The 230686-nt window shown below is 43.8% G+C and carries 171 protein-coding genes, 20 pseudogenes, 1 riboswitch and 1 other annotated feature (1 of these 193 only partly in view); of the genes and pseudogenes, 41 read left to right on the top strand and 150 right to left on the bottom strand.

The genetic code is table 11. From position 1 onward, the window contains the following. Window positions 1–333: 333 nt before the first annotated feature. From DMB88_RS17105 to DMB88_RS17160, 12 genes and pseudogenes are all read right to left on the bottom strand, one after another. Window positions 334–1370: pseudogene (locus tag DMB88_RS17105) on the bottom strand (NAD(P)/FAD-dependent oxidoreductase). Between the two features lie 169 nt (window positions 1371–1539). Next, window positions 1540–3129 (bottom strand): helix-turn-helix domain-containing protein, encoded by a 1590-nt coding sequence (locus DMB88_RS17110; protein WP_128102331.1) that lies wholly within the window; start codon window positions 3127–3129, stop codon window positions 1540–1542. 147 nt (window positions 3130–3276) lie between these two features. Beyond that, a complete protein-coding gene (locus DMB88_RS17115; protein WP_128102332.1) occupies window positions 3277–4287 on the bottom strand; it encodes an ABC transporter substrate-binding protein in 1011 nt (336 codons plus the stop codon). A 285-nt stretch (window positions 4288–4572) separates the two neighbouring features. Continuing rightward, window positions 4573–7926, bottom strand: coding sequence for a tetratricopeptide repeat protein (locus tag DMB88_RS17120; protein WP_128102333.1), 3354 nt, complete (start codon window positions 7924–7926; stop codon window positions 4573–4575). 192 nt (window positions 7927–8118) lie between these two features. After that, window positions 8119–8946 (bottom strand): SPL family radical SAM protein, encoded by an 828-nt coding sequence (locus DMB88_RS17125; protein ID WP_128102334.1) that lies wholly within the window; start codon window positions 8944–8946, stop codon window positions 8119–8121. A gap of 7 nt (window positions 8947–8953) precedes the next feature. Then, window positions 8954–9463, bottom strand: coding sequence for a macro domain-containing protein (locus tag DMB88_RS17130; protein ID WP_254438231.1), 510 nt, complete (start codon window positions 9461–9463; stop codon window positions 8954–8956). Continuing rightward, entirely contained in the window at window positions 9460–9867 is a 408-nt protein-coding gene (locus tag DMB88_RS17135) for a macro domain-containing protein (RefSeq protein WP_128102336.1), read from the bottom strand. Before DMB88_RS17135 ends, DMB88_RS17130 begins: the two co-directional genes overlap by 4 nt. Then, window positions 9868–10722 carry an SIR2 family NAD-dependent protein deacylase gene (locus DMB88_RS17140; protein WP_128102337.1) on the bottom strand — a complete coding sequence of 285 codons (855 nt, stop codon included), beginning with the start codon at window positions 10720–10722 and terminating at the stop codon, window positions 9868–9870. A 54-nt stretch (window positions 10723–10776) separates the two neighbouring features. Beyond that, window positions 10777–11193: a MarR family winged helix-turn-helix transcriptional regulator gene (locus tag DMB88_RS17145; RefSeq protein ID WP_128102338.1), complete on the bottom strand. Its 417-nt coding sequence runs from the start codon at window positions 11191–11193 to the stop codon at window positions 10777–10779. A 373-nt stretch (window positions 11194–11566) separates the two neighbouring features. Then, the gene (locus DMB88_RS17150; RefSeq protein ID WP_128102339.1) at window positions 11567–12133 is read right to left on the bottom strand and encodes a TetR/AcrR family transcriptional regulator; all 567 of its coding nucleotides are present in this window, start codon (window positions 12131–12133) and stop codon (window positions 11567–11569) included. 93 nt (window positions 12134–12226) lie between these two features. After that, window positions 12227–12835, bottom strand: coding sequence for a GNAT family N-acetyltransferase (locus DMB88_RS17155; RefSeq protein WP_128102340.1), 609 nt, complete (start codon window positions 12833–12835; stop codon window positions 12227–12229). Window positions 12836–12917: 82 nt separating this feature from the next. After that, window positions 12918–13268 carry an Asp23/Gls24 family envelope stress response protein gene (locus DMB88_RS17160; protein WP_128102341.1) on the bottom strand — a complete coding sequence of 117 codons (351 nt, stop codon included), beginning with the start codon at window positions 13266–13268 and terminating at the stop codon, window positions 12918–12920. Between the two features lie 223 nt (window positions 13269–13491). On the opposite strand from DMB88_RS17160, the gene DMB88_RS17165 reads away from it, so the two are divergent. Further along, entirely contained in the window at window positions 13492–13851 is a 360-nt protein-coding gene (locus DMB88_RS17165) for a 2'-5' RNA ligase family protein (protein ID WP_254438232.1), read from the top strand. A 288-nt stretch (window positions 13852–14139) separates the two neighbouring features. On the opposite strand, the gene DMB88_RS17170 is transcribed toward DMB88_RS17165, so the two are convergent. The 10 genes from DMB88_RS17170 to DMB88_RS17215 form a co-directional block, all read right to left on the bottom strand. Next, window positions 14140–15033, bottom strand: coding sequence for an alpha/beta hydrolase (locus DMB88_RS17170; RefSeq protein ID WP_128102342.1), 894 nt, complete (start codon window positions 15031–15033; stop codon window positions 14140–14142). 33 nt (window positions 15034–15066) lie between these two features. After that, on the bottom strand, window positions 15067–15654 hold the full coding sequence (locus DMB88_RS17175; RefSeq protein ID WP_217363751.1) for a sugar O-acetyltransferase: 588 nt from the start codon (window positions 15652–15654) through the stop codon (window positions 15067–15069). A gap of 265 nt (window positions 15655–15919) precedes the next feature. Continuing rightward, window positions 15920–16900 (bottom strand): aldo/keto reductase, encoded by a 981-nt coding sequence (locus tag DMB88_RS17180; protein ID WP_128102343.1) that lies wholly within the window; start codon window positions 16898–16900, stop codon window positions 15920–15922. 296 nt (window positions 16901–17196) lie between these two features. Beyond that, complete coding sequence (locus DMB88_RS17185; RefSeq protein WP_128102344.1) at window positions 17197–17616, bottom strand: organic hydroperoxide resistance protein; 420 nt, start codon at window positions 17614–17616, stop codon at window positions 17197–17199. A gap of 267 nt (window positions 17617–17883) precedes the next feature. Beyond that, window positions 17884–18288: a DUF2752 domain-containing protein gene (locus DMB88_RS17190; protein ID WP_254438233.1), complete on the bottom strand. Its 405-nt coding sequence runs from the start codon at window positions 18286–18288 to the stop codon at window positions 17884–17886. Continuing rightward, window positions 18263–18619, bottom strand: coding sequence for a DUF4234 domain-containing protein (locus DMB88_RS17195; RefSeq protein ID WP_128102345.1), 357 nt, complete (start codon window positions 18617–18619; stop codon window positions 18263–18265). The genes DMB88_RS17190 and DMB88_RS17195 overlap by 26 nt, the downstream gene beginning before the upstream one ends. 350 nt (window positions 18620–18969) lie before the next feature. Next, on the bottom strand, window positions 18970–19896 hold the full coding sequence (locus DMB88_RS17200) for a cation diffusion facilitator family transporter (protein ID WP_128102346.1): 927 nt from the start codon (window positions 19894–19896) through the stop codon (window positions 18970–18972). 322 nt (window positions 19897–20218) lie between these two features. Beyond that, entirely contained in the window at window positions 20219–21259 is a 1041-nt protein-coding gene (locus DMB88_RS17205; RefSeq protein ID WP_174715298.1) for an NADH:flavin oxidoreductase, read from the bottom strand. A gap of 63 nt (window positions 21260–21322) precedes the next feature. Further along, window positions 21323–21898: a TetR/AcrR family transcriptional regulator gene (locus DMB88_RS17210; protein WP_128102347.1), complete on the bottom strand. Its 576-nt coding sequence runs from the start codon at window positions 21896–21898 to the stop codon at window positions 21323–21325. Between the two features lie 46 nt (window positions 21899–21944). After that, window positions 21945–22577: a pentapeptide repeat-containing protein gene (locus DMB88_RS17215; RefSeq protein ID WP_353056276.1), complete on the bottom strand. Its 633-nt coding sequence runs from the start codon at window positions 22575–22577 to the stop codon at window positions 21945–21947. 218 nt (window positions 22578–22795) lie between these two features. Between DMB88_RS17215 and DMB88_RS17220 the strand changes: the two genes are divergently transcribed. After that, a complete protein-coding gene (locus DMB88_RS17220) occupies window positions 22796–23719 on the top strand; it encodes an AraC family transcriptional regulator (protein ID WP_128102348.1) in 924 nt (307 codons plus the stop codon). Between the two features lie 188 nt (window positions 23720–23907). Here DMB88_RS17220 and DMB88_RS17225 read toward each other — a convergent pair whose 3' ends face one another. The 5 genes from DMB88_RS17225 to DMB88_RS17245 all read right to left on the bottom strand — a co-directional run bounded on the left by DMB88_RS17225 (window position 23908) and on the right by DMB88_RS17245 (window position 28407). Then, complete coding sequence (locus DMB88_RS17225; RefSeq protein WP_128102349.1) at window positions 23908–25626, bottom strand: ABC transporter ATP-binding protein; 1719 nt, start codon at window positions 25624–25626, stop codon at window positions 23908–23910. A 40-nt stretch (window positions 25627–25666) separates the two neighbouring features. Further along, window positions 25667–26215, bottom strand: a complete 549-nt coding sequence (locus DMB88_RS17230; protein WP_128102350.1) for a GNAT family N-acetyltransferase — start codon at window positions 26213–26215, stop codon at window positions 25667–25669. Between the two features lie 81 nt (window positions 26216–26296). Further along, window positions 26297–26584 carry a hypothetical protein gene (locus DMB88_RS17235; RefSeq protein ID WP_128102351.1) on the bottom strand — a complete coding sequence of 96 codons (288 nt, stop codon included), beginning with the start codon at window positions 26582–26584 and terminating at the stop codon, window positions 26297–26299. A gap of 36 nt (window positions 26585–26620) precedes the next feature. Continuing rightward, on the bottom strand, window positions 26621–27754 hold the full coding sequence (locus tag DMB88_RS17240; RefSeq protein ID WP_128102352.1) for an NAD(P)/FAD-dependent oxidoreductase: 1134 nt from the start codon (window positions 27752–27754) through the stop codon (window positions 26621–26623). A gap of 38 nt (window positions 27755–27792) precedes the next feature. Continuing rightward, window positions 27793–28407: a TetR/AcrR family transcriptional regulator gene (locus DMB88_RS17245; protein ID WP_128104484.1), complete on the bottom strand. Its 615-nt coding sequence runs from the start codon at window positions 28405–28407 to the stop codon at window positions 27793–27795. A 277-nt stretch (window positions 28408–28684) separates the two neighbouring features. Here DMB88_RS17245 and DMB88_RS17250 point away from each other — a divergent pair, with 277 nt between their 5' ends. Further along, a complete protein-coding gene (locus DMB88_RS17250; RefSeq protein ID WP_128104485.1) occupies window positions 28685–30124 on the top strand; it encodes a DHA2 family efflux MFS transporter permease subunit in 1440 nt (479 codons plus the stop codon). 169 nt (window positions 30125–30293) lie between these two features. Here the strand turns inward: DMB88_RS17250 and DMB88_RS17255 are convergent, their stop codons facing one another. The 14 genes and pseudogenes from DMB88_RS17255 to DMB88_RS17315 all read right to left on the bottom strand — a co-directional run bounded on the left by DMB88_RS17255 (window position 30294) and on the right by DMB88_RS17315 (window position 50404). Continuing rightward, window positions 30294–31154 (bottom strand): phosphotransferase family protein, encoded by an 861-nt coding sequence (locus DMB88_RS17255; protein WP_128102353.1) that lies wholly within the window; start codon window positions 31152–31154, stop codon window positions 30294–30296. A gap of 22 nt (window positions 31155–31176) precedes the next feature. Further along, entirely contained in the window at window positions 31177–31671 is a 495-nt protein-coding gene (locus tag DMB88_RS17260; protein ID WP_128102354.1) for a TetR/AcrR family transcriptional regulator, read from the bottom strand. Between the two features lie 271 nt (window positions 31672–31942). Next, window positions 31943–33070, bottom strand: coding sequence for a DUF4303 domain-containing protein (locus DMB88_RS17265; protein ID WP_164848719.1), 1128 nt, complete (start codon window positions 33068–33070; stop codon window positions 31943–31945). A gap of 154 nt (window positions 33071–33224) precedes the next feature. After that, a complete protein-coding gene (locus tag DMB88_RS17270) occupies window positions 33225–33686 on the bottom strand; it encodes a hypothetical protein (protein WP_128102356.1) in 462 nt (153 codons plus the stop codon). Beyond that, entirely contained in the window at window positions 33683–35713 is a 2031-nt protein-coding gene (locus DMB88_RS17275; RefSeq protein ID WP_128102357.1) for a S9 family peptidase, read from the bottom strand. Before DMB88_RS17275 ends, DMB88_RS17270 begins: the two co-directional genes overlap by 4 nt. A 26-nt stretch (window positions 35714–35739) precedes the next feature. Beyond that, on the bottom strand, window positions 35740–36672 hold the full coding sequence (locus DMB88_RS17280) for an ABC transporter permease (protein WP_128102358.1): 933 nt from the start codon (window positions 36670–36672) through the stop codon (window positions 35740–35742). Window positions 36673–36688: 16 nt separating this feature from the next. After that, window positions 36689–37606 carry an ABC transporter permease gene (locus DMB88_RS17285; RefSeq protein WP_128102359.1) on the bottom strand — a complete coding sequence of 306 codons (918 nt, stop codon included), beginning with the start codon at window positions 37604–37606 and terminating at the stop codon, window positions 36689–36691. A gap of 149 nt (window positions 37607–37755) precedes the next feature. Continuing rightward, on the bottom strand, window positions 37756–39324 hold the full coding sequence (locus DMB88_RS17290; RefSeq protein WP_128102360.1) for an ABC transporter substrate-binding protein: 1569 nt from the start codon (window positions 39322–39324) through the stop codon (window positions 37756–37758). After that, window positions 39321–40528 (bottom strand): annotated as a pseudogene (locus DMB88_RS17295) (M20 family metallopeptidase). The gene DMB88_RS17290 and the pseudogene DMB88_RS17295 overlap by 4 nt, the downstream one beginning before the upstream one ends. Continuing rightward, window positions 40528–41274 carry a FadR/GntR family transcriptional regulator gene (locus tag DMB88_RS17300; protein ID WP_128102361.1) on the bottom strand — a complete coding sequence of 249 codons (747 nt, stop codon included), beginning with the start codon at window positions 41272–41274 and terminating at the stop codon, window positions 40528–40530. Before DMB88_RS17300 ends, DMB88_RS17295 begins: the two are co-directional and overlap by 1 nt. A gap of 118 nt (window positions 41275–41392) precedes the next feature. Beyond that, window positions 41393–42634: pseudogene (locus tag DMB88_RS17305) on the bottom strand (PLP-dependent aspartate aminotransferase family protein). 304 nt (window positions 42635–42938) lie between these two features. After that, window positions 42939–48115: pseudogene (locus tag DMB88_RS17310) on the bottom strand (S8 family serine peptidase). 823 nt (window positions 48116–48938) lie between these two features. Beyond that, a pseudogene (locus DMB88_RS31380) lies at window positions 48939–49463 on the bottom strand (alpha-L-fucosidase); the annotation flags it as partial. Further along, window positions 49400–50404 carry an alpha-L-fucosidase gene (locus DMB88_RS17315; protein ID WP_254438234.1) on the bottom strand — a complete coding sequence of 335 codons (1005 nt, stop codon included), beginning with the start codon at window positions 50402–50404 and terminating at the stop codon, window positions 49400–49402. The gene DMB88_RS17315 and the pseudogene DMB88_RS31380, both read right to left, overlap by 64 nt. Window positions 50405–50524: 120 nt before the next feature. Here DMB88_RS17315 and DMB88_RS31385 point away from each other — a divergent pair, with 120 nt between their 5' ends. Together DMB88_RS31385 and DMB88_RS17320 are read left to right on the top strand one after the other, a co-directional pair. Beyond that, window positions 50525–50743: a cupin domain-containing protein gene (locus DMB88_RS31385; protein ID WP_254438235.1), complete on the top strand. Its 219-nt coding sequence runs from the start codon at window positions 50525–50527 to the stop codon at window positions 50741–50743. Continuing rightward, window positions 50740–51357 (top strand): helix-turn-helix domain-containing protein, encoded by a 618-nt coding sequence (locus DMB88_RS17320; protein ID WP_254438236.1) that lies wholly within the window; start codon window positions 50740–50742, stop codon window positions 51355–51357. Before DMB88_RS31385 ends, DMB88_RS17320 begins: the two co-directional genes overlap by 4 nt. Window positions 51358–51530: 173 nt before the next feature. On the opposite strand, the gene DMB88_RS17325 is transcribed toward DMB88_RS17320, so the two are convergent. The 3 genes from DMB88_RS17325 to DMB88_RS17335 form a co-directional block, all read right to left on the bottom strand. Beyond that, window positions 51531–52136, bottom strand: a complete 606-nt coding sequence (locus DMB88_RS17325; protein ID WP_174715299.1) for a pentapeptide repeat-containing protein — start codon at window positions 52134–52136, stop codon at window positions 51531–51533. A gap of 113 nt (window positions 52137–52249) precedes the next feature. Then, window positions 52250–52543: a DUF3817 domain-containing protein gene (locus tag DMB88_RS17330; protein ID WP_128102363.1), complete on the bottom strand. Its 294-nt coding sequence runs from the start codon at window positions 52541–52543 to the stop codon at window positions 52250–52252. Window positions 52544–52789: 246 nt separating this feature from the next. Then, on the bottom strand, window positions 52790–53758 hold the full coding sequence (locus tag DMB88_RS17335) for a LacI family DNA-binding transcriptional regulator (RefSeq protein ID WP_128102364.1): 969 nt from the start codon (window positions 53756–53758) through the stop codon (window positions 52790–52792). 240 nt (window positions 53759–53998) lie between these two features. On the opposite strand from DMB88_RS17335, the gene DMB88_RS17340 reads away from it, so the two are divergent. Beyond that, on the top strand, window positions 53999–55423 hold the full coding sequence (locus DMB88_RS17340; RefSeq protein WP_128102365.1) for a glycoside hydrolase family 1 protein: 1425 nt from the start codon (window positions 53999–54001) through the stop codon (window positions 55421–55423). Between the two features lie 249 nt (window positions 55424–55672). On the opposite strand, the pseudogene DMB88_RS17345 reads toward DMB88_RS17340, so the two are convergent. Beyond that, window positions 55673–56591: pseudogene (locus DMB88_RS17345) on the bottom strand (ketopantoate reductase family protein). 164 nt (window positions 56592–56755) lie between these two features. On the opposite strand from DMB88_RS17345, the gene DMB88_RS17350 reads away from it, so the two are divergent. Further along, complete coding sequence (locus DMB88_RS17350) at window positions 56756–57307, top strand: TetR/AcrR family transcriptional regulator (RefSeq protein ID WP_128102366.1); 552 nt, start codon at window positions 56756–56758, stop codon at window positions 57305–57307. A gap of 150 nt (window positions 57308–57457) precedes the next feature. Next, entirely contained in the window at window positions 57458–58093 is a 636-nt protein-coding gene (locus DMB88_RS17355) for a hypothetical protein (RefSeq protein ID WP_128102367.1), read from the top strand. A gap of 92 nt (window positions 58094–58185) precedes the next feature. Here the strand turns inward: DMB88_RS17355 and DMB88_RS32100 are convergent. Together DMB88_RS32100 and DMB88_RS17365 are read right to left on the bottom strand one after the other, a co-directional pair. Beyond that, window positions 58186–59348, bottom strand: a pseudogene (locus DMB88_RS32100) (MFS transporter). Window positions 59349–59457: 109 nt separating this feature from the next. Continuing rightward, window positions 59458–60210: a TrmB family transcriptional regulator gene (locus tag DMB88_RS17365; protein WP_128102368.1), complete on the bottom strand. Its 753-nt coding sequence runs from the start codon at window positions 60208–60210 to the stop codon at window positions 59458–59460. A 219-nt stretch (window positions 60211–60429) separates the two neighbouring features. On the opposite strand from DMB88_RS17365, the gene DMB88_RS17370 reads away from it, so the two are divergent. Further along, entirely contained in the window at window positions 60430–60558 is a 129-nt protein-coding gene (locus tag DMB88_RS17370) for a DUF4023 family protein (protein ID WP_128102369.1), read from the top strand. Window positions 60559–60707: 149 nt separating this feature from the next. On the opposite strand, the pseudogene DMB88_RS17375 reads toward DMB88_RS17370, so the two are convergent. Beyond that, window positions 60708–64471: pseudogene (locus DMB88_RS17375) on the bottom strand (alpha-L-arabinofuranosidase C-terminal domain-containing protein). Window positions 64472–64825: 354 nt separating this feature from the next. On the opposite strand from DMB88_RS17375, the pseudogene DMB88_RS17380 reads away from it, so the two are divergent. Continuing rightward, window positions 64826–67239, top strand: a pseudogene (locus DMB88_RS17380) (family 43 glycosylhydrolase). A gap of 208 nt (window positions 67240–67447) precedes the next feature. Here the strand turns inward: DMB88_RS17380 and metE are convergent. Continuing rightward, the gene (gene metE / locus DMB88_RS17385; protein WP_128102370.1) at window positions 67448–69736 is read right to left on the bottom strand and encodes a 5-methyltetrahydropteroyltriglutamate--homocysteine S-methyltransferase; all 2289 of its coding nucleotides are present in this window, start codon (window positions 69734–69736) and stop codon (window positions 67448–67450) included. A gap of 242 nt (window positions 69737–69978) precedes the next feature. Here metE and DMB88_RS17390 point away from each other — a divergent pair, with 242 nt between their 5' ends. Beyond that, complete coding sequence (locus DMB88_RS17390; RefSeq protein ID WP_128102371.1) at window positions 69979–70956, top strand: alpha/beta fold hydrolase; 978 nt, start codon at window positions 69979–69981, stop codon at window positions 70954–70956. A 56-nt stretch (window positions 70957–71012) separates the two neighbouring features. Here the strand turns inward: DMB88_RS17390 and DMB88_RS17395 are convergent, their stop codons facing one another. The 4 genes from DMB88_RS17395 to DMB88_RS17410 form a co-directional block, all read right to left on the bottom strand. Then, window positions 71013–71660 (bottom strand): hypothetical protein, encoded by a 648-nt coding sequence (locus DMB88_RS17395; RefSeq protein WP_128102372.1) that lies wholly within the window; start codon window positions 71658–71660, stop codon window positions 71013–71015. 282 nt (window positions 71661–71942) lie between these two features. Beyond that, on the bottom strand, window positions 71943–73424 hold the full coding sequence (locus DMB88_RS17400; protein WP_128104486.1) for a DHA2 family efflux MFS transporter permease subunit: 1482 nt from the start codon (window positions 73422–73424) through the stop codon (window positions 71943–71945). Window positions 73425–73678: 254 nt separating this feature from the next. Continuing rightward, on the bottom strand, window positions 73679–74257 hold the full coding sequence (locus tag DMB88_RS17405) for a TetR/AcrR family transcriptional regulator (protein WP_128102373.1): 579 nt from the start codon (window positions 74255–74257) through the stop codon (window positions 73679–73681). A gap of 95 nt (window positions 74258–74352) precedes the next feature. Further along, the gene (locus tag DMB88_RS17410) at window positions 74353–74907 is read right to left on the bottom strand and encodes an XRE family transcriptional regulator (protein WP_128102374.1); all 555 of its coding nucleotides are present in this window, start codon (window positions 74905–74907) and stop codon (window positions 74353–74355) included. 149 nt (window positions 74908–75056) lie between these two features. On the opposite strand from DMB88_RS17410, the gene DMB88_RS17415 reads away from it, so the two are divergent. After that, complete coding sequence (locus DMB88_RS17415; RefSeq protein ID WP_128102375.1) at window positions 75057–75644, top strand: LysE family transporter; 588 nt, start codon at window positions 75057–75059, stop codon at window positions 75642–75644. A 139-nt stretch (window positions 75645–75783) separates the two neighbouring features. On the opposite strand, the gene DMB88_RS17420 is transcribed toward DMB88_RS17415, so the two are convergent. Then, window positions 75784–76692 carry an NAD(P)/FAD-dependent oxidoreductase gene (locus DMB88_RS17420; protein WP_128104487.1) on the bottom strand — a complete coding sequence of 303 codons (909 nt, stop codon included), beginning with the start codon at window positions 76690–76692 and terminating at the stop codon, window positions 75784–75786. Between the two features lie 451 nt (window positions 76693–77143). Here DMB88_RS17420 and cyoE point away from each other — a divergent pair, with 451 nt between their 5' ends. Continuing rightward, the gene (gene cyoE / locus DMB88_RS17425; RefSeq protein ID WP_128102376.1) at window positions 77144–78073 is read left to right on the top strand and encodes a heme o synthase; all 930 of its coding nucleotides are present in this window, start codon (window positions 77144–77146) and stop codon (window positions 78071–78073) included. Window positions 78074–78167: 94 nt separating this feature from the next. Here the strand turns inward: cyoE and DMB88_RS17430 are convergent, their stop codons facing one another. The 4 genes from DMB88_RS17430 to DMB88_RS17445 all read right to left on the bottom strand — a co-directional run bounded on the left by DMB88_RS17430 (window position 78168) and on the right by DMB88_RS17445 (window position 84571). Next, on the bottom strand, window positions 78168–79937 hold the full coding sequence (locus DMB88_RS17430) for an ABC transporter ATP-binding protein (RefSeq protein ID WP_128102377.1): 1770 nt from the start codon (window positions 79935–79937) through the stop codon (window positions 78168–78170). After that, the gene (locus DMB88_RS17435) at window positions 79934–81679 is read right to left on the bottom strand and encodes an ABC transporter ATP-binding protein (RefSeq protein WP_128102378.1); all 1746 of its coding nucleotides are present in this window, start codon (window positions 81677–81679) and stop codon (window positions 79934–79936) included. Before DMB88_RS17435 ends, DMB88_RS17430 begins: the two co-directional genes overlap by 4 nt. A gap of 715 nt (window positions 81680–82394) precedes the next feature. Further along, complete coding sequence (locus DMB88_RS17440; protein WP_128102379.1) at window positions 82395–83210, bottom strand: copper amine oxidase N-terminal domain-containing protein; 816 nt, start codon at window positions 83208–83210, stop codon at window positions 82395–82397. 128 nt (window positions 83211–83338) lie between these two features. Beyond that, window positions 83339–84571, bottom strand: coding sequence for an MDR family MFS transporter (locus DMB88_RS17445; protein ID WP_128102380.1), 1233 nt, complete (start codon window positions 84569–84571; stop codon window positions 83339–83341). A 176-nt stretch (window positions 84572–84747) separates the two neighbouring features. On the opposite strand from DMB88_RS17445, the gene DMB88_RS17450 reads away from it, so the two are divergent. Then, window positions 84748–86514 (top strand): ABC transporter substrate-binding protein, encoded by a 1767-nt coding sequence (locus tag DMB88_RS17450; protein ID WP_128102381.1) that lies wholly within the window; start codon window positions 84748–84750, stop codon window positions 86512–86514. 126 nt (window positions 86515–86640) lie between these two features. On the opposite strand, the gene DMB88_RS17455 is transcribed toward DMB88_RS17450, so the two are convergent. The 4 genes from DMB88_RS17455 to DMB88_RS17470 all read right to left on the bottom strand — a co-directional run bounded on the left by DMB88_RS17455 (window position 86641) and on the right by DMB88_RS17470 (window position 91766). Beyond that, window positions 86641–89022, bottom strand: a complete 2382-nt coding sequence (locus DMB88_RS17455) for a polyprenyl synthetase family protein (RefSeq protein ID WP_128102382.1) — start codon at window positions 89020–89022, stop codon at window positions 86641–86643. Between the two features lie 125 nt (window positions 89023–89147). Beyond that, window positions 89148–89945 (bottom strand): sulfite exporter TauE/SafE family protein, encoded by a 798-nt coding sequence (locus DMB88_RS17460; RefSeq protein ID WP_128102383.1) that lies wholly within the window; start codon window positions 89943–89945, stop codon window positions 89148–89150. A gap of 438 nt (window positions 89946–90383) precedes the next feature. Beyond that, window positions 90384–91139: an SDR family NAD(P)-dependent oxidoreductase gene (locus DMB88_RS17465; protein WP_128102384.1), complete on the bottom strand. Its 756-nt coding sequence runs from the start codon at window positions 91137–91139 to the stop codon at window positions 90384–90386. 159 nt (window positions 91140–91298) lie between these two features. Beyond that, the gene (locus DMB88_RS17470) at window positions 91299–91766 is read right to left on the bottom strand and encodes a DUF6376 family protein (RefSeq protein ID WP_128102385.1); all 468 of its coding nucleotides are present in this window, start codon (window positions 91764–91766) and stop codon (window positions 91299–91301) included. Between the two features lie 155 nt (window positions 91767–91921). Between DMB88_RS17470 and DMB88_RS17475 the strand changes: the two genes are divergently transcribed. Beyond that, entirely contained in the window at window positions 91922–92890 is a 969-nt protein-coding gene (locus tag DMB88_RS17475; RefSeq protein ID WP_128102386.1) for a bile acid:sodium symporter family protein, read from the top strand. Between the two features lie 135 nt (window positions 92891–93025). Here the strand turns inward: DMB88_RS17475 and DMB88_RS17480 are convergent, their stop codons facing one another. Beyond that, entirely contained in the window at window positions 93026–93544 is a 519-nt protein-coding gene (locus tag DMB88_RS17480) for a MerR family transcriptional regulator (RefSeq protein WP_128102387.1), read from the bottom strand. A 179-nt stretch (window positions 93545–93723) separates the two neighbouring features. On the opposite strand from DMB88_RS17480, the gene DMB88_RS17485 reads away from it, so the two are divergent. Beyond that, window positions 93724–94575, top strand: coding sequence for an aldo/keto reductase (locus DMB88_RS17485; RefSeq protein WP_128102388.1), 852 nt, complete (start codon window positions 93724–93726; stop codon window positions 94573–94575). A 64-nt stretch (window positions 94576–94639) separates the two neighbouring features. On the opposite strand, the gene asd is transcribed toward DMB88_RS17485, so the two are convergent. The 5 genes and pseudogenes from asd to DMB88_RS17510 form a co-directional block, all read right to left on the bottom strand. After that, window positions 94640–95725 (bottom strand): aspartate-semialdehyde dehydrogenase, encoded by a 1086-nt coding sequence (gene asd / locus DMB88_RS17490; protein ID WP_128102389.1) that lies wholly within the window; start codon window positions 95723–95725, stop codon window positions 94640–94642. A 169-nt stretch (window positions 95726–95894) separates the two neighbouring features. Further along, window positions 95895–96177: a binding site (T-box leader), on the bottom strand. A gap of 98 nt (window positions 96178–96275) precedes the next feature. Then, the gene (gene galU / locus DMB88_RS17495) at window positions 96276–97148 is read right to left on the bottom strand and encodes a UTP--glucose-1-phosphate uridylyltransferase GalU (RefSeq protein ID WP_128102390.1); all 873 of its coding nucleotides are present in this window, start codon (window positions 97146–97148) and stop codon (window positions 96276–96278) included. Beyond that, on the bottom strand, window positions 97138–97587 hold the full coding sequence (locus DMB88_RS17500) for a GtrA family protein (RefSeq protein WP_128102391.1): 450 nt from the start codon (window positions 97585–97587) through the stop codon (window positions 97138–97140). Before DMB88_RS17500 ends, galU begins: the two co-directional genes overlap by 11 nt. Then, window positions 97580–98565 (bottom strand): annotated as a pseudogene (locus tag DMB88_RS17505) (glycosyltransferase family 2 protein). The gene DMB88_RS17500 and the pseudogene DMB88_RS17505 overlap by 8 nt, the downstream one beginning before the upstream one ends. 90 nt (window positions 98566–98655) lie before the next feature. Then, window positions 98656–100857, bottom strand: coding sequence for an ArnT family glycosyltransferase (locus tag DMB88_RS17510; protein WP_128102392.1), 2202 nt, complete (start codon window positions 100855–100857; stop codon window positions 98656–98658). Between the two features lie 178 nt (window positions 100858–101035). Between DMB88_RS17510 and DMB88_RS17515 the strand changes: the two genes are divergently transcribed. Further along, the gene (locus DMB88_RS17515) at window positions 101036–101719 is read left to right on the top strand and encodes a response regulator transcription factor (RefSeq protein ID WP_128102393.1); all 684 of its coding nucleotides are present in this window, start codon (window positions 101036–101038) and stop codon (window positions 101717–101719) included. Then, window positions 101719–103269 (top strand): sensor histidine kinase, encoded by a 1551-nt coding sequence (locus DMB88_RS17520; RefSeq protein WP_128102394.1) that lies wholly within the window; start codon window positions 101719–101721, stop codon window positions 103267–103269. Before DMB88_RS17515 ends, DMB88_RS17520 begins: the two co-directional genes overlap by 1 nt. A gap of 127 nt (window positions 103270–103396) precedes the next feature. On the opposite strand, the gene DMB88_RS17525 is transcribed toward DMB88_RS17520, so the two are convergent. From DMB88_RS17525 to DMB88_RS17550, 6 genes are all read right to left on the bottom strand, one after another. Continuing rightward, window positions 103397–103966: a GNAT family N-acetyltransferase gene (locus tag DMB88_RS17525; protein ID WP_128102395.1), complete on the bottom strand. Its 570-nt coding sequence runs from the start codon at window positions 103964–103966 to the stop codon at window positions 103397–103399. 262 nt (window positions 103967–104228) lie between these two features. Then, window positions 104229–104522: a hypothetical protein gene (locus DMB88_RS17530; protein WP_128102396.1), complete on the bottom strand. Its 294-nt coding sequence runs from the start codon at window positions 104520–104522 to the stop codon at window positions 104229–104231. Between the two features lie 98 nt (window positions 104523–104620). Beyond that, the gene (locus DMB88_RS17535; protein ID WP_128102397.1) at window positions 104621–105340 is read right to left on the bottom strand and encodes an energy-coupling factor transporter transmembrane component T; all 720 of its coding nucleotides are present in this window, start codon (window positions 105338–105340) and stop codon (window positions 104621–104623) included. Continuing rightward, the gene (locus DMB88_RS17540) at window positions 105280–105612 is read right to left on the bottom strand and encodes a hypothetical protein (RefSeq protein WP_128102398.1); all 333 of its coding nucleotides are present in this window, start codon (window positions 105610–105612) and stop codon (window positions 105280–105282) included. The genes DMB88_RS17535 and DMB88_RS17540 overlap by 61 nt, the downstream gene beginning before the upstream one ends. A gap of 2 nt (window positions 105613–105614) precedes the next feature. After that, window positions 105615–106406 (bottom strand): energy-coupling factor ABC transporter ATP-binding protein, encoded by a 792-nt coding sequence (locus DMB88_RS17545; RefSeq protein ID WP_128102399.1) that lies wholly within the window; start codon window positions 106404–106406, stop codon window positions 105615–105617. Next, a complete protein-coding gene (locus DMB88_RS17550; protein WP_164848722.1) occupies window positions 106403–107245 on the bottom strand; it encodes an ATP-binding cassette domain-containing protein in 843 nt (280 codons plus the stop codon). Before DMB88_RS17550 ends, DMB88_RS17545 begins: the two co-directional genes overlap by 4 nt. A gap of 112 nt (window positions 107246–107357) precedes the next feature. Here DMB88_RS17550 and DMB88_RS17555 point away from each other — a divergent pair, with 112 nt between their 5' ends. Then, the gene (locus DMB88_RS17555) at window positions 107358–107948 is read left to right on the top strand and encodes a biotin transporter BioY (RefSeq protein WP_128102401.1); all 591 of its coding nucleotides are present in this window, start codon (window positions 107358–107360) and stop codon (window positions 107946–107948) included. A gap of 132 nt (window positions 107949–108080) precedes the next feature. Here DMB88_RS17555 and abc-f read toward each other — a convergent pair whose 3' ends face one another. From abc-f to DMB88_RS17580, 6 genes and pseudogenes are all read right to left on the bottom strand, one after another. Then, a complete protein-coding gene (gene abc-f, locus DMB88_RS17560) occupies window positions 108081–109289 on the bottom strand; it encodes a ribosomal protection-like ABC-F family protein (protein ID WP_164848723.1) in 1209 nt (402 codons plus the stop codon). Beyond that, window positions 109277–109555 carry an ATP-binding cassette domain-containing protein gene (locus DMB88_RS32105; protein ID WP_164848724.1) on the bottom strand — a complete coding sequence of 93 codons (279 nt, stop codon included), beginning with the start codon at window positions 109553–109555 and terminating at the stop codon, window positions 109277–109279. The genes abc-f and DMB88_RS32105 overlap by 13 nt, the downstream gene beginning before the upstream one ends. 565 nt (window positions 109556–110120) lie before the next feature. Then, window positions 110121–112013 (bottom strand): annotated as a pseudogene (locus DMB88_RS17565) (beta-glucoside-specific PTS transporter subunit IIABC). A gap of 290 nt (window positions 112014–112303) precedes the next feature. Further along, window positions 112304–113133, bottom strand: a pseudogene (gene licT, locus DMB88_RS17570) (BglG family transcription antiterminator LicT). Window positions 113134–113397: 264 nt separating this feature from the next. Further along, window positions 113398–114839, bottom strand: a pseudogene (locus tag DMB88_RS17575) (6-phospho-beta-glucosidase). A 269-nt stretch (window positions 114840–115108) separates the two neighbouring features. Next, window positions 115109–115879: an SDR family NAD(P)-dependent oxidoreductase gene (locus DMB88_RS17580; protein WP_128102402.1), complete on the bottom strand. Its 771-nt coding sequence runs from the start codon at window positions 115877–115879 to the stop codon at window positions 115109–115111. 184 nt (window positions 115880–116063) lie between these two features. Here DMB88_RS17580 and DMB88_RS17585 point away from each other — a divergent pair, with 184 nt between their 5' ends. From DMB88_RS17585 to DMB88_RS17595, 3 genes and pseudogenes are all read left to right on the top strand, one after another. Beyond that, on the top strand, window positions 116064–116663 hold the full coding sequence (locus DMB88_RS17585; protein WP_128102403.1) for a TetR/AcrR family transcriptional regulator: 600 nt from the start codon (window positions 116064–116066) through the stop codon (window positions 116661–116663). 269 nt (window positions 116664–116932) lie between these two features. Continuing rightward, window positions 116933–118657 (top strand): cellulase family glycosylhydrolase, encoded by a 1725-nt coding sequence (locus tag DMB88_RS17590; RefSeq protein ID WP_128102404.1) that lies wholly within the window; start codon window positions 116933–116935, stop codon window positions 118655–118657. 221 nt (window positions 118658–118878) lie between these two features. Further along, window positions 118879–119776: pseudogene (locus DMB88_RS17595) on the top strand (manganese catalase family protein). A 69-nt stretch (window positions 119777–119845) separates the two neighbouring features. Here the strand turns inward: DMB88_RS17595 and DMB88_RS17600 are convergent. From DMB88_RS17600 to DMB88_RS17690, 21 genes and pseudogenes are all read right to left on the bottom strand, one after another. Continuing rightward, window positions 119846–121831, bottom strand: a complete 1986-nt coding sequence (locus DMB88_RS17600; protein WP_128102405.1) for a sucrose-specific PTS transporter subunit IIBC — start codon at window positions 121829–121831, stop codon at window positions 119846–119848. 33 nt (window positions 121832–121864) lie between these two features. Continuing rightward, window positions 121865–123340 carry a glycoside hydrolase family 32 protein gene (locus DMB88_RS17605; protein WP_128102406.1) on the bottom strand — a complete coding sequence of 492 codons (1476 nt, stop codon included), beginning with the start codon at window positions 123338–123340 and terminating at the stop codon, window positions 121865–121867. Between the two features lie 201 nt (window positions 123341–123541). Further along, the gene (locus tag DMB88_RS17610; RefSeq protein WP_128102407.1) at window positions 123542–124525 is read right to left on the bottom strand and encodes a LacI family DNA-binding transcriptional regulator; all 984 of its coding nucleotides are present in this window, start codon (window positions 124523–124525) and stop codon (window positions 123542–123544) included. A gap of 344 nt (window positions 124526–124869) precedes the next feature. Next, a pseudogene (locus DMB88_RS17615) lies at window positions 124870–126542 on the bottom strand (ribonuclease J). 217 nt (window positions 126543–126759) lie between these two features. Next, window positions 126760–128031 carry an L-rhamnose isomerase gene (gene rhaA, locus DMB88_RS17620; RefSeq protein WP_128102408.1) on the bottom strand — a complete coding sequence of 424 codons (1272 nt, stop codon included), beginning with the start codon at window positions 128029–128031 and terminating at the stop codon, window positions 126760–126762. 87 nt (window positions 128032–128118) lie between these two features. Beyond that, window positions 128119–130188 carry a bifunctional aldolase/short-chain dehydrogenase gene (locus DMB88_RS17625; protein WP_128102409.1) on the bottom strand — a complete coding sequence of 690 codons (2070 nt, stop codon included), beginning with the start codon at window positions 130186–130188 and terminating at the stop codon, window positions 128119–128121. Between the two features lie 188 nt (window positions 130189–130376). Next, on the bottom strand, window positions 130377–131087 hold the full coding sequence (gene treR, locus DMB88_RS17630; protein WP_128102410.1) for a trehalose operon repressor: 711 nt from the start codon (window positions 131085–131087) through the stop codon (window positions 130377–130379). A 146-nt stretch (window positions 131088–131233) separates the two neighbouring features. After that, window positions 131234–135148, bottom strand: coding sequence for a fibronectin type III domain-containing protein (locus tag DMB88_RS17635; protein WP_128102411.1), 3915 nt, complete (start codon window positions 135146–135148; stop codon window positions 131234–131236). After that, window positions 135097–138732 carry an OmpL47-type beta-barrel domain-containing protein gene (locus DMB88_RS17640; protein ID WP_128102412.1) on the bottom strand — a complete coding sequence of 1212 codons (3636 nt, stop codon included), beginning with the start codon at window positions 138730–138732 and terminating at the stop codon, window positions 135097–135099. The genes DMB88_RS17635 and DMB88_RS17640 overlap by 52 nt, the downstream gene beginning before the upstream one ends. A 173-nt stretch (window positions 138733–138905) precedes the next feature. Further along, window positions 138906–139556: a carboxylesterase family protein gene (locus tag DMB88_RS17645; RefSeq protein ID WP_128102413.1), complete on the bottom strand. Its 651-nt coding sequence runs from the start codon at window positions 139554–139556 to the stop codon at window positions 138906–138908. 11 nt (window positions 139557–139567) lie between these two features. Then, entirely contained in the window at window positions 139568–140590 is a 1023-nt protein-coding gene (locus DMB88_RS17650; protein ID WP_128102414.1) for an SDR family oxidoreductase, read from the bottom strand. 95 nt (window positions 140591–140685) lie between these two features. Beyond that, window positions 140686–141120 (bottom strand): cupredoxin domain-containing protein, encoded by a 435-nt coding sequence (locus DMB88_RS17655; protein WP_164848725.1) that lies wholly within the window; start codon window positions 141118–141120, stop codon window positions 140686–140688. Between the two features lie 217 nt (window positions 141121–141337). Next, window positions 141338–141766 (bottom strand): EamA family transporter, encoded by a 429-nt coding sequence (locus tag DMB88_RS32110; RefSeq protein ID WP_368028200.1) that lies wholly within the window; start codon window positions 141764–141766, stop codon window positions 141338–141340. Between the two features lie 17 nt (window positions 141767–141783). Then, window positions 141784–142284 carry a hypothetical protein gene (locus DMB88_RS32115; RefSeq protein ID WP_368028201.1) on the bottom strand — a complete coding sequence of 167 codons (501 nt, stop codon included), beginning with the start codon at window positions 142282–142284 and terminating at the stop codon, window positions 141784–141786. Window positions 142285–142385: 101 nt separating this feature from the next. Continuing rightward, window positions 142386–142496: riboswitch (purine riboswitch) on the bottom strand. Window positions 142497–142612: 116 nt separating this feature from the next. Then, window positions 142613–144824 (bottom strand): annotated as a pseudogene (locus DMB88_RS17665) (DEAD/DEAH box helicase). Continuing rightward, window positions 144821–146164, bottom strand: a complete 1344-nt coding sequence (locus DMB88_RS17670) for an ATP-binding protein (protein WP_128102416.1) — start codon at window positions 146162–146164, stop codon at window positions 144821–144823. Before DMB88_RS17670 ends, DMB88_RS17665 begins: the two are co-directional and overlap by 4 nt. Before the next feature lie 6 nt (window positions 146165–146170). Further along, the gene (locus tag DMB88_RS17675; RefSeq protein ID WP_128102417.1) at window positions 146171–147031 is read right to left on the bottom strand and encodes a tellurite resistance TerB C-terminal domain-containing protein; all 861 of its coding nucleotides are present in this window, start codon (window positions 147029–147031) and stop codon (window positions 146171–146173) included. Window positions 147032–147045: 14 nt separating this feature from the next. Then, window positions 147046–147789, bottom strand: a complete 744-nt coding sequence (locus DMB88_RS17680) for a TerB N-terminal domain-containing protein (protein ID WP_217363752.1) — start codon at window positions 147787–147789, stop codon at window positions 147046–147048. Between the two features lie 211 nt (window positions 147790–148000). Further along, window positions 148001–150192: pseudogene (locus DMB88_RS17685) on the bottom strand (hypothetical protein); the annotation flags it as partial. Continuing rightward, complete coding sequence (locus DMB88_RS31400; RefSeq protein ID WP_254438239.1) at window positions 150192–150479, bottom strand: phytochrome family protein; 288 nt, start codon at window positions 150477–150479, stop codon at window positions 150192–150194. The pseudogene DMB88_RS17685 and the gene DMB88_RS31400, both read right to left, overlap by 1 nt. 57 nt (window positions 150480–150536) lie before the next feature. Beyond that, window positions 150537–151133, bottom strand: coding sequence for a biliverdin-producing heme oxygenase (locus DMB88_RS17690; RefSeq protein WP_128102419.1), 597 nt, complete (start codon window positions 151131–151133; stop codon window positions 150537–150539). Between the two features lie 426 nt (window positions 151134–151559). On the opposite strand from DMB88_RS17690, the gene DMB88_RS17695 reads away from it, so the two are divergent. The 4 genes from DMB88_RS17695 (at window position 151560) to DMB88_RS17710 (ending at window position 154250) form a co-directional block, all read left to right on the top strand. After that, window positions 151560–152357, top strand: coding sequence for a Nif3-like dinuclear metal center hexameric protein (locus DMB88_RS17695; RefSeq protein ID WP_128102420.1), 798 nt, complete (start codon window positions 151560–151562; stop codon window positions 152355–152357). Window positions 152358–152592: 235 nt separating this feature from the next. After that, window positions 152593–153018, top strand: coding sequence for a DMT family transporter (locus DMB88_RS17700; RefSeq protein WP_128102421.1), 426 nt, complete (start codon window positions 152593–152595; stop codon window positions 153016–153018). Window positions 153019–153053: 35 nt separating this feature from the next. Then, on the top strand, window positions 153054–153752 hold the full coding sequence (locus DMB88_RS17705) for a Crp/Fnr family transcriptional regulator (RefSeq protein WP_128102422.1): 699 nt from the start codon (window positions 153054–153056) through the stop codon (window positions 153750–153752). An 18-nt stretch (window positions 153753–153770) separates the two neighbouring features. Then, window positions 153771–154250, top strand: a complete 480-nt coding sequence (locus DMB88_RS17710; protein ID WP_128104488.1) for a DMT family transporter — start codon at window positions 153771–153773, stop codon at window positions 154248–154250. A 166-nt stretch (window positions 154251–154416) separates the two neighbouring features. Here DMB88_RS17710 and DMB88_RS17715 read toward each other — a convergent pair whose 3' ends face one another. From DMB88_RS17715 to DMB88_RS17730, 4 genes are all read right to left on the bottom strand, one after another. Next, complete coding sequence (locus tag DMB88_RS17715) at window positions 154417–155136, bottom strand: YebC/PmpR family DNA-binding transcriptional regulator (protein ID WP_128104489.1); 720 nt, start codon at window positions 155134–155136, stop codon at window positions 154417–154419. 490 nt (window positions 155137–155626) lie between these two features. Next, on the bottom strand, window positions 155627–157348 hold the full coding sequence (gene cysI, locus DMB88_RS17720; protein WP_128102423.1) for an assimilatory sulfite reductase (NADPH) hemoprotein subunit: 1722 nt from the start codon (window positions 157346–157348) through the stop codon (window positions 155627–155629). 49 nt (window positions 157349–157397) lie between these two features. Further along, complete coding sequence (locus tag DMB88_RS17725; protein WP_128104490.1) at window positions 157398–159233, bottom strand: assimilatory sulfite reductase (NADPH) flavoprotein subunit; 1836 nt, start codon at window positions 159231–159233, stop codon at window positions 157398–157400. Window positions 159234–159434: 201 nt separating this feature from the next. Beyond that, window positions 159435–159824 carry a winged helix-turn-helix transcriptional regulator gene (locus tag DMB88_RS17730; protein ID WP_128102424.1) on the bottom strand — a complete coding sequence of 130 codons (390 nt, stop codon included), beginning with the start codon at window positions 159822–159824 and terminating at the stop codon, window positions 159435–159437. Window positions 159825–159995: 171 nt separating this feature from the next. Here DMB88_RS17730 and DMB88_RS17735 point away from each other — a divergent pair, with 171 nt between their 5' ends. Then, complete coding sequence (locus DMB88_RS17735; protein WP_128102425.1) at window positions 159996–160556, top strand: NAD(P)H oxidoreductase; 561 nt, start codon at window positions 159996–159998, stop codon at window positions 160554–160556. Window positions 160557–160739: 183 nt separating this feature from the next. Here the strand turns inward: DMB88_RS17735 and DMB88_RS17740 are convergent, their stop codons facing one another. Next, window positions 160740–162296 carry an ABC-F family ATP-binding cassette domain-containing protein gene (locus DMB88_RS17740; protein WP_128102426.1) on the bottom strand — a complete coding sequence of 519 codons (1557 nt, stop codon included), beginning with the start codon at window positions 162294–162296 and terminating at the stop codon, window positions 160740–160742. Between the two features lie 425 nt (window positions 162297–162721). Between DMB88_RS17740 and DMB88_RS17745 the strand changes: the two genes are divergently transcribed. Further along, a complete protein-coding gene (locus tag DMB88_RS17745) occupies window positions 162722–163186 on the top strand; it encodes an SET domain-containing protein (protein WP_128102427.1) in 465 nt (154 codons plus the stop codon). A gap of 146 nt (window positions 163187–163332) precedes the next feature. Here the strand turns inward: DMB88_RS17745 and DMB88_RS17750 are convergent, their stop codons facing one another. Then, window positions 163333–163941: a DUF1349 domain-containing protein gene (locus tag DMB88_RS17750; protein WP_128104491.1), complete on the bottom strand. Its 609-nt coding sequence runs from the start codon at window positions 163939–163941 to the stop codon at window positions 163333–163335. A gap of 224 nt (window positions 163942–164165) precedes the next feature. Between DMB88_RS17750 and DMB88_RS17755 the strand changes: the two genes are divergently transcribed. The 3 genes from DMB88_RS17755 (at window position 164166) to DMB88_RS17770 (ending at window position 166772) form a co-directional block, all read left to right on the top strand. Further along, on the top strand, window positions 164166–164534 hold the full coding sequence (locus DMB88_RS17755) for an iron-sulfur cluster biosynthesis family protein (protein WP_128102428.1): 369 nt from the start codon (window positions 164166–164168) through the stop codon (window positions 164532–164534). A 243-nt stretch (window positions 164535–164777) separates the two neighbouring features. Further along, window positions 164778–165551 (top strand): M15 family metallopeptidase, encoded by a 774-nt coding sequence (locus tag DMB88_RS17760; RefSeq protein ID WP_128102429.1) that lies wholly within the window; start codon window positions 164778–164780, stop codon window positions 165549–165551. Between the two features lie 588 nt (window positions 165552–166139). Further along, a complete protein-coding gene (locus tag DMB88_RS17770) occupies window positions 166140–166772 on the top strand; it encodes a nitroreductase family protein (RefSeq protein WP_128102430.1) in 633 nt (210 codons plus the stop codon). A 164-nt stretch (window positions 166773–166936) separates the two neighbouring features. Here the strand turns inward: DMB88_RS17770 and DMB88_RS17775 are convergent, their stop codons facing one another. Next, window positions 166937–168097 carry a leucine-rich repeat domain-containing protein gene (locus tag DMB88_RS17775; RefSeq protein WP_128102431.1) on the bottom strand — a complete coding sequence of 387 codons (1161 nt, stop codon included), beginning with the start codon at window positions 168095–168097 and terminating at the stop codon, window positions 166937–166939. 213 nt (window positions 168098–168310) lie between these two features. Between DMB88_RS17775 and DMB88_RS17780 the strand changes: the two genes are divergently transcribed. Beyond that, window positions 168311–168772 carry an AraC family transcriptional regulator gene (locus DMB88_RS17780; protein WP_128102432.1) on the top strand — a complete coding sequence of 154 codons (462 nt, stop codon included), beginning with the start codon at window positions 168311–168313 and terminating at the stop codon, window positions 168770–168772. 221 nt (window positions 168773–168993) lie between these two features. On the opposite strand, the gene DMB88_RS17785 is transcribed toward DMB88_RS17780, so the two are convergent. The 3 genes from DMB88_RS17785 to DMB88_RS17795 form a co-directional block, all read right to left on the bottom strand. Next, complete coding sequence (locus DMB88_RS17785; protein WP_128102433.1) at window positions 168994–170238, bottom strand: aminopeptidase; 1245 nt, start codon at window positions 170236–170238, stop codon at window positions 168994–168996. A gap of 46 nt (window positions 170239–170284) precedes the next feature. Then, a complete protein-coding gene (locus tag DMB88_RS17790) occupies window positions 170285–171895 on the bottom strand; it encodes an acetate--CoA ligase (protein ID WP_128102434.1) in 1611 nt (536 codons plus the stop codon). A 249-nt stretch (window positions 171896–172144) separates the two neighbouring features. Next, window positions 172145–173149, bottom strand: coding sequence for an aldo/keto reductase (locus DMB88_RS17795; RefSeq protein WP_128102435.1), 1005 nt, complete (start codon window positions 173147–173149; stop codon window positions 172145–172147). 216 nt (window positions 173150–173365) lie between these two features. Here DMB88_RS17795 and DMB88_RS17800 point away from each other — a divergent pair, with 216 nt between their 5' ends. After that, a complete protein-coding gene (locus DMB88_RS17800; RefSeq protein WP_254438240.1) occupies window positions 173366–174208 on the top strand; it encodes an AraC family transcriptional regulator in 843 nt (280 codons plus the stop codon). Between the two features lie 91 nt (window positions 174209–174299). On the opposite strand, the gene DMB88_RS17805 is transcribed toward DMB88_RS17800, so the two are convergent. The 12 genes and pseudogenes from DMB88_RS17805 to DMB88_RS17860 form a co-directional block, all read right to left on the bottom strand. Further along, window positions 174300–174701 (bottom strand): Asp23/Gls24 family envelope stress response protein, encoded by a 402-nt coding sequence (locus DMB88_RS17805; protein WP_128102436.1) that lies wholly within the window; start codon window positions 174699–174701, stop codon window positions 174300–174302. A gap of 51 nt (window positions 174702–174752) precedes the next feature. Next, window positions 174753–175835, bottom strand: a complete 1083-nt coding sequence (locus tag DMB88_RS17810; protein ID WP_128102437.1) for an AI-2E family transporter — start codon at window positions 175833–175835, stop codon at window positions 174753–174755. Between the two features lie 106 nt (window positions 175836–175941). Next, window positions 175942–177393 (bottom strand): sensor histidine kinase, encoded by a 1452-nt coding sequence (locus DMB88_RS17815; RefSeq protein WP_128102438.1) that lies wholly within the window; start codon window positions 177391–177393, stop codon window positions 175942–175944. Continuing rightward, on the bottom strand, window positions 177371–178078 hold the full coding sequence (locus tag DMB88_RS17820; protein WP_128102439.1) for a response regulator transcription factor: 708 nt from the start codon (window positions 178076–178078) through the stop codon (window positions 177371–177373). Before DMB88_RS17820 ends, DMB88_RS17815 begins: the two co-directional genes overlap by 23 nt. A gap of 371 nt (window positions 178079–178449) precedes the next feature. Then, window positions 178450–179874 (bottom strand): 4-hydroxyphenylacetate 3-hydroxylase family protein, encoded by a 1425-nt coding sequence (locus DMB88_RS17825; protein ID WP_128104494.1) that lies wholly within the window; start codon window positions 179872–179874, stop codon window positions 178450–178452. 211 nt (window positions 179875–180085) lie between these two features. After that, entirely contained in the window at window positions 180086–182041 is a 1956-nt protein-coding gene (locus DMB88_RS17830; RefSeq protein WP_128102440.1) for an FtsX-like permease family protein, read from the bottom strand. Next, window positions 182016–182786, bottom strand: coding sequence for an ABC transporter ATP-binding protein (locus DMB88_RS17835; protein WP_128102441.1), 771 nt, complete (start codon window positions 182784–182786; stop codon window positions 182016–182018). Before DMB88_RS17835 ends, DMB88_RS17830 begins: the two co-directional genes overlap by 26 nt. 252 nt (window positions 182787–183038) lie before the next feature. Further along, the gene (locus DMB88_RS17840) at window positions 183039–184022 is read right to left on the bottom strand and encodes a sensor histidine kinase (protein ID WP_128102442.1); all 984 of its coding nucleotides are present in this window, start codon (window positions 184020–184022) and stop codon (window positions 183039–183041) included. Beyond that, entirely contained in the window at window positions 184019–184723 is a 705-nt protein-coding gene (locus tag DMB88_RS17845) for a response regulator transcription factor (protein WP_128102443.1), read from the bottom strand. Before DMB88_RS17845 ends, DMB88_RS17840 begins: the two co-directional genes overlap by 4 nt. Before the next feature lie 92 nt (window positions 184724–184815). After that, window positions 184816–186207: a beta-N-acetylhexosaminidase gene (gene nagZ / locus DMB88_RS17850; protein WP_254438241.1), complete on the bottom strand. Its 1392-nt coding sequence runs from the start codon at window positions 186205–186207 to the stop codon at window positions 184816–184818. A gap of 542 nt (window positions 186208–186749) precedes the next feature. Then, window positions 186750–188069 carry a hypothetical protein gene (locus tag DMB88_RS17855; RefSeq protein ID WP_128102444.1) on the bottom strand — a complete coding sequence of 440 codons (1320 nt, stop codon included), beginning with the start codon at window positions 188067–188069 and terminating at the stop codon, window positions 186750–186752. Window positions 188070–188382: 313 nt separating this feature from the next. Further along, window positions 188383–189430 (bottom strand): annotated as a pseudogene (locus DMB88_RS17860) (2,3-butanediol dehydrogenase). Window positions 189431–189667: 237 nt separating this feature from the next. Here DMB88_RS17860 and DMB88_RS17865 point away from each other — a divergent pair. Then, complete coding sequence (locus tag DMB88_RS17865) at window positions 189668–190702, top strand: LacI family DNA-binding transcriptional regulator (protein ID WP_128102445.1); 1035 nt, start codon at window positions 189668–189670, stop codon at window positions 190700–190702. Between the two features lie 479 nt (window positions 190703–191181). Here the strand turns inward: DMB88_RS17865 and DMB88_RS17870 are convergent, their stop codons facing one another. Next, the gene (locus tag DMB88_RS17870) at window positions 191182–191775 is read right to left on the bottom strand and encodes a TetR/AcrR family transcriptional regulator (protein ID WP_128102446.1); all 594 of its coding nucleotides are present in this window, start codon (window positions 191773–191775) and stop codon (window positions 191182–191184) included. A gap of 231 nt (window positions 191776–192006) precedes the next feature. Here DMB88_RS17870 and DMB88_RS17875 point away from each other — a divergent pair, with 231 nt between their 5' ends. Further along, window positions 192007–193236, top strand: a complete 1230-nt coding sequence (locus tag DMB88_RS17875; protein WP_128102447.1) for an MFS transporter — start codon at window positions 192007–192009, stop codon at window positions 193234–193236. A gap of 35 nt (window positions 193237–193271) precedes the next feature. On the opposite strand, the gene DMB88_RS30275 is transcribed toward DMB88_RS17875, so the two are convergent. From DMB88_RS30275 to DMB88_RS17920, 11 genes are all read right to left on the bottom strand, one after another. Further along, window positions 193272–193427 carry a hypothetical protein gene (locus DMB88_RS30275; protein WP_164848726.1) on the bottom strand — a complete coding sequence of 52 codons (156 nt, stop codon included), beginning with the start codon at window positions 193425–193427 and terminating at the stop codon, window positions 193272–193274. A gap of 61 nt (window positions 193428–193488) precedes the next feature. Beyond that, the gene (locus DMB88_RS17880; protein WP_128102448.1) at window positions 193489–193962 is read right to left on the bottom strand and encodes an SRPBCC family protein; all 474 of its coding nucleotides are present in this window, start codon (window positions 193960–193962) and stop codon (window positions 193489–193491) included. Window positions 193963–194161: 199 nt separating this feature from the next. Then, a complete protein-coding gene (locus DMB88_RS32120; RefSeq protein WP_368028376.1) occupies window positions 194162–194719 on the bottom strand; it encodes an HD-GYP domain-containing protein in 558 nt (185 codons plus the stop codon). Continuing rightward, the gene (locus DMB88_RS32125) at window positions 194659–195249 is read right to left on the bottom strand and encodes a hypothetical protein (RefSeq protein ID WP_368028202.1); all 591 of its coding nucleotides are present in this window, start codon (window positions 195247–195249) and stop codon (window positions 194659–194661) included. The genes DMB88_RS32120 and DMB88_RS32125 overlap by 61 nt, the downstream gene beginning before the upstream one ends. A 291-nt stretch (window positions 195250–195540) precedes the next feature. Further along, on the bottom strand, window positions 195541–197376 hold the full coding sequence (locus tag DMB88_RS17890) for a UbiD family decarboxylase (RefSeq protein WP_128102449.1): 1836 nt from the start codon (window positions 197374–197376) through the stop codon (window positions 195541–195543). A 317-nt stretch (window positions 197377–197693) separates the two neighbouring features. Further along, window positions 197694–199646: an S-layer homology domain-containing protein gene (locus DMB88_RS17895; RefSeq protein WP_128102450.1), complete on the bottom strand. Its 1953-nt coding sequence runs from the start codon at window positions 199644–199646 to the stop codon at window positions 197694–197696. 50 nt (window positions 199647–199696) lie between these two features. After that, complete coding sequence (locus DMB88_RS17900) at window positions 199697–201079, bottom strand: Ig-like domain-containing protein (RefSeq protein WP_164848727.1); 1383 nt, start codon at window positions 201077–201079, stop codon at window positions 199697–199699. Window positions 201080–201292: 213 nt separating this feature from the next. After that, window positions 201293–202585: an amidohydrolase gene (locus DMB88_RS17905; RefSeq protein WP_128102452.1), complete on the bottom strand. Its 1293-nt coding sequence runs from the start codon at window positions 202583–202585 to the stop codon at window positions 201293–201295. A 169-nt stretch (window positions 202586–202754) separates the two neighbouring features. Beyond that, a complete protein-coding gene (locus DMB88_RS17910) occupies window positions 202755–203048 on the bottom strand; it encodes a hypothetical protein (protein ID WP_128102453.1) in 294 nt (97 codons plus the stop codon). 78 nt (window positions 203049–203126) lie between these two features. Beyond that, window positions 203127–204224: a saccharopine dehydrogenase family protein gene (locus tag DMB88_RS17915; RefSeq protein WP_128102454.1), complete on the bottom strand. Its 1098-nt coding sequence runs from the start codon at window positions 204222–204224 to the stop codon at window positions 203127–203129. Next, the gene (locus tag DMB88_RS17920; protein ID WP_128102455.1) at window positions 204208–204921 is read right to left on the bottom strand and encodes a class I SAM-dependent methyltransferase; all 714 of its coding nucleotides are present in this window, start codon (window positions 204919–204921) and stop codon (window positions 204208–204210) included. The genes DMB88_RS17915 and DMB88_RS17920 overlap by 17 nt, the downstream gene beginning before the upstream one ends. Before the next feature lie 278 nt (window positions 204922–205199). Between DMB88_RS17920 and DMB88_RS17925 the strand changes: the two genes are divergently transcribed. Beyond that, window positions 205200–206321: a helix-turn-helix transcriptional regulator gene (locus tag DMB88_RS17925; protein WP_128102456.1), complete on the top strand. Its 1122-nt coding sequence runs from the start codon at window positions 205200–205202 to the stop codon at window positions 206319–206321. Between the two features lie 73 nt (window positions 206322–206394). Here the strand turns inward: DMB88_RS17925 and yidC are convergent, their stop codons facing one another. The 3 genes from yidC to DMB88_RS17940 all read right to left on the bottom strand — a co-directional run bounded on the left by yidC (window position 206395) and on the right by DMB88_RS17940 (window position 209290). After that, window positions 206395–207288: a membrane protein insertase YidC gene (yidC, locus tag DMB88_RS17930; protein ID WP_128102457.1), complete on the bottom strand. Its 894-nt coding sequence runs from the start codon at window positions 207286–207288 to the stop codon at window positions 206395–206397. Then, a complete protein-coding gene (locus tag DMB88_RS17935; protein WP_128102458.1) occupies window positions 207225–207575 on the bottom strand; it encodes a hypothetical protein in 351 nt (116 codons plus the stop codon). The genes yidC and DMB88_RS17935 overlap by 64 nt, the downstream gene beginning before the upstream one ends. A 92-nt stretch (window positions 207576–207667) precedes the next feature. Continuing rightward, window positions 207668–209290: a DUF4153 domain-containing protein gene (locus DMB88_RS17940; RefSeq protein ID WP_164848728.1), complete on the bottom strand. Its 1623-nt coding sequence runs from the start codon at window positions 209288–209290 to the stop codon at window positions 207668–207670. A gap of 111 nt (window positions 209291–209401) precedes the next feature. On the opposite strand from DMB88_RS17940, the gene DMB88_RS17945 reads away from it, so the two are divergent. Next, the gene (locus DMB88_RS17945) at window positions 209402–211216 is read left to right on the top strand and encodes an ABC transporter substrate-binding protein (protein WP_128102460.1); all 1815 of its coding nucleotides are present in this window, start codon (window positions 209402–209404) and stop codon (window positions 211214–211216) included. A gap of 301 nt (window positions 211217–211517) precedes the next feature. Then, on the top strand, window positions 211518–212102 hold the full coding sequence (locus DMB88_RS17950; RefSeq protein WP_128102461.1) for a P-loop nucleotide/nucleoside kinase family protein: 585 nt from the start codon (window positions 211518–211520) through the stop codon (window positions 212100–212102). A 141-nt stretch (window positions 212103–212243) separates the two neighbouring features. On the opposite strand, the gene DMB88_RS17955 is transcribed toward DMB88_RS17950, so the two are convergent. The 10 genes and pseudogenes from DMB88_RS17955 to DMB88_RS18000 form a co-directional block, all read right to left on the bottom strand. Next, window positions 212244–213209, bottom strand: coding sequence for a sugar phosphate isomerase/epimerase family protein (locus DMB88_RS17955; RefSeq protein WP_128102462.1), 966 nt, complete (start codon window positions 213207–213209; stop codon window positions 212244–212246). Window positions 213210–213300: 91 nt separating this feature from the next. Beyond that, window positions 213301–214986: a hypothetical protein gene (locus DMB88_RS17960; RefSeq protein WP_128104496.1), complete on the bottom strand. Its 1686-nt coding sequence runs from the start codon at window positions 214984–214986 to the stop codon at window positions 213301–213303. A 26-nt stretch (window positions 214987–215012) separates the two neighbouring features. Then, window positions 215013–215885: a carbohydrate ABC transporter permease gene (locus tag DMB88_RS17965; protein WP_128102463.1), complete on the bottom strand. Its 873-nt coding sequence runs from the start codon at window positions 215883–215885 to the stop codon at window positions 215013–215015. 76 nt (window positions 215886–215961) lie between these two features. Beyond that, window positions 215962–216863 (bottom strand): annotated as a pseudogene (locus DMB88_RS17970) (ABC transporter permease). 115 nt (window positions 216864–216978) lie between these two features. Next, window positions 216979–218580, bottom strand: coding sequence for an extracellular solute-binding protein (locus DMB88_RS17975; protein WP_128102464.1), 1602 nt, complete (start codon window positions 218578–218580; stop codon window positions 216979–216981). A gap of 479 nt (window positions 218581–219059) precedes the next feature. Next, window positions 219060–221300, bottom strand: coding sequence for a helix-turn-helix domain-containing protein (locus DMB88_RS17980; protein ID WP_164848729.1), 2241 nt, complete (start codon window positions 221298–221300; stop codon window positions 219060–219062). Window positions 221301–221396: 96 nt separating this feature from the next. After that, window positions 221397–222619, bottom strand: a pseudogene (locus DMB88_RS17985) (MFS transporter). Between the two features lie 111 nt (window positions 222620–222730). Continuing rightward, window positions 222731–223807: an ROK family protein gene (locus tag DMB88_RS17990; RefSeq protein WP_128102466.1), complete on the bottom strand. Its 1077-nt coding sequence runs from the start codon at window positions 223805–223807 to the stop codon at window positions 222731–222733. A gap of 36 nt (window positions 223808–223843) precedes the next feature. Then, window positions 223844–225046, bottom strand: coding sequence for an ROK family transcriptional regulator (locus tag DMB88_RS17995; protein ID WP_128102467.1), 1203 nt, complete (start codon window positions 225044–225046; stop codon window positions 223844–223846). 183 nt (window positions 225047–225229) lie between these two features. After that, complete coding sequence (locus DMB88_RS18000) at window positions 225230–226069, bottom strand: YitT family protein (RefSeq protein ID WP_128104497.1); 840 nt, start codon at window positions 226067–226069, stop codon at window positions 225230–225232. Between the two features lie 393 nt (window positions 226070–226462). Here DMB88_RS18000 and DMB88_RS18005 point away from each other — a divergent pair, with 393 nt between their 5' ends. From DMB88_RS18005 to DMB88_RS18015, 3 genes are all read left to right on the top strand, one after another. After that, window positions 226463–227521, top strand: a complete 1059-nt coding sequence (locus DMB88_RS18005; RefSeq protein WP_128102468.1) for a Delta(5) desaturase DesA — start codon at window positions 226463–226465, stop codon at window positions 227519–227521. Between the two features lie 133 nt (window positions 227522–227654). Further along, window positions 227655–228800: a sensor histidine kinase gene (locus tag DMB88_RS18010; protein WP_128104498.1), complete on the top strand. Its 1146-nt coding sequence runs from the start codon at window positions 227655–227657 to the stop codon at window positions 228798–228800. Further along, window positions 228800–229399 carry a response regulator transcription factor gene (locus DMB88_RS18015; protein WP_128102469.1) on the top strand — a complete coding sequence of 200 codons (600 nt, stop codon included), beginning with the start codon at window positions 228800–228802 and terminating at the stop codon, window positions 229397–229399. The genes DMB88_RS18010 and DMB88_RS18015 overlap by 1 nt, the downstream gene beginning before the upstream one ends. A 149-nt stretch (window positions 229400–229548) precedes the next feature. Here the strand turns inward: DMB88_RS18015 and DMB88_RS18020 are convergent, their stop codons facing one another. Both DMB88_RS18020 and DMB88_RS18025 read right to left on the bottom strand, forming a co-directional pair. Next, window positions 229549–230475 (bottom strand): hypothetical protein, encoded by a 927-nt coding sequence (locus DMB88_RS18020; protein ID WP_128102470.1) that lies wholly within the window; start codon window positions 230473–230475, stop codon window positions 229549–229551. Between the two features lie 56 nt (window positions 230476–230531). Continuing rightward, a protein-coding gene (locus tag DMB88_RS18025; RefSeq protein WP_128102471.1) for a polysaccharide deacetylase family protein crosses the window boundary here: on the bottom strand, window positions 230532–230686 show its 3' portion. It continues 583 nt past the right edge of the window; the window shows 155 of its 738 coding nt (coding positions 584–738); its start codon lies off the right edge, out of view; the stop codon is at window positions 230532–230534.

Consider the following 230686-nt stretch of genomic DNA (forward strand, 5'->3'; position numbering starts at 1 on the left):
TCAATTAACAGACTCCGATAGGAATTTGTTAACTAAAACCATAGAAACTTTCATTCTAAAGTTTGTAGCCTTTAACACTCAAGTGTAACTTAACAAAACCCAAAATATATCATTCACTCTACAGTTTAATTACCTTATCGATTAGCTAACAATAGTTATAATAAAATGAAAACGCTTACTAGTCAACGTTTTTCTATTTATATCCATAAATAAAGCGATACAACAGGTTATCTTTAAAATTACATTTCAAAGGAACGCCCCTTTCTTTCGTTATTTACAACAAAAAAGCGCCACAAGGCGCTCAGATTGAATCATAAACTTGTAGATCAAAAACTATTCAACAGATACACCAAGTGCTTTGTTCTTTTCTTTGAATCTCTCGTTATGAGAAGATACATAGGCCATTCTTGGCGCCTCGGGGTCCAAATACAGTTTGGCGCTGTTAAGTGCTAAGGCAGCATCCGTGAACGCTCCAGCAATCAGGTTAAGCTTACTTTCGTAATTGGCGAAGTCGCCAGCCCCAAAGATGCCCGGTAGGTTCGTCTCCAGTTTCGGACTGACGAATATGTTCCAATCGTCCATATCCAGTCCCCAATCCTTGATACCTGTAAAATCGGATTTCAGTCCATGGTTGACGATAACCTCATCTACTTCTAATTCATGCGAATCCCCTGATTCAATATGAGTAATCGTCACCCGCTCAATCGCTTTTCCGTTGCCACTGTACAATTGCGTGACTTCATATGGCGTAAGCACCTCGGCAGAAGACTCTTTCATTCGATCAATGTTTTTCTCATGCCCACCGAAACGGTCTCGTCGATGTACAACTGTAACCTGCGCAGCGATCGAAACTAGCTCGTTCGCCCAATCGACAGCCGAATTACCCCCACCAGAAATAAGCACTCTTTTTCCTCTAAACGGTTCCAGTTCCTGCACCGTATAGTGCAGATTGGATACCTCATAGCGCTCAGCTCCTTCCAGCTCCAGCTTCGCCATTCGTAGAATGCCGCGGCCAATCGCCAGAATGACCGTACGTGTCCAGTGCTTTTCCCCGTTGCCGCCTCCAGAATGTACGTCGAATCTGCTTGTTTCTCCAATCCGACAATGTGCTGTCCGAATACAATGGTCGGGTCGAATGTCCTAGCCTGCTCCGATAATTGCGCAATTAACTTCTCACATAGGATCGGTGTAACCCCTCCAACATCCCATACCATTTTTTCGGGATAAATAAGCATCCGCCCACCAAGCTCATCTTTTGCTTCGATTAACTTCGTCTTTAAATCGCGCATTCCACTATAAAAGGCAGTATACATTCCTGCAGGACCACCGCCAATAATTGTCACATCGTATAATTCAAGCTGCTCTGTCAATTCAATTCCTCCTCCAACCGGCTCATATAACATCCGAGCTATTGATAATCATTATCAACTTCATTGTAGCTTCGACAACGCCCGAATAACAATGGACAGAATCGACGGTTGCTTTGTACAAAATGGAGAAAGTCCTTCCAGTCAGCTATAAATATAAGCAAAAGCAGTATTAAGCTAATGATCGCAGGATATCATCGATTTTTTTACCATTAGAAATAATTCCGTTGTTCATCCAGGTCAGAAAATCCACCTCATAAACGCGGTTGTTTCGTACAGCTGGCAGATCAAGCCACTCAGGCTGCTTGAGCAGATCCCTCTCTTGTCCTTCTGCTTGGCTATGCCACTTATCAAAAGTAATGAATAGATGATCCGCTTTTAACCTATGTAAGTCATCTAGAGAGAGATTGAACATTCCCGCTCTATTGGCTTTTGAGGCAACGCCTACTGCAGCGTGGGAGCGCAATCCAACATCGCCATAGAGAACAGTTGAAACAAACCCTTGCCCTTCTTCGGTATATTGGATGATGTGGTCAGCCGAAATACGCAAAAAAGTGACCGTCTCACTTTTCATCATCTGACTGAGGGAGTGGCTAGCAATCCGTGCCTTGGAATCATACTTGGCAATCGCATCATCGGCTAGCTCCGTTCGACCAAAATAATCAGCGACGGTACGCAGCAGTGTCCGCCAATTATTAGTCTGCTCACGTAGAATGCACGTATTGGATATGCGTCGGCACTGCGAATATTGCTGTTGCTCATACCGATCCATAAGCAATATCAGATCCGGATTATAACTAGAAAGCGCGTCAAAGTTACCGCCATTCTCGTCAAATGTTGGAATATGGTTTAAACCTAGATAGTCTTGTTTGCCCCATTTCGCATGCCAATACTGGGCGATAGGCTGTATATCCAGAGCAACGATAAAATCCTCCAAATACGGCGCGACTACTCTAAGCTGTCCCTTACGGCTTCGACGATATTGTCCGGGTGATATGCCTACCGTCTGCTTGAAGCGACGATTGAAATAATATTCATTGTTAAACCCTGCATTCAGCGCAATATCGAGCAGCTTGTCATCGGCACTTGCGAGCCACTTCTTGGCTTGATTAATGCGCACTTCATTTAAGTACTGGAGAGGTACTTGACCCGTAGCCTCTTTGAACAGACGGGTATATTTCCAGCGATCAACGCCTGCGAGAGATGCCAGTTCCTCTACAGTGAGAAGTTCACGGTAATACTGATGAATATGCTCTATACTAAGCTCTATCCCTTGTCGTTCGATATCCATTCCATCATCTTCGGATGCAGGTGCATTTTGACGGAACAGAAAGAGCAGCAGCTCTTGAAACCTTACAAATCGTTGAAACAACTCGAGTTCCTCGCTCGCCTCGCGGAGTCCATATAACTCATCAAGCAGTTCTATCATTTTAGCAAAAGGTGAACAGACGAGCTCATATTTATCCGGCATCAAGCTCGAAGCTATCGTACTACCGTTTGTTGCGAAGCACACTCGGTAATGACTGCAGCTCATAATTTCCTGATCAACCGATAAAGATCTTCCCGGCCTCTGTAAATAGCATTTCCCCTGTCCCGATCCGCTCGTTAAAATAATCAGTTCATAGTCTTCCTTATCGTTTCGATCCCTGTCGTCCCAATCATTCACTTCTGCTTGCTCACCCGCAACATTGAAGCGAATCGATTGCAGCACGTATTGGACTGCTCGCGCCGTCCCAGCTTGATTGCGCTGTTCAATATCCATCGTTTCAATCAACCGCCTTTTAATTGATATTCATTCTCAATGAATATAGTGTAAAATAAAACGAGCCGCCTATCAACCTTCGTTGAAAAGCGACTCGTTCTTTATTCAGACGGATGGTTCCCCGCCCATGCATTTAATCACTCATGTTTACTTCTGAGAAGTCAGCAAGCGAAGTAATTCATCCATCTTCAAACCATTCGCTGTAATAGCCCCCGTCTGCCAATACGATCTCTCTACTGGATATACATGGCCATTCTTAAATGCAGGAACATTCTTCCACAATGGATCTGTCTTCATTTCCTCAAGCGCTTTTGTGTTGCTCTCTTCCTCCCATGTTCCGTTGGATGGCAGGATAATAATATGATCTGCGTCAAGCTCTGGAACGACCTCCTTCGACAGCACGATATTGCCCTCCGTCATTGCCTCAGCGAAACCTGGTGCCTTCAGCCCTAAATCCTCATACAAGAGTTGTCCAACAAACGTGTTATGAATACCGAAAATATTAATGGATTTGTCTACCACGTTCATTCGTAAAACGACAACCTTTTCATCGCCGATCGCTGCGTTCAGTTTCGCCTTCACATCAACAATTCGTGCGTCGTAATCGGCAAGAACTTCCTCCGCCTTGTCACTCAGACCAAGCAATTCCGCGATTAAGGTCAATGTTTTGCGTGAATCTGGAAGTACGTCGTCTGGTATGCGGAACGTCGGCGCAACCTTGGAATACAACTCATACTGTGCTGCATCAACCTCTCCAGCAGCGATGATTAAGTCAGGCTCGGATACAAGCAAAGCTTCGATGTTACCAGTCACATCGAACAATGGTACGTCCAGCTTCAAATAATCCTGCTTGCCCCACATTGGGTTGTAATATTGAACAATAGGCGTTACTCCAAGCGCAACCAAGTAATCTTCACGATACAGCGCTGAGATTCGCTTCGGATGGGTTGGAATCTCTACTTCCCCGAAGCCATCGTTTACGACACGTGTTTCCGCCTGAGACGTTGTCTCACTTGACGCTCCCGTTGTTTGTACCGGCTGATCAGTTGTCACTGGAGCCACAGCTTGCTCGCCCGCCGAGCCGCAACCCGTCACCGTAATCATTGCTGCCGCTATAAGCGACATCCATCCTGCTTTCATAACTCCCCATTTTCCCATGATCTGATCCACTCCTAGATGTTTTATGTTTGTAGCAAAATAATTCGTTTATGTATAATGATAATCATTATCATTTTGCTTTAATCGATTTTACTCCATATTAGATTGCATGCTCAATATACATTCTCTACAATTGGCTTTATACAAACTCGTCACTTTTTCCTACGAAGAAATAATTAATCCATCGCTGACCCTCGATCATTATTCAAATCATCTGACTATAAGCTCGACAAAGGCAGCCGATCACGATGATTGGCTGCCTCTCCTACCTTGAACATTAAAGACTCAGCATAATTCCAGGTGAATTCTCGCTCCCTGGTGGTTAGGCTCCAACTGTATCGCTTCATTAAATCGTTTTTTGGCCTCTTCTTTTTTACCAAGACCCAGTAATCCAAGACCCAGCATGAACAGGCAGTGGGTTTGATTACGCTTGTTCAGATCATCTTCGAATACTAGAAAATCAGGTAACGATACGGCAAAGTAATCAATTTTAACATCATCGAACAGATGTCTTTCTGCATAATCAATCAGCTTGTTGAAACGACGCTTTGCTTCTTTTGAATTGTTCAGTTGATCCCACGCTAGCCCTTGATAGAATATCATCTCTGGCGGCTGATCATTATAATACATCGCACTAGCAGGTTCTTCTAACCCCTCTGAGGCAAGTTTCCAATGAACAATGGCCTCTTCTTGTTGTCCAAGTCCCTGATAAGCAAGACCCAGTTCATAATGTACATTGTTTTCTTGCGCGCCTTCCAGTTTACCTTCACCCAGATTCTCAGGATAATGGAACGCCCGTTGTAGAAGCGAAACAGCCTCGTGATACGATTTACGTTTGTTCTCCTGCTTGGCAAGCTCAACTAGCGCAAGTGTATATTGTCCTGTCGTTTTCCCTTCTCCCCCTTCCCAAGGATGGAAACGTCGACCCAACAACAATGACAAGGCTTCATTATGTTCGCCTAGAGTATTCAGCAAAGTAATATATTCGAGATACAGGTCGTCACGATGTTCGACAAGATGCATATGTTTCTGAAGTTTCGTTAACCGTTCTTGTGCAGAAACACCAATCTTTTTATATAACTGGTCAAGCTCATAAAAAACGCGGGCATCTTCTTGATTACATTCAAAAGCCTGGTTAAGCGATTTCAATGAAACTTCTGCATCACTTTGTTTATTGTAATAAGCCAAGGCAAGATTGCGGTGTGCTGTTGCGAATGTAATGTTTAGACTGATAGAGATTTCCCAATGCTTAATGGCATCTTCAGCTCGTTTTTTATCATAATAAAGGTTGGCTAGATAATAATGCGCTTTACTATCTGATGGATTTTGATTAACGGTATGCAACAATACAATCAGATCGAACAGGCTATTCGGGAAACAATAATCCGGTGCAGCGTTTTCTCCAAGGTTACGTTCTTGCCCTGCTTTATCGCTCTGTCCCAACTTGTCATAGACATAAGCTAATGTGTAATGAACCATCGGATATGTCGATTCACCCTGTAACGAACGTATTTCTTCTAACACATGAGCTGCTTCCTCGAAAAAGCCACTTCCTGCATAATCCCAAGCCAGATTCAAGAAGTTATGTGCATCATCTCGCATGAACTGGTAGAGTTCAGTTTGTACGACATGAGCCTCCTCACGTTTAGCTTTTGCTTCAAGATTCATGAATTTTTCGTATCTCGCACCGAAATCGGCGATGTCCATCGTTAACGTTTCTTCGGCAAAGGCAATGGCCTCTTCGTGACGACCTAATTTGCGAAGCAGCGCCGTTTTCACCAATCTTGATTTGTAGTTTCTAGCATTACGAACCAGTGAACGTTCTACCAGATCCAGCGCTTCCAGATATGCTCCCCGCTCGGATGCAATCTGGCTTAATGCATAGTAACCACTGTCCTGATAAGCAGAAGACCACACTGCCTTATAAAATGCTTTGAAGGCTTCTTCATTCCGTTCTTGAAGTCGAAGCGTTAAGCCAAGTTGGTAGTAAGCTTCACTATCGTATGGATTCGGGTTGCGCCAGGTCAATGATTGGATAGCCGTACGGAAATGGGTTTCCGCCTTTTCCAGTTCTCCTCTTCGAAGCAACAGCGTACCGTAAGCGACATTCAGACGAATGTCAGTACGATCTCTTCTTAATCCTTCCTGATAGTAGTCTTCCGGTTCGAAGGTAGCATGTCGGTATTGCTCCAAATGAAGTCCAGCAAGATACAATTGTTCTGTGCTTTTCAGCTCTTCTGGAAGAGGCAGCGGCTTCGCAGCATCTGGAATCTGTTCAATGGATGGCTTGGCTGGTCTATAGCTAATGAGTAAGTTCTTTTCAGAATCCCTCACCGTTAAAGTTAAGTCATGCGGTTGATCTCCTTCATCCAACGTAATCACCGATTTATAAGTCGACGTTGGAGAAAGGGTTACACTATCCGTTACATACGTACGCTTATGCCCTTTTAATTCGACTGTTGCGCCTTCAAATACAGATGTTGCATAGGCCATGACTGTCGCAACTCGCAGCGCTTCATCCACTTCCAAATTTACTGCAGCATCGATTGATGCATTCTTAACAACTCCGATATTTTTGTAAGGCATGAAATACTGGGTAAATGACTTTTCTTCATACGGCTGGAGCCATGTAAAATCAGGTTGGTTGTCGGTGAATACACCCGTCATCAACTCAATGTACGGTCCATCTTCATCCGTTAAGCTTCGATCCCAAGCTTGACCGAATTCGCCATTCCCCCATGTCCATTGCTTCTTACCTGGAGAAACATGATGATTGGCTACATGGAGCAATCCTGCCTGGACGCTATGGTCATAACCCCCCACAAAATTATAGTCAGACTTGTACGCCATGTATGAAGTGGGAACCGGTATATTTTTGTATCTAGAGATATCGACACCCTCAGAATAATCCATTTTGTAATACGTACCTGTAGCAATAGGGAATTTCGACACATCTCGTTTGCCGTGATCAAATACTGCTGTCACATCTGGAGGAAATACCGTTTGTGTATGATCATTCACCGCAACGGCAGGGTTCGCCCACCATAAGAACGTTTGCGGTTCAGACGTACGATTGTACATCTGTGCAGTAATTTCGATATAAGCTTTGCCTGGATGCAATGTGAAACCTGTCGTCACTTTAGTACCGTACATTCGATCGATCTCACTAACCCACACGGTAGCGCTACCATCTTGGTTCTCCGTAACCGTGTGCTGTACAGCCCCAAATGTATTAGGTCGATGATGCTGCGGCCAGTTAAACTCAATGCCTCCTGAAATCCATGGCCCAGCAAGTCCAACAAGTGCCGGTTTAATGACACGGTTATAATAAACGAAATCATAATTGTTTGTTTTATCTAATGCACGGTAGATTCGACCGCCAATTTCCGGCATGATTTCGATTCGAACATATTCATTTTCGAGAACAGCCATTGAATAGGTTTGAGATACTTTTTCATCCAGGATCTTATCAATAACCGGAAGTGGATATACTCGTCCAGAGCTCCCCTGGTATACTCGCTTCTCCAGGAACATGGGATTCTTGTCAGGTTTACCCGTTCCGTAGGTAGGGATTTCAACTTTTTCCTCCCAAACCCGAACCTGATTAGATACAGCCGATGATGAATCATTGGTATTCATAGCCTGATCCTCCTTTGTAATTATAGATTTAATTTAACGATTCACTCGCCTTTATACAATTAACGAAAGTCGGTAGTTGATGGACTATATTCTTTTATCATAAGGAGCATACAAAAAGGCCAACCAGTAGTTACTGGCTGACCTGATATTTTCATAAGCCACTATATAGCGCCTACATCTATAATGATTTTTTTAGCCTAAGAAGGCTTCTTCCTTGGAAACACGAACCATCTCTTCAGGGAAAAATGTTTTGAAATACTTTTCCACACTCCGGTGTATGTTGGGACGATACCATTTCTCCAGATCATGTTCCTTAAAAAGTTCAGGCATGCCAAGCGACTTGGATCGTCTACCGCTTGCACCATCGCCAATGTTCAACGTATCAATCCAGATATGATCCACGATACCTAGCAGCTTCTTAGGGAAATCTGGAGTGAACGGTAACACGGGCGAAATCGAAGCTTGCGTAGGTATCCCTGCCTGATGCATCTCCTGTAGAGCCTTCATTCGTAATCCAATTCCGGGTGCATAAGGCGCAAATATTTGTTTTACATTCTCTCGATCAGTCTCCACGGTCATCGAAACGATCACATTACTTCGCTGAGTTAGATCCTTAATCAGATCAATATCACGCGTAACCAAGGGACTGCGCGTTTGGATCTGAAGATGATCCGGGGGATAATCCAACATAGCTTCCAGTACACCGCGTGTGACCTGGGCTTTGCGTTCAATTGGTTGATAAGGATCTGTCGCTGAAGACATAAATAAATGGATTGGTTTGTTCTTGGAACGAAGCTTTTTCCATTCTTTTGCATAGTTTTCAGCGGCGTTTATTTTAACATCTACCCATTCTCCCCAAGGAATATCCTTAAACCTCTGAATCGGCATTTCCCGAACGTAACAATATTGACATGAGAAAGCACAACCACTATATGGATTAAGTGAATGCGTGAATCCCACGTTTAAGTAGCCTTTGGCTTCCGTCAATATCTGTTTAGCTAAGATTTCCGTGGTTTTCACGTGTCTGTTACCCCCTTGTCATGGCTTGAAAAACCCGCATGTACTGTTCATAATCTTCCTGACTAAACACGTTAAAAATAATCTGTTCAAAGTGATGATCAGGATGAGCATCTAACCACTGCTGTACAGTTCTAACAGCTATATTCGAAGCTTCCACCTTAGGAAATCCAAATACACCTGTAGAAATGGAGCAAAACGCTACTGTTCTAATATCATCTACTTCATGCGCAAGCTCCAGACAGGACATATAACAGGAAGCAAGCTCCTCCTGTTGATGTTTAGTCAGTTGTGTTCCGTGCGGAACAATAGGACCCACTGTATGTAGAACATACGTCGCAGGCAAATGATACGCACGTGTAATTTTGGCTCCTCCCGTCGCTTCAGTCTCATTCTGAATAGACATGATTACATTGCAGTCTTCTCGTAGCAGTGGCCCTGCGGCGGAATGAATAGCATTATCGATACAAGCATGTAACGGTTGAAAGCAGCCCAGCATATATTCATTCGCTGCATTCACGATAGCGTCTGCTTGGAGCTGCGTAATGTCTCCTTGCCACACAACGAGTTGATCCGCATGTTCGATGGGGCGTCAGGAAACAGATGTGATATCGGCTTCAGCTCATCGCTTCGAACAACAACTTTTTCTTCTAACTCCTTTTGCAAAAGGGAATCGATCCCTCTCTGGAATGCAACTGGAATCGGCGCTGGTTTTCTTAAATTCATGAGGCCTCTGAACAGTTCCCTCTTGTCTGCATACAACGATGGAATAGACACATGCTGAAATTTATCAAATTCCTCAAGAAGTTGTGTTAATAACGTATCGACAAGTTCCTCTTTTGACATTTCTATTGGAGGATAGGGTATATATGTGGTTTTTAACTGAATTTTATCTGCATATGCACTCTGGGGTAATTGGTTCATCTAGGTATTCCCTCTTTCTATATCTCGGAATACCTGACTCATATCCTCTGTAAAAGCAATGGTTTTATGTTGATTCTCTGCAATACCTGCTGGCTCATCTCTGTTAAGACGAATTAGTGTGGCACGCTCATTATGGTACGTCATTCGTTCAAACGGATAGCGGATAATGCCAGGTGTATTGAATCCAACACCAAGTTCCATGTAGACTACGTTCAAGTTCTCAGAAGTTTGCAAAAAGCTACGATACAATCTCTCGGACATTTGCCATTGCTCATCCTGAACAAAGTATTCGTTAATCCGCAGGTTTACATCCATAGCTCCCCCACAGACAGGACAGTTGGGAACAAGAGATGTTGGTATTTTGCAATCGACCGTCTGCGCTACCATTTTCTTCACAAGCTCTTCATTATCATACAGTGTATCATGGCATCCTTTCTCACATTGCAGATAACCATAGTTTCCTTGAATCTCAAATACGGCATCGGAAGCAAACCCTGCTTTCTCGAATTGGCTCTCCACGTTGGTCGAAATTACAAAATGCTGCTTCTCCTTCACCAAATCATACAAATCCAGATAGAGTTGCGTTGTGCCTGTGTCGTATCGATTCAATTGGATATGTCTCGCCCAATAAGCCCACTTGTCTTCCTGTGTCTCAAAAGGATAAAAGCCTGAGCTATACAGATCCGTGAATCCATATTTTTCAATAAAATCACCGAAGTAATCTGTAAACCGCTTCCCAGTAAAAGTGATACCTGCAGCAGCCGATAACCCCGCTCCTCCTCCTAGCAAAATATAATCCGCCTCTTGAATAGCAGTTTTAGCCTGGTCTATCCGTTGTTGATAATTCGCATTCATTACAGCTTCTCCCTTTATCATGTCATGTCTAATATAGCGAAATAATTCATTCGATTAAAATTCGATCTTCTGAAGTAAACTCATTACCGTTTTCTTTTCATCTAAAGAGAACTTCTCATAGATCTTGTCAATAAGATGATGGGATATCTCCTCAAACTCTTCCCGCAGATCATGCCCTTTCGCTGTGAGAGATAAACGATAGATCCGCGTATCCTTCAGATCCTTCTCTTTGTGAATGTACCCTCTTTTCACAAGTTTATCGACCAGAACCGTTACAGTTGACTTGTCGCGATCAATCAGCTTGGACAGCTCTTGCATCGTAAGATTATCCTGCTGATACAAACGAAACAGAATATCCCCATGAGACGGTGCAATATCATTAATACTCCTTTTCCTTAATTCACTTTCAATAAAACGATTGCCATGACGATGTATACGACCAACCAGCGACAGAATAACATTTTCATTCATTTCTCCATTTTAGTTTTATATAAAACTATAGTCAAGAAGGAGTATATGATACACACTCAACTAATCGTTGATTTATTTAACTCATAGAGGTTGTTCAAAAAGTCCGCTTTTGATTACGAAGGATGCGCGAGTGGCATCTCAGCGTCGAATATGGGATTCAGCCGAAATGTCCGTTGCTCACGTAGTTTTGCCTACGCTCCGCTACTCCATTTCTATCTTCATCCCCTCTTCTTGGTACTGAAAACCGCTCTTTTTGAACACGCACTTATAACGACAAATAGCCTCTGATTGATGATTACACATCTTCAGAGGTTATTTTGCTGACAATCAGTGACGTATTGTGCTTCTATGCAGCTACGAATGAAGGCTTGCTTCATCGAGCCCTAAAACCATTATAGAACGTATCAACCACGAGTGCTGCAGCCGATTTTCTAGCGATATGTCCATCAATCACTTGCTGCCATGTGAGAAAAAGAATTGAATATAATACATCAATGATCCAATTACGATTCACATCCTGACGGAAGTATCCTCTTTGTTGCAGCATACTAACCGCTTCTAACACAGGCTCTCTCAGCTTTTGATCAGCACCTTCAATATCCGGATTATAGTTAACGGAGGAATCATGTCCCAGGAAATAAATCTTATCTCCAAGTGGAATGAGGGCTTCAATTAAATTCGGGAAATAATCCTCGCAGGTCTCTTCGGTCAACGGGAACTCCCGAATTTTCTCACTTACAACTTCAATGGCACGGAAACCCAGATGAATCATGAGCTGTTCCCTGCTCTCCACATACCGATGCAACGTTGCAATGCCAATGCCCGCCGCGTCAGCGATATCATTCATGGAAGCATTGGGCTTCTCAATAAGTAGCTTGGTTGCTTCATCAAGTATGGAGTTTAGCCGAGTTTGTTTCATAGATGACAATTCTTTTTTCATTTTCGTACACCTCAGGGAAATATGCTTTTTATTGTGTTCACATCTCATTGTCAAGTATACCATAATCTAGGGATACCATCCTTGAGCTATGCATTATTTCAGCTTTTTCACCATTCTGTATAGGGAGACCGAGGGTTTATTTACTTCTGATGTGACTTCATAGCCGAGTCTGGTATATAGTTTGGCCGCAAGATGATTTTCTTTTTTCACAGTGAGTGAACATAGGTTGAAACCTTGCTTGATCGCTTGTGCTTCAGCATGATGAATAAGCTGTGAACCAATTCCCATCCCTCTGCTCTCGGGCATAGCGGCAAGTGTTGCAATATGGAACTCGCCTGCGAATCCTTCCTTTAATGTAATCGTAGATAATAACGCCCTTGGATGTAACAAACTATAACCAATCAGAGCTAGTTTTCGATGTGAAAATAGTTGTTTTACCGTAGAGCTGACCAGCTTATCCAGAACCGTAATCGGTAAACAGGTAATCATTCCGAGTGTTGAATCACCCATCTTCGCTTCATAGGCGTATTCATGACTGAATCGATTATTTTTAGATTTCCATAACTTACGGAAGGTAGCATCAACGATGCTCTGGCTGCTAGACCCCGCTATGGTGTGGGCAAGATCTCCTACAGCCATTAAGTTGAGTTTAGCTCCTGCAAGTGAGTGAGGATTGGCTTGTACGATGGAAATGTTGGTCATTAGAATCACTCCTATTCACAAATATAAAAAGAAAATTATCTTGTTGCTTAGCCGCTCGTGCTGCTATGTTGCTGTTCGCCGTTTATTGGGTAGCAAGATCTATGCCTTCAATTTTGATATGAACTGTACTAATCGGTAATCCTGTGAAATTCTCTACGGCTACTCTTACATTCTCCTGCAGATCTCTGCACACTTCCTGCATACGAAGCCCATATCGCACAATCACACTTAATTCAATATCTAACCCTGTATCTTGTTCTCGTAGTTCGATGCCGTTATATATTCGGTTGCCAGTCAATTTTTGTGCAAGTGACTCCACAATCCCGGTAGACAATGAGCCAACACCCTCGGTCATACTGATCGTCTTGCTAATAATTTTGGATACGACCTCATTAGAAAAGGTTGTTTTACCCAGTGCGTTTTGTATCAACATCGTCTTCATCCCCTTTTTTGATCTTTCGAAGCTTTTGTATTAAGAGGTGATGCTTGATATTCATCTATAAACATTTGATAGTTATTACTATCATTTGATTATATCATATTTCAACCGTGTATAAGAAGTCAACTAACCTTTTTGAATTAAAGAAGGGATATTAGGTACGGTAAGGTGGTATGATTGCATCATCCTAATATAATTTTAGAAAGATGGTGCCTACGTGCAGTATTTTATCGGTATCGTTCCTCCAGTCGAATACAAGAATCAGATCACTTCATTTCGTAATCGTTGGAAGCATCATCAGCTTAACGAAGTTGCTGAGCCTCACATCACAGTGAAGGCTCAAGGTGGACTTACAGAGGATCTAACCTGGCTCGAAAAAGTAAAAATAGTATGCTCGACCACACAACGTTTTCAGCTAACTCTTACAGAGCCATCGACATTCGGTAATGAGGTTGTTTTTCTTGGTGTGCGATCCAAAGAAATATATGATTTTCACCAATTACTCGTAGACACCATAGCCCTTCACCAGAGCTTATCAAACGATATTTCGAAATGGATGCTTTCCATCCTCATTTAACGTTAGGCCAGACCCATTGGGGAATGGAAGAATCCGAAATTGAAGAGATGCGGCTCACATCAACACATGTGTTAGCCCCTTTCCCAACTTTCACTGTTACGCGCATTCGAGTGTACCAAGAAGTTGAGCCTAACCAATACGTTTCATTTGAGGACATCCCACTCGCTCGTTGACCGCAATATCGAAGGACGTGACTAACTTAGTTAATATGTTCAATTACTTAGATAAAACAAAACAGACGCGAAATTGACTTCACGTCTGTTAACTTTGATCCGATATGGTAATGGCCTATTCTGGGTCGATACTTGAAAATGCATCTTTCAGCTTATCGCACATTAGATACCAAGCATCTTCTGCGATAGCTATATCTCCATGATGTGTGAAACCATGTGGCACGTCTTCATATTGCTTGAAATGAACCTTCACACCTTGCTGTTTAAGTTGATCTGCATAGTCTCTTGCTTCGGCAGCAAGTGAATCCTTGCTCGCAGTAATAATTAGAGCCTCCGGCAGACCCTCAAGAGACTCGGCGAACACAGGTGAAGCTAAAGGGTTTTGAGCATCGGCTGGATTTTCCAAATACATTGCGTTAAACATCCGAGCCGCTTCCGCTGGAATCGCTTCGGGGAAGCTGGGCTTCAGTGCAGGATCAGTATGCAGATCAAGTGGCGGATAGTCCAGTATCTGCAATACAAATGGCAGTTGATGCCCTCGCTGCTTGTTCAACAAACACACAGCCGCTGCTAGGTTACCTCCTGCACTATGTCCGCCAATGGCTAGCTTCCTTGCATGGATTCCGAAGTCTTCTGGATGCTCATGCACCCACATCGCTACGTCATAACATTCATGAACAGCCGTTGGAAACTTGTGCTCTGGAGCCAAACGGTAATCGATGTTGATCACTACACAACGTGCTTCTTGCGCAATCAGTGGGCACCATGGATCATCCCCATCAGCGTTACCCGCAATAAAACCACCACCATGCATGTTTATAAACACAGGTAATGGCTCGCCTGATTCAGGCGTAGGAGTATAAATCAAGACACGAGTATCACCAACAGAGGTAGGAATGAATACTTCTTGACGTTGTACAGAGAAACTGGAGCTTGGTTTCAGCGCTGAATCAGCGCCAACGGGATTCTCACGTATTTGAGTTATCATTTCTTGCTGTTCTTCATTCATTGTCTTCACTCCATTCAATATTCATGGGGTTAACTACTCTGAATCAGTCTGCACTTCGATTTCCTTAATAATCCGAGCGGGATTGCCACCAACCACGACATTATCTGGAACATCCTTCGTCACAACCGAACCTGAGGCGATAACGACATTATGACCCACGTTCACGCCAGGATTGATAATCGCTCTACCTCCAATCCAGACATTGTTACCGATGGTAACTGGCTTACCATACTCCGGTCCAGCTGCACGTTGAATAGGATCCAGTGGGTGTGCAGCCGTATAGATATGTACATCAGGTCCCATTAGGCAATGATCTCCGATTCGCACTTCACAGACATCGAGAATCGTACAGTTAAAATTGGTGTAGAAGTGGTTGCCAACATGGATGTTATAGCCATAATCAAAATGGATACTAGGCTCCATATATAGATAATCACCCGTTGACCCCAACATTTCTTTTAACATCTTAACACGAATCTCTCCATCAGACTCTGTCGTCTGATTGTACAACCGCGTCATTCTACGGATCTGCTCTCTTTCTTGACTCAGTTCAGGGTCAGCAGCATTGTATAACTCACCATCCAGCATCTTCTGTTTTTCTGTCTTAATGATCGATTCCATCGTTATAATAACTCCTTTAATTTTAACAAATTTTATATTTATAATACTTTTTAAATGTATTTTAATTATAGGCTGAATATGGAATAAATCAAGTCTTCCATTATATTTGGAATCATCTTCATTAATCGCAACAATTGACAGCTGTTATGCTAAAGACCTAGTGTAATCAGTTTCCCCTTTCAATTATCAGTAACATGGAACAGCAAAAGGCCGCCAATTCGGCGACCTTTCGTGTAATATCATATTGGGATTGTCCAGTTAAAAGTTACACAGCACCTACAACGGCATGTGGTACATATGGTTCTTCCAGGAATGAAATTTCTTCAGACGTCAACTTCACTGACAATGCACCAATGGCATTATCCAGATGCGAGATTTTTGTGGCACCGATAATTGGAGCCGCCACCGGTTGTTTCTGTAGTAACCAAGCAAGCGCAATTTGAGCCCGAGGTACTTCATATCTGTCAGCAAGTTCTGCAACACGTTCCACAATCACACGATCTGTTTCAATGGTTGCGTCATATTTGGATTTCTGGATGTGATCTGTCTCGGATCGCTCGGTTGTTGTCTCTGGATCTCTAGTCAGTCTACCTGATGCCAGCGGGCTGTAAGGAATAACACCGATCTTCTCCTCCCTACATAAAGGAAGCATCTCTCTTTCTTCTTCGCGATATAGAAGATTGAGATGATTCTGCATGGAAACGAACCGAGTCCAGCCGTGCACTTCGGCCACATGCAATGCTTTCAAGAACTGCCATGAATACATTGCAGAAGCGCCAATATATCTCACTTTTCCAGCCTTCACCACATCATGAAGCGCCTCCATCGTTTCTTCAATGGGTGTATCATAGTCCCAGCGATGAATCTGGTACAAGTCAACGTAATCCGTGCCCAACCGTTTAAGACTTTTATCAAGTTCACTAATAATCGCTTTACGTGACAGCCCTCCACCGTTAGGACCTTGATGCATACGTCCATGGACTTTCGTAGCGATGACGATCTCATCCCGATTGGCATAATCTTTGAGCGCTCGTCCAAGAATCTCTTCGCTTGCCCCAATAGAATATACATTGGCCGTGTCAAAAAAGTTAATACCCATCTCGACTGCCTTCTGAATGATTGGCCGACTATTTGCTTCATCAAGCACCCATGAATGTATCCATTTGTTCGCATCCCCAAATCCCATACAACCAAGACACAGTCTCGAAACATCCAGTCCCGTATTCCCAAGTTTTACGTATTCCATGTAATCATTCACTCCTTCAGTTGGATGTATAACTCGTCATGTCTTTATTATGTACCAAAAGAGAGCCAGAACGTTATCTCATTTATATCAAATGATTGCCTAATCCTCCTATGAGGATTAATTACAATACAAAACACCTTCAAGAGGGTTCCCTTATCTTACGACAAGGATTCATTCTCCTGAAGGTGTTATGTGTTCTCACGCTATAGTCAAAGGTTAGTACCTTGGTTCAGGTATAACTCTTGTATCGTATTTTTGACAATGGTATTACTCTCAATCACCAGACTTCCTAAGGCTTAGTCCAGGTTTACAGTTACATTCACATTGCCTCTGATGGCTTTGGAATATGGACAGTAGTCATGGGCAAGTTTTACGAATTTTTGTGCCTGCTCCTCATCCAATCCGTCAATTCTCACTTCAAGCTCAACTTCCAGCTTAACACCGTTATCTGAAGGATCGGTCTGAAGCATTACCGTTGCAGTTACAGTGCTTTTTTCAATGCTTACATTGTGTTTCTTCAGTTGATATTCAAGCGCCGAATTGAAGCATGCGCTATAACCAGCCGCAAACAATTGCTCAGGATTCGTAGCTGTAGTCACTTTGCCTCCAAGCTCAGGTGGTGCAGCCACATCAAGCATAAACACAGTATCTGGAGATTGAACGACACCTTGACGTCCACCGGTATTAATCACTGAAGTTTCATATAAAGTTTTCATTGTATAAGCTCCTCTGCAAATGTTTTTTATTATTCGTTATTTTTTTGCTTACAATTGAATTGTACACAATTTAATTGATGTTGTAAAGCTTTTATTTTTCTTAATATTTCGGATCGTATTCTATATCAATTTAAATGTTCTGTGCTATAAGCTTCTCAGGGGCAAATAAAAACAAGGCAACCAACCCGTGGCTACCTTGTTCTGTAAACGTTATTTAGATAAGTGATGATACACATAAACGGTTGTTTGCTCGTTTATTGGTTTCATCTATATGAGACTGGTTGGCTCCATCCAACTGAATAAAGGGATATTACGAAGAATACCAAATGAGATGGTTAGACCTAACATGCTGTACAATAGCACATTTTTCGTGTTAACCCAGTCCTTCTTCACAGCCACCATATACACAAGATATAGCGGAGCTAATATAAAAATTAACATATTGTATCGAAAAGCGTCGTGAATATCTAATCGTAACATAGCCCCAAGTGAACGAGTAATTCCACACCCTGGGCAGTAAAGCCCCGTAACCTCATGGAATACACATGGAATGCCAATTCCCGTAAGAGGTAGCCATACCTTTAAATACAGATATCCGGCTCCACCAATCCCTATCGTCCCAAGCACCTTTTTGCAAACAGAAGAATTAGTAATGATGAGGCGCATGCGCATATTTGTTGATCTCAGATTGAGCCAAAGCATAAGTAATAATGCCCATACCAAAAAGCATCAGAACCAGGTACAGAACCGATTGATCCTGACTGTATTGTCTCCGTTGGTAATGAACTACTTCTAAATGTTTACCTAATTGATATGACCATATGTAACTCCAGATTCCACAAGTCACGAGTGTCAATAACAGATGTTTAACCCCGGTGAAATCTCGATCTCCACTAAGTTTGCTCACATCTTCTGTAATCGTATAGAACCAATAGATCCCATATAACCCGCACGTTATAATCGAAAATACAATGGATAAAGCTATACTTCTATTCGTAATCACTCTATTAATCCTCCCCATGCAGTGTAATGAATAATATACTTAATTTTATTCTCCACATGGTGGACTATGATTGGCACACGTAAAGATGAACACAATTACACCTCCTCATTCGGGAATAACTCTCTGGTTAATTCATACTTTGAATCTACAACCCATAGGAATCATTATGGATATATTCCAGTATATTCATATTGAATCTAGCTGTACACTACTTGTCGAAAAAACTGTGAATACCGTATCCGTTCTTAACCGCTCAATGAAAAAAAGCCGCCATATGGCGACTTCGTAACTACATTTTAAAAGATGATTATCTTTTATATTCAATGCTGCTTAAGTGAAGCGCATCCTCACTAACCATTTGCTTCTTTTGAATAATGATATTCCGTATTATCTTTGCCAGAGTCCTCTACTCCCGGTTCGACATGAACATGAACGGTGTACACATCGTATTCTCTGAACATTTCATCTTCTACATTTGTTGAAATGTCGTGCGCTGTCTGAATATCCATGTCTGCTCGAACAACGATAACCACATCCACCACCGCGTTGTTTCCATAATTACGTGCTCTCAGATCTCTAACTTCGTCTACTCCGTCTACATTCGAGATCGTATCTCGATACGCAATAATCAAGGATTCGTCAAATCCATCTGTCAGATGATGTGTTGCTTCACGGAAGATTCCCCATGCCGTTTTGCAGATGAGTAGACCTACAAGGACAGCTGTCAAAGGATCAAGCCATGGCAAGCCAAATTGAGAACCCACAATACCGATCACCGTTCCAACACTGACCCAAGCATCTGAGATATTATCCTTCGCCGCTGCCATAACAGCCTGACTCTTGATTTTGAGCGCTAGTCTCTTATTGTATCTGTAAACAAAATACATCACCGCAGCACATACGATGCCTGTCCAAGCTGCAATGAGATCAGGAGATTCGCTTTTCCCTTCGAATATGGAGGATGCTGCTTCGTACAACACCTGCAGACCAACGACCATCATAATAAATGAAGCCACGAGTGAAGCTACGGTTTCAGCTTTCCAATGTCCGTACGTATGGTCATTATCTGCTGGCCGCTGAGCCAGTCTCAATCCGACCAGTACGGCTATAGAGGCAACAATATCTGTGGCATTATTTAAACCGTCGGCTTTTAGAGCCTCAGAGTTAGATGTATATCCAATAATCATCTTAATTGCAGTTAAACATATGTAAGCAATAATACTGATGATTGCGCCCTTTTCTCCCAATTTTAAGTTGTCATACTTTACCTGATCCATCTTTTTTGAAACCTCCTGTTTCCGCATCTTCTCGTTCGCTGTATGATCTTATCACTCGCATATTGTGTGGGTCTAGAGAAACGTTTTGAATCAAGCGAAACTTAATCTGACTGCCGAAAAATTGTGATAGAGGTCAAAATAAATTGGACGAGGTCAACTTTTGATGAATCGTTGATACTGAATATTGAACTTCTTTCGTAAAAATAAAAACAGCAGTGGTAACCACGTCTGTGGTCGGCCACTGCTTGATAAGCATATCTTTTGGTACAAAAGATAGTGATTAGATCAGTAAATCAGTAAATTATAATTACAAAAATTCTAATTAAGACAGCTCAGTCAACGCTTCTCTTGTGAAGGGGATCAGATCATCTATACGGCCTTCTTGAATTTTCTTAGCCCATGCAGGATCGACCAGAAGCGCACGACCAATAGCTACCAAGTCGAACTCATTGTTCTGAAGGCGTTGAACCAAACCGTCGATACCGACGTTGCCAGCTCCCTTACCTTCTGTGAACAAACTTGTGAAATCTCCGTCAAGACCAATCGATCCCACGGTAATGGTTGGTTTACCAGTGAGCTTTTTGGTCCATCCAGCAAAATTCAGCTCAGAACCTTCGAATTCCGGCTCCCAGAAACGACGTGTAGAGCAGTGGAAAATATCAACACCCGCTTGAACTAACGGTGCCAGAAGTTGTTCCAGCAATGCAGGTGTCTCAGCAAGTTTCGCTTGATAATCATCTGACTTCCACTGGGATAAACGAAGCACGATCGGGAATTCTGGTCCTACAGCTTCGCGGCAAGCCTCAATGACTTCAACCGCAAAACGCGTGCGGGACATCATATCTCCACCGTATCGGTCTGTGCGTGAATTGGTTTTCTCATATAGGAATTGATCAATCAGATAACCATGTGCTCCATGAAGCTCGATGCCATCAAATCCAAGTCGTTTCGCTTCAGTAGCAGCTTGTGCGAATTCACGTACAATTGTAGCAATATCAGCTTCCGAATAGTCATTCACATGACCTTTCGCTCCCATATGCCAGATCTGAGGAATAATTCGACCACCCGCTTCGTGTACCTCAGATACAACCTGAGCCCAACCTTTCAAAGCATCTTCACCATAGAAGTGAGGTATATTCGCCTGATTGGATGCGTCCGGATGATTAATAATTGTTCCTTCGGTCACGATAAGACCTACTGCATTCTCAGCTCTGCGGCGGTAATACCCTGCAACGTTCTCACCTGGAATCCCGTCCGGGGAAAACTGACGAGTCATCGGAGCCATTACAATTCGATTAGACAACTTCAACGATCCAAGCTCGATAGGTTGAAACAACGCTTCTACGGTTTGAGAATTATTCATGATTACCTCCACACATTCGTTTTTTTATTTTGACTACACAGTCAAGAATGAAGCAAAAAAAGATCAAGAAACGATCATGCCAAATGACGTACGCAGAACCGTCTCGATCTCTTCACGGGATGAACCCGATTTGCCCATAACCCTTGCACCGGCTATGGTGTTGTTAAGATAAGCAGCAAGCTCACTACTGGTGAACCGACTGGATATTAAGTGCTGCTCTTGACCCTTCAGGATGATCTTCTCTAGTACCTCTCGGCTCTCTTCGAACATAAGTTCAATCTGATGGGCAACCTGCTCATCCTCTACTCCAAATTCAAGTGAAGCATTCATCATCAGGCAGCCTTGGCAGCTAGCTTCATGCTCAACTAAAGAATGGCGAATCGCATCTAGCTGGTCAAGAGGAGATGAGTGTGCAGCCTCAATCTCTTTCAACTTGGCAATAGCTTGTTCACGGTACAGCGCCAGCGCCTTCAGGAACAACGAACGCTTGTCACTAAACACACAGTACAAGCTTTGTTTCTTGACGCCTGTCATGCGTGTGAGATCCTCATAAGAGGTTGCTCTGTAGCCTTGACGCCAAAAAACTTCCATAGACTGCTGCAATACCACATCAGCATCAAATTCTCTTGGTCTACTCATGTGTCTAATTTATCAGTTCTTGACTATGCAGTCAATAATATAATAATTACTGAATAATCATACCTAACAAACCAACAAAGGTTGACGCCTGATAAGGCGAGATTACACACCCTTTCAGATTTTCGATGTCTACACCGATTACATCAAAATCACAGGTACTTAGGTTAACACCATTCAACTTGGTACCATGCATTAAGGCTTGATCCATCTTACAACGGCTAAACTGAATTTGCTCAGAGACCAGATAACTAAGATCTGTACTGATGAGCGAACAATCTTCCCATGCAACATGCTTCATGTTGGAAAATCGGAAATTCGCATAATCTATCAGGCTATTGGAGAAGATAACATTTTTCAATCGACTATCTGAGAAATCGGTTCCGATGAGTTTACAATTTTTCCAATGTACACGGTGGATGAAGGCATTCGCGAGATTAACATTAGAGAAATCACAATTTTCAAAAATCACATCTGTAAATTCACAATGCTCTAAACTGGATTCCGATATAATGACGTTTTTGAACCACACCTTCTCAAAGGAAACCTTGGTCGCCTCCTGATTGGCAAGTGTCATATGTTCAAACCGTTTGTGGTCATATTCCGATTTGGATGTCAGAAAGTGAATTGTTTCGTCGTCAAGCAAATGCTCCTGAATGTGGGGAACTTCCATTGTCATCATTACCTCCCTGACTAATGAACTCATACTACTCTTTTCAATACTTTCACCCCACTTTCCTTCTTCGACAAAATAATAACCTGAGCATTCGTATGCTGAACAAAAGGTTAGTAAAGGTATCTTGTTCCTCTTAAATCATTGCCTAATCCTATCAACGCTACTATTACTGTAGTTCATTATCACATATAATAAAGCCTGACCAACGTGTAAGGAGGATTCGAATGTCCGAAAGAAATTTAGAGCAGCAGCATATGGAACTGACCGAGATGATTAAACGTCACACCCTTCTGAAGGGCTCCATTAAAACGATCATCCCTTCGCTTTTCTTCTTTCACTACTCCAAACTTACAGAACCTCAATACAGAGTTTACAACCCTTCGTTCTGTATCATCGCCCAGGGAAAGAAAGAAATTTTGCTCGCACAGGAGAGATTCGAATATGGTCCTTCTAATTACCTTATAGCATCCATGAATCTGCCTGTAGTCGGTCAGGTCATCAAAGCATCACCTGAGATGCCTTACCTCAGTCTCAAATTGGAGTTTACACCGAATCAAATTCTTGAAGTCCTGAACGAATGTGATCTGAAAGTAAAAGCAACAGAAAACGCGAGACGTGCCTTGTTTGTAGGTCAGATGGAAGCCTCCATTCATGATGCCGTTATTCGTCTGGTTCGTCTGCTGGAAACGCCGGAAGAAATCCCGTTCCTTGCTCCGCTATATACGAAAGAGATCTTGTATCGGCTTCTGCGGGGTTCGTATGGGAACGAATTAGCGCAGATTGCCGTTGAAGACAGCAGTACCTATCGGATCAGAGAATCCATTGAATATATAATTCGCCATTGGGAGCAATCCTTTCGAATCGAAGATCTTGCAGAGAAAGCACGGATGAGCGTTTCTTCTTTCCATCGCCACTTCAAAGAAATTACAGCGATGAGCCCAATCCAGTTTCAGAAGCAGATGCGATTACAGGAAGCACGTCGAATCCTGTTAGCTGAATCGGCAGATGCCGCGGATGTAGCCTATCGAGTTGGTTATGAGAGCGCCTCACAGTTTAGTCGCGAATACTCTCGAATGTTTGGTTCACCACCGAGAGCCGATATCAAAAAGCTAAGAGAAAAATACGATCTAATTGGTAACGATGTGTAGGATCAAACTTTAGGCTATATTGGATGATTCTGTATTGGGAGTTATACTCAGCCCATAGTGCATGTCTATAGTTCAAAGTTTTAGACAAGAAAAAAACCGCGCGATATGCGCGGTGTGGTCATTCGATCACATAATCATTTGTTCATTCATTCATACACTATTTATGCTCGTATCATTCTTACTCATGCTTATGAATGGCTATATTGCACTTGGTGTAATCGACTGTAAATGCCTCCGGCTGCAACAAGCTCCTGATGACTCCCTTGCTCAGCAATTCCGTCTGCGTTCACAACGATGATGCGGTCAGCATTTTGTATCGTAGTCAATCGGTGCGCAATAACAAGGGTTGTTCTACCTACGGAGAGCTCAGCTAGAGATTTCTGGATCAACGCTTCCGTTTCCGTATCTAGTGCAGAAGTTGCTTCATCCAGAATAAGAATCGGCGGATTCTTCAAGAACATACGCGCGATCGACAAACGTTGCTTCTGTCCTCCTGACAGCTTGACTCCTCGTTCACCAATGACGGTATCCATGCCATCCGGGAGACTTAGAATGAGCTCTTCCAAGGAAGCACGACGCGCAGCATCCCAGATCTGATCATCCGTTGCAGATAGATCACCGTACGCAATATTTTCCTTAATGGTACCCGAGAAAAGGAATACATCTTGCTGCACAATCCCGATCTGTCTGCGTAACGATTCCAACTTTACCTCTCGAATATCCGTTCCATCCACTGTGATTCGCCCTTCCTGTACCTCATAGAAGCGTGGAAGCAAGCTACAGATGGTTGTTTTCCCTGCTCCGGAAGGACCAACGAATGCAACGGTCTCCCCTGGTTTGACAGTAAGGCTAATATCGTTAAGTATTCGGCGGCTGTCTTCATAACCGAACGATACATGCTCGAAGCGAATATCACCACGCACATCGTTTAGTTCGACCGCATTTTTGGCATCTGCAATCTCGGGTTCCGTGTCAATGATCTCCAGGTAACGCTTGAACCCTGCAATGCCCTTCGGATAACTTTCAATAACAGCATTAATCTTCTCAATTGGACGGAAGAAAATATTCGATAGCAATAAGAATGCCATGAATTCGCCCATATCAATTTTGCCTTCAATGAAGAACCAAGCACCGCACACCATAACAAACACCGTTACCAGTCGCATCAACATATAACTTACTGAAATGCTTTTTGCCATCGTTTTGTAGGCTAACAGCTTGGTCTTACGGAAATTCTCGTTATCTACCGAAAATAGTTTCTTCTCATGCTCTTCATTGGCAAATGATTGTACAACACGAATCCCACCAACGTTATCTTCGATGCGAGCATTAAAATTACCTACATCGCCGAATAGACGTCGATAAGTCTTCGTCATACGTCCACCAAACACAATAATAATCCATCCCATGAACGGGATAATAATAAACGTTAATAGCGCAAGCTCCAGATTAATATATGCCATAAGTGAGAACGAGCCGATTAGCGTCATGATTGCGATAAAAACATCTTCGGGGCCATGGTGAGCAACCTCCCCAATATCATTCAGATCGTTCGTGAGATGACCGATGAGATGACCTGTCTTACGGTTATCGAAGAAACGGAAGGAAAGCTTTTGTAAATGGGCAAACATTTTCGCACGCATATTTGTTTCAATATTAATTCCTAACATATGTCCCCAATAGGTGACAACATAATTCAGAACGGTATTTAGTGCGTAGATAGCAAGCAATGCAATGGAAGCAAGTAAGATCAAGGGCCAATCCTGACCTGGTAGCAGATCATTAATAAATTTGCTCACGGCTAGCGGAAAAGCTAGTTCGAGCAGCCCCGCAACGACCGCACAACCAAAGTCGATCATAAACAGTTTCTTATACGGGCGGTAATATGAGAAAAAACGACGAATCATTCTTAGTCACTCTCCTGTCAACAATTTTATTCCATATATTTCAATCTACAGATAGCTTCAATGTAATGGCATACATAACATGCTCTTTCAACATTCCATGAACTACAATGGACTGAACTCCTGTTTGCCTAAAGCCAGCTTTCTCAAGAACCCTGATCGAGCCTATATTATCTGGTAATGCACCTGCTTCCAGGCACTCAATGCCTAGTTCGTTCAACGAGAAGTCAAATAACTGCTGCAGCGCTTCGCTCATGTAGCCTTGACCGTTATGATGCTGGTCTAGGACATAACCTACAATCCATTTTTTCGCCATATTCAGCTCAATTTCGAACATTGACACCTCTCCAATGAGCTCGTCCGTGGAACGAAGGAAAATGCCAAAGGAATATCTTGTTCCATCCTCCCTTGCCTGCGTCCATTTCTCCAATAAAGATATCTGACCTTCCAATGTATAGAAAGCCTCAGTTCGTTCACTAGCCGTTATCTTTTCAAATATCTCCCGATTTCTTGTCTGTAGATTCAACATATCTCGCGCATCTTGCACATTTAAAAAACGAATGTAGATTCGCTGCTCATCATATCTCTTCATATCCAGTCACCTCTTCGTTGTCAATTCCGTTGTATGTTACAAGAAAAAGTCGCCTGATGGCGACTTTCTCAATCGTAAGATTTAATCACCGAGTAAAGCTAATTCCTCCTCCAGCTCCGCCAGACGTTTACGAATATTTTCAATCACAGTCTGTTGCTGGGCAATCTCATCTATCAGCTGGGTTTCAAGTGTTTCATACGCCTCTCGATCCTGTGATGCTAAGGCACGATGTTGTTCGAGTTGTTGCTTTTTCACCTCTATAACTTCTTCCGCTTCCTTCAAATGCTCTTCCGTCTGGCCGATCTGATACTCCAAATACGTTATATCCGACGAAGCAGCGGCGTGAGTGGATCGCTGTGAATACGTCATAGTACACCTCATTTCACAATATTTGAGAGATTCACATTACGATGAAATAGGCTCCACAGCATGATCGAGGCTATATGGCTCAATGTTGATCTCCAGCTCCATATCCAGTGCTAATTTGGCTAATTGACTGCCGATGAATGGCCCCATCGTTAGTCCTGATGCGCCGAGTCCATTGGCCGCGATAATGCCTGACCATCCGGGTACTTCACCAAGCACGGGGAGGAATCCCGGCGTGAACGGTCTGAAGCCAACACGGACTTCATCAAATGTGCTATCTGCAAGCCCCGGTGCCAGCTCTAGCCCCTTCTGCAAAATTTCCTGCATCCCACCTGGCGTTACCCTTGTGTCGTATCCTTCAATTTCGTTCTCATGTGTCGCTCCAATGACAACTTTCTGTTGGTCAAATGTAAGTAAATATTGATCCGTAGGCGGCATGACAACAGGCCATTTGCCCGCATCATGATGATCCGCAACCTGTAGATGCATAATCTGCGCCTTCTGGAAGCTAACTTTAAATTCCATGCCCAATGGTCTTAATATCGATTGCGCCCATGCGCCTGCACAGACAACGACCGTATCGGCTGTTAAATTTTGTCCGTTCACATGCACGCCGCTTACACGTGTTTCCTCGTACAACAGCGAAGCATCTCCTTCAATAACAACTGCGCCGTGTCTCTGTGCAGATCGTATCAATGCATCACGCAGTGCACGTCCATCAATTCGAGCAGCTCCGCTAATATAAAGAGAATGATAGCCTTGTTCGAGTAGCGGGAAGCTCGCAAGAGTCTCTGCCTCATCCATTCGAATGATATCTCCGATCTCTGGTGCGTCCACCTTTCGCTGCTCTGCCCGTTCTTCCATCTTATGAATTTTCTCTATATCCCGATGGATGCTTAGAGCGCCAACTCTTGAATAGCCCGTTTCCGTTTCCCCTTCACGTTCTAATTCTTCAATTAATCCCGGATAAAAACGCGCGCCGGCTTTGGCAAGCTGATACCAATCTTGATTACGCCGTTGGGATAACCAGGGACAGATTATACCAGCAGCAGCATCCGTTGCTTGCCCAACATCCTTTCGGTCAACGATCTGTACGTCTGCCCCTAATTTGGCCAATTGATAAGCCGTCGCTGCGCCAAGTATACCTGAACCTACTACGATAACTTTCTTCATTATGACATTCCCTTCCTAGATCACTTCACTCATTATAACTATATTAAATCCTTGTAGCTATGCGAACGAATTAGCGAGAATTGCTTCGCTAGAAAATGTGGCGAATAAGGCATGTCTGAACGAAGCCACGCGACAATTGTACCGATTAATGCTGATGACCCATACCAGATAGCAATTTCCTTATGAATGCCTACATTAGCAAGCGGGCTATGGCTTTCCATTTTTTTAATTTTGGCGGTAACCAGTTTGCTTAACAATTTCAATAACCCTTCAGTAAATATCGGTGTTCGCTTGGAAGCAAGCACCACTTTATAAAATTTGGAATTGTCAGCAAAATGCTCAAGCAATTTGACAAGCACCGGCCAGGGTTCATCCTCATTGGCTTCATTCTCAAATAAAGCACCATGCTCTTGAACAATCCCTTCAATCTGTTCAATCATCTCGTCGGCCATCTTCTCCATCATATCTGTAATATCACGGTAATGCAGATAAAAGGTTACCCGGTTAATGGTTGCTCGTTCGGCTATCCGATTAACGGATAACTTCTCAATATCCATCTCTTGCAGCAAATCAACAAAGGCATCACGAATGAGCTGTCTCGTTCTCAGAATACGAGGATCTGTAGGCGTAGACGACTTTTTGTCTTGTCTCATCATTATCATCTCCTTCAATTTTTTAACATTACAATTTTAAATAATGAGTCGTTTATGTTCGAAATACACAACATATATGGGAATTATGTAAAATAAGCAACGGTTATGCCCCAAATCGTAAATTGTAATCTGTGTGAATATGTATATAATTCAATAAATACAATGTAAACTATACAACACATTGTAAATTTAGTCGATGTGCTGATTGAAAGGATTGAATAGTTTGAGTCAGATTAGAGAAAAAGATGGCGTGCGAAAGGGCCCTATACTGTTCGTAATGATTCTGGGAGCATTTCTTGCTACCTTGAATCAGACAGTCATGAGTGTAGCTGTACCTGAGCTGATGGGTGATTTTAATATCACTGCTGCTACAGCTCAATGGTTAACAACAGGTTATATGTTGGTGAATGGTGTACTCATCCCAATTACAGCCTACTTTATGCAGCGATTTTCCACGAGGCAGTTATTCCAAGCATCCATGCTTATATTCCTGTTAGGTACTATTGTATCGGCTATTGCGACTAACTTTGGTACATTGTTAACTGGACGGATGATACAAGCTGCAGGTGCCGGTATTATTATGCCACTGTTGATGAATGTTATCTTAACACTATTCCCACCTGATAAACGAGGCGCGGCGATGGGAATGGTCGGGTTCGCAATTATATTTGCTCCAGCAATTGGCCCTACGCTCGCTGGTTATATTCTAGAGAACTATACATGGGAAACGATGTTCTATGGCATGATCCCATTGACTTTAATTGTTATTGTCTGTGGATTCATATACCTCAAGAATGTATCAGAACGAGTCGAAACTAAGCTCGATATGCTCAGTGTTATTTTATCCACAATTGGATTCGGTGCATTGCTGTATGGATTCAGCCGAGCAGGAAGTGCAGGTTGGTCCAGCGTAGAAGTTATTACTTTCATCATCGTAGGCATTATTTCACTTGCTCTCTTCACATGGAGACAGCTCAGCTCGGCAGCTCCACTGCTTGATCTTCGCGCATTTAAATATAATATGTTCTCGCTAACCACGATCATCAGTATCGCAATTACAATGGTCATGTACGCGGACATGATGCTGCTTCCGCTCTATCTGCAAAATGCGCGTGGGTACACTGCACTGGAGTCTGGATTGCTGTTACTTCCCGGAGCGCTTGTAATGGGTTTCCTCATGCCAGTAACGGGTAAATTGTTCGACCGCTTTGGTGCTAAATGGCTGGCAATCATCGGTATGATCATAACCATCGTAACTACGATTGGATTTATTGATTTGTCGGATTCAACAAGCTACACTTACTTGTTATTGATGTCCACTGGACGCCGGATTGGAATGGCGTTGCTGCTCATGCCGATTCAAACCGCTGGTTTGAATCAACTGCCTGCCAAACTTGGGGCACATGGTACAGCGATCTCCAACACCGTAAGACAGGTAGCCGGTGCTGTTGGTACATCCGTGCTCGTAAGTGTCATGACAAGCCGCACTGCAACTCATCTGCAAGATACGATAGCTACAGGTGCAGCACAAGGTGTGACTCAGCAACAGTTAATGACACAATCCATGATTCAAGGGATCAATGACGCATATGTAGTCATTATTGGTATCTCTGTCATCGGACTGTTATTATCCTTCTTCATCAAACGAACCAAACCGGCTACAGAAGAAGAAACTCAACGTGCCGTAGGTAAGAAAGTTTCTGTGAATCCTAACTAATTGATATTTAGGTGATTGTTTCACATCCATGCATCTATGATAACCACAACATTAATAGTAATCACATAGAAAAAGCGACGGGAAGAATGTCATATGCATTCACCTGTCGCTTCTTTTCTTTTTTCATCTAATTTACGTAGCAGGAGTCCTGATCACTGGCGTGCACCTATTATAAAGGAGTGGAATGAAGTCTTCTTCTGATCTCTTGCACAAGCAGACCCTTCTCTTCTTCCGATATACCGTCAGCAGCCAGCTTCCGAGCAGCAACCACTACGAACCATGGCTCAATGTCCGTGTCACGAATACCTGACAACTTTCCATAATGCTCGATAAACATACGAATGCTCTCTTCACGTGTTGCTTCTAACGCTTCTTGAGCTTGTTGCGGGACATTGACAGGCAAAATGGCATACTGAATCATGAGGATATACTCGGCTAGATCAGCTTCAGGATTCCCAACAGAAGCATTGTTCCAATCGATCATAATCGCATCGTTCTCACGAAGAATGATGTTCCCGGGATTCGGGTCTCCATGACATAGCTGTTGTTTGGTCGGAATTTGATCCATAAGCTCAATAACTCGCGCCTTCTCAGCTTCAGACAAATATTGTGCTCGCTGAATATCATGCTTGATATTGTCTCTTTGACTGGGCATGTTCGGTACAGCATGTGAATGTATCTGATATAACATTTGTGCCGTTACTCTGGCGTGAAGATAGTCCTCTGAAACATGAAGCAATTGTTTATGTCTTGCACGCTCCTGCGTGGTGTCAACGAATCTCTTCATAATTGAGTCACCGTACACACGCTCAAATACAATTCCCCATCTCTCCTCAACTTCTTGCATATCAAAAGGCTGAGGGACAGCCAAACCACATGCCCAAGCAATGTAACTATGATGTAATTCTGCCTGTAATGCTTCAATAATCGTGTTAGGTTTAGCCAATTTGATGATTTTGCTCTCACCTTCCCAAGCATACACCTCTGCACAACCGCCTTCACCAAGCTTAACACCGAGTTTTGAGTTCATAGCGCGCGCTCCTTTACCCGAATTAACGCATAAGTCCTTCTTTTACACTTAACAGTTTATACATCTCTTCCAACATCCTCGTTGCTTCGTCAAGATCTAGCTCAGAAATGTTCGTATTAATCATGGTACTAATGCCTAACCAATAAGTCATAATTTTGAGGTACATTGAACGTGCTCGGGTCTCTTCAATCACTTGCAAGCGATCATCAATCTGAAGAAAGGCAACATATATTTCCTCATTCAGTCGATCTGTATGGTTACTCAAGTAAACCGCACGGTAATCGGACAGGTACAAAGCTCTGAACAAATGCTTCTCTTGGTGTGAGAATATTAAGCACCCGAGGATCAAATTCATGGCGGGACTATTCTGTTCATTCTTGTATGTTTTCATCGTACCAATTGCAAAGTTTATTGCTCGGTCGAACAGTTCTTCTTTTAACTCATCCATATTGCCGTATGCACTATAAATCGGTTGTGTGGAACAATGCAGCCTACGTGCAATATTTCTAGCTGTCAAAACATCAAGTCCTGCTCACGCACCATCTCGAATGCAGCATCCAGCACCTTATCCTTGGTAATCTCAACCTTTGGCGGCATAGTAGCAGCTCAACCCCGATCTTGTTAATGATAAATAATATTCGTTAAATAACACATGTTATATTACGTATGTTATATGGATTTTATTGGAATGTCAACTCACATTCTCCATTGATTATTTCTTTCATTAAAACAAAAAAAGGAACTCAGATCTCTACTCCAGAAATCGAGCTCCTTTTATTATATTTCGATTATTTCAGCAATGGTTCGTTTGTGATAAGAGACCAGAGTGGTGAAGCATAAGCATTGTCCAAAGCTTTATTGTTTTGGATTATGGCAGCTAATTCTCTGCACTTCTCCTTCTGAGCTTCTGTCAGACTATCTGAAAAGTAGAGACATTCAATATAATAATCAATTTCATAGTACTCTTCAGATTCCAGCTCTTTTTTCCCCACGAGACCTTCAAGACGCTTTAAGCTCTCTTGTGCTAGTGGATTTCCAAACCGCTCCAATTGTTTAAATATTTCGTACTCTGATTTGCAGAGTGAATATGGAAATGTGCTTGCATACGAGTCGTGAACAGCCTCCATCCAATAATCCAAACTTTCACTAACATTTAGCTTTTGATAGGATTCTAATTGCTCAAGATAAGACTGGTCACTCTCTCTGATATCAGGAAAAACCTCATAGAAGATTGCAGAATCTATAGTCTTGCGCATTGTGACACTATAGTCAAGAAGATCGTTGCCTGTCGCTACGTATGCTATAAACTGATCTGTTTTGTTTAATACGTTAAACGCGTCCTCAGCAATAAGTTGCTGAATTGCATTTACGGCGAGCAAGTTGAAGCCAGCCTTAATAATTCCTATTTCAAATGCAACAATTGGAGCGCCTTCTATAGCGTCTGGTCTCTTGAACTCACTCAAATCACCAGAAGCTCGATCTCCAATGAGTTCAAATTGTTTGATAACCTCTCCGTATTCCCCCATGTGAGTATCCCAATATTGAAAACTGAAATCTCCTGGATTATATTTTAATGCGTTAATTTCTGTAGGTTCCGTGTATTCGTATTCTTCTAGAGTTTTTAAAAACGAACTATTGGTGTTCATGTATATGTAAAAACTATATTGCTCATCTGCGTACAAATTAAATGCATACACTTGCTCGTTTTCAGATCTTTGTGAAAATGTATTTAATATACACTTGCAACCTTCAACTAGAGCGTGTGTGAAATCTGTTGCTGTGACAATAGCTACGTCCGCAGGTACGGAAGTATCATAACTAATTTGGTTTCCTTCATGTAAAATAAAGTAGCCTTCCTTCCTTAATGGTATTCTTCCATCCAAAATCCTACCAAGCTCCGAGTAATAGGTATTCAACGTTATTTCCTCCTACGTCAACTAAATTTCTCCCATTTCATATGATCCAAAATATCCAATCATCAGATTAATGTATCTTCTTTTACAATTTAATACAATGCTTATTTCTTAATAATCAACAAAAAAAAGAGCCGCGATATCGTGGCTCTTAACATTACTGATATTTTAATTGAATACTTACCATAATTGGTGAAGTAGATTGCTCTGATTGCCCATCTTTCTCTTCGAGAACAACATCCCATTGTCGGCTGATCATTGAACGAAGTAATTCAAGTTCTTGTTTATGAAGTTGAACCTGATGTAATGACAGATTCTCCTGAACATAATCTCGTTCTACCTTTTGATCAAAGCGAAAATCTAGCAGCCTCTTCAGCCCATTAATATGCAAAAACTTGAATTCATACCCTAGGCGGATCGCCGTCTCCCAATCTTCTCCGACTTCAGCAGCCGTCTGTAATCTCTCATCCAAATTCATTGTCGGTTCCTTCATTTTTGGCAGTAACTGTGCGTAATCTCTCTGCCGTAAGCATTGGATGATATCATCAGGGGATTCACCGCTTGTGAGTACATTTTCAACTAATAGTCCCACTGGAATAGAGAGCTGTATTGAACTCATGCTTCTTCCCCTGCCTCTTGTAGATATTGATTAAACCAGCGATTCACCTGTTCGAAGCTGTCTACACGAAGTGAAGGTTTACCGATTTTCAGTAGAGAGTGGTTGGAACCTGGATATCGGATCAGCTTGGTCGTTTTGTCATACCGCTTGAGCGTTGTATAGAGTTCTTCGGCTTGTGCGATCGGTGTTCGATAGTCCTGCTCTCCGTGCATAATCAATAGAGGTGTCTCGATCTGATGTGCATATGCAAGTGGTGAGCGTGACCACAACCATTCTGCGTTATGTGCCGGATTGCCTCCAATCACACCCTCGACATAAGAAATGCCGATATCACTTGTTCCATACATGGACAACCAATTAGAGATACAACGCTGAGTTACGGCTGCCTTGAATCGATGGTTATGAGCAACAATCCAGTTCGTCATGACGCCACCGTAGCTACCGCCACCCACGCCAAGCCGCAATTCATCCAATTCGTCATACGTCGCGAGTGCGTAATCTACAGCTTCCATCAGGTCACGGTAATCCCCACCGGCAAAATCACCACGGCAAGCTCTAGCGAACGCCTGACCATATCCCATACTTCCACGCGGATTCACCCACAACACCGCATATCCTTGTGCCGCTAGCGATTGTATCTCATGACTGAATGTGCCGGTGTACATCGCATGAGGTCCACCATGAATCTGTAGAATCATTGGTAATTTCGTTGGCACATTTGAATCACGCTTCTCTGGTCGGATGATCCAGCCCTGAATTGGCCATCCATCTGACGAGGTAAACTCAATACGTTCTGGACGTTGTACTTCTAATTCGGACATCATCTCATCGTTGCGATAGGTAAGTCTGTACGTTTGCCCATCGTCATCTATGGACACACAATACAACTCGCCAGGACGATCTTCAGTCAACGCAGCATAAATGAGTGTCTTCCCGTCGGGCGACAACGTATATTGATAAACATCCTTTTCGCCTGCTCCAGTTATGGATTGGCACTCTCCATCTCCACTGATGCGATATACGTTAACACTGCCACTATCTGTACCTAGGACATACATCGCGTTACCGACAGTGTCATTCTGTTCAAAAAGTGGTGCCGGAGAAGCAGCAGCTGACTTCATATCTCCTAATGCCGCGTTGCCAAATTGTACATCAAGCTGTAAAGAGATCGACTTCACAGCACCTCCACTGGCTGACACCTCGTATAACCTATTGTGGCTACCACTGCCGTATTCACGGTCACTTGCGATCAATACAAGCCGCTGCCCATCAGGTGTATATGAAAATTGGCTGATCAATAGATCAGATGTGGTCACTTTATAGGGAACACGATCTGCAATCCGAATTGTAAATACATCGGTAAAATACAATAGATCCGGATCGAGGTCGCTATCGTCTACCTGTTTGGACATATAAGACAACGACTGACTATCCGGAGACCAGACAGGTGAAGACACACTCCACTCTCCAGATGTAAGTTGTGTTACTGTACCTGAAGCAAGCTCATAGATAAATAAATGACTATAAAGCCCGTCCCACCAACCCGAACCTTCCGCCTTTGGTGTTGTCCGTTCAAATACACGTCCTCGTATAGGAGCCGGTTCACCTTTATTTTCCCCAGCCGATTCTTCTTGATTACGAAGCGCTTTGCTTGTAAAAGCAATGAAACGTCCATCAGGAGACCAGACATAACCCAATATTTTGTGATCAGCGGAGAGCAGCGCAGCGGGTTGTTCATCACCTGGTATAAGAACCCACAGCCCTTTACCGCCGCCGTCGCCAGCACGAAGAAATGCAAGCTTCGTACCGTCTGGCGACCAAGAGGGAGCCGAGTCTTTGACACCGTCTGTGAGCGCAACGTCTTGGCTGCCATCTAACCCAATTCCTCGAATTTGGGTGTTATATTCATTTTTCAACCGATCAATGGTTTGTTCCACATAAGCTACCTGCCCACTCTGATTGACAACTGGCTGACTAATCCAGCGATAACGATATAAATCCTCAGGAATAATAGGTCGTTGATTCATCTCGGGTGTCTCCTCCTCAAGCCATTTTATTTTTGTGTAGTATCTGTACGTGGATCAAGAACGTCACGCAGCCAATCCCCTAAGAAAATGACACCAAGTACGGTAAACGTAATGGCAAGACCAGGAAACGTAGCTACCCACCAGCTTGTCGCCACATACTGTCTACCATCACTTAACATTCCGCCCCACGATACATCGGGTGGCTTAATGCCAAGACCAAGGAAACTGAGTGAAGCTTCCATAATAATCGTTGTTCCGACATTCATACCCGAGATAACAATAAAGGAAGATAAAATGTTGGGTACAATGTGTCTAATGATTAAACGTGCGTTCTTCGCACCAATAGATCTCGCAGCTTGAACATAATCGCGCTCCTTGATACTGAGAACCTCACTCCGAACAACGCGTGTATAAGATACCCAGTTCGTTACCCCGATTACGAAAATCAACGTTGTGATCCCTGGCCCTACAATCGCCATAACGACAAGCATAAATAGAATCGTCGGGATCGCCATGAAAGCATCTCCCACCCGCATGATGATGGCATCGATCCATTTACCGTAGAATCCGGATAGTAGCCCTAAAATTGCACCAATAATTCCCGATACAATGACTGCCCCCATACCTACAATTAACGAGACTCTTGCACCATACACGATACGACTCCACATGTCCCTGCCCAGATTGTCAGTACCTAGCCAATATTCAGAGCTTCCTCCCTCTAACCACGCAGGTGGTTTGAGACGATTCAGCGGATTAACCGCAGCAGGATCATGGCTTGCGAGCAGAGGTGCACATATGGCTGTCAATACAACCAGCAAGACGAGCACTGCTCCAAACATCCCTGTTTTACTAATGATCAGTTGTTTCCAGATGTAGCGAAATCCTGTTGGAGTTCTTAGACCAGGCTCACGCTCCGGCTCTGAACCCGGAACTTGCAATTCATTGCTTCCTGTCATCAGGTTGCACCTCCCTCTAGTCGTATTTGATTCGCGGATCAAGCAGTCGGTAGACTACATCCGTCAAGATATTGGTAATGACCACAATGAACGCAATCACAAATACCGCCGCTTGGACAATCGCCATATCATGTGTATTCACAGCAACCACTAACAACTGACCAAGTCCTGGCCAGGAGAATACCGTTTCTGTAATCAAGGTGCCACCAATCAAACTCGTAAATTGCAAACTCATGATCGTCACCACAGGAATCAATCCGTTGCGGAATGCGTGCTTTCCAATGACAACCATACGACCAAGTCCCTTACTTCGAGCGGTACGAATATAGTCTTGGCTCAAAATATCCAACATGCTGGATCGAATCAGACGTGTCATCTGAGCCGCTAAACCGACACCTAGCGTGAATGCAGGTAAGATTAAATGGGATAATCCACCTCGACCAGATACGGGCAGCACTCCCCACATGACGGAGAAGAGTAGAATAAGCATGATGCCCATCCAGAAGTTCGGCATGGCTTTACCTATAACCGAGATACCTGAAATGATTAGATCCGTGAATGTGTTCCGTTTGACTGCTGAAGCCACACCTAATGGAATCGCCATAATTACTGCAAAAAACATTGCGGCTACAGCGAGTTCAAAACTGGCAGGTAAACGCTCTAAGACAAGCTGTAATGCCGGCTCATTGTAACGAAAAGACTGACCAAAGTCTCCCTGCAATGCGCTGCCTAAGAATTTGATGTACTGAGTGTATAAGGGCTGATCGAGTCCAAGTGCTTGTGTCAGCACAGCCCGATCCTCAGCAGTGGCTGTCTCTGGAAGCATTAGTGCAACAGGATCGCCGGTAACCCTGACCAAGATGAATACGATCAGTGAAACAATGAATAACACCGGAATAACTTGAAGTAAAGATTTAAGTACATACTTCCCCATTCTTCGTTCACCTCCATAACCATTAATCATAGCCACAACTTCACTTACAAAATCGTACTTTAGCGTTAATAAAAGAACGGCAGGAACATGGTATCCAGTCCCTGCCGTTCACGGCTTATCCTTGCGATGACAGACTGTTCTGTCCGATGTTATTTTGCAGCAGGAGTGATCTCGTCAGCATAGAACATTTCGTCACTACGAGGCGCAAAATTCACGTTTGCATTCGTTCCGTAGACACCTTCCATCTGGTAGAGGTATACCGCCGGACGTTCTTCTGCAAAAATTTGCTGTACTTGTTGATACTCTTTCTCACGTGCCTCTGGATCCATATTCACCAATGCGGATTGAAGCAACTTCTCAACTTCCGGATTGTTGTAATCCGATTCGCCCTTGGCTTCTTCTGCCATGTAACGGTTGTAGTTATTTGAAGCGTCAAATAGAGAGTTACCGATACCAATCATGAAGATTTCTTTGAATGACTTGGAGCTATAGCGTTCGCTGAACGCACTTGGCTCAAGTACATCAAGGTTAATTTTGAATCCAGCCTGTTCGAGCATTGCAGATACAACCTCAGCCTGTTCCTTGTATTGGGAGGACACTGAGATGGTCATTTCTGCTTCACCTTCAGCGTAACCTGCATCGCTTAACAACTGCTTCGCCTTTTCTAGGTCATAGAGCGAAGTTTTGTAAAGTGAAGGATCAGCACCGAAGTTACCTGGAGTTACGGATGTGCGCGTTACGATCCCTGCGCCTCCAGCAATACTGTCTACAATGCCTTGTTTATCAATCGCAAGATCAATGGCTTCACGAACCTTAGGATCAGCCGTGATGCTGCCTTCCGTTTGACGGAAGATCAACTGAAGTACACGTTGGATGGGTGCCTTCACGATTTTTTTGTCTGCTTCACCTTCAATACGAGCGATATCTGTAGATGGGATCGATGCAGCAACATCGACTCCGCCTGCAAGCAATTCAGATACACGTGTGGACGCTTCTGGAATTACGCGGAACACAACTTCATTCCATTTTGGCTCTCCATCAAAGTAATTCTCATTTTTCACGAGTTCAACACGATCATCTTTGTTCCATTTGCTGAACTTGTAAGGCCCTGTTCCTACCGGTTGCTTCAAGAATGCATCGATTCCGTTTTCTTCAATGTATTTAGCTGGGAGAATACCTGCGCCCATCTTGGACAGACGGTTCAAGAGCAACGGATCTGGTCCGTCAGTAATGATATCAGCAGTGTGTTCGTCCACTACCTTCACTTCAACGATGTTTTTGAAATAACTGTTTTGCTTCAATGCGCTATCTTTCGCTACACGCTCCAGCGTGTATTTTACATCGTCTGCTGTGAATGGATCTCCGTTATGGAAAGTAACGCCTTCACGCAGATTGAATCTCCACGTTGTATCATTGACTTGCTCCCAAGAAGTAGCAAGCCCAGGAACTTTTTTCTGCTCACTGTCGTTCTTGATCAAGTAATCAAACACGTTAACCAATACAGCTTCACTTGACGTGTTGTTGTTATTGTGTGGATCGAAGCTTTCAATATCAGTCGCTGCCGCAATCGTAAGCGTTGTGCTTGGTGCAGTGTCACCGCTCGCTTCACTTGATGTGGAATTCGTATCGGAATCCGTTGCTTTACTGCCGCAAGCGCTGAGCACCAATACTACAGCCAGTAGTGTAATCAACATGCTTGTCCATTGTCGTTTTCTCATTTTGCACGCTCCCCCTGAGTTGTGTTCTTATTCAAAAATTCTAAAGCAATTGTTGAAAGCATGGCTACACCATACGGCATCACGTTCTCATCCAGGTCGAACATCGGATGATGGAGTGCATAACGAGTTCGCTCTTCTTCATTCCCTGAACCTAGTCGGAAAAATACACCCGGAATTTGTTCACAGTAGAATGCAAAATCCTCGCCACCTGTGGAAGGTGGAATGCTGCTCCAGCCTTTGGCCCAATCGAGTCCGTCAACCGTTTCCCCAAGGAAATCCACCATACCCAAATCGTTAACTACAACCGGATAACCATCTCCATAAATCACTTCATGGCCTGCTCCAAACGAGCTGCATACACCGCTAACCACCTGTTCGATCAGTGCAGGCATACGTTCACGTAATGCGGGAGATAGTGTTCTCACAGTTCCGATCATCTCAACCTCATCTGCAATGGCTGTTCCCATATAGCCACCTGTAATTTTGCCAATGGTTACCACTACAGGTTCTAGCGGATCTACCATACGACTCGCGAGATTCTGCAAGGCGGTGATCACTTGAGCGGATACGGCAATCGCGTCAATACCTTCATGTGGTCTAGCAGCATGTCCGCCTTTGCCTAGAATACGAATGACCAAACGATCCGCGGAAGCAAATGCAACTCCTCTGCTCACACCAACCGTTCCAGTATCCTGACCTGGAGTCACATGAAGTCCTGCGATTGCATCAACCTTCGGATTCTCCAGCACACCATCCTGAATCATCGCGCGTGCGCCAGCAAGTCCCTCTTCAGCAGGCTGAAACACAAATTTGATGTTGCCCGATTTGGGACGACCCAGTCGGGTCAGAAGTTCAGCCGCTCCCATCAAAATGGTTGTATGAGCATCATGACCACACAAATGAGCTTTGCCTTCGATCTGTGAGCTGTACTCTACTGTTTTCTGATCCTGAATCGGTAATGCATCCATATCCGCTCGAAGTGCAAAGGTTGGTCCATCAGTCTCCCCCGTAGCAGACCAACTACTCCGGTCTTCCCAACATGGCGCGTCACTTCAAGTCCTAGACTCTCTAAGTGCGTAGCTACGATCTCCGATGTGCGATGCTCCTCGTAACCAATCTCCGGATGGCGATGAAAATCTCTCCGCCAATCTACCAAACGAGGCTGAAGTTCTTGTGCAAGCTGATATAAATCCTTTTGTTGCATTATTGCTCATTCCCTTCTTGTTGTTCCGGTGAAACCAGCCGAGAGTAAATAGCATCCGCAGAGAAAGCAATATGCTTTTTCATCGTATCGCGTGATCTAGCAGGATCATGAGCTTTCAAAGCCTCCAAAATCTCTGTATGTACACCCTGATTAAGAGAGCGAACTTGTTCGTTGTAGGGCATGAGATCCAGTGCTGGATTGATCTTGGTTCGAATCTGTCTTACCGCTGACTCCAGATAAGGGTTCCCCGATGCTTTTGCGATGGTCAGATGGAACTTAACGTCAAGTGCCCTGAACCATTCTCGCGAGCAATCCGGTTGCACGCTCTGCTCAATATAGCTTTCAAGCAACTGCAGCTCGCCTGCGGTGATCCGCTCAGCAGCCAGAAAAGCACCCTCTGGCTCAACAATCGTGCGATATTCGAACACATGTAACATTTGATCCCAGTCCCGCATAATCTCTTCCTTGGTTCGCTTATGTGCATTGGCCGTAATTGGAAGGATGAACGTACCTCCCTTGGCTCCCACACGCTTCTCGATTAAGCCTTTGGCTTCCAGAGCAGACAGCGCTTCACGTACTGTAATTCGGCTGGCATTGAAAATTTCAGCTAACTCTCTTTCGGAAGGGAGCTGATCCTCACTCAACATTTCCTTGAGTATTATGGCTTCCTCCAACTGCTCCCTAATAAATTCACTAACCTTTATTGCGGAAACTTTCTCAAATTGGAAAGTCTGTTGGTTAAGCATATTCACCCTCCGATTGATCTATTGTCTAAACCTTATACCATTAAACTTATACTCTTAATATAATTCCGAGTAAACAGATATGCAATCATTTTTTTTCGAAATTCACCACATATATTTCTTAATCGACAATTCCGTTCACGTATTCGTTCACTTTTGGCGACTCCATCTGTTCTATCTGCCCTCCAATGACAGCTAGAGCCTGTTGAAGATCAGCAATGATATCCTGAACGTCCTCCAGTCCAATAGACAAGCGGATTAAACCATCCGTAATTCCAAACTGCAGTCTTTCCTCTGGGGAATGGAGAAATGTGTCATCGTTGCAGGGTGCTGCACCAATGTCTCAGGATCACCAAGGCTGAAGGAAATTAAAATGAGCTTCAGTTGATTCATAAATGCCTTTGCCGCCTCAAGCCCTCCCATGACCTCAAACGAAACAACCCACCCATGTCATCCATCTGTTGCTTCGCCAATTCATGCTGAGGATGAGACGTGAGCCCTGGATAATGCAAGGCTTGAACATGCGGATGTGCAGCTAGAAATTCTGCAACCTTACGTGCATTTTCGCAATGCGCACGTACACGAAGACCAAGCGTTTTCAATCCTCTTAGAATGAGAAATGATTCCCATGCGTTTAAATTTTGACCGAGGTCACCCGCTATTCTTTTACGGATAAATTCAATAACTTTGCTAGAAGCGACGACAACACCTGCGACGACATCTCCATGACCGTTCAGATACTTGGTTGCACTATGCACAACAACATCAGCCCCAAGTTCAAGCGGACGCTGAAGATATGGTGTCATAAATGTATTATCTACAATGAGTGGAATGCCTCGGGAATTAGCAATCTTGGCAATCTGCTTCAGATCCAGAATCGTTAACAACGGGTTAGATGGTGTCTCTACATAAATGGCTTTAGTATTCTCTTGAATGGACAGCTCCAAAGCCTCAAGGTTCGTACAGTCCACGAAGTCATGGCTAATACCAAAGCGAGCGCCCATCTGAGTGACAAAGTTATATGTGCCCCATAAATATCTTTCGTTACAACGACATGATCACCATGTTGCAAAAAAGCCAACAACGCGGATGAGATCGCTGCCATCCCACTGCTTAAAGCAATCGCGTCCTCTCCACTTTCCAACTCCGCAATTTTTAACTCCAACGTGCGAGTGGTTGGATTACCATATCTTCCATAGAACGTACCTTCCACTTGTCCCGATACAACGGCTGCGGCAGCATCAGCATTCGGGAACGCATATGCAACAGCGGGAACGATTGGTTGAGAGACCGCGCCTGTACACTCATCCGGTTGATGGCCTACGTGAACCACCTTCGTATCAAACTTCCATGCATCCTTCATATACTCTCTCCATTCTGTTATAGCGTTTCTATGAATCAAACCTATAAGGTATAAACCTTAAACCATTTATTTGTTTCAATATATACTTCGCCGTTTATAGCGTCAACAACATTAATGCTAGAGGATCAATACAAACAAAGAAAAGTCTCCAGCACAGCTATTGGAGGAGTGCACCATCGTAAAATTCAACTGCATGTTATTCATGGAACATATACACTCAAATGCAAAAGAAAAAGCCCCGCCCCTTCTTATTCGAAAGGGTTGGGGGCTGGTAATTGCGTTTACACTTTGAACTCAATCGGTATTATGTGGTAGGTTCAGCACCGCTTTCAGCTTCTGATGGCAATTCTGCATCGTCTGCCAGTACATCAGGAATTTCGGAAGGTGACTCGGCAACGTTAGGTGCAGAAACGTACAAACGTCCAGCTGCTTCAATCTCTGTTTCATTGCCTGCAGCATCACGAACTTTGATCACAATAACGCCACCCTCCAGAACCAATGATTCAGGTGTTGTATAGGTTCCTGTATAATGTCCCGGGGAGCTTTCTGTCAATGGAATTCCCGCTCTTGCTTGTAGATCGAGTGGCAATTCAATTCGGAACGAAGCCTGCAAATTCGGTACACTTTCAAACGAAACAGTGACGCTCTCGCCAGAGGTAATACGAACATCTTCAGCCGGCGTTACATTCGTTATTTCAGGCAGTGCAGTCTCTACATGTACGATTCGAGTAATCGTGGTTGTGTTTCCTGCAAGATCTTTGGCTGTAATGGTAATCGTGTTCTTGCCTTCATTCACAAGTACCCGGTGACTGAAGCTTCGATCTTGGCCAACTGCGATTTTCTGTCCATTCACAGTCACCGTATCCAGGAATTGCTCCTGTACATTGCCTGTGACATGAACGACTTCAGCGTTTGTACGACTACCCTCTTCAGGTGTAAGGATGTTTAATACTGGCGCTGTCTTGTCCAGGATCACGACAACTGGAAGAGAGCGATCGGTTGCTTTTCCGTTCACGATCACCTCTGCCGTGAGTGCGTTCACACCTGGCTGAAGGTTCACTTCGAGCGTGAATTTACCATTGACAACCTGAGCCGTACCTACAGCTTTTCCACCATTGTAGATGCGAGCCTCTGCTCCAGAAGCTGGGGAAGTGCCGTTCACGGTGATTTTCGTTTTATTCGTATATGTTCCTTTCACGGAAGTCGTGATAACCGGTGCATTGACTGGATATTTAACGACAGCACGGATCATATAATTGCCTTCTTCGGCAGGAGCTGTCGTCCAGTTACCATTCACTCGCTGCCAACTGCGACCTGCATTTGCTCCCGTCTCGTCAGTTGCCAGTCCAGGCGCTCGGGTGCCTTCGGTTGTCTGAACATACACGATGTAGAAGTCTCCTTCTACCACCACGGATTCAGGGAAATCAACGGTTGTCCACTGATCATTGCGTAGTGCTGTTCCATCAAAAGGTCCTGCAAGCAAGCGGCCAGGTGCACCAGCAGCACCGCTCGCATCATATACAGCGTATTGGAATGATGTTCCACCTGGCTGAGGCCATTCCGTATTCCAGAATCGGAAGGATGCCCCGTAAGTTGAGCCGTAGCCAAGTCTGGTGTCATGCGCACAGCCCAAGCATTATTGGCTGCTACAAAAGCTCTCGCATTTTCGGCTGTTCCATCATCATAAGCAATTTCCCCAGGGAATCCGATAAACGGCTTCAGCGTAACATTGGATTGCACTGTCCCATTGCCAGGCACGGTTACGTTCACCTTTTTACTGTAATAATCCGTTGCAACTATGGACAGCGTATAGGTTCCCTCTAATACTTCAAGTACAAAACTACCGTCTGTACCCGTACGAATTGCCCCTACCTGAGCGTCTTCGAGCACGAGAACCGTTGCTCCAGCAATCGGTTTACCTGTGCGTTCGTCTGTCACAATCCCTTTCACTTGCCCATGAGGTATCGCTTCCAGATTGAAGTTAGCTTTTGCGCCTCCACCATCTGTAATGGTGACTCGTTCAGTGCGTGGATAATATCCATACGCCTCTGCCTTCAAGGTGTATTCACCTGCGACGTGGGTGAAGCTGTATCTGCCAGTCGCCGAATCTGTTTTCACAGAACGTCCTGTCTCCAGCACGGTAACCGTAGCACTCGCAGGCAAGCTTTGTGGTGAAACGGAACCGTCTTGCGGCTGTTCTTGTTTAGGCGCTTCTTGCTTCGTTTTATTAAATTCATATTTATCCGTACGTGTGACCTTATACCAAGGATTGTCGTAAACTGGTTTTGGCTTGTCTCCGCTGAGCACAACCGCATGGTCATCCGTTAACGTAGTGGTTGCAGTACCTAGAATACGAAAATCATCAATGTACCAGCCTTGCTTCACAACACTATTGTCCGAGGTTAAACGGAATCGGAATTGAGCTTCATGGCCGGTGAAGGCATTCAGATCATAAAATACCGGCGTCCATTGCTTTCCAATCGTATTGTGTGAAAATTTGCCCAGCTCAGTCCAGGTTGCACCACCATCTATTGTTGCTTCCACGTAACCGTAGTCGTATCCACCCTCAATTTCATACCAGTGGTTAAATGTCAGCGTCGCTTCAGGAAGCTCTGTCAGGTCAACAACGGGAGATACGAGAGAATAATTTGAACCATTCTCATACGTACTATCCAGATCGGTTGCCCAAACATTCGGTGCAGATACAGCACTTGCAGGTCCGTTAACCGGGACTCCACGTTCCCACTCATCCTTCGTTCCCGCATGTGTCCATCCGTTATCTGAATCACCGTCGAACGACTCGCTATAGATATCTTCAGGCACTTCGACAGTCACGGATACTTCATTGGATTTATCACTTTCGTTCCCACTGTAATCCAGTGCCGCAACGGTGTAATAATACGTTGTATCGGTTACGGTGGCGGTGTCTATAAATGTTGTTGCCGTTGTATCGCCGATGGCCTCGTAATCTGCACCAGAGCTTGATGAACGATAGACCACATAAGATTTCAGATCTTCATCCTCCGGCCCTGTCCAAGACAAGGTTACATTGCCTAAAATATCTTTCGTTGCTGCCAAAGCACTAGGTGCTTCAGGAGCAATATCATCTGGTGCTTGGACGGAGAAGTCATCGATGTACCATCCTGCTTTTTGAATCGAATTATCACTGGTCAGATTAAATTTGATAAATACCTGCTGTCCTGCATATGCTCTTAAATCCACGAACTGCGTTTTCCAATCTCCCCAGCTCCCGAGAAGCTGAGTATCTCTTCAAAAGCAAAATCACGATCTTCTGTTGCGATGTATACTTTGCCAAAATCGATATTATTCTCTAGATCGTACCAATGCTTGAAGGATAGAATCGCCCCTTCTGGACTTTCGGTCAGATCAATAGGCGGTGCGAGCAAATAAGCATTACTATTCGCTGCATAAGTACCTTCCAGATTAGTTGCAATTAGCTTATCGCCCGAGTATGCACCTTTGGGACCGCTGGTTGGTGCCCCCATGCCCACGTATTGCCAGGCCCTCCGGAAGTGAATCCAAGATCATTTTCCTCGAAATCCTGAATATATCCCGGTTGAACGCCATTCGACACAGTGACGTCATACACTTTACTGTCGAAACCGTTATTGCCATAATCGTTAACTCGAATATAATATTCTAACCCAGGTGACTCCACTAAAAATGAAGGTATCGTTGCGGAATATGTGCCGTCCTTGCTGTCTCCCGTAATTCGTTGCATCGGCAAATATACATAAGTATCAGTGCCCTTCGTTCTGGCAAAAGCCTCAACTGACAACACCGCCACATTATCAGTAACGTGAGCAGTAAGCGGAACATCGATCCCTGAGAAAGCGGAGTTGACTGGTGTATGTTCTAATACAGGTTCCTCCAGATCATCTCCAGCCGTAACGACTCTACCAGAGACTGTACCAATACCCTCAACGACAGAACCTACCGCATCCAGAGCATTAATGATCCCATGCCCATAGCCGTTATTTGGTGAGGTTGGATAGCGTTGATCCGTTGCTGGTGTCGCCGTATCCATAATAATCTGCTCCAGCTGATCTACGTTTAGTGAATGATTGGCTTGCAGCAGCAGAGCTGCAAGTGCTGTCGTATGTGGTCCAGCCATGGACGTACCGTCCCAGCCGCCCTCATACCCCCGCCAGGAACGGCGGAACGAATGTTAACACCAGGTGCAGCCACATCAGGCTTAATTTCATTATAAGGAGACGGACCTAGAAGGGAGAACGAGCCCAGATTACCATTGATGTCTGTTGCCCCAGTCGCAAAGCTCTCTGGATAGTTAGCTGGGTTCGCCACTGAACCAGGACCACCCGGATTCGTTAAGGTGACGTTACCAGCAGAGAACTCAGGGAAGATCTGAGCATCACGCCAAGCTTGTACCATTGGACGGAACCACTCGTCTAGTCCTGGGCCACCGCCCCATGAATTATTCACCACATCCGGCGCAAGCTCCGGATGAAGATTGCCCTCAGCATCGACAGGCGCAAGCAACCATTGTCCGCCGTCTAATATGATGGCATCTGTTGTGCTTGGATTGAAAATACGGACTCCAATCCATTTGGCACCCGGAGCAACACCAATCTGATTGGAACCATCTGCTTCTGCACCAACCATCGTACCCATCGTGTGCGTTCCATGACCGTCGCCATCGGCAGGAAGGGATGCACGGCTGTGTGGGTCATACCAACTAAGCTCTGGGTTCACAACATTGCCTGAACCATCGATACCTCTCCACTGGTTACGAAGTGCTGGATGGGTGTAATCAACGCCACTGTCCAAGTTCGCAACAACTATACCTGTCCCGTCAATCCCCTTTTCCCAGACTGCTGGTGCATTGATATAATCGATATTCCATTCTACATTTTCGGTTGATGCTGCGGCTTTCGCGGCTTCTTCCGCCTGTTCTTTATTGATTTCTACTTTCTGGAGGAAACGCTCCTCGTTCGGCAGGATTTTATCCACTTCTGAATGAAGGGCAATCTGCTCCATGACGTCCTTGGTACTCGTGACTACAAGGGAGTTAACGATAAAATAGCTTTTGTATTCTTTTACTTTACCTCGCTCAAGCTCTTCTTCTAATAAACGTTCCAGATTATATTGTGTGCGTGAAGCGGTCTCCCGCAAAGAACCCACTACAGACGTTCTAACCGATAGCTTCGTTGCCGAAGCGGTCATCTTCTGAATGGTGGCTTGCTCCATCGCCTGTTGAGAGACCTTCGTCGTATCAACCTGCTCTTTCATTTTGACTAAATAAGTAACATAATCCTTGCTCTCAAACTGTGTGTTCAGCTTCGCATTAACTTTGGACGTCGTCACCTTAGCTGCGCCAGACTTCATATCAATCTTCTGTGATGAGGTGTTGTCAGCCGAAACCGGTTGAACGATCGATAGTGCAAGGAGAAGCGATAACCCTAATGAGAGGGGCTTACGTAACCGATTTACTTTTATCAAACTTTTCCACTCCCTTTACCCGGTTTTTGAAATCTAGCGAAGTATGTAGCTCATCGCCGTGTCATGAAACGGTACAACGGTTTGAATGAAACTCCATTAATGAAATATCATGAAGCCTATAGGACTACGCTAAGCCTCACCTCCCTAACAGGCAAACTTCTATAGTGATTGGATTAGATTAGATTAGATTGCATTTGTTACGAATCGGATGGATCTGAATAGACCGAATGAGGTAGGTACTCTGTTGCGAAAGCCATTGTAATAGATAGACAGTGAGTGAGTTGACATTGGAAGTGGGATAACGTAGATCATCGATGTGAGCGAACGTTTGTAAGTTCTATGTCGGAGGGTGGTCACAAGCGTTAGTAGAAGGTTGTAAAGTGTCTGAAGTGTTGGTTGTATATCGTCGAAATAGCTAAATGGAACCTGTTAGAAATCCATCTTAAATTTCATATAAATTACAATTTATATTTATACTGGATTTTTATGATTTAGTATAGAGTCGTATTATGAGATAATCAAGCATATTTATTGAAAAATATAGAAATTAAGCCTTTATAAGTATTTAACAAGTCTACCAACACTGAAATATTTCACATGATTTCGTTATTATGAAATTTTCGTTTACCTGATAGTTCAATGGATGCTAACTCACGATGTTAATTCGCGCAAAACGCGCTTATCCTTGTTGGTATGACATATTTCAACAGCCCTGATTCTACTAAAACAACTCAAAAAAACCAACGCGATTCATTCGCATTGGTTTCTGAGACTCTCTTTTTCTCACATCATGCATGGATCTATATCTTAATCCACCTAATTTTCAATCCAATTCAATCCGAAAAACGACAGGCAATTCGCTTTGTACATTGGTCGTAGTAATCGTTAGCGCATCTCCCGTTCTTACCCACTCGGGTTGTTCATCAAACCCAAGAACCTGAATTCCCTTTATAATTCCTTCAAAATAGGGTGACTTCTCCTTCAAGGATTGAATATGCACTACACCGTTTGCAGGGTACACCAGAACAGATGCATAGAGATACTGCTCTCTTACCGTAAATCGGATATCTTCACTGGTAAACAGCTTGGTCTGCCCATCCGTAAATTGCCCTTCTTTTATTTCCGTTGGCCCTTCCCCAAACTTACGCCAGTACGTAGAATCATAGATGGCTTCGCCGTTCACTTCGAGCCATTGACCTATGGTAAGCAGCAGGTTTCGATCCTCATCCGGTATCGTACCATCGGCGCGAGGCCCTACATTCAGCAGAAGACTTCCATTTTTACTCACGATGTCGACAAAATCTCGTATAATCTCCCCCGCCGTTTTATACACATTACCTTCCGTGTAACACCAGGAATTTTTGGCGACAGCTGTATCCGTTTGCCAGAAGTAAGGTTTGAGTTCAGCAAATTGCCCCTCTCCACATCCGGAACCGCAGAGCCAAACATAAAAGCATCATGCTTGTAATTAATCGCAACAGGTGTACCCCACTCTTCCCCTTTGTTGTAATAGTAGGCGCAGAATTTCTTCAAATAAGGCTTGAACGCGGCGTTCTGAATCCACCAGTCAAAATAAAATACACGTGGCTGATATTGATCAACCAATTCACAGCAACGGATCAACCAATCCTCAAGAAATGCTTGGCTTGGCGGACAATCATATAGGTCGAAATGATCCTTAGGTTCAGGCATCGCAGGCCAGTAGAAGTCTCCTTGCTCCAACGGCTCGTGCACATCGGACTCAAATTCCTTGCCATGGGACATGAAGAACCAATGCTCCGCGCGGTGTGATGACACACAAAGCTTAAGATCCTGCTTCTCATACGCCGTTTTCATCTCTGCCAGCAGATCACGTTTGGGTCCCATTTCATATGTGTTATAGTGAGAGATGGAGCTTCGGTACATTTGAAAACCATCATGGTGCTCCGCTACAGGCATCACGTATCTTGCTCCCGATTGTTTGAACAGTGTAGCCCATTCGTCGGCATCAAACTTCTCTGCCTTAAACATGGGAATAAAGTCCTTGTATCCAAAATCCTTGTGAGGGCCATATACCTCTAGATGATGATCATAGGCTTTGGAGCCTTGAATATACATATTTCGCGAATACCATTCGCTATCATACGCAGGTACGGAGTATAATCCCCAGTGAATAAATATGCCAAACTTCGCGTTCTGGTACCAATCGGGGACTTTAAATTGACGAAGCGAGTTCCAGTTATCCTGATACTTTCCATTCGCAATCGTTGCATCAATATGTTTCAAATATTCATTTTTGTCTAATTTCATGTCTATCTCATCCCTTCTACTAATGGGTTGCACTTGTATTGTAGTGGCTTCTCACGGGAATAGACATGTAGATCACTAACCTATAGATGGACAATACTAACCTGCTCGGGAGATGAAGGTATGAACCAACATACATTGCTTACCCACTACTTATCCAACCTTGAAGTGGAGTTATACATGGGCGATTACAATCGCTGTGGAACGGACTGGCGGGATATGGATTATACGCCAGATTACAGCAAATTTTATTGGATCTGTGAGGGAGAAGGCTGGCTCAAAATCGGAGAACAGGAATACAATCCTGTGCCGGGTCAACTTTACTTGATGCCCGAGGGGTGACACAGTCCTACTCCTCCATAAGTGATCATTCTTTCCTCAAATACTGGTGTCATTTCAGTGCTAAGGTGGGCGGCATCAATCTATTCCAGATTGTGAAGTTCCCTCACTTCTGTACGATTGCTCAGCCTGAACAGATCAATACGATTTTTCGCGATATACTTATGTATCTGAAGTCAGGTGAAGTCTATGGGCATATGATGGCCAAAAGTAAACTAATGGAGCTCATCGCTCAATATGTGATGCAAATGGACGTAGAACAGATTGCTTATCTTAATGTACCTGCCATAGAGAAAATCACGGCTGTACTCGCTTACATTGATTCTTATATTGAAGAAAACATTTCAGTTCAGGAGCTGGCACAACTCGCCTACATGCATCCTAACTATTTTATTCGATTCTTCAAACAGCAGATTGGTGTCCCGCCCATCCACTATATTACCAGCAAGAAAATCGATAAGGCGAAGGAACTCTTAAGCTGTACGCCAAGCACTGTCACCATCATTGCAGAACACCTTGGCTTCAGTGATCTGTATTATTTCTCTAGACAGTTCAAAAAGCACACCGGACTTACACCCACCGATTACCGTAAATTAAAGACGGGCATCGTATTGTAACCGTTTAACAAAATAAAAGTGGAAGTGGTTTGTATCCAATGCGAACTCGTGTTTAAATTCCTTCTTTAGACGAGTGCTACAGTTTGGCCCAAATTTAATTAAGTTTCCACAAAATAAATATAGCTCAGTACGCTATTACTAGCGACTGAGCTATTCTTTATCCATTGGGCTTTCTAGTCAACCTTAGCCCCGTATGAGCGCATAAACAGAACCGCTTGCTCTCTGTCCATTCGTGCACCTTTTACATCCATTGATTTCAGATCAATTCCTTCTAAATTCGCACCACGAAGATCGGTTCCTGTTAGCTTGGTTCGGGTCAACGTTGCTCTGGACATATCACAATCTCTCAGATCGGCCTTACCCAGATCCGTATCGGAGAAATCGACTTCATGGAAACGAATGCCTCTTAAGTCCTGCTTCCCTAGCTTGATATGACGCAAATTGGTATAAGACCAATCACCACCAATCATGGATATGCCATCCATCTGTGCCCCGGAGAAGTCAGAGCCTGTCATCTTGCAAGAAGTGAATTTGGAGACAAATAGATTTGCTCCGCCAAACGTACAATTTTCAAAGGCAGATTCCGTATGAGACGAAGCATTCAGCGTCACACCTCTAAAGTCACATTCAATAAAGCGACAGTTGCTTGTCTCAATTTCATCCATCTCTGTATTCATAAACGTACATCTTGTGAAAACACAGCTTATAAGCTCTCCATAACGTAAATCACGCCCATCAAACTGCACTGTATCATATTCCTGATCTTTGTATTGGTACACAGTATCCTCCTGCAATGTATGGTATTCAGTATGAATCAAACTTTCCTCACTATACCATACCCCTGTCAAGTACCTGCCTAAATGGCACTGAAAGTCAAGATTCTTTTTTTGTTCTACTTCCAATCTCTCTTGCGAAGATAGGATTCGAATACGAATGTTCCAAAAGGCAAAAATCCAGCTAGCACACCCATGAACCAGCGTACTGGCTTCCATTTATGTACGATCGCAATATGCACTAACGCAATAAGATAGAGTGGGAAGAGAACCCCATGAATCATGCCTACGACAGCTACTGCTGAGGATATGTCTGCAAAATACTTCAATGGCATGGCAACGAGAAGCAATAATAAGAAGGAAATTCCTTCCCAAATGCCTGCAATTCTAAAACGGCCGGTAATGGTCTTCATAACATTCATTCTCACCTTTCATTTGTTCTTAGTTTGTGAAATATGTAACTTGTAACATCGCACGCTTAGTTGAGCAGCACTGTTCATAGGTCAGATATCGATACAACCTGCGATAAATATAAAGACCATCGTTATACAGTTGAAACTCCTGTTCAGTATAACGCATGTCTTCCATAATGAATTACTTCAAATTTGAATAATTAAAGAACAAAAGAACACCTGATTGGGATGATCAGGTGCTCAGATTTATGTGGTCTCGCGTGCAACCAATCGATATGTGAGTGGCTCAGGCTCCATTTTCTGTCTGCCGAGCACTGCCCATAATTGGTGGAATGCCTGGGTTGCTTGTTCAGCAATCGGATTATGTATCGTAGTGATTCCGAGTACACGAGATAGTTCAACATCATCAAAGCCAACAATCGCGAGTTGCTCCGGTACGCTAATATGTAGTTTACGCGCTTCACTTAAAATGCCGATCGCAGCATAGTCATTGGAGCATAACACAGCTTGCGGAGGCTCGGGTGCGTTTGCCATTTTCCGCATCGCTTCTTCCCCATCTGATGAAGTAAATACCCAATATTGATACGCCTCTTTCAACACAGGTAGCCCTTTACTCGCCATGAATGTCTCATACGCCACTCTGCGACTTTGCGTATTTATGCTATCTGCCCGACCAAAAACGTTGGCGATTCGCGTGTATCCTTTGGATACCAGATGCTCCAGTGCAAGAATATATCCTTCAGCCTGATCCATAGCAACCGACGGGATCTCGTTATTCCCCATGCGCTGCCATGAAACAATAGGGCCATACTCCAGATAAGCCTTCAACTTCTCAGGATCGTTCACACATGCGATAATCGCTAATCCATCCACACGTTTACTCCGCAGATCTTCAAAAGCCTTTAATTCAATATCTTTATCTCCACGAGTCGTATAAATCAGTGTTTGGAAGCCAAAATCCATCGCTGTATCAATAAATTGATTCATAAAAGATAGAATAATGGCATTTGAGGTGGATGTAACGATGCCGATCTGCTTCGTTTGCCCTGTGGATAGCGAAACGGCATTTCGATTCGGAATATAATTTAATTGCTTCATAATCTCAGTTATTTTCTGCCTCGCTTCATCACTCACGTGACGTGAGTTGTTAATCACTCGTGAAACGGTTGCCTTCGAATAACCAGATCGCTTCATAATCTCATCAAACTTGGACATCTGAACTCCTTTTCTTCCCGCTCATAGTCTAACAGAATGCTCATCTAAGGAATTGGGATTAATAATATCACTGATGCTATGTATAGTATGCCTCAAAAAAAGGTCAAAAGTAAAACTTGACGTGTAACCCGTTACAACGTTTAAGCTTTTTTTATCAGCATGTTGCATGAGACATTCAAGTGCTTCAGGCAACAATCACTTTTTATTCGTTTAACCAATTTGACTACTGGAGTGATACAGATGAGTAATACTCAATTTAACTTCCCCGAAAATTTCTTGTGGGGCGGCGCAATCGCTGCGAACCAAGCTGAAGGTGCATACAATGAAGGCGGTAAAGGCTTGTCCACGCAGGACGTAGCTCCTAAGGGCATCATGGGGCCGATCACTGAAGAACCAACTGAAGATAATATGAAACTGATCGGAATCGATCTATATCATCGCTACAAGGAAGATGTGAAGCTTTTTGCCGAAATGGGCTTCAAAGTATTCCGTACCTCCATTGCATGGTCACGTATTTTCCCAAAAGGCGACGAATTGGAGCCTAATGAAGAAGGTCTGCAATTCTACGATGATCTCTTTGACGAGTGTCTCAAATATGGAATTGAACCGTTGGTAACCCTGTCCCACTATGAAACACCACTTCACCTGTCCAAAGAATATGATGGCTGGGTTAACCGTAAAATGGTTGGATTCTATGAGCGTTATGCTACAACGGTATTTAAACGTTACAAAAACAAAGTTAAATACTGGCTGACTTTCAACGAAATCAATTCCATCCTGGAAGCTCCATTCATGAGTGGCGGGATCTACACACCAAAAGAGAAATTGAGCAAGCAAGACTTGTTCCAGGCGATCCATCACGAATTGGTAGCAAGTGCGTCTGCGGTGAAGCTCTGTCATGAGATTATTCCAAGTGCACAGATTGGCTGTATGATCTTAAGCATGCCTACGTATCCATTAACACCAAACCCAGATGATATGATCAAAGTGATGGAATTCGAGCATAGCAACTACTTCTTCGGTGATGTACACGTAAGAGGTCGTTACCCAGGATACATGAAACGTTACTTCCGTGAAAAAGGCATTGAGATTAAAATGGAAGCTGGCGACGAGGAAATGTTGCTCAACACGGTTGATTTCATCTCCTTCAGCTATTATATGAGCATCTGTCAAACAGCTGATCCTGAGAAACAAAAAGCAGGTGAAGGTAACCTGCTCGGAGGTGTTCCAAACCCTTATCTCGCAGCAAGCGAATGGGGATGGCAGATTGACCCACAAGGTCTTCGCTATGTGCTGAACATGTTCTATGATCGTTACCAAAAACCATTGTTCATCGTAGAAAATGGACTTGGCGCTGTGGACGAGCTTATTACTGGCGCTGATGGTGAGAAAACAGTTGAAGATGATTACCGTATCCAATACTTGAACGACCATCTGGTACAGGTTGCTGAAGCGATTGAAGATGGCGTTGAAGTTATGGGTTATACCTCATGGGGATGTATCGATGTCGTAAGTGCTTCTAGCGCTCAACTGAAAAAACGTTATGGTTACATTTACGTTGACCGTCATGATGATGGATCAGGTACACTCGAACGTTACCGTAAGAAATCATTCCACTGGTACAAAGATATCATCAGCACCAACGGAAAAAGCTTGAAACGCTAATCCAATTACGGTGATTCTCTGAACGATTGTTGACGCAATTGTATCGGAGTTTGAAACTTTCAAGAAAACATCATAGCGCAAGTATCGAGGCGATTTGGCCCCGCTACTTGCGCTTTTTAAATGCAAACCATTCGGTTGCTTTATCTGAACTGCATTTACCTCATACTGAATGTCATGAATCTGTATCAAACCATGGATAAATTAAGACAGGTGTACCATCTTGCACAAGATGTATAACAGTGCCTAGGATTATGTAGGTAGATCTGCCTCCAACGCATCCCAGTTCGGTGTAGACACATCTGACAAAGCTCTCCATCCGGCAAATGATTCATTTAACGCCTTGAGTTCTACTATCGTCCCATCAATTAATCGGCTAACTGGAAGTGCCAAGAAAAGCTTCAGCGCCCAACGTATTAAGGGGGTGGTTGGTGATCCATGATGCCTGCGCTGTAGGCGTCAGCGGGTACCCTAATGAATCCAAGACACGGAAGCCCTCTCCCATTGCCGCCACCATCTGATGCATACGCTTGTCGTCACGGACAACCTGTTTCATCTGAAAGCCATGGAATAGGATGACTATGTTCATTGGTACAATCAACACCATGTGATTTTTCAGCCAGGCATCGATCTGTTCATGAAAATCAAGCTTATATTTAGCTCGCATGAATGCCTGCTCCAATAGGGAACGGAAAGGAATGGTTCCGTCCAATCCGCCGATGACCATCTGCCCATGACCGCCACGGATACAGATCACTTTCCCGTCAGCACGTGTACCAGCGGTAGTCTGGAAGCCAAAAGCGACCTGCTTGGGTGATCGCCCCGTTTTGCCCAGATAGTCCTGCATCGCATACGTATCCATATTGTTTCCGACAAATACGACATGGCGGCTATCGTTATCCGCGAGGATCGGTAATACAGCCCCGAAGTCCGAGAATTTCATCATGACGAAGATCAAGTCATACACATCTTCCGGTTCCAACGTACGAATTACACGAACCGAATCGACAGTTGTTTTGCGCTGAAAGTAATGGCGGATGACCACGCCCTCTTTTTCCAATTCCTCCGCTCGTTTGCCTCTAGCTAATACAGTCACATCATGACCACCCTGTACGAGAACATGTGCTAAATAGCTTCCCTGCACACCCGCACCATACACAAGTATGTTCAATAAAATCCCCTCCTCTTGCAATTAACAGTTGTTGTATATCTAACATCTGTGTACTACAATCAAGGTATCATTGGGAACGATGCAAGGGCAATGGCTAATCACATTCGCTTTTGTTGAGAATTGAACAACCGACACAGGAACTGTTCAAGAAAGAGGGGAAAACGATGGATCGACGCATCATGCGATCAAGACAAATGATTATGCAAGCATTCATTGAGCTATTAGGAGAGCAGGATTTTGAGAAAGTTACGATACAGGGAATTGCGGATCGAGCCAATGTCAACCGCGGAACGGTCTATTTGCATTTTACGGATAAATACGACCTGCTGGATCAGAGCGTAGAGACATACTTAATGATGTTAGCTGACAGTTGTATTCCGGAGGACGGGGCTACTACCGAACTGTCCCGGGATCTGCTGATTCGTGCATTCACATATCTGAAAGAGCATGCAGCGATCTATAGCGTTTTGATTACCAACAAAGGTATTCCAACATTCAGACATCGCATGACACAGATGATTAAGGGAAATATAACGATGGTCGTAAACCATATGAAGCTAGATAACGATATTCATAGAGATGTATTAGCACAATTTTTATCCGTTTCCGTTACAGGATTGATCGAGTGGTGGGTCGTCGAATCCATGCCGTATACACCAGAAGAGATGGTTGAACAGATGAATAAGATTATGCAAGCAAGGCTGCAGCTATGGTGAATGATCTAAATTTCGTAGTTTACGAACATTTGTGATTTAAACTCAAGCAAGCAGGATCTATTCTAAGCGAATCCATCACAAATTGGAGTGGGTGCTATATTACAGGCGCTGATGTAAACTAGAACTATGTAAAACAATGAGAGGTGAGTTATGGACGAGACAATTGATCAGCTTCAGTATGATGAAAAACACTATTGTTGGGAAGGCACGATAGAGGTTCAAGCTTCAAAAGATTTATTTCAAACAGATCTTTATACCCTGAATACGTTTATTGATGAAGCAGAACAACCTTTATGTATAACCGATTTAAACAGTATCTATTATGTAAAAGAACATTTTGCGGAAATATATCATATCTTTTTGGAAAGTATGCTCGCATGGCAAAATAGCAATAAAATGGCTTATGAAGTTTATGATGAGGAAGCACATAACTTTGATCCTATCCATTTCAGTCATAAAGAAGAAATTCATAACTACTTAGGTTCTCCGCTCCTTCAGATTCATCCTAGTTATATCAAAGACCAATTTTCATACTATTCCATCAGCTTTTTTAATCAAAATAAGCTTTCGATTGAGCATGGATTTAACGCACTTTTTCACAAGAAAGAGTTAATTGATCTCATGCCTTTCGATGCTGAAACTAGTTTAAGAAATCTTATAGATCTGGAGCCAGACTGTACACGTTGGCAGCCAAACTTCTGGATGTTAAAGCTGGAGCGAACCGAACTTTTGTACAACGCCCCCTCTACCTTTAAGAACGTTTGGCTGAACGGAACATCATTATAGAACAAGGGACAACCATCTGTACGAGATGTGTTGTCCCTTTTGACATTCAGTTTGCTTTGTATCACACAAGCTGTATGACTATATTTCTTTTTTTATGCTACAGCCTGAACGCTATGCTCTTTGCGACTGATCGCATATATAGCTGTAACAAGTCCAAGTAGAATCAGAATTGATCCAACCCAGCCTGTGTGCTGAATAGCTGAATGATCAATAACCATTCCACCGATGTAAGTTCCTAGCGCAATACCCGCATGAGCAATACCTGAATTGGTACTGATCAACGTATCTGCTGTCTCTGGCGAAGTTTTGATAATTAGACTATTCTGCACAGGGGTAACTGTCCAGCTCAGAGCACTCCACACACTCAACAGCAGTAAGAAAGCTATTAGAGGCAACCCTACACTGACTGGAATCAGTGCCATCGTAATCATAAACGGAACTAATACAATAATGATTGCTTTGGCTGGATGTAGCCGATCCGATAACAGGCCTCCAATACCTCCTCCAGCAACTGCAGCAATTCCAAACATGACATAGATGAATGTCACCATCGTAGAACTAGCTCCAATCGTCGCCTGAAGGAAAGGTGTGAAATACGCATACAGCGTTAAGTGACCTGCAAGCACTAATAATGTCGTGGCATGAATTGCCAACATACGCGGATTCCATAGTGCAGACAATTGCTTTTTGAGCGGTACAACAGGGATCGGCTGTACACGTTCCATCGCAATACTAATCGCAACGATCACTAGGGCTGTCAAAATAGCAATAAAGATAAACACTTCCCGCCATCCAGCCATATTACCTACGAAGATGCCAAGCGGCACACCCAGAATGAGTGATGCACTTCCCCCATTGTAATGATCCCAACAGCCCGCCCTTTATACTGCGGATCCACAATACGAGCAGCGAGAGTTAGAGACAGTACAAAGATTAATGAACCCGTTGCAGCGCCGAGTGCCCTGCCTGCCATCAGCATGTAGAAGTTCACACTGAACGCGGAGATTAGATTACTCATTAGAAACACAGCTAATGTGCAGAGATACACCTTTTTCCGTTCAAATCGGGCTGTTACATTCAACAGAATAGGTGCAGATATCGCATAAACTAATGAAAATATAGAGATCAAATATCCTGCTTTTGCGTAGCTCAGGTGTAAATCTGTTGCAATCAAGTCCAGAATCCCACCCAAAATAAGTTCAACGGTTCCGACAACAAAGGCCGCAATCGCCAAAACATATACTTTTTTATTCATATTCCGAATCCTCCTCAAAAGTTACAACTACGATAGTAACCCAAGAGGAAAAAGATTTCAATAAAAAAAACTATTCTGCAATAGAATAGTTTTGAAACGACGTTAATCTCTAATAGATCAGTCGGGCTAGCAACTTGGAAATCTCTTGATCCTGTAAGAGCTGATCGCCATACTTTTTCGTAATTTGCGTGAGCGCAATATCATGATAGAAATAATCTGTTAGCGCTTTAACGATAGGTTTGGACGTCGTCTTTATCGCCTTCCACGCCTCATTCTCAATGCCTGCAAACAGCAAATACGCATGATCCACAATCAGCAACTGAGAAGGCTCAAGATGGTTCCCCACTGGAATTAAAGAATATCTTCTGGTAAGTGACGTCTCCAAGCCACCAACAGCGAGCACCTCTACATACACTCCCTGCTGTTCCTTTTGCTCCAGCAATGGACGGTACTTCTCCATCTGTTCACTCCAGCCGAGCAATAGAATGGAAGAGTCTGCTTCTCCAATTAATTGCTCAATATTAGAGGTTATGGAGGTTGCGTCCTTTAACGTCCAGATGTGTTCATCCGAATACGTTCGCTTGATTTTATAACTCTTCAGCTCTTCAATGTCATTCTCAAAATCTGCTCTGATCTTGAGAATGATCGACTGGAGGTCTACAGCCAAATACAACTTTTTCTTGCCGTTCATGGTTGTAAGGACTGCCCCTTTATCAATCAATCGATTCAATACCTCATATATTTTCGCTTTAGGCACATTCGAGTGATTCACAATGGATGTCGCATCAAGGGGTTCATTTTGAGCAAATATCGCTTCGTACACTTGGCTTTCGTATTGGGTAAATCCGAATTTTTGTAACATGGACCGATCACTCGCATCCTTTCTTATTAGACAAAGTACAGCTTGTATGATAGCACTTTCTCAAGTTTAGTCGTACTTTCAGTTTAGTCCCGAGCATTCCTCTGTCCAGTTCCTGCCATGGGCTTTGTACAAGTAGAATCCTCATATTATGCAGGCTCATGGGTTATATTAAACACCAGGTTGTACAATTCCCTTATACTTAAGGAGCTGATCTGATTCATGGAAAGCACGAAGGAATTCGTCAAAAAAGTGAACGACAATGCTGAGAAAGCGCGTCATAACAAAAACAATGGCAAAGGTACACCAGGTGACAAACTGCCTAATAAACAGCACAGCACGAATAAATAAAGAGATTAGAATTACTGCACATGAAGATTCAATCCGGTGTTCCATATCAAAAAAACAAAAAAGGATCTCTGTCTAGAGATCCTTTTCTAACACATGTATTATTAATTTGCATTCATAATTTCAATAAATTTCTGTCATTTAGGATAGGTTTATAACACACTCATAACTAATACGTTCACCGAATTTGCTGGTAAGTGAAGTACAACTGTCTCTCCCTGCTGGTTCACCTTTTGTTCTACCGGAACGACCTTTTCATCATTCTTTTGGTTCACATTCGGAAGGTGAACTAAACTCTCGTCCCCGCTAATTGTAATCCATGTTGCTTCGGCTGCTACTTGCAGGTGTTCGAGCTGAAGCTGCGTTGCTTTCTCTACAGGATCAGCATTAACCATTTTCACATATACATGCTCATCATCTCTCGTAACAGAGTGGAACACCTCGCGATTATACGCCTCTAACTTGTAGTCGAGCGTCTTGCTGGATGTATGTCCATCCGTATAGGAGCAGAGGAGCCGATCTCCAGTATCACCACCATAGTTGACTGTGATCGTATACAGCGTATCATCCGTTAATGGTTCATAGTTTGCAGCTCTGAGATTACCTGCTGCCGAGCTGGAAGAATAATCGCCCAGCGTGTAGCCTTCGATCCCCTGTTTGTACACTTTGACTCCGGTCGCTTGTCCATCATACGCAATAGCATACTCTGTGACATCTTTGGATTCAGGTGTGATATCGGTCAGACCTACACCAACATAGAATCCATCCTCACCCGATACCCGCTGAGCCTGCACCTGCACTTGGTAATTGGTCCAATCTTCATTGAGCAAATAAATTCCGTTTAGACCACTGTCCTGTGCCTCTAATCGTAATCCGTTGCCTGGTTCCATCGTATATCCTGCCGATCCAGGAATAAGTGACCACACTTCACTAAGCTCGTTCTGCTCTCTAAAGTCCTCTTCGAGCAGAACGCTACCATCCTGGTTGGAAGTGACCTTAATGCTCTTAACTACGATATCTGCATTACCCGTCGCAATTTCAATTCCTCCGCGTGGAATTAGTTCCAGCTGTTTGCCTTTGTTGTACGTGGAGAATGAAGTACCCAGCACTTCTTTTCCTACATGCTTCGCAAAGAGCTGTTGCACATAATAATTAGGTGTGAACCATACCGTCTCATCATCAAACCAAATGCAGTCCGGTGTCCAGCGATAGGTTCCATCGGTAAGCACTTTATTAAATAACGGTGCATAGGCTGCCAAGCGCACGACATCCGCATTATTTTCAAATCCGGTCATTACTGCAGCTTCAGCGACAGCGCCAGCAAGTGTATTTTTATCTGTCGAAGCGTATTCTCCTACAAACACCTTGGAGGTCTGCTTCCAGTCGATACTTCCATCTGCATGGTAGGCTCGATCATAGTAATTATAGCGATCCGCATTATTCAGTAAATATTCATTCGAACGGTAGTAGTGCTCATCCGCAATCGTATCCATATAATCCTGCTGATGTTCATACCAATTCACCGTCTCTGTAATGACTTCAGCACCATCTGCAAAAGCAACCTGTGCCGATCCAGTGAGATTGCCACTCAGGAATTTCCAGCCCTCCTGATACGCATCATCATCCGCCTGCGCACCAACCGTTGAAATAATATGCAGCTCATGATCTGGATAGTGAAGCTTCATGTACGCATCAATGGAGGTTTTGAACACTTCAAAGTTAGCAAAAAACTCGGTTCCCAGTTCTCATTCCCTACCCCCAGGTAACGAAGATCGAAGGGCTCAGGATGTCCCATCTGCGCACGCAGTGCTGCCCATTCATTATTTTTCACATCAACACTTAATGCAAAATCGATAAGATCCGTAAAGTTCTTGATATAATATTCCCGCAGTGCACCACCAGCTGGATGAGCATAGTCCGAACGCGCCTGACAAAGGACACCACAAGCCATCACCGGCACTGGCAAAGCATTCAAGTCCTCCGCTAGTTGGAAATACTCCATATAACCGAGACCCATGGTCATCATATATCCCCAGACATTGTAGTTCTCTTTGCGTAGCTCAACTTCACCTACGGAGTCCTTCCAATCATAGACATTCTCCCATATAAATGAACCCTCTGAGATACAGCCTCCCGGAAAACGTAGAAATGTCGGATGTAGATCGACAAGCGCCTGAATGAGGTCTTTCCGAAGTCGGTAATTTGCATTCCCCTTGTAGTTCGCATGTGCAGAGCTGGAATCACCTTGTTCGTTCGGAACTGCTCCCCATACATCCTGTGGCATTAAAGACACCATGTCGATGGAGATTTCACCCTCAAAGCTCAGTACCAATTGTCCCATCGCAGTTGCCGTTCCGGTTAAGACGAGGTTGGCTGAAGCCTGTTGCGTACCTACACCATATTTCTTCCACGTGCCTCCCCCTTCTACATGCAAAACGACAGGTTCACTGATGGAATGTTGATGTGCGTCCTGCAACTGCACGGTTACCGTACCTGGAGCATCCGCCTTGGCCCAGATTGTGAAGTTATAGCGCTCCCCTTGTTGGATTGACATTGCGCAATGCTGATTCGAGTCTGAGAAGCCACGGTTACGAATGGTTGCGCCATCTTGTACCGTCACATAATAGGCATTCGTTTCCGGATCATCTAAACCAAAGTGCTCATTCAATCCACCGTTGTGCTGTACAAACATACGATCTGTGTCCCCGGACCAAGCAAACAACGGATCACGATTCCGCCCCGTCGAACAGCCACATTCTCCCGATGCATGTGAGTATGTATCAAAGGCAAACGATTCAAACGAACGATTCTGTACCAGTTCTGCGTAAATGCCCCCATCTGCAGCATTGTTGATGTCCTCGTAGAACAAGCCATACATCACTTCACTGATATCAGCGACCTTCTGATCCCCATGAATGGTGATCGTATATGGCGGTAAATGTTCAGGCAACACGGAAACATCATAATGCTTGCTGAGTGTGCTGCTTCCCTTCGTTAACAAAGCACTTAAACGGACTTCTTGCGGCGAAGTAACCGTCTGGATCTTCCCATCATGCGATAGAATCTCTGGCTGGCTAGACCGCCATTGTACATCGACCTTACCGCCCAACAGATTCAAGGGCAATGAAATATCCTTTGTAATAATTTTGGTCGGGAACGAAAGATATTTATCCCCTGCGAGCTTGATGATCTCTTCATCTGTCAGTGACTCACACATCACTTCAATCACTTCATCCATGGTTAAGCCAGCTCGATAAATACGTAGATCGGAGAGCGAACCTGCAAAGTCAACATCTGCAGCGTACTGAGAACGTCCGATATAGTTCTGACTGTAGTTGGAAATATCGCTGAAGGTATCAAACCATTTGCGCAGCTTCGCATAGTTCCCACTAGAGGTTTGGCTAATGGAACCATCCGCAGCCTTCTCCCCATTCACATAAACGATAGGTCCTGCACTACTCTGAGTGCCATTCTCTGTTCCTGAGATGGATAATGCAATATGCATCCATTCCCCACTCGCGAAGCCACGACCTGGATCGGCCACGAGATCGTCAGCCGCAAACAGAGAGCTCCGCAAATGACGTGTTAGAAATACATATGGGCCTTGCTCACCTTTACCAAAATCAAAAATTCGTTCCCACACGTTGGCACCCTTGCCAAAGTTGACCCATGTCGAAACCGTCAACCCTGTGTTATCGCTTACATCTTGAAGTAGATTGGAAGGTAGCGCAAGATAAGATGAACCATTGGCTCCCCCTGCAAAGGTAGCAGCAGTTCTGCCTTGAACGGTAGAAATGGTGGGTTTCTGATCTCCTAAAGCTACTCCCACATGCCCATTTCCTGAGGAATCCTGACCTATGTTCGTCGGTTCATCAAACGTGTAATGTGCGATCAACTGATTCTTGAATGTACTCATTGGTAATCCTCCTATGTAACCAAATTTAATTCACATAAATATAAAATAGTTGATAAATATCTAAACAATTCACATACTCGTTATACTACCTACTTATATCCCATTTTTCAATAATAAAATTATAATAAGTCCTATTCCGCTAAGGAAACAACGAAATTCTAAATTTAATTCTCGGCAGACGTTCATTCGATATGTCATAAACATTATAGTTTACAAATATATGAATTGATTGATAGTATAACAAATGAAAGCGGTTAATTGTAAATTTTAACAAGGAGGTGTGTACTGAAGTATTTGGCAATCAGGTAATGAACAAATAAACTATCATTGGGCGTTTGATGAAAGGGGAATTTTATGAAGCGTTATATGGCTATCGCACTTAGTGCCGCTCTGCTCACTTCACCAACTCTGTTGCCAGGCTCAGCTATGGCGAACAGTTCTACCTCAGACGTGATCCAACCACAATCGACTACTCAATCTACGCTTAACACGATACCTGGATTTACGGATGTTTCTGTTCACGATCCTTCCGTCATTAAGGTTGGCGATACCTTTTATGTATTTGGTTCACATTTACAAGTCGCCAAATCCAAAGATTTAATGAACTGGGAAGCTGTGGCATCAGGCGTTACGGATAATAATCCAGTGGTTCCTAATGTGACGAAAGAGTTTGGAGAAGCCTTAGCCTGGGCGCAGACGGATACATTATGGGCGGCCGATGTTATTCAATTGGCTGATGGCAAATTTTATATGTACTACAATGCGTGCAAAGGCGACTCTCCTCGCTCTGCACTTGGCGTTGCTGTCGCTGATAACATTGAAGGGCCTTATAAGGATCAGGGGATATTGCTGAAATCGGGTATGTGGGATCAGATTAGCGAGGACGGTACCATATATGATGCAACGAAACACCCTAACGTTGTTGACCCCGATGTGTTTTTTGATAAAGACGGCAAGTTATGGATGGTATATGGCTCATATTCAGGAGGAATTTTCATTCTGGAGATGGACGAAACGACGGGCAAACCTCTGCCGAATCAAGGTTATGGCAAAAAACTGACGGGCGGTAATCACAGCCGCATTGAAGCGCCTTATATGCAATATAGCCCAGAGACGGACTATTATTATCTGTTCCTCTCCTATGGTGGACTCGACGCTGTTGGCGGATATAACATCCGGGTAGCACGTTCGAAGACACCAGATGGTCCATTTTACGATGCTGCGGGGAACGATATGATTCAAGTCAAGGCGGATAAGGACAAACCTCTGTTCGACGACGCATCCATTGAGCCATTCGGCGTTAAGCTGATGGGCAATTACCTGTTCCAGAGACAGATCGGTGATCCGGGTACAGGTCAGGGTATCGGTTACGTATCACCAGGTCATAACTCCGCCTATATTGATCCTGAGAGTGGCAAGCACTTCTTGATCTTCCATTCTCGCTTTCCAGGACGCGGGAACAACATGAAGTCCGTGTACATGAAATGCATATGAATGCCGATGGATGGCCTACAGTGTCTCCATATCGTTATGCAGGATTGGACGAAGCTTCTAATGTCATTCCGGGTAACTCGGTGGCAGGTCAGTATAAGTGGATTAATCACGGAAAAGATATCTCATCTGCCATCAAAACATCTCAAAATGTTGTTCTTTCTCCTAATGGTCAGATTAGCGGCGCAGTGACAGGCACATGGAGTGTTACAGATGATCATCGCAATCAGATCACCATCACGACAGACGGTGTAACTTACAAAGGGGTACTTACCTATGAGTGGGAACCGAATCTTCAGCGCGAGATTCTGACCTTCAGTGCCCTCTCCTCTACAGGCGTTGCGATCTGGGGAAGTCAAGAAGTTGACCTTGCGGATCAAGCCGTTGTTGATGCGGTTAAAAAGGATCTAAGTATCGGTGACACCAAAAATATATTTTTCAATGTGTCCCTCCCCACATCAGGTGCACGGGATAGCAAGATTACATGGAGTTCGTCTAATGTCGCTGTACTTTCAAATACAGGGGTTGTGAATCGTCCCCGTTCAGGCAAAGGCGATGCCAAAGTAACATTAACGGCTAACATTACAAAAGGAACTGCATCTACCTCCCAAAGGTTTAATATTACCGTACCTGAGCAAGCAAAAGGACCTTTACTTGGGGAATACAGATTTGACGGCAGCAAGCTCGCCAAAATTGCACAGGATTCCAGTAAAAACGGATATCATGGACAAGCCTTTCACGTGGAGAGTTCGGTCGTAGGTAACAAGAAAAACCTCGCTGCTGCTTTTAACGGACAAGACAGCTATATCGAACTGCCTGGACTTATCACAGATACGACGGACTTCACATTTAGCAGCTGGGTCTATTGGGACGGTGGTAATCCATGGCAACGGATTTTCGACTTCGGTAATGGCTTGACGCGTCATATGTTCCTTACGCCTTCTCAACATAACGGAGCACTACAATTCACCATTCATAATGAGGGTAAGGATCAAAGTCTGATCGCATCCCAAGCATTGCCCACGAACCAATGGGTTCATGTTGCTGTTACACTCCAGAGTGACACAGGAACGTTATATGTGAATGGCCAATCTGTGGCGAGTAGTACCGACATCACCTATAACCCCAAAGATTTACAAGTTACTGAGGCATACTTAGGCAAGAGCCGATATACTGCCGATCCGTATTTCAAGGGCAAGATGGATCAGGTTAGCATTTATAATAAAGCACTGACAGCTAAAGAGATCCAACGCTTGGCTGGAGAGCGCCCGGAGTAATTAGTGCACAAAATTAAATAAATAGGAAGAGACCACATTCATTGGTTTGGTGCATGAATGTGGTCTCTTCTATTGTCCTGAATAAAGAACAACTGTAGCCTACGTAATTGTAAGAGCTACAGTTGTTCTTATTGCTGCTTTTGTTATTATCGCATGATGGTAGAGCAATCATGCGTCATTCATTCTTTTCTAAGCGTAAGGTTAAAGCTTACACATGTGTAGCATACGTATCACGAGCAAGTCGTGTTGCCTCAACCATGTTTTGCAGCGATGCAACCGTTTCGTCATAACCACGTGTTTTGAGCCCGCAATCTGGATTAATCCAGAACAATTGTGCCGGTAACACACGCAAAGCCCGCTGAATCATATCTGTCATTTCCTTCACACTAGGTACACGTGGACTATGAATATCATACACGCCGAGTCCAATGCCAAGCTTGTATGTGTTCAGCTCAAAGCTATGAATCAATTCACCGTGACTCCGTGAAGTTTCAATCGAAATGACATCCGCGTCCATGGCTTCAATCGAGCCAATCATGTCATGGAATTCGCAATAACACATATGCGTGTGAATTTGTGTCGTTTCCTGTACCGTACAAGTCGTAATTTTGAAAGCCTTAACGGCCCAAGCAAGATAATCCTCCTGCTCATTTACCTTTAATGGCAGCCCTTCTCGAACAGCCGGTTCATCCACCTGAATCATGCCGATGCCTGCTTGCTCCAGTGCCTCAACTTCTTGTCTGAGGGCATAAGCCAACTGGTATGCAATGTGTTCCCGCGGGATATCGTCACGGACAAATGACCAGTTCATAATCGTAATCGGGCCAGTTAACATGCCTTTCACAGGCTTCTTCGTCTGAGATTGAGCATACACCGTCTCTTCAACCGTCATGTTTCCGTCAAATGCCACATCTCCGAAGATGACAGGTGGCTTCACACAGCGTGATCCATATGATTGCACCCACCCATTCTGCGTGAAGGCGAACCCGGCTAGCTTCTCACCAAAGAATTCAACCATATCCGTGCGTTCAAACTCCCCATGTACAAGTACATCTAAGCCAATCTCTTCTTGAAGTCCAATCCAGGTATCGATATGCCGATGAATGAAATCCGTGTAGCGCTCCTGATTCCACTCCCCTTTACGCCAGCTCTGACGCGCTTTCCGAACTTCAGCAGATTGAGGGAAACTTCCGATCGTTGTCGTTGGTAATAGTGGTAATTGCCACTTATTCTGTTGTGCTAAATGTCTCTTGGCAAATGGCACAGAACGCACCGGCTCTTGCACCCGAAGTTTCTCCACCGCTTGCTGAACATCACTACGATTGCGCTCATTGGACTGATGCAGAGCCAGAATTGCACGTGCACTCGTATCCAGCTGTGTAGCAATAGCTCCAATGCCTGAGGTTAGCGCCTGGGTTAAGAGAACCAATTCGTCCAGCTTCTCATCCGCAAATGCCAATGCACTTTTCAGTTCATTCGTAAGCTTGGTTTCACGATCCGTTGTTACCGGAACATGAAGTAGACTGCACGAGGATTGGATAATCAGGCGATCTGGCGATACAATGGCAGACAATTCATTCAGAAGATCCAGCTTCTCTTGCAGAGAAGATCTCCAGATTCCACGTCCATCAATAATACCGGCTCCCAGCACCTTGTCCTGTGGAAAAGCAAACGATTGGAGCGATTGTTGGTTTCCAGACCGTCCGTGTACAAAATCAAGTCCGATACCTTGAACAGGCAATGCCACAATATCTTGATAACGCTCTACAGCTTCAAAATACGTCTGTAACATGATGTTGATTGCAGGTGCGGATGCATGTAATGTTTCATAGATAGTTCTCAGATGTTGCAGATCTTCATCGCTCACTTGCGTAACGAGGATTGGTTCATCGATCTGTACCCACTGCACACCTTCCTGCTGCAATTCTTGGAGAATTTGAACATATAGAGGTAGCAGGCGATTAAGCCATGACCCTGTTTCAGAGGCACTGTACCCTTTCGATAACTTCACAAATGTAAGTGGACCGACTAACACGGGTTTCCCTTCAATGCCTAATTTCTCCTTCGCCTCCCGGTACGCCTCCAAAGGTTTATTCTCCGTAAGTACGGGTGTGAGACCCGACAATTCCGGTACGATGTAATGATAATTGGTGTTGAACCATTTCGTCATCTCGCTGGCAGCAGCATCCTTGGTTCCACGTGCAATTCCATAATATACAGACAAGGGTACTTTACCACCCTCATAAGCAAAACGCTCAGGAATCAGACCAAACATCGTAGCTGTATCCAATATATGATCATAATAACTGAAGTCGTTGACAGGAATGTAATCAATACCTTTTGCTTGCTGTTTACGCAAATGATTCAAACGGATTGCTTGCAGTTGGCTTTCAAAAGCTTCGGTGTCAATTTTGCCTGCCCAATATGCTTCCAATGCTTTCTTCCATTCACGATCTGCTCCAATACGCGGATATCCAAGAACACTACTTTTCACCATCTGATATTTCCCCTCTGCACTTCGATTTGTTATATCAAAATTTATCACAGAAAGGCTTGCGCCATGTAATTCCATAAAATTATATCTAGCTATAGCTTCAGGCTATAGCTAAGCATTTTTTTTACTATGCATTAATTACATAAACAAACTATCCCGTTAAGATAGAATTAAGACTGTGTTTTAATATACATAAGCTTGGGCAGTTATAATGAGGAAAATACAACAAGAGAGTATGTGAAACCATGAAAAAATGGGGAAAACGACTACGAATTACAGCCATTGCGGGACTTGCGTTGATTCTGGTGCTACTGGGATCAGGCGTGGTTTATCAGCAGGTAGGTAAAAGAAATGATTTGAACAATTTCACACCCCCAGGCAAGCTCTACAAAGTACATGGAGAAAATATGCACCTCTATACAGGAGGTCAAGGGGATGTAACAGTTGTCTTGGCATCCGGTTGGGGTACGGCTAATCCCTATGTAGATTATTATCCTCTATATGAACAATTAGCTCCCTATACCAAATTCGCGGTTTATGACCGCTTCGGTTATGGTTATAGCGATGTAACAGACAAGAAAAGAGACGTGGATACGATTGCAGAGGAGTTACATGAGTTGTTAGAGACTTCTGGGCAGAAACCACCTTATATACTCGTCGGGCACTCCCTTGGCTCGCTTGAAACGCTGCGATATGCTCAGATGTACCCGAATGAAGTAAAAGGCATTGTGATGATTGATGGGGGTAGCCCGGAGCATTATGCAAAAGACGAAGATAATTTGGCCGATGTCATTGGTGGATTTATGAATCAATTCCGCATTCAAACGGGGCTGTTCCGATTGTCTCTACAATCCGAACCTGTCTTGGAAGCAAGTCGTGCTAATCGTAACAACCTGAAATTTGTACCTGATGAGTTGAAACAAGTTGATACGACAGCTCTGCTGCTTAACTATGGGAATGCCAACACCGTGGATGAATTACGTGAGATGAACGCCAATGCAACGGTCGTGATGAATAATACCAAGCCTCTATCTGTGCCACTAACCATTCTAACCTCAGATTATTTTGGAGCTAGTGAACCGATCTGGGATCAGTCTCAAGCGGAGTTCATTTCCTGGTCAACACAACCCAAACACGTGACAATAAAAGATTCCGAGCATTATATTCATCAGTATCATCCAGAGCAAGTAGCTGATGAAATATTAGAATTAGTGGAAAAGTAAGTGCCTTCCACCCTCAACGGTAATAGTCCGTTGGGGGTTTTTATATCTTTTGGCCATTACCCAATCTGAGATAAACCATTTCTATGGGACAGAAACTGGTCTAGGGCCTCTCTCATATCCTTGGATGTAAGTCCATGTCGGTTGAAGTAGTTGTGAATATGCTCGAACCCACTCCAATCCTGATTGTAAATCTGCTGTATTTTGCGATTGAACTTCTCTTCTGCATCATCTTGCTTAGAACCTAGTGGTTCACATAGCCAGAAATCATTTCTTTTCACATCACCACACTTCGTCCACAGCAAATTCTCATACTGGATGACATCCCAATCCTGAAAGCCTGCTCTGATCTGCCCGATTTCTGTTGTGAGTATATCATTCATTAATTGAGGCGGAATGTGTCCATACGTATCTCGATACTGTCTCAGATTAAGCGCGTCAACCCACTGAGTAAGCACGTACTTTCCTGAAGAATATGCGTATAGCTTAGGAACGAATGCACAGTTTTGCATTGTTGATATGGCCTCGCACTCGATCTCTCCATCTATTTTTCCACGCGTACTATACACTCTGAGGCTATAGTCTTTAATTCTATAAACGACAGAACGTTGACCGACTAGGGAAGCTTGCATAGTTAAATGGCCATTTGCTTCATAGTGAGCAAGTAACTCTTTCATATTCGAGGGTATAGGATTCACAATGTTCATAATCAGATCTCCTTGTTGTTCTATTCAGACTAAAACGTTTTCATTTTAACAAGATTACCTTTGTAAATACTATTTTATCTTTAATAATTGGTATGAACATATACAATATGGTCAAAACATGAAGTATTTGCTCTGAAAATTTCGGAGCCACTCCTCTTGCGTCGTTTGTATATTCACTTTAAAGGTTGGAACCCGTTTCACGTCAAGTCACAAAAAAAAAACGGTACCTCCCTGTATAAACAGGAAGTGTACCGTTATTTAACAACTAAAATCTAATATTTATTAATGCATAGGACCTTGCTGACCCTGTTGGTTACCTACTTTAACACGTTTAATGAAGAAGGAGGTGACCAGTCCGATTAGCGCAAGTACTAGTGCAAAAACAAATGCATTTTGTACACCTGATGTGAAACCTGCCAACTGATTCTCAGGACTTTCAGGATTCGTCACTCCGCTTAAGAATCGAGTCTGACCAGCACTCAAAATACTTACAGCTACAGCCGTACCAATCGCACCTGATACTTGTTGAAGTGTATTCATGATTGCTGTACCATGCGGATAATATGCTGGTGGCAATTGGTTCAAACCGTTTGTTTGCGCAGGCATCATGATCATCGAGATTCCGACCATCATAAATACATGCAATGTAATGATCGTGCCAAGGGAAGTACTTGGAGTAATGTTAGTGTACATAAACAGAACTACCGCTACAACTGCAAGTCCAATAATAACCAGCCATCTTGGTCCAAACTTGTCGAATAGACGACCCATGACCGGAGACAAGAAACCATTGAGCAAGCTACCTGGCAATAATACAAGTCCCGCTGTCAATGCTGTAACCGCCATACCTTGCTGCAGATACATCGGAAGAATCAACATGGAGGACAACATCATCATCATACAGATGAAGATCAAGATTAAGCCGATTGTGAACATCGGGTATTTGAAAGCTCGCAGATCCATCATAGGCTGCTTCATTTTTAATTGACGGATACTGAAGATTAACAAGGACAGCACACCAATCACGATCGTGATTACTACGACTGGGCTTGTCCATCCACCGCCAGTATCTCCATGACCACCCGCGCTACTGAATCCATATACAATACCGCCGAATCCGAGCGTAGATAGTACGATGGAAAGAACATCAATTTTGGGCTTCGTCAATGTCGAAATATTCGGCAAGAACAGCAAACCGCAGATTAAGGAGATCAAGAAGAACGGCAACGAAATCCAGAAGATCCAGTGCCAGCTCAGATTAGCCAAGATCAGACCCGAGATACTCGGACCACTCGCAGGTGCAAACATAATAACGAGACCGATCAGACCCATAGCTGCACCGCGCTTTTCAATCGGGAAAATAACCAAAATAGTGTTAAACATGAGCGGAAGCAGCAATGCTGTACCTACCGCCTGTAATACCCTAGCCACTAATAAAATTTCAAAGCTAGGTGCAAGAGCAGCTACAAATGTTCCTGCTATGGAGAAAATCAGAGAAGTTGTGAACAACTGTCTCGTTGTAAACCATTGTAATAACATACCGGATACCGGCACCAGAATACCTAGAACGAGCAAATACCCTGTAGTCAACCATTGGATCGTCGTTGGACCAACTTCCAGCAATCCCATCAGTGGCGTTAATGCCACATTCAGAGCTGTCTCACCGAACAATCCGATAAATCCACTTAATAGCATAGCAAATAAGATTGGAAACACCTTATATTGCTTTGTTTCTTCCTGGTTCTGTACAGAACCGCCTTTCATGGAAGCCTCCACGATCCCATCCTCCTCAAACGTTTCAAACTATTTCTCTCTTTGTCTATATAAATGAACTAATGCATATTACAGTTTCCACTCCGATGACAGAATAACTTTCCGATCACTGTTATCCCCAGATTTTTTTGATTCCCTTCTCCAAAGGGAAAATCCGGTGATAAAGGCGAACGCTTTGCTTCTTCATGTTATTTCTGTCCCCTCCGTTCCCGTGTAATGACTAAGTTCAGTTTATATAGCTTTACTTATATGGCGTTTTTCGCCGCTACCGATAAGTAATCAGCAGCCGTCAGCAGAGGCTGTTTGTCCTGATTCGTCAGGCTGATAATCAGTGCTCCCTCCATCATGGAGATGATCAGAAGTGCTGTATCACGTGCTTTATCTTCACCCATCCCATCCAATAACAGATGTTTTTTGATGATCTGCTGCCAATCGGCAAAAACACCCTGACACGCAATTCGCAGTTGTTGGCTGATACAGGAAGTCTCTACGGCTGCCCAAAAACTAAATGGCAAGAAACCCGTAAATCCCGCGGCTTCCGTCTCATCAGCCAAGTCGTGTATGAATTGCTGAATGGCGTCTCCAGTATTGTCATGTGCAGCAAACGTTTCTTCAAACACCTGTAGGATATGCTGATTGGCTTTTTCAATACAGACGTGTGCAAGCTCTTCCTTGCCGCTCGGGAAATAGTGATACAATGAACCCTTCGGCGTACCGCTCTCCTTGATGATCTGATTCAGACCTGTCGCATGATATCCTTGTGAAAAAAACAGTCTCGCTGCTGTGCTGACAATGAGCTCTCTAGCATTGGACTTTTCACTCATGGAGCCACTTCCTTCAAAAAATTATAACAATCGGTCTATATAATTAAAACCGCATTTGAATGCATTGTCAATCATTTGTTTAAATTTTAACTTCCTTATTTTGAGTAATGAATTACCATGCTCATTTTCGTTGTATCCGCTCCTGAATGTTGGTATGTATGCGGTCTGTTGGCTCGGAAACGAATGGATTCTCCCGTTCGAACCGTGTACTCCTCTTCCTCTATGCGAATGATGACCTCTCCTTCGAAGACCGTAATAAATTCTTCACTTCCTTCAATATGAGGCTCTGCTTGCAGATACGCTTCCATATCCATTTCCATCATATACATCTCAAAGTGACGTTCATCCTCAAATGGAAAATGGGGATAGATTCGTATTCTTCCATCGTCCTCAATCCATGGCTGAACATCCGCTCGTGTTACTAGATGCGTATCTGCAGCCGGTTCATGAATTAATGTTGTAAAAGAAGTCTTCAATCCGTTAGCAATCTTCCATACGGTTGCAATGGTTGGATTAGACACACCACGCTCAATCTGCCCTAACATCGTCTTGCTAATCCCCGTTAATTCAGCCACCTTATCCAGACTTAGCTTGCGTTCTTCCCTGATTGACTTTAAATTCTGTGCCAAGATCGTATTAACCTGGTTCATCGTACCTCACTCTCCATTCCTTTTCTTCTGTACTCTATTATAAACCTATTGTGCGTTATAGAGCACATGTTGTACACTAAAATAAATGTGTGCTTTATAACGTACAAAAATACTTTATAAGGCACAAAAAAATAAAATATGGAGGCTATATGTTCATTATCCCACTACTGATTTATGCTATCGTATCTTCCTTCAGCCCAGGGCCCAATAACATCATCGCAATGACAAGTGGACGAGATCATGGGTTCAGCAAAACCCTTCCTTTTATAGGAGGAGTCGCGTTCAGTTGTATGATCATTATGTTACTTTCCAGCTATTTCAGCCTGATACTTCATCAATTCATTCCAACCTTTCGTCCTATACTTAATCTATTGGGATGTATGTACATACTGTATTTAGCTTTCAAAGTCATGATCAGTCATTCTACTAAGAATAACGCTTTACGTACTTCTCCATATAGCTTTGGTTTTGGATGTGTCCTGCAATTCATCAATCCCAAAGTCATCATATATGGTCTGACTGCGATCTCCATGTTTGTCATTCCACTGGGCGAATCACACCATCATCTAATCTGGTTCTCGTTACTACTAACGTTCATCGGGATTAGTGCCAATATGACATGGGCACTCTGTGGTTCGTTATTCCAGAACTTATTATTGAGACATGAACGTCTGTTCAATGTGTTGATGGGAATCATGCTTATCTACAGCGCCATATCCATCTTAGTTTCTAAGTAGGACACAGAACATAAGCAAGCGTTCATCCCCCACACCGGAGTTGAACGCTTGTATTATAGTAATGTTTGATCTATACCATTCGCATCATTCCAACAATCCTAATTACTTTATTAACGGTAGCACCCTCTTGTGTAGCTTTTCATTCATTGCCTTGTTTATTCCACGCCTCCATAGCTAGTTCACTGTTAATACTCACTGCCGAAAGTGCCCCTAAGGATGCGGCCGCAATCGCTTGATGATATTCGGATGCAGCATCCCCCGCGCTGAACACACCTGGAACAGTAGTTTTCGCGCGCTCATCAACAATGACTGTACCCAGCTCATTCACCTCACATCCCAAAGATTGGGGCAGGTCTGACCCAATAGACAGCTTCGGTGCGAAGAAAATACCTTTGCACTCAATCTGATTGCCATCTTGCAGAACTACACGCTGCACGATCCCATCCTGGGATTCAATGCGCCCAACTGGTGATTCATAGACAGGAACGCCATGCCGCTGCAACTCCTCACGTTGTTCATCCGTCATTTCATCTGGACCATTCGTACAGATCGTATATTTACTCGTCCAGCCTGTGATAATCTGAGCTAAGTGTAGAGCTCTCGCTCCATTTACGATTAAGACGAGAGGTTGATCCCTTAACTCCCATCCATCACAATAAGGACATACAAACGCCGTCTTGCCATATACTTCAGACAATCCATTCAGGTCTAGCGGAAGATCCTTCTTACCCACTGCAAACAAAATCTTTTTAGCTTGAAGAACTAAACCCTCTGAAGTCGTAACTTGAAACGAACCATCACTTCCTTCTATAGATGTAGCTGCATCTTCTACAAATTGTACAGAAGGAAAAGCACTAATCTGTTCCTTTGCTATCCGCCGAAATTCGCCAGGGCTAATTCCCTCTCTCGTCAGAAAATTGTGAGCTTTATGCGTTACCCGATTTCTCGCCTGCCCAGCATCAATTACAGCAACGTTTCTTCTTGCTCGACCTAATACGAGAGCTGCGTTCAGACCCGCAGGCCCTCCACCAATAATTATCGCATCCATAATTTCTTTCACACTAAAACATCCTTTCCAGATATATTATATCTCTAATTTAACCAAAAAAATATTGCCTTCATCGACATAGACCGAACCTTGACATGCTGTTGGGTAATCGTATGTACAGCGATAGATACGATCGCCACATAGTTAAGCTCATTCAACGGTAAAGGATCAATAGTGAGCACAAGATTTAACAAAACCATTAAAGACCCTTTATGTCCATAATATATACTCAATTGATCTTTGGCAAGTTAAATTTTGTGGTCCCCCTTAAGATTCTTCCCCCAGTAACACATAAAATCATTTTTCACAATTAAAAAAGCTCTTGTTTTTTAAATTGTTCACAATCAATTGACAGTATTTTTAATACTAAAAAGTTGCTTATTTCACATAGTAAACGGAATGCTATAATAAGTTCACAAGATATATAAGTATAGATATAGGACGTGAGTACTTGAAAACATTGAATAAAGGGTCTCAACCCAAAATTGAACTAGAGTTCAACTCTATTCCCAAAGTCTTCTTTGACACGATCAAAGTTGGAATTATCAAGTCCAATCTAATCGCCATGTTGGCAGGTTTATGCTTGGCTCTGTATGTATTCGATGCTTCATTCCTGGCTAACATTGTACCGATTATTCTTTCGGTCATTGGCTCCTCTCTCATTATAGGAGCTGCCGGCGTGTTCAACAATCTGTACGATCGTGACATTGACGCCATCATGGAGCGTACGAGAACCCGTCCAACTGTAACTGGACAAGTTAACACCAAGTCGGGATTGATTCTAGGTATTACCATCACCATTATCGGGGGAATACTTCTCTACATCGCCTCCCCTTCGGCAGCTTTCTTTGGTATTCTAGGTCTGTTGCTCTACGTGTTCCCGTACACAATGTGGACAAAACGTACAACCATTTATAACACTGAAGTAGGAAGCTTGTCCGGAGCTGTTCCTCCGCTTATCGGTTGGGCAGCCATCTCCCCAGAACTTGGTCACTTTGAAATCTGGGCGTTAGTGGTGACGATGCTGTTGTGGCAGATGCCTCACTTCTATGGTATTGCGATTCGTAGATTCGATGAATATAAAGCAGCTAATGTACCAATGCTTCCTGTTGTAAAAGGAATTAGACGCACTTATATCCAAACCAATGTTTATCTGGTATTGTTGATGGCTTCCAGCTTCTTATTCTGGCCACTAAGCCCGTTTGTGGCGATTGTTGCCTTCCTTGTAAGCTTGGCATGGTTCATTTTGAGCGTAGCTACCTTTGATCGAAACGAAATGAAGAAATGGTCACACAAAATGTTCATCTTCTCCATTAATCACATTACAATTGTTTTCCTTGTGATCATTGCTTACTCTCTAATTGCTCAATTAATTAAATAAATAATAGACAAACCAAAAGCCATATCGATCAACTCAAGATGAGTGATTGATATGGCTTTTTCTTAGCTGTTCAATTGCTGCTTTCTTTTCTACCTTAACCAACCTTAGCAGGTGTTTGTTCACCTTGCCAGAGCAGTTGCATCTCTTCACTCGTTTCAAGTAAGTGACTCAAGCTGCCTTCGGCTTCAATACGTCCATCCTTCATAACAATGATATGATCGGCTCTGGATAATGCGGCTCTACGATGGGATACCGCAATACAAGTTACCTCGCGCTCACTGGCCAACCCTTCCCAGACCAATTGCTCTGTTTCCACATCTAGCGCACTAGATAAGTCATCGAAGATAAAGAGATCGGCTTCGGTCATTAGCATCCGCGCAGTAGACGCACGTTGAATCTGTCCTCCTGACAGCATAACGCCCCGAGGACCGACAGATGTCTCAAGTCCATCATCGAGATTTTCGATATCCTTCTTCATTACGGCTAGCCGAATTGCTTTTTCCAGTCCTTCCTCAACAGATTCTCGTTTACCTTGAACAATATTCTCTCGTAACGTATCGCTGAACAAGCGAGGAACCTGCGGTGTATATGCTGCTCTTGGCGGCATAAGGAATGTAGCCGGATCTACTTCTTTTCCATTCCAACGAATCATCCCCTCCTGTTTCGGCAGCAGACCCAGAAGCGTGCGCACCAGAGTTGATTTTCCTGATCCAATACGCCCTGTAATGACCAGGAACTGCCCTCTCTGCAAGCGGAAATGAACATGCTCTATCCCATTCGTGGAATTCGGATACTGATAACTCAGATTGCTCACTTCTAACTCTCGGAGTTCATCTTCCTCACTTCGTTCGATGTCTGTCAGCTCAGGAGGATCTTGATTCAGATAGATTTCCCGATAATCCATGATTCGGTTTTCCTCACCAGGACGAAATAACTTCCGCATCCGATCAAAGGACACCTTTAACCGTTTATGCTGGAATACCATGTACCCAAACAAGGAAATACTAAAGCCAATGTTGGCTAGATAGGATGTGAAGAGTGCAAAATCACCCACCGAAAATTGGCCTGCCCTCATCTCTGCCGCACACATCAGCAGAATTAAACCGGTACAGATGCTGAGAACGTGTTGATTCAGCGATCTCATCCACTGTTTGAACAGATTATCCCGTAATGCTGCCTGACGACGTTGTTCATTCAAAGTATTAAAACGGGATGAGACATGCTCTTCTGCTTGCCCAAGCTTCAGCGCCTGCACTGCTCCAAATGTCTCAGCAATGAAACTGGTGATTCGACCGGTCGATTCACGATTGACTTGAGCATATTTGCGAGCCCGATTGCCCGATAGATTATTAAGCATTGTAACGACAACCAGCGGAAGTACAGCAACCAACGTAATCTTCCAATTAATATTAGCCATGATGATGATTGAAACGATGGCAAATACGAGTCTACCCCAGAAGTCGACCCAGGATTCTACGTACTCAACCACTTCATCGACATCATCGCGGAACCGACTCATCGCCTCACCTGGTGAAGCAGGAAGATTTCGACCAGGCCAGCGCATGATACCCGCAAGCATATTCGTTCGTAATATCGCTTGAATGTGATACACATAGGTGATCCAAGCGTAAAAGGCTGTAAAGAATGTCCCTACTCTAGCCATTCTAACCAGTGCAAGAAAGATTAAGGGAACAGCAAGCCACATGTAATCGGTAGATCCGATGGTCACACGGTCAAAAAACCATTGCATTCCGATCCCGATCGCAAGCGGTAGGGAATGAAATATACACCACAACAGACCATTAATTAGAAATAATACTGATTTGAAGCGGAATAAACGACCTATAAATCCTGCGACATTCAAGCCAACTCCTCCTCTCTACCCGTCATACGCAATCTCGCATAATGTGAATCAGGATTGTTCGCCAGCTCTTCTCTGGCTCCAAATTCGATAATCTCACCATCACTGAGCACCATAATCTGATCGACTTGATCCAGCGTAGCTAGTCGGTGAGCAATAATAATCCCTGTGCATTGTTTCATTAATTCATCCACCGCTTGTTGCAGCAACATCTCAGTCGCAGCATCCAAACGTGAAGAGGGTTCATCTAGAATAACTAAACTTGGCTCTGTCAAAAATACACGTGTTAGTGCAAATAGCTGCGCTTCTCCAGCCGACAGGGAAGAACCTCCTGCTTTCAAGTGAGTGTCTAATCCTTCCGGTTGGGTATCAATCCATTGACGCAGTCCCAGTCGCTCTGTCGTTTCGATAATCATGTTGTCTGAAACTTCCGAGTTAAATAACGTCAAGTTGTCGCGTAGCGTACCGTCAAACAACTGCACATCCTGCGTCACCATTCCAACCCGGCGGTATAGCGCAGGTAGTGTTAACTCTGTGATATCCTGACCACCGACCCGGATTACACCCTGATTCAGATTATATAACCGAAGAAGAACACGACTTAGACTGGATTTACCACTACCGGTGCGTCCAATAATACCAAGACGCTCCCCAGGCTTAATTTTAAAATGAATATCCCGCAATACAGGCTTATCATCGTTATAGCTAAAATGCACATGTTCGAACTCCAAACCAAGTGCACCTCCAGGAAGTGTATCTTGTTTCCCGTCTTTAATCTCACTGCTTAGAGAGAGCAGTTCTCGTGAGCGAAGCATACCGGACTTGGCTTTCTGAAATTCTTGTACCTGATCTCCCAACATCTCAATTGGATCATTCAACATCTGTGTGTATTGATAAATAAGGAACAACGTACCAAGACTAATCGCCCCTTGCATGTAATTGTGAACACCAAGCATCAGTACCGCAGTTACAGCTATGGCAAACAAAATCACCGTTGTATTCCACGGAATAACACGAAGCATCCAAGCTCTACGCCCTTTCAGAAATACAACCCGCATCAATCGATAGAAACGATTCATCACATAAGGCACGTGTCCGTTCGCTTGCACATCCTCAATTCCAGCAATACGTTCCTCAATCATGCCGAACAAGGACGCACTTGCTTCACGCTCGTTCTTCGAGGACTGAACACCCATATTTCGAATGAAAACCATAAACAGAACCGATAACAGTGTGAACACCGTCATTACCAGTGCAATCGGTATATTAATCGTAAACATGAAGCCAAGGATTCCAGCAAGAAGCACAAAGCTGCCAATAACCTGCACAATAAACATTGCAAAGAAATTGGAAATGCTCGTTACATCGCCATCCACCCGTTCGATCATCTCTCCAGGCGTTTTTACATTATGGAACCGCATATCAAGTCCAAGGCAATGCTTCAGCAGATCGCCCCTTAATTGATTCGTTGCCCGCCATGCGACATCATTACCTAGATAACTTACAGCTACAGTTAACAGTTGATTGAAGATCGCAATAATTAGAAATATACCTGCAAGCTGAATGAGACTAGAAACCACGCCGCCACTCGCTGCTGTATCAATAAACCGCTTGATGATCTGCGGATTCAGAAGCTGTAATCCCGTCGACGTCAGCAAAATAATTAATAGCAGCACCAGTCTCAATCGGACTGGCTTTAGATACCGCAATAGCCATGACATCGACTTTTTCTCTTGTTTGGGCATCTTGCCCCACCTCCAACGTACGAATTACTTTGTTAGAAAGCATCAAATTCATCAACTCAAACTCTGCTTAACTAGGCCGAATCATAAATAATTTCGCTGAACCATACATGAATTCTATGATTGTATTGATGATGTACCATTTCACATTCTCCTACCTATCATTTATTTTTGTTTCCAGATGATTCTGAATGATTACAACAAGCACGAACAGACATACATTATTTCACATCCCCAATCTCCCCTTTCATTTGAAACGTTTGCTTGCAGCGCACGACAAAAAGCCATAGATGAACTAAGTTCATCTATGGCTTCTATAACAAGAAGAGTACCATTAGATTATGTAGCGTTACTGGTCTTCTCCTTGACATTCGCACTACGGATGAGCGTCCATGACAGGATGCATAAACAGGACTGCCCAGACGCTATCTTTAAGAGGTTGTTCAAAAAGTTGATTTCAAGTTTCATCCCATCTTCCCGGCATCGAAACCCCTTCTCTTTGAACATATACTCTAACGCAATTGGTTGTGTCGACATGCTCATGCGTATTCAGTTATCGGTTAGATATCAATTTTGGCATGAACATCATCCCTACACCCACCCGTCTCACATATTTGTTGTTTATTGTATTCGCTAATAGGTCAGTACGTCAAGAACATATTTACTGATTTGTTATTTAATTCATGTGATTAATAATCTGAACGTATAGAATGCAAGCTTAATAACCTAAGTATGGAATATCTCTGAAATAAATATTTAACTTATGCACCTTCCAGATTCCTCTGCTGTATAAAAGCTCGATATTTCGATCATATACATAATGGGAGTCACCGGTTAATGTATTCCCAAGAACATAAGATTGAGACAATGTTGCAGTAGTGCTGCTCGTATAATGAATGCCCGTTTCTGGAGCACCGAATTGCACTTCTTCACCCTGCAACTGCTGTCCATCCAGAATGGATTGAATCAATTTCTCCGTAAAATAGGGCTTAAAATAAGCCCTTATTTGTTTAATCTTAGGCATATTGGACGTTTCATTTAACTTCGCTAACAGTTCATTCAGCCGGGCTTCAGTTAGTTTCTGTGTATCAGGAATCTGAACGGAATCAGGTTGCATGCTAATGATGATATGGTGATCATTAAGACTAACATTTGCCTGCTTGGCTTCTTTATTCCATTGTAGCTCGGCTCCTAATGTTTGGCTGACGAACCGGAGCGGAACATACGCTGTGGCATGGATTAACTCAACGGGAGAATCCATCGGTTCAACGAAATCATTAACATTGGCATTTTTGAAGTTAACGGCCAATGCAATTTTCTTATCATTTTTGGTCAAAAGAATGCTCTTCGAATATTTGTCCCATTGTACCTTTGCGCCTAAATGCTGTGATACCGCCCGTAACGGAATGAGCACCCGATTGTTCACGATGACTCCCGTACTAATCTCCGTTGGACTTGTTTCTGCATAGCCAGGCACTGCCATCACGCCGAAAAGCACAGATGCGACCCATACGGATACGATCTTCTTAAACATATTCAACCTCCCAGGTATTGATGATCGTTTTCACTTTCTCTATTCTAAGTAACGCTTCATGCATTGTGAAAGTTACAATGAACAAATTTAAAAATTCGAATCCATGTAACAGACCCCACTTACGTTCGTTAGGCACTCTGCTGTACCACTTGAATCTCCCGCTCCCGTGTGATCAGTCGTTTATGAGCAATCCATAGAAATGGAAGTCCAAGTGCCGTGATTAGCGCAAGTGGAAGAAATACCGCTATCCCCTGTCCTCCGAACTGACTCAGTAATAACCCACCCATAATCGGCGCCATAACATTACCCAAGTTGTTAAAACCAATCGTGCCAAAGTACGTTCCTTTCCATTCCGGCTTTGCAATTCGATCAATCAGCATATCCATCATCGTAAATAACAATACTTCTCCGACGGTGAATAATACAACACTAATCATCAACAGAGCTGCGCCACTTGCCATACCGAACAGTAACAAACTCGCCGCAACCAAGAGGTTACCCCAGATGAGCGGTACAAGCGGGGGGGCGTTTCGAAATGCACGTACGATTGGATATTGCACAATTAACACTGTCATAGCATTGAGAGATAACATATAGGAGAACAACTGGCTTCCATTCTCAAACAATGTACTCCGCTCCATGTATTGGGCAAGGGTTGACCCAAAATGTCCGTAGCCAAGCACACAGAATGTGGTTCCGATCAGTACTGGCAAAAATACACGATCGCGGCCAGCCGTCGCCAAAGCATCTCGTAAGCGTGGTGCCTTCGCCTTTGAAGGCTGTGGTAGATTAGCATGTTGAAGCTGAAATTGGACAAGTAACACAAGACCATAAGCGATGTATACAAGTCCTGAGATCAGAAATGGAAAAGTCGATTGCGCCGACCCCAATTGAAAGCCAATGATGGGACCAAATACAACCCCAAGATTAATGGCGGCATACCTCAAATTGAAAACGAGTAATTTGTTCTCTGGTGAGGTGATGTCAGACAACAATGCACGTGACGTTGGCTCAAAGACAGCGCGGCATAAGCCATTGAGCGTATTAGCCACAAAGAATACCCATAAGTAGTCTGCCGCAGAAAAGATGAAAAAGACGCCTGCCCAGCAGAATACGGAGACTAGCATAACCACTTTACGACCAATCCGATCTGAAATATACCCGCCATAAAAGCTCACCATCACACCCGCCAGTGAACTCACAGCGACGGTGAAGCCAGTCTCCGTTGGTGTAGCTCCGAGGACACTCGTCAGATAAATAGATAGAAAAGGAATGCTCATCGAGGTTACGAGACGACCAAACATCGTCCCAATAATAATTGTCCAAGCTAAAGGGTGAATCTGTCTTAAATGTTGCTTCATTCGTATGTTCTCCTGTTCTCGTTGTTAACTTCTAGAAGGTCTGCCCTTCGTTTGTTGAATTATGTATAATTGTATAGAACAAAGGGGAAATAAAAGTGTAAGGAAATAAATATTGATTTCACCTTTTAACACGAGTGCCTTTGAACCATCTTTTATATGAAGAGGAGCTTATACTTTTGGATACAACAACCGCTCATTACATACGACTTACAACAGCGACTGAGGTTACATTTAAACTACATACACCGGTTCCCGTAACGATCGATACCCTATCCACTGTCTTATGTTGCACGCCTCGAAATGTTAAATTCACCTTGCGAAAGTTGGAAGAGAAAGGCTTTATCCACTGGCAACCGGGGATTGGCAGAGGTCATCATTCCACCTTGACGTTACTTCGCAGTGAGAATGAAACGATAGAATCCAGCTTCATGGAGCTAATGGGTAAAGGAAAAATGAAAGAAGCCATTGAATTCATTGGCGCTATGGAGAACAACGAGACTTTACGGGAACAATTGCTAGATTCGTTATATAAACAAATGGGATTTCACAGCCATTCGGAAAGCTCTTCGGGTCAGGATGTTCTACGTATGATGCGATCACGTAAACTGGCAGATCTGGATCCCGCATTTGTATACAATGCTTTTGAAACATACTTACTTGGGCAGGTGTGCAGCACATTGGTGACCTACGATGCCAAAACGGATACGTTCCTGCCTGATCTGGCTCACATGTGGGAGGGTAGCAAGGATTATCTAGTATGGACCTTCTATTTACGTAAGAGTGTTCGCTTCCACCACAATAAAATGTTGACATCTAAGGATGTTGAATTTACATTACAGCGTCTGCGAAGTGTAAATAGTCCAGTCGTTTGGTTGTATCGTGACATTGAACGAATTGAGGTTGCTGGGGATTACTGCATTCGCTTTTACTTGAACCGTCCCAATCAATTCTTCTTGCATTTGTTTAGTTGTATTCCAATGACGATCCTCCCATACGATGTTGATGTATCCAAACAACTCATTGGCACTGGGCCTTTTCAGATTAGTGAGATCAATGAGGATTTACTGAAACTAAGCGCATTTGATAACTATTACGGTATTCGTCCTTACCTTGATCAAGTCCATTTTTGGTTTGTACCAGATCTTGAGTCCAATGAGCGCCACTATGAACTACCCGGAACAGATCGATTGGAGCAATCTACTCATTTTGCACAAACCAACAGTTTCAATTATCCTGCTCTCGGCTGTCAATATATGTTATTTAATTTTAATAAACCTGGTATCTTTCATAACCCCAAGTTTCGGCAAGCAATGAGATTGGTCTATGATTCTGTTTCACTGGTAACGGAACTGGGAGGCAATCGAATTACGCCAGCAAACAGCCTTTTGCCCTGGAAAAGCGCCGAGCATCATTGGACTCCATCCTCACTTGAGCAAGCACGTAATCTGTTACACAGCAGCGGATATCTTAGTGAGACGCTCATATTATCGTACTCGGAGAATAAGGATGTCTTAACTGCCAACTGGATTCAACAACGAGCACAGCAAATTGGCTTAAATATCGAACTGTCTCCGACGAATGAATGTCTGTATCCTACTAATGCGATGAAAGCCGATCTTATTTTGGCAGAAGAAATTTTGGAGGAGGATTGGCAATATGGGTTGATTCATTTTTTTACGAATCGGTCGAATCACCTTCATATCTGCATGTCACCTCATTCGCTGAACGAGTTAGAACAGAAACTGGATTCGTTTGGACAGCTTGATACCCATGCACGCGCACAGCTGTTAGATGAAGCTGAGGATTTACTGAGGGATAACGACTGGATTTTACATGGATGTCATATGAACAAAAGTGCTCAGCTGAACCAAAGTTTATTTGGCATGCAAACAGCTGATTTCGGCTATATGGACATTTCCAAGCTGTGGATTAAGAATCAATAGGTATCCCCATGAACACATCTATACAATAAGAGTCATTTACGTTCACATCTTGAAGTTTATCCAACAAAAAACCGCCCTTTATATGTTAAAGGCGGTTCTTCACTCTACTGTTGTTGCTGCTGTGGCTCACCGTTCACGCCCAATGATATAGTCTAACAAATGTCGGAGAAAAGGAATGGTCTTACGCATCTCATGCAGTGCATCCGTTGCCTGGCAGTAGTGTTCCCACATCTCCTTTTTGGCATCTTCTTCACCAAGAATCGATACAAAGGTAGAGTTATTATTCCGAACATCCTGACCTGCAGGTTTGCCGAGCACCAGATGGTCTCCAACCAGATCGAGCAGATCATCCTTAATTTGAAAAGCGATACCCGCATGATAGGCGAATTTTTTCAATATGTTGATCTCAGATTCAGATACCTGTGCCAAAATAGCTGGCATAACGAGTGCAGCTTCAAACGCAATGCCTGTTTTGTAAAAACAGATCTCGTTCAGTTGCTCCAGGTTCAGCACTTTGCCTTTGGAATTCAAGTCCATCGCCTGTCCCATACACATATCCTCCGCTTTTTGTGCAGAGTAGCGAATGAGTGAAAGTACCGTTTGCGGATCGAAACGATCCAACGAGGATTGCTCTCCAATGGCTCTTTGGATCAAGTACAGACCCGTTAGCTCCGCTGTTGCACTATTATGCAAGTGATGCAATGTGGAGCGCCCCCGACGTGTGGGTGCATTATCCTGCGTAGGCAGATCATCAAAAATAAGCGAAGCAGTGTGCATATATTCGAGAGATCGCAAGAGCGGTACAATCGCTGCTTCCTGCAATCCGTATTCACGCACTCCCATGACCCAGGTCAGAATCGGTCTTATTCGCTTCCCATCACCCTGTAGGCTGTAGTTCGCCGCATCAATAAGGGTTTCTTTCATTGCATGAAGTCCATTTGGCTTAGAAATCTGTAGCTCCTGATTAATCTGTTCACGAACTGTGCGAATCGTATCTACAAACTCTTGCTTTTCGATCTTATCCTGCCGTAGATGAATGACGACTTGATCACGAAGTAATTTATCCAGGAAATCGACATCATCGGCTTTCTGTACCATTTTCTGCACAAGTCGATTGAACTCCGGTTGGCCGGATGCCAGAATGTCCATAAGTTCATTATATTTAGGCTGACCCAGACGTTCTCTACAACGCTTAAGTCCATTGATGGCACGGTCGAGTATGACCTCACGCGTCTGATCATCTGAATGATATACCTCATGAATCAGATGCGAGATTACAGTCCAGTACAGCTCATAAGGATTAATGAGATCCGGTCGCTGATCGCGATACGTCAGATAATATGTGTACGGGGTAACTGCCCCCTCCTCCAGATCGTCAAACATATCGGCAAAGTCATCCGCGAGTTGATTATAGATCCCATAATAGAAGGTACGTAGATCAAACCCTTCATCCTCTGGCGCACTAAGCACCGAACGAACAATCAATCGTGAAGATGAAGACTTGATAATAATCGGAATGTATAATTCCTCATTTGAGTAATGAGCGTTTGATAACGTTTTGGCGCGATCTATCTCCTGGGATTGGAAGAACACATAAGATTGCTGCAAAAAGGTACGCTGCGTCTCGGGTCGCTGATAATTATGAATGTACTCAAATGCCTCGCGTAACTCCCCATGCACATATCGAATGACTTCATGATGCTCCCCCTTCCACTCTTCGATGTCTGGAACAACACCTGTCAGGAGTGCTTCACGGATCATAAGAGAATACTGTTCCTTCTCTTCTACAGTGAGTGCCTGCGAGTCCAGCAAATCATCGATAAAAGGATAGGTTAATCCGTAAGAATATCCTAATCTGATAGCTGCATCTAATCGCTGAGCGCGTTCGTCTGAGGGTGTCTCTGCATTCATATCGTCCGTAACGTGCAGCACAACACCAAGAATGATTTTGATCAGCTTACGCTGTGCATTCTCAGCATCCAATTCCTCAGGAATGTTGGCTGCCACACTCTTCAGTTTGTTCATTACCCAGATGACCGCAGATTCTACATTCTCCTTCTGAGACCAGCGATATAACGCAGCCAGACTGATATAATCCGGCTCTCTGTTCGATTGGGATGCAGATTGTAAGAAGTACCGTTTCGTATCTTGAACAACTCGCTGAATACGAGCTTGTGTATCCGTAGAATCCAGTGCTTTTCCTAAGTCTCTCATATAAATATAAGAAATACTGCGATCTAGATAATCGTCTATTTTCCCCGACACATTCAACCAGTGAATATAACGTTGCACGTCCTGGGTGTCTGGTTTTCGTTTGCTTCGTGATAGGAAGGACAACCAGGGGTAGCGGTGAATGTGTTTCTTTTGCCATAAATGAATGTCTTGTGTAAGTTCAGTCGTATACGTATGATTCATAAGCTGTTTATGGAGAGAAGCAAAATACTGAGCTGCCTTTTGTTCAGCTTGCCCATACTCTGCATCAACTCGCTCAATCAATGCGTTATTCATAGGATGAAATACCTCAACTTCTATTAGTGTTAATTTCGTCAGCTCATGTTCTTAATTGGTATACGGCGAAATCACATTTTGGTTACGAAATTGATACGTATTGTTCAACCTACTGCAGATAACATTTATAAAATGGTAGACCACACCTTCACCGCAGTAAAAGCGATGAGCACAATCAATCCATATCTTAGCCATTTTACATTGATCATCGAACTTACTCTGGAACCCAGTGCAGCGCCAATCAAGCTGCCAATGACAGTATATATGATGGGCTCAAGCGGTATATTCCCTCCCGAAATTTTGCCGAGAACGCCCCCAATGGCAGATATGAATACGATCGCAAGCGAGGAAGCGATTGTTATTCGAATGGGAATACGGAGTACGGTAAGCATAATGGGAATTAGAATGAAGGCGCCACCTGCTCCTACGATACCGGAGACGATGCCAACTGCCCCAGCAGTGACTGCTGCAATGCCTTTGTTAAATTCAAGATCATCAGAGCTATCCATCGTTCCTCTACTAGGGATCAGCATAAGTACAATCGCAATCACCGCCAAAATTCCATAGATCAGGTTAATGACTTGCTCGCTCAGATAACCGGATACCGATCCACCGATTAGACTGCCCACAAGAATGCTGCTTCCCATATAACCGACTAGACCTCGATGAATAAACGACCTCTGATGCGGTGTACGTCTTTGTTTTCGCTGATAGGCAACCACCCCGGATAATGAGGCAAAAAACACCTGAAACATACTAATTGAAGATACTTCATGTGCCGTGAAAGGCTGCAAACCTACGAGTGAAGGAACATACAGCAGAAGTGGGTAATTTATGATTGCTCCGCCTATACCTAACAGCCCGGAGAAGAATGAACCCGTTAGACCAAGTATAAACATGATGATAAAAAGCATGACATCCATCGGTTTTTTCTCCCTTTCAAAATCCCGTAAAAAATATAATTAAAACAGTATACGTCTGCCCCAAAATCGGCTATAATAATCCCAAGTAAATTAATCCGAAATGAGTGATTAAGCATGTTCAACGTGTTGAAGACTCTTTTTGATAACAATTGTCCGCACTGTAACGAAAAATTACAAGTTCAGCACGATGCCGTGTGCTCTACAAAAGCTTGTTCTAAATGTCAGTACAAGGAAGAGAGCTATGGCTCGCTTGGTGTACGCATTGTTTATGACACCACAAAATGATAAAACATATCCGTTTATTGTATCACGATCTACGCTGACGCCATAACATTTCTTTCATATGTATATGATTAAGATAAATAGAAAACGGTGCGAACGATTAATCGTTCAGCACCGTTTTTTTGATTCTTTTTTAAGTAAGGTTCGCCTTCCACCTTACTTCGTTTTGAAGCTCAGGAATCCATCATCGACTGCAACTGTCGATCCATTCACCGCACTTGCTGCATCACTGAACAAAAATGTAACGACACTCGCAACCTTCTCAGGCTGAATGAGTTTACCACTCATATGTTGCGAAGCGAGAGCATCCTTTACCTCTTGATTGTCACCAAGAATGGGTGTATTAATGAAGCCCGGGGCAACTCCAACTACACGGATGCCATGCTCTGCGAGTTCAAGTGCTCCGGATTTAGACATCATCACAACAGCTGCTTTTGCCGCATTGTAGTTGAAACTCCCTACTGCTGCCACACTTCCATAGATGGAGGCTGTATTAACAATGGTTCCTGGCACGTTCAATTCAACCATCTTCTTCGCACCATAGTACATCCCATAGTAAACACTATGCTGGTCTACATCGATGACTCTGTGATAGGATTCTGGATCCATCTCCAGAAAAGGTTTTACAAGCCCAATTCCGGCATTATTGAAAATACCACTGAGTGTGCCGAATTTATCAACTGTCCAATCGATAAGAGCTTTGATCTCATCGCCTTTGGATACATCTACTTTGTATGCCGCTGCTGTTCCACCGCCTGCTTCAATCGAAGCAGCAACCTGCTTGGCACCTTCTTCGTTGAAATCAGCAACAACAATCGTTGCTCCCTGGTCTGAAAGTTGAAGCGCTGTTTCTCTACCAATACCACTTGCTCCACCTGTAATAATAATAACTTTTCCATGATGTTCAGCCATAAATAGGTCTCCTTTGGTTACATGATCTCGAATACAATTTACACCTTAGTGTAACTTTTACCCAAAATTAATATTCATGCCTTCCATAAAAGCCAATAACGGGTTAGATCATGAGCTAGAGTATTGCATCACAGCATATCATAGTCGGAGTATCCCCTTTTACTCATTCTGAAGACCACTTAGCGGGTCACTCAAACTATTGATATTGGAGATTAATTCAGGTATCCCTGTCTTCTCCCAATTTTCAGTTGTGAACCCTTGCTCCGCAATTGTCGTTTCCCATTGGTTGATGACTTCCGTAAGTTGATTATTATAGCCCACCAAATTTTCATGAATACTCTCGCCAATTGCAGGTGCATTTAATTGTGAGAACTCACTAGCTTCAGCCTGAATGTGGTCGATCTTCTCTTGAATCTGAGTGGTTACCTCAGCATTATTAACCGCTTGGGAAGCAAGCTGCTGAAGCTCGGCTCCCGCGCTGGATACTTGTTCTATATATTCTGTAGCTCCACTGACGTAATTCAAACTTTCATTGGCTTGTTCAACGACAGAGCAGGCGGAAATTACGAAAAGACTCGAAGCAAGAAGCCCTGTCAGCATCCAGCTTGGTTTTCTAATTTTGATCATGAAATCTCTCCTTTTTTCTAAAATTAAAAATAAAATTTAAAGTCATTTTCACCTCCATGATGGCTGTTTAACACACCTCATGGCAAATGTAGCCTCCATTTATGTCAATTAAGATGTATAATATAATCATCATACGATAAAGGGATGTCTTGCATATGCTTCAAGCTTTGAATCAACGCTTGAACCGCATTATGCCACTCATTACTCCAGTCAGTATTGTTATTGGTGTACTATGCGGTAGTTTTCTTTCTTCTTATACCTTTTTGTCACCATGGTTATTTGCCTTCATGACCTTTGCGGGAAGTATCAGTCTGGGGATACGAGATTTTCTGAATGTCCTGAAGAAGCCTTTTCCGTTATTTGTTTGTTTGTTTATTTTACATTTAGCAATGCCTGTAATCGCGCTAGGTATGGGTCATTTGGTTTTCCCAACCGATGCATATACGATTACTGGGCTTGTTCTAGCCGCAGTTATTCCAACAGGTATTAGCAGCTTCATCTGGGTCAGTATCTATCGAGGCAACATTGCACTGACTCTATCCATCATCCTCATTGATACAATGCTTGCTCCCTTTGTAGTTCCAGGGGTGCTGTCACTGTTGATCGGCACAAACGTATCATTGGATACCGCTGCCATGATGAGCAGCCTGTTCTGGATGATCGTTGTCCCTTCATTGCTCGGCATGCTATTGAATGAATGGACCAAGGGCAAAATTGTTCCCGTCTGGGGACCAAGATTGAATCCGTTATCCAAACTATTTATGGCAGCCGTTGTGGCGATTAATGGCTCTGTAGTTGCACCTTACTTGGCTAATTTCAACTGGAAGTTAGCTGGTCTTGCAGTGATTATTGTTTTTCTCGCATCATTCGGCTATGCCCTAAGTTATTTCATTGCCCGAGTACTAGGATGGGATGAGGCCGATCAGGTCGCATTGGTCTTCAACGGAGGCATGCGTAACATTAGTGCTGGCGCGGTACTCGCTGTTACTTATTTCCCGCCACCTGTTGCCGTTCCCGTTGTCCTCGGTATGGTGTTCCAGCAGATGCTCGCTTCCTTGTCAGGGTACCTATTGGGTCGTCGTTCTCAGCTACTACAGAAGTCAGATAAGACATCCGCTGCGTAATAACATCGTACGATGATGTATCATAATGCCAAACGCCGACAATACATGTCGGCGTTTTTTACTTGGTTTGAAACAACATATTCATCTGACTGACTGTAAAGCATTATGAGGATACGCTGTTAGCTTGAAGTGAATTTAAGATACGCTGCTGATTTGTTGCTGCATCGCTGCTGCCGGGCATTGACCCGAAGCTTGGACAGCTGAAACACTGTTATTTGCCAAGCGAGAGGCTGGACAATCCGTTGATTCCTCCCGATTCGTTTCCCAAGTACGAGGGTTGGTCATGTCCGGAATGCCGCGTTCCAGGATGGCTTGATAGTGGAGTGTTTTCTCTTCCAGATGGGCAACGCGCTGCTTCGCCTCTTCCAGCTGAATTAGCGCTGCCTCCTTATACTCCATCATAAGCGCGAGACGCTGCGGGACGGTTGAATCACCTTCCAGGCAGAGATCAACATATGTTTTGATGTTCTCGATTGGTAATCCCGTCTGCTTCAGACATCTAACCCCGTGCAGCCAATTGATGGATTCCTCGTCAAACAGCCGGATGTTGTTTTTGTTCCGTTGAACGCTCGGCACCAGACCTTTGTCTGTATAGAAGCGAACAGCATGCTCCGTAAGCCCTGTAATTAAAGCTGCATCTTGAACGGTATACATATGTAATCCTCCTCGTAAAAAAATTAGGATACCCGCTTGACTTCGTGTTACACGAAGGTAATAGGCTTATTGTAACGCAAGCCGATCAGCAGCGGAAGCCCCTCTGCATCACCCCTACATTCGGGTGAAATAATCTGATCATTTGCAGTAAAATTACAACATCCTTAGGAGGAATCTATATGCAAACTGTAACATTGAACAATGGCGTGAACATGCCAATCATCGGCTTCGGGGTGTATCAAGTCCCTGATGCTGAACAATGTGAGAACACGGTATATGAAGCACTGATGGCTGGTTATCGCCTAATTGATACCGCAGCTGGTTATATGAATGAAGAGGCTGTTGGACGCGCAATTAAGCGTAGCGGTGTGCCGCGGGAAGAATTATTTATCACAACGAAACTGTGGATTCAGGATGCAGGTTATGAAAGTGCCAAGCTTGCCTTCTACAAATCCCTGCAGAAGCTACAGCTTGATTATCTTGATCTGTATCTGATTCACATGCCCTTCGGTGATTACTACGGCGCATGGCGCGCAATGGAAGAGCTGTACCGAGAAGGCAAAATTAAGGCCATTGGCGTCAGTAACTTCCTGCCAGACCGTTTGATGGATCTTATCCTTCATAACGAAATCGTGCCTGCAGTCAATCAGATTGAAACCCATCCATTCCAACAGCAGATCGTAAATGCTGCTTTTATGAAAGAGCATGGCGTTCAGCATCAATCGTGGGCACCGTTCGCCGAAGGTCGCAATAATTTGTTTAGCAATGTATTACTGACCTCTATCGCGGATAAACACAAGAAAACGGTCGCTCAAATTGTACTGCGCTCACTCGTGCAGAATGGAATTGTTGTCATTCCCAAATCCGTTCGCAAAGAGCGTCTGGTCGAGAATTTTAACATTTTTGATTTCGAATTAAGCTCGGAAGATATGACAATGATCTCCACACTGGATAGAGGCGAAAGTCTGTTCATGTCCGTCGACGATCCTGAAGTTGCCCAAATGCTGGGCAATCTAAAGGTTGACCTGTAAACGACAAAAAACCATCACCTAGTGATGGTTTTTCTTCAATCCTTTATGACAAGTTGCTTCCGAATTATTTCGGCTGAATGTAACCTTCAGCTTTAAGCAACTCAGCAATCAATACTGCACCGCCAGCCGCACCGCGGAGTGTGTTGTGGGACAGTCCAACGAATTTGTAATCGTAGAGGGAATCCTCACGCAATCTACCTGTGGATACACCCATTCCATGCTCGATGTCACGATCCAGTTTCGTTTGTGGTCTATTTTCTTCTTCAAAGTATGTGATGAACTGTTTTGGTGCACTTGGCAGAGCCAGCTCTTGCGGACGACCTTTGAATTGCAACCAACGCTCCAAGATCTGTTCTTTGCTTGGTTTGTTCTCAAAGTTAACAAAGACTGTAGCCAAGTGTCCATCCGTTACCGGAACACGAATACATTGCGTTGTGATCAGTGGTGAAGATGCTTTCACGATCTGATTGTTCTCAACACTGCCCCAGATGCGAAGCGGCTCCTGCTCACTTTTCTCTTCCTCGCCACCGATGTAAGGAATAACATTGTCCAGCATATCTGGCCAGTCCGTAAAGTTTTTGCCTGCTCCCGAAATTGCCTGATAGGTGGAAGTTACAACCTGTGTTGGACCAAATTCACGCAAAGCGTGCAGTGCGGGTACATAACTTTGAATAGAGCAGTTCGGTTTCACCGCAATGAATCCAGTCGAAGTGCCCAGACGTTTTCTTTGCGCTTCAATGACTTCCAGATGACCTGGGTTAATTTCAGGAATAACCATCGGTACATCTGCTGTCCAGCGATGAGCAGAGTTGTTAGATACAACCGGTGTGCCTGTTTTGGCATAAGCCTCTTCAAGCGCTTGAATCTCGTTTTTCTTCATATCAACCGCACAGAAGATAAAGTCAACCTGACTTGCGAATGCTTCAACTTGGGAAGCGTCTTGAACAACAATATGTTTAACACCTTCGGGAATTGGAGCTGTCAGTTTCCATCTACCTTGAACCGATTCCTCGTAGGTTTTACCTGCGGAGTTTGCACTTGCTGAGATCGCTGTTACTTCAAACCATGGATGACCATTAAGCAGATCCACAAAACGCTGACCTACCATTCCTGTTCCTCCGACAATGCCGACTTTCAATTTTGCTGACATAATATCATCATTTCCTTTCGGTGTAAGTTGAATGTTGGGTCTCTGATATTCATTAATTGGTTGTTCTGACGCTTTGTTTCTTCCCTTATTAAAACCTATTCAGGTAATACCAAAGCGTGTAAACTTCACCTTGGAAAAACCAAAAAAATCCCACCCCTAAGACCGAAGTCTCAGGGACGAGATTGGATCACTCGTGGTACCACCCAGATTCGCCAATATGTCACCATACTAGCCTCTTTGAGTTAAGAACGACAACGCCAATGTACGTTGTGCCTACTTACACTCTAGCTCTGTAACAGGAGCTCCTGTCACACCATCCCTTTATAGATTCATAAAGTTCCGATGTGCTGCTCTGAGTCTTTATTCAACCAAAAATTCTTTACCCCTTTTCAGCTACCGGAGCTCTCTGCCAAAAGAATACTTTAGTCTACTCGTCTCTTCAATGCATTTGATATTGCGATTATAATATCAAAAGATCGGTTATGAAGTAAACCCTTTTTTATTTTTTATCCAAAAACGACAGAATCAGCGTCTAGTTTCTGCCAAATGATCAAGCCCACTGCGTTGCCAGGTTGCGTAGATATGGAGCCAACATGGGCTGTAATTCTTGGCGCATCAATCCGATTTCCAGTATAGCTTGGATGTATCCGAATTGATCTCCAATATCGTACCGACGACCTGCAAGCTCCAATGCCAGCAGATCTTCCTCCTGGCTAACTTCTTTTAGAGCATCTGTTAGTTGATACTCTCCGCCTGCTCCAGTCTCGATTCGATCTAAGATGGGAAAAATGGATGGCTTAAGGATATATCGTCCCATCACTGCGGTGCGAGAGGGTGCATTAGCAATAGAAGGCTTTTCGACCAAATCTGTAACCCGATGAACGCCATGCTCTGCCCCCTTCGAAGCTATGATCCCATACTTACCCACATCTGCTGTCTGCACGGAACGAACACCAATAATCTGCTTATCTGTTTTCTCGAATAAACGAATCATCTGTGCCAGCGCAGGTGGATCTGACACCATAATATCATCGCCAAGCAACACGGCAAATGGATCATCTCCAACGAATTGACGCGCACATCCAATCGCATGACCCAGTCCTAACGGTTCCTTTTGCCTGATAAAATGAATACTTGCTAGCTCGCTTATCGCTCTCACCTCATCTAACAAGGCCTGTTTCCCTTTGGCGTATAATGATTGCTCAAGCTCAACTGATTTATCAAAATGATCCTCAATGGATTTTTTGTTGCGCCCCGTAACAATAATGATATTTTCAATGCCAGATTGCACGGCTTCTTCTACAATATATTGAATAGCGGGTTTATCTACAATCGGCAGCATTTCTTTCGGCTGAGCCTTCGTCGCTGGTAGAAATCGTGTACCCAGACCGGCTGCGGGAATAACCGCCTTTTTAATTCTCATAGGAATGCTCTCTCCTTTCATTTGTCCCAATGGACACGTCGTTAGCTGCCTCAGATGATGATCTGAACACCCAATACCGACTAATAACATAGTTGATCAACATGCCAAGTAGCGTCGCTGCCGCTTTACTGCTCACAAGACTCCAGCTCCACAAGCTATGGGCTACATATATAATCAAGGATGACAATATAAGAACGAATAGATTGGCAATCAGGAATCGGACGATTCGTTTATGCTGTGCTTGACTCTTTACATCACGGAAGGTCCACCGATTATTCCACCAGTAGCTGTTCACGATTCCACAACTGTATGATATCGCCTGGGCAACCATCGCTGGCACACCTACAAAAGCGAGAACCGCGAATACTACAGCATCGACCCCAGTGTTCAAGATGCCAACAATACCGAATTTAATTATCGTCGTGAATCGTTTAATCATGATGCGCAATTCTGCCTGTCAGATGTCCCTGTCTGGACGGAGCTTCTACTTGATACACATCCCTCACGATGTATAACGGACGGGCTTTCGTTTCATCATAGATTCGCCCGACATACTCACCCAGAATGCCCAGCATTATAAGAATAAACCCGTTAAACATCAGCATGATGCTGACAATGGAAGCCCAACCCTTCATTGTAGAATCAGTAAAAATAGCAGACACAATAACGCTAACCATATAGATAAATCCTGCTATGGATAGGATCACTCCCACATATCCTGCAATCTTGAGTGGTTTGTAGGAGAAGGACGTAATGCCATCTAGACTAAGCTTCAACATTCGTTTCAATGGATATTTAGTCTCTCCAGCGAGACGTTCATCTCGCTCGTACTCAATTGCTGTCTGACGAAATCCTACCCAACTCACTAGCCCACGCACAAAACGATTTTTCTCTGGAAGTCGCTTCATCTCATCACATACTTTGCGATCAATCAGCCTGAAATCTCCAGTATCCACGGGAATATCGGTATCCGTCGAGGCACGTAGCACACGATAAAATAGACTTGCCGACCACCTCTTAAATGGAGTCTCTCCGCTTCGTCTCGTACGACGGGCGTAGACGACCTCATAGCCTTCTTTCCACTTAGCAATCATATCTAAAATAAGTTCTGGGGATCCTGAAGATCCGCATCAATAATGACTACTGCTCTTCCCGCTGCATAATCCATGCCTGCTGTTATGGCGATCTGATGCCCGAAATTCCGGGCAAAATCAATCAATTTCACACTTTCGTCCCAACGCGCATAATCCCGAATCATCTGAGCGCTCTGATCCACACTACCGTCATTGACAAATAACAGCTCGTAGGGTTCCCCTGTACTACTCATGACCTTTTTCAGACGGCGATACGTTTCCTCTATGACCGCTTCTTCGTTGTACATCGGGATGATGACACTGTAGTGAATGGCTCTACTCATGATCGTTCCCTCCTTTTGATCATTACACGCCTATATTTTCAAGGGCAGATCCCTCGCTGTTTGTTCCTTAACGTTCATTTCATTTGTAACTCACAATTTCACTTCATATAACGTAGACTGATTACCGAAGCCGCCACCTTCATCGGAATTGGATCTCCACTCAGATGTAGGTACTTCCGTCCCATGCTCCATGATCCAGTTCGTAATCTCGGAGTTGCCTCCACGGCCGCCCATTCCTCCGCCAATCATGAAGTATTTCAATTGCCCACTCTTCACAAGCTGTTCTAATCGCTCTGTTGTGTACACTGGATCAGAACCAGAGAAGCCCCCTAATGTGATGACCGCTTCATTCTCATCAATAATGTATGGGGCTGCTTGATTATAGTCAGACGTCGCAAACAGATAGGTCTCACCTGTATTATGTTCTCGCAAATACTGAAGAGTCGTGCTGTCTATCTCTTCATTGCGATTACCAAAACCGCCACGTCCACCACCCGTAGGCATACCTTGTGCATTGCCCGTACCATTCATGCCACCTCCAATAGACGGGGGTGTTCCTACATTTGAATTATTTGGGCTCGAATCTCCAGCAGACGATGGAGACTGTTGCTCTGTATCTCCTTGCCCACTCGGTGGAGTCATTGCATTGTTGCGATCACCCTGTCTGCCACCCATGCTCATACCGCCAAACATTCCATTGGAACCGCTAGGACCAGCGGCTGGGATCATGCTATTGCCACCATATGTAATTGGCGTAAATGCCCAATAGACAGGACCGATCAGGGTAACCATGAAACCTGCGATAACGAGTGCCTCTTTCCAAGGATGTGTACGGTTCATCATGATGACCAAAGCAACCGTCACTATAATTCCGGCGATCAGCTCGCTGATTGACCACCCTACACCAATGGTTTCATCAAAAGCCTGCATAATGTACCATCCAAAGATGGTCGTTAATAGCACAGATAGTGGCAACAGCCATGCTCGCCAAGTGGTTCGTTCCTGGTACGCTTTCCACATTGCTACGAATCCAGCACCGCTTAATGCAGCTATTGGAGGTGCTAGCATAATCAGATAGTATTGATGGAAGAAGCCTGCGACACTGAAAAATGCCGCTACCGGCAACAACCACGCAAGCCAGAATATCGCTTCTTTCATTTGATCCGAGCTGTTTCTGCGTCTTAATCTAGTTAAAATTGCAATACAACCCAATAGAGCCAACGGTAATAACCAGCTAGCCTGACCGGATAGTTCGGTTTGGAACAGACGTAATGGTCCTGCTTGACCTGTGCCAAACATGCCACCCATTCCACCTCCACCACCGAATCCTCCCTGCGGCATGGTGAAGCCATTAGGCATCTCATTTCCTTGGGGGAAATTCATTCCGCTGTTACCGTCCGTTCCGGACTGATTCGATGTCTGTGTCGATACCGAATCGCCCCCGTTTCTTCGGGGATTGGTGACATTGGATGCGTCAGGCATACCAGCATTAGCTGCAGTATTCTGCCTACCAGTTAGCCGGGATAGTCCGTTATAACCAAAAGCGAGTTCGAGCACCGAATTCGTTTCACTACTTCCGATATAAGGTCGTTCATCGGCTGGAATAGAATCTACAGTGACCGCCCACGATAAGGAAATAGCCGCCATTACAGCCGTACTCCCTACTAACAAGACCAGTTTCTTTCGCCATTTTGCTTGAAAAGCGAGCAGGTAAAACAAATAAAATGCTGGAAGAACCATATAGGCCTGAAGCATTTTCATATTAAAAGCAAGTCCGATCAGCGCAAAGGCTATTAATACTCGCCATGCACTGCCTTGTTTTGCACCTTTAAATAGAAACCATGATCCGAGCAGTAAAGTAAACACGAGCATAGTATCAATATTGTTCGTCCGACTGACAGCTGCAACAACCGGTACAGTCGCCATGACCAGTGCAGCAATTCGTGCTGCCGCAAGTCCATAAGAGGGCTTAACCATGAAGTAGATCAGCAGTACCGCACCAATTCCTGCGAGGACTTGAGGTAAAATCACACTCCATCCATGCAGACCGAATACATATGCAAATGCAGTCTGAATCCAAAAAACAACAGGCGGTTTATCGACCGTTACTGAACCAGCCGAGTCAAGGGATGCATAGAAAAAATTATGGAAACTTCTCAGCATGCTCCCCACTGCAGTCGTGTAATAGGAATTGGCATATTGGTCGTTCCAAATGCCGTATGCGTTCAAGATTGCTGCAAGAACTACAATCGGTAGAAGGACAAAATCAATCCTTCGTTTAGCATTATTCAAACTCAATCACTCCTTTAGATTGTTCATGTCTAGTATTGTGACATGTCAAAATAAATTTGGGATGAGTGCCCGCTGAATGTTGCCTGAGGATAAACGGTCAACCTTTCAGGTAATTTTCAGTTTCGTGAGTCATAATAGTGCATATAAACAGGAGTGAATAAGGGGAGAACGCCCACCTATGAAGATTAGTACAGGCATTAGAATATTACTCGTTGATGATGAACCACATATTTTACAGTTTCTAGAGCTTGGGCTGAGAAATGAAGGATTTGATGTACGTACGGCGGAACACGGAGCAGAAGCGCTGGAGATTGCACATGAATTCCAGCCACATATGGTTATTCTTGATGTAATGATGCCAGAGATCGATGGATTCGAGGTGGTTGAGCGACTTCGGAAGATAGGTACTCAAGTCGGGGTCATTATGCTAACTGCCAAGGATGAGGTTGAAAGTCGGGTCAAAGGTCTATGGCTCGGCGCTGATGATTATATGATCAAACCATTTGCATTTGATGAGCTGCTTGCCCGGATTCAAGCTAGGCTTCGTAATCAATTTCCACTATTAATCGGTGCTGTCACATACAGTGCGTTCCGTATTGATGATCTGCGTAAAGAAATTACCTATGACCATCGTGTGCTGGAATTATCGCCGACAGAATATGAACTATTAAAATTCATTGTGATGAATCATGGCATTGTGTTGAGTAAAGCAACGATATTGAGCAGAGTATGGGGTTATGATTTTGGCGGTGAAGAGAACATCGTTGAAGTCTATATTCGTTCCTTACGTGAGAAACTCGGGGATAAAGAGCATAAGCTCATTCGCACACTTCGCGGTGTCGGTTATAGGGTTGATCTATAATGGCGGCTCCAGCACGGCAAAAATACCATCACTTCCATCAACTCCGTCAACGATTTTCACAAAACTCTTCTCTGCGTTCACAGTTACTTACACGCTCTTTGTTCGTGTTAGCCGCTCTACTACTGTTCATTGGGATTCTTCAGTTTTGGATTATGGAAAGCTTCCTCTATCGGAACCAGGCCAAGACGATGGAAGAACAACTGATGTCTATGCCACCGGTGTGGCTTAGTGTGCAGACACGTAACGGAGCTTCAAATCTGCCCTTTGGCGGACAAGCTTCATCCGACGGACGTGGATCCAATAACCGTTTGTTGTATATACCAGATCGTTCACTAGCTCTTTTTGATCAGGATGCAACGTTTGAAGATGTTTTCGGTGAAGATGGATTGACCTCCCCTCGCCTAACTGCTACTGCTTATCAAAACATCGCAGATCAGTTAAACGCTCACGAACATGTGCCTTATCAACTAGTGAAAGACAACGAGGGCAATGAACAGCTCATCGTATTTGCCTCACCTGGCCCGCGTAATCGAGCGGCTCCTATGGTTCAGATGGGCGTAGCTACTCAGCCGATACATGATTTAGTGATGAGACAGTTACTTATTTTCGTCGGGTTATCTCTTCTCGCCATGATTACAGGTCTCATTCTGTATGCCAAAGTTCTTCGGCGAACGTTAAATCCATTATCCAACATTGTGGAGACCGTGCAGCGTGTCGACGCCGGGAGTTTAGGTGAACGATTACCTATCATCCAAGGACAACAGGAGATCGATCAATTAGCTTTTTCTTTTAACGGCATGCTTGAACGTTTGGAAGATTCATTCAAAGCGGAACGAGAATCCAAACAACAAATGCAGCGTTTTCTGTCCGACGCCTCTCACGAACTGCGCACTCCGCTAACGTCTATTCACGGCTTCATCGAGGTACTCCAGCGCGGGGCAGCTACCAATCGTGAGCAGTTAAATAACGCCCTAAGCAGCATGTATGGCGAGTCTGTGCGAATTAACAAACTGGTTGAAGACCTGTTACTGTTGACCAAGCTAGATCAGGCACCTGAACGTATTCAAGACGTCTTTGCTCTGGATGGTCTCTTATATGAAATGCAGCCGCAACTCATCATGATGGCTCATGATCGAGAAGTCCAACTGGAGCTGACAGCTAAATTATATATTGTTGGTGATCCCCACAAGCTGAAGCAAGTCATTCTGAATTTGTTCCAAAATGCTGTACAACATTCCGATCCGCAGCACGGTTGCATCTCAATCTCATGTTTTGCGAATCAGGATATGGCGGAGTTAACGGTGAAGGACAATGGCACGGGCATTGAACCAGAACACATTGATCATATTTTCGAGCGATTTTACCGAACTAGTTCATCCCGTTCCAGAAAAGAAGGCGGTGCAGGGCTCGGTCTTGCCATTACCCGTTCCATCGTAGAATCACACGGTGGGAACATTAATGTGCATAGCCAGATTAGCGTTGGTACAAGCTTTACAATCACACTGCCCCTGTGGAAAGAGCGCACGTCTAATACTGCTACAAAGTCATAACATATTGAGCACTGGGTTACTTCGTTACTACGTCACTGAAATAACTTAAGACCCAAGAAGCACTAATTTCCTTAGAGCCTCTTGGGGTCTATCACTTCATAAGCACAACACAAGGATTACATATACACTAACCCTTTATCTTCTGGTAATGATTGTACTGTTCATGATCTATTTCGATGATATCTACAAATTTGAAATTACATTTCTGTATGACTTTATTGGACGCAGCATTCTCTAACAATGCAATCGCATGTAGTAATTCCACATTCGTATGAGTGAACAAATATTGCGTTAGTCCATGAACAGCCTGTGTTGTATAGCCACGGTTTTTGTAGTTCTTGGAAATGCCGTACATAATCTCACGATTAGGCTCGGGTAGCTCTTCTTTAATCCCGGAGCAACACCAGCCTATAAACTCATCCGTTTCCTTATGAACAATAGCCAATCGTAGATAGAGCGAGCCGATGTCTCCCCCAGCTCTGACGGCTTGTTTAAACTTCTGATTCTCTGGAATCTCGTATTCAGCCAACCAATGCGCCCGATCCTCAGCCGAAGCATTCCATCCCGGTAAGAATTCGTAAATTTCTGGCTGCCAGGTGATCTCTTGTAATTTATCCAAATCCTCAAGTCGATACTCGCGCAAATAAATATCCTGACACTCAATTGTTAACTCACTCAACATTTCATTTTCTTGCATGGTTATATCCTCTCGTTCTCTTATTAAATTTATGTAGTCTACGCAGGTAACGCTAGTCAATTTCTCTCATGATGCCCCTCCTAACTAAAGCAATTTTAACCTAATTTGTGGAATTTATCTATATGTGCGTGTTCAAAAAGGTCGGTTTTCAGTACCAAGAAGGTGGACTCTTTGAACCATCTATATATGCTAAAATAGCCCCCAACAGTCATCATGCTGGAGGCCTATCATTTATTGATGGATTAGACTAATTTAAACGTATTTACTCTGGATACTGAGGTTTGCTCACGTTATCCGGTACGGTTTCATCAAATACATCCTGACCTGGGTAATCTCTAATATCACCCTCGTGAAGCTCATGATTCTCATAGTCAAATCGATGTGCCGTTCTCTGATCCACTCGCCAAGGCGAGCTTTTCCCAAGAGATTCTGACATTAGTGATGATCCGTATGGCCCCTCGGGGAATTCTTCAAGAAACAGATCATTTCGTTGTGATTCTACGGTAGATAGATCTGTTGATTCCTGTCGATCCTCTTGCAAAAATTTGTCCTTCATCGTCCAACCTCCTATCCGCTTCGAACTAGTCAAAGCATGATTAGATTGATCAAGCAGTACAAAATTTATGCATAATTTTTAAGGAAATCACAGAACCATTAGAGGTCTCGAATCCATATATACCCTATAAAAATCATAAGCCCGATTACACCAATCCACGTATCCTGTCTAGACCACTTTAGGAGTGATGTTGTTGATCCAACACGATAATTTTCTCTAACCTTTCGCATCTCCATTGCAATCGTCATATCCTCTGCTCGCTGGAACAAAGACATAATTAGTGGTATTACCATTGGTCCAAGGTCACGCACACGTACGGTGTTAGGTCTTAATGCGGCTTTGCCGCGTGCGCGCACAATCAGCGAGAATCGTTGCCACTCACTCCAGATCATCGGGATAAAACGAAAGATTAAAGACACGGCTAAGGCAAACGAAGTAACAGGCAACTTGATCTTTTGTCCGATTGCGAGTACCCAATTCAGCCCTTCCACCATCCGACCATATGGTGTTGTTAGTGAGAACCATAGGCTTGCAAGGGTCACAATAAATAAACGATACACATTAAGCAAGGTGGCTTCTGCCTGAATAAGAGAGAAACCCAGTTGCAAACTTCCACTTGCAGTTGAAAGCGTCGTTCCTGACAAAGCTGTAGAAATGATGAAAAAGAACAGCAGTGGCTTCATTAACTTCATACAGCTAACAAGCGCCTGACGTGGTAAGATTCCAAGCGCCAATACTACAGGTACTAACGTAAAGGTTAGCCCCACCAACGATGCTGTAGCATCGTTGCAGTTACAAGCAAAATATACAGTATCCATTTCAGACGTGGATCTAATGTACGATACAGTTGACTTGAATGTTCAACCGTATTTGAACTTCTTGTGTCTATAGGATGACCTTGCACTTGGACATGTTCATTGCTGTTGAAATCTGAATGAGTACACCCCTGATGTACGTGAAAAGGATGACTAACAGCAGCAGTAGTAGCAATACCTTCTCCATCATTATTTTCAGTTTCAGCTTCTTCATATGACTTCAATTGAATAATCCCTGCTGCCATTTCCTCTGGTGTTAATGCCGTCAACGGCATCGTTAACCCACTGCCGCAAATTGCTGCGTTAATTGCATCGAAGGCGGCAGACCCATGCCGACCTGTATCAAAAGCTCAGGCAACGCGTGAAGCTCCCTTGGCGTCAAATCCGCTACGATTTGGCCGTCTTGCAGTACTAAGACCCGGTCTGCTATAGGTAGAAACGTATCTAAATCATGCGTTGCTACCACCGCTCCTCGTCCATCCTGTCGGTGTTGAGCAAGAGCATCCAAAAGCAACAAAACGCTACTGGCTTCCAGCCCTGCAGACGGTTCGTCTAGCAATAACCACTCAGGATCAACCACAGTCCCCAAGGCAAGCCCCAGCCGTCTACGCTCTCCTCCACTCAGCGCGAATGGTGATCCGTCCAGGTCGAATTGCCGTGAATGGGTTTGCCCTTTTGCACTGTCCCACTGTTCAAGTGCTTGTGTGATCAATTGCTTCTGCTGAGTCTCGGTATACCGGTAAGGACGCATGGAATAAGCGAATTCTCGCTTAATTGTTCGGGCAAAGACCTGTTGCTCAGGAAATTGAAACACCATCCCCATACGTAACAACATCGACTGCGAAACTTTACCTTGCTGCCAGATCGGCTCATCCCCAAGTAGGATAATCCCTTTATCTGGAGGCTTCAGACCAGCTAACATTTGCAGTATTGTCGTTTTGCCTGATCCAGTCCGCCCTAACAGTAGCGTAATTTCTCCACTGCGTACCGTGATAGATATATCTTGAATTAAATCCCGTTGATGAAGTTCTGCCCCTGTGACGGTCACATGATCTAGCTCAATATTCAAGAGCTTACCTCCCTTACAAGCTTCTCAGGTCGGAGAGGTGTCGCTTGGAGAAGCAGTCCCTTTTGTTTAAGAATCTCTGCAGTCTTAACCGTAAACGGTGGGTCGAGTCCTAACTGGCGGCAAATGGATTCCGACTCTACATTTCTCGATACATCCCCTTCAACCTCAGGTGTATAGAAGAACGCAACCGGGTCACCATCATAGACACAGCCTCCTTTGTCCATGGCAATAATCCGATCACATAACGTCGTTTCTTCCAGATGATGCGTAATCCAGATCACAGCAGTCCCTTGCTGGATAATATTCTCTACTATACTTTCGATGCGTTCCCGCGCACCAGGATCGAGCATTGCCGTTGGCTCATCTAACACTAAGATATCCGGCTTAGCCGCAAGCGCCACGGCAATATTCAAGAGCTGCTTCTGTCCACCAGATAGCCGAGATATGGCTGCATCGGGCGACATCCGAAGTCCTACGGTATGTAAAGCTTCTTCTCTGCGTTTTTGCTTTTCTTCGGCAGATACGGAGAGTGAGGATAGCGCAAAATGAAACTCTTCTTCAATCGTATCTCCGAGTACCTGTGCATCGGGGTGCTGCAACACGCCACGAATCGTCACATCTGGTTTAACCATTCTTGATCCACCGGAAAGAGGCGTAAAACCGATTAACAGCCCAGCAATTGTACTTTTACCACTTCCGTTGGCTCCTACGATGCTGATCCATTCTCCTTTATGAATATGCAATGATACGCCATCAACAGCTTTTTGAACTTTGTCAGGCGATAAAGCATAATAGACCCGGACGTTGTCCAGTGTAATTAAAGATGTTACATCTTGCATTGAGATTTTGTCCTTCCCCTTTTGATTGTTTTGTGATACGATCCGAATTGTTAACCACATCGTCATCATTGGTTAACAATAAGATTAGCAAAAATGAAGGGAATGTTCAAACATGAAATTATCTTTGCGCGGAATTGTTTTTAGTGCCCTTATGGCAGCCATACTCGTTTTGTTTGGTTATATTAGTATCCCCATCGGTTTCTCACCTGTACCCATTACGCTGCAAACTCTTGCAGTCATGCTGGCTGGAGGATTGCTCGGCCCACGTTATGGATTTCTGAGTATCGCCCTCGTCGTTGTATTAACCGCGATCGGTTTCCCACTGCTTCACGGCACGGGCGGTATGGCAGTTATTCTTGGTCCAACAGGCGGATATGTATGGATGTGGCCTTTCTCAGCAATGCTCATTGGTCTATTCCTTGCACGAATCAAGCTGAATGGATTCGTAGGTTACTTTCTTGCATTCCTTGTACTTGAATTGTTCGGGTCATTATTGATCTACGCCTCAGGTGTGCCATGGCTCGCTTATCAATATAAAATGTCATTTACCGAAGCCATGATTCAAGGATTTTACCCCTACATTATCGGCGATCTAATCAAGGCTTTGTTTGCAGTTATCATCATTGCACCTGTGCGAATGGTCTTCCCTCCACAGCGCCTGACAGGGCAAACGAACTCATCCATTGTGAAAGTTGACGTATAATTGCTCCGCATCTCTTTAACAGGTTCACTCGGAAGTTCGACGATATTGTCTATCTCCCGTCTATGTAACAAAGCCAAAGCTGCCCAAATATGCTGGACAGCTTTGGTTTACTTCACATTTAACTGTGCTTCATCACAAAACACACGATGACATGGTTATTTTTCGATGTTCTATATGCAGTTTCATATCTGCTGTATTTCTGATAAACGTTTGATCATGACTAACATATAGGATCGTTCCCTCATAGCCAGCTACAAATTGCTCCAAAGCCTCCAACGCTCGCGTATCCAGAAAGTTTGTCGGTTCATCTAACAGCAAAATGTTATATTGCCCTAGAAACAATCGACATAATTGAAGACGAATGGCTTCCCCACCACTTAACGATCTAACCTCTTTATTCAGATCAGTGCCTGTAAATTGCATTGCATGCAGACAACTCCGCAGCTCCGCTTCATTATACTCAGAGCGTTTCATCAAAAACTCCAGTACAGTTTCATCTCCTCTGAACCGATAACTCATTTGATCAAAATAGCCAATCTGTGCCTTGGGAGATAAAATAATCCCTGATTTAGCATCTAGGATATGACGAAGCAACGTACTTTTCCCACATCCATTAGATCCAGTAATGGCTACCTTCTGTTTCAAAGGAATTTGAAAACTGACTTGATCCAGCAATACATTATTTTGCACCTGAAGAGTTAAACGATCAGCCATAATCGGAAATTTGTTATGCAACTCTAGCGCTTTGGATTGTCGAAAATGAATAGGACGATGCTCCTGTACCGCCTTAACTTCATGAAGCTGTTCGATTCGCTGTTCTATGGCCTTAGCCGCCCGATGCGCAGCTTTCTGACTCGTTCCCTTTGACTTCGTTTCAAACATGCGATTCGCTTTAGCCTTCGTTTCTCGTTTGGAGACACTGCCTGCTTGCGTTATTTTCTCGGCCTTTTTCATCTTGTCCTGCGCAGCATGCATAAGCCGTTTCTTCTCTTTTACGTACTGCTCGTGAGCTTGATTTTGTTGATCTTGTTCTAATTGCTGCTGTGCCTTGTAATCACTATAGTTGCCAGAATACACCTTAACCGCACCATCATTCACTTCCCATATCGTCGTGACAAGCTCATCTAGAACAGATCGGTCATGACTGATAATTAACAGCGCACCATAGTAATAACGCAATTCATTGAGCAAAAAAGTAATTCCATCCTGATCCAAATGTGTCGTCGGTTCATCGAACAAGAGCACTTCGTGATAGTTCGCAAACATGCCAGCTAGTTTCAGCCTCGTCTGCTCCCCTCCACTTAACCGTTCATGATGGACGGGAACGCCTAGTCTGCCCAACCATTCCCGTCCGTTGCCACATGCTCATCAGGATGCGGAGCCTCCATTTGTTCAAAATAGGAATGATCCACATATCGTTTGATCCTACCAGCGCTCGGCTGAATTCGTCCCGCGATTAACTTCAATAGTGTACTTTTCCCCTGACCATTTCCGCCCACAATTCCGATGCGATCCAATTGATGCACAGCCAAACGCTCAATGTTCAATATCTCTTTATCTAAAAAGGTCATTTTAACCTGTTCAAGTTCGTAACAACATTTTTCCATATTCGCTACCTCCGAAATTTTTAATGATTTCGTATCGATAGCGTTAATCGATACGAGCAAGTCATACCCGCTCGTATCAATAGAAAAGTAACATGGACATACGTTGAACCTCCTTATCCAACCAGACTCAAGAATCCATCAATTCAAAGTTAAAAACAAAAAAATCACAGGCTACGGCCTGTGATTCAGTATAAACAGGAATACATGATTTGCGCATAGAGCCTACCTGAGAATTGTCAAAAATGGACAGACTGCTCCTGTTTACTCTGAACGTTACAGAGCCTTTGAACGTATGAAGTTAACGGTTCAAAGTCAGGAAACGCAATCTCATCGCATGTGTCATCATCAACAATTCTCCTTCCGTGTTAGGGCGTGTCTCAGAACTCGCACTACAAATTAACTAGCTCAATTATAATTTCCCAACCCTTGAAAGTCAAAAGCCGCACCCCATCAAGCAAGATTTATACGCTCAATGTAGGCACGGCTATAAGAATAATAATGTAGATCAAACATTTTAGATTAAGCAATCTATGAACGTACCCTAGTACACTCTTCTTTCTCTAAGTTACGTTTGAGGCGTAGCACTGTGCAAAGTCAACAACGCTTCCTGCGTCCGGACTTGACCGGTTGCCAGTGGTACAACTTTCTCATAATTGGCTGAATTCGTAACAATGATCGGTGTCACCGTGTGATACCCTGCAGCCTTGATCTGAGCGATGTCGAACTCTAGCAACAGATCACCAGCTTTGACACGGTCACCTTCTTGGATGTGAGATATAAAATGTTGTCCATCCAGCTTAACCGTATCCACACCCACGTGCACCAAAATTTCTGCTCCTGTATCCGATACAACCGCAAGCGCATGTTTCTTCTTAAAGGCAACCGTTACAGTTCCGTCAAACGGAGCGACTACTTTACCAACCGTTGGCTCAATGGCAATTCCGTCACCCATTGCTCCAGAGGAAAATGCCGGGTCAGGAACTTCTGTCAAACTAACGATTGTACCTTCAATCGGGCTGAGCACTTTTTCATCAGATACGGCCGACGTACGAACCGGTGCTTCCTTAGTAACAGCGGAAGTCGTAGTGTTCGTTGCTGTTGTTTCTTCTTCAACCGGGTCTTTGAAGCCCATAATGTACGTTAATACTGCTGAGACAACAAAGGAAGCTGTGATACCAAGAATCAATCCTGGGAAACCTTCACCACCTGGTCCATAGAAAATAGGCAAAGTTAACAATCCTGGCGCTCCAGATGCAAACGCCTGTGTTCCTGCTTGACCTATAATGGCTCCACCAACTGCGCCCCCAATTACGCCTGCAATAAACGGACGTTTAAGTGGTAACGTAACCCGTAGATCGCTGGCTCTGTAATTCCGAACAGTGCGGTTAATGTCGATGATCCTGCTAACGTTTTGAGCTTTTTATTTTTTGTTTTCAACATAACGCCGAAGGCAGCTCCCGTTTGAGCGAAGACAGATGCCGTTGCAGCCGGCTTAACACCATCACGTCCATAAACAGCAACGTTATTGATAAATACAGGAATCAGACCCCAGTGTACTCCGAAAATTACGAGCAACTGCCAGCTAGCTCCCATGATTGCACCTGCAAGCAATGGACTGAAACCAAAGGCCGCAACAAGCGCGGATGCAATTGCATTACCTACATAAACTCCAAATGGACCGAACACAATTAATGTAAGTGGTACCATAATAACAAGTAAGATTAATGGAGTAACAAAGTTTTTCACGCTATCGTGTAGCGTTCTATTGAAGAATTTCTCTATCTTACTCATGACAATGACAGACAGGATAATAGGAATAACGGTCGATGAATAAGTCATTAATACGACAGGGATTCCGAAGAAATCAGTCGGAGTTCCCTCTGTTTTAAGCCCAATAATGGTTGGGTATATCAAGGCACCCGCAATCGTCATGGCTACAAAAATATTACCTTGGAACTTACGTGCCGTTGTAACCGCTAACAACAGGGGTAAGAAATAAAATAAACTGTCAGCTGCTGCAAATAAGATAATATAGGTGGTGTCCGTTGTTTCTAACCAACCCAAATTACTAGCGATAAGCAGTAACCTTTAAGTATACCCGCACCAGCCATAACACCTAAGAGTGGTGCAAAGATGCTTGAGATTACATCAATGATACCCCCAAGACCTTTTGCTGATTTTTTCGGTTTTTCATTGTCGGACGATTCATTCAAAATGTTACTAATTTCACCGATGGCACTATATACCTCCGGCACTTTGTTACCTACAACGACCTGGAACTGTCCCCCATTTTCCTTCACCGCAATAACACCTTCGGTCTTCTCCAGCTTCGCTTTGTCAGCCTTGCTGTCATCCTTCAATACAAACCGTAGTCGTGTTGCACAATGAACTAATGACACTACATTTTCTCGCCGCCGACCAGCTCTACGATTTCTTTAGCCAGTTTCTGTTGACTCATGACTGCACCCCCATATTTTCTGAACCCACACTACCTATTGCATTGGTGCAAAGTTCTCTTACAGGCCTCCTACCGATTTTTTTGCACGCAAAAAACCTAAGCCTTGAGGAAGGGGACACATACATCCCTGCCTTCTCATGACTTAGGTTTTGCCTGCATAACCAGTAACAATCCCAGTTAAATCGTATTCATTTCCTGTTAATATCATAATATAATAATTTAACCAAATATGTCAACTATTATTATTCACATTTATTTGCGTTAGATTAGGTAATGTTGCTTCCCGTTCTTCAGCGATTAACCACCCGCTCAATATGCACGGTTAGATATAATTTTTCCTCATTGGTAAGCTGATGATTGTATTCCTTGTTCACGAACATCTCAATTTTCTCTGTACAAGCTGCAGCCTCGGGATGTTTCACCTTGATCATGTCATAAATATGGTCGTAGTTATTATCATAATGAGTACCGCTCAGAACCCTTTGGGAGAAAAATTTCAGATGTGTAATGAATCTAAAATAGCTGAGTGACTCTTCATCGAATTCCATTTTGAAATGGTATTTGGCAATATTAATAATCTGCTGAATAAACTTTGTAATGTTCATTGTGGTGATCACTTCTTCGTTCATCTCCGCATTCACAATATGAAGCGCAATGAAGGCTGCTTCATCTGGCGGAAGATCGAGATTCATCTTGGTTTTGATATTTTCTAACGTCCTTAAACCTAAGCTGAACTCTGCTTTATACAGTTGTTTGATTTCCCACATCAGAGCATTTTTAATCTCTACTCCTTCGCGATAACGTTCAATCGCAAAATTGATATGGTCGGTTAGAGATACATAAATATTTTCATTCAAATTTCTGTTTAAATGATCTCTAGCGTAAGTAATAATTTCTTCAACAATCTCGATAAGCTCCAATGGCACTTCACGAAGCAGCATTTTAAAATTATCCGATGTTTGTTTGTTTTTAGTGCAAATACTTTCTGAATACGGGTCTCGTCTACTATATCTCCCGGTTTCTTCTTGAAGGCAATCCCACGTCCCATCACCACAAGCTCTGCTCCATCGGCTTGATATATGCTGATCACGTTATTATTGATAACCTTAGCTATTTTCACTTCAATCCCCCCGTCACGTTCCACGCGTATCTGTAATTTATCATTTTTGGGCACAAAAAAAACCCGAAGCAACACAAAATAAACAAGACATCATGTCTTCTTTTTTTGGTGCTCAGGTTTTGCCTACTTCGTGTAGTAACAATCCCATAAACGATATATTTGCGTCAAGTATAGCGCGAAACATGTCCATATGTCAACGCTTTCAATGAGGGAACAATCGGAAGTTCCAGCATTTCTGGTTCTTCCGATTGCTTAGCTTAGGTATTATTCTTCGCCAAGATTGGTTCCGTCAGATTGAATCACATTTTGATACCAGTAAAAGCTCTTTTTCTTCACACGTTGCAAATCGCCGTTACCCTCATTATCCCGATCAACATAAATATAACCGTAGCGTTTTCTCATTTCACCTGAAGAGGCACTAACGATATCAATTGGCCCCAGCTTGTGTAACCAATAATGTTCACACCGTCCTGAATCGCCTCACCCATTTCGGCAACATGACGCTTCAAATAATCAATCCGGTAACTATCATCTACTTCACCTTCTGCTGTGACTTCATCATGAGCACCAAATCCATTTTCTACGACAAACAATGGCTTCTGATAACGGTCATGCAATTGGTTTGCAGTAATGCGGAATCCTTTTGGATCAATGGTCCAGCCCCATTCGGATTTTGCCAGATACGGGTTAGCCACAGAGCCGAATACGTTGCCACTTGTCATATTTTTGATCACTTCTGGATCCGTGCTCGTTGTACGGCTTGAATAATAGCTGAAGCCGATGTAATCCACAGTATGATTTTTCAGAATTTCAGCATCGCCTGGCTGCATTTCAATATTCAAATCGTGATCCTTGAAGAAACGCTTGGCATAACCAGGATATTCACCACGTGACTGAACATCAATGAAGAAATAAGACTCCCTGTCCTTCTCCATGCCCTGGAACACATCTTCCGGATTACATGTATATGGATAGAAGCTGCCGGCAGCAAGCATACAACCAATCATTGCATCTGGAATAATCTCATGACACGCCTTCACTGCCAAGGCACTTGCAACAAGCTGATGATGAGCAGCCTGGTACTGAATTTCCTTAACGTTATCCCCTTCTTCGAAAGCCAAACCCGCTCCCAAGAACGGCAAATGCAGAAGCATATTAATTTCATTAAAAGTCATCCAATATTTCACTTTGTCTTTATAACGCGTAAACACAGTTGTTGCATAAGTTTCGAACAAGGTTACCAGTTTCCTACTTCTCCAGCTTCCATACTTCTGAATGAGGTTCACAGGCACATCGAAATGGGCAAGCGTAACAACAGGCTGAATGCCCTGCTTCAACAATTCATCGAAGAGATCATCGTAAAATTTCAGACCCGCTTCATTAGGCAGTGCATCTTCACCTGTCGGGAAAATCCTTGCCCATGCAATGGATACACGCAGTGCTTTGAAACCCATTTCGGCAAATAAAGCAATATCTTCATGATAACGATGGTAAAAATCAATCGCACCATGTGAAGGATAGAACTCGCCCTCCTGCGGTTCAAATCCTGGAACATTCCCCTTCATAATACTTCTACGATTCTCACCTGTTGGTAAGAGGTCAACAATACTCAGTCCTTTACCATCTTCCAGATAAGCACCTTCCGCTTGATTGGCTGCAATAGCTCCACCCCATAGAAAATCTGCAGGAAATTTAAAATTAGTCATCATCATGCTCCTTCCGTATTATGTAATTCATCATCCACTACGATTCTGAAATCTAGGATAAATAAATAGAAAAAACCCGAACCAGCCTGGTCACACGTTGACGTGTAAACAAGCCAGCTCAGGTTATGCCCGTATCGGTAACATTCCCAGATCACAATTATGCGGATTGGATAAAACTTTAGCAAGGAATAGAGGAAATGTCAATTTTATTGTAGATTCTTTTTGAAAAATAGTAATAATGAGAGCGGCTTCACACCATGAGTTGCGGCTTAACGTGAGGTGTAACCAGCATCAGCATGTATCGTCGTGCCTGTAACATAAGAAGATGCATCCGATGCCAACCAGAGGCTCGCTTGAGCAATTTCATCAGGTTGTCCAAAACGATTGAGCAAGCTAAGCTGAGGAGCGTATTCCTCTGCAGTAAAGCCGAATTGATCCAATGCCCCACGAAGCATCGGTGTATCAATCGCACCAGGTGCTACGGTATTTACGCGAATGTTGTGTGGTCCATTTTCCATTGCGGCTACCTTCGTCATGCCTACAACTCCATGTTTGGCAGCGACATAAGCAATGTTATTAGGTTGAGGACGGAATCCGCTCACGGAAGAGATATTAATAATTGAGCCACCATGTCCTTGTTTCAACATTTGCTGCAATTCATACTTCATACACAGAGCAGTTCCTGTTAGATCGACGGACATCAAACGATGCCAGTACGCTTCGTCAAACTCTGCGGCTGGTTTATCATCTGGTGTAAGTGCCGCATTGTTGACAGCTACATCGAGTTTACCATAAGTATCAACAGCGAACTTCACCATCGCCTGCACTTCTTCGGATTTAGAAATATCAACTTTGTAAAAAGCAGATTCGCCACCAGACGCTTGAATCGCTTCAGCTACGGCACGTCCCTTTTCTTCGTTGAAATCAGCTACAATCACTTTAGCTTTGGCCTCTGCGAATAGCTTCGCTGTTGCCTCGCCCATGCCCATTGCTGCTCCTGTTACAATGGCTACTTTACCTTCTAGTACCGGAAATGTCATAAGGAATACCTCCAACTTTTTATAAAATTTAAACCATCTCAATTCCCAATATATAAACTATTTCAATCGTCATCAATCCGTAATCCACCGGCATTTGTACGTTACTGTACATATGAGAATGATTTGTACAGTAAGTTGCAGGAATATCGGTATTCGACCATACTGGACTTGAGGTGAACATACGATGACTGATTCTGTAGACAAGCGTATTCTGCGATCCAAAACTGCATTGAAAGAAACGTTTGTGCATTTGTTATTCCAAAAGCCGTTTCAACAACTATCGATATCGGAAATTGTGCGACAAGCTAACTATAACCGAGGAACGTTTTACGCTCATTATGCCACCAAGGATGAACTGTTACATGAAGTCATTCAGGATGTATTGGATGAGTTTATTAGACAAATCCAGTATCCATACCAGTCGATTAGCAAAGTAAATCTGAAAGAAATGCGTACAGATGATATTACGTTATTTACATACTTAAAAGAGCATGCGGCTCTTTATAAATTACTGTTAAGTGACCATGTACAAGTTGATTTTAGATACCAAATCGCGCGAGCTATAGAGAATCTATTTCTATCGGAGTATGAGTACGAACTGGAGGAAGGAACATTAATTGATCCTAAGTGGCTGTACATCTATCGTGCACATGGTGTCGCAGGTCTATTGATTCGCTGGATTGAAGAAGAATTCCCCACATCACCGCAGTACATGAGCACACAGATTGTGGAGCTGATGCTGTTGTCCACTGAAGTTTTTCATGTGAAACGAGATAGATCCTAAGCGTTCTTCATAACGCATACTTACTCCTATTTACAAATATGGCGACTATACCACTAATTTCTACATGAATTTTAACCCAATTATAAGGGTACTTTCATTTTGACAAACATGGTATATTTCAATTCAGAAAACGCTTTCAACCCTTAATTTGGAGGTGGTTCCTTTTTTGGACATTAAGTAATATGTTACTTCTTGAACCCATATACACCGTATTTCGTTGGTTCATTCAGTAGTACGCACTCATTTTCTAGAAAAGGAGATTATGATTAATGACAAAACGTAAATCCGTTCTCTCTCTTACCCTCGTCACGGCGATGATCGTGTCTCTATTCTCTTCGGCCATCGCTTCCGCGGCTACCACAGAGCAGCAAGTTCAGCCTACTGCGACTGCCGCACCTTCAAGCATTCAATCGTATGTTTCAGCGATGGAACCTGGATGGAACCTCGGTAATTCACTGGATGCCATTGGAGCAGATGAGACCGCTTGGGGCAATCCACGCATCACCAAAGAGTTAATTCAGAATATCGCAAACCAAGGCTACAAAAGCATTCGTATCCCTGTGACCTGGCAGGCTCATATTGGAGGAGCACCTAACTACACAATTGATGCCGCTTACATGAATCGAGTACAGGAAGTGGTGAACTGGGCTCTCGATGCCAATCTGTATGTGATGATTAATATTCATCATGATTCGTGGCAGTGGATCAGTTACATGGAGAATGATCGCACCAATGTTCTTGCTCGGTACAATGCAGCTTGGACTCAGATTGCCAATAAGTTCAAGAACAGCTCGAACAAACTGATGTTCGAAAGTGTCAACGAGCCTCGTTTCACTGAAGGTGGAACAACTGATCCCGCAACCTCATACCGTCTACTGGACGAGCTTAATACGTCATTCCATAACATTGTGAGAACATCTGGTGGTAACAATACTACTCGCCCTCTCGTTCTCCCAACGTTACATACAGCTTCTAATCAAGCTGATTTGGATGCCCTAACACAAACTATTTCCAAATTAAATGATCCTAACATTATTGCTACTGTGCACTATTATGGATTCTGGCCGTTCAGTGTAAACATTGCAGGTGTAACCAAATATAACGCTGAGGTTCAAAAGGATATTACGGACACCTTTGACCGCGTCTACAATGCATTTATAGCCAAAGGCATTCCTGTCATTGTTGGTGAATACGGCTTGCTAGGATTTGACCAGCATACAGGTGTTATTCAACAAGGTGAGAAGCTGAAATTTTTCGAATTCATTGGGCAGTACCTTCGTCAAAAGCAAATGACAACCATGTTATGGGATAATGGTCAGCATTTCGGCCGTACGTCCTTCACTTGGTCAGACCAAGATCTCTATAATACGATGAAAGCAGGCTGGACTGGACGTTCTGCAACAGCCGAATCAGATCAAGTTTATCTGAAAAAAGGCGCTGCTATACAAGATAAAACCGTAAAATTGAATTTGAATGGAAATACATTCAACTCTCTTGTTCATGGGAATACAACCCTTGTTAAAGGAACCGATTACACCATTAGCGGTGATGTACTCACCTTGAAATCCAGCTTGTTAACTAGACTTACGACTTCGGGTAATCTTGGTGTTAACGCGAAGCTCACTGCAAAATTCAACAAAGGGGCTAACTGGCATTTCAATCTGATCAAATATGATACACCTAAATTGAGCAATACAACGGGTACTACAAGCTCATTCTCCATTCCAACAACATTCAATGGCAACCAACTTGCCACTATGGAAGCAACCTATGTCAATGGTGGTAATGCAGGACCTCAGAACTGGACATCGTTTAAGGAGTTCTCCTACACCTTCAGCCCTAATTACAATAGTAATGTCATTGAGTTGAAACAAAACTTCTTCAACGAAACCAATGATGGACAAGTCATTCTTAAGTTCCATTTCTGGAGCGGCGATATCATCACCTACAAAATCACGAAAAATGGGAACAGTGTTGTTGGCACAGCTTCCTAGTTTCAATAATGACCTGAATCATTTCAATTAAATAGTTTTCAAGACTGCGTCCTGTCAGAGCACTTCGCTCTAGACAGGGCGTCTGTTTATATTTACACTTGTGTCACTCCTTCCGTAGATGACCTTATCTGGTTTTATTTTTGGATGTTTCCGATAGATCCGAATAACGTACAAGTAGCGACTCATACCTATACTGTAATTTGGTTTGAGGAGGTAACACCATGTTTAAACGTGTCGATCGTTTGGCGATTGAGCTTCCCCTCTCAGGAAGTCCTGATCCCAACGGAGCGAGTGCTGTACAGGAACTACTGGGTGGACGATTCGGGAAATGTCAACGCTCAACAATTATATGTTTCAATCTTTCAATTTTCGAGGAAAAACAAAGCTTCGTGCCTTCTATGATATTGTCGCAAGTATCACCGCTGAAGAATTCGGACATGTTGAATTAGTTGCGAACACGATCAACCTTATGCTAGTGGGTTCTACATCTCCGGGTGACCCAGATTCTACACCTTTACGCATCGGTAAAGATGCACGAATGACCTCCCATTTCATCGAATCTGCCCAAACCGCACTCCCGTATGATTCCATGGGCAGACCTTGGAATGGTTCATATGTTGTAAGCAGTGGCAATCTGATCTTCGATCTTCTACATAACTTTTTTCTGGAGTGTGGTGCACGTACGCACAAAATGAGAGTCTACGAAATGACGGATCATCCTGCAGCTAGAGAAATGACCGGTTATTTGCTTGTCCGCGGAGGCGTACATATCTTGGCTTATGCGAAAGCACTGCAGATCGCCACCGGGTTGACGTGACTAAATTATTTCCAATTCCAAAACTCGACAATAAAGTGTTTGATACCACTCGTAAATGGGAAGCGATGGGTGAACATCGCAGGCTTTATACATTTAGCGATAAGGATTATCAGAACATCGCACAGATCTGGAAAGGTGTGCATCCTATTGATGGAGGCAAATTGGAAGCCTATGCCGGCCTACCTGGTCATAGTGGAAGTATTCCTGATCTGCCTGATCTACCCGAAGAATTCGCTCCAGGCATCTCTGCAGAAGATCTTCTGCTGATTGCTTCAAGGCTAAAACGAGAAGCGGGTCTATAGGCTGAAATATCACCCTAAACATGCAAAAAGGAACCTGATAGACTCATCAGGTTCCTCCTAAACATACCATTATTGTGGCTCAGTGAATTTCACAACCATAATAGCTTCACCATTTGCCTGTACGCTACCCGTCATGGAAGTTTCCACGCGTTCAATCGTTTCATTTCCGTTTGGAATCAATACAGGTGTAATGATCGGTAGGCCAGCATTCTGAATGAATTCCATATCGAATTCAACTAGTAATTGTCCGGCTTTTACCGTTTCCCCACTGTTGACGTGCAGCGTAAAACCTTCACCTTTGAGTCCAACCGTATTAATCCCGATGTGTACAAGCATCTGCACCCCGGTTTCGTGCTCTAGAATGATTGCATGTTTGCTCTTGGTCATAACATGGGCAACCGTGCCATCAAACGGAGCAACTACACGTCCTTCGGACGGCTCAATAGCAATGCCCTCACCCATATGTTTCTCCGAGAACGCCGGATCAGGAACCCGCTCAAGCTCAACCGCAGTGCCCGTTATTGGTGACAAAATGGTTAGCGACTCTACCTTTTGACGGTTGCTTGTGATCTTGTTCGTATGAGCACGTTCTACCTCTGATTGATCTTCTGCTGGATTCGTGCTAACTTCACTGGCACTGCCTGATTGCGCAGTCGTATCGGCCTCCACAATAGGTGCATCCTTATAACCAAAGAACCATGTCAGTGCAAATGCTATAGCCATCGCAGTCAGATTGGACAGAATGTACAGCGGCAGTTGGCTGTTCAGGTACAGCAATGTTCCTGGAATGACAGTGACTGCCATACCTGTACCCTGTAAATGGAACAATGAAGCGATAAATCCACCAACAGCGCCCCCAACAAGACCCATAATGAAAGGTTTCATATAGCGCAGATTCACACCGAAAATAGCTGGTTCTGTAATACCGAGAAACGCAGACAGGGATGAAGGTAGTGCAAGTGCTTTTAACTTCATATTCTTCGTTTTTAATCCTACAGCTAGACAAGCCGCCCCCTGAGCAGCCATGGCGCAGGTAATAATTGCGTTAAACGCATTGAAGCCTGTTTTCTCAAGCAACTGAATCTCCAGAAAGTTGAAGATATGATGTACGCCGGTAACAACGATAATCTGATGAAAGAAACCAATAATGATTCCCGCAATACCAAACGGCAGATCCAATACAGCTGTTGTTCCCTGTAGTACCCATTCTTCTAGGGAGTGGAATACTGGCCCGATAGCAAACAGCCCTAACGTAATCATAACTGTAAGTGTAATAAACGGTGTTAAGATCAAGTCTAACGCCTCAGGCACACGTCTGCGCAGCACCTTCTCGAACTTCGCTCCAATCAATCCCACGAAGAATGCAGGAAGCACGGAGCCTTGATACCCTACCACCGGGATAAATCCAAACATATGCAGCGGTTGTGCTGATCCATCAGCTACTGCGTAGGCATTTGGCAACGCTGGATTAACCAACATTAGACCCAGAACGATACCAAGGACGGGACTTCCGCCGAATACACGGAATGCTGACCATGCCACCAGGGCAGGTAGAAATGCAAACGCAGTGTCTGTCAGAATTTGAGTGAACAGCAGGAAATTAGGTGAAATATCCTCTGGCGTTGCACCAAACAAGGACAAAATTTCATTTTGAGTAAGCAAACCTCGTAGACCCATGAATAGACCTGTCGCGACAAGCACAGGGATAATTGGAACAAAGACGTCACCAAATGTACGGATACCACGTTGAAACGCATTGCCTTCCTTTTTCCCCTGACTCTTCACTTCTTCTTTGGAAGAACCTTCAATGCCGAGCTTCTCGACCTCTTCAAATATACGATTAACTGTACCTGTACCAAAGATGATCTGATACTGACCTGAATTAAAAAAGGCACCCTTGACCTTATCAATATTCTCAATCTGCTTCTGATCGATCTTCTCTTTGTCGTTCACCATAATACGTAATCGTGTCGCACAGTGAGCGAAGGAAGCTATGTTTTCCTTGCCTCCGATAGCCTGAATGACTTCTTCGGCAATTTTTTTGTTCTCCGACATCCTTATTCATTCCTCTCAATAAATCCATATTCTCTAATAATTCCATTTGCTCGCCTTGAACTCGGCCTGGCCACCATCTGCAAAAAAACGAATGCCCATGCTATCTCGGCTTGGGAATATGCGGCTAGTGAAGACCTCTTCTCCATCATTCACGAATATTTCAACTGAAGATGTATCAACGAACATACGAATTTTAATGATATCCCCGGTTAAAGCACAATTTCTGATATTTCCATTGTTCGGATCTAATGTAACACCAGATAAAGAGCGATCCAGCGTCAATTTTTGTTGCAGTCGATCATACTGTACCACGGTTTGCTCATCTTCATTGGTTCGAAACGCAATGCCGAAGCGTTCTGCATCAAAATCTGTAATTTCACATTCTAGTTCATATGCAATGCCTTCGAAACCTGCAAAAGATGAGCTCTCATTATTCAGAGTGACATGTAGCTGTTCACCCGTTTCAGATGCTCGTAGCTTAGCCATTTCCGCAATGGGTCGCTGAATCAACTTGCCATCCCTCAACGTCAATTGCCGTGGAATCGTTAAGCAATGTGCCCATCCACTATCATCTGTGGGATACTCCAGATCAGGAAGTCCCATCCAGCCCACGAGAATACGTCTACCGTCTGGCGCGTTCATCGTCTGCGGTGCGTAAAAATCAAACCCACGGTCTAGCTCCTGGAAAGCACCATGGTCGAACACCCTTGTCTCTAAATCCAGAGCTTCACCAACAAGATACCCTGATTGATAAATGTTATTATATAAGTCACCTTCAGGCTGAATTCCTTGGGGTGAGAAGATTAGAACGCCCTGCTCATCTATTGTCATGTAATCTGGACATTCCCACATATAACCGAAATTCGGGAGTTTCGTTTCGATCTCTCCAAGAAATTCCCAATCCATGAGATCTGCTGAACGATACATTACGGCACATCCCGTTTCATTGGTTCGCTGTGCTCCAATCACGCAGTAATACAGCTTTCCAACTTGCCAGACCTTCGGATCTCTATAATGTTCGGTATATCCTGAAGGTACTGAATCAATTACAGGCAGAGGAACTTTCACCACTGAACCGCTTTCATCCATTATGGCTAAGCATTGATAAGGATGCCTGATCCATTCTTCATCCCTTGAATTACCGGTGTAGAGTAAATGCAGCTTGCCATCTTTTTCGATTGCACTGCCGGAGTAGGCTCCATGTGAATCATATTTCTCCCCCGGGCTTATTCCGATGCCAACATTTTCCCAGTTAACAAGATCTGTTGAACGAGTGTGATACCAGTATTTCATTCCATGCTCGGTTCCGAGAGGGAACCACTGGTAGAACAAGTGATAGTGACCTTCATAATAGGAAAATCCATTAGGGTCATTCAGTAGTCCTGTAATGGGTTGGATATGATACCGCTGTCTCCACGGACACGCAGATATCAATGCTGTAAGCTTATCCATTTCACCTGGTTCTGCTTGTTCTATCCGTCGATAGCGCTGTTCTCTATTCATTTTCATAACCATTCCACCCTTACGTTGTAAATCAAAATGTAGCTACACGCCACAAAAAATGTGCACGAATTATTTTGCAAATAGGAACCGGTTCCAAATCTAACAAAAAAATAATTCCACCTGCGTTTCTCATTCAGTGTCGATTCGATTTACCTGTAAAGACATTCGAATGGAACCGGTTCGATGGAATTATCATAAAGGAACCTTTTATAGTTTGTCAACGCTTTCGCGTGGAATAATTTCAACATCAAGTACAGTCTGCTTCTCCACCACACCACCTTGTACGAGTCGAATGATGTGATCTGCCGCCAATTTCCCCGCTTGTATATAGTGAAATTTCACAGTCGTCAGTGTTGGATGAATCATCTCCGTAATATCATACCCACCGAATCCTGTGACGGACAATTGCTGTGGAATGCGTATTTTGTTGGAGAAGGCGGTTTTCATCACTCCAAGTGCAATGTTATCCGTTGCCCCAACGATGATGGTCGCTTTGCGATCCCGAACAATAGCTTCTGCCGTTACAACCGCTTCTGACATTTTAAAGCTTGTTTCATGATATGTAACCTGACATTCACCACATTCTGCGATAGCCCGTTTGAAACCTTGCTTACGATGAATACCTACTGCCTGATCTCTCTCCGTAACTCCCAAATACACAATGTTACGATGTCCTTGCTGAACGATGTATTTCCCCATCTCATACCCTGCTTGATCATCATTATGAACTAAACTATGGATATTCGGATGTTGTTGACCAACTAATAGAACTGGGATGCCAATCTCTTCAATAGCTTTAAGATGTGCTTCGGTTACTTCCGCGGCAAGAAGAATAATACCTGATACTTTCTGTCTAGCAAAATCATATATGCCATCAATCTCTCGTTTCATGTCCTGGCTTGTATTCGCAATTAACATCTGGTACTGATTATTGCGCAGTTCTTCATCGATCCCGATTAGGGTCTGTGACGTTGCAAACGAATCAAGCCTTGGCACAACTGTTCCAATGATGCTTGTTTTCTTCGCCTTCAAACTCTGTGCAAACGTATTGGGGACATAGTTATATTGTTTGATGATCTGCTCAATCTTCTGCCTGGTGTTCTCGCTTACCGACCCTCCGTTTAGGAACCGGGAGACGGTACTCTTCGCAACACCCGCCATCTGAGCAATATCAGAAATGGTTTTGTTCATATTTACCCCTTTGATTTCATTAAAATGTAAAGTAATATCTGTTCATATTATACTTCGAAGCTTCGCGTATGGCGAATCTGTTCTACATTGTTAAACTTAAGCGTATAACACTTCGCTCTCCTATGACAGAATGTCCTTTAAAATTTGGCTTTTTAGAACATCCATGTCAACAGATTAAACACCAAAAAAACCAATCCATGTGAATGCATACTTTTGTATGACTCACATCAATCGGGCGGTTCTTTACGAACAATATTCAGATGGGATACCGCTCGCGCATCCTTCGTAATCAAAAGCGGACTTTTTGAACAACCTCTTATCGTTTTGTGAGTGTTGTTTACTTCCTATACTTCAATAATGATGGGAAGGATCATTGGTCTGCGTTTGGTCTGAGCATAGATGTAATGACCGATCTCGTCTTTAAGCTTTCGTTTGATCACATTCCACTGATTCACACCGGCTCCGGTTAATTCCTCCATTTTCCGAAGAACCAGCTCATGAATCTCATGCATAAACTCCTCCGAATCCTTCACAAAAACAAATCCTCGGGAAATGATCTCAGGTGAGGTAATCATATTTTTGTCGGTTTTGCTTACTGTCGTCACAATGACCAGCATTCCGTCCGAAGATAGTTGTCTCCTGTCTCGCAGCACAATGTTCCCAACATCCCCCATAATAAGGCCATCCACAAGGCTATTGCCCGAAGCAATCTTAGGACCGCGTGAAGCAACACCATCCTTGTACTGAATCATTTCCCCATTATTAACGATAAATACATGATCATTCTCAATCCCTACGGATTCTGCGAGTAAACGATGCTGGTATAACATACGGAACTCCCCATGGATCGGAATTAAATAATCAGGTTTCATCAGTGTTAGCATGAGCTTGAGCTCTTCCTGACTACCATGTCCGGATACATGCATGCCTGAAGCGCCGCTTGATCCATAGATCACTCGTGCTCCGAGAACATACAGATTATCAATCACATGGGCAAGATCTCTTTCATTACCAGGAATCGCTCCAGCCGCAATGATTACGGTGTCTCCTGCCGCAACTCTCACATGAGGATGCTTACCTGCTGCAAGTCTAGATAGTGCCGCCATCGGTTCGCCTTGACTACCTGTACATAACACAACAACTTGCTCAGGAGGGAATTGATCCGAGTCAATCGCTTCAATTAACAATCCATCAGGAACATGTAGATATCCTAGCTCGCTCGCTACAGACACAACATTAACCATACTTCTGCCTAATAGCGCAAGTTTGCGACCCGTTTCAAATGCTGCATTTACAATTTGCTGAACCCGGCTCACATTGGAAGCAAACGTAGAAATAAAAATCTTTTGCTTCGCACGGATAAACGCATCCAAGATATGGTCACCAACGACACGTTCAGAGGGGTGAACCCTGGACGTTCGGCATTGGTACTTTCAGATAACAATATATTCACGCCTTGTTTACCAATCTCGCTCATTCGATGTAAATCCGGGTAAGGTCCGTTTACTGGTGACATATCAAACTTGAAATCCCCTGTATGGACGACGTTACCTCCTGCTGTCTGAAAGAAAATACCGAGGCAATCCGGGATACTGTGACTTGTTGCAAAAAAGGAAACATCAATCTGCCCAAGCTTGATACTTGAATGTGCATCGATCGTATGCATATCTGTGTTGCGAAAAAGCCCATGTTCCTTAAGCTTTAACTCGATTAACCCTCGGGTCAATCGGGATGCATACACGGGTATATTCAATTGTTTTAATAGATAGGGTATGCCTCCAATATGGTCTTCATGTCCATGTGTAACGACCAGCCCTCTAACCTTATCCAGATGCTCTAATAAATACGATACATCCGGAATGATCAGATCAATGCCTAACAATGTCTCATCCGGAAATTTAGAACCACAATCAATTACGATGATATCCTGATCGTACTGTATGATATACATGTTCTTGCCAATTTCATTCACGCCGCCGAGGGCTGCAATATATAACTTGTTATGCGCAAGGTTCAAATCAACAGATCCTCCTTTTCAAAGACTGGGGTTGTGGAACACGAAATAACGAACGCATTGCCTTCTTCCTATTATGGAAGTTCTCACTTCTCTTATACATGGAGTACTGAATTGTGTACCCCATTAAACATAGAAAAGAGCCCCTGATGAACATTCAAGTTCAACAAAGGCTCTTTCAAATCTAACTAATTAACTAATACTAATCATCGCAAACGAACTACACAAGCAAGGTTTGACGTTGAAGCAATACGTTTTGCTCATAGTTTTTGATCTCAGTAATCCATTGTTCACGCACCGGTACACCTTGCTGAGCACAGTAATAATCCCAGATAGCGCCAAATGGATAAGACTTGAATTCTTCTGTTAATGCCAGACGCAGGGTGTAATCCCCTTTAAGTTCGGCATCCTTCAACGCTTCAATCGGTTCTAACATCGCACGGAGCAATGCTTTTATCGTATTCCGTGTTCCAACCACCCATGCGGCCACTCGATTGATACTTGCATCGAAGAAATCGAGACCAATATGTGTAGTAGATAACAGATCATGACGCACAAGTTCACGTGCAATCTCAAGCAGCTCATCATCCATAATTACGACGTGATCACTGTCCCAGCGCATAGGGCGGCTTACATGAAGCAGTATACCACTCGTGAATAGAGCTAATGAAGACAATTTATTAGAGATGACTTCCGTTGGATGAAAATGCCCTGCATCCAGACAGATTAATGTATCATTTTGCAAGCCATACCCCATGTAAAATTCATGTGAACCTACCACATAAGCCTCAGAACCTAGACCGAATAATTTGCTCTCGACTGCATCCAGATTATGCTTCGGATCAAGCTCCTCAGCAAAAACCTCATCCAGAGCGTCTTTCAACCGTTTGCGTGGAGTCAACCGATCTACCGGGTTATCCTTGAATCCATCAGGAACCCATACATTGGTCACACAGGTCTGACCTAGCTGTTCTCCGAAATAGGCTCCGATGCGACGGGAAGCTTTGCAATGATCAATCCAGAACTTGCGAATTTCCGGATCAGGGTGACTCAGCGTGAATCCATCACTGGATTTTTCATGCGAGAAGCATGTTGGATTAAAGTCTAAACCGAGCCCTTGTTCCTTCGCCCACGTAACCCAATTCTCATAGTGTTTCGGCTCAATTTGATCCAATTCAACACGTTCATCCGTGTCTGCATAGATTGCATGCAAATTCACTTTATGTTTACCAGGAATGAGGGCAAAAGCTTGCTCCAGATCTGACCGAAGTTCAGTTGGTGTCGTTGCAGCTCCAGGGTATTGACCTGTAACGGAAATTCCACCTGTAAGCTCCCCTTCTTGATTCAAGAAACCTTTAACGTCATCTCCTTGCCAGCAGTGCACAGAAACCTTGATCTCAGCAAGCTTTTTTAGAACTTCATCCGTATCAATTCCGTGCTGCGCATATAGAGACTTGGCCGCTTCGTACGCTTGTTTGACTTGATTATCCATCAAGAACCCTCCCTATTACTATATACTATTATTCCTAATTCTGAAGGTATGCCCGTAATTCAATATGAAGCTTTGAGACAAACTCTATTAACGTGTGAACGCTGCTGGAACACCGCCATCAATGGTCATCATGCATCCCGTTGTTTTTTCCGACTTGGAAGAAGCGAAGAAAGCAATGCCTTCTGCGATATCTCTTGGATAGATATTAACAAGTAGCGTGGTACGTTTACGGTAATACTCTTCTAATTGATCCGGTTCGATGCCGTATGCTGCCGCACGCTCATTTCTCCAAGAACCGTTCCAGATCGCCGAACCTTGCAGAATAGCATCTGGTAGAATCGTGTTTACACGAATGCCATACTCTCCGCCTTCAGCCGCAATGCAACGAGCAAGATGAGCTTCAAGTGCTTTAGCAGAACTGTATGCGGATGCACTTTTTCCAGCATATACCGAGTTTTTGGAGCCGATGAAGACCATGCTGCCCCCGATTCCTTGTTGTTTCATCAGCTTGAAGGCTTCACGCGCAACGAGGAAGTAACCTGTACCCAGTACGTTCATGTTCAAGTTCCATTCCTTCAAGGATGTCTCGTCAAATGGGCTAGAAGTCGCTAACCCTGCATTGTTCACGATGATGTCCACGCCGCCATATTGTATGGCAACTTCGGCATATGCCGCTTGAACAGCCGCTTCATCGGTTACATCCATTTTAAGTGCATAAGCACGATTGGCGCCATATTGATCATTAATCTCCTGTGCGACCTTCTGTGCACCTTCAAGATTCAGATCAGCGAGGACAACATGTGCTCCTTCAGATACCAATCTACGCGCTGTTTCACTTCCGATGCCTCCAGCGCCTCCTGTAATGAAAGCAACTTTACGAGAGAACTCCGTCTCCGCTGGTGCAAGAGAAAGCTTGTATAGCTCAAGTGGCCAGTATTCCACATTGTAAGACTCATTGGCACTAAGCGATACGAATTGTCCGAGACTGGTTGCCCCACGCATCACGGCAATGGCTCTATGGTACAACGCTCCACTGACCTGGGAAAGCGCCCAGCTCTTACCTGTGTTAATCATACCTACGCCTGGAATCAAAATAACCCGTGGTGCAGCTTCGAACATCACATCGCCTTCATTTTTGTTGCTTTCAAAATATTGTTGATATTGCTCTTTATACGCTGCTACGCCATCAACCAGCTTCGCTTGAAGTCCTTCAATATCGTCTGCATCAGGTGTCCAATCAATAAACAATGGTACCACTTTGGTATGTACCAAATGATCCGGGCACGCTGCTCCAACTTGGGATAGTTGCGGTGAGTCAGCTCCACCTACGAAAGCAAGAACGTCATCTTGATCGTCAAAGGACAAAATCATTTTTTTGCTATCTGATACCGCTCCTCGAATCGTTGGCATCACACGAGATACGATCTCACGACGAACCTCAACTGCAAGTGCCGGATGCTTCACGCCGCCAAACAGGCTTGCCTCGTCTACCCTTGCTTCAATGAAAGCTTCCGCTTCGTTGATGATTTTGATTGTCTGTGCATAACACTCTTCTGACGTCTCTCCCCAAGTAACCAATCCATGCTTCTCCATGAGTACAAGCTCTGCATTGGGATTGGCGAATACGCTTTCAGCAATCATTTTAGATAATGTAAAACCAGGACGCACATACGGTACCCATACGAAGCGGTCTCCGTAAATTTCTCTTGCTAATTCTTTTCCGTTATCTGCACAACACAAACTAATTATGGCATCTGGGTGTGTATGGTCAACATGTTTATATGGAAGGAACGCATGTAAGAGTGTCTCAATGGAAGCACGTGGGTGTTTGGAATCAATCATGCAATGCCCCAAATACTCAACCATCTCTTCATCTGTCATGGATTCCCGTTCAATTAATGGACGAATGTCCTCAAGTGCAAGTCCTGTAAAATGCTTCGCTTGCATGGAGCCCAAGTCAGAGCCGCTACCTTTAACATACATAACTTCGATCTCACGACCACGGAAATCGTGTACTGTTGTTTTGGTCGATGTGTTCCCGCCGAAAATATTGCACACACTGCGATCGGCACCAATCAGATTGGAGCGGTAAACCAATTGATCTAGTCCTGTTGTTTTCTCTGAAGCCTGCGCTGAATTCCATAAACTCTGTACCATTCGTTTCCCTCCGATAATGTTTGTTTTATTCCTAATCAGAGTTTAACATCTTTGTTTTGTTTTGAAAACAAAAAGATTTTAAATATAAACGGAAATATTCAAAAACACTTAGAAGTGATGACAAAAAAGCACCCATCCACATCCAAAGATGTGAACAGGTACTCTTTAGTTTTAGACTTCAACCCAACTTATCGACGTCGGGCAAAATCAACAAATTTAAACTTATCGGGACGATGTCTAGATTCCGTGTACTGGAACGGGCTGGCATCCTCAAGGTACACTTGGCTCCTCACCACAACAACGTTATGAAATCCATCCAGATCAAGCCATTTCCGATCCTCTTCCGTAGGCTCTTCAACCAATATCTCTTTCTTGGCAAACGAAATGGCGAGGCCCAGCTCTCCTTCAATATACTCGTAGATCGAATTATTGCAGATTTCCTTGTTAAGCCCCGGAACAAGCTTCTGGCTAATATAATCCTTATCCAGAATGACATGCTCCCCGTCTACATTACGCACACGTACAATTTCCCAGACCTTCTCGTTCAGCGCAAAGTTAATCTGCTTGAATAAGTTCTGATCCACTTCTCGCTCTTCGAACACGTTAACATATGTCTTCGCACGGTGACCCATTTTTTGGGCTAGTTCTTTGAAGCTTACAAGACCAGAAATAGGAAAGTCAATTTTGCGAATGTCCAATACAATGGAACCTTTGCCTTGAATCTTCTGGATGTATCCTTCTTCATATAACATTTTCAATGCTTTGCGGATGGTCTCTCTGGACGTTTGATATTGCTCAGTCAGATCCAGCTCAGATGGAAGCAGTGTTCCTGCCTCGATTTCCCCTGTCCGAATATCTGCTGCGATATCCTCATAGATCCGAATAAATTTATTATTCATTAGTCATCACCACTGTTCATTACCCTTATTATTGACTTATATAGCATCTCATTATAGCATGAGCGTTTTCGATAGCAAAGGTAATGAAGGGTTATGCACTGAAGCTCTTCACGCGCTGCCTCATATTCTTTGTCCCAGTGACATGGTTAAGACAAATCTCGATTCATTTCCAGCGTACTTATTAGCTTCTGCAATCGATAAATTAATGCAGCAGCTTCAGCTCTGTTCAGATGCTGCAAAGGACGGAAGCTTCCATCTTCATAACCTGTAAGCAAATATAGTTCAGCGAGCTCCTTCACTTCCTCCGTTGCCCAGTGGGATACATTGACTTGATCTGTGAAGGCAATCCGACCTGATTTTGACTTGGAATTCGGTTCCGAGTTCAGTGCGCGAACTACATTGGCAATGATCTTCGATGCTTGTTCACGGGTCACAAGTGCATGGGGCGCAAATTTCCCGTTACCCATCCCATGAACCATATCATGTCTGATTGCAGCTTCAATCTCAGGGGCAAACCAATCTTCTACGTTTACATCCTCAAAAGCGTGATCATATTGGGCTGACGTATCCAGCTTCAATAAACGAACAAGAAGTGCCGTGAATTCTGCCCGTGTGATTGGACGCCGAGGTTCAAACCGTGTTTCACTTACACCTTGAATGATGTTTTGTTCAGCAAGCAATGTAATCTGTTCCTTGTTGAATGTATGATCGATGTCTACAAATTTTAATTCCTTTTTGATAGGCAGTGGTGTTTGCTTGTCCTGTTCCGGATTCTTATCCTTGTCTGCTTCTATAACAACCGATGCTGAATTATCCGACTTGTCGGATGAAATCCCGGAAGCACTTCCGTCACCTACGTTTGAAGATGGATACGCTAATGTCGTGACAGATGCGATCTGTCGTTCGCTTCGTTCTCCAGCCTCATTTTCAGTCCAGACTTGTACTTCATAATGCTGTCCACCTGTAAGTCCCGTCCAAGTATAGCTTCGCTCTTTCCCGCGATAAATTTCCCGCCCGTTATACTCAACAACAATCATCTCATTACGGGAATCCAAATTCCATCTAAGTACGATATCACTCGTCCCTCGGGCTACAGCTGAAACCGTAAATTTGTCTGAAGGCAACGTTTCGAATTCTGGCACAGTAATCTGCGAACCATCTCCCGCCTCATTATAAGGAATGATTGCAAAATTGTTATAACGCTCAGCCGTATTCAGCCCTGATAGATGCACGGACGTTTCGGTTGTTGTTGCAAGAAGTTCCCCATCTTGATAGATTCGATATCCAGATGCACCCGGAACGATCTCCCATAGGATATCTGCACCATGCTGTGTACGATCCTGCACGATCGGCTGAGTTGTTGGATCGCCCGGCAAAGTGACAGCATTCAGTTGATAGGCAGCTTCACTCACCCCGGATTCGTTCAACGTGCGGATCGTGTAACTATAGTGACTTCCAGGCTCCAGAATCTGGTCCTCATAAAATAACGCATCTATAGCTACTCGGCTGATTTCTTCGCCATCCCTTTCAATAATGAACTGATCGGCTCCTTGTACATGGCTGTGATCAAACAATAGACGAATGCTATCCTTCGTTGAACGATAAGCAACTTCCGGTGGTGCATCCGGCTTCGTCAGAAGATCATACGATAGCTTCGCCGAAGCATCGCCTTGCTCATTTTCCGTGTACAGTTCAACGATATACTTCGTCCCAGCATCTAGTTGATCCATCACCAGCTCCTTCTGCTTGCCTCGATGAACCTCAATTCCATCTAACAACACCACAAATATTTCGTTCGAATACGGAAATTCCCATATCATACTAGCCTGTGTTGTCTCTGGACTCAATTTCATTTCAATCGATTCCACATGGGGCTTGGTATAAAACGGTGAAACGACAATTGGACTCCCCTCACCAGTCGCATTGTATGGAACGATCTGAACGTCAGTATATGGTGCAGCGCTCGTAAGATGTGTAAGTTTGAACTCGGTTATCTCATGATCATCTATTGTGGAGATCATTTGATCTCCAATACGAATGATATACCCCTCTGCACCTTGCACTTTATCCCAAATAAGTACAGTCTCCGTCTGGCTAACCTCTTGTGGTAACACTGGATCCAGCGTCGTAGCAGGCAGCATTTGTATTCCTACGTCAAATCCCGATTCACTATCCCCTGATGCATTGGAGGTTCTAATCGTATAGGTGTACTTCTCTCCTGGTGTTAGACCACTATCCTCATGCGATGCTGTACCTGCCGGTACTCTCCCTACCTCAATACCATCACGCAAAATGATTAACTGGCTCGCCCCTTCAGTAGAGCTACCTGTTAGATCAAGGACTACCGATTCATCGGTAATATCTGAGACCGTTACCGTCTGTGGAGAAAGTGGCTTGGTTAACACTTCAATCTGAACAGCTTCTGAACGTTGTCCATCCTCATTCAATGCGACAAGCTCAAGTGTGTAAGCTGTTCCACTCTCCAGATTGACGAGCTGCGCCAGAGATTCAGTCACCGTTTGTATCTCACCTGTAACCTTGTTTCGAATCTCATAAGCAGTTGCCCCCTGCACCGGCTCCCATTTCAAGCCCATCTCATGGGTGCCATTATTTTTCGTAATAGCCGTGCCACGAATGGGTTCTGTTTGCGTCGTTACCGAATAGTTAAGTGCTTTCCCTTCACCACTACCGTTAAATGCACGAAGCGAATAGACATATTTAGTACCCGGAGATAAATGCTTATCCTCGAAAGCAGTTTTGTCAGATTCGATTCGTGCAATAACCTGTCCATCACGTTCAAGGATATATCCATCTGCTCCTCGTACCTCTGATGTGGTCCAATCTAAATGCAACCCGGTTGTGTTCACATCGAGTGTTTTCATTTCATGCGGCTGGGCAGGTAAAGTCAGAATGGGCACGTCTACCTTTTCGGAGCTAGTTCCTTGTCTATTCAGGGCTCTCAGCGTATAGGCATACTGCGTTCCTTCCATTAATCCTGGTAAGATCACCCGAGTTTCTCGTCCACGATATATCTCTTGTCCCCCACGTTCAATCACATATTCAGATGCTCCCTCAACTACCGACCATGTTACTTCTGCCTGATGTGCTTCAGGTGTAATTACAAGATTGTCGGGCTGAGTAGGTTGGGATAGATGAATAAGCTGTGCGGACTCTCCCGCGCCTGATTCGTTGACCGCCTGCACTTCTAACACATATTCCATCCCAGGAAGTAGATTCGCTGCAATGTATTCAGGTTCAGAGGTTCTACCCACCTCAGTTCCATTCACACTCACAATATAGTTGTTAGCCGTATCTACTGGCTCCCACTTCATAGCTATACTCGTCTCATCTGTACGTGTAACCGTAAGTCCCTCGGGTCTGCTTGGTAGAGTTAGCAGTTCTCCCACGGCATCTGCACCATATCCAGCAGCATTTCCCGCCCCTACCTGATAGGTATAGTGCTTGCTTGCCTGAAGGTGACGTAATGTCAGATGTGTATCGGATATCTCGTAGCTCTGACCATCGATTGTTACTCGATATTTGGTCGCCCCAGATACAGCATCCCAGCTTACAACCGCACCTGTCTCTGTTAGTTGATCCGCACTTAGTCCTGAAGGAACTTCAGGAAGTGTTGTGCCTGTAATAGAAGTCGACACTCCCTGCCCACTGATATTCACTGCCTGCACTTGCAGTTCATAATTCATTCCAGCCACAAGTCCTGTCACAACCCATTCCTCTGTTCCAGAAGGAGCTGTATCCTGCTTAACTCCATTTACATAGATCGCATAATGATCCGCGCCTCTAACACCATCCCAACTCATACGTAAACTGCTGGTTGTCGAATCGCTAATTCTTAACGCCGTAACTGCGTCAGGTAACGTCATTAATGTGCGAGTTGTTGATGCTGGTCCCTGTCCAGTTTCATTCTCCGCTACTAACTCGTAACTGTACGCCGTGCCGCTCTCCAACCTCTTGTCTTCATATTCCGTCTCTGTTCCTTCGTAGACGTTTATTCCTTCACGGAGAGCAGATAAGATGTAGCAGAAAGAACGTTGTCCCAAGTTAGAGATATCTCATGCTCTCGAATCTGTACAGCAGTTAATTCGCCAGGTACTCCAGGTAAAGTAAGGAATCCTATCCCGCTACTTCGCCCAGCACCCGTTCCATTACTAGCCGTGACCGAAATGGTATGCATTGTACCTGGGATGAGATTGGTTAGGTAAGGAACATGGCTTGGATCAGAAACGGACTGATCATATACAAGTTGACCATCTGCAGTTTCAGCAGTAACACGGTAAGCCGATGCGCCCTCCACAGGTTCGAAGGAGAGCTCAGCCATGTCTGGCTGGGACTCCACCTTGCGAATTTGCACAGATTGAGGCGCTGCCGGAAGTGTCAATACCTGCACTAATACCGCTTCGCTCGTCCCTGTATGATTTCGGGCTACCACCTCATACTCATACGTATGACCTCCACTTAGACCCGTATCGACGAAGGTATGTCTTGGATAATCCAATGTCCACGACTGACCTGTCGTTTTATTATGAATGTTATAATGATATCCGTCCGTGTAGGAATCTCCCGTGGGTAGATCGATGGTAAGTTCCGTTGACGTTTCGCCAACTTGTGTCATAGTTACCTTTTTGGGTCTCACCGGTTTACGCTGAATCTGATATGGTGCTGATACGGTCTGATATGTATTTCCTGCATGGTCAGTTGCTCTGACATGGATATACCAGATGCCTTCTGAAGTCAATTCAACAGTCTGTTCATCTGAAATAGCCTCGAACCAGTCCTCTGGTGGTGCTTCACTGCCCGTTATTTTATATAATCGTTTTGACTCATCTATGCCTGAATCAGCATCTTCAAACCGGATCGTCGTCGTAATATCAGTGTCTGTCCATTGTTGTCCATTAGGTGAAAATGTAACGCTAGGAGCTGCCTGATCAATGTACACCTCACGTGTGCTGACTTTACCAACGTTACCCACAGCGTCTATCGCTCGGGCTCTTAAGGTTGTGATTCCATTGGTACTTATGACACCGCGATCTCCAGTAATAAATGACTCCCCGTCAAGGCTGTACTCATACGTAATGTCTTGTTTGTCTATGCTACCTCCAAGCGTAAATTCTACGGGATTCTTGCTCCATCCGGATTGTGCTAATGTGATTGTTGGGTCCGTCGGAGCAGTCTTATCTATTCGAATGGTTGAATTCGCTATACGGCTCACATTACCGACGAGATCCAATGAACGCGCATATACCGTTGTCTCTCCTTCATGAGAAACTGTAACTTCACCAATGTAGTCGATCCATGGCCCCTGTTCGTTTAATCGATACTGAGTTTTGCTTAGCCTACTTCCGTAATCCTCTCCACTAGTTATCACTATCGTAACATCATGGTTCGTCCAGTTCTCTTCACTTAAAACAATCTTGGGTTCCTCCGGCCCTGTCTTGTCAATCCTCACATTGGACGATGATAGGGAACTAATATTGGAAGCATAGTCTACACTACGCGCTTGAATTTCGGTAATGCCTTCTATATCTATCGTAAAAGGTTCCTTATAAGAAATCCATTCTCCTTCATCACCTAACCTATACTCCGTGACAGCAACACCACTTGCTTCATCTCTGCCTTCCGTCAAAGTTACCGTTACTCCGGACTTCGTCCACCCTGGAGGGTTTAAAGAAATTACTGGCGCTGTTGGAGCAGTACGATCGACTCTTGCCCACACCGATGTCTCCTGTCCGATATTACCGAAAGTGTCGATGCTTCTTGCTGTAATGACCGTCTTTCCTTCAAAAGAAACCGTAAAAGGCTCGCTATAATCTCGCCAATCTTCCCCTATACCAACCTTCACCTGCGTCTTCAAAATACCACTTAACTCGTCGCTTCCTGGTGTAATCGTAATCTGAACATCTTCCTTAGTCCACGAAGAAGGATGAGCAACAACCGTTGGAGCTGTTGGCCCCGTCGTATCCTTCATGATCTGTCCTGCAGACTGAGAGGCTGTCTGGATACCTGCGCCGTTAATGGCGGCAACGAAAACCTCATATCTACCATCGGCTAGCCCTGTCAATGTAAGGTCTGCTCGGGTGTTCGTCGTCTCACCTGTTACAAGCACTTGCCCACTTGATGTGCGAATTTCAGTTTTGTATTTCGTCCCGGCAGGATTACCATTCGAACCCCAGCTAGCTATAACGGAGTTTCCAGATTGCGCTACACTAGCATCCGCTGGAATATTAGCATGAGTGAATACAGTAGATGGGCTTGAAAAACCTGTGTAGGTACCGCTTGAATTTTTGGCACGTACTGCAAATGAATAATTCGTATTCGGTGTCAGTCCTGTGATCTGCCGACTATGTAGTGAACCTGTGTCGTAGCTCTGATTGGTTGTTAGATTCTTCAGTTCGTATGTAACTGATGAGTCATTCGCTTTTTTGTCCCAGCTTGCAAGTAGACTATTGTTGTTAACAGAGGTAAACGTCGGTGTCCCGGGAACGACGAAACTCCGAACCGTAAAATGTACCGTTCCTGCTGAAGACACTCCTCCTTTGTCATCCATAACCCATACCTGCAACGTGTGTGTCCCATCGCTCAGTGTATTAGGCAAAGTATACGTTGTATTAAAACTCTGATTAGCTCCCGTAGCTCGGATCTGTGTCAACGTATTCTCTTCTCCTCCGTCTATCGACCATTTGACCGTCAACAGATCTCCAACATCGGTATCTCGGGTTGTACCAACAATCTGAAGCTGTTCTCCCTTATAATATGTCTGACCCGTTGAAGGTGCAGTCAAGGCAAACGAAGGTGGGGCATTCTTGGGACCAATGCCTACAATCGTTGAAAATTTGCGAGACGTTTGATTAGCTACTGCCTTACCATCCCACCAGAATTGTGCAGCTGTATCACTCGCCGTTACAGTCTGTCCTGGAACAAACGTCGAAGGGTGCTGACCTCCTGTGAGCCGGGCACTATCTGGACTGCTGTATTGACCCATGTAGATTCGATCTGCATCCACCACATTGTACGTATTGGCATAAAAAGCCGTGACCTGTACGCCTCCACTATAATTGCGCCAACCGTTCTCAATCACCTCAAACGGCGAGGCATCATTACCATTCACCATCGTATCCCAATAGAACGTGCCTCCGAGATTCATCGCTGAACCACTGCGATTGACGGCTTCCAGTTCAACTTTCATATAGCCTCCTTGAGAGGTCGCATTTACGATGGATACTCGCAAAATATACTCCACGTTATCCTTTTGCCTTGACATCTCGATCACATTGTTGTGGATTCGATAATAGTTGAGCGGCAAGGATTTGAAATTAATGGCTGTGCCATTATGGTCAATAATAGTGGATACATTGCCTGTATCACCACCATAAAACACATTGGTATTAGGCAGTAATACTATTCTGTATTTGCCCTCACTATTCATCTCCACCTTCACTTTGGAGGACTGAACTGCCTTCATGCTTGCAGTATCCGATACTACACCGATCGTCTCCACAGCTTCAGCCATCACAGCAGTTGAACCAATCTCATACATCAAGGCATGAGGAGATAATAAAGCAAATGCAAGCACAACTTTGGTAAGCTGTTCAGCTTGTTTCTTCACACGTTTATTCGATTTAGCCAAGCGTCTGCTCTCCTTTGGGTACACCAAAAAAAGGAGGCACCCCAACAAAGGACTAAGTCCTCTGCTGGGGTGCCTCCCCTAACCAGTGTCATTTTTTCTTGATTATAACGATTCACTTAACGAATGTAAATACTTAATCACGGTGTAGCTATATCAAATCTAACTAGATTGAACTATAGAGAATGTTGAAGAAACCACTTATACAGATCAGGATTATTGTATGTTTCAGTCCAAGCATCGTGATCACCCTCAGGGTAGACGGTAAGTTTAACATCCGCGTTCAAAGCAAGGAGTGCATCCACAATTCCTTGTGATTCCGAGAGCGGTACCACATCATCCTTAGCACCATGAAAAGCCCAGATAGGTAATCGTTGTAATGCAACTGCCTTGGCTGGATTACAACCTCCACAGATTGGTACTGCAGCCGCAAAAACGCCCGGATAGTCAGCAGGTAGATGCCATGCACCATATCCTCCCATACTTAAACCAGTTAGGTATACCCGTTTGGGATCGGCCGCATAATTGGCCAGTACATATTCCACAATGGCTATAACGGCTTCTTTCTCATTGGCCCAGAATTCGTCCTCTGGACATTGAGGTGAGATAACGATAAATGGGAATTCTTCATCCTGTTCTACGATCTGAGGAAGACCATGCTGCCGAAGCTGGTTCAAATCCGTTCCACGTTCACCGGAACCATGGAGAAATAGAATGACGGGCCAAAGGTCGTTTGTTTCTGTAACCGTTTTGGGAACATGAAGTAAATAATCCATCGTTACAGTCTTCTTAATTTCTTTGATCAATCGATGACTATCCTGAGTCATGTCTCCCCCCCTCACAATTCATTTCTAATCTTAAGTAAAGCTTCGTCCAGCACACCAACGACCTTGTCACACCATGCATCGAACTCTGGATCTTCTTTTTGAAGCTCAGGATGGGCAAGAATATGCTCAACAGTGTCTCTAATGCCTTGATCCGCGCGCGTTGTTGCTACGAACTCCGGCACCAGCCTTTTGAGCTTGCTATTATCAAATACAACGGTATTTGCCTTGTCGCCAAGTAATCCTCCTCGCAGATCCTGATCACTGCAGCCAGCCAGGAACTCGGAGGATACGTGTACGGCATGAAGCTTAACGCCAAGCGCACTCGCAATGATCTCATAGATCTGATTCCACGTGACGGATTCGTCCGACGTAATATGTACGGATTCTCCGATCGCATGGATGTTGCCCATCAGACCGATGAAGCCTTTTGCAAAATCGCTATTGTGCGTTATGGTCCACAGTGACGTGCCGTCACCATGAATAATGACCGGTTTATTATCAAGCATACGCTTAAGCACCTGCCAGCTACCTTGCGCACCATGAACACCTAAAGGTACGGATTGCTCGTTATACGTATGACTTGGACGTACAATCGTTATCGGAAATCCTTGCTCCCGATATTGCTTTAATAGATATTCCTCACAAGCAATCTTGTTGCGAGAATATTCCCAATACGGATTGGATAATGGCGTGCCTTCCGTAATTCGATAATCTGCAAGCGGGGTCTGATATGCTGATGCAGAGCTAATAAATATAAATTGTTTGGTTTTGTCCTTGAACAGCCGATAATTTCGCTCCAACTGTGCGGGTACAAATGCAATAAAGTCTGCCACCACATCGAAATTCAGATCGGCAATCAGCTCTGCTACTCGTGCTTCGTCATTGATATCCGCTTGCAATACCTTCACTTCCGCAGGAAGATTGGCATTTCGATTCCCTCGATTGATGAGATATAGCTCCCAGCCCTGCTCGGCAAGTTGAGTTGTTATGGCTGTACTGATTGTTCCTGTGCCTCCAATAAATAGCGCTTTCATATTTGCACCTCCAGATGGAATATATGACTCTACCATGATATCATGCATGCAAAAGAGGAGCAAAGATTCGGTTACCCCAACCCTGCTCCTTCATTTTAGACAACTTTGATTTTTCCATAAATCATATACATACCGCAATGGATTTGGTATTCACCTGGTTTTAAATCAGGATCGACCGTGTAGTAATTATCACCCTTTTGCATGTATAGATCCATGCCAAGATCACTGGACAACAATGACTTAACATGCGTAACTTGCCGAGTAAGAATAAAATTAATTTTGGTAGGAACCCCCGCCTTTACTTCAATGACATCTGGGCCAAAACCATCGTTACTTACACTCACATCAATAACTTCAAATCCCTGCAGATCTTCTGCTGTCTCGGCTTTAGCTGCATTCGCGGCTTTGGCGCTTTCCGAACCTGGGGACATATCTTTACCCATAAAAAACACTAGAAACGAACCAAGTAAAACAACTACAGCAAGACCCAACGTTAACATTGGCCAAGCTTTACGGATCCAACTATTCATATCAACGCTCCTCTTTCCATCATTCATTGCTCAAGCACACGTTTTAAGCATACCTGATTCATCTCAAAATTAAAATGACTCCAGTGGGCTATAGCCAGCCTCAATGCCAGAGCAGTCATACATTCTCAATCGAAAACTTAGTTTATAAATAGAAAAAAGCCTGATTATTCAGGCTTCTTCAGGTAAACTCGTTCATTTTTTATTAAAAATGACTATTTCATGAATATGATGGCGAGGTTCGTTTTAACCTTAACTTGTGCAACTCAGGCAAGGCAACGCCAAGTAACACCACAATAACTCCGAACCATTGCAATACGCTAACATGCTCATGAAGAACAATCGCTGAGAGCAGCACTGCAACCGGAAGTTCTACCGCTCCTAGTATGCCTGCCATATCCCCTCCAATATGCGGAACGCCAATAGCGAACAGTACTGGTGGAATAAAAGCTCCGAAGAATCCAAGCAAGAAACCAAAGACGAGCAACTGGCTCCAGATCAAGCCATTAAACAAGAACGTCGGCGGGAAAAGAATGCATAACAGAACCAAACCACCAGTCACCATCCATGCGCTGCGAAATGCAGGATGTGCAGAGGGAACTGCTTTTCCACTGAATAAAACAAACAAAGAATAACTTACAGCCGCCATAAGTCCCAGTGCAATCCCTAGACCACTAAATTCACCAAGACCCTGTTCGAGGAAACCTGCAGCCAGCAGTGTCCCCCAAAGAGGATAACTAGTGTGAACAGAGTGACTTTATTCGGACGTTGTCGCTTGCTCACGGCCTGAATCAATACGCTAATCCATGTGAATTGAAATAATAGGATAATGGCAAGTGATGCCGGAATGTATCGCAGTGATTGATAATAAACCAAACCGGTAATTACGGTCGGTGTGCCGGCCGCCATAAGTATTAAACGCTGTTTCCACGTTAATTTCTGAAAAACACGAGTTGGTGCAGATGACGATTTACCTGCGTTATTATGTTTACGTTTCATGTTAAATCTTGTGTATAGTGCCAGCATCCACGAAAGAATGAACCCTGTAATCAGTTGTGTGCCCACAACCTCACCTAACTTATAGCCTTCACCATAAGCCAAAACCACGATCGTGGATAATATACCGTAACTCATTGCTCCCGCAAGAACAGATAGATAATATTTCATTGATGAACAAACCTCCTGATGTTCCAACAATCAATTTAAATAAACCCTGCTCAGAAAGACACATCCAAAATGCAAAAAAATCCTAACTACGTGCAAGGAATACATGAATCCCTTGGCATCGTAGTTAGGAAGTATAGGCTTCCCGTAGAGACCCTCGCCCTGTGTACACTTTCGGCCTGCGAGGTTATACGAAATAAATATGCTTTTGTGATGTGTTCTTCTGTGACGACTTTTCATATATTACATGGGAGGTGAGATGGTGTCAACCCTCTTTTACAAATTTAAAATGGATAACTTATGTTGTACAATCTCTTACGCCCTACATATGTTATACGTCCGTTGTATCCCATTCCAGCGTTTGCTGTAAGCCTGATTGTAGTCCAGGCAGATCCAAACCATCCACCGCAAAAGCATCGCGAATTAATGGCGGAGCTACAAACTCATCGTATTTACCAAGGTATGGTGCTTCATCCTCAGCAAGCAACGCAGATGCATCCTCAACTGCCCGACATTCACTCATGATTTCAGCTAACAATGTGCGTGCATCAACTTGGCCAGCGACGACAAAATAATAAGGCTCCATTGGCACCACAGACCGTAATGCTAACTTGGTTGATAGATTATGCTTCATAAGTCGCTCTAATGTACGAAATGCTTTGCTACCTACCCAGGGCAATACATAATGTGAATCACCGCCTGCTGGTATGACGACTTGCTTCAGTAATCCTGTCTCACGAGCCAATCTACGCGCCCGCTCTAGTCGATTCACTGCCTGTGGTGATAGATACGGATAGATGACTGAACTCGACAACACTTCTCTCATTTTCTGAATCACCATCGTATGAATATCGCCGCCTGCTCCAAGCCATAATGTATCCACTTTGCCCTTCGCTGACTTCACGTACACAGACTTATGCTTACGATCCACCTCTTCGACCTTCCACAGTTTCCCTGCAAGAGAGAAGCAGTAGCCTGGTGGCGGTACAGTCGTAATGGAGCCTATTTCTTCTGAAACATTCAACACTTTATGCTCTTCATCATCCTTGAAAACGGCGTAGAAACGATAATTATTTACCGTTTTCTCCCCGTTAGTCCAATAATTAACGTCCGCTCTTCTGTCCACTGCAAATGATCGGTATCAATCAGATAATTTAGAAAAACATCATACTGACTGCTGTTGATCTGCGAAAAAGGGGCAAGCGAAAGGACAGCCTCTGCCAGCTCTCTAGGTTCGGCTTCACCCATACTTTTGAGCATACTCATCGTCTGATGGTAGAGCACTCCCATCGGCATTTTACGAGCTTCAAGTGGTTCAACCCACTTCGTCTTCACATATAATTCAATGACTGCAATCGCGCGAAGTAACGTCCACGGCATACATGCAGGGAGTTCAGCATCCTCCGCCTCTTCCTCTGGGCATACAAATAACATCTCCGAAGCCATATCATCCCGTCGACCCGATCGCCCTAGTCGTTGAACAAAGCTCGACGCACTGTAAGGCGCACCAAGCTGCACAACCCGTTCTAGTTCTCCAAGATCAATGCCGAGTTCCAGTGTTACGGTTGCTGCGGCTACCGCTGGCCCTGCCCCTGTTCGCAAGGCGGCCTCCGTCTCTTCTCTCAGCATCGCGGATATGCTGCCATGGTGGACGTGAAATACATCACGCTCCTGCCTTCTCGCTGCAACTCGCCGTAGCTCAAGGATGGTAACTTCAGCATCAGTCCGACTGTTGGTGAAGACTAAAGCCTTCTTCCGATGAGTACTTTCGTAGATAAAATCATAATACGCTTTACGGGCATTATGCAGATGCTCTGCCTGCTCTTCATCACGAGCATCCGGGAACGAGAAATGTTCAACCCGAAGGCGCAATTTTCGGCCACCAGGCGAAGAGACAACATCTACGCCTTGATCCGTTCCGGCTGCAAGCCATGCAGTCGCTGCATCGTAATCGCTGAGGGTTGCGGATAAGCCCACACGGCGTGGCTTGCATCCTGCCATACGTTCAATTCGAGCCAGCTCACTCAGTACTTGAATACCCCGATCTGCTCCCATAAAAGCATGCACTTCATCAATAATGATATACCTCAGGTCATGAAAAAGAGCTGGGATCGCATTCGGTCGATTCATCAACAGACCTTCAAGTGATTCCGGTGTAATCTGAAGTACACCCGACGGATTTCGCACCAAACGTGTTTTCTCCGCTTGAGCTACATCTCCATGCCAATGCCACACTGGAATGTTGCCTTCAGACAACAAATCCTTCAGCCGCTCAAATTGGTCATTAATCAGTGCTTTCAACGGTCCAATATACAAAATTCCAACCGACTTAGATGGACGTTCGTACAATTCTGTTAGCGCAGGGAAAAAAGCCGCTTCCGTCTTGCCAGAGGCTGTACCCGCTGCAATCAACATATGATGTGGCGTATGAAAACAAATATTGCACGCTTCGATCTGGGCTGGACGAAGAGATTCCCATCTTTTTTATATATAAATTCCTGGACAAACGGCGCTAATCGATAAAAAGGGTTCGCTTCGCTCATAACTCAAATTCCGCGAGAAAATCATCCAGCTCATCTGCAGATGATGATGAACCGCTTGTTTTGCCCGATCCGTCGGGTTTAGCAGCTCGCTCTCCAAGCAATTGTGTATATGTCACTTCAGGATTCTGGTGCAATGTGTGCAGCACATCCATAAAATCTCTTACCACTTCACGGGTAGTGAGCATTTCATCGGCACCAAGTCGGTTAACTGCAATTTGCATAAAATCAACTAATTCGTCATCGTGTAAACTTGCAGTATAACCAAAATGCAAGGCATGAATCTGGCGAAGCTTTTGTAGTAGAATTAGAATTTCCTCATGAGATAACATGGATAGCTTCAAGATAGGCCCCGTATAATTGGCATAATCTCTTGCTGCATAACGGCCGTCAATCAGTCTGGAACGTAGCGCTTCATAACTGAACAACCCTCTACGTTCATCCTCCACAAACTGCGGGGTTCCTCCTACAAAAATGCCCAGATGTTCTGCCTTACCCTGCATCGTATCATTAAACATCGTGAGCAGCTTCTCATAGTTACTCTGACGCGATACGCTATTTGTAATTTTGTACAGATTAACTGCCTCATCAATAAACAACAGCAAACCTTTATATCCGATTTTGGCGATAAACTCAGACCATAATTTGAAATAATCGTACCAGTTATCATCGTCAATGATTACGCCAACAGCCAGTTCTTTCTTGGCTTCTGTCTTGGTTGAATATTCCCCTCTTAACCAGCGGAGAGCTGCTTGCTTCTGATCATCGTCACCGAGCTTATAGCCGTTCCAGTACGAGGCCAGTACTTTAGCAAAATCAAATCCATGAACCAGATTCTGCATCTCATTCGTTACGGCATAGATCTGTTGCTCTACTTGCAGGGCAAGTGCTGGATCGTCTGGTCTTAATCCGTTATTTTGCATCGTTTGCTGCTGCAGCGCTGCAATCCATTTCTGTAAAATAGGCTCCAATGCGCCGCCATCCGGACGTGTACGTGTAGACAGGCGGGTCATCAACTCACGATATGTAGCCAGTCCTTGACCTTTGGTTCCTACAAGTCTTCGCTCAGGGGACAGGTCAGCGTCCGCCACGACAAACTCTCGATCCATCGCATAATTGCGAATCATTTGCAAAAGAAAGCTTTTACCACTACCATATCGACCTGTAATCAGTTTAAATGCAGCGCCGCCTTCTGCGATATTGTCCATATCTCGCAAAATTGCCCCTACTTCAGGTTTCCGGCCAACCGCAATCTGCTCCAGTCCAATCCGCGGCACAACACCCGCGGTTAAGGAATTGACAAGAGCAGTTGTGATTCGTTTCGGTATTTTAAGTTCTGTCATTACATATCACCTCTTCACATGTTCAAACACAGTTATATACTCCGGAACAATCCGGTCGTTATCAATGAGTAGATCACCGATCGTTTCCATAGCTGCATCGTTGATCTCATCGAGCAAAAGGGTGGGCATTGTACCATTCCGCTCAGCCACCTGCACCAGCTCTCGATCAGGTTCATCACCTAATAATGCATATATCGCCTGCACATGTCGCGGAGCCAACTCATCTGCAAAAAGAATCCATTCATCATCCAATTCTGCTATGGAGGAATCATTCCATTTTAAGGTGAAGTCTTCTTCTTTTGACTTCATATCGGTACTACTATCGTAGGATTCCATGGTTTCCATTGTGTGCTGTATATTGAGATCCTCTAACTGAAGAGTCATCTTGACTTCGTCCATCTTCGGTAAGGTATGTTCTTCTGTCACTTGCATCCCTTCGTGTTGGTTCAGAAGTTGATTGTCTGGTACAAGCTTGTCTTCCGAATATTCATGTTTGTCTATCATAAGTGCTTCTCGAACGTAGTCACTCTCCTGTTGCAAGACGGCAAGCTTCTCCTGATCAATCCTTACCATCGGCTTTTCTTTGAGTTCTTCCTGCTCAGCAGCAAATACCTTATCTAGATATCGCTCTATGACTTGAGCAAATTCAGTATCGAGGGTCTTCCCACGCAGTCTGCCTCTGAAACCAAGTAATTCCCGTAGTTTATTTTCAGTACAGCGGAAAATCCTTGTAATCATTGAACAGAATGGAGCACTGTCACCAACGGGAACAAAGGTAAGATCAATCGCTTTTCCATACAATGTATCATCATAAACAGCTTTGCGAAATAACGCACGTTTGATGCTCTTCTCCTTCGTCAACTGCAAATGATCGATCAATCCTACCCACGGGTTCGTTGCAGATAGGATTCCATTAGAACCATCACTTGTGGTATATACCGTTCCAATGCAAGTTGACCTTGATCTCTATAAAATTTACTGAGAGTAATGTCATATTCATAATATCTGCTGAGCAGTTTCAACGACAATTTCGACACGTCACTCGTCAGCAACCGATGCAGCTCCATATCCGATATCTCCATTGGAAGATAACTCTTAGTGATATTCATGATCTCAGTTAAAGACATCTGCACTTGATGCACAAGCCCATAGTCGACAAGCCAATCCTGCATGTACACATCAAGTTGCGGGAATCGTTCCCGATAATTAACCCATAATCGTTTTAGTTGCTCATATCCCCATTCAGGCTCTTGCCATCCAATACCATTAATTAACTCGTAGATGTGTACAAAAAGATATGACAAGTCCGTATCCATATATCTTTCGGCACGTACTTCAGATCGCCAGTAGAAATACCACTTTTGTTGTGACTCGCTCATCACACCATACGTTGGCCAATAACTCATAAAAGGCACAAATGGTGCCTCTTCTCCCTGCAATTCGATATATTGTCGTGCTTCCTGGGCGAACCTTCGCTCCGATGACAAAACGCCTCCGTTCGTAACTTGTTTATCAAAGGGAGCGCGAGTCAAAGTTGATCGTTCAGGTATAGGAACTTCAGTTGTGCTAGCATCCTCACTTAGATCAATCTCGGTAAATTCTAATTGCCTGGAATTGTCTTCCATTGTTTCATACTTCACCCCATCCTCTAGTAGAGAATACGAACAAGTGTATCCATACCGCTCATTATAACACTTGTCCTATTCCAGTGGTGAACAAAAAAATGGCGTTTGAACTGTTGCTAGTTCAAACGCCATATCTCATTCGATTTTAAACGACCACAACACGGTTCTTGCCTTCACTCTTGGCTTGCAGAAGCGCTTGACCAGCCTTCTCGATCAGATCCGATATCGTTAACTGCTCATGAGGCACGAATACTGCTCCGCCAACACTGACGGTCACGACTTCATTCGGATCTGATAAATCACGCTGGATTTGCAGTGCGAGCACATGTTGTCTAATCTCTTCTGCAAGTTCTGCAGAACGCTCAGAAGTGGTTCCCTTCAGTTTCAGCATGAAGGTTCCCCTTGTAAGCGAGAAATTAAGGCATCATATTGCTCACATACAACGGTGAGCACTTCACCGATCCATTGCAGACACAGATCCCCGCCTTGTAAGCCATACGTTGCATTGTATGAACGAAAATCATCTATATCAATGAACAGCAATCCGAGGCTGCAATTGTCCCGTAGGCATTCATCCCAGTCGTTTTGCAGCTGTGATTTAAAGATTGCTTGAACGGGCATGTCCGTTAATGGGTCCGTATTTAAGACATTCTGTAGCTGATGCGTTGTTTGATTATAATGATCCTGATCGTGATGCGAAGCACCGCTGTTAAGGAGCACCATTAATGATGGCTTACCCCCATGCGTAACCGAAGCAAGGGTGATCTCCAGCAGCAGCGAGGTTCCTGTGGCTGTGATGAAATACGATTGGTTCGTAAACAACTGCGTGCTGCTCCGCTGTAGCTCATCAATACTTTTCTGCAACGTTCCTTGCGCCTTCTCCGGTACCAGCCTTTTAAAGTCCATGCCAATAAGATTTTTGGTCGTTTCAAACCCAAGTAGTTCGGCTGCACGACTGTTACAGTATATTATTTTCCCATCTGTTAAGGTGAGAAAAGCAACTGGTGAGAAATCCATCAGCTGCAAATATCGCTGTTCATTCTGACGTAAAATACGTGCATTCTGCAACGCCTGCTCCTCAGCTTGTACCAACTGGTTCTCAGTTTGACGGCGCACGATCGTTTTGAGCAATGGAAGCACGTTAAGTTCCTTGGCTGTCCAAGGATAGGAGGTGGATTTCACAACTTCCCTCCATTTCTCAAACGATTTGCGTGGAGACAATCGAATGCCATCATCCTTTTTGATTACCGCTTTAGCCGGATCTCCTGCCCAATCCACCAACTGCACGACTTCTGGCCGGAACCAGATGATGTAATGATGCTGTCCTGGTGATATAGCAACATATACAATCCCGGATGCTTTTTCCTTATACGCCTTAGCTGGTTCATATTCCAAACTTAGCTGGGACGTATGATAACTGTAATCCTCAGATTCGCCTGCCAGCCATGCTGCGAGTCCTCTCACTTGCTCCCAAGTTGGCGTATCCCCATAGAGCAGTAGCTTGTCCTGATAACAAACGGCCGCACCCGAAGCTCCCATAAGATTTAGCAAAGTTTGTTGCTCACCCTGTAATTCCTCCACCACTCTTGCTGGGCTTGTATTACCTATAAAGATATTCGAGATTCGTGCAGCTTGCTCACGTGACTGAATCTCAGCCTGATACTCGTCCAGTTGATGACGTTGAAACAATTCGCTGGAGAAAAATGACCCCAGGAAATTACACAAGTTACGAATGCGATGCGGCACATACCTTGGTGAATAATGATGACATGTAATCAAGCCCCATAATTTATTGTCATTAATGAGAGAGATCGTCACCGTTGCGCCTACACCCATATTTTGCAAATACTCAATGTGTAGGGGGGATACACTGCGAAGCACGGATAAGCTTAAGTTCAGAGGTTTACCTGTCAAAGGTTGAAGCAACGGTACAATCTCTACCGGTTGATAATTCACATCTACAATGGTACGCAGCCAATTCCGCAGATACAGCTCCCTGGCTTGTTTAGGGATATCCGACGCAGGATAGTGATGTCCCAGGAAAGGTTCGAGATGTTCTTCACGCGCCTCAGCGATAACTTTTCCGTTCCATTTTTCATCGAATTCGTAGATCATAACCCGATCATATCCCAGCATTTCCTTCACTTGCTCTGCCGCGATCTGACTAGCCTGGGTGCGGTTGCTCGTGCTCTTAATCCGTCCAAAAAAACGTGAAATCCACAAATAATCATTGGTCTCTATAGCAGCCTTCTCGTCGGGGTTAGAAGGTTCCATCTCCAGAATTAATAAACCTTCACTCTCATGTATTACTGTCGAAAAAGTTCGTAGCTCGCCAGATACATCAACCGTCAGATCCATGTACTGTAGATCGGATGTCACCGCCGCATTGAAAGTGCAGCTCATCACATTTTGTAGACTGTCCTTACCACCAATGATTCAAGTGGAAGACCCAAAATCTCATCTGTTGCCAGACCAAGATACTCTTCTGTATTCTGACTGCATTGGACAATGGTGGGCATATTACTAGTGTTCACGGCCAAGAGCACGCCATGCGGCTGGATAAAACCCGGAATATGAATCGGCTCTTTATCACAATTATTCAAATCTATAGGATCATTCGTATACGTACCCTGGCTCAGTAGCGTACGGTTTAACTGTTTGTTGTCTTTGCTCGAATTCGATTCGGTCATGAATTACAGATCCTCTCCCCTGCGCTTGTTCTTACATGATAACTGTATAACTGTCGCTTAGTCAGCTGTATTAATCCATTGATCCAACAAGCGGAATGTCTCAGAAGCTGTGTGCACCATCTCGTCATGCTCTTCCGTCTTGGAAACAGATTGAAGCAGAAGCTCCATGAACTCTTTCCATCTCGTTCTGGTATCATCACCATACGCGTTAAAATATGCAAGACCCCGATCCGCTTCAATCGGCAAAAACTGCGACAATCGCTTGGTCATAATCTGACCACCATTCGTAGAACCTTCAATCACATAGAAATAGCCGAATAATTGAGCCGGAGAAGAAATGTCTGGCAATTGCTCACACAAGGGCAGATTGCGGATCTCCTCATCGCTCGAACCTAAATTCCGCAAATCGTTCTCCAGAAGCACCGTCTTACCTCTGACTTCGATATCAAGACCCGTGTTATTCCAAAAAGGCATATTAACTGCCTGTTCTTCGATGGGTTTGATAAATCCGTAGAATTTCTCCAGATATTGCTTATATTCTCCCAAGCTTATCGTTTGATTCATAATTGCTTTAGCATAATCGTTAAGTTCAATTTGTCTATGATAATGAGCGGTCTCTGTTTTGAGACGTTCCATAAGATTGCTTGTTGTCATGAAAATCATCATCCTTTTCTATAAGTTCTCTTCATCCATAAACAGGACTTATTGCATGTAATATCAGTTTAGATAGGATTAGATATTCCATTTTATCCGACAAAGATACTATGCTAGTATACTTTTTCTTGAACGAGAAAACTACAAGAATCCACGGCATGTTATGTGACATTCGATCCAAGGTTGTTACCGTAAGCGTAAACTGAATTCTGGTCAGATCTTGATGTCCGAAATAAAAAAAACACCCTTAACTCATTCATTAATCAAGGGTATCCACATTGAAACAAACCTACCTAGTCTGAACTATGGATGCTCATCTATTGTGAAAAGAATACAATATCTCCCTATCTCCTGAATTGAAAGTAGTCCAGTCTACCACCGCATGGTACACTATTCATATCACCTGTCACTGGAGGAATTATACATATGAAGTTAACCATTCAGGATGTAATCCAACATCTCACGACAGACATAACGTTACCGGAAAATACAGTAGATCAATTGCTGATTGGTGCGCCCGATCAAGCTGTTCAAGGCATTTTTGTAACCTTTATGCCAACACATCATGTCATTGAACACGCCGTTCGATTGAATGCTAATCTGATTATCGCCCATGAACCTCCCTTCTATAACCATCACAGCCACACGGATTGGTTGATAGATGACCCAGTGTACGAAGCTAAGAAAAGCTTGATTCAGGAAGAAAATATTGCGATTTATCGCTGTCATGATGCCATTCATAGATACCAACCTGACGGCATTACGGAAGGCTTGATTCAAGCTTTGGGATGGTCAGCCTATGTGGAGCAGCACAGACCAGAAGCTGATATTCTTTCTTTTCCCGCTGACACAACCGTACAGGATATTGCTCACCATATGAAGAGAACCTTAGGTCTTGAATACGTCCGCGTAGTTGGCAGTCCAACGATGGATTGTAGGCGCGCAGCAGTCCTTGTTGGTTTTCGCGGTAATGCTCCACTGACCATCCCGCTATTTCAGAATGAGCAGCTTGATCTTATCATTGCAGGCGAAGGCTTCGAATGGGAGACCCCAGAATATGTGCGAGATGCGGTACAGCAAGGGAAGGATAAGGCTCTTATTATGATGGGACATGCGGAGAGCGAAGCCTCTGGTATGAAACTTCTCGCAGACAGATTATCTACAGTGTTCCCCACTGTACCTATTCATTTTGTAGCGGATCAACCTATATTCAAGGTGTTATAACAAGTTGTTATATGCATTTTATTTCATCTTCCATTAACTAAAATATTACTTAAGCCCTCCTCGTGAGTGGCTTTTTGTTTTCTCTTCGTGTACTCTAAATGCTGTAACTTTGAATCTCAGGACATTTGTCCTTGGCTTACCAAGCTATTTTGTCATTTAATAGAATTCGGAAGTTTATCGACAGTCTACATTGAACTGGAACTGTTGCAACATGCAGGATAAGGAGAGTACCACGATGAGAGGAATTATTTTTGCAATATTAGGCGGTGCATGTATTACGCTACAAGGGGTAGCGAATACACGCATTAGTACAGACATTGGCACATGGCAAGCCGCTACAATTACCCAGCTCACCGGATTCATTCTGGCTGCGCTTATCTTGATCGTTGTACGTGATGCCAACATACAGGGACTCAAGCAAGTGAAGCCGTTATATCTCGCAGGCGGAGCATTCGGTGCTGTCATTATATTCAGTGAAGTATCCGCAATTCAGCAAATGGGTGTAACATTCACCATCTCTGCCTTGTTGATTGCACAATTGACGTTAACGTTTCTAGTCGATAGTAATGGATGGTTTGGTGTGGTGAAGCAGAAGATGAAACTGCCACAATTTCTGGGCATCGCGCTTATGATCACAGGAGTCATTATTATGAAGCTATAGTTGTCTAGATTAACGTCAGATGGGGTGCATACGTAATGGAAGAAATCCATAATAACGAACAATTGCTTCATTATCTTGAACAGTATGAACTGGAAAAGGTATTTTATGAACCTCTGCGTGCACATATGACGTTATGCCGTTTTGAAAAATGTGAGCTGATCTGTCGTGAAGGAGAGCCATCCGAATATTTATATGTGCTGGTGGAAGGCAAGATCAAAATCTTCACTACATCAGCTCAAGATAAAACATTAGTGCTCTGCTTCAAAACACCGTTGGAAGTCGTCGGTGATATCGAATATGTTCGGGAGAGTAACATCGTTAACACGGTGCAAGCCGTCTCACCTGTAGTTATGCTACGCATTCATTATCGCTACCTGGCTGAGTATGCTGGCGAATACGCGCCCATGTTGAAATTTCTACTGAAGATTATCTCGCACAAGTTTTATATTGACTCCAACTTCTCCAACTTTAATCTGATGTATCCAGTCGAAGTTCGGTTAGCTAGTTACCTACTCTCCATCTCCACCGAGGAGGATGGTACCGTATTTCATGAAGAATTGGATGCTTTCAATTTGACGGATATTGCGAATCTGATCGGCACAAGTTATCGGCATTTGAATCGTGTCATTCAAAAGCTGTGTGTGGATGGTCTCATTGAGCGAAACCAAGGCTTTATCCTCGTCAAGGATCGGGCAGGTCTACGGGAAGTGGCGGGTCATAACATTTACGAATAAGGAGCATTACAACCCATGATCATTACAGGTATTTTGCTTGCTCTGCTAGCAGGTGCACTTGTCAGTTTACAGACGATCTTTAATAGTAAAGTCAATGAACGTACTGGCTCGTGGTCTACAACGACGCTGGTACTGTTTACCGGCTTTTTGGCTTCATTTCTAATCTCTATCCTAGTGGAGGGCAAAAATACATTTAGCCTCCAGCATATGCAGCCCTGGTATTGGCTCAGCGGAGCGATTGGCGTTGGTGTGGTATTTTGCCTTGTGCAAGGTATGAAGCTTCTAGGCCCAACGTATGCCATTTCAATTGTGCTTACTTCACAGTTAAGCTTCGCTCTTCTATTTGATGCCATGGGATGGTTTGGGCTAGAGCAGATCCCATTCTCGTGGAACCAGTTAATCGGCGTGCTCGTTATTGTAGGCGGAATTGTTCTGTTTAAGTTTGGCGGTCAAGCGAAGTCCTCACGTGCTTCAGCGCCTAGCAGACAAAGTCATTGATTAAAAGTCGCCAATCTTCAATTCAGCAAGTTGCGCCAAGCTGTGGGTACTTCTTGAAAATTAATAGACTTACACTTATAACATTACTATGAAGACATAGGTAGATAGAAAAAGGACGGGTCATCGATATCAATGACTCGTCCTTTTGAATATACAAATCTGCCGCTTACTCTGCAAACTCCACGTTATGGTACACTTGCTGAACATCTTCCAGGTCTTCCAGGGCATCAATCAATTTTTCGAATTGAGCCTGTGCATCCTCGGGAAGTTCAATGTGGTTTTGCGCCAGCATCGTCAGCTCGGCTACAGTGAATTCAGTTACACCCGCAGCTTTGAATGCTTCTTGTACCGCATGGAATTGATCCGGCTCTGCATAGACGATTACCGCATCTTCTTCGTCCACGATGTCACGAACATCTACATCAGCTTCAAGCAGGATCTCCAGCACTTCCTCGGAGTTCTTACCTTCTACACCGATTACAGCCGTTGGATCAAACATGTATGCCACGGAACCGCTGACACCCATGTTTCCGCCGTTTTTGTTAAACGCAGAGCGCACTTCTGGCGCTGTACGATTCACGTTGTTAGTCAGTGCATCTACGATGACCATCGCACCGTTCGGACCGAAACCTTCGTAACGCAGTTCTTCATAGTTTTCATCCCCGCTGCCTTTTGCTTTTTCCATCGCACGGTCAATGATGGCTTTGGGTACATTATACGTTTTCGCACGTTCCAGCACGACTTTCAGTGCACGGTTTGCTTCCGGATCTGGTTCGCCTTTTTTGGCAGCTACATAGATCTCAACACCGAATTTGGCGTAGACCCGGCTCGTGTTTGCATCTTTTGAAGCTTTTTTTTCCTTAATATTATTCCACTTACGACCCATATCGTTTCCGCTCACTTTCAACATGTAATCTGCTTTCTACTTTGTCATTATATCTTGTTGAGCGTGGTTCAACAAGTTAATACCCACGAAATAATGGGAAAAATAGCGACTGTTATTGATCTGAGTTTAAAGTTTCGCCACAGTTTACCCTCTGATGAGACGCTTTATAGCGTGAGTATAACCTTGCTAATTTATCTATATATGTTGAAATAAAGAATGTTCACACCTGCCACTCCGATGACAGAATAACCTTCCGATCGCTGTTATCCCCAGATTTTTTTGATTCCCTTTTTCAAAGGAAAAATCCGGGATAAAGGCGAACGCTCCGCTTCTCCTTGTTATTTCTGTCCTCTCCGTTCTCGTGTAAATGTTCAGTTCAATTTGTATATATTTGGTTAAATACAGCAAGAAGCACTCCGCTTAGGAATGCTTCTTTCGTTTGAAATCACAAGAAAATGCTCGGATCTATCATGCAATATTGCAGATACAGTTAAGCATGAAATTGTCGGCCATCCAGCACTTCAGTAACATAACCTGCACGAATGACAAAGTCACCGAAATGCTCGCCTTCATTACGCTGTGTCGCATATTGATTAATCATTGGAGTCAACGTCTCCAGAATTTCGGTTTCGCCGATGTTTTCTTTGTACAATTTATTCAAGCGATGCCCAGTGAAGCTGCCACCGAGATACATGTTGTATTTACCAGGCGCTTTACCGATAAATGAAATCTCTGCAAGCATTGGTCTTGCACAGCCATTCGGGCAACCTGTCATACGTACAACGATCTCTTCGTCTCGTAAACCAGCTTCATCCAATACCGGCTCCAGCTTATCAATCAAGGATGGAAGATAACGTTCGGATTCAGCCATGGCAAGACCACACGTTGGCAAGGCAACACAAGCCATCGAACTTCTCCGTAGCGCTGAATAGTGTGCCCCGTCAGTCAGATGGTATTCTTGAATCAATGCTTCGATCTTTTTCTTCTTCTGGCTGCTGATATTACCGATAATCAGGTTCTGATTAGCAGTCAGACGGAAATCCCCTGTATGAATCTTAGCAATCTCGCGAAGACCCGTCATGAGAGGATATCCATCGATATCTTTTACCCGGCCATTCTGAATGAATAACGTAAAGTGCCATCTGCCGTTGTTGCCTTTTACCCAGCCATAACGATCCCCGTTGTGATCAAAGTGGAATGGACGAGCTGCATCCAGCTTCCAACCCAGGCGACTGCTCAATTCCTCAACAAACCACTCTACTCCGCGGTCATCCAGCGTATATTTGAATCGCGCATGTTTACGCACGGCACGATCTCCGTAATCCCGTTGAATTGTCACTGTTTTCTCAGCAACATCAATCATCTGCTCTGGTGTACAGAAGCCAATCACTTTGGACACCTGCGGATACGTTTTGGAGTCACCATGGGACATGCCCATGCCACCGCCAACAGAGACGTTGAAGCCCTGAAGTTTTCCATTTTCCACAATCGCGATAAAACCAAGATCCTGTGAGAACACATCTACATCATTAGATGGTGGAACGGCGATACCGATCTTGAATTTACGTGGCAAATATACTTTGCCATAGATCGGCTCTACTTCTTCATCGCTCTCCTGGGAATCAATGATTTTCTCTCCATCCAACCACAACTCGTGATACGCACGGGTACGAGGGTCAAGATGATTACTGACCTGACATGCCCATTCGTATACTTCTGCATGAACTTCCGATTGATTCGGATTCGGATTGCACATCACGTTCCGGTTCACGTCTCCACATGCAGCGAGTGTGCTCAGCAAGGAGTCATTTACTTCACGAATCGTATTTTTGAGATCCCATTTCAATACACCATGCAGTTGGAAGGATTGACGTGTGGTCAAACGAATCGTGTTATTTGCATATTTGTGCGCGACACGATCCATCATAAGCCATTGTTCAGGTGTTACGATTCCGCCTGCAGCACGGACACGCAGCATGAACTGGTAAGCTGGCTCAAGCTTAGACTTATTACGCTCATTACGTAGGTCACGATCATCCTGCATATAACTACCGTGATGTTTCATCAAACGGTTATCGTCCTCAGGAATCGCACCGGTAATGCGATCTGCAAGCGTTTCGGTAAGACTTCCGCGCAAGTAATCACTTTTGATCTTTATATCTTCCACATCACTATTCGTGCGCTGTGGGTTAAGTAAATTATTATAAACCATGCTGCTTTCTCCTCTCGTTTCTACGGGTGCCCTTGTGGCAATAGATGAATTAATACACATCCCGCTGATAACGTTTATCCTGTTGCAATCTTGTCAGATATTCTGCTGCTTGCTCAGGAGTCAGACCGCCTTCTTGCTCCAGAATAGTTGCAAGTGCACTGTGAACGTCATGAGCCATCTTTTTCTCATCTCCACAAACATATACACTCGCACCTTCTTGCAACCATTGATACAGCTCTTTGCTGTGTTCCAACATGCGGTGTTGTACATATACTTTCTGCTCCGTATCACGGGAGAAGGCTACATCCATCTTTGTGAGAACACCGTCTTTAAGCCAGCGTTGCCACTCCGTCTGGTAGAGGAAGTCTGTAGAGAAATGCTGATCACCGTAGAACAACCATGATTTACCCTCTGCTCCAGTCTCTTCCCGTTCCCCGAGGAATGATCGGAATGGAGCCACCCCCGTACCAGGACCCACCATAATAATTGGGGTGTCAGGATTCTCAGGCAGTTTAAAGTTAGGGTTGTGCTGAATATATATTGGCAGCGTGTCGCCTGCTTCAATGCGCTCAGCCAAATGTACGGAACATACGCCATAGCGCTCTCTTCCCCGTGCTTCATAACGAACGGTACGCACTGTAAGGTGTACTTCATCTGGGAATGACTTGGAACTACTAGCAATTGAATACAGTCGCGCTGGAATCTTCCGCAATACCGCTACAAACTGCCCAGCCGGAATGCCTTGCAGTCTATAATCCTGAACGATATCCAGCAGGTCACAGCTATTCATCACTTTGCGGAATTCCGAATCATCTGCAAGCAGTGCTGACAGACCGCTCTCAGGTTTCAATTTAGCTAATTGCTCAGCTACGGGTTTAGTTACAGCAGTAATCTCAAAATAACGCAATAATGCTTCACGTACCGCTACCTGATCCCCTGCTTTGTTCACAGTAACACGTTCATCCGCATTCCATTCCATCGCAGCAATTAATTCGTCAACAAGGCGAGGGTGGTTCTCTGGAAATACGCCTAGGCTGTCGCCGGGCTCATAATTCAGGTTAGAACCTTCAAGTGACAACTCTACATGGCGCGTTTCCCGATCTGATCCTCTACCATTCAAATTCAGATTTTCCAGCACTTCTGCTTGGAAAGGATTCGTCCGGCTAAATTCCGATTCACCGCCGCTAACTGCGGCAACAATTGCTTCGCTCGTCACTGATCCAACTGACGTTGCTGTAGCACTTAATGAAGCCAATACATCATTCATCCACTCCGCAGCCTGTTCGTCAAAATCAACATCACAATCAACACGTGGAACGAGTGGTGTACCGCCTAGCTCTTGCAAACGTTTATCGAAATCTTTGCCTGTCTGGCAGAAAAACTCATACGATGTATCTCCCAAAGCCAGAACCGAGTAACGCAAGCTTTCAAGCTTAGGTGCTCGTTTGCTGTTCAGGAATTCATGCAATGGGATCGCATTATCAGGTGGTTCACCTTCACCATGAGTACTTACTATGATCAGGAGATTCTCAATTTTTTTCAGTCCGTTCGGTTTGAAATCTCCCATTGAGGATAGAGTAACCTGTAGCCCTTGTTCTTCGAGTTTCTTAGCCAGTTTCTTGGATAGTCCACTGGAATTCCCCGTTTGAGAGCCAAAGAGCACTGTTACTTCTTTTGATGCAACAGGTGTATTTTCAGTCGCAAGGGTTGCCGTCTGAGCAGTCTGAGTTGCAATCGAACCTGACGCCCCTGCCACGCTTCCTTGTTGTGCAGCTATATATCCGCTCAGCCAAGCCCGTTGTCCATCGGTCAGAGTCGGAAGAAGGCGATTGAGCAATTCCACCTGTTCCTGATTAAATGGGCTGTTAGTCACTTGTAGTTCCACCATTGTCCACCTCACGCATTGCTTCGATTTTAATTCCTACTAAAATGATCATATTAATAAATTTCTACTACATTGAACCTATCACACCCAATGGTGAGGGTCAATTTCAATGATTTTATACCATTTATCAGTTTCTCTAATAAAGGACAAAAAACAACAAAACCACCCTCTCTAATGGAGGATGGTTTATGCATCATTTTATCAAGTTGTAATCGACGTTGGAGTGTAATCACTAAAACGATTTTCCAGCACTTTGTTTTTGTCACCATACATTTTGTCTAGATGGCTCTCTCCCCACATACAAATCTGATCAATAATGTTCTGCAAGGTTAATCCGTACTCACTGATCTCATACTCTACTTTCGGAGGAATCTCGTAATAGACGATACGGTTTATAATTCCATGCTTTTCAAGCTCACGGAGTTGTTGGGTAAGCACTTTCTGGGTAATAGCGGGAATCGCTCTCCGCAGCTCACTTGTTCGTTTCCGACCGGATATCAATTGATGCAAAATGAGAATTCTCCACTTTCCGCCTACTAGTTCTAACAAAGCTTGTACACCGCTCTCATATTTCTTGGTTACTTCTTCCACCCTAATCCTCCTCTATTCAAAGTTCTATTTCTAGGTTACCCAAAGTAACCGAAGTACTCGAAGGTTTCTACAGCACCTTAAGGTGCGTACTTCTCAGTAGCACATCATGAAACTTATAATAACATCTGTCATCACGGATCACCAAAATGAGGTTAAAGGAAGGAATTAATCATGAAAATTAAATTAGTTGTTACTCATCCTAGACAGGATTCTCTAACATTTGCTGTTATGAACCAATTTATCGTTGGTATAAAAGAGAATCACCATGAAGTCGATATTCTAGACTTGTATCATGATGGATTTGACCCGCTGTATACCGCGGAAGATGAAAAGGATTGGCAGAATCCCAACAAGCATTATGCTCCTGCTATTCGTAAGGAAATGGATCGAATTCTTGATGCCGATGCCATTGTACTGATCTTCCCTATTTGGTGGTATAGTGTGCCTTCGATGCTCAAGGCTTACTTGGATAAAATATGGAACATGGGACTGCTCCACAAAGTTAATTCCAAAAAGACACTGTGGATTGGTTTGGCTGGAGGTACAGAGGCCGTTTTCGAAAAATATGGATACAGCGAGATGATTACGAATTATCTCAACAACGGTATTGCTGGCTATGCAGGAATTCAACATTCCGATGTAGTCTTCCTTTATGAAACGCTCTCAGAATCCAGGCAACACATCGACGGCTTGCTGGAACAAGCCTATCAACTAGGTAGAAGTTTTTCATGATTCACGCAGTGAAATGCAGGATTTGAGAAACTAACTCTACCATATTAAATATTGTTTTTTTATAAAAAATAAACCATCATTGGCATGGAATGATCCTTTTCCAATGATGGTTTACCTAGTTCATCAACTCTAATGTGAGTTGAACGTTTAAATTTTCTTAAGACAGCTTTTCTACTTCAATTTCTAGAATACCTTCGTTGTCCATGATTCGCAGTTCCACGTTTCGGTAACAACGTCACGGTAAAATTCAGGTTCGTGAGAGATCAGCAAAATGCTGCCTTTGTATGCTTTGAGTGCACGTTTCAGTTCATCCTTCGCATCAACGTCCAGATGGTTCGTCGGCTCATCGAGTACAAGCAGGTTGGTTTCATTGTTGATCAGCTTGCACAAACGGACTTTCGCCTTTTCCCCACCACTAAGTACGGCAACTTTACTCTCGATATGCTTCGTTGTTAGTCCGCATTTCGCTAGAGCAGCACGTACTTCAAACTGGGTATAAGAAGGGAACTCCTGCCAGATCTCTTCGATACAAGTGTTGTAATTCGCATCCTTCATTTCTTGCTGGAAGTATCCAATCTCCAGATGTTCTCCGCGCTGCACAGTACCTTCCAGAGCTTGAATCTCTCCCAAAATGCTACGCATCAGCGTCGTTTTACCAATTCCGTTTGCGCCGACAAGCGCAATCTTCTGACCACGTTCCATACGCAAATCAAGCGGTCTGGACAATGGTTCATTATAACCAATCACAAGCCCTTTTGTTTCGAAAATAAGCTTGCCAGAAGTTCTTGCATCACGGAAGTTAAACTGTGGCTTCGGCTTCTCCTTCGCCAGCTCAATAACATCCATTTTATCAAGCTTCTTCTGTCTGGACATCGCCATATTCCGCGTTGCCACACTTGCCTTGTTGCGAGCAACGAAGTCTTTGAGGTCAGCAATTTCCTGTTGTTGGCGCTTATAAGCCGACTCCAGTTGTTGCTTTTTCATCTCATACACTTCTTGGAAATGATCATAGTCTCCGACATAACGAGTCAGATCTTGATTTTCCATATGATAGATCAAGTTAATTACGCTATTCAGGAATGGAATATCATGCGAGATCAGAATGAAGGCATTCTCATATTCCTGCAAGTAACGTTTCAACCATTCGATATGTTGCTCATCCAAATAGTTCGTCGGCTCGTCCAGGAGCAAAATGTCAGGTTTCTCAAGCAGCAGCTTAGCAAGCAATACCTTCGTACGTTGTCCACCACTTAGATCGTTAACGTCTTTGTCCAAGCCAATGTCTGTAAGACCAAGACCACGTGCTGTCTCATCCACTTTAGCATCGATCATGTAAAAATCCTGGTTCGTCAACGTATCTTGGATCGTGCCAACATCCTCAAGCAGTTGCTCAAGCTCTTCTGGAGTCACATCTCCCATTTTGCCATACATGTCGTTCATTTCCTGCTCCATATCAAACAGATACTGGAACGCACCGCGAAGTACATCACGAATGGATTGTCCTTTGCTTAATACGGCATGCTGATCCAAATAACCTACACGCATCCGCTTGGACCATTCCACCTTGCCCTCGTCTGGCTGGAGTTTACCTGTAATAATGTTCATGAAGGTTGATTTACCTTCACCATTGGCTCCAATTAATCCAATGTGTTCGCCTTTCAGGAGGCGGAAAGATACGTCAGTAAAGATAGCACGGTCACCGAAACCGTGACTTAATTTTTCCACATTTAATATACTCATTCATGACACCTTTTCTATATAGACTTATTCTTGTATATTATAAGCGTTCTATCCTGTACAACTCAACGTCAACTTTTAAAATTTTAAGTTAGATATTTCTATTGGCCAAGTTTTCTCTTATGAATTTATCTAAACATGACGTACACCGGTTAACATTTGCCATTAAAGATGAGATAGGGTAAAATTTGACCTTAAAGTGCGTGTTCAAAAAGAGCGGTTTTCAGTACCAAGCAGATGGGATGAAGATAGAAATGGAGTAGCGGAGCGTAGGCAAAACTACGTGAGCAACGGACATTTCGGCTGAATCCCATATTCGACGCTGAGATGCTACTCGCGCATCCTTCGTAATCAAAAGCGGACTTTTTTAACAACCTCTCAAACTATTAATAAGAACGGAGCTCTAGGCAGAGCATTAGGTGAACATAATGATTGAAGTAAAACAATCCAAATTAGGTGATGGTGAATTCAACCGCGGGGTTTTTGCTACCGTTAATATTCCTAAAGGACAGTTGTTCCACCAAGCACCAGTTGTCCCTTATCCTAACGAAGATCATGAGCATATTGAGAAAACAATTCTTGAAGATTACGTATTTGAATACGGGGCTAATCATACAGCGATCCTGCTTGGATATGGGAGCTTGATTAACCACTCCTACGAGCCAAATGCAACTTACGAGATCAACTTTGAAAATCACACATTTGATTTTTATGCGTATACGGACATTCAAGCAGGCGACGAGGTGCTGATTAATTATAACGGCGAGGAAGACAACATGGATCCACTATGGTTCCTTGATGATTATGAAGAGCGCATGCGTGAGTTGAACGAAGCAGAGGACAACAGTGAGGATAACGCGGACTCCAATTCTGAAGCTAAAGATTCGAATTAAAAGTAGTGCAGATCTGTGCACCATTCTGATGCCTTATTTTTTAAAATAAGCAACGATCAAAATTCACATGATGCAAACACAATATAAACACAAAGACGGGGCTATTCAGCACCGTCTTTTTTTGCGTTTATCCAAATTTCATACATTCAATCTAGAATAGGCGGGTCGGTATGCAAATCTTCATCAGGTGCTGTTGATCTCCACTTCGTAAACGCAACCTCGAATCCCGCACGCTTCGGCGAGCATAAAAATGGCCCTGCTTGCTTGTTCTCAGTGTATGCAAACCTTGCAACACGAATCGTCCGCCATGCATGTTCATCCGTGCGGGCACGAATTACAACAGCTTCGTTATGATACGATGCGCGTATGGTAACGATCCGTCCACCCCATTCGGGTACGGGTGATAGCGACCAATCCGAGTAGCCATCTGTGACGACCGCTCCCACATGTGCCACGCCGTCATTTACTTCGACACCTGCCTTGATCCATTGATTCGAACCATGCCAGAGCATCAGCCCTGCTTGATCATACAACTCCGTAAATGAGCTCAAATCAAATGAAACCTCAATCGCCTCGTTGCCCTCCCAAGCTTCAAGTAAGGCATGTCCACTTTGATGAACGAATCCATAAAAGGTTTTCTCCCAAAAGTCACTGCCTTCCTTCGCTTCTACAATAAGTCGTTCACCATCCATCCGAGTAGCTACCGGTTCAGTTGTCCATGTCCCTGCTTGACGCTTAAGAAAATCTGATGTCATCATTCTCATCCTTTCTATGCTTAATATCCCCATGCTTCATACTTCGGCAAGCAAGCTTGCGGCACCTCTAACAAGCAAGAGTACTCATACTTAATACCCTCAGTTTCACTCTAATGATCAAAAAAATGCGTTGATTCGTTGTGAAAGTGGTATAATGAAAGAAGAAGTAAGTTTCAACCATTTACATTCATGACTTCGGTCAACCTATAAAGGAGTGTAACGATATGCATATTCAAATTACAGATCTTGCTGCTGCTCGGCTAACAGAGAGCTTGAACGATCAACCCGGATATTTCAAAGTATTCTATGATACCGAAGGATGCGGCTGTAATGGAATCATTGTCATTTTGCTTATCGATGAACCTGCTGCACTAGATGAACAGATTGAGACCAACCTGGTTCCATTCTATGTTGATCCGAAACAGCAATTGAACCTTGAACAGCAGATGAAACTGGACACAGAGCAGAATTATGCCTCATTCACCTTAAGCAGTGACGCTGGTGTACTTAGTAGCAACGTGCGTGTGAGAGATATACGTGCTGTAGCCGCTGGCAGTTCCAGTGCATCCGACGCCGCTTGTTCATTGAAATAAACGCATATTCCATCAAACGATAATGTGAATTGGTACATCTAAGACGTTGCAGTTATTGCAACGTCTTTTTATATCTATTTATCCTTTTATTGTAGCTCTATCTCTTTTTGCATCTCTACCATCAATTCAAATAGAAGATGAATCAACTTTGTTTACAACTCGGAAACAATTGGAGAACCTATGGATATAATCCTCTAGTATACTCGGTATATAGATTGATATAACCGAGGAGGAACACACATCATGAAATCATTGTCTCGTAAATCCATTATTTCTACTATACTAGTTGGCTCTGTCGTAGCCGGCTCTGCATTCACTACGCTCCCATTAAATCATACACTTACTCCAGTAGCATCGGCTGCAAGCTCAAGCTTCACACAATTCTTGCATGATAATGCACCAGGACGTACGATCAAAACTATTAAAAATGTAGCAACTGTAACGAATGTCTCCAGCACGGTTGTGCTTGTTAACAAGAAGAGAAATCTACCTTCAACTTATACTCCTCAAGATCTAGTTGTGCCTAATATTCCTTTTAGCTTCTCCGGTTCCAGCCCGAAGAAGCAAATGCGTAAAGTTGCCGCGACTGCGATCGAGAAATTATTTGCTGCGGCAAAAAAAGACGGCATTGATATCAAAGCTGTGTCAGGTTATCGTTCCTATGCAACGCAAAAGTCTATCTTTGACCGCAATGCGAGTATTAAAGGTGAAGCGGTGGCAAATAAAACAAGTGCTCGACCAGGTCAGAGTGAGCATCAGACTGGACTTGCCATGGATATATCCAGTGCCTCTGCTGGTTACGATCTACAACAAAGCTTTGGCAATACCAAGGAAGGTAAGTGGCTAAAAGCTAACGCGCACAAATACGGATTCATCATTCGTTATGGCAAAGATCAGGAGAAATTAACAGGTTATTCGTATGAGCCATGGCATGTACGCTATGTCGGCGTATATATTGCAGGTGAAATTACAAGCCAAAAACTGACGCTTGAACAATATTTAGAGCGTGCCAAATAAGATTAGCAACACCGGACACATTCATTCATATTATCTAAAGGACCAAAGGATGATGGTGGCAGGACACTACCTATGCTCACCATCTCATATAGATCAGCTATGATTGGAGCAAGAAGAGGTATTGATAGCTCTTCTTGCTCCCCCCCTATTTCATTATTCATACATACACCTAATCACGTACTCTTCCATTATCCCTTACGTTGTCATTCCAGCAAGTCATGCAAAAGCTATTCTTTTGAATACTACGGGTAATCGTTTCACGCCTTCTGTTCCAGCCCAGGAACCGACTCCGGCTAATAATGCATTGTGAGATAAGTACAGTGCGAGATTATATACGAGGGTTCCCAAAATAATTTCCAAGACGAAAAAGCGTTTTATGGCAGAGGATTCAATGACATACACCCGAAATTCAGGATGAGCATTCATGGTTTTTAGACGTGTAATAAAGCTTTTCATGAATCACCTCAGACTGTTTTATTTTACATTATGGCAAACCCATCTTGTCTTATTCAGAAAATAATACTTACATAAAGTAACTAAGTGTGTTATAGTCAGTTTATAAATCATACATAAGCGAGGTAAGCTACCATGAGTGAGCTGGAGAGATTAGTTAAAGAGCGTAGATCGGCCGTTATTTTTGAAGAAGGAATTGAGATTTCAGAAGCTGAGTTGCAGGAAATGTTCGCACTGAATAAATTCGCACCCTCTGCCTTCAATCTACAACATACGCATTATCTGGTGATTACGGATGCAGCACAGAAAGAGAAAGTATACGAAGCTTCACAGCAATATAAAGTAAAAACAGCCTCAGCTGTTATTGTCGTCTTAGGCGATGTCAACGCACACCACCATATCCAGACAATCAACGAAGGTCTGTTGAATCTAGGGGCTCTCACTCCGTTCCAATATGAACAGGAATCGCAGAGCGTCATTGAATTTTATGAAACACGCGGCAAGTTCTTCCAACGTGAGGATGCGATTCGCAATGCCAGCCTGTCTGCCATGCAATTGATGCTGATCGCACAGGATCGTGGCTGGGATACCTGCCCTATGATTGGCTTTGACGCTGAAGAGCTACAACGTAGCTTGGATATTCCTGCACATTATGTACCTGCGATGCTGATCACCATGGGCAAAAAATCCGAAGCGAAGCAGCGCCCTCGTGGGTATCGTAAACCAATTCATGAATATGTTAGCTTTAACAAAATGAGTGCCGAATAACATCAGATTGACCACCGCACTTTAATCCGATTTCATCTGAGATATTCGAATAAAAGGCTATTCACCAGACCACGCGTATCTGGGAATAGCCTTTTTGGATACAGAAAGTTCACATCGTGTTCTATTTTCATCCATGAATCTATCCATTTTAATCATGGATGTCCTCAATACGTTTCATAGACTAAATCGTTGGCAACCTCCAGGTCACCATTAAACTCGACATAGATATATAATTGCCCAGCTGGTGTATCTCCCGCATCATAACCTAAACGGAAATAACGATCAGGCTGGAATTCAGCATCAGCCAAAACTAATTCACTCACATCTTCATCAGGATGCGCCTCAGCAATCATCTCCAGTGCACGGGCACAGAGCAGATCCCACTGTCTCCAGACCTCTTCGATATACGTCGATAAGTCTTCCATCTCAGCTTGGGTTGAAACTTGTACCGTAACCACAAGCTCATTCTCCTGAATAAGCACTGGCATGCGATAGTTGGTCATTGAAGCGTCATATTGAAATACACCCATACCATGGATTTCATGATTCTTTTCCACGATTAGATTATCTGCATATTGGAGTCTCTCTAGCTTCGGATTATGACGATTATCCAACTGCTTTAATTTATTATCAGAACAATACAGTTCAACCAAACGTTCATTCTGGCTGATATCCAGCTCATCAATGTGGTTATTAAAGCACCGAACGCTCTCTAATAACAGATTCGAACGAAGATTAAGTTTCTTGATATGATTATGGTTACAGCGGAGCTCTACCAGATTAGGACATGTGGCTAGATCAAGCTCCAACATATAATTATGTGCACAATCTACCCGCTCTAGTTGTTTATTGTGTGCAAGTTCAAGAGAAAAGAGAGCGTTATAGCCACAACCAAGCTCCTTCAACTGCTGAAGATCCTGTAAGTCTAAATTCGATAACATATTCCAATGACACTCTATGGCGACAAGTTTGTGATTATGAGATAGATCCAGCTTCCGAAGTCGATTGAAACTAACATTGAGCACTTCCAACGCTGTGTTGGCGCGGAGATCCAGTGCAAGAAGCTGATTCTCTCTGCAATCCAACCTATTCAGCTTGTGGTTATGACTTAGATCCAGACTAATCAGTTGATTGTACGCGCAGTCCAGCTCTTGAAGTTCAACAAAGTATTCAATTCCCTGAAGGTTACTTGCAGCAATTTGGGACACGTTCAACGTTCTCACTTCTGAAACATCACTTTCTTGTATATATCCACGCTGATCACAAAAATGCTCCAATATGTATTCTCTAAACGGTTCATCCGTGAACGCCTTGGTAATATCCATAGCTGGATTCTCCCCTCAATTAAAATCCTATTCAACCTTACTAACCTATCATCCCTATTCTATGATGTCCCATGAAAGGAAGCAATGTGTGAGAAGTCTTAAATTCTACTTCAGAGCATGTTCTTCAATTATCAAAATAAAGTTATGTAATTTTTTTATAACATGTTAACATCCAGCATGTAACAGAAATCAATATAGAGAGGAAACTTTCCAATGGAAATGGTTTTCGAAACAATGCAATCGTATCGCATTGCTTATGTGCGTCAGATCGGCCCTTACGGGTCAGCCAATGTAGAAGCGATGGATAGGTTAAAGCAATGGGCGCATGATCAGAAGCTGCTGAATGAATCAGCTATTTTACTCGGCATTCCGCAGGATGACCCGGCCAGCACACCCCCACAACAGTGTAGATACGATGCAGCTATTGTGATGACTGAACTTGAGCCTGTGCATTCTGATGCTGTCGAAATGAGTGAACTGTCTGGCGGAGAATACCTGATTTGTAAGGTCAGACACACGGCAGAAGATATGCAGCAAGCATGGAATGAGATCATCCCTTATTTGCAACAAAATCATCACACGCTCGATCATACCAAACCGGTTATGGAACGATACCGCTACCAACTTCTGAAAAATCATTTCTGCGAAATTTGTGTGCCTGTAAAGTTGGTCTAGACGTTTGTATGTCAGCAGGACGGTAACTCTATTAAATTGCTTTTTCGTTAAGCTCACAAGTGAATAGAAATAGAAAAGTGACTTCGCTTACCGAAGTCACTTCTCCCTTCATATCATACGCTTATATTAATACCTTATAGCAATATTCTTATACAAAAGCTCTTATATTATAATCTTTTATCAGTACTCTCGTACGATCATGTAATTAGTTCATGAACCAATTAGAATGCCCAGTTACCTTTGCGGAATACCGGTTCAATCGTTCCGTCCTGCAATTCACCATCAATATCGAGCTCTGCCGAGCCGATCATGAAGTCAACATGTGTCAGACTCACATTGCACTCATGCTGAAGCAATTCTTCATTGGACATCGATGTGCCATTCTTCATGTTGAACGGATACGCACTTCCGACAGCCAAATGGCAGGATGCATTTTCGTCAATACCCGTGTTGTAGAAGATGCGATTCAGGTTCGAGATTGGAGAATCATGCGGCACCAGCGCTACTTCACCAAGATAACGTACACCTTCGTCTGTAGCAAACAGGTTCTTCAGATGCTCTTCGCCAGATGCAGCAGTATAAGCAACGACCTGTCCATCCTTAAACGTAATGCACATCTGGTCAACAAGCTGTCCGTTCAGATTCAGCGGCATGGTACTGCTAACATAACCGTTCACACCACTGCGCTTAGGCATCGTGAACACTTCTTCAGTCGGCATATTTGCCACGGTGTAGACCCCTTGTTTATTTTCGCTGCCGCCACCGCCCCAGATATGATTGTCAACAAGCTCAATCTTTAAGTCGGTTCCTGGTGCCCGGTAGTGCAGACTTTTGTAATTTTTCTTGTTCAACAAATCGCTCATGGTATTGAGTGTATCCAGGTGCTCTCCCCAGTTCTGCACAGCATCGCCGCCGTCAACACGGTTCATTTTGAAGATCGTTTCCCACATCACGTTAATGCGATCTTCTTCCGGTATATCCGCAAATACTTTGTTTGCCCACGCCTTCGTTGGCGCTTTGATCAGACACCAGCTAATTTCATGGTTACGCGTGTATTTGGAATATCCTTTACGAGCCTCCGCAGCAGCCTTTGTCGCACGGGAAACGTTGTCTGAATCAATCCCTTTATACAGCTCTGGATCAGGTACCTTGATCGTCAATGTCGCTCCACCTGCTTCGGCGAAGCGTTCCATCATGTCGCCCTTCCAAGCAGGGTAGTAGTCAAAGCTATCATCCGAACCGTGCTCGAAACGGCTGCGCGTAATATTGTCGTCATCAAAGTCTACTTGTACATACTTCGCACCAGCCGCATATGCCTTCTGTACGATCAAGCGGGTGAACTCTAATGTCTCTATTGGTGCAGTCACCAATAGATCTTGCCCCTTCTGAATATTCACACCGACTTTAACGACCAACTCGGCGTATTGCTCTAACGACTTTTCAAAAGATTGTTCAAATGCGCTCATGAATATTTTCACTCCTGTTTCAAAATTTTATAGTTATAGATCACCATTATACGTTTCGTTTTTCCTGTTCACGCAGTTCAATCCGGCGAATCTTACCTGAGCTTGTTTTTGGCAGATCGGTAACAAATTCAATTTTACGTGGATATTTGTAAGGTGCCGTCCACTCTTTGACATGATTTTGCAATTCACGTACCAGTTCCGGTGAAGCCAGTGCTTCATCTCGAAGAACGACAAAGGCTTTCACCACATGTCCTCGGATCTCATCTGGGCTTGCCACCACCGCACATTCCTTCACGCTGCCATGCTTCATAAGGGCTTCTTCGACTTCAAATGGCCCGATCGTATACCCTGAACTGATAATAATATCGTCACTCCGACCTTCAAACCAGAAGAAGCCTTCCTCATCCTTACGTGCGCGATCTCCTGTTACAAAATAATCGCCCCGTTGGCTAGCTTCCTTGCGTCCAGCATCCTGATAATACTCACGGAACAATGCTGGCATATCTTTATGCACCGCGATATCTCCAACTTGTCCAGCTGGCTGCGGCTGACCATCTTCATCTATAATTTCAATCAGACCTGGTGTGATGGATTGACCCATGGATCCAATTCGAATAGGCGCACCACTTAAGCTTCCAATAAGCAACGTACTTTCCGTCTGTCCATAGCCGTCCCGAATCGTGAGGTTAAAATGTCGTTGGAATATTTCAATAACTTCCTGATTAAGCGGCTCACCAGCAGATACGGCACTACGGAGCTTGGACAAGTCATAGTGTCCCAGATCATCTGTTTTTGCCATTAATCGATATTCCGTCGGTGTACAACAGAGTACACTGATCTCATGTTCCTGCATGAGTTGTAGGTAACGCTTGGGATGGAATGATCCATTGTAGACCAGCCCTGTTGCACCTCTTCCGAGTACAGAGAGGAACGGACTCCAGATCCATTTTTGCCATCCAGGTGCTGCGGTTGCCCACACGGTATCTGATGGCTGGATATCTAGCCATAACGAAGAAGCGATCCGCAGGTGAGCATATCCCCAACCATGGCTATGTACAACTCCTTTGGGATTACCGGTTGTTCCTGAGGTATACGCAAGAATCGCGATATCATCACGATGTGTTTCTACCGCAGCCATCTCATCAGATTGACCTTGCATTAACTTCTCCACGTTCACCCAGCCTTCGGCCGGTACGCCAGTGTCACCATGAGGTGATGCAACGATCCGGTGTGCGAGTGATGGCAGATCTGAATTCATCTTCTCCACTTCTGCTGTTGTCTCAGACCACACAATCACTGCACGGGCTTCAGAGTGCCGCAGACGATATTCCAAATCCTTCGCTCGCAGCATCTCGGAAGAAGGGATCACAGCAATGCCCAGCTTCAGGCAAGCAATGTAAATAACATAGGCAATAATACGGCGTGGTACCATGACCAGCACCCGATCGCCCTTCTCCAATCCTAAGTCACGTAATCCACCAGCAAGACGGTTGGCCTGCTTAAATAAATCACCGTATGTGATCTCTTCCAACTCTTGATGATCGCTGAGCCATCTAAGTGCAATCCGATCTGACGGGTGATTCTCCATCTCGGATGTCAGGTTATAGCTTTCAGGCGAAATCCACTGTTCAAAGTTCAAATGGAGCCTCTCCTTCATGTTTCAAAATGTAAAGCATCTATACATTATACCTCAAATCCTAGGACCAGGTGCTATGAACTGAATTCATTAAAAAAATAAAAAATAACAGCCTGTCTTCAAGGCTGTTAATCAATCATTATTAACATTACGTACAATGTACACTCTACTCGAATGTCTATTAACTCAAAAGCGCCTTCCTATACACTGGAAGACGCTCTCGAATTTTCATATCACTATCGCATTTCATTATTCCATTTCATAATCTCATTACCAAGGATAATTTCCAATACCGTCCAAGATGCGATCAATCTCGTTCAGCTCTTCTGTTGTTAATTCCGGTGCCTTGAGAGCTGCTACGTTCTCTTCGATCTGTGACACGCGGCTTGCACCGATCAGAGCTGAGGTCACACGGTTGCCACGTAGAATCCAGTTTAGTGAAAGCTGGGATATCGTCTGTCCTCTACGTTCAGCAACAGCTTGAAGCGCTTCGAACTTGGCAATCCGTTCGTCGGTATAAGCCTCTACTTTCAAATTCCCTGTTGGGTTAGCCCGTTCTGCAATAATCTTCTCAACATACTTATTCGTTAACTGTCCGCGGCCAAGAGGACAGAACGCAATTGACCCCACACCTTGTTCGTCCAACACATCCTGAAGTCCGTCTTCAATCCAGCGATTCAGCATGGAGTAGTTCGGCTGGTGAACCAGACATGGCGTGCCCAGACGGCGAAGAATCGTAACGGCTTCTTGCGTCTGCTCAGCATTGTAGTTGGACAAGCCCACGTATAATGCTTTGCCTTGTCTTACAATATGATCGAGAGCAGCCATCGTTTCTTCCAGTGGTGTCTCAGGGTCTGGACGGTGGTGGTAGAAAATATCGACATACTCAAGTCCCATTCTGCTGAGACTTTGATCGAGGCTAGCAATCAAGTTTTTGCGAGAGCCCCATTCGCCGTAAGGACCTTCCCACATATGATATCCAGCCTTGCTTGAGATCAGCAGTTCATCCCGGTAAGGACGCAGATGCTTTTTGAAAATGACACCAAAGTTCTCTTCTGCCGACCCCGGAGGTGGTCCATAATTGTTGGCCAGATCAAAATGATTAATGCCCAGATCGAAGGCACGAAGGATCATTTCTGTCTGAACATCCATGGTGCGATTGCCGCCAAAATTTTGCCATAATCCTAGTGCGATCTGAGGCAGCTTGATTCCGGATTTACCGGAGCGGACATAATTCATTTCGTTGTATCGTTCACTATTTGCAGTATAGGGCATTCATATCTCTCATTTCTGCTTATGCGTTATTGTTGATCACCCTCTTATCTTAGACAATCCCTACTGAAAACCATATGGCATTTCACTACCTACGTATGGCAAAATGATTGTTATATCATCATCGGATGTTATGTTAAACAAAACAATTAAGCGTACATATCGCAATCGAATATGTTAAAATGCAAGATATAGTCTTCGGAACAGGAGTGACCTCAAGTGATTACGTATATGTTCAAGAACAATCAATTTCAGGAGCTGCAGCTGCTCCATTATGGCACCGAGCCTTGCACACCAGGGCACAGTTTTGGCCCAGCGATGCGTGATTACTACAAAATTCATTACATTTTGAATGGCAAAGGTACTTTCCAGGTCGGAGGGCAAACCTTCGAATTACACAAAGGACAAGGATTTCTCATCGTGCCTCATTCAGTTGTTCATTATGAAGCTGACCAAGATGAACCATGGGAATATAGCTGGGTAGCTTTTCAAGGGAGCAATGTCGTTACTTTATTACAACAAGCTTGCCTGTCTGAACAGTGTCCGATCTTCGAACTTCATAATGATGATGAACTGCGCTCGTGTCTGCATCGCATGATTAGCTCTAGAAATACACATAAAGGCTGGGAAATTAGTATGACCGGCTTGTTATACCAATACTTCGCTGTGCTAATTGATCAAGCTAGTGAAACGACTCTTCCGATGATGCAGGACTATACGAAGGATACGTATGTTACGCAGGTCATTGATTTTATTGAGATGAACTATGCTAATGCGATCACGGTTCAAGCTATTGCCTCCCATGTTGGGCTACAAAGAAGTTACCTGTGCTCACTCTTCAAAGATCTGATCGGAAGCAGTATTCAGTCCTACCTCGTAAATTACCGCATGCGTAGAGCAGCTGAACTGACGCTTGATCCCAGTCTAAGTATTGGTGACATTGCTCGGTCCGTCGGATATCTGGATCAATTGCTCTTCTCCAAGATGTTCAAGAAGGTCATGGGACAATCTCCAACTCAGTATCGCAAACAAAAAACAGCACCTTCCCCAATTCATAGTTAAAGGGAACGTGCTGTTTCTCTTATTGGAGCAAATACTCGAAATTTAACTTTAGATGATATTAACCGGATACCGGTTCACAATTATACCTCGTTTAAACCTGCTGTTCCTGCATGGATACGCCCACCACATGAACCTTAATTTCATCAACGAATATTCCTGTGAAATTCTCTACAGCCTGCTGCACATTGTGCTGCAGTTCACGGCAGACCTCATGCATACGACAACCATATTGCAAAATAATTCTTAATTGAATCGATGCCCGCTCTTCTTTTACAATCACATCAATGCCTTTTTGCAGGCTCTTGCCACTAATGCTCTTCGCAATGCCTTCTGTTAAGCCAGAAGACATGGACGATATTCCCACGGTTGTCTGTGCAGCTATGCCTACAATTTTGGATACAACATCCGTAGCAATATGAACTGCGCCAATTAGAGCTGGCTGAGGTTCAATATATTCAGGTTCATGATAAGTTACAGGTACGATTTCAGTCATGTGGATCGCTCCATTCTTATTAATTTGAGTTGGTTCGTGTCTGAAAACTCACTAGGCATTTTGCCATTTTTCCTTAAAGAACAAATTGTAGATACGTACCAACAAGATTTTAAGAATCATATAGAACGGAATAATGATAAGAATAGCTATAATTCCGCCCAAGTCCCCCGCACCGAGTACCAAGATAATGGTTGTGAGCGGGTGAATATCCAGCTTTTTGCCGAATACATACGGAGCAACTAGATTATCTTGAATCTGCTGCGCCACAAGAATAATAATGAGTGACCAGATCGCCACTGAAGGCGATACGACGAGTCCCATGATCACAATAGGAATCGAAGATACGATCGCACCGATAAATGGAACAAAGTTCATAATGACAGCAATGACGGTCAACAACAGTGCGTACGGTAAACCGATGATTAGAAAACCTATATACATTAATACACCTAATGCCAGGTTTACAAGCACTCTTCCTACGATAAATCCACTGAGCGCCTGATCAATCTCCAGCACCACTTCACGACTATCCTTCTGAAAACGCTTGGGCGCAATCGAAGCGAGGATACGACCAAATTTCTCTCCTTGTTTCAACATATAGAACAGAATGATTGGGAAGGTGAACAGGATAATAGCAAAACTGGAAATCAGCGAGATGAGACCACTAACGTAGTCCGTCACGAAGTTGAATCCTTTATTGATGTAGTCTGTAATTTGAGAGAACGGCGTTGAATTATCCGGGAACAAGGTCGTAATTACACCGTTTTGTTCTAATGCTTTGAGCTGAACACTTAGTGAATTAAGCAGGTTTGGCGCATTTTCCACTAGATTGATCAATTGCTGACGCAAGGATGGCCATAACCCCACAACAAACAGCACAAGCAAGATGCCAAAGATCAGATAGATCAGCAGGATACTGGCCGTTCGGTTAAGCTTCTTTCTCTCCATATAATTAACCAAAGGCCTCAGTAAATAATAAAAGAAAACCGAAAGCATCATCGGCACAGTAATTACCGTAATCATCGTAACTAATGGCTGGAATATGAAGCTCACTTTGGATAATAGATAGATGTTGATCAGCACAAGAGCTAATCCAATGCTGAATCGTGCAAATGAGTTTTTTACTTTAAACAATATGTCCCCTCCAGATTCCCATTTCTAATGTACATGTCTATGGTTAGCCTTCTAGAAGCAATCTGTATGCGACGCGGAAATCGCATGCAGATCGGCTTCTTCTCTTTTATTTTGGCATAACAATGGTGAAGATGGTTGTTTCCCGTCCGCGCTGAGACAACGTTAGATGGCCTCCCATTTTCTCTGTATTCCGTTTGGCTATAGCGAGCCCGAGTCCAGTTCCACCCGTTCCCGATCTCGCTGCATCCCCTCGAACAAAAGGATCAAATATCGTTGCCCATAATTCCTGAGGTATACCTACCCCGGTATCAGCGACTTCAATGGACACATACGTTTCCTGTGGGATCAGCTCTACACGTAATTCTGTACCTCTTGGATTATATGCAAGTGCATTGGTAATCAAGTTCTGAATGACTCGGGATAACAGCTCCGGATCATATCTGGCATAGATCTCTTCATCTGGCACAAGAACATGTAGCACAAACTGGTTTTGTTCTATTTCTCCATACGTATCGGCCATGACCTCTCGCACAAATTCTCCAATTTCCCGCTGCTTGATGCTCATATGGAAGTCGGGTGAATCAACCTTAAGCAGTTCCAGCATATTTTGGATCATTCGCGCAACTTGTACAGATTTATTATGGATGTAGCCTAGATACCGTTGCTGTCTCTCTGCATCCCCAACTCGACCCTCGACCAGCGCCTGAGCATAACCTTGAATAGACGTAATCGGTGTCTTGAGATCATGGGATAGATCCACAATGAGTCGCTGCTTGCTCTCTTCCGCGTAACGTTTCTCGGCTGACGTCTTCTCAATCACATCTGCCATGAAGTTAAAGGTCTCACCAATCTGCACAAACTCCTTCTCGGCCGAGATGGACATACGCGTACTGTAATTCCCCCGAATCATTTGGGTAAGCCCCAGCGATAACACTCGAAGTGGTTTCTTAATTCGCTTGGCGACCCAATAACTGTATACAATCGTTAGTACTAGCAGAAGTCCAATACCTACCAAGATGTAAAATGGCAAGGGATGCTTCAGATTCGTAATCAGTTGGTTATCATTCATCCGAATGCTTACCAGATCCCGTGGAAGTTTGAGTAAAAGGTACTTAGCTTCTCCCTCTGCTACGAACGGGGAAATGGAATAATAATAGGACTGGTCGCTGCGATTTTCTAACTTGGCAAATAACTCGGACTCCGTGTACTGGTTAATGGCGTCCTTTTTATTGCCTACTGAACTTACAACGAAGCGATCTGCATTCAAAATCTCTAACCAACCACCGCTATCCTCCAGTCGCTGCGTTTCGATATTGGATGTAACTCCCGTACCTTCCTGATTTCTTGCCTTCTCCAGTTCAGCCACATACACATGCGCTTCTACATTCAGATCGGGATCGACGATATGGTCAGAGATGCGAAAATCAACGACATCAAGGGATACGATAATATATACAACCAGTACGAGTAACAGCAAAAAGAAGTTGAATAACAGAAAGTCCAGTGTCAGGGACGTATGCAGCGGTCTCTTTTCTCTAGTTTTCCATAGGCGCTTCAATTTTGTATCCTAATCCCCTTATCGTTTTCAAATATTCAGGTTGTCTGGAATCACGCTCAATCTTCTCCCGAATGTTGCTGATATGTACCATAATGGTACTGTCTTCATGAGCATAATAATCCCCCCACACAGCTTCGTAGATTTTTTTGCGGGTAAATACTCTGCCCGGTTGCTCCAACAGTAGATCCACAATTTTGTATTCTGTTGAGGTCAACGTCACAGGTCGTCCCGAGCGATACAGCATACATTTGGAACGATCAAGCGATAGCTCACCAAGCGTGCGGGTTGCCTCTTGAGGTGCCGAGACTTCCATTGCATCGAATTGGTTGACCCGTCTTAACAAAGCCTCTACTCTAGCGACAATCTCAAGTGGGTTGAATGGTTTGGATATGTAATCATCAGCCCCTAGTCCAAGTCCCAAAATTTTATCATGATCCTGACTCTTCGCAGACAAAAATAACACTGGCATATGATACGTAGCCCGGATCTGTTTGATCAACTGAAGACCATCCATTACAGGCATCATAATGTCCAAAATAACCAGATCAATTGGGGTGGATTGTATACGCTGTAATGCTTCCTCTCCATTGGCAGCGGTTAGAATGTTGTAGTCTTTCTCCAAATACAGCTGAAGCAGTTCCACAATTTCGGGTTCGTCATCTGCAATCAACAATGTGTACCTCATACGTTCCCTCTCATTTCAGTGTTAAGTTAGAATATTTACACTGACCACTGCGATGACAGAACAACATTCCGATCGCTGTTATCCCCAGATTTTTTTGATTCCCTTTTATAAAAGGGAAAATCCGGGGATAAAGGCGAACGCTCCGCTTCTTCATGTTATTTCTGTCCTCTCCGTTCACGTGTAAATGTTTATATAGAGATTTTTAGTTATACCTACACTATAACCTACGTCTCTTAATACAACCTAAACCCTTTCTAAAGATAATCTAAATAAAACGCCCAGGTTCGTAAACCCAGGCGGTTGAATTGTACTCTACGATGTGACCTACTTCAAACGATATCGTAAGCAAAGTCACAAGTTAGGACGTTATATTATGCTTTCAGCCAAGGCTTAACCCGATCTACCAAGTGCTGCTTGTCATATTGTATATACTGATTCGCTCGGTTGCGGAGTGGATCACCTGCATAGAAGCGCTCATATAGATCATGTCTGGCACCCAGCGGACTGCCCGTAAGCTCCCAAGCCAGTTGAAAGAGCCTTGTTTTCTCCTGTGCCGATATCGTCACACCACCTAAATACTGATGGATCATATGTTCCAAGGGCTGGTTTGTACCCGGCATTCCGGATGGAATCTGAATAAGTCCACCTGCAGCGATCGTTTTCAAAATTTCGATGGATCGTGGATAATAACGATTGCCCAAGTTCCTTGCCGTTTCAATATACTTAAATTCAGGGAGCCAATTACCGTACCTATCTGGCTTGGCTTTGGCTTCCGCAGCAATAATCAATCCCTCAATCGTTTGCATCTGGCTGATCATTTCTCCCAATTGCTCTTGCACATTAAGGAAGGAGTCTACACCAATTTCTTGGGCAATGGAGGAGGTGATGGCTGTAACGAACTCTAGTTTGGAATACAGACGAATGACACTTTGATGGTAGGCTAGACTGGAGGAAGCTACATTGCAACGAATCTGCCATACCGCTTCTGGATTATGGTGGAGTAACACACGTTCCCAAGGAACCAGCACATCTTCAAAAAATAAGACCGCATCCATCTCATCATATTGATGACTTAATGGGTGTGAAGACTGTTGAGCCGTCGCAGCGAACGATTCTCTGCATAATACGTGCAAGCCGGGGCTGTTCAAAGGTACAATCATCATGTGAGCCAGCTCTGGCTTATCTCCGGGAATACGTTGTACAGGATAAATAAGGATATCGTCGGCATACGGAGCCGCAGTTGCAATCATCTTTGCCCCCCGGATCACAACACCCTCTTCATTCTTACGTACAATACGTAGCATCGCATCTTCATCTTCGCCTATTGGTAAAGAACGATTCATCTGTGGATCACGCTGTACAATCGTCAGGAACAGATCATGTCGCTTCGCTTCTTCGTAATACTTGGATATTTTGTCCGCGTAATAGGTATCATGGTTCCCCATGGCATCGCGAGTTGCGTACCACCCCGTCAGACGTGAGCGTGCATAATCGGATAATCGACTCATGACGCCATACGTCCGTTCAGACCACAACCGAAATGCACCAGCACGATGCTCAAGGTCTTCCCTACAATGCGGCACTTGAAAGGCTCGATGCACATACCCACCGATGTGCTCATCCCAATAAGCTATGGTATCTCTTGATTCCGGTTCATCCGCCAGATTGAATAAACCTTCAATGGTCTGTAATGTACCTTGGAACGCAGAGTGACTAGTTACATTAATCTGCTCACCATCTAACCATACGTTACGTTCATCATTGAGTCGGTGTATGTAAGCTTGTCCACGAGACATCGTTATGCTCAAGCTAAATCCTCCTTCAAAGGAATCGTTCTATCCCTTCTCAAATGATACATTATGTATCTAAGAAAATAGTACTTCGCTTTGCTCATGAAAGTCAACCAACACCAAACGCAGGTCTGGTGTTGGTTGTGAAGATGTTACATATGTGTCGTTATACATTAGGCGGTAAAAGATGTCCATAAGCGAGATTTAAGACATTCACCTAGGCCAACTTTGTATACATGTTGCGTAGATAACGCCAGCGTACAAGTACAAAGTATAGAACTTGCATGGAAGCGAACACCAAGAAAATTCGAAGTGTATATCCCATCACGGAGAAATCGACCAATTGTTGCAGTGCGATAAAAGCGACGGAGCTGTGAATAATCGCAACCAGAATTGGCAGGAAAAACATTAGTAAGAGTTGACGTGTAACCATTCGTCGAAGCTCCGGGCGACTCAATCCCATTTTGCCAATCATACGATATTGCTCTTCATCCCGCTCCAGATCAGCATAAAGGCGGAAATACGTGAAGCTTGCAGCAAAAGTAAAGAATACGATGCCGATCAAGCCGCTCAGAATAAGAATGATCCCATTCGTCTGCTTCGAATTCAGCCAATCTACAACAAGAGCACTAACCGAGAAGTAACCGTGCTCCAGCGGCTCTGATCTAATGGATTCAATGAGTTCCGGCGCGAAGCTACGTGTGCCCATCCAATCGGTAACGACAAACTGGGTTGTGCGGTTAGAGTAGAACGTTTCATCCAGATTCGCTTCTTCAAAATAGGCCAGCTTGACCTTGTCAAACAACTCATCGGAAACGACATACAGACTCATTTCATACTCTACAGGAATCACGATTTCGGTACCTGGGGCAACTAATTGAACCTGCTCGCGCTGGTCTTCCACTTCTAAACTTGTTTCCGTTGATGAGAAACCTTGATCAATCTGTGCACGCAATTTTTTACGCTCCGTTAGATTGCCTGGAGTTAGAAATGCCTCATCCTGCTTCAGTGTTCGCTCTTCGTAACCAAGTGCCTTGGCTAGATGATTGTATTGACTTAATTTAATCAGATTACCGTTATTATTCTCATAAAGGGTTTCATAACTACCTCTGACATAAGGTACTTCATGTTCAATTAATGACTCCTCAATCTGATTAAGCTGCTTCTCAGCCACATCGGTATCCCATGAATTCATATATGTGAATGCATATGGATTCGTCATGGACGACAGACCCGGATCAGCAATAGCTAACATGGTTCCAATGCCTGTGAAGGACGAAGCCGAGATGACACTCACCATAAAGAACATAATGGCATTATCTTTCATCCGATAGGTAAGCTCGGATAGGAAAAGTAAATTCGTTTTGCGGAAAAATAGACGTTGATTGCGTTTGAGTGCCCGAATGGTATACACACTAAGTTGGGTAAACAGCAAGTACGTACCTACAATAACGAATAGGACACTTCCAAACAGTATCGGAAACGAATACGACCCCCATACAAAAGTGAACACGCCCGCATAGCCTCCACCGATCATAGCCACGGACAACCATGCCAGCATGCGAGAAGCCTTCGGTTCTGGTTTTGGTTTTTCCTCTGATTTGACAAGGTCAATCAGTGTCCCTTTGCGAATAAGCAGCGATGAAGATAAGGCAATGACCACGAACAACAATAGAAATGCACCCATCGTAAGTGCCATACCTTTCAAGGGTAAATAGAAACGCAAACCATTTTCCACAGCTAACATAGAGCTACAGATCAGTAAAATCAACTTGCCGAAGATGAGACCTAATCCAATTCCTGTGATGATGGCGGCAAGGCCGATACACATGTTTTCCATAAATAAAAGTCGATTCATCTGCTTGCGCGTCATGCCCAGGATCAGGAAAATACCAAATTCCTTTTTGCGTGTTTTGAGAAATGAACCAACGGAGTACAACAAGAATAGAAATGAGAAGATAAATATAATGAACTCAGCAATAACAAACCCTTGATTGGCAAGCGATGTGACTGTTTCACTTGAGCCCTTCAACCCTTCACTTAGATCAGGGTGAAATAATAACAAGGCATAGATAAAAAAGATCATGACAGAGAATGTACTGCTCAAGAAATGAGCCAGATAGATTCTTTTGTTCCGAACGACATTATTAATAGCGAACTGGCGAAAATTCATGTCCTGACCCTCCCATTAGGGATAAAACATTAATAATCTTTTGGTAAAAAGCCGCTCGATTATCGCCGTAATGTATTTCGTTGTACAACTTGCCGTCTTTGATAAATACAACCCGACTACAGTAGCTCGCCGCCACCGCATCATGAGTAACCAGCAGCATCGTCGCTTGATCCTCCCGATTGCGCTGCTCTAACATTTCCATCACGTCTCGCGCAGCCTTAGAATCTAAATTCCCTGTCGGTTCATCAGCCAGAATCAGTTTGGGTGCATGGACTAGCGCTCGTGCAATGGCCGTCCGTTGCGCTTGACCACCAGAGATTTCATATGTGCGCTTGTCCAAAATCGCCGTAATCCCCAGCTTCTCTGCAAGTCGTTCCACTCGTTCATTCATCTCATGAAGGGCAACGCCATCCAGCGTAAGTGGCAATACAATATTCTCCTTCACGGTTAGGGTGTTCAATAAATTAAAGGATTGAAAAACAAATCCTAATTGTCTACGCCTAAACAAAGCGAGCTCGTCGTGCCCCAGTTGAAACGGGTTCTGCCCTGCAATCCGAAGCTCCCCTGATGTAGGATGATCAATCGTGGAGATCATGTTCAGCAGCGTTGTTTTCCCACTACCCGATGGCCCCATGATACCTACAAACTCGCCTTCTTGAATACTTAAATCGATACCTGATAATGCTTCATGTGAGACAATCCCTTTATAAATTTTGCTAATCTGTTGCACTGAACATATTTCCATCAGATAACCACTCCTCTTAACCTGTATCTCATTACGTTGGATTAAGCATGTTGAATGTTCATTCCATTCCATAGCTCTTTCCTTCAACTTATACATTCAGTCTATCTGAATCGCTGTTTTTCTCCTATGGCTTAACCTTTCATCTACATGACAATAATGTAAGGTTACGGTTCAATGTCGTCACTACCAGAAAATAAAACAGAGAAAGACGCCGTTCTCTCTCAAAAAGTTTCGGACGTCTTTTCATTTCGCTCATGTATTAAAACTAATTTTCACCGTTGTACCTTCGCCTTGAACAGACTGCAACTCAATCTGATGATTCATTTGAGTCAGCACTTCCTTCACGATATATAACCCCATACCCGTGGATTCTTTGAAATGTCGGCCATTCTCTCCTGTAAAGAAAGGCTGGAATACGCGCTTAAGATCTGCGGTGGGGATACCCACTCCATGATCTTGTACTTCAAGAATGATTGCGCGTTCGCTCTCATAACACCGTACATATATCTTCTGCCCATTGCCCGTGGAATACTGAATCGCATTGGATAATAGCTGGACAAGAACGAACCGTATCCATTTGGCATCAGATTGTACCATGATCGAAGGATCAATCTCTAATTCCGGATAGACATGATTACGAATGAAGAAACGCTTCAGCTCGTGAATCGCAGCTTCCCCCGCCGCTTTAAGCGACACCGGTTCTACTGTAAAATCCTGTTCAAATGTTTCCAGACGTGCAACGTACAGGACATTTTCCAGACTGCGCCTCATCTGATCCGCTTCCTCCCGAATACTTCTGAGACGTGGATCATCATCCTCGTGATCCTGGATCGTTAATTCAATGACAGACAACGGAGTTTTCATCTGATGAATCCATTGGTTCATAAATGTTAAGTATTCCTGCTTACGCTTTTCCATTCGGTGCAAATCCGTGTGGTAATGACTATATTGTGAATCCAGCAGTTTAGCCAAAGCTTCTGACAAAGGTACCGATTCAGAAAGTGGAGTGAACTCTTTTAACGAATTCATCTGATGAGACAACCGAGTGTAAAATGCACGATGAGACATATAACGATACGTTAAATAACCAATGTACACGATGAGACCAAGAAATACGGCATATGCTGCGGTCAACCAGTGATCATAACCATCGTACCAGAATACCGCCACCACAGTGAGTAACATCCCCACTACCCAACAGGTTAACGCAATATGTTCTTTAATAAATAATTTCATGGTTGTGCGATGTCTTTCCAATTACTATTCAGCCGATAACCCGACCCACGTACCGTTTCCAACGCATCCGTAATGCCAAGCTCATTCAATCGCTTCCGTACACGGGTAACATTAACGCTAAGCGTATTATCATCTACGAAGGAATCGTCCCATAGCTTCTCCAAGATCGTCTCTCTGCTGACTAATTTTGGACTACGGCGCAATAACGTTTCGAGCAATATCGTCTCCTTCTTCGTCAATTGTACCTTCTGTTCACCTAACTGCATCTCCATGCTTTCTAAGAAAATCGTTAAACCGTGCAACTCCACTTTGCGTTCCTCATGGCGTGTAGCGTAATCCCCATACACCCGTCGAAGCTGGCTTCGAATCTTAGCCATTACAATCTCATGCTCGAATGGCTTCGTAATATAATCGTCAGCACCATTCTCTAGTGCCATCACCTGATCCATCTTGCCACTCCGCGCAGAGATAAACAGGATCGGACACGTAGAGAGCGAACGGATCTGCCGACACCAGTAATATCCATCATAGCTCGGCAAGTTAATATCCATTAGGACAATATGAGGTTGAAGCAGCTCAAACTGCGGGAGCACCTGTTCGAAATCCTCAGCGATGACTGCCCTATCTCCATAGCGCTCAATATGAGATTTCAGCAGACCGGCGATTTTGGGATCATCTTCAATTATTAATACCGTATACATATTGGGCATCACCTCTAACCAGTAATCAAATTATGAATAGGAAAGGGCTTATTGTGATCACTGCCCTTTCCTTGTCTAATGTAAGCTTAGCTTCACTTTTGCAGATTGACCTGATTGCGCCAGGCCTTGATATCTGCATTCAATTGCTTCAGATTGCCTGAAGCTTGCTGCTCATCCGAAAGTTTATAGTGTTGCTTCAGTGATAGAATCCGATATACACTCTCATCAATTCTGGACTCTGAGATTTTACCATTTCGTACTGCATTCAAAAGTGTATCAAAGATCGTTTTGGCACTCTCATAACTATGAGCTACAAGTAATATATCGCTTCCGGCTTGTACCGTCGTTATTGCAGCTTCGTTCAGCTTATAGTTCTTAGCAATTGCGCCCATACTGAGATCGTCTGTGATGACTACTCCATCATAGCCGAATTTGCCTCGCAAGTGTTCACCGATGATGACATCTGACAAGGAAGCTGGATGATCTGGATCAAGCTTAGGGAACAAAATATGAGCGACCATAACAGCTTCAGCTTGTTCTTTCACGGCCGCTTGGAATGGAATCCATTCAAGCTCTGCAAGTTGTTTTAACGTTTTGTTCACCACCGGCAGATCCAGATGAGAATCCACGGACGTATCCCCATGACCAGGGAAATGCTTCACCACGGGAATCACACCTTCACTGCGCAGCCCCTTCATCTCCGCCACACCCATCTTAGCTACAAGATTAGCAGAACTACCGAAGCTACGATCACCGATAACCGGGTTCTTTGGGTTACTGTTCACATCAAGCACTGGAGCAAAATCAAGATTAAAGCCAACGAGTTTTACTTGTCTCGCTAATAACTGACCCATTGTTTCTGCAAGTTTGGCCTGATTGGTATCTCCCACTGTCCGATTGGAAGGAATGGACTCCACAGAATCGGGCATACGACTCACTTTGCCACCCTCCTGATCCACACTCAAGAAGATCGGTACTGGATTGGAACGGTTGGCCTCCTTAATGGACTGTATAAATTGAGCGGTGGCATCAATCGTTGTAACGTTATTGGCATAGAATATAATGCCGCCTACTTTTTGTTCAGAGATCATTTTCTTGCCTTGGTCATCAAGCTTCGTACCCTGCACCCCTGCGAGAATCATCTGCCCAATCTTCTCTTCTAATGATAGTTGACTGAGCTGTTCCTTCACCGGGTCTTGGTCATCCTGCTCCTGCGGTGGAGTCGTCTGGTCTGACTCTTTCTGTGTATCCTCACTTGTGTCCGAGTCGGCTCCATTTTGCTCTCCATTATTCGGATTGCCATTTGCTTCAGGCGAAGGTGACGCGTTATCACTAGTTTCCACATTCGAATCTTGCGATGGTTCCGATGTCTTCGTTTGTCCGCATGCAGTTAATAGTACACATAAGCTGATGATTAGGAGTAACATATATCGTTTGCCTATCTGTGTGAATATGGTATTGGAGTGTAATTTACTGTGATTCAAGGATGTTCATCCTCCCTAGATAAGTGGTATGTACTACATTGCTTTCCAGGCATAACCTTATCATAAGGTGTACCATTTTCAAAATAACGTGCACGGAAATCTTGCTAACAAGTCAAAGAGGTTGTCTAAGAACGACTTACCACAAAAAAAGCTTGGCATACCAGATGAGGTGTGGTATTTCTTTGTATTTTTCAATGCGCGTGTGCGAAGAGAGATGAGGCAGGAAAGTAGGTGCGGGGAGAATACGGTTTTCTATTGTGAATTTTTCATATGTTGAAATTGTTATTATAGGAAGTTGTAAATCCTCTTTTTTGGGGTTTGTTTCGTTTGTTTCGTTTGTCGGATTTTATTATTTTTCACTCGTATGCTTGTTGATTGCTGTTTTTTGAAATAAAAAATAGAGCAGATTTCACAGCAATTGACTCTTCTAAAGTAGATCTGCTGTAATACACCTGCTCGGCGTTTGGATTATCGGCTGTTCTCCCGTAACCAATAATGGAAATGAAGCATAATATATAATCCATAATATCCCTGTAGATGATTTAATTAGAATTGCTAGCAATATTGTCGCGTCTCACTCTAAGCAATTTACCTGATGAAGCAGATAGCACGTCCGGATCAGTTCCGAGGCCGAAGTAAAAGTCTCCTTCGCTCTCCTCAAACGACCTTGCATACGTATCCTGTTCAAATGAAAGAAGTTCTGTCCATGTCACTAGATCGGTCGTCTCATATACACGATTAATATAGTTCAAGTTTTGTCTAGTATACGTAAGCACATAAGCTTTGCCATCACGCGCGAGTACGTCAGTTGGCAGTGCAGCAGTATCCGGCAAAATGACACGTCGTGCTTGATTAATGGCTGTCATGACATTTAATGATCTTGGCGTCAATTGTCCGTCATTGAAGACCTGCCCTGCAATATATAACAATTTGTTATCGAAATTTACATTCTTCCCTATTCGGTTGTAGGGGGTGGTTCCAATCTGATACGTTAGACCAGGCAACATTCTACTTCCCCAAATAACAGTATCTTTCTTTTGAAGGTTCGTATTAATCTCTAGAATATAGGTTCTGTCTCCCCATATATTGTTCGCCGGATACATCATGCCCGAGGCATATAACTTACCGCCTATCTGAAACAACGTATACGCTCTATACCCATACGTATTAATTGTTCCGTAATGCTGCCAGCTCTCTCCTTGGTCATGGGAAATAAGAACCGTCGGTTTATCCTCTGTACCTAAGGCAGCAAACATTTTACCTCTGTACGAGGCTAGATCATACACATGTACACCAAGCGGTAGATTACGGTATTTAGTCCAGATCTCGCCGTCTAATCGATAGAAGTTACCTAGCCCCCAGCTCTCTCCGTCGGAATCATTACCTGGGATAAACAACTTACCATCGAGAACTTTGTATATATCAATCTGTTCTTCGTCTACGAACATCTTCGTCGTAGGTAGAATCCCCGGATTACTACTACTCACCGTCTGCGTCTGGAAGGTTGAAGTTATCGTATCATAATAGATGACAGGGATCGGGCCAGCGTTAGGGGCTACCCCTACGTTACTGCTGTTTCCATGTCCCATATAGATTTTTCCCCTATAGAGCTGAAGATCCCAGACGTTGTTAGCATACGGTGCTTTCTTGAACGGTTTACCCAGGGATTCAACCACAGCGGTTACATCTGTCGACATTACAGCAGCTGTGGTTCTATTCGTTGCATTGGTAACGGCACGTTCAGCTCTTGGCTGTACACTTGCAGAAGTATTATTTTTCAATTTAGTACTACCGATAATGAAACCACCCACTCCAGCTACGACAGACAGAATAAGAGCTGTCCACTTCGTTCCACTCTGCATATCCTCTTCCTCCTTCATTTTAAATATCTTCAATTTGTGATGATACAAAATGTATCTTTGTATAATATGTAGAAGTATACACCTACGCAACAAATTCCGCCCGTTTTGTGCAAAAAAATAGACAACCACATGATTAGATGGGTTGTCTATACTTCGTATATCCGTAACATTGAGCAAAAGCTATATTGTACTCACCGATAGCTGTTTATGAATGGATACCAATTGCTACTGTAGGCATGTATTGGTCTTTTTATAAATGCTACTTAAAGTTATTCCGATGATCAAAATATTACAAACAGAAATGATCTCTAAACTATTCAGCTTTGACTAGAATTTTCACCTGATTCTTCTCTTTTAATAAAGCTTCAAAGCCATGATCAACGACTTCATCAAGTGAAATCCGTTTGGTAACCAGTTTATCCGCTGGGAAGAAGCCCTTCTCCATCAGACTGATAACCGCCGGGAATACATCACGGTATCCAATTATGCCATTCACTGTACGTTCCTTCATTACAATAGAGTTAGGCTGAATCGGTGCTTCCTGTTCAAAAATGCTAACGATCATCAATTCGCCGCCAATTCGGGTTGTGTCCATAGCTTGTTGAAGTACCTTCGGAACTCCCGTTACTTCGTACGCTACGTGAACCCCACCTGCTGTACGTGAATGAATCTCGTCCACTACATTGTACTCTGTAGGATCAATGACAATCGCTCCGAGCTCAGCGGCTTTGGCCTTGCGTTCTGCTGACAATTCCACTACATATATATCCGAGGCACCGGACGCCTTCAGAGCTTCAATCACTAATAGCCCAATCGGACCTGCTCCGAATACAGCGGCAGTATCCCGACCTTTAGTTTACTCTGACGAACAGCGTGCAGCGCAACAGCAGAAGGTTCTACCAGAGCCCCTTGCTCATACGAGATCGCATCTGGAATGGGATGCACCATATTCTCAGCGGCAGTTACATATTCGGAGAAACCTCCACCCCACCTGCAAGACCCAGGAAGCCCATTTGATCACAAAGGTTATATCTGCCTTGGTTACACGCTTCACAATGACCACATGCATAGATTGGTTCAACCACTACCCGATCTCCTGCTTGGAAACGAGATACTCCTTCACCCACTTCAACAACTTGTCCTGAGAACTCATGTCCCATAACGATAGGAGCTTGTTCCCCTGTTAGCGGATGCGGTGCTTGAGCTGGAATAAAAATAGGCCCAGCCGTATATTCGTGCAGATCACTGCCACAAATACCGCACCATTCCACTTTTATTTTAACCTGTCCTCGGTTAGGACGGGGTACTTCAATATTTTCGAGGCGTAAATCTTTGACACCATGCCAGCGTAATGCTTTCATTTTCTTCATCTCCTAGATGATAATGTTTAAGTTAAAACCGGAAACGTTTCCGTAGTTAAATATGTCACAGTTTAAATACGCTGTCAAACATAATTCCCCAGAAATATGTCTATTTTATGATTTTTATGTATTACAACATATGTTCAAGTGATATAATCATAAAGCAGGGAAAAATATAATGTATGTTGATCATATATCAGGAATCGTTTCCGGTAATTAAAGTGAGGTTATATCATCATGGGTAAAGATCAAAAAGTTACGATCAAGGATGTCGCTGAACATGCAGGGGTAGGCATCGCTACGGTATCCAGAGCTATTAACAATTCCGAAGGTATCAGTAGCAAGACGAGAGATCGGATCATGCAAGCCATTGAAGAATTAGGATTTGTTCCGAATACGTCTGCACAGAGCCTGAAGATTCGACAGACGAATCAGATCGCACTGGTTGTACCTGATATTCGCAACGCGATCATTCCTGAAATATCCTGGTCGGTTGAACAGACAGCGAAACAGCATGGCTACCATGTCGTTCAGATTAATACCGCAGGCAATGCACGTACAGAGCTTGAAACGATTCGTACAATCAAAAAGTTACATGTCGATGGTCTTATTTTCATGCCACTCGCCTATCCCAAAACCTTGCCTAATCTCATTGATAAGGCTCCACTGCCTATTTCTCTGATTAATTACGGCAAAAAGCTCGAACCAGGTATGAAAGCAGATATCGTCTCACTGTCCAAACCTGAAGGAAAACTCGTGATGGAGCATCTGATCAAGATTGGTCGGACACGAATTGCATATGCCGGAGCACCCAAAGATATTATCGAGGAACGTTATCGAGCTTACGAACAGGCACTTGGGCAAGTCGATATCTCACTCGTATACTTCGGAGAAGATTTTTCATTGAACACAGGAGCCAATGCGGCAGACTATTTCTATGGATTAACTCATATGCCAGATGCGGTGTATGCCATTAATGACATGGTTGCCATTGGGCTTGTTAATCGGTTCAAAGAGCTAGGAGTACGTGTACCAGAGGATGTTGCTGTTGTAGGTATAGATAATAACCAATGGACTACGGTGACGTCACCGCAGATTAGTTCTGTTTCTATTATGGGTGAGGAGGTTGCTAGACTAGCAACTGAATTGTTGTTAAAACGAATTCGAGATCGCCATACCGAGGAATATGAACATATTCAATTTGAACCACGTCTAATTGTGCGAGAATCCAGTCTTGCCATGATTCGTTCGACTGAGTCCCCCACAAGATAACCACAGAACAAAGAGTCGGAATATGCTTCCGACTCTCACACGAACAGGAATATTAATTTAACGAGCAGGCTTGTCAGGATTACGGCTACCGTCACTTGGATCAGTGCACGTAATTTGTATACAAACTGATCTACTTCAAATTGGTCAGTAGTAGATAATGAAACAACTATTGCATAGAAAGCAAGTATGAAAAATGTCGTTAATATAAATGATAGTAAGCCTATTTAGCCTGTAGCAAGTGCTAGAACCCAGATCAAATAATACGCAACAAGAAAACTTCGTTGCCAGACCACCTGCATCTTATCACTCCCTCTGGTATGTAATTGCTCTCTTGAATCGTTTGACAAGTAAACCGAGTGTCTATAGATGTATTTACGTTTATTTATACATATGGTTTCATATTATTCCATTTTTGGGTGTGGTTTTGATTAAATTCTGCATACACATCGGAACATTCCTTCCCCTAACCCTTTTCAGAGTCAGACCTCGTTATTCTTCAGACATAATAACGTAGCCTCAATACTTTGCTCGACAAATGAACGCTCGGGTGCCGATTTCATCATGACGGTCAAACCAATCATCGACACAACGAGTGACTGTGCAATGGAAGTTGCATGTAGATGACTGGAGATCTCCCCGGAATACTGACCGCGCTCGATCAATTCCTGGAAAAGGACAGCCAGATACATCTGGTGCTCACGTGTCAGAACTGCAAACTTCGGATCATGAGGCGCGAGTTCAACCATCGTATTAATGCAAAAGCAACCATGCCGAGGATCCGTAACATCTCCCTCAGCCCCAATATGCTCAAAAAGTTTCCGAAACGCCTTAATAACACTCTCTTCTTGTTGGAGCATCGCTCGAACTTTGGCTGCGTGCATGGTCGTATACCTGCGTAATGCCGTTTCAAACAATTCCTTCTTATCTCCAAACGCTGCATACAAGCTCGGACGCTGAATCCCCATGCCTGTTGTAAGGTCACGAAGTGACGCAGCCTCGTATCCTTTATCCCAAAAAATATGCATTGCAGCGTCGAGTGCTCGATCAAGATCAAATTCCCGCTGTCTTGCCATTTCAACACCTCTTTTTATATCGATAGGTACAAATAAAAATATATCTTGCGGTGTAATTGATGTCAAACTACGTTATTCAATTTTCTAAATCTAAAGTACATTTAAACCACAGTTAAATAATAAATCATTGACTTCCTTCTGAAATGTGGAGTATGTTTTACGTAATTATTATGTATCGATCGGTACATTATATTAAATACATACTCTACTCTCTCGAAAAGGAGTTCTTTTATGAATACCTCAGCTCAACCAATTCAGCTTGCATCACAAAAACAACAACCATCCGCTATCTCCCGAATGGTCGCTTTATTATTTGCATTATGCAGCGGACTTGCGGTCGCAAATATCTACTATGCTCAGCCTTTACTTGATTCCATGGCTCAAGAGTTTCACATCTCCACTTCTGCCATAGGCATCGTGGTCACTGTGACGCAAATCTGTTACGCCATAGGTTTATTGTTACTGGTGCCTTTAGGAGATCTTCTGAATCGACGAAAACTAATCATCATGCAAATGTCCCTATCTATCCTCGCTTTAGTTGTTGTTGGAACAGCTGGATCAAGCTCTGTTTTATTTATTGGCCTAGCCATCGTTGGTCTGCTGGCTGTCGTTACACAAACTCTCGTTGCCTCTGCTGCCTCCCTTGCCGCCCCTTCGGAGCGCGGTTACATTGTAGGTTTGGTTACGAGCGGAATTGTTATTGGTATTCTGTTAGCTAGAACGGTTGCCGGCGGTTTAAACGATTGGCTCGGGTGGCGATCGGTCTATCTCGTCTCTGCCAGTTTAACTTTACTGGGAGTGGTTGCTCTGAGCTTCATGATGCCCAAACACCAACCCGCTAAAACTTCACTTCGCTATGGCACGCTGCTGTTATCTGTGCTTCAATTGTATCGTGACATGCGTATCTTGCGTGTACGCGGAGTTCTTGCCATGCTTGTTTTTACAGCATTTAGTATATTGTGGACTTCCATGGTTTTGCCTCTAAGCGATTCACCGTTCAACCTCTCTCATACGGCGATCGGCGCATTCGGGGTTGCGGGTGTAGCCGGTGCACTTGCAGCTACGCGGGCTGGTCAGCTCGCCGACCGAGGTCTTGGACAAAAGACCACTGGAATCTCGCTACTTATTTTGCTTGCATCCTGGCTACCTATTAGCTATATCCATCAATCGTTATGGTATCTAATCCTAGGTGTTGTTCTATTAGATTTATCCGTGCAAGCCGTACATGTAACCAATCAAAGTCTGATCTACGCAGTACGCCCTGAAGCACAGAGCCGTTTAACTGCTGCATATATGATCTTTTATTCTGTTGGCAGTGCCGTGGGCTCCATTGCTTCTACTCAGATATACGCCTTAACGGGCTGGATTGGTGTATGCTGGTTAGGTGCAGGGGTGAGCGCCGCTGCTCTTGTATTCTGGCTGTGGGATCGTCTGGCAACACGACAAATTCCTCAAAGATAAGAGTTAACAAGCTTCATCTTGATCTTACTCGACGTCTAATGTTTACTTGAAATAACGAGAATTAGCGTTGCTAACGGACCAAGCAATAGGGAAAGCAGAAACCAGTTTAAACCACTTCTGTTTTTCCCTTGTGCAAGTCCGGCATTAATCAAGGCAAGTGTTCCCCAGCCGACAAAATATCCATTTTCCATTAGAAATCGCTCCTTAGTCGTTTTTATCTATTTCTATATTCATATTCACACGCTGGTCATTCTAAGCAGGTCTTTCATAGCCTGACTCTACAATGGTCTTCAACTTCTGATTTCGACTTTCTAAGAATGCCGTCATATATCGTTTCAAAACAATTCGTTCAGCTATCCAACCCAATACACCAAGAGGCGCTTCAAATGTAAGCGTATCGACCATAATTGTAGTCTGATGATCCAACTGGGTGAAGCTATGTTCATGACGCATGCTTTTGAAAGCCCCGTTCAGCATCTGGTCAACAAACCGATAGGGACGCTCATACTCAGCGATCTGAGAGGTCAGTCTTTGACGTACTCCAAAATGCGTTGCTTCGAAGGTTACCGTATCTCCATCCCCAATAAGACCTGCAGTTACCCCCGAAACCGCTTGTTCACGAGTATGTTCCCATACAGTCTGCGTATGTAAATCAATGTCACGAGCAGCATCGAAGCATCGTTCGATTGGCGCGTCAATGGTTATCTCTGTTACAACTTGAATCAAGTAAATCTCCCCTTTTGCATGTTCACAATCATAGCATGAATCCGGCTGAGCTTCTTTGATAGAATCATAGGGTTCTCGGCAAGTATACCGTTCATTGATTGGAAGAACAATGTAATACAATATAAATGATGCCAAAAAAGCCTCCCGTTATAACAGGAGACTCTTTCACTACTCATATAAAATTCCTAATTTGCTGAAACTAGCTATTAATAATTAAGTCGTCAATCGAGAGACTGCGCTCCTTGGACAGATCGCGGTACTGCTCTGATTCTACTTTAATTAATGGCTTGAAGATATCAGACGGATTATTCATAACAATAACCCCCTTCTCTCCATTGCTAAGTAACACTTGTTTACCAATGAAGTTAGGCAGCAGATGCTGCATTAACGCCTGAACTGGCTTCTCATTTAATTTACCAAAGCCCATGGAATAAATATCGCGCAGATTGTTGATCAAGTTTGGATTGCTACTTCCGAAATCCCCAGATCTCATACTAATGTAAACATCAGCCACCGAGACAATTTGGGTATATGGATGTATCTCGTCTTTCTTAATCTGCATTGGATATCCTGAGCCATCTTCACGTTCATGATGCTGGAGTGCAACAAGAGCCGTTGCCTCGTCTCTCATAGAGCTCTTAATAATATCATGTCCGTAGATGGTATGACGCTGATACTCTAGCTGCTCATCTGGTGTTAAAGGTTCCGTTTTATTTCGGATGCGATGAGATACTTTGCATTTTCCAATATCGTGCAGGTATCCCCGCGACTAATTTGATAACACTCCTTCGGAGAGTATCCCAACCAGGTAGCCATATAGAAGGACAATAGTCCAACTTGAATGGAATGCGTGTAGTTATTTACATCGTCCCGCTCCAGCATCATCAACAAGTGAACGACGTCCTTCTGCTCATCCAACCCCTCAACCATTGGCTGTAGCGCATCGTCTACCATCGTGGCATTAAATTTACCCACAGTGAGTGCCTCAAGAAAAGCAGATTGATAATTATGTACAGTTTGCACAAATTGCGATTTCATTTCTTCTTCGGGAGGTATGTCTCCATTCATTCTAGTCGAATGTACCGCAGCGGCTGCAAAAAATTCAGCTTCTGTAATTTCTTCCTCGCGTGGTTCGATATCCACATAGTCCACACGGTGCTGCATCAGTAAGGTTATATCCTCACTTTTTAGTACAGTCCCTTGACCCAAAACGTGTAATCCTGCATCGCTAAACGTGTCAGCAGTTAGACGATCCCCGTCTTGCAGGTTCATAATATGGATTCTCAACTCGGTATTCCCCTGAATGTTTCATTTATAGTCAACGGCTCCCACATAACATGGGTTCCAAAAATCCCTCTACTTCTTTATATCGAATTTTTCGACCATTTTATCCATAGTTCTTATGACCTTAATCACAACGGAAAACACGCATAACTAAGACTTTATTCTCATGCGCATTGCGATAAAAATGCTCATTCACAGCGAATTGACTTTATAAAGTTAAGCGCCTTCATTTATGTATGTGAAAGCAGCCCAAATGAAGACGTTGGACTGCTTCTCAAGTTTGAATCAAGTGGATTAAATTTTAATGGAATCCAGGCTTCCACCTTTGGCAAATAAACGTTCTATTCTCTTCTCTACTGCTGGATCGGCAATAAGTGGCGGAGCTTGATGTGGCTTCACACGTGCATCAATAATGATCTGGTCACAACCCCAATGCTTGTTCTCATAGCCGCTGTTAACCCCATACATATCATGGGATGGATTGCTGCGAGTAAATGTTGCCCATAAAAAATTACTGAGGTTCTCACTGATGAATGTGCTATCGTCACAGAGAATAATCATCGGAGTTGAAGTCATATCCCCTTTTTCCTTCAGCATTGCCGTAAATGCATTCATTTCCTGCGCAGTATCTTCATAACTTACGAACGGCGACGTTTGCATGGACACAATTCCCGGCATGACCAATTGAGGGTTTTCATAACCACGGATTGACTTCAATGACTCAGGCACTTCTTTGCACAACTCTCTGACAGGATCTCCATAAGCTGCAAAAACAACCTTGCTTCCGCTATTCAAACCTGTACCCGAGTAATCGAGTGTATCTATCGTTGTATTCGTATAGAAATGAATATCTCGTTTCAGATTTAATCGCTCTAAGATATAAGTCAGGAATTCAACCTCTCGATGTGTACTCAGTGGTTGTTGATCCTCGGCTGTAATAAATAGATACTTCGCTAAACTAAGCTGTCCTGTACCCAAAATGCGGTTAGCGATGGTTAGTAGCTCTGTTGGTTGCTTGACCACTTGGTACGGTGTATAACGTTCGCTTCCGATCGCAAACAAGAGCGGGTGCACACCCGCAGCATCAACGGCATGGACTTCTTTCACACCTGGAATCTCTTGCTTGATCGCATCACCTGTTATTTCGTGAATCAAGTCACCAAATGCCGTATCCTCCTGCGGTGGACGACCAACGACAGTAAATGGCCAAATGGCATTAGGTTTGGCATACACCTTGTGCACTCTCATTAACGGGAACTCATGTGTAAGACTGTAGTATCCGAGATGGTCACCGAAGGGTCCTTCCGGTTTCGTTTCCCCAGGATAAATATCTCCTGTAATAACAAAATCAGCATCGTTACTGATGCAATAACCATCCTTATAACTATACCGGAAACGACGTCCGGCAAGCAGTCCGGCAAAGGTCATCTCACTGAGTCCTTCCGGTAGCGGCATTACAGCAGACAAGGTATGAGCAGGCGGTCCACCGATGAAAATACTAACTTTTAACGGCTCACCCTTTTTGACTGCTTTCGCCTGATGCACTCCAATTCCCCGATGAATCTGGTAATGCAAACCGATCTCCTTGTTCATTTCATAGTCATTACCACTAAGCTGTACGCGGTACATCCCTAAGTTGGAGTTCATAATGCCTGGTTTGTCCGGATCTTCCGAATACACTTGAGGCAGTGTTACGAATGCGCCTCCATCCATCGGCCAGTGCTTAATCAAGGGCAAATCCGAAATTTGAATTTCCTGAGCAGACACCGGCAAGCTAATCGATTTTTGCTTAGGCAAAGCCTGCCAGGCAGCAAGACCTGTCCCTACATGGGCAAAAGGTCTTTTCAGTGCTTTCATCGGATCTCCCCGCACCTCCATGACACGTTGTACACCTTCAAGCGTTTCACGGAATAGAAATTTACTTCGTTCCATATTGCCGAACAGGTTGGAAAGTGCCCGGAATTTAGAACCTTTTACCCGTTCAAATAACAACGCAGGTCCTTGAGCTTCAAACACTTTCATATGAATCGCTGCCATCTCTAGATCCGGATCAACCTCTTCTTTTACACGAATCAGATGTCCATGCTGTTCCAGATCGTTAATACAATCTTCCATATTGCGATATTTCATCGGACGGCTCCATTCTTCAATAGATTATCAAATAAGATTATATAAGTATTGTTATGTTCAACTATTCACATACATTAGGGCTAGATATTATGGGGAATGATTCTATCTATCTCTTTCCATACAAATAACTCAGCAGAGTTGTGAATATCATTCGCCTACTCTATATTATCAGATGTCCTGCTGCTTCGACAAACGCAATATGATTGGGTACTGTAAAGCTGTAACCCTTTAATACGTCGGAACAAAAAAAGCCTCGCCCCTATCGGGACGAGCACTCTTTTGGGATTCCATCAAGTATATTGAATATATCCTCTTACTTAGATAAGTCCTGCCTTGCTCAAGAGACGTTTGACAATAGCTACGGTTTGAGAACGACTAATGGATGAATTCGCCATTAATTTGCCGTCACTGCCCTCTACCAAGCCTTGTTTAATAGCTGATGCCACCGGATCTGCAGCCCATGTCTGTACGTTATTTCCATCGGAATAGGAATTCAACAGAGCAGCCGTCTCAGATGAAGAAGCTTGCTCCAGTTCCACTAGATTCATGGCACGGGATATAATCGTTAACGCTTCTGCACGTGTAATCACACCACTTGGACGGAAGCTATCATCTGAATAACCGTTCACTAGACCATAGGAAACCGCCGTCTTCACTTCATCCGCATACCAACTACTGTCTGAAACATCCGAGAATGCAATTGATTCCGTTCCTTTTGGAGTATGTAGTCCAAGACTACGCAGAAGAACTGCCGTGAACTCTGCACGTGTAATGCTGCGATCTGGCGCAAAAGTGCCTTCGCTTGTCCCTTGGATAATCATACGGGAAGCAAGATCCTCCACATCGTTACGACTCCAATGTGATACGATATCATCGAACGTTGCCTGATGATAAACTAATGCGTATGTGCTATTGGTCAGACTGTTAATAACAGCCGAGTAGTGACCGTCTGTATTCCTTACTTTGGTAGGTACATGTAGCACACTTCCGTCAGATAGAAGCACCACACCTGTCGTGATTTTGGTAGGGTCAATATCATCTGGTAGTGTAATCGTACGTTCAACATACGTGTCGAACTGATTTACTTGAAATTGCTTCTCACCTACAGTTGCTCTAACTTCAAAATCGATAGGTGAACCAACGATACTAGTGTTACTTTGTTTGGCTGCAGCAGCTTCCACAGTGGCTTTGGTTGTATCAGAGCTCTTGGAAACCGTCAGCTGAATTACGATATTCTCTAGCGAAGAACCCGCTCCCAGCTCAGACGCAAGTCGATCAATTTGCAGCTGGTTAGCCGGAAGTGTGTACGTACCAAAATCCGTTTGGAGAATAAGCTCAGCATCTTTTCCATCCATCGCTTTCACCAGTTTACCATTCAGTTCACCAACTACTTTGTCCGCACCTGTGCCGGTAATTGGGAGCATGACCGATCTTAGGCCACTGCCGATTTGAGTAATAACCTTCTCATTATCCACCTTCACGGTAGTCGTCACCTGATTGCCAATGGTCGATGTGGAAGCCGTTGCTGACTGCTCCTGTTTCTGTCCATTGACATAAATATCTACGCCTTTGGTTACTGCTGGAGTTGCAGAAGGTGTTGTAGCCGCCGGCGAAGTTGTACTTGTAGAAGGTGTTCCACCTGTAGAGGATGTAGGTGGAGTAGACGGGTTCGTGCCCGAATTCCCACCACCAGAGGAACTTCCACCTGTAATCGTAATTGCTCCGCCAGACCATTCAGCAGGTTGTTGATAGATTGAGTTACTGAAGTTCCAATGTTCGGAGTCATTTTGAATGGTGAGCTGTTTGACACCTGAAGTGGCATTACTCTTCGCCTTAAACTCAATATCAAATAGTTGCTGTTCAGATGAAATGTTGTGATCTCCAGCCGTAAAATCTGCCCAGATAATACGAACCCAACCGGATTCATTATCGAAATGATACTGGAAGCAGCCTTCTGTATTTTCCGCACAGCCAGGGTATTCCGTCTTCCCATATTTCGGGGTGATGCGAACAATTTCCAAAGCGGTTGAATCATAGTCAACCTGCATATTGTAGCTGGTTACCTCATTACGTTCTGGTTTTTTCAAAGTTACAGGCACATGAACGGATTGTCCTGCTTGTACACTGACACTATCAATTTGAATCTTGAACGTCTCTGATGGTGCTGCTCCCGCGATACTCGGCAATGCGAGTGAGGATAGGAGCGATAAAGCGATCAAACTAGACATTGTTCTTTTGAATCTAACACGCTTTTTTTTCGGTTGACCCATATGATAACCTCCGTAATGATTTTATGAATTGAAAGAAATGTATAGTCTGTTTAGCTTGGTGCCCACGTTCTAAACGTCCATGGTTCCTTGCCTGATCCCATCCCGATCGTCGGACCGTCAACAAGTTGACCATCTCCGTTGTCAAAGGATAGAAAGTCTCCAGGAATTTCTACTGAATATTTTGTGTAAGGAGACAAGTTCTTTAGGGTAATAATCAACTTATTCCCAGATATCTCATACTCTTCGGAAGAGTTATAGCTTGCTACTACATCACCTGTTGTTGCATCTTTAATTTCGAATCCAATTTGAGATTGATCACTATATATCATCTTGTCAAACGTGACCTCTATGTTTCCAACGACACTCACACCTTCCGCCCCATCTCCAGGCGATAAACTTTGCACTTTGACGCTTGACACAGGCTTACTTACCGTAGTAGATGCTGTTACGGTCACAGGCTTTCCGACTACACCATAATTCGACCTAGGCGTAATTTTTAACGAAAGTTGTCTGCCTTCATCTTCTGGTCCAATCAGATACGCTCTCGATGTAGCTTCCGCAATCGCATGCTCTACTCCCTGATCATCCGTCCAATACCATTGAAACGCTGTACCATACTCCTCAGCATCACTATTTTCTAAATCCCAATATTCATAGTTTCCAGTTAATGTGCTTCCAACTTTCAGATCACCTGAAAGTTGAGCATGAAGTGCATATGGTCCATCTTCAATCTGCTGGAATGTAAGGATATAATGGTTATCTTTTGCACCAAGCTCCTGCTTCGTGTAACCTTGCATCAATGCATGTGCATCATCTATTTTTACTTTTCCATCTCGGTTAACATCCATCCGATTCAACTCGACATGGTTATAAGAACGTCTGTACATCTCATTACGAATGTGAGAGAGAATTTGAGTTGCATCGGTTGAGTTAACCTTGCCATCATCATTGGCATCGCCTTTTTTACTGATATACAGCTTAATTTGATCCGTTACTGTTTCTTCTGAATCAATATAATTTGCACTTAGTAAAATCGTGATTACACCGTCCTGTAGGGGCTCCACAATTAAATTACCAGAGGATTCAAACACTCTTGCTACATGTGAGTCTTCGGTAGAAACGCTTATGTTGCTAAACAAATCATCTGGAAAATGACTAGACAGATCAATAGAAATAACTTCATCATTGATAACATTGATGGGAATCTTGTTCATGATATAGTCCGTATTATTCAAAGCTTTAGATGATGTATTAAGCCAGCTAATATCATCGTTTAGAACCGGTTGAGAAATAATGATTCCGTTTCCACCAGCATCGGCAGTAGCCTGAGGAAGTGATCCACCCATCGGTAAAGCTACACTCAATCCGAGCACAGTTAGCATGCTCTTTCTCATCAACGGAGCAAGTTGTTTTTTGTCTGTTTTCCCCTTCACGTTCATGTTCCTCCTTGATTAACCTTCAAATTTGAACAACTATATGCTCAGTATAGTGAGCAATTCTGGACCAATTCTGAACATCAAATTTCTTCATTTTCCAAGTAATAACGACAAAAAGCGCCACGAACATTAAGTTCGTGACGCATAATTTATAATTCAAATGCTATAAAAGGTTTTTATTTCCAATAATTTATTTTTCCAGTAGATCTTTTAGATGCCTTCAACAATCCGTTTAGCGCGTGTACGAGTTTCGTGAAATAGTAATTCTTCATCAATCGTAAGCAGCTCTCTGCCCTTCATCAAGACTTTACCGTTCACCATGGTTGTATCTACATCTGCACCGTTCACACTGTAGGCTACTAGAGACTCTAGATTATGCACAGGCTGAAGATGTGGTTTCGACAGATCAATTAGAATGATATCCGCTTTGCGTCCTACTTCCAATACGCCCACCTGCTCTTGAAGATTTAACAATCCTGCACTCCCACGGGTAGCCATCTGCAGTACCTTTCGTGCTGGTAAACGCGTAGGATCACCATAATCCAGTTTTTGCAGCCAGGTTGCTGCCTTGATCTCCTCGAACATGTCGACCGTTGTTGCACTTCCTGCCCCATCCGTGCCAAGTCCAACTTGAATCCCTTGCGCCATCATCTCGGTAATAGGGGCAATGCCACAGCCGAGCTTCAGATTACTTACCGGGTTATGAGATACCCCTCCGCGCATTCCTTTTAAACGTTCAACATCTTGCCGATCCAGATGAACAGCATGAGCTAGCAGCACATGAGCCTGTTCGAACATCCCTAGATTCTCAAGATATTCTGTCGGTGTCACCCCGTATCGTTCCTGAATCTTGATCACTTCTTCTCTTGTCTCAGCAAGATGAATGTGGATAGGGACATTTTCCTTCTCCGCCATGGCGATCACATCCCGCAGCGGTTCCGGTGCACAGGTATAAGGGGAGTGCGGTCCGTACATCGTTGTAATTCGCCCCTCTGCCATACCCGACCAACGCTGTACAAGATCAATGGCTTCCTGCAACCTGCACCCACCATCATCTTCCATAAAGACCATGCCACGAGTTAACGAAGCTCGAATCCCGGTTAACGTCACAGCCTCTGCTATTTCATTCATGTGTACATACATATCAGCATACGTCGTCGTGCCTGATCTTATCATCTCTGCATGGGACAATTGTGCCCCCCAGTAAATATCTTCTGGCGTCATATTAGCCTCTGCAGGCAGCATTTTGCGATCTAACCAGTCCATAAGCTTCAGATCATCCGAGAAACCTCGCAATAAACTCATTGGGGAATGTTGATGCGCATTAATTAGGCCAGGCATAGCGAGCATGCCTTTCCCATGAATCACTTCATCTCCCGGTTGACTCTCAATGTGAGTCGCAATCTCCACGATCCGGTCTCCTTCAACACGAATATCCCCCTTAAAGGGGGCATCGTTATCGTTCATCGTCATAATCATCGCTTGCTGAATTAATATACTCATTCTATTCACAGCTCCTCTTGGTTTGGTTTCTTTCTTCCAAACTGAGGATAAGCCTTAACGTAACGTGAAGGTCAAGCGTGAAATGGAGTACGAGAAGCCATAGACGAGTCCTCGCTTTGCTGTCTTATGTGAAACTGTCTTGTGTGAAAGTATGTCGATAGACACTTGCTTATGTTAATCGCTGAGAAGTCATTGTTCGAAATTTCTGAATGAAGGGCTTGGGATCAATTTTGACCATATATGGATAAACCCCGGTGCTTGTATGCAGATAAAAGAAACCACCCTCATTCCCCATTCTGCGAAAGGACATGTCGAACACTTCTGTTATTCTAAACTCTCTATACTGAGTTACAATCTTGTCCGCGTATAGGATCATCGAGCGGTCACTGGATACGATTTCCTGTGCGAGACCCGTCAATTCTCTCTGTATTTTGTAATAAGGCAATACAGCAATCGTGCTCATGATCTCCCTCCGTCCCCGCATCATCATGAAGTTATGATAACAGAAGTCGAAGGGGTTGAGCAAAATCAGCCTCTATGCTTAATTAATCTTCGTTGTAATCTGGAGGGGGGTATGAAGTACTCGCTGGATATCATGAATAGAGAACGACTGCTCCATATGAAAGACGCCGCTTGGAAGCTCTTCTCGATACATCTTTTCCGCCGTAGCTGCTGCAACCGCTGCCGTCACATCCGCTTCGCGCTGTCCAACAATAAACTGCTCGATTACAATAGGTTCTCCTTTCTTCCATCCTTTTGCGTCTACCTTAACAGCATACATCTCTTCACCGCCTGGAATCAGACCAAATGCCTTAACCGTAGCATTACGAATCCATGAAATACGTAACAAGCGAAATATCCCTACACGCTTCGCAACCGACATCGCTCTTGTAATCCAACGAGAGTCCAGACACAGCCGGGTAGAAACCGTTGGAATCTGTAATGTACGTGCTACGACATGCTGATCGGAGAAGTTGAATCGATACGCTTTTCTGCGTCCAAGTTGCTCTCCAAAATCAATCCATCTGCCATCATCAAAGCTGGCTACCTCCGCATACTTTCCCTTCTGGGTAACCTGATATGTTGTATTCATCTGATCTACCGTCCACTCCACCGCGGCTTTTCCATGTTTTTCTCCAAGGCCTAACATCACCGTAATATCGACTTCCTCCGTCTCATCCATACCATCTACAGCTTCACGAACGAGTAGGTTGGTCACTCCTGGAGATAACCCAACACTTAACATCGCCGTCGCTTGTGTAGTTTGCATATGTTCATGTAATCGCTCCACCTGTGCCAAGAAATCGTATTTCGCTGTAATATCGATATAATCTGTTCCGGCCTCAGCACACGCTTCGACAAAACGAGTATCCATCTGATCCACACACATCACTACAAGCTTAACCGTAGATAACATCACTGGATCAATATGCTTTCTTACATCAAGCTGGAGCGGGAGCACACTTCCATTCGTAGATTGGCTGAATTCCTCAGCACGATTCAACCTCGGACCCACAGCCCACACTTTTCCAGGAAACGTTTTCCCTAACTGAATACATATCATCTGACCAACCTGTCCATACCCACCTACTACCCAGATTTGATCCTTAACCGTTTCAACCTTAGATGCCTCTTGCATAATAACCCTCCACCCAGAAAGACCCAAAATAGCGTGTAATATCGGCAAACCCGCATTCCTTCAGCAACTGAACCATCACCTCAGATGATATAGGATCAGACTCTCGCCCCAAGGAATCAGCGAATCGCTCCCACTCGTCCACTGTTATTCCAACGTGAAGCATATGCTCTCGCCAAGCTTTCATTATCGTTGTATAGGCTGGTGAATGCAGGTCAGCATTAACGGCAGCAATAAGGAGTGGTGATTCAGGCTTGAGTTTAGCTGCAAGACTATGCAGCAACCGCTTTTTCGCTTCCAAGCCCTGAACAAAATGAAGCATTAACATACAGGTCGCGCCATCATACACCTCCTCTTCCGACATCGCTTCAACCGATGTCATACGAAGCTCTACTCTAGTTTCCAAATTCAATTCAGCGACCCGCTTTGCAGCAAGTTGAAGCATCGGTTCTGATAGATCTACACCTGTAAAAGACCATTCAGCATGACGACTTCCAAGCAATGTCACCTCTTTCCCTCCGCCAGCCCCAACAACAAGCAATCTAGCGTTTGGTTGATTGATTAGCGATGAAGCAAGTAACCGTTCCATTAGATCATGCATGTGTGCATAGCCTGGAATTTTCATCGCTATCGATTGTTCGTAACGGTTCTCGTCCGCTGTATCCCAGCTCATTCGTTGTGGATCATCTTTTTCTCTCATATGTGCTTCCACTCCTTGTTGTAAATTTATAAATTAACAAACGAAGAACATCACTGCATTCGCCACAGCCTACTGACAATGCGTGTTTAGGAGAAACGCATGCTTTTGAAGTAGCCTCTCATCTGAGGAGCCTTAGGTTCGCTTCATCACATTGTGAGTCTGTCGTCTTCGTTCCCGTGTTAAATATGGCGTTAACTGATATACTTTTATTATAGAAGCGTGATCCACGCACTCCTATCCCAGAACATTGGGATTCTTAGGGGAAAGGAGCAACAAGAATGAACATACATACTGGACGCGCAGAGCAATCCATCACCTATCTTGAAAAAGAATCCTGGACCTCTCGCACTTACCGCGAGGCTGCTCTCCAACATATTAAAACTCGGATCCCTTATGATGCATACTGCTTCACAACGGTTGATCCTTATACCCTTCTCTCAACAGGTGCCGTGACGGAAGATGGTATCGAGGCCATACATGATCGTCTTTTCTTGAATGAATATACAGAGGAAGACCTCCATAAATATGCGGACATGATTCGTTTAGGTAAGCATACTGCCAGTCTTCGCGCTGCTTTAGATGAAACAACGGAACGAAGCGCACGCTACGAAACGATTCTGAAACCGGCGGGATTCAGTGATGAGCTACGTGCTGTTTTAATTTGTGATGGTGCTTGCTGGGGATACCTAACCTTATATCGTAGGACGGAAACTGCTCCATTTACGGAAGAAGAACGAGTACTTTTGCAAGAATGGACAGCCTCTCTTGCACGAATGCTTCGTAAGACTCAGCAGAGCCTTATGGATGAGATCCTAAGCGGGAGCCCTCAAGAACCGGGGATTATGGTAGTATCAGATGCATTTCAATTGTTGTCACTTAATGATGCTGCCGAACATTGGCTTACACAATTACGTGTATTGGAGCAATTAGAGGATGATGTGATCCCCCGTCCAGTCCGCGCTGTCAGTTCTCATTTACTAAGTCGACTGCTTCGTCAATCTAGTCCCAATCCGAATTCTGAACCTAGTGCAGTCTACACCTCGCAGTCCAAGGTCTGTATCCAACTGTTGGATGGTCGGTATCTTGTACTCCATGCTAGTCGTATGCACACACTAGACGGCTCTGGACAGATTGCTATTCGGTTGGAACAAGCGATGCCGCAGGATTTACTCCCCCTACTCGCGGACAGTCACGGATTATCTCATCGCGAACGAGAGCTGCTCGGCTATGTTCTTCGCAGTTATTCCTCCAAAGAAATTGCTGCAGCGATGGTCATCTCGGCGTATACCGTACAGGATCATCTAAAATCTATCTTTGCGAAAACAGGGGTCTATTCACGACGTGAGCTAATCTGGTTTTTCGTTTCCCGTTTTCATCTGAGCGATGATCAAATAAATTAAAATAAGAAGAAGCCTACTCCGCTCTTGGAATAGGCTTCTTTCTAGTCACGCATTGGGCTTCATGCCCCATCATTTATGATTTTGCTGGTTTCGCGGGTTTAACGGTTTTGGTCGCTTTCCCCTTTTTGTTATGAACGTTCTTCACCGAAGCAACGGGTGCCTCCTGCGGATGTTCAACTGGATACAGCTTGCGGAACAATAACGTTTGTAATACCAAGAACGAACCACCGACCGTCCAATACAGCGGCATTGCAGCAGGTGCTGATAAGGAGAAGAACGCCATCATCACCGGCGAGAGGTAACCCATAATAGCGAACTGCTTACGCTGTTCAGGTGCCATATTGGCTTGAGATACCTTCGCTTGAATGAGATAAATGACCGCCACAACAACTGCAAGTACATAGTCTGGTGCACCAAGCTTAAACCACAAGAAGGAATGTGACGACAGTTCCGGCGTGAGCCGAATTGCCGTGTATATCCCTGACAGAATCGGCAACTGGATCAGAAGTGGCAGACAGCCAATATTCAGTGGATTGAACTTATGCTTCTTGTATAACTCCATCGTCTCCTGAGATAACTTCTGACGATCCGCCGCATCATTCTTGCCCTCATACTTCTTCTTAATCGCATCAAGCTCTGGCTTCATGGCGTTCATGATAACACGTGTGCCTTGTTGAGACTTCGCTTGACGCATCATCAGAGGCAATAAGGCTAATCGAATGATTAGTGTAATCGCGATAATGGCAACTCCGTAGCTCCCATTAAAGACCGTTGCGATGTGTTGAATCAGGTAAGACAGCGGGAACACGATATAGTGATTAAAAAATCCCGGTGTCGATGAATTAATCTCCGATACATTGTTGCTACATCCGGCCAATAACATGACTGCGAACAAAATCGCAATCAGCCCATACGTCCGTCCCTTGCCCGATGTAAAAGTGAATCCCTTGTTTGATTGTTGATCCATATATATCCTCCTCGTTGATTTGTACGACGTTCAATCAACGAGGACATACAATCTGGTTCATCTTCATCTGGCGCTTCTCTTCGTCTGACCATGCGACTTAGATCTTCTGTTCTGTATTGACTATGCAGAGAAAGTGCTGGAAGAATGGGATCTAGTCCGCCACCAGCTCGATCTTCGATCCAATACTCGGTCATGCCACAGTGTAAATGTGCAATATATGCATAACTTACTGTGAAAATAAGCCCGATGGAGAAAATGTAAGGTAAAAACTCATGTAATTCAAACAAGGGATTCACCCCCTTTATAAGTTTATTTTTATATTATAACACTTACATATTGAATTTGCATGTACTGGATCGGAAATAACTATTGCCTTATTTTACTGCTTCCGAAGCTCTGCTAATTCACGTGAAGCGATGGTTATTGATACGTTAAAAGAAGACCACGAGCGGTCGTTCCCTTCTAATAAATACTGTGATTGGTTCAACAGCAGCAGCTCGTGAAGTTCCGGATAACTCTCATCGGCAAACTGCTTCAATTGTGGCACCGCATCTGCCGATAGATTAGCCAAATAATCTGCATCGATCTGACCTGATTGGTGATAACGCTCGATGTTACGTTCTGCAATCTGGTTATCCATCCCGACATAGTTCATCATCACGTACGCTGTGAGTCCCAGTATGATATAACAACGGATTAACGGGATGGTTGTGTACCGAATGCGTAAGCCCGCGATCAACAACAGTAGTGCGAGGAAGATCATAAACGCATGCACAAGGAATCGGATATACGTATACCCATACGCCTCTTCATAGAGACTAAGACGCATGAAGGCCGAATATAGCATGACAGCAGAACACAGTATCAGCAATGTGAGCAATATCTGATGCACGATCGTGCTTATTTTGCCGCCTGTACGTGTAAATTGCAGTGCAATAATGAGAATGAAGAAGTTAATACCTGTCACCAGAACCAGCTCAACAAATCCACTTCTGGCATACTCCGCATAAGATAAGTCGGAAGGAAGATTACCTACACCTGCTCCGAAGAGGTAAGAGAATTGAACAAAGACAAATAAGAGATACACACAGTTAATGACAAGTAGTATGGTTCCAATAATGATTGGATCTAGTCGCAACGGTTCAACGATATGAGGTTTTGAAAGATTCGAATGTGGTGTTGTTTCTTCATTGGATGTATTCACTATCACAGAATCTGTAGTCTCTCCAACCTTTTCATCACGCTGCGCGAGCGGAAGTGCTACAGACTGATTTTTCCAATGAGCGTTCTCCCGCCTCTCCGACTCATACACCATCGGCTGTACAAACCCCCATACGTAACTGAAAAAGAACACACTTGCAATAATGATCCAGATAATCCTCGGTAGACCAGGTGCTAACGTTAACTGATTCAGCCATGTTGGAATTCCGGATAAGTATTGATTAAAGATTCCATCGGCAGAGGTTAGCAACCCCACTACCACGATCAGGATGGGCAGCGATACGATTAGACCAATGAATACTTTGGTAACCACAACTTTCTGCTTGCTAGCCAGCTTGCGTCCACCTTTTTTCATCAGAGTTCTTCCGATGGTCGGCCAATGTCGTATAGACTGAGGCAGCAGATGATCCACAGCTAAGCCTATCAAACTAATCTTCCACCATTTTGTCTGCTTCCGGCCAATCAGATAAGCCATATGTAAGATGATTAATCCCGGCACAGCCAGGAAATTGAGCGCATGAAACAGTTCGTTATCGAATAACGCAAATGTCAGGGATAACAGCAGCACTACACTGGCGATGAACAGATCTATCCAACCGAATACTCTTACACGATCCCTCGCAAATACATAAATATAGCCATAGAAAAGCACAACGAACAGTGGATAGGATACGCCTACCCCTTTGTCAAAGAATAGATACTGATGCACAACAGCCAGCAAGAGCGCAGAACATAGCGTAATTAACGCACGATTGGGTGAATCCAATATTTTCTTAATCATGGGAATAACCTCCATTAAACTTTCTACATTTCATTCTAGATGATAAAATAAGAAGATAAATAGAAATATGGAATCGGAAAAGTTCTTATTTTAAGGAGGGAATGAATTACGTTGAAGTTACATCAGCAATATCTGCTCTTACATAAACAATTTGGACACCTGTCTGAACATGAAGTCACCCTCGCAGAACTCGGAGAATTGCTTGATTGCACACACCGAAACACATTAACCATTGTCAAAAAAATGATTGGACTCCACTGGATCAATTGGGTGTCTCAGCGTGGACGTGGGCGAAGATCCACACTAACCTTGCTCGTCCCGGCTGAGAAAATTGCGGCAGAATACATGATGCAAGCAATGAACCGTCGTGAACTCCAGCAAGCGGCAGAGCACATTGGTGCATTCTCCAGCTCTGTCACAATGCAGCATCATCTAAATCAATGGTTACTAGGTTATTCCGGACATCATACCGAAGAAGGAATCCATAACGAAAGAATCGACACCTTGCGACTGCCCATTAGACAGCAAATCCACGCTCTTGACCCTATGTATATTAATCTGTTAGCTGAATCTTTCATTACTAGCCATGTATTTGATGGATTGGTTCAACGCAATGAAATGGGAGAGATTCAACCTTGTTTAGCGCACACTTGGGATGTAAGCGAGGATCGTACAACTTGGATTTTTTATTTGCGTAAAGGCGTGAGCTTCCATGACGGTCAATATCTCACTGCTGAGGATGTGGTCTATACATTCGAGAGATTACAGTCTACGAAGCGGAGGAATTTATACAAGGATGTGAGCAAACACATCTTGTCGATTGAGGCATGGGACTCGTTAACAGTATGTTTCCGGCTTATCAAACCACATGAGATGTTTATCGATTTTCTCACAACCAGTCGGGCATCCATTGTATCCCCACGTCTACATCCTATGTCCGATCAAGCTGATCAGGCGGAATTAAGGGAACCTTATCCTCCATTGAAACCTGTGGGAACCGGCCCCTTCAAGGTTAGTGTGTGGGACGAGCATTTATGCAGACTGGACGCACATCCGGCTTATTTTCAAGGTAGAGCTCAATTAGATCGTGTTGAGATTCTGCAGATTCCATGGAGCGCACCTGTGGATTGGAGTGATCATACGGCTATGGAATCACCCTTCTTCCATCTTGTCCATAACCCGCTAACCTCTACAGGAGCAGACTGGAGCCAGATTAGCGCTGGTGTGACGGTGCGGAAATTAATTACCTGTAATACGCAAAAAGTCGAACCGCTCAGCGATCCGACGATAAGAGCTCACGTGCAAGCATGTGTTGCAAGCGAGAGTAATTCATATTTCAAAGAAGGCACTGTCGCAACCTCTTCGCATGAGTTAAAGAACGGATTAACCAATCGAGAGCATACTAATGACTCACAAGATAGAGTTGAGCCCATCAAGCCAAAAACGCTCCAGATCGCAACCATTGCTCAGTATCGTGAAGATGCGGCTCGCTTAGCGAATGCTCTGGAGCGTCACGGATATACCTGTACGATTCGCACCGGAACGATGGAACAATTCAAAGGGGATTTGCGGCTCCAATCCGATCTCATTCTGTTCTCTCTGATCCGGGATCGAGATGTGGAGTTGCGCAGATATGACCTCTACATCACTTTATCCGAACATCTGGATGAACGAAGCAAGGAAACGGTGCGGAATATGCTGTCCCACGTGATTTCTTCCAGACAGCCATCAGATCGAACGTTAGGCTTAGATCAGATCGAACAGTTCTTACAGGAGCAGTCTCTCCTCATGCATTTAACCGAAAAACCGATAGAAACAGCCTATCTACCATCCGTTCGCGGTGTATCCTTCAATAGCCAAGGCTGGGTGGATCTCCGTCACATTTGGTTTCCTACAAGTTTAGATGAAGTTACAGTAAAGTCATAACGGCGTTAACGGTTTAGCCACTCTATTTGACGGAACACAGAGCATCTATAGCAAATTGGTTTCAGCCTTGCGAATCAGCAATTTTCTCTGTATTCCAAAAATATCACGATAATGGTTACTATAATTATGTGATCAGATTCATCTCAGATGCCAGGGATCCTTTTGACCCCATCTTTTATGTTAAAATAATCAATGTGTCTGTGGTCGTGATTTTGCATCAGCAGCAACACAGAGACACGATTAACAACTAATCGCTAACTACTAATTACATATGTTATGGATTACAAGGAGGCTAACGTCCGTGAGCAAACTCATTTTCTTCCTAGGTGGAGCTGGGAGTGGCAAGACAACACTTGCCAAAACGCTGTCTCGTAAATATAAAGCCGCTTTCTTCGATATGGATATTCTGCTTCGTCCTGCCGCTGAAGCTATCATGACACTGCAAGGGCTCGACCCTTCCGATCGTGACTCACCTGAGTACAAGCGGCTCTGCCGGGATCTCGGGTACCGCATCACGATGGATGCTGTGCTGGATAATGTGCAATTGGGTATCGACAGCGTTGTAGTGGGTCCCTTCACGAAGGAAACCGATACACCTGATTGGATCGAACAGGAACTTGCCAAGATCGGCCGTTCTCTTCAGGATACCGATGTACGTGTAGCTTATATATATTTGAAGGATGAAGCATTATATCGCGAGCGAATTATCGCAAGGCAGTCTCCGTTAGATGATTGGAAACTCGCCAACTGGGATGCCTTTGTAGCCTCCCTCGCGCGGAAACAAGTGGCATGGCCACTTCCCGCTAAATCCGTGACGTACATTGATAACTCGGCCGATGACCCAGGGATTGCTTTTGCAAAACTCGAAGAACAGATATATGAGTAAAGCCCTGATATCAAAATAAACTACACAATATCTCAGTTCATTGTTTATTCCAATTTTCAACGAATTGCAAAAGGCTATGGGTTCTCGAGCATTCCAGCTCGAATTCACCCATAGCCTGCTTGCATAATATACCCAAAAGCCTTACCCTAGCTTGCGCTCCGCTTGGCGCTGTGCAATCCGATTCGTAATTAACTCATGACTTGCGTTAATCTCTTCCGGTGTGCAAGCGGACTTGAGCTCATATACTTTTACCGGTGAATGTTCAATGATATCCAGAAATGAATCAAAGAATGTCATATCGTTACTATGTACATATGGACACCAGTGATCCGACAAACCAACCGTTTCATGGATATGCACACCAACGACGTTATGGATCAATGCGTTAGCTTCACGCACATTATCGTACAGTCCCATACGATCCATCATCATACCATGACCAATATCGTACCAGAGTCCAAGCGGTGCACCCTTCATATTGTTGATTAAGGTAGCTGCTTCCTGTAAAGTCGGCATCTGATAACAGCGTGATCGTGTCTCAATTCCAAAATTCACTCCATATCCACGTTGCTCAGAAATTTCACATACCTCTTCCAGACTTTCTTGTATTCGTTTCAAATAATGAGCACTACCCGCTTCCCGCTTGTCCAACATGTCTCGCCATAAAGCTTGGTACGCCGGAGAGTCTTTCCCCTGTTCATGATAGATTTTTTTGAGCTCTTCATCCACGTTATATGCAAAAGGAACTTCCCCTGGATGAACCACGACAGCCTGTGCGCCATAACGGTGTGCATACTCAGCTGAACGGAGCAATAATTCAATGGCTCGCTTCCGGCGAGGTTCATCATCGAAGCCGAGGAGTACAGAATCCGTGCCATAATCGGGATCAGCCACATGAGGAAACGTATTGTGTACACTGGAGATACCAATCTCTCCCCGCTCAATCATAGGTTCAATCGTCCGCAGCATATCATTCGTAACATTATAGTTTAACTCGACTTGTCTGAAGCCTATCGACTTGATCTCCTCAATCATGCTTGAGCCTGTCTCATGACGCTTAATATTCCAGCACGTCGAGAAGGAGTATTCCCGTTTGTCAGTATACATGTGTTGCCCTCCAATCGATGTGATTTAACCATTCGTACATATTCAACTACATAACGTTCAGCTGAACAGTGATCACCGTTGCAATAGTTAGCTATTGAAACTTCAAATCAAATTTCATTTTATTGGAAGTAACTCCTGGTACATAACGATAGATGATTTCGGCATAATCTGGATAGATAAGTACCGATGGAGCAGGCGCTTCAGCCGTCACTGCACACAATAAACTTGGCAAGCTCCATTGGTGATCTTGAATGTTGTCTTTTCCTATGAATGAACCTCTGATCTCAAAATAAATATCAATCTCATCCGCTGTCTCTAAACTAACCTCAATCATTAAGGAATTTTCCGTCAGATCAGCTTCAAATGTGATTCCCCGGAGATGTGTATTCCAGCTCTCCCCGACCTCACGGCGCGTTAACCGTAGATCATATCGATGACCCTGATCCGATTGCCAATGGATCGTAGCAGGAAACATCTGTCCATTGGTGTTGCGACTACCCGACATCGCACCAATCATTCGCTTCTCACCAATCCACGCTTTTGCAGTGCACAGATTACGATTCGATGTAGGTTCATTGCGTTCACATAATTCAATAAATTGCTTCTGCACAAGTCGGTTTCCTTGATGTTCCTTCAAAAAAGGAATCACCTCTATCGGTGCATCTACTCCTACTAATGCAATTAAAGGTCCATGCTCCACTTCACAGTTAACATCAGCCAAGTGCATATACTCTTCTCCTAATAGGAGATATATGAACATGCCCACCGAGCTGTGTGCTGTCATCTCCATATCATAAGCCCGGGCGAACGGACCGGACAGATTTTCCAAATTAGCGTTGTAGAACAGAGCGATATTATTCCATAGCCCAACTTCGACAATACGACCAATTTCAACAAACCGCGCAGCACTTCCATACCTTCTCCACATCCGAAGTACTGTGAGATCGACGCCATAATAGGTGGTGGAATTGAACTCAGCGAAGCTCTCATAGACCATGAATTCATTCAACATACGTTCAGCCTGCTGATCCGAATGGGCAATCCAATCTGCATCATTGAATCGATGTCCGTAGAAATGCGTGATAAAGATATGCATCAGTTCAATATTCGTATTCATCGGAATGACATCCGATTCACGGCGATCCATTGAAGCGGCAACAGCCAGTTTCATTGCATACTCCATTTGCTCTATTAGCTGCTGGGGTAACCTGTGAGAGAATTCAGAAAGAATGACAGCAAAAGCACAGGCAATAAATTCACGCCAATTGGGATCATAACTTTTCCATACAGGAGGCAAAACCTGATCCATCGCGGATTGGAACAATCTCTTCACATGTTTTCGCTCTGCGGATTTGTTCAGTATGGATTCATCGCTCCACAGTTCATCCATAAACTCAGCTGACACTTTTTCAAAAGTACGCTCCAAAAAATAGGCAGTCCCTGGCGCAAACTCTTTCCAGTTGTAGTTACCCCTCGGTGGATCTGTCACATCTGGGCGAGTTCGAAATGTCCCATGATATATTTCATCTGGAGCATCATATTGCAGAGCAAGCACACTTCGAATCACATGCTCTGCACGATGCACATCCCCATCGTGGTTCCGAAGAAGGAGCCCCAAGGCGTAATGGGCACTTCCCCGTGAGTCGAGCTCTCCAGCGTTCTCGTAACTTTGAATGAGTTTGGCATCATCAATATATAGACCACCCATGTAACTCATCGATTGATTCACAAGATGTTGCTGCGCTTTGGTCATATGCTCTAACACTTGCTCTGTCATCTTCAATGCGCATCCCCCTCAAGAATTTAGCCTTTTACAGCCCCTACCATAACTCCACTAATAAAGTACCGTTGCAGCCAAGGGTAGACGAGCAAAATCGGTAGTGTGGAGAAGATAACGCTGGCTGCTTTCAGACTTTCTGGAAGCACTTTAACGGAACCTATGCCTTCGTTCTGCATCAATTCAGTAATTTGGTTTTGCTGAATCATCTGATACATTTTTAATTGCAGTGGAAACAGGTCAGGTTTGGTAATATACATCAGCGCATCCTGGAATCCATTCCAGCGTCCTACGGCATAGAACAGACTTAGTGTTGCCATCACCGGCAAGGACAGAGGTAAAATGATGCGTAACAGCGTGCCAAAATGTGTACTTCCATCGATCTGGGCAGCCTCCTCCAGACTTTCCGGGATGCCTTTGAAGAACGTAATCAAGATAATCATATAAAATGGACTAATCAGACCCGGTAGAACCAGTCCCCATGTGCTATCCAGTAAGTGAAGGTTTTTAATCAGAATGTACTCTGGAATAATTCCGCCACTGAAAAACATGGTAACGACGATGACTAGCATGAACCACTTACGTCCTTTTAGACTGCTCTTAGCAAGCGGGTATGCTGCTGCAATCGTCATAACCATACTGAGCACCGTGGTCAATACCGTTAACCATATCGTGTATAGGAGAGAACGAATCATCGACGTATCGGCAAACACTTTCGTGTAAGCCTCAAAGGATAACTCTTTTGGGAAAAATGAAACCTCCCCCGAACCGATCGCCCGGTTCGAACTAAGTGAGATGGCAATAATGTGAATGAATGGCGCAAGACACAGTACCATCGCAATGATAATAAGAATAACGTTCACCGTGTTAAAAATCCGATTGGCTGTGTTCTCAGACATGCCTGCCACCCCTTACTCTTCAGCTATAAGAAAATGAAATTTCACACTCAATTCAATAAATTGAATTGCTCATTCGTTACATAATGCTCTCATCCGTCAGTTTCTTCGATGCATAGTTAGCTCCCAGAATGAAGACAAGTCCGACAATCGCTTGGAACAAACCTACCGCAGTCGCTAGAGTCACTTGACCGGACTGAAGTCCAATACGATATACAAATGTACTGAGTACATCCGAATATTCCCGTACAGCGACATTACCAATAATGAATGGACGATCAAAACCGATAGAGATCATGTTACCAACATTGATAATGAGCAGGGTCACAATGGTTGTTTTGATACCAGGCAGTGAGATATGCCAGATTCGGCGTATACGACTCGCACCGTCCACTTCCGCTGCTTCAAACAGTTCCCGATTAATTCCCGTTAAGGACGCTAAATACAGAATGGTTCCCCAGCCTGCACTCTGCCACACCCCAACCGCCAGGTACGTGATGAGCCAGTAGTTTTTGTCACTCAAGAACGGTAGCGGATCCAATCCAAAGCTCATTAACACGTTGTTAATGAAACCTGACTGTGTACCGAATACTTGAAGTACGATCCCCCAATAATAACCCAGGAGATAAAGTGCGGGATGTACAGCAACGTTTGAGCCATCTTTTTGAACCAAGCCTTCTTTAATTCGAAAAGCAGAATCGCCAATATTAATGGTGCCGGGAAAGACACAATGAGATCTAAAAAGTTCAGCATGATGGTATTACGGAGAGCATCGTAGAAATCCTGGTTCTGGAACACTTCTCGAAATGCATCTAAACCAATCCACTCACTGCCAGCAATACCTTGAAAGAAGTTAAAATCTTTAAAAGCGATCTGCACTCCGTACATCGGCCCGTATTTAAAAACAATAAAGTAAATCATGGGCAACAGGAGCAAGGCATACAATTGCCAGTTTCTACGGAGATACGTACCGTTCTTCATCAACTCTTCCCCCCATGTCAGACATGTTCCGGAAAGTCAGCATCTTGTGGGATTACTGCTCTCCGGATCCTGTCTCTGTCATTCTTCATCTAGATGGAGCAGTAATCTGCTCGAATTATTTCATCTCGTTGTAGGCTGCTGTACGCTCATCCAGAATAGCCTGACCACCACTTGCCATATAATCCTTCATCATATTGTCATACGTCGCTTCGAAATCGGCCGGCTTAGCAATGGTTGTTTTTACAATAAACTCTTGGAACTTATCTCTTAGTCCATTACCATACTTTGCTTCGGCTTCAATAGGTTTAGGGAAACGCACAGGCTGAATCGTATCTGTATTCGAGATCGCCACTGACTTACGCATATCATCACGATACTTCGATTCCACCTGAACAACGTAAGCTTCTTCATTTTTCTTGTCATCTCCGACATACTTTCCGTTAACGATAATGGCAATATCACCTGAATTGTAGATACGACCGGAGATTTCTGGTGAAGCGTCGTCTTTGATCAATGGTACACCGTCTACGAGCTCATAGTTTTCATTTTCAACACCAAATTGCAGATCAAACAGATTGTTGCCTGAAGCCATCCAATCCAGATACTTCATCGCATTTTCTGCATTTTGGCTTGATTTTGGAATCATGACATACATTGCATTGGGCGCGTATGCCGGTTTAGCAAATTTACCTTCTGAGTTTTGGAATGCATCGATTGGGGTCATTACAGCATCGGACTGATTGGTTTGCAGGTTCTTGTAAGTACCAGAGATATAAATTTCCCCTGCATCTTCAGAGTAAAAACCAACTTTCCCGTTCGATACATCTTCCCACAGTTTCTTCTTGTCTTTGTCGAGTCCGAAGTCTTTACTCATTAATCCTTCGTTATAAAGTGTATTCATATATTGCAGACCTTCTTTGAAACCCGGTAACAAGGTTGGATAATCATTAGAACCAAGTTGTTGCGTTAGCGTATACTTCTGCTCTTCGGACAATGGTTCAATGAAAGACCAGAGTAACGGCTCATATTGCGCAGAGGCAATCGACATCCCGAATGGAATCAGACTTGATCCCATATTGCCTGGATCTTTTTCTTTAAATGCCTTCAACGTTGCATGCAATTCTTCTGCCGTTTGTGGAGCAGGCAAACCCAATTTGTCTAACCAGTCCTGACGGACATATGAAGCATATTTACCTAATACTAGACGTTTGCCTGGAACGGCGAACTGCTGACCATCGTATTGACCATAAGCCAGCGTTTCATCCCCGAGAAGCTTTTTCAGATTCGTGCCATTCTTGTCAATTAGATCAGTAAGCTCGGTTAATCCACCTTGTTGAGCGTAGCGATTAAATGTCCCGGAATCGTACGTGAATACAATATCAGGAACTTCTGAACCACTCGCCATGAGAACATTAAGCTTCTGTACTTCTTCAGAGCGAGGAACCGGAACGAATTGAACATCAATATTGTTCGGATCGCCAAACTTCTCTTGAATGAAACGGGTTAGATAACTATCTGAGATTGTGTAACCCGCAGGTGTGTTACCCCGGTCAAATATTTCTACTTTTAACGTTGATTTATCCCCCGTGCCTGTTCCACCTGTTGATGATGCAGATTCACTTCCTGACGAACACGCGGATAATAATAGAGAGAATGCTGTGACTACTGCAAGAACCGAACTTGATTTTCTACCCCAACGTTTTTGAAATAACTTCATCTGACCTTTCCCCTTTCGCACACACTCTGATTAGATTCACAGGATTAGCATGCCAGCTTCGACGTTCACTCCCGTTTTGTTGCACCTGTGAATGTCACTAATTATTACATCTAAACTATGAAAAGCACAATAAACTATTTTCAAATGTAAGCAAACGCTTCCAAAATGTTCATTTACGTTGAAAATAAACTGAAATCCTGTGTTTATACAATTTTCTAGAGTTTATTGTAATATATATGTTAGTTTATAATACAATTTAATGATACATAAATGTTAGATATATACCTGATATTTTCTACCTTCGTCATATTCGGTTTAGAACAATTGCATTTATCTAGACAAAAAAAGACCACCTATGACCGTGGTCTCCGTTCTTAAAATATGCTTTGCCAGTAATTCTTACTGCATTGTAATTTAACCTCTGTAATTGTTCTTGTATATGATCTCGTAAATGAATTGGCAACATAGGTTGAGAGGCCTTAGCCTTCATGTTTGCCATTCTGCTTGCGGTAATCTCCAGGCGTAACCCCTGTAATACGTTTGAAAACTCTCCCGAATGAGATGGCATTTGCGTATCCCACTTGCTGAGCAATGTCCTGAATGGTTGCATCAGACGCAGTTAACAGTCGACATGCCTTTTCAACTCTCAACTTCATTAGAAAATCAACAAATTTCATATCAAATTCTTCTTTGAACAGATAACTTGCATACTTACCGGAAATTTGAAAACGATCACTAAGATGTTTAAGCGACAGATCAGGATCATCAAAATGTTCTTCAATATAGGTTCGAAGCTCGTTGATCATCGCTCGATGGCTTTTCGTCTCATGCACAGACACATAGTTACGATAAAGCTCTTTCAGCCAACCTAGTAAAACTTCTCGGATATGAACTAACGTATCAGCCTGTTGAATATCACTACGCAGCGTATTTAGGACTTCCTCATTAAACTGCCCCTGTAATCGTTCAGACCAATCGCCAAATTCACGGGATAACATCTGAATCAGAGCTTGAATCATCATACGAATCTCATTATCTTTGGTTTGATCTTCACTAAAGGCAATAAACATTTCGTCTAATTTTGCCCGCCAACCATCACCGGTTAATCTGAATTCCCGAACAATGTCGGCCTGCATTTGCAAATACTTGTAGGATTGCAGTTCCGCACGATCTGGCAATTGCTCACTTAACACGATTGCATCCTTCCCTAAAGTAAGTCGATGTTGCAAACCAGCATCCGCGCTCGCATAAGATTGCGTAATCTGCGACCATCCCGCAACAGTACGCCCAATTCCAAAGGTGAATCGAATGCGAAAGTGTTCCGCAATCCACATATGCAGCTGTTTCGCCAGCTCCATCAACATCTCACGGTCTAACCCTTCACTTTCATCCGAGGTAATGACCACAACGAGTCTACGATTGCCAAACCATTCTGCCCACGCACCTAAATTGGACTCGTTGTGAACCAACTCCTCCACGACATTCATAATCGCGAGCTTCAATATGCTCTGATTCGACGACAGATCCTCGCTATTCATTTCGGCAATCAATACGGCAGCGCTCGCTGGTTCCATGAATCGTTCATCAAGTGGCCCCAGATGACGTAACCTCTGGCGAAATGAATCCATTCGCTCGCCTTCCATCAGATCAACGAGAAGTTGCCTGCGATGTATGAGCAGATTTTCATGATGCTGTTTCTCATAATCCACCGTCTGAGCTATAAGATGTTCCAATGCCCGATCAATCAGAGCCAATTCATCCTTGACCGAAGGCGCCGCCTCATCTTCTTCTGCGCGTGGTTGCAATGCCTGAATACGATTCATCATCAATTGAATAGGTTTATAGTTACGACGAGTAATGTAGATGATCCCAGCGACAGAGCCAACTATGGTGAACACACCGATGCCAATCCACACATAAGAGATTAAGGATACCCAAGCATACAATTGCCCAGATTGAATACCACTCTCAAAGACCAAGCCAAGATTGTCAGATGAAACTCGATTCAAAACGTCACCGACAGAGCCATCTGTTGAATGAGTCTTATAGATGATGCGCTCACTAGGATCTTTTAACTGAATAAAAGATAATTTATCATTCGTCATGGTTTCAATCTGACGCTCTACGGCATACATTTTCACTGAAATAACGAGTAAACCTTCACCACCCCAAGGCAGAGGTAACCACTTATTCATGCTAATGACCTGGGTTGGCGTATCAAACGAACGTTCTTTATAATCTCGGGGCAGATTCCAGCTTAGATTTTGGCGGCTGTTCAACGATTGCTCGATATATGCACGATCTTCGAAGTCCTCCACACGAACCAAACCTCTTGCGGTCAAAATCTGAGAATCAGATGTGCGATATAGATAAATGGATTGAATCATATCCTGCTGATCCATCATTTTGGCTAGTCCACTTGCGGCGTCGTAAATATATTGAGTTGATAGTTGCCCTTGTCCAGCTTCCAGAAAACGACTATACATTTTATTCGAGCCGATATCCTCAAGTAAACGAAGTTCAATATCCCCAAGTTGACGTTCCAATGTATCCACAATATAGCGGGTTGAGATCAGATCGGCTTTTTTGGTTTCGTTGCGCGAGAGCTCATTAACGATCAGGAAGGAGAGAAAAATTAAGACGGAGATGGTCAGCAAAAAAATAGGAAAATACGAATATAACCATTTAGAATACCAGTTCCGCTTCAGATGTATTTTCAAACGCATCCTCTCCTTCCACTTCATGCTCTAAATACAAAAGTAGATCGTGCTTCTAACCGTTGGTTTTGCTCCATTGTTGGGCTCTCTTCCTCTACATCAGTTCAACGATTGCTGAGTCCTTGCCTGCCTGCTAACGATTAACAAAATAAACGCACCCAGCGCTGCGCTGATTGTACAAGCCAAATACATGAGCGAAGGCCCACCTGAATCCAATAAATAACCATTTAACATATTACCTACAATGCCACCAAGTCCTGCAAATACCATATTAAATAAACTTTGACCCGTCGCTTGCATTTCCCGTCCTGTAACAGAAGCTACATATTCAACGGCTGCGATATAAAAGAATCCAAAAGATAGCCCATGTAAAACTTGAATGCCGATCATCACTTCGGGTGTTGGCCAGAGCCATTGAATACCCCAACGAAGCATATACGCGCCTGCAGCCAAAAGCATGGTTCGTTCATGTCCCCATTTGCGGAGAATGAATGCAGCAACGAGCATCGAGGGCACATTCGTTATAGAGGCCAGAAGCAGTGCTGTACCTGTCATCGCTACAGAGCCGCCTGCCATTTGAAATGAAATGACAAAGAAAGAGTTAAACGCCGTTAACGTTTGATTCACTAGGAAACAGCCGATTAAAAATAGAAGGAATGTTCGGTTACGCAACAATCTTGCTAATCCTACGGAGAAGGTCACCGAGGAAGAAGAAATACTGGTTTGCCGGGGAAGTGTGCTGGCCAGAACGGCACTTAGCACGTTAAATACTAGAAAAGGCAGCCACAACATATGAATGGAGAATTGGGACAGGTATATCCCGGCTGCGAATCCTCCAAGCCCTGTACCTAAACTTCCAAACAATCGAATCATACCATAGGAAGTATTGGCTGCCTTAGCCGCAGTAACTGCATAAGAGTCAGCTACAGGGATCTGAGTCACTTGAAATATAGTGCATAAAGTATAAATCAATATTAATATAATGTACACTTCTATATTGTAGAAATATGCTAACAACGCAGGAACAAGCAAACTTAGCACTAATACAAAGCGAGTTTTTTTAAACTTATCTACCATAATCCCCATATCGGTTGGAGGATTATGGATATAAGTGTACCGAACGCCATAATAAATCCGGTCTCTTTACTAGAGAAGCCTTGTGCAACCAAAATAGGATTAATATAGGGATTAAATATCCCTCCAGCAAGCCCCATAAACAAATACAGACCTTGCAGCTTCAATAATACATGCCTTGCTTCATTGGAATCGGCTTTTTCTCTTTCTCTGTATGCCTTCATATGTCTTCTCATCCGGATCTCCATCCTTTAATCCTGTAATGGCATCTCTTTCTATATAAGTTCAATATAAGAACGTTTATCTGACCACTCCAATGACAGAATAACATTCCGATCCATATTTAATAGATTTATCTATTATCGCTGTAGCACTTTCAAACGGATGGCTGCCAATGCACCATTGGCTCCTGCCGTATTGCCAAGTTCAGCGACAACGATTTTTGTAGCCAGCGCGGTATATCGACTCAGACGGCTGCGAACCTCATTTAGGTAATAATCAGGATTCGAAGCAGCTACACCGCCGCCAACAACAATAATAGATGGATTAAGTAATGCGACGATATTAGCCAGCCCTCTCGCCATATATTGTAATGGCACCTCCAGAATCTCAAGAGCGGCAACATCCCCCGCTTCAGCAGCTTTGAACACATGCCGAGCCTCAATCTGGCTTACGTCTCCATCAGCAAGGCTATGAAGTAACGAGTGTGTATTGCCAGGTTCATCTGTAAAATAACGCCTTGCCTGTTGCGTAATGCCTGTGCCTGACGTATTCAGCTCGAACGCACCAAATGTATCTGAAGATGCCTTGTACTGACGATCAATTCCTTCGTCTCCAACAATAAAATGTCCAATTTCTCCTGCAGCTCCGTCTTGTCCACTATATAATTGTCCGTTAAGAATAAGCGCCGAACCGATTCCTGTCCCCACCGTCACCATTACACAATGTCGATGCCCCTGAGCTGCACCGCGATCATATTCACCCATAGCTGCCATGTTCACATCGTTATCGAGATAAACCTCGCCTGCAAAATATGCAGCAATCACAGGTCTAATATCTTGCTCTGCCCACTGGAAAGCTGGCGCACTGCGCAGAATCCCTTCATCATCAAGGATAACGCCAGGAAAACCCATACCTATTCCAGATACCAGCTCTATTCCAATTCCACTATCCCTACAGAATTTTGCTACTTCATCAAATAACCACTTGAAAAACACGTCCGGTTGCTCTGTTGCACAGGTTGGAACCTTCCGCTCCCGTACCTCACTGCCCGGTTTCTCCGATGACAATAACATCAATGTTTTTGTACCACCAATATCAATCCCTATGATCCAACGATCTAATACATCCGTTTGATCAAGAGAACGTACTCTCTCTGTTGCGCGAAGAGGTTCTTCGAGTCTATTTCCTTGGGTATTACCGTCAAAAATATTCATTCTCTGTCCCTACCTCTCATCCTTGTTGTCAGTCAATCATTCTGCAGTCTCTTGTTGAAGCCTTAGCATCGTTTGCTGCAAAGCGATATGCACTGCTCCAGTCACGACTGCCCGTTCTTCAAGCTTGGAGCAGATTAGTTCAGGTTGTGCAGGATATGGTTTGTTAATCATCTCTTTCAGGTAAGGCAACAACACATCTCCATTACCTCCGATGCCTCCACCAAGCACAATTAAATGTGGCGCAAGAAGCACGCTGATATTTCGCAACGCTAATGCCAGCATGTGACAGTACTTTCTGATAATCTCCACTGCATAGCTGTTACCAAGACGCGCAGCTTCAAACAGTTTCTCGGGAGTCAGCTGGCTACGTAGCTCTAGGATTCTTGAGTCGTTATGCTGAAGCTGAGCTTCATCTAGTAGATTGGCCGCCATCTCTATCAAACCACCAGCAGACAGCACGTCCTCTAGTCTTCGACCCTCCTGCATCATCTCGGCTACTTCTCCAGTTAGCCCTCTCATGCCACGCAGCAATTGACCATTCACCATAATGCCAGCACCAGTACCCACGCCAAGGGAAATAAACACAAATAGTTCTGAATCAGATGCTGACCCATCTCTGTATTCTCCTAGCGCAGCTAGATTGACGTCATTATCCAAGATCACTTCACAGGGAAAAGCGGCAGATAGAGATTCTAGAGACAACGCTTGTTCCAGCCCAGCTAGAGGAGCCACAATTCGACTGATCTCCCCTGAGCCAGGCAGGACAACACCAGGAATACCAAATCCTATACATTGAATCTCGTCCCAGTTCAGATGATTCTGTCTCAATAGTTCATCCAAATGTTTCCGAAGAGTCTGGAGTATGCGTTCCCCTTGCCCAGACTCTGACTGCTGAACAGACATTGGATAGGTTTGGTAATCTAAGAGTTCACCATTCAGGTTGGATAGAGCGATACGAATTCGACTAGCTCCAATATCAACCCCGCAGATGTAATAGGCTTGTTCATTGAAACGAATGAGCGTGGCTTTCCGTCCTTGCGCATTATCCGCTCTTCCCGTTTCCAACACGAGATTTCGTGCAATTAGATGTTCAACTGCCGACGATACCGTAGGTTTACTCAGTCCGGTCTGCCGGCTGATATCCGCTCTAGACAACATCCCATGAGCAATCAGTGCATCAATAATCAGATTCTCGTTCAGATTGCGTATGTATTGCGGTGTACCAGCGACTTGAATCACCCCCTTCTCATAGTTAGTTAAGTTTATTAACTAATTGTATTCAATATAGCATCGGGATTGGGGTGTGTACAGCGTTTTGTTAGGTATTTAGTCTGAGATTTTATACTATTTATTTCACTTGATGCATAGCAAAAGCTGCGGTGTATAGTCACCACAGCTCTTATATTTTTCATATTTATTCTATTATGACTTAGACAATTCAATAAATCCTTCACCAAATACGTCACGTACATCGTGAATCGTAATAAAAGCGATCTCGTCCTCTGCACGCACGATTTTCTTCAACATGGATACCTCTTGTTTACTAATGACAATGTACAGGATTTCTTTTGGGTTTTTCGTATAATAACCATGACCGGATAACACGGTAACCCCACGATCCATCTTCTCAATCACTTGCTTCGCAATTGCATCCTGCTTGGTCGATATAATCGTGACTGCTTTTTTCGGATTCAAACCTTCAATAATAAACTCCATCGTTTTGGTACCTACAAAGAGCATCACGATCGTGCACATCAATCCTTGTGGTCCTATAATAAAGAAAGACGAGAAAGCTACAATTAGATCGAAGAACAATAATCCGTAACTGATATTCCAGTCCAAGTACTTATTAGCTAGACGAGCTAATATTACAGTACCTGCTGTAGTTCCTCCTACTCTTACAATTAATCCAATCCCTAGACCGGCAAATAGTCCACCAAAAATCGTATTAATCCAGAGCTCATGTGAATCAATCGTCCAGCTCTCTGTTAAATGTAGGAATAATGAGTTAAATACGACGGCAACAATCGTATATATCGTCGTTGTTCTATCCAGAAATTTATAACCAACAATTAATAATACCCCATTAAGTAGTAAGTTCATTAAGCCAGGTGACCACTCAAAGAGATAATACAAAATAATTGTAATCCCTGTTACGCCGCCCTCAGCCAGATCATTGGGGATGACAAACAGGTTAACAGCCAGCGCAAACAGAAATGCACCAGCCATAATAAATAAAATATCCGTTATTCTCTTTTTCATCATGCACTCCATCCAATCCATCAAAAATTCAACCTATACTTCCAATCTCATAAGTTGTCATGATTTACTCCAAAATAGATTCTACCATGTCACCGCCAAAATTTGTATACAAAATACAAACTGTTGCACAAATTGTACAAAGGATTTACAAATCGTGCTTACTTCCGCCCAATACATCGTGTTTTCAGCGTATCTGTATATGATAAATGTCATGGTTGATCCTTGATATTTATCATTATGACACATGACGTTTATGACTTACCGTCACGAACTGATTCTCTTACAATAATAAAAACGCTTCCCAAACAGAATCTAACAGGGAACCGAGAGTTGCAACTTAAAGTTCGAGTTCGTGCTCGATAAGTTGTAATGATTGAAGGAGGACATTCGCTAATGAGCAGAACGAAAGAAATGGCGTTAAAAAAAGAAGTCACCCCTTATGAAAAAAACAATCTCAAATTAAGTATCCAACAAATGATGAATACGTTGATCCCATTATTATTGCTGTGGGCTGCAGCATACTATAGCTTATCTGTATCCTACTGGCTGACATTACCGATCGCTCTTGTAGCTTCGGGATTTGTACTCCGGACGTTTATCATTTTCCATGACTGCTGCCATGGTTCATTCTTTAAGAGCAAACGTGCCAATGACATTTTGGGAACGATTACTGGTGTATTGACCCTGACACCTTATCTGCAATGGAAGAACGAACACGCCATTCATCACGCTACCAGCAGTAATCTGGATAAGCGCGGTGTAGGAGATATATGGATTATGACCGTGGAGGAATATCAAGCTGCTTCCCCTTGGGTTCGCCTGTTCTATCGTGTTTATCGTAACCCACTAGTGATGTTCGGCATTGGTCCCTTCTATGTGTTCCTCGTTGCTTACCGATTTAATCGTAAGGCAGCAAGGCGTAAAGAACGCATCAATACACACCTTACAACTGTACTGATCATTGGTCTTTATGCATTCATGTGTTGGTTGATTGGCTGGCAGGCTTTTGTTCTGGTGCAGACACCTGTTTTCTTCTTCTCTGGTTTCTTCGGTATCTGGTTGTTCTACGTGCAACATCAGTTTGAAGAAACATACTTCGAGCATGAAGATGAGTGGAGTTATGTCAAAGCTGCTGTCGAAGGAAGCTCATACTACAAGCTGCCCAAACTGCTTCAATGGATCAGTGGCAACATCGGTTTCCACCATGTGCATCATCTGAGTCCTCGTGTCCCGAACTATTACCTTGAAGAGGCACATAATTCAACACCACCTTTGCAAAAAGCGACGACGATTACCCTGCGTTCAAGTCTAGCTGCTTTGCGTTTCCGCCTGTGGGATGAAGATTCTAAACAATTTATTAGTTTCAGACAGATCAAGAGCCTTCCCCGCAAGCCTTATGTTCAACCACCGATTCGTGTAACTAACCAAGCGGGTCTGACAGAGAAGCCTTAACTCTGTCAGATTCGTTTTCTTGTATTCAGACCGAAGTCGTGCTACAGTCAGGCTAAGTTTGAGTACACTATAGACGTTGTTCAAATAATCATTGAGTTTGAGCAGTCCCTATAGTTCCAAGGAGGAGAATTTCATTCAGAAGTGGTCGCAACTCTTTTATAAAAATACAGGATTAAACCCCTATGTATGGCTTGTTTTCTTCATTCTACCATTCTATTATATTTCCCAATATTCTAAATTGTGGACTTTGGTTACTGGCATTGTCATCATCCTAGTGTTCTTTGTTTGCTACCTACTCGCCTTCATCACCAAGGGCTGGCAGGTCTACATGTGGATCGGATTTCTAATTGCCATCTCCATTACGATGACCATTGCCTATGACTATGCTTACTTCTCTCTGTTCCTTGCTTTCTTTATTGGAAATATTAAAAATAAAGCAGGATTCGTTACACTATATTCGGTGAATCTAGGAACCAGTTTTCTCACGATTAACTACGGCTTTATCAATCAGAGCTCATTGCTGCTTAGTCAATTCCCGTTTGTCTTCATCTGTCTCATGGCCTCTATCCTTCTTCCGGTAAGTACGTATAACAAAAATAAACGTGAACAACTGGAAGGCCAATTGGAGAATGCCAATAAACGTCTGGATGATCTGGTCAAAATGGAAGAACGCCAACGGATCGCACGTGATCTGCATGATACCCTTGGGCAAAAGCTCTCCCTAATCGGTCTCAAAACCGATTTGGCGAAACGGCTGCTTCGCATGAATCCAGATCAAGCTGAAATTGAACTGAATGATCTGAGACAGACGGCAAGCACAGCTCTCAAGGAAGTACGTGAGATGGTTACAACGATGCGTGGCACCCAATTAGTAGACGAATTATTCCGAGCCGAACAAATTCTCAAGGCTGCCTCCATTGAGTTTGTATTGGAAGGCAATCCTAAATTGCAGGATACCTCTCAGCTTAACGAAAATGTGCTGGGCATGTGTCTGAAGGAAGCTGTTACGAATGTGGTTAAGCATAGTCAAGCAACAGAATGCATCATCCGACTTCAGGAAACACCTTCTGCCAATATTCTGACGGTTCAGGATAATGGCGTAGGTATAGAACGAACACGTAAACAGGATCGGCGCGGTACCGGCATTTTGGGAATGAAAGAACGCTTGGAATTCGTCAATGGATGTCTGGATATTCATTCTGGAGACGACATCGAAGGAACGCGAATTGCCATTCAAGTACCTAAACTGGTTCGCAAACCGATAAAGGAGGAAGAGTAATGATCCGAATCGTAATTGCCGAAGATCAGCGCATGATGTTAGGCGCCTTATCTTCCCTGCTCAATCTGGAGGAGGATATGGAAGTCGTCGGACAAGCAGGTAATGGTCAGGAAGCCCTTGGCCTTGTTCAAGAGCTGAAACCGGATATCTGCCTGATGGATATCGAAATGCCTGTCAAAAGCGGTCTGGAGGCCGCTGAAGAAATGAAAGGTTTGAACTGCAAAGTTATTATTCTGACTACGTTTGCACGAACCGGCTACTTTGAGCGGGCTTTGAAAGGTGGCGTTCGTGGTTATCTATTGAAAGATAGTCCAATTGAGGAGCTGGCTGAAGCCATCCGCCAAGTGATGAACGGACGACGAATCTTTGCACCGGATTTAGTGGACGAAGCCTATGTAGAAGAAAATCCACTCACTGAACGTGAGCATGCTGTCCTTGGTCTAATGGCTGATGGGAAGAACACCAAGGAAATTGCAGGTCATTTATTTATAACTACAGGGACGGTTCGCAACTATATCTCCATTATTCTCAACAAACTCAATGCAAGCAACCGTATTGAAGCCATTACTCGCTCCAAAGAAAAGGGCTGGTTTAAATGAAAGCACCGCTTCAACCCATTAAAAACAAAATAAAAGCTTGGTCAGGAGATGGGAATCAGTCCCATGATGCCTGCCAAGCTTTTTTATTTGATCTTTAGCCATCCGATTAAATCGAATGCACGCCCCTTAGGATACTAGAGCAACAGACTTTATTTCACAGAGGCCACAATGCCAAGTGCTTCATTAGGTACCAAAGAAGTCTTCAATTGCTGAATCTGCTGACCGTTCTCCCATGAAATAACGACATTCACCGATTTCCCGCCACTCGGGTAATTTACGCTAACGAATCCCTTGTCTTTCGGTGCTGGTAAGGTATGCGACTCCAGATACTCCACCATCTTCTTCGCAATGCCCGGATTGTTCATGTTATCCTCTGATACAGAGCGGATCTGTAGTGTCCATCTACCTTCCATCCACGTCAGGTATTGGCTCCCTGCTGCACCTTCAACCATGCCCTTAATACCGTGACCCAGATCAACGGTCATCTCCTGTGGAATGTTGTTCAGATCCGTTTCAGGGAAGATCCCCGTGGAATCTGGATCCTTGTCATTCTTGACTTCGAAGGATGCCAGTGATGTTAAACCTCCGCTGGAGGAAAGTGATGGATCATTCACTGGCAGAGCTTTATCGGTAGCATAAAAGTTCACTTGAAAATGATTAGCTGTATTGGTCTCAATATAAGCTCCCAAGTGTTTGCCTTTTTCTAAATTGAATGCCGTTGGCAAGACAACGTTCTTCATTTTTGACTGAGAACGCACTTCCTTAACTACATCGCTAATGCTAGCTTCATGCTGTGAAGTCCCTGCACTTCCAGTCTTCGTTCCTGATGTCTCTGTATCAGATGTAGTAGAAGCATCTCCACTAGAAGTAGAATTGTTACTCGTTGCTCCCCCCGCATTTCCTTGACTAGCCGCCGGGTCCGTGCTGTTATTTGCTGAGCCTATTTGTTCCCCAGCGGTTGTCGAAGGTGTCTGCTCTGCTGCTGATGTATTGGTGTCTTGACCTCCGCATCCTGCAAGCGCAAGAAGAACTGCTGTCGTAACAGGAATAATGACCCATCGTTTTTGTTTTCTCATGTTGTGTTCCTCCTCTAATCCGTTGGTGAATGTCATTTCTTAATGGTTAGTATGTCTTATCGTTTGTCATTCCAGAAGTTCACTGGCTGCACGCTTTTGTTCAACACTTCGAATTGATAACCCTCTGATTTCAGTGTTTTCAACACTTTCGGTAACACTTTCAAAGTCGCCTCCTGATCGTGCATCAGCACAATTGGAGTTGTTCCACTTT

The sequence above is a fragment of the Paenibacillus sp. DCT19 genome, from assembly GCF_003268635.1.
Taxonomy (GTDB): domain Bacteria; phylum Bacillota; class Bacilli; order Paenibacillales; family Paenibacillaceae; genus Paenibacillus.

Bases quoted from the DNA above. Each gene is read 5' to 3' on its own strand.
- DMB88_RS17110 (WP_128102331.1), bottom strand. From the start codon at position 3,129: ATGGATATTGAACAGCGCAATCAAGCTGGGACGGCGCGAGCAGTCCAA.
- DMB88_RS17115 (WP_128102332.1), bottom strand. From the start codon at position 4,287: ATGGGAAAATGGGGAGTTATGAAAGCAGGATGGATGTCGCTTATAGCG.
- DMB88_RS17120 (WP_128102333.1), bottom strand. From the start codon at position 7,926: ATGAATACCAATGATTCATCATCGGCTGTATCTAATCAGGTTCGGGTT.
- DMB88_RS17135 (WP_128102336.1), bottom strand. From the start codon at position 9,867: ATGAACCAATTACCCCAGAGTGCATATGCAGATAAAATTCAGTTAAAA.
- DMB88_RS17140 (WP_128102337.1), bottom strand. From the start codon at position 10,722: ATGAATGCGAATTATCAACAACGGATAGACCAGGCTAAAACTGCTATT.
- DMB88_RS17145 (WP_128102338.1), bottom strand. From the start codon at position 11,193: ATGAATGAAAATGTTATTCTGTCGCTGGTTGGTCGTATACATCGTCAT.
- DMB88_RS17150 (WP_128102339.1), bottom strand. From the start codon at position 12,133: ATGAAAAAAGAATTGTCATCTATGAAACAAACTCGGCTAAACTCCATA.
- DMB88_RS17155 (WP_128102340.1), bottom strand. From the start codon at position 12,835: ATGACCAACATTTCCATCGTACAAGCCAATCCTCACTCACTTGCAGGA.
- DMB88_RS17160 (WP_128102341.1), bottom strand. From the start codon at position 13,268: ATGTTGATACAAAACGCACTGGGTAAAACAACCTTTTCTAATGAGGTC.
- DMB88_RS17170 (WP_128102342.1), bottom strand. From the start codon at position 15,033: ATGAATGAAGAACAGCAAGAAATGATAACTCAAATACGTGAGAATCCC.
- DMB88_RS17175 (WP_217363751.1), bottom strand. From the start codon at position 15,654: ATGGAATCGATCATTAAGACAGAAAAACAGAAGATGCTGGATGGTGAG.
- DMB88_RS17180 (WP_128102343.1), bottom strand. From the start codon at position 16,900: ATGGAATACGTAAAACTTGGGAATACGGGACTGGATGTTTCGAGACTG.
- DMB88_RS17185 (WP_128102344.1), bottom strand. From the start codon at position 17,616: ATGAAAACTTTATATGAAACTTCAGTGATTAATACCGGTGGACGTCAA.
- DMB88_RS17190 (WP_254438233.1), bottom strand. From the start codon at position 18,288: ATGCGCATGCGCCTCATCATTACTAATTCTTCTGTTTGCAAAAAGGTG.
- DMB88_RS17200 (WP_128102346.1), bottom strand. From the start codon at position 19,896: ATGGATCAGGTAAAGTATGACAACTTAAAATTGGGAGAAAAGGGCGCA.
- DMB88_RS17205 (WP_174715298.1), bottom strand. From the start codon at position 21,259: ATGAATAATTCTCAAACCGTAGAAGCGTTGTTTCAACCTATCGAGCTT.
- DMB88_RS17210 (WP_128102347.1), bottom strand. From the start codon at position 21,898: ATGAGTAGACCAAGAGAATTTGATGCTGATGTGGTATTGCAGCAGTCT.
- DMB88_RS17215 (WP_353056276.1), bottom strand. From the start codon at position 22,577: ATGATGACAATGGAAGTTCCCCACATTCAGGAGCATTTGCTTGACGAC.
- DMB88_RS17220 (WP_128102348.1), top strand. From the start codon at position 22,796: ATGTCCGAAAGAAATTTAGAGCAGCAGCATATGGAACTGACCGAGATG.
- DMB88_RS17225 (WP_128102349.1), bottom strand. From the start codon at position 25,626: ATGATTCGTCGTTTTTTCTCATATTACCGCCCGTATAAGAAACTGTTT.
- DMB88_RS17230 (WP_128102350.1), bottom strand. From the start codon at position 26,215: ATGAAGAGATATGATGAGCAGCGAATCTACATTCGTTTTTTAAATGTG.
- DMB88_RS17235 (WP_128102351.1), bottom strand. From the start codon at position 26,584: ATGACGTATTCACAGCGATCCACTCACGCCGCTGCTTCGTCGGATATA.
- DMB88_RS17240 (WP_128102352.1), bottom strand. From the start codon at position 27,754: ATGAAGAAAGTTATCGTAGTAGGTTCAGGTATACTTGGCGCAGCGACG.
- DMB88_RS17245 (WP_128104484.1), bottom strand. From the start codon at position 28,407: ATGAGACAAGACAAAAAGTCGTCTACGCCTACAGATCCTCGTATTCTG.
- DMB88_RS17250 (WP_128104485.1), top strand. From the start codon at position 28,685: ATGATTCTGGGAGCATTTCTTGCTACCTTGAATCAGACAGTCATGAGT.
- DMB88_RS17255 (WP_128102353.1), bottom strand. From the start codon at position 31,154: ATGAACTCAAAACTCGGTGTTAAGCTTGGTGAAGGCGGTTGTGCAGAG.
- DMB88_RS17270 (WP_128102356.1), bottom strand. From the start codon at position 33,686: ATGAGTTCAATACAGCTCTCTATTCCAGTGGGACTATTAGTTGAAAAT.
- DMB88_RS17275 (WP_128102357.1), bottom strand. From the start codon at position 35,713: ATGAATCAACGACCTATTATTCCTGAGGATTTATATCGTTATCGCTGG.
- DMB88_RS17280 (WP_128102358.1), bottom strand. From the start codon at position 36,672: ATGACAGGAAGCAATGAATTGCAAGTTCCGGGTTCAGAGCCGGAGCGT.
- DMB88_RS17285 (WP_128102359.1), bottom strand. From the start codon at position 37,606: ATGGGGAAGTATGTACTTAAATCTTTACTTCAAGTTATTCCGGTGTTA.
- DMB88_RS17290 (WP_128102360.1), bottom strand. From the start codon at position 39,324: ATGAGAAAACGACAATGGACAAGCATGTTGATTACACTACTGGCTGTA.
- DMB88_RS17300 (WP_128102361.1), bottom strand. From the start codon at position 41,274: ATGCTTAACCAACAGACTTTCCAATTTGAGAAAGTTTCCGCAATAAAG.
- DMB88_RS17315 (WP_254438234.1), bottom strand. From the start codon at position 50,404: ATGAAATTAGACAAAAATGAATATTTGAAACATATTGATGCAACGATT.
- DMB88_RS31385 (WP_254438235.1), top strand. From the start codon at position 50,525: ATGAACCAACATACATTGCTTACCCACTACTTATCCAACCTTGAAGTG.
- DMB88_RS17330 (WP_128102363.1), bottom strand. From the start codon at position 52,543: ATGAAGACCATTACCGGCCGTTTTAGAATTGCAGGCATTTGGGAAGGA.
- DMB88_RS17335 (WP_128102364.1), bottom strand. From the start codon at position 53,758: ATGTCCAAGTTTGATGAGATTATGAAGCGATCTGGTTATTCGAAGGCA.
- DMB88_RS17340 (WP_128102365.1), top strand. From the start codon at position 53,999: ATGAGTAATACTCAATTTAACTTCCCCGAAAATTTCTTGTGGGGCGGC.
- DMB88_RS17350 (WP_128102366.1), top strand. From the start codon at position 56,756: ATGGATCGACGCATCATGCGATCAAGACAAATGATTATGCAAGCATTC.
- DMB88_RS17355 (WP_128102367.1), top strand. From the start codon at position 57,458: ATGGACGAGACAATTGATCAGCTTCAGTATGATGAAAAACACTATTGT.
- DMB88_RS17365 (WP_128102368.1), bottom strand. From the start codon at position 60,210: ATGTTACAAAAATTCGGATTTACCCAATACGAAAGCCAAGTGTACGAA.
- DMB88_RS17370 (WP_128102369.1), top strand. From the start codon at position 60,430: ATGGAAAGCACGAAGGAATTCGTCAAAAAAGTGAACGACAATGCTGAG.
- metE (WP_128102370.1), bottom strand. From the start codon at position 69,736: ATGGTGAAAAGTAGTGTTCTTGGATATCCGCGTATTGGAGCAGATCGT.
- DMB88_RS17390 (WP_128102371.1), top strand. From the start codon at position 69,979: ATGAAAAAATGGGGAAAACGACTACGAATTACAGCCATTGCGGGACTT.
- DMB88_RS17395 (WP_128102372.1), bottom strand. From the start codon at position 71,660: ATGAACATTGTGAATCCTATACCCTCGAATATGAAAGAGTTACTTGCT.
- DMB88_RS17400 (WP_128104486.1), bottom strand. From the start codon at position 73,424: ATGAAAGGCGGTTCTGTACAGAACCAGGAAGAAACAAAGCAATATAAG.
- DMB88_RS17405 (WP_128102373.1), bottom strand. From the start codon at position 74,257: ATGAGTGAAAAGTCCAATGCTAGAGAGCTCATTGTCAGCACAGCAGCG.
- DMB88_RS17410 (WP_128102374.1), bottom strand. From the start codon at position 74,907: ATGAACCAGGTTAATACGATCTTGGCACAGAATTTAAAGTCAATCAGG.
- DMB88_RS17415 (WP_128102375.1), top strand. From the start codon at position 75,057: ATGTTCATTATCCCACTACTGATTTATGCTATCGTATCTTCCTTCAGC.
- DMB88_RS17420 (WP_128104487.1), bottom strand. From the start codon at position 76,692: ATGGATGCGATAATTATTGGTGGAGGGCCTGCGGGTCTGAACGCAGCT.
- DMB88_RS17435 (WP_128102378.1), bottom strand. From the start codon at position 81,679: ATGCCCAAACAAGAGAAAAAGTCGATGTCATGGCTATTGCGGTATCTA.
- DMB88_RS17440 (WP_128102379.1), bottom strand. From the start codon at position 83,210: ATGTTTAAGAAGATCGTATCCGTATGGGTCGCATCTGTGCTTTTCGGC.
- DMB88_RS17445 (WP_128102380.1), bottom strand. From the start codon at position 84,571: ATGAAGCAACATTTAAGACAGATTCACCCTTTAGCTTGGACAATTATT.
- DMB88_RS17455 (WP_128102382.1), bottom strand. From the start codon at position 89,022: ATGAATAACGCATTGATTGAGCGAGTTGATGCAGAGTATGGGCAAGCT.
- DMB88_RS17460 (WP_128102383.1), bottom strand. From the start codon at position 89,945: ATGGATGTCATGCTTTTTATCATCATGTTTATACTTGGTCTAACGGGT.
- DMB88_RS17465 (WP_128102384.1), bottom strand. From the start codon at position 91,139: ATGGCTGAACATCATGGAAAAGTTATTATTATTACAGGTGGAGCAAGT.
- DMB88_RS17470 (WP_128102385.1), bottom strand. From the start codon at position 91,766: ATGATCAAAATTAGAAAACCAAGCTGGATGCTGACAGGGCTTCTTGCT.
- DMB88_RS17475 (WP_128102386.1), top strand. From the start codon at position 91,922: ATGCTTCAAGCTTTGAATCAACGCTTGAACCGCATTATGCCACTCATT.
- DMB88_RS17480 (WP_128102387.1), bottom strand. From the start codon at position 93,544: ATGTATACCGTTCAAGATGCAGCTTTAATTACAGGGCTTACGGAGCAT.
- DMB88_RS17485 (WP_128102388.1), top strand. From the start codon at position 93,724: ATGCAAACTGTAACATTGAACAATGGCGTGAACATGCCAATCATCGGC.
- asd (WP_128102389.1), bottom strand. From the start codon at position 95,725: ATGTCAGCAAAATTGAAAGTCGGCATTGTCGGAGGAACAGGAATGGTA.
- galU (WP_128102390.1), bottom strand. From the start codon at position 97,148: ATGAGAATTAAAAAGGCGGTTATTCCCGCAGCCGGTCTGGGTACACGA.
- DMB88_RS17500 (WP_128102391.1), bottom strand. From the start codon at position 97,587: ATGATTAAACGATTCACGACGATAATTAAATTCGGTATTGTTGGCATC.
- DMB88_RS17515 (WP_128102393.1), top strand. From the start codon at position 101,036: ATGAAGATTAGTACAGGCATTAGAATATTACTCGTTGATGATGAACCA.
- DMB88_RS17520 (WP_128102394.1), top strand. From the start codon at position 101,719: ATGGCGGCTCCAGCACGGCAAAAATACCATCACTTCCATCAACTCCGT.
- DMB88_RS17525 (WP_128102395.1), bottom strand. From the start codon at position 103,966: ATGCAAGAAAATGAAATGTTGAGTGAGTTAACAATTGAGTGTCAGGAT.
- DMB88_RS17530 (WP_128102396.1), bottom strand. From the start codon at position 104,522: ATGAAGGACAAATTTTTGCAAGAGGATCGACAGGAATCAACAGATCTA.
- DMB88_RS17535 (WP_128102397.1), bottom strand. From the start codon at position 105,340: ATGGATACTGTATATTTTGCTTGTAACTGCAACGATGCTACAGCATCG.
- DMB88_RS17540 (WP_128102398.1), bottom strand. From the start codon at position 105,612: ATGCCGTTGACGGCATTAACACCAGAGGAAATGGCAGCAGGGATTATT.
- DMB88_RS17550 (WP_164848722.1), bottom strand. From the start codon at position 107,245: ATGCAAGATGTAACATCTTTAATTACACTGGACAACGTCCGGGTCTAT.
- DMB88_RS17555 (WP_128102401.1), top strand. From the start codon at position 107,358: ATGAAATTATCTTTGCGCGGAATTGTTTTTAGTGCCCTTATGGCAGCC.
- DMB88_RS32105 (WP_164848724.1), bottom strand. From the start codon at position 109,555: ATGGAAAAATGTTGTTACGAACTTGAACAGGTTAAAATGACCTTTTTA.
- DMB88_RS17580 (WP_128102402.1), bottom strand. From the start codon at position 115,879: ATGACATTTCCGGTACTAGAAGGTAAAGTAGCCATTGTAACAGGAGCA.
- DMB88_RS17585 (WP_128102403.1), top strand. From the start codon at position 116,064: ATGACTGATTCTGTAGACAAGCGTATTCTGCGATCCAAAACTGCATTG.
- DMB88_RS17590 (WP_128102404.1), top strand. From the start codon at position 116,933: ATGACAAAACGTAAATCCGTTCTCTCTCTTACCCTCGTCACGGCGATG.
- DMB88_RS17600 (WP_128102405.1), bottom strand. From the start codon at position 121,831: ATGTCGGAGAACAAAAAAATTGCCGAAGAAGTCATTCAGGCTATCGGA.
- DMB88_RS17605 (WP_128102406.1), bottom strand. From the start codon at position 123,340: ATGAAAATGAATAGAGAACAGCGCTATCGACGGATAGAACAAGCAGAA.
- DMB88_RS17610 (WP_128102407.1), bottom strand. From the start codon at position 124,525: ATGAACAAAACCATTTCTGATATTGCTCAGATGGCGGGTGTTGCGAAG.
- rhaA (WP_128102408.1), bottom strand. From the start codon at position 128,031: ATGGATAATCAAGTCAAACAAGCGTACGAAGCGGCCAAGTCTCTATAT.
- DMB88_RS17625 (WP_128102409.1), bottom strand. From the start codon at position 130,188: ATGGTACAGAGTTTATGGAATTCAGCGCAGGCTTCAGAGAAAACAACA.
- treR (WP_128102410.1), bottom strand. From the start codon at position 131,087: ATGAATAATAAATTTATTCGGATCTATGAGGATATCGCAGCAGATATT.
- DMB88_RS17645 (WP_128102413.1), bottom strand. From the start codon at position 139,556: ATGACTCAGGATAGTCATCGATTGATCAAAGAAATTAAGAAGACTGTA.
- DMB88_RS17650 (WP_128102414.1), bottom strand. From the start codon at position 140,590: ATGAAAGCGCTATTTATTGGAGGCACAGGAACAATCAGTACAGCCATA.
- DMB88_RS17655 (WP_164848725.1), bottom strand. From the start codon at position 141,120: ATGAATAGTTGGATCCGTAAAGCTTGGCCAATGTTAACGTTGGGTCTT.
- DMB88_RS32110 (WP_368028200.1), bottom strand. From the start codon at position 141,766: ATGGCGGCTGTAAGTTATTCTTTGTTTGTTTTATTCAGTGGAAAAGCA.
- DMB88_RS32115 (WP_368028201.1), bottom strand. From the start codon at position 142,284: ATGAAATATTATCTATCTGTTCTTGCGGGAGCAATGAGTTACGGTATA.
- DMB88_RS17670 (WP_128102416.1), bottom strand. From the start codon at position 146,164: ATGACAGAACTTAAAATACCGAAACGAATCACAACTGCTCTTGTCAAT.
- DMB88_RS17680 (WP_217363752.1), bottom strand. From the start codon at position 147,789: ATGGAAGACAATTCCAGGCAATTAGAATTTACCGAGATTGATCTAAGT.
- DMB88_RS31400 (WP_254438239.1), bottom strand. From the start codon at position 150,479: ATGACCGAATCGAATTCGAGCAAAGACAACAAACAGTTAAACCGTACG.
- DMB88_RS17690 (WP_128102419.1), bottom strand. From the start codon at position 151,133: ATGACAACAAGCAATCTTATGGAACGTCTCAAAACAGAGACCGCTCAT.
- DMB88_RS17695 (WP_128102420.1), top strand. From the start codon at position 151,560: ATGAAGTTAACCATTCAGGATGTAATCCAACATCTCACGACAGACATA.
- DMB88_RS17700 (WP_128102421.1), top strand. From the start codon at position 152,593: ATGAGAGGAATTATTTTTGCAATATTAGGCGGTGCATGTATTACGCTA.
- DMB88_RS17705 (WP_128102422.1), top strand. From the start codon at position 153,054: ATGGAAGAAATCCATAATAACGAACAATTGCTTCATTATCTTGAACAG.
- DMB88_RS17715 (WP_128104489.1), bottom strand. From the start codon at position 155,136: ATGGGTCGTAAGTGGAATAATATTAAGGAAAAAAAAGCTTCAAAAGAT.
- cysI (WP_128102423.1), bottom strand. From the start codon at position 157,348: ATGGTTTATAATAATTTACTTAACCCACAGCGCACGAATAGTGATGTG.
- DMB88_RS17735 (WP_128102425.1), top strand. From the start codon at position 159,996: ATGAAAATTAAATTAGTTGTTACTCATCCTAGACAGGATTCTCTAACA.
- DMB88_RS17740 (WP_128102426.1), bottom strand. From the start codon at position 162,296: ATGAGTATATTAAATGTGGAAAAATTAAGTCACGGTTTCGGTGACCGT.
- DMB88_RS17745 (WP_128102427.1), top strand. From the start codon at position 162,722: ATGATTGAAGTAAAACAATCCAAATTAGGTGATGGTGAATTCAACCGC.
- DMB88_RS17750 (WP_128104491.1), bottom strand. From the start codon at position 163,941: ATGACATCAGATTTTCTTAAGCGTCAAGCAGGGACATGGACAACTGAA.
- DMB88_RS17755 (WP_128102428.1), top strand. From the start codon at position 164,166: ATGCATATTCAAATTACAGATCTTGCTGCTGCTCGGCTAACAGAGAGC.
- DMB88_RS17760 (WP_128102429.1), top strand. From the start codon at position 164,778: ATGAAATCATTGTCTCGTAAATCCATTATTTCTACTATACTAGTTGGC.
- DMB88_RS17770 (WP_128102430.1), top strand. From the start codon at position 166,140: ATGAGTGAGCTGGAGAGATTAGTTAAAGAGCGTAGATCGGCCGTTATT.
- DMB88_RS17775 (WP_128102431.1), bottom strand. From the start codon at position 168,097: ATGGATATTACCAAGGCGTTCACGGATGAACCGTTTAGAGAATACATA.
- DMB88_RS17780 (WP_128102432.1), top strand. From the start codon at position 168,311: ATGGAAATGGTTTTCGAAACAATGCAATCGTATCGCATTGCTTATGTG.
- DMB88_RS17785 (WP_128102433.1), bottom strand. From the start codon at position 170,238: ATGAGCGCATTTGAACAATCTTTTGAAAAGTCGTTAGAGCAATACGCC.
- DMB88_RS17790 (WP_128102434.1), bottom strand. From the start codon at position 171,895: ATGAAGGAGAGGCTCCATTTGAACTTTGAACAGTGGATTTCGCCTGAA.
- DMB88_RS17795 (WP_128102435.1), bottom strand. From the start codon at position 173,149: ATGCCCTATACTGCAAATAGTGAACGATACAACGAAATGAATTATGTC.
- DMB88_RS17805 (WP_128102436.1), bottom strand. From the start codon at position 174,701: ATGACTGAAATCGTACCTGTAACTTATCATGAACCTGAATATATTGAA.
- DMB88_RS17820 (WP_128102439.1), bottom strand. From the start codon at position 178,078: ATGAGGTACACATTGTTGATTGCAGATGACGAACCCGAAATTGTGGAA.
- DMB88_RS17825 (WP_128104494.1), bottom strand. From the start codon at position 179,874: ATGTCTCGTGGACAAGCTTACATACACCGACTCAATGATGAACGTAAC.
- DMB88_RS17830 (WP_128102440.1), bottom strand. From the start codon at position 182,041: ATGAATTTTCGCCAGTTCGCTATTAATAATGTCGTTCGGAACAAAAGA.
- DMB88_RS17835 (WP_128102441.1), bottom strand. From the start codon at position 182,786: ATGGAAATATGTTCAGTGCAACAGATTAGCAAAATTTATAAAGGGATT.
- DMB88_RS17840 (WP_128102442.1), bottom strand. From the start codon at position 184,022: ATGAAATTATTTATTAAAGAACATATTGCGTTAACCTGTTGGGTAGTG.
- DMB88_RS17845 (WP_128102443.1), bottom strand. From the start codon at position 184,723: ATGTATACGGTATTAATAATTGAAGATGATCCCAAAATCGCCGGTCTG.
- DMB88_RS17855 (WP_128102444.1), bottom strand. From the start codon at position 188,069: ATGCAGAGTGGAACGAAGTGGACAGCTCTTATTCTGTCTGTCGTAGCT.
- DMB88_RS17865 (WP_128102445.1), top strand. From the start codon at position 189,668: ATGGGTAAAGATCAAAAAGTTACGATCAAGGATGTCGCTGAACATGCA.
- DMB88_RS17870 (WP_128102446.1), bottom strand. From the start codon at position 191,775: ATGGCAAGACAGCGGGAATTTGATCTTGATCGAGCACTCGACGCTGCA.
- DMB88_RS17875 (WP_128102447.1), top strand. From the start codon at position 192,007: ATGAATACCTCAGCTCAACCAATTCAGCTTGCATCACAAAAACAACAA.
- DMB88_RS30275 (WP_164848726.1), bottom strand. From the start codon at position 193,427: ATGGAAAATGGATATTTTGTCGGCTGGGGAACACTTGCCTTGATTAAT.
- DMB88_RS17890 (WP_128102449.1), bottom strand. From the start codon at position 197,376: ATGAAATATCGCAATATGGAAGATTGTATTAACGATCTGGAACAGCAT.
- DMB88_RS17895 (WP_128102450.1), bottom strand. From the start codon at position 199,646: ATGGGTCAACCGAAAAAAAAGCGTGTTAGATTCAAAAGAACAATGTCT.
- DMB88_RS17905 (WP_128102452.1), bottom strand. From the start codon at position 202,585: ATGAGTATATTAATTCAGCAAGCGATGATTATGACGATGAACGATAAC.
- DMB88_RS17910 (WP_128102453.1), bottom strand. From the start codon at position 203,048: ATGAGCACGATTGCTGTATTGCCTTATTACAAAATACAGAGAGAATTG.
- DMB88_RS17915 (WP_128102454.1), bottom strand. From the start codon at position 204,224: ATGCAAGAGGCATCTAAGGTTGAAACGGTTAAGGATCAAATCTGGGTA.
- DMB88_RS17920 (WP_128102455.1), bottom strand. From the start codon at position 204,921: ATGAGAGAAAAAGATGATCCACAACGAATGAGCTGGGATACAGCGGAC.
- DMB88_RS17925 (WP_128102456.1), top strand. From the start codon at position 205,200: ATGAACATACATACTGGACGCGCAGAGCAATCCATCACCTATCTTGAA.
- yidC (WP_128102457.1), bottom strand. From the start codon at position 207,288: ATGGATCAACAATCAAACAAGGGATTCACTTTTACATCGGGCAAGGGA.
- DMB88_RS17940 (WP_164848728.1), bottom strand. From the start codon at position 209,290: ATGATTAAGAAAATATTGGATTCACCCAATCGTGCGTTAATTACGCTA.
- DMB88_RS17955 (WP_128102462.1), bottom strand. From the start codon at position 213,209: ATGTATACTGACAAACGGGAATACTCCTTCTCGACGTGCTGGAATATT.
- DMB88_RS17960 (WP_128104496.1), bottom strand. From the start codon at position 214,986: ATGACAGAGCAAGTGTTAGAGCATATGACCAAAGCGCAGCAACATCTT.
- DMB88_RS17965 (WP_128102463.1), bottom strand. From the start codon at position 215,885: ATGTCTGAGAACACAGCCAATCGGATTTTTAACACGGTGAACGTTATT.
- DMB88_RS17975 (WP_128102464.1), bottom strand. From the start codon at position 218,580: ATGAAGTTATTTCAAAAACGTTGGGGTAGAAAATCAAGTTCGGTTCTT.
- DMB88_RS17990 (WP_128102466.1), bottom strand. From the start codon at position 223,807: ATGAATATTTTTGACGGTAATACCCAAGGAAATAGACTCGAAGAACCT.
- DMB88_RS18000 (WP_128104497.1), bottom strand. From the start codon at position 226,069: ATGAAAAAGAGAATAACGGATATTTTATTTATTATGGCTGGTGCATTT.
- DMB88_RS18005 (WP_128102468.1), top strand. From the start codon at position 226,463: ATGAGCAGAACGAAAGAAATGGCGTTAAAAAAAGAAGTCACCCCTTAT.
- DMB88_RS18015 (WP_128102469.1), top strand. From the start codon at position 228,800: ATGATCCGAATCGTAATTGCCGAAGATCAGCGCATGATGTTAGGCGCC.
- DMB88_RS18020 (WP_128102470.1), bottom strand. From the start codon at position 230,475: ATGAGAAAACAAAAACGATGGGTCATTATTCCTGTTACGACAGCAGTT.